Raw genomic sequence first — 230,686 nt, 5'->3', positions numbered from 1 at the left:
CTGATATTTGAAGGTCAAGACCTTGTTGCTGTCAATATCAACCTTCCCTTCCAGTTTGCCCACTTTGAGTTTATCGAGGAGCCAGCTGAGCAGGGAGACACCGGTCGTTGAGTCGAATGAAGCCGCTGTAGAACCGACAATGTCCCCGGTGATGGTATTGTGCAAGACAGAAGGTGGAGCCTTTTCATCCGACGTGAACAGCGTCGAAATGCTGCTGTCAAGAGAAATAACGCTCACCCCATCCTGGCAAAGCAGCGTGAGGGGCTTAATGTCTTCCTTGGGTAAGGCAACGATGTTGTACCCGTACTCTTCGAGGAAATTCTTTAATAGGTTGCTCATAAGTCAGCTTTTAAAAGGTTTGCATGATGTTGTATACATCGATGCCATTAATGGCGTCGAAGGGGGGCTTCCTGTTCTTTATCTCAACGACACCACTGCGGTGGCAGATATTCGGGCCGGTGTCTTCGTCGTTGAACAGGATGGTATAGAAGCCGCGCGCATAGGCAATGCCGGCCTGGTCGGGGAATACGGTCGTTGTACCGGCGGAAAAGTCGGTGTATGGTTTTGCCGCCCGGGCATGGCCCTCGGAATTGCAGGCGCTGAGGATGATAATGGAGGGACGGCGAATCGCTTGTTGCAATTCAATGATATCTTCCCACTCCTCCACGTCCATGGGTGCTGCATTTTGTTGGGCGTCCTGGAAATACAAGCCTTTTACGGGGGAGGCGTGCAGGACGATGTGGAGGATGTCGGGTTTGTTCTGTACCAGGAGCTCTTTTAGTTCTTCCTTTTCCACGCCCGTACGTACGGCGATCTGGAAGTAGGCCCGGTCGGTGCTGGATTGGTGGAGCTTTTGGATGATCTTTAGCTCTTCGCCGAAATCCAGGGTATTTTTATCGCTGGGGTTCGAGCAGAGGAAGAGCAGGAGTTTTTTATCCATGGGCTTTGACCGGTCGACAAAGTTCTGCGTGGTGATGACGGCAAACCGGTCGTTCAATTTTTGCACCAGGATGGCCAGGGTATCCCCAGGGAGGACTTCGGTCTCGCTGCGCAGGGCAAAATCAAGGATGCTTTCCTGCTCGATGCCGGATCGTTTTTTGCTGAAAAGCTTTTCGCCGGTGTCTTTCAGGTATTTCGCGAGCAGGGTCGTATTCACCTCCTTGCTGTCGAGGTCTATCCGCCGTTGCTGGACAGCGTTCAACAATCCCTTGATGGTCTCTTTTTCCGCGTGTACCCTCATGAGGTTGATGCGCAAATTGCGCAAGATGGCATTGGCCGGAGAGCCTTGATCGAAACCTCCGGTGGGTATCCGGATGATCCAGCATTTGATGTAATGGTCCTGGAGGTAGAGGATATAGCCGAAGAGCTCGATGGATGGAAAGGATTTGATCGCATGCGCTTCGGATGGTATGCTGTAGTTCTCGCCTTGTTCAACAATGGCCATCAGGCATATTTCACCTTCTTGCACGAGCCCCGGTTTGGGGGCGGTTTTGTGACGGGTGGTAGCTTGTTGGAAAAGGGTTGCCAGTTGCCGGCCGGCCTGAATGAGCGACACTTGCTGGCCGGAGACTTTTACCGGCAATTGCAGGATGTTTTTGAAGATGGTCTTCAGATCCACCGGCAGCTTGTCGTCCGCGTAGAGAAACGGAAATCGGTCCCTGAGACCCAGCTCGATCTTATTGACGAATTGACCATCGGAATAAAACCGTCTAAATATGCTTTTTAGCTGCTGACTATGCTTGTCATCCATTTTGAACCGCTGGTCCTGGAGGGCCACATACTGAAGGGCGTTCGTGGCGTCGCAGTAGAATTCTTCTCCTGCCCAGTCGTCTACGCCGCCCTGCAACCTTTGATAGACCTTCCCAAACCTGCGGATAAAGGGTCTTCTGTTGACCAGCGGCAAGGGCCAGGAGGGATTGGCCAGCTTGCTTTCTGCCGCACCGGAGGCCGACCTGAAATCAAAAATAGGTATTTGCAGTATGGCCAGCATAAAAAAGGAGAGCCAATCCCTAGACGACCAGCTCTCAGGATTTAATCCAACGACTAATCCTCGTTTTACGACCCGACAATAACCGGGTGTTTATCGTAAATTCTAACCCGCTCAGTCGAGCGGGCTGTATTACGTTCTAGAAAAATACTGCTTTTTTTTGCAAATCTGAAAACCGGGGGTAAAAAGGGTGTTTTAACGGTAGAGACTGCAACAGAAAGCAGATATATTAATGTGCCACCGCCTTTTGCCAATCTTAAAATTCATCCATGCCGCAAGCAGCAGTTCAATTAGAACCGAGACAGAATCGGAACAGGGTGTTAACATTAATGGCCACCTTGATCTCGGCGGTAATATTAGCGATTCTTTACTTACTTTTCCGCCAAACGCCTCCGCCCCCGCCTCCGCCACCACCACCATTTGGCGGCTATGTTCCTCTGAATGTTCCGAGTAACGATAGTGCCTGCATTGGAAAAATGTATGATCATGGCGACCTAAAAGGCGAAGGAACAACAAAATATAAAATTTACAGGAGCTTTGACAGCGTGCAACGATATGCTGGCATTGATGATTTTGGCAAATTAAAACTCGCGATCCTAAAGGAATTGAATGCTTCTGCCGAATTTCACAACAAGGATATAAACGCAACAGATGTAGACAGTCTAGTTCTTTTTCGTGCAGACGACTATTCTGCATTGCCATTGCCCAACGAAGGTTCTCTGGTTGTTTCAGCTGCAATAGCAGTGAAAAAAATCAAGATCTCGTCTGAAAAAGCATCTGGCGGAAGCCTGAAGATTGACTCGTTAAAGGCGTTCAAAGGCGCCACGGTCTCTTTCGATACAAAAGACAGCAGCATAAGCCTTGGAAGAGGACTTGTTAGTTATGTAAAGGTTATACAAGTAAAAAAGGTCGCTGCTTTATCGTACCCCGTTGCCTGGAACTCAGAAATCACTAAAATATATGACGGGCTCTTCAAAACCTCCGACTTCTTTTATATCTCTAGTGCGTCCCTCGACGAAGCTAAAGACTACCAAACTAACAACAACGTACCTTCGTCAATCCTCAAAATAACCTTCTCAACCCGAGCATTTGACAATAAGAGCAATTTTATCTTATATTCCCCGAGATCGGACCAAGTAAAGCTAAAACGAGACGGGCTCCAGATGAATCTCAACTCCATCTCAGATTATTATCAACAAATTGATCAATTAACGTGTGAAAGACCTAAATATATTTTGAATTACCTTACCGATAGCAACATTTATAAATACTCTGTGTTTATTGACAGCGCTTCGGTTCAGTTAAATGCCCAAGTCTACATGGCGGCTCCGAAAAGTGTCCAGAAATATTACCGGATCTTGAATTCGAACGGGGCACTCAGCCTTTTTCTTGATATCTGGACCTATCACAACTACAATCCACAGAACCCCAAATGATATTTTTGCCTAATTTCATGTAGCCGAAGGCCCTTTTGGTGTAGGCAGCCTCGATTTGCTTTCCAAGTAGTTCAAACTATATATAGACCTAGAAAAATGACGAAATCAGGCTGGATCTTTGAAGAAGACTTGTTGCCGTTTCTTATCATCCTTTCAGAGATAGCGACTTATGATCTACAGCCGTATGATTGGGATGCCATAAGTTTTGGTGTGATAGGGACATCCGATCAAGACGAAAAATGGTTTGCGTACGAATTTTATGGGGAAGTTACCGTCCCCTTTAAACTGGCCAGGAACACTGAGGACGCCTATATGATTTTTTATGTTATAATCATCCCGAATGAGCTTGAAAAAAGCGTCGATTTAATGATGCATGTATTGAGCGAGTTTAAATTAGAGCCTAAACATTTAAAATTTGGCAAAAACATATAAAGGCTACAGCCTCGTCATTGCGGGTGCGGTGGCCCTATTTTGGATATAGCTTGAATATGATTTTAAAAGATCGGATCAGATCGACAACCAGCGAAATTGTGAAGCCGCTAAAATGTCCTTATGTGAAATAGTGACAAACACAGCGGGTAGAAACCCTACCTTTATGATATTTGTAAACAATGTCAAAAATGCTGTGTATGTCAATGCAACAGCGAAATTCAATAGCAAAGGGTTTACAACCTATTGGATCGAAGTGGGCGATTCCGTAATGAAGCAAGCAGGATCAAAGGAAATTACCTTCCGGCGTGGAGATAGTTCAATAGCATTTGCTTTAGATTGTGACCAATAGTTCGGCAGATCAAAAATGCCTAAGATAGCTCTCGGGGTTATCCAAAAACCGCTTCGTCACGCGGTAATGATCGGTCTCGGTATACGCCACCTGCCGCATCTCCTCCTCCCGGATCTCATAAAGCCTTGCACCGGGTATGCCCATAAGGATAGGGGAGTGGGTGGCGATAATAAACTGGGTGTTGTTGTTTTTTAATACTTCAAGGATAAAAGCGATCAGCGCGAGTTGTTTGAGCGGCGACAACGCGGCCTCTGGTTCATCCAGCAGGTAGACCCCCTTGTCCTGGATACGGTTTTGCAAAATGGTCAGGTAGGCCTCTCCGTGAGAAAACGCCTGGAGATCCGCCCCATAAAGCCGACGGGTGTTATGAAGAGCGTAATTCATGCTGTCGCTCATTTGCCGGATGATGGCGTCGTCTACCTGGCCTTTCAGGTCGGCTAAATCCATTTCGATCTTCATCCTTCCTTTTTCCACGCCATCGATAAAATCGCTAAAATCCTCCGCCCGGAAAAAGAACCCCTTGCTGGTTTGCCGGGCCCATACGAGCTCCAGATAGGGCTTTAACAGCCGTGCCGCCTCAAAGCTCCCGGCGGCAGCACTCATCTGGCCGCCGATCAGGGGCAAGTGCACGGCAAAAGCAATGCTCTCCAGCAGAGTTGACTTACCGCTCCCGTTGTCACCGACGAAAATGGTGACCCTTTCGTCCAGTACAACCTCCCGCGCGAACTGGACGGCGGGGATATTGAACGGAAAGGGGGTCCGCTTATCGGCGTTGATCGAAAATGATTTTATGAAAGGCATCGCTTATAAATATACAGCAATGATTTGATTTCCAAATTCTTCAGACGTAATGCCTTGGGACGTTAGCAAAACGCCACCCGTTTGGTTGGCTCGGTTTTAAAAAGTAAATTTGTATACAAATCAGTGTTATGGCAAAAGCTTTGGATCAGGAGATGTACAGCTACTTTATCCAGCTCAATGAAGCTGAAAAAAAGTCTGTCATCCAAATGCTGAAAACCTTCTTGAAAGGCCGAAAAGACGACATCAAACCCCAAACCATCGAAGAGTACAACAGGGAGTTGGAGGAAGCTGACGCGGCAATTGATGCCGGGCACTTCATTACTCAGGAAGACCTGGAAAAGGAAATGAAGACATGGTAAAAGAACTTCGGAAGGTTGTTTGGAATGAGGATGTCCGTCAACAGCTAAAGGAAATCTACGAATATATCAAGGCCGGTTCTCCACGGAGTGCCAATAAAGTGAGGAACGATATAGTATCCCTTACCCGTAAACTCCCTTCCCAGCCGGAATCCCATCCTCCAGATAAATACAAGATAGACAATGACGGCACCTGGAGGGCTTTTGAAAAACACCATTATCGTATTGCTTACCGCATCAAAGAAAAGGAAATCCGAATCATCCGCATACGTCACACTAAGATGAACCCTTTACAATACTGATCCGGACGCAGAGACACGCTTTGAGAGAAAAAAGAAGATGACACTTCAGAACGCCATCACCCTTCTAGGCCCTCTTGACAACACCCGCCCCCAAAAATGGGCCGACCTCGGCTGCGGCACCGGTCTCTTTACCCGCGCCCTGGCAACCTTGCTTCACCCCGAAAGCACGATCTACGCGATAGACAAAACCCGCCAGGACCTGCCAAAGGGCATTCTTTTCCTACAAAAAAACTTCGAAAAGGACCCGCTAGGCCTGCCACCCCTGGACGGCATCCTGATGGCCAATTCCATGCACTACGTAAAGGACAAAGGGACGTTGATAAGAAGGCTGCAACCACCCAGATTCATCATCGTCGAATACGACACACAAAAGTCCAACCCCTGGGTCCCATATCCGATCGGCAAAGAACAACTGAAAGGTTTTTTCAAAGACATGGGTTACGACCAATTCAACCTCCTGGGCGACCGCCCCTCTGCCTTCGGGCGCGCCCGGATGTACGCGGCGACGGCATGGAAAACATGAGTTATTTTTCGTATATTGCCACTGCAAACCGCCCTCCATGCGTATCCTCCTTGCCTCTGCCGTCTTACTGTTGTTATCCTGCAACAAGAACAACAACCATCCGTCCTCCGACAAATACATCATCAGCTTTACGTTCACCGCTGCCGCCAATCAGGGGCTGACGAGGGACATAGGCAGCACCATCGGTGCGGACTCGGTACTGGTGGCGGTTCCCATGGGCACCAACCTGAACGGACTTGTTCCGACGATCACCTATAAGGGAGCGAAGATCACGCCTGCCAGTGGGCAATCAGAGAATTTTTCGGCGCCGGTGACCTATGTGGTGACGGCACAGGACGGCAGCACTCAGTCCTATGTGGTGACGGTGAGATTCCTGTCTAACGCCAAGGCGATCACTTCTTTTGCTTTCCGGCCGACGGAAAACCCGGGGCTGACCGCAACCATCCAGGGGATCATCAGCGGGGACACCATTGTCGTTCCGTTTAGCAGCGACCTGCCGCTTGATAATTTGACGCCGTACATCACGTATACCGGTGTCAGCATCTCCCCATCTTCGGGTACCAAAGCTGATTTTACATCGTCCCAGCGGTACCTCGTAACGGCGGAGGACGGCTCGATGGCGGCTTATACGGTGTTTGTCTCCACCAATCTAAGCGTGTTTGTGGGCTCCGACGACGGATACGTGTATGCCATCGATGCCGCTACGGGGCTTCAACGCTGGAAATTCGCTACGGGCGGAGCCATCGACCATGGCCCCACCGTGAGTAATGGGACGGTATTCGTGGGCAGTACCGACGGCTACCTCTATGCGATCAATGCGGCCAACGGATCATTGCTGTGGAAATACGATTTTTATGAACCCGTGTATTCCTATCCGACGGTGACCAACGGGGTGGTTTTCATGTACGGCAACGCGACCATGACGGCACTGGACGCGCAAACCGGCGCGGTTAAATGGCAATTCGTAACCCAAGACCTCAAGGCCGACGTTCTCGATGCCAACCCTACGGTAGCCAATGGGCTGGTGTACTTCTCCCTCTTTGAAGGGTATGCTTCTGTGGTCGCCTTAAATGTCGCCACGGGCAATCCGGTCTGGACCTATTATAATGGGAGTGGCTATTCAAATCCAGCGGCGGTGGGTGGTACGGTGTATGCGGCCGATCAGTTTTGCAAAATAGTGGCGATGGACGCCAACACCGGCGCGGTCAAATGGCGTTATTATGACGGTACATTTGGAAGCGGTACTTCTCCGACGGTGTCTGGAAGCAAAGTCTTCATCGCCGGCTACGACAATTACATGTATGCCTTCGACACGGCATCGGGTTCCGTGCTTTGGAAATCCGGACCTTACGGAGGAGGAACCAGTGGACAATTTTCCAGCCCTGTCACGTATAATGGCGCTGTTTACGCCGGCAATAATGACGGTGCTGTCTATGCATTCGATATGCAAACCGGCAACGTCCTATGGACGTCTACCAATCCCGTCGGAACGCTGCCATCCATTTCCGAGGTTACCATTGCGCACGGCATTTTGTATTATGGCACCAGCGACGGGTCGTTTGTTGCCGTAGACTTAGCGAGCCACGCCACAAAGTGGTCCTTCCATACCAATGGCATCATTTCCGACGGACCTTGCGTTATCGATGCCGGCGGCGCCACCTTTCACCCAGGCGTCTCAGGGGATCAGCAATAGAATCCGTAGTTTTACCCCCGGATGCCCAACCCCTACCTCTCCCTCCTGCGCACCGCCTGGACCTACGCCCGAAAGGAAAAAAAGCGCTTCGTCCTGGTATACGCGATGTTTGTCGTTGCGAATGCCATCATCGCCCTGAGCCCCCTGTTATTCGGCTGGTTCGTGGGCCGGTTGCAAAACGATAGCGCGCACGTATTCAAATACACGCTGATGTATGTCACGGCATACACGTCCCTGAAGTTTTTCCAGTGGTGTTTGCACGGCCCGGCGCGGGTAATGGAGCGAAGCCTGGCCTTCCGGTTGAGCCGGAACTTTCTACAGGAGCGCTACCACCAGGTGATGCACCTGCCGGCAAAGTGGCACCAGGACCATCATAGCGGGGCGACGATCAACCGGGTGCGAAAGGCGTACGAGGCGCTCAGGGAGTTTTATGACCGGGGGTTTATGTTTATCGATTCGATTTGCCGGTTTCTTTTTTCGGTGAGTGCCATCGTGATCTTTTCGCCGCTTTTTGGCTCGATCGCGGTGGGGTTGGGGGTACTCACGGTCGTGGCCATCATGCGTTTTGACAAGCCTTTTGTAAAGGCCCTGGACGAGGTGAACGAAAAGGAGCACGTGGTGAGCTCGACGCTTTTTGACAGCCTGTCGAACATCATGACGGTGATTACCCTGCGCCTGGAACAAAGCATGGAAAAAGGACTATTGGCCAAGGTGCGTCAGATCTTCCGGCCCTTCCGCCGGAGCGCGGTGATCAATGAATGGAAGTGGTTTGTCACGGATATGATGATCACCCTGATCTATTGCGTGGTGGGCGCGGGGTATGTATACCAGCATTGGGTGCCGGGTCAGGTATTCCTGATCGCGGGGCTGGTGACGTTGCTGGGGTATGTCAATACGTTTACGAGCGTTTTTCAAAACGTGGCCTGGTTGTATACGGACCTGGTGCAGTACCATACCAATGTGGAGAACGCGTCGATGATCCCGAAGGCTTATCAGGAAGCGCACAGGGCGGACGCGCCACAAAAATTGCCGGAACGCTGGCAAACCCTGGAACTACACGGATTGAATTTTGCACATAGCACGGCTCAAAGCCTCCGCGACCTGCACATCCGGATCAAACGGGGCGAAAAAATTGCCCTTATTGGGGAGAGCGGGAGTGGGAAAAGCACATTGCTCGCGTTGCTGAGGGGGCTATACCTCCCACAACACGGATATGTATTCACAGTGGACAACGCGTCGTATGACCTTGACTCGCTCAACGAATCGGTAACACTTTTCCCGCAGGAGCCGGAGATCTTCGAGAACACCATTGCGTACAACATTACGCTGGGGTTGCCGTTTTCGGAGGAGGACATTTTACACGTGTGCTCCGTTGCACACTTTGCGGAGGTCGTCCACCAGCTCCCCGGCGGCCTCCAGTCGGACATCCGCGAAAAGGGCGTCAACTTATCTGGTGGGCAAAAGCAACGCCTGGCCCTTGCGCGCGGCGTCCTGGCTGCCCGCGAAAGCGACGTAGTGCTGCTGGACGAACCGACCAGCAGCGTCGACCCGAAGACCGAGGCATTGATCTACGAGCGTCTTTTCGAGGCCTTTGCAGACAAAGCTATCGTGTCGTCCATGCACCGGCTGCACCTACTACATCGTTTCGACTACATCTACATCCTAAAAGCGGGCCGCGTGGCCGGGGAGGGGACGTTTACACAACTGCTGTCGCAAAGCGAGGCCTTTCAGGACTTGTGGGCGCACCAGAAAGTTGTATCTTAGGTTAACCGTATGCCTCGCCTTCTGACTGCCATCGCCCTTCTTTGTTGCGCTTCTTTTGCGCAGGGGCAATCTGTTTTTCATCGAACGATGGACACGTTTGACAGCCTCTTCAACGGCTTTTGGCCACGACTGCCGGATCGCTACATTTCCGTGTACATAGAACCTTTGGCCACCCTGGACCCTAACGGGGGCAGTCTCCGAGCAGGTGTCGAATGGGCATGGAACAGGCGCTGGTCCATTTATAGCGGCGGAGGGCTGTATTTTGACCAGGGTTATATGGCGAGGGTCGGGCTCAAACGGTCCTTTAGAGGCAACGGACCGGATCGTTACTCCATCGCACTTGACCTGATGCACAACTGGCATACGCGTACGGAGGAGGACTACTATCCCAAATATGATTCGTCCATCCATGACGAGACGGAGGACTACAGCCGCCCGGTGCATTACCCGGTAGAGAAGGATGTCAGTACGGTCAGCTTGTTGTTTTGCTGGGACAAAAGCTTTTGGCGGTATTTTACCCTTAGTCTCTATTCGGGTGTGGGTGTGAAATTCCGCAAGGCGGTCGTTGGCATCTCCCAGGACATCCAGGACTCGCTGTATCATTATACCTACGGTGGAGGGTATATCGTTCCGCTGGAAGACAGCAGGGGTAACGGGGTCATGCCGGAGCTCATGGCGGGATTCACCGTCGGCTGGCTGTTCGCCAAACGCGAGCGCGACTAGCTCTGGCATATTTTTGGGAGCACTTCCCGCATGCTAACCTTCCACCTTCCCGACCTGGTTTTCGACCTGCTCCTTTTTGCCGCGGCGATCGCGGCCGGTTTGCTGGTCAAATTCGTGCTGGCGCGCATCAGCCGGCGGTACAAAGAGCAACAGGCGGGTCAATTCAGTCTTTGGAGAAGCCTGCTTACGCGCCTGGGTGAACCGATCAACATTTTTATCCCGCTCCTTTTATTCAACCTCTTAGTCCCTTTCCTGCGCCTGGGCACCCCCTACAAGGACCCGATCGACAAAACGGTGGAGATTTGCTTCGACATCAGCGTGGCTTTTTTCCTCATCGCCATGGTCAAGGTGGGGGAGGACTATATGTACCACCGGTACGACATTTCCAAACCGATCAACCTGAAGGAGCGGAAGGTGCGCACGCAACTGCAATTTATCCGTAAGATCCTGGTGGTCCTGATCATCCTCGTCGCCGCCTGTGTCATCCTGTTGAGCTTCGACTCACTGCGCAAGATGGGCGCGAGCCTGCTCACGGGTGTCGGGGTGGGGGGGATCATCATCGGGTTTGCCGCCCAACGATCGCTGGGCGCGCTGCTGGCGGGTTTTCAAATTGCCTTTACACAACCGTTACGGATCGATGATGTCCTGGTCGTCGAGGGCGAATGGGGAAGGGTGGAGGAGATCACGCTGACGTATGTGGTGTTGAACATCTGGGACCAGCGGAGGCTCATCCTGCCCATCACTTATTTTGTGGAAAAACCATTTCAAAACTGGACCCGTACCACGGCCGATCTGTTGGCCTCGGTGATGTTTTACCTCGACTATAGGACACCGGTAGACGCGATCCGGCGGGAGGTGAACCAGATCCTGGAGAACGAGCCGCGCTGGGACAAACGCGTCAATGTCGTGCACGTGACCGATCTCCGCGAACGGGTCATGGAAGTGCGGGTGTTGCTCAGTGCGCGGAATTCGGGCGACGCCTTTGAGTTGCGGTGTAAAGTGAGGGAAAAAATCATTGCCTTTCTGCAGGAGTATCACCCGGAAAGCCTGCCGGTGGATCGTTTCAGCGTTCCACAAACGCTCTTTGATACGCCTGGGGCACCTGCCCGGTGATCCGTTTGAAGGCGGCATTAAAGGAGGTGAAATTATTAAACCCGCTGGCGTAGCACACCTGTTTGATGCTGTCTTTGCCTTCGATCAGGAGCTTGCAGGCGTGGCCGACGCGGATCTCGGTCACGAACTGGGAGTAGGTTTTCCCCGTTTTTGCTTTGAAATAGCGGCAAAAGGAATTCGGAACGAGCTGGGCCACGCGGCTGACGTCTTCGAGGTAAATATTGTCGGGGAAATGTTGGAGCGTAAAATCATAAATCGCGTTGATCCGCTCGCTTTCGCCTTCGGTGAAGACGGGTTGGAAGCCGATGGAGCTGAGGAGTTGCGGACGGGGGGCGGCGGCGAGCTCACCTAAGACCTTAAGGAGGCGCAACAGCCTGTCCAGGCCTTCGGCCGCGCGGACCTCGCCGATGAGGGCGCCCAGGCGTTGCTGCTCTCGCTTGCCTTGGATCAGGATACCGCGTCCGGCCGTGGTCAGGAGGGCTTTGACGGGCCGCAGCTCGGGCAGGTGCAGAAAGGGAACACCCCAGAGGTCATCGCGAAAGTGGATGACGGTTGAATAAGGTGCTTCGGCGTCGGTTTCGGGATGGTCGTACCGCCAGAAATGGGGCAGGTTGGAGCCCACCAGGACGATGTCCCCGGCGTCAAAGCGTTTGATGTTGTCCCCCACGAACTGGGTCCCGCTTCCCCGGTGGATGTGGATGAGCTCCAACTCGACATGATAGTGCCAGCGGTTGTTGACCTGGTTGGAAAAGTGTTGCCGGACGCTAAAGGAATCGTCCGGCCGCCGGGGCACCTTGAGGAGTTCTGCACGCATCTATTCACAAAAATCGGGATAAATCCGATAGTGATGTTAAAATTCTTTAAGCGTCGGATAATCTGGGGGGGCTGGCGCACGCATAAAAAGCATTTCTTTGGTGAAACGAAACACTTGCCATGTCCAAGCAGCCCATGATCCCTTCCGGCAATGTCCTTGCCTTTTCCCTCGTCACCATGCTCTTCCTGATCTGGGGCATCCCCAACAACCTGAACGATATCCTCATCAAACAGTTTATGAAGTCGTTCGAGCTCACGCGCTTTCAGGCGGTGCTCGTACAGTCGGCCTTTTATATGGGGTATTTCGTCCTGGCCGTGCCCGCCGGTCTGATCATGAAAAAATATTCCTACAAAGCGGGGCTGGTCATCGGGCTTTTCCTCTTTAGCATCGGCTGTTTCCTGTTCTGGCCGGCTGCCGTGGTGGGCAAATACGGGCTTTTCCTGGTGGCGCTTTTTGTGATCGCCTCCGGTCTGTCCTTTCTCGAAACGGGCGCCAACAGCTTTGTCGTCGAGCTGGGCCCTGAAGAAAGCGCCGAGCGCCGCATCAACCTCGCACAGGCGTTTAACCCGTTCGGGGCTATCCTGGGCGTCCTGATCGGCACAGTCTTTATCCTTTCCGGGATCGAAAACGACCCGGCCCACGTGGCGGCCCTAAAAGCAGCCGGTACCTATGACGCCTACCTGCACAAAGAAACGATGCGTGTGGTGACGCCTTACCTTGTCCTGGCGGCTTTCGGACTGGTGTGGGCTATCTGTATGATCGCCACCAAGTTCCCAAAAGTCAGGGATGAGCTCGTCACCGAGGCTGGCCCCAAAGGCAACTGGCGGGAGCTTGGTAAAAAGCCCCACTTCATCGGGGGCGTGCTCGCCCAATTCTTTTATGTGGGTGCCCAGGTCTGTACCTGGAGCTTTTTTATCCAATATGTACAAGACTATACCGGTGAACCGGAAAAAACCGCAGGGTATTTCCTCACCGGCACCCTGGTCGCCTTCCTGCTGGGCCGTTTTTCCGCCACCTGGTTTATGAGGTACCTCTCTCCCAACCGGTTGATGGGTCTATATGCGCTGATCAATGTAGGGTTGGTCGCCGTGGCGATTCTGCATCCCGGTCCGGTAGGCATGTGGGCGTTACTCCTGACCAGCTTCTTTATGTCCCTGATGTACCCCACCATCTTCGCTTTGGGCATCCGTGACCTCGGTCCCAACACCAAGGTCGCCGGGGGCATCCTCGTCATGGCCATCATCGGGGGCGCGGCCTTCCCGCCCCTCATGGGGTTAATTGCCGTGCATGCACACAGCATGGCACTCGCGGAGATCGTACCTTTAGTGGCGTACGTATTTATCGCGTGGTATGCCTACAAGGGGTCGGCCCTCAACGCAAAAAAACCTGTTTTTAATACGACACTCGCATGAAACGATACTGCCTCGCCGTCGACCTGAAAGACAATCCCGAGCTGATCCGGGAATACGAACACCTGCACGAGGAGGTTTGGCCGGAGATCCTGGAAAGCATCCGGTCGGCGGGCATCCTGGACATGCAGATCTACCGTACCGGCAACCGGCTTTTTATGATCATGGAAACCGCCGACAACTTTAGCATGGACGCCAAAGCCGCCGCGGACAAAAACAACCCCGCGGTGCAACACTGGGAGGACCTCATGTGGACGTTCCAGCAGCCGTTGCCCTGGGCCGCGCCCGGCGAAAAGTGGATCCTCATGGATAACATCTTTCAACTATAAAGGTTATGCTCCGCATCGACGCCCACCAGCACTTTTGGAAATACGATCCCGTCCGCGACAGTTGGATGATCGGGGACATCCGCCGGGATTTTTTCCCATCGGATCTGCAACCCCTCCTGGAGGCACAGGCCTTTGACGGTTGCGTGGCGGTGCAGGCGGATCAGTCGCCGGCGGAAACGGCCTTTCTCCTGGGCCTGGCGGCTGCAAGCCCTTTTATCAAGGGCGTAGTGGGCTGGGTCAACCTCCAGGCTTCGGATATAGAAGAACAACTCGCGCACTACCGGAGCTTCCCGCTCCTGAAAGGGTTCCGGCATATTCTCCAGGGGGAGGCCCAGCGGGATTTTATGCTCAGGCCGGACTTCCTACGCGGCGTCGGGTTGCTCAACCGTTATGGGTTTACTTATGACATCCTGATCTATGCGGATCAGATTGAATATGCCACCGAGTTTGCACGGCGGTTCCCGGACCAGCCGATGGTACTGGACCACATGGCAAAACCCGACATCAAGGGGTATGCGGCCCGAAGGGCGACGCGCCACGGCGCCGCCCGCGGGACCGGCGACCAGTCAGCCGCGGGCTCCCGCGAGCCGGCCATGGGTGGCCTCAGCGTCCCGCCGGGGGGCGGCCCCGGCGACCTGCCTATCTGGAAAAAAACGATCCGCTCCCTGGCGAGCTGCGAAAACGTCTGCTGCAAAGTATCCGGCCTGGTCACCGAAGCCGACTGGGCCCACTGGAAACCCGAGGATATCCATCCCTTCCTGGACGTGGTCGTCGAGGCCTTCGGCCCGCGGCGCCTGATGTTTGGAACCGACTGGCCCGTCTGCCTCCTGGCGGCTTCCTTCGAGGAAACCGTCCGCGTCATCCAGGACTACTTTGCCGCTTTTTCGCTGAGCGAAAAGGCCGCCCTGTTCGGGGGCACCGCTTCTGAATTTTATAAACTTACTTAATAGGATTGTTATGGATTTACAACTACAGGACAAGGTCATCATCGTTACAGGCGGGGCCAAAGGTATCGGGGAGGGGATCTCCAGGGTGTTGGCGGCGGAAGGCGCCCATCCCGTAATCATAGGTAGGAATGCCGCGGACAACGAAGCCACGGCAGCTTCGATCAAGGCCGCGGGTGGGCGGGTGACCGCCATCACCGCCGAGCTCAATGAACCCCTGGCGTGCGCCCGGGCGGTACAGGCGACCCTGGACGCCCATGGCCGGATCGACGGCGTCGTTAATAACGCCGGTCAAAACGATGGCGTTGGGCTGGAGAACGGGAACTACGAAGCGTTTATGGCTTCCCTCCACAAAAACCTCGTCCACTATTACCTTATCGTCCACCACGCCCTTCCGGCCCTGATCAAGTCCAAGGGGGCGGTTGTCAATATCACCTCCAAGACCGCGGAGACGGGGCAGGGTCATACCTCCGCTTACGCGGCGGCTAACGGCGGCCGGAACGCCCTTGTCCGTGAATGGGCCGTGGAACTCCTGAAATACGGCATCCGCGTCAACGGCATCGTCGTGGCCGAGTGCTGGACGCCCCTTTATGAAAAATGGGTCAGCTCCCTTCCGGATCCACAGGGCAAGCTGGAGGAGATCACCGCCAAAATCCCGCTGGGCAACCGGATGACAACCAAAGAAGAGATCGCCAACATGACGGCCTTTCTTTTGTCGGAACGCTCCAGCCATACGACCGGGCAACTCGTCCATGTGGATGGAGGATACGTTCACCTGGACAGGGCCCTGGCCAACGCTTAACCTGATTGTATGCGCGCCTGGTCTTGTACAACACCCGGATCTTTTTCTCTCCTGGATATACCTGCCCCCGAACCGCAGGACGGCCGGACGACCTTGCGCATCCGCCGCATCGGCGTGTGCGGGACCGACCTGCACGCGTTCCAGGGGACACAACCTTATTTCAGTTACCCGCGTATCCTGGGACACGAGCTGGCGGGGGACCCCGTCGACGGCCCCGAGCGCGGCGACGCCTGCACCCTCATCCCATATTACGCCTGCGGCCACTGCATCGCCTGCCGCCGGGGCCTCCCCAACTGCTGTACCTCGATCAAGGTCTGCGGCGTCCACATCGACGGCGGGATGGTAGAGTATCTTTCCGTTCCGAACGACGCCCTTGTCCCTGGCGAAGGCCTTTCCCACGACGCCCTGGCCCTGGTCGAACCCCTGGCCATCGGCGCCCATGGCGTCCGCCGCGCGGGCATCACCCCGGGGGAGTTCGTCCTGGTGATCGGCGCGGGCCCGATCGGTCTCGGCACGATGGCGTTTGCCCGCATTGCGGGCGCGCGCGTGATCGCGCTTGACGTCAACGAGGCGCGGTTGCGCTTTTGCCGCGAGCAACTGGGGGTGGAGCACACGGTGCTGGCAGGTGGCGCAGGGGCCACTGCCGCGGGCCCGACGCCAACCGCCTCCAGCGGCGCGACAGGGCCGGGCGGGGCGGCCCAAGACGGCTCCGCCGCGCCGACGGCCCTGGAGGCCGTCCGCGACATCACCAGCGGCGACATGGCCACCGTCGTGATCGACGCCACCGGCAACCTGAAGGCGATCAACGGCGGCCTGGACTACCTGGCCCACGGCGGCCGGTACGTGCTGATCGGTCTGCAAAAAGAGGCCTTTTGCTTCTCCCACCCGGAGTTTCACAAAAGGGAGAGCACGCTGATGAGCAGCCGTAACGCTACCCGGGAAGACTTCCGGCAGGTGATGCGGGCGCTGCGCAGCGGCGAGGTGGACCCCGTTACCTTTATCACCCACCGCGCGCCCTTTGACAAAGTGGGCGCCGAATTCCCCGGCTGGCTGGATCCGGCTTCGGGGGTTATCAAAGCAATGATTGAACTTTAATAGCACGACATGAAACTTTCTATCAACGAGCTAGCGCAGATACCGGACGAAGGCGTGGTCAAACCCAAAGCGGAAAACCTGTCCCTCCCGGAGACCGTCCTGCAATTCGGGACCGGCGTCCTGTTGAGGGGATTGCCGGACTACTTTATCGACAAAGCCAACCGGCAGGGGTTGTTCCACGGCCGCATCGTCGTCGTCAAGTCGACAAGCGGCGGGGACGCGGGGGCCTTTGACCGCCAGAACAGCCTGTATACGCTTTGCATCCGGGGAATCGAACACGGCCATAAGGTCTTCGAGAACCGGATCAGCTCGGCCATCAGCCGGGTCCTTTCGGCGGCGGACGCCTGGGACGATGTCCTGGAACTGGCCCGGAAAAACGGCATCCGCATCATCATATCGAACACCACGGAAGTCGGCATACAAGCGGTAGAAGAGGACATCCATGCGGAGCCGCCTGCTTCTTTTCCCGGAAAATTATTGGCCTTTCTGTATACGCGCTATGAATCCTGCAAAGGGAGCGCCGATGGAGGCCTGGTCATCATCCCGACCGAGCTCATCAGCGACAATGGCAAAAAACTGAAACGGATCGTCATCGACCTGGCGCGTTTCAATAAACTGCCGGAGGCTTTCCTGGAGTGGCTGGACAGGTACAACAGCTTTTGCAGTTCCCTGGTGGACCGGATCGTACCGGGGCGGCCGGACGCCATCATGCTCGACCAGATACAGAAATACCTGGGGTATGAGGACGACCTGCTCCTGGTCTGTGAGTCTTACCGGCTTTGGGCCATCGAGGGAGACGAAGACATCCTGGGACCGGTCCTTTCGTTTGCAAAGGCGGATCCGGGCGTGGTCATCGCCCCCAGCATAGAAGTTTTTAAAGAACTGAAACTCCGGCTGCTCAACGGTACCCATACGCTGAGCTGCGGCCTGGCCTTCCTGTCGGGTTTCGATACGGTGCGGGACACGATGGAAGACGAGGCTTTCGAGGAATTTATGGAAACCCTGGCGCTGGGCGAAATCGCCCATGCCATCCCCATCGCGCTGCCGGATGGCGCGGCCCACGACTTTGGCCAAAAGGTCCTGGACCGTTTCCGCAATCCTTACCTGGAGCACCGCTGGATCAACATCACCCTTCAGTACTCCTCGAAGATGAAGCTGCGCGTGATCCCCGTGCTCCGGCAGCATTATGTCAACAAAGGGAGCGTGCCGCCCGCCATGACCAAAGGTTTTGCGGCGCACATCCTGTTTATGCGCCCGGACAAGGTAGAGGGGGGTAAGTATTCCGGATCAAGCCGGGGCCTGCACTATCCGATCCAGGACGACAACGCCGCCGTCTATGCGGCGCACTGGCAAAGCGCCGACCCCGTCCGCAGTATCCTGGGCGACGTATCCCTCTGGGACACCGACCTGACGCAGCTCAACGGCTTTGCGGACGCCGTCGCCAAAGAATTGTTCATTCTCAAGGAAAAAGGAGGTTTATAATGCAACAACGTGTTTTAAAAGTACACCACGACGATAATGTGGGCGTCGCCCTGGCCAACCTGAGCGCCGGAGAAAATGTAGAACTCGACGGTCATACGTACCGCCTGCCTTCCGCCGTTCCAGCAAAGCATAAATTCGCGACGGTCGATCTGCAACCCGGCGACCCCATCTATATGTACGGCGTCCTTGTCGGCAAGGCGACCGAGCCCATCCCCAAAGGCGGCTGGATCAACACCAAAAACGTCCACCACGCGGCCGGTGACTTCCACGTGGGCACACGGCACACCGACTGGGTAAGACCGGACACCAAAAATTTTGCGGACCGGACCTTTAACGGGTACCATCGCGCCGACGGAAGCGTCGGGACTGCCAACTATTGGGTGGTCATCCCGATGGTTTTTTGCGAAAACCGCAACCTGCAAGTCCTCCAGCAGGCGCTGGTCGAGGACCTGGGCTACGGACGCAACCGTACCTACCAGGACCAGGCGCGTCAGCTCATCGAGCTGTACAAGGCCGGAAAGGCGGTCGAGGACATCCTCCAGGCCGACCTCCGCGCGGACTACGGCCAGGCCGGGCATGCCCACCGTCTTTTTCCCAACGTCGATGGCATCAAATTCCTTGTCCACGACGGCGGCTGCGGCGGCACCCGCGACGATGCCCGCGCCCTTTGCGGTCTGCTGGCCGGGTACATCACGCACCCCAACGTGGCAGGCGCCACGGTGCTTTCTTTAGGTTGCCAGAACGCCCAGGTCAGCATCCTGGAAGAGGAGATCGCCAGGCGTTCCCCCCACTTCAGCAAACCCCTCTACGTCCTCGAACAACAAAAGATAGGCAAAGAAAGCGCCCTCCTCAGCGAAGCCATCCGCCAGACGTTTGCCGGTCTCATGCTGGCCAATGCCAACCACCGCGCCCCCGCGGGGCTGGACAAGCTGTGTATCGGCCTGGAATGCGGCGGTTCCGATGGTTTTTCCGGCATTTCGGCCAACCCGGCGATCGGCTACACCTCCGACCTGTTGGTCTCCTTAGGCGGCTCCGTGATCCTCTCCGAATTCCCCGAACTCTGCGGCGTCGAGCAAAACCTCAGCGACCGTTGTGTCACCGAAGACCTCGCCACGCAATTCGGCAGCCTGATGCGCGCCTATAACGATCGCGCCAAGGCCGTTGGCTCCGGCTTCGACATGAACCCCTCGCCCGGCAACATCAAAGACGGACTCATCACCGACGCCATCAAAAGCGCCGGCGCGGCCAAAAAAGGCGGCACCTCCCCCGTGGCTGACGTCCTCGACTATCCCAACAAGGTGACCCGTCCCGGGCTCAACCTCCTGTGCACCCCCGGCAACGACGTCGAGTCCACCACCGCGGAAGTCGGCGCGGGCGCCAACATCGTCCTCTTTACGACAGGTCTCGGCACGCCCACCGGCAACCCCATCACCCCCGTCGTCAAGATTTCCAGCAACACCGCCCTTTTCGAACGCATGCGCGACATCATCGACATCGACACCGGCACCATCATCGAAGGCAAGGAGACCATCCGCCAGGCCGGCGAACGCATCCTCGACTACGTCATCAGCGTGGCCAGCGGGGAGACCACCGTGGCGGCGGTGCGTCATGGGCAGGATGATTTTATTCTTTGGAAAAGAGGGGTGTCGCTTTAAAATCGCTTATATGTCTAAAGTTTCCCGGCGCAAGGCGCTTCGATTGATCACCGCGCTGGTGGCGGCGCAACAACTGCGGCCGCTGGCGGCGCTGGCCGGCGACGCGCTCAACGGCAGCACAACGGGCCTCGGCGGCGCGATAGGCGGCCCCGGCCCCATCGCGCCCGGCCCCTTCCAGGGCACCCGCGCCTCGCTGCAAGCCTACACCCTCCCCGAATGGTTTGGCAACGCCAAATTCGGCATCTGGGCCCACTGGGGCCCGCAGTCGGCGATTGAAGCCGGGGACTGGTATGCACGGAATATGTACCGCCAGGGCAGCGACCAGTACAAGTACCACCTCGAACACTACGGTCACCCCTCCAAACCCGGTTCCGGATACAAGGACACCATCCCTAAATGGAAGGCGGAACGTTTCGACCCGGACTACCTCATGGGGTTGTATAAAAAAGCCGGCGCGCGCTACTTTATGAGCATGGGCGCGCACCACGACAACTTTGACCTTTGGGATTCTCCGTACAACCGGTGGAATTCGGTCAAGATGGGGCCGGGCAAAGACATCGTCGGGCTTTGGAGGGACGCGGCCCGCAAACATGGATTGCACTTCGGCATCAGCGACCACTTGTGGATCAGTCCAAAGTGGTTTTCGGTCAGCAAGGGCGCGGACAAGGACGGCCCCTTCGCAGGGAAACCTTATGACGGCGCGGATCCCGCGTTGGCCGACCTCTATGGGGACGACCCCACCATTTTCGCGGACGACCTTCCCTGGAATGAGGATACCATCTCCGAAGCCTGGAAACAACGCTGGTTTCAGCGCATCCAGGACCTGATCAACCGGTACGAACCGGACCTGTTGTATTGCGACGGGCCCATTCCCTTCGAAACGTATGGGCTGAATATCCTCGCCCACCTGTATAACAAAAGCGCGGCTAAAAACGGCGGCAAACCCCAAGCCGTTTATACCAGCAAACGCCAGGAAGATTCGGCAGTGGGTACCTGTGCCTTTGACGTGGAAAGAGGCGTAGTGCAATCCATCTGGCCACAACCCTGGCAAACCGACACTTGTATCGGCGACTGGCACTACAACCGCGCCACCGTGGGCCACTATAAAAGCCCCAAAACCGTTGTCGACCTGCTGGTGGACATCGTCAGCCGGAACGGGAACCTGATGCTCAATTTTCCGTTGCCCGCCAGCGGCATGTTGGATGACGACGAATTGAAAGTATTGGAAGGCATCACCGCCTGGATGGCCGTCAACAGCGAAGGGATCTACGGCACCCGCCCGTGGAAAGTCTACGGGGAAAGCCCGGCGGCTGCCACGACACAAGGCGGTGCCTCCTTTAATGAGGGCAAGCGCCAGGAACTGGGGGAACACGACATCCGGTTCACCACAAAAAAAGGGCACCTCTACGCCTTTTTCATGGGCTGGCCCGCGAACTGGGAAGTCACCCTCCACACCCTCGGCAGTGAAAATGTAGAACATGCGGAACTACTCGGGTACGGCAAGGTGCCGTTCACCCAAACCGGCGAAGGGTTGAAGGTCACGCTACCCGCGATGCCGCCTTGCAGCCTGGCCTACTGTCTGAAACTCCACGGCCGCGGCCTCGCCTAAGCATCCGCGCCCGGCGCAACAACACAAAAGGCCCCCCCTAGACAGAGGGCGCCTTTGCTTTGCATTTAACCAAAAACGACTGCTTATATAACGAAGGCTTACTGTTAGTTTTCGGTGATGTGGTAGAACGCACATACCGTGGCGTAGTCGAACGAATCCGGTACGTTTACACCACCCGGAATAATCACAAAACGGTATTGATTCAAGGTTCCGAGCGTGACGGAAGCCGAATTGTCGGTGGTGTAGCGCGTGATCAGGATCTGTCCTGCCTCGGGTATAAATGAAATGATGCTCGTCTTTCCTCCCGCGTCATTCATATAAGGCAATGGAAAGTCGCCATCACCAAAGGTGAAGTACACAAGGACCGTCGCGGTGTTGAGGTCGGCTGAAGTGAGGGAGGGGGCCAGCAGGGTCATGAGCACATAATTGGAGCCGTCAAAGTTGGTATCCCGGAGGTTGATGGCCGTATTCCAGTTGGAATAAATCACGTTGGCGGTACCCGTGGCACCTTGCGGGCCTTGTGGACCGGCAGCGCCGGTGGCACCTGTCGCACCGGCCGGGCCCGCAGGCCCGGTTTTGGAACACGACATATACAACGTCGCCATCAGCAGGAGGTAAGCAAAAAGCATTCGTTGTTTCATCATCTTTTTGCTGCAAACATATACCTGCATCGGCCAGGTGTCAATACCACAAAGCGGTATAACGATCATTTAGCGTATTAACTATCATCGGTCGCGCGTAGTTATACGCATCGGCGGAAGGCACAACTACGCGCGGCGGCGCCTGGCGGGCAGCCACGATTAGGGAGCAGCGGATTCCGGTGGGGAAAAATTACCGCGACGCGTTGATGGCGATGATCGAAAAGGGCTTAATCGACAGGGCCGCTCCCCTGGGGGGCAGAGGGGGTAACTGACGTATCCGCGACGGGCAGGGTGACGCTGGCGCCCCAGCCGGAGGCGCTTTTCGGTCCGTACAGGTTGGCGTGTACCATGTCGAGGTAAAAGTCGGGGATGTTCCCGACGGTGGGGCCGGGTGCGGCTCCACCGGTCCAGAGCCTGGGGCCGCCGGCAAAAACATTGACTTGCTCGGGGAGCGTATCGGGGTGGCCCCAGCCCAGGGTCGATTTTGGTCCATACAAAAGACTATCGGACACGTCCAGAAAGAAATCTCCCCGGACACCGGTCAGGGGCGGGGGGTGGCTGGGACCGCTGTAAAAAGTGGGGAGGCCGGGGGCGGGCGGCGTCGTGGGTAAGGGGTTGTTGTCGATAGGGCGCACGTCGTGCTTGGCGCAGCCAGCAAAGAGCATACACGCCACGGCTACCACTCCATACATTAGACGCCCCATATAAACTTGATTCTGTCCTAATATACGAAAAAACGCGGGCGGGGTTGGTCGATTCCCTTACTTTTATTCACCAACCAACGTACTTGCCATGCATCGTAGAACCTTTCTAAAAGACACCAGTCTCGCCGCTGCCGGCGTCACCATTCTGAATTTTCCCGTATTTGGTAAAAACGCCCCGTCGAATAAAGTCGTCGTGGGTGTCATGGGCGTCCACAGCCGGGGCGCTTACCTGGCGAAGTGTTTTTCGCAGCTTCCGAATGTGGAGGTGGGCTTTATCTGCGACGTGGAAGAGGGGGCGATCAAAAACGGCTTTGACGCGCTGAAGGACGCGGCGAGAAAACCAACCTTAATCAAAGACATACACGAGCTGGTGAAACGCCCGGACCTGGACGCGTTGATCATTGCTTCCCCGGATCACTGGCATGCCCCGGCGGCACTGTTGGGCGTGGCGGCGGGTAAACCCGTCTACGTAGAAAAGCCTTGTTGTCATACCCCGCACGAGGGTGAGCTGCTAGTGGCGGCGTATCAGAAGACGGGGCGGCCGGTCCAGATGGGCAGCCAGCGGCGTTCCATGCCGACCCTGATCCAGGGGGTACAGGAGGTGCGGGATGGCGCGATCGGGAATACCTATTTTGCAAAGGCGTGGTATACAAACAACCGGGCGTCGATCGGGGTCGGGAAACACATCCCGGTGCCGTCCACCCTGGACTTCGAACTTTGGCAGGGGCCGGCGCCGCGGAGACCCTTCCAGGACAATCTGGTCCACTACAACTGGCACTGGTTCTGGCACTGGGGGACGGGCGAGGCGTGTAACAACGGCACGCACGAGATCGACTGCTGCCGTTGGTTCTTAGGCGTCGACTACCCGACCAAGGTGACCTCGGGGGGCGGCCGCTACGCCTATAAGGACGACTGGCAGACACCGGATACACAGGTGGCGACCTTTGAGTTCGGTGACAATAAGGCGATCACCTGGGAGGGGAGGAGCTGTAACAATTACGGCGTCGAAGGGTCAAGCCGCGGTTTTATCATCTATGGCGACAAGGGCACCCTGGTCAACCTGGGCGGGGGCGATTATAAGATCTACGACACGAAGAACAAACTTGTCAAAGCGGTGACCCCGGATGAAAAGGCGGACCCCACCAATACGGTGAGCGCCACGGGCAACCTGGACTTCTATCATTTCCACAACTTTGTGGACACGATCCGGGGCGAGGCGAAGTTGACACAGCCGGTGGATTCTGGGTACAAAAGCGTATTGCTTTGCCAACTGGCCAACATCGCGCAAAGAACGTCAGGGGTGCTACACACCGATCCGTCGAACGGCCACATCTTACACGACGAGGCCGCAAACCGGCTTTGGGGGCGGGCGTACGAAAAAGGTTGGGAACCCATTGCCATATAAGGATTTATCCTTAACATTGTGGCAGTGTAATGCTTACCTCTGTGAAAGAAGTCCGGACGGGTGACCCCGTAAGAGACCCACGTGGGTGGATTGCACTATGTTTTTGTGCAGTCAAATCCAAACCCCGTGAAACGTCGACTAACCCTTTTTGCAATTCTCCCCTTTATTGCGCATGCCCAGAATCCAGGAGGCATTACCGGTAGCACGCTTTGGCTAAGAGCCGACTATAATTCCACGTCTTCCACCACGGATGGCAGTTCGATCTGGTTTTGGATCGATCAGTCTGCCACAGCCACTTTTGCCTGGCAGCCGTTTGGTACCCAACCGACCTACCAGGACGATGCCACCTACGACGTCAACTTCAACCCGGTGGTCTATTTCACCGGGGGTGCCAGCTTAGGTATGTTTAGCACCACCGGTTTGCCCAACGGCAAGAATGCCCGCACCATCATCGCGGTGGCCAGCCCGGCGACCGTCACCGGAAACCAATACGTGATGTCCTGGGGCAAAAACACCGGCACCAGCGGTTATTCGCTGGGCGCCACAGGCACTCAGGGCACATTGTCGTATTACAGTTCCAGCCTCAATACCGCGAACGGTTTCTGGCAAACCGGGCAACCCCAGATGCTGACCTCTACCTGGGCGGGGAACGGGGGCAATATGAACTTATACGGAGTGGGCAACCTGGTGACGGGTCCCACCGCCGAAAACTTCAACACCAACCTGGGGAGCGGCACGGTGGGCGCCTCGGCCTGGGGCACCAACAGTTGGAACGGGTCGATCGCCGAGGTCATCGTTTATCCCAGCGTCCTGAGCCCGGCGAACCTGGAACAGGTCGGCTCTTACCTGGCGCTGAAATACGGCTTTACGCTGGGCGGATCCGCGCCCCAGAATTACCTGTCCAGCACAGGTACCACGGTCTGGAACGCCGCGACCCTCGCCACCTGGTCCAACAACATCGCGGGGCTGGCCCTGGATAACAACAGCGGGCTCAATCAGCTTCAGTCGAGGAGCAGCAATACCGGTTTCCAAACTACGATCGCCCTGACAAACATCGCCGCGACCAATTCTGCGAACACCGGAACGATCAGCAACGACCGGAGCTTTATGATCTGGGGGGACGACGCCAAGGCCACATCCTATACCCGGACGATCATCTCGGGGGGCGTGACCTATTATGCGATGCCCCGCACCTGGACGATGCAAAAGACCAACTGGACGGACCAGAACATCGCGATCACCCAGGACAGCGGGAGCAAAAGCACGGTGCTGCTGGTGGCCACCGATGCGGCTTTCACCAACGTCACCCAGCACATCAGCCTGACGGGGGGCGCGACCACCCTTAGTTCGGCCAAGATCCCTTCGGGGTCGTTTTTTACTTTTGCGTCGATCATTCCGCTGCCGGTGGACCTGGTCTCGTTTACCGGAACCGCTACCAAAACGGGGAACGTGCTGAACTGGTCGACCACCTGGGAGACCAACAACGCCTATTTCGCCGTCGAACGCTCCACCGACGGGCGTGACTTCGGCGAGATCGGAGAGGTACAGGGCCACGGGACGACCTCACAATTGCAGGAATACGCGTTTACCGATCCGACGCCCGTACCTGCCACCACCAACTATTACCGGCTGCGACAGGTGGACAACAACGGCTGGACCACCTACTCTCCGGTCGTCAGCCTGCGATCGGATGGGGGCCCGTTGTCTTATAAAGTCTATCCCAACCCGGCGGTCAGTACCCTGCATGTTGCTTTGCCCACGCGCCTGGACAGGTTGGGGATTTTTATCTACAGTGTTGGGGGGAAACTGCTACAATCGAAAACGGTGGCCGGGCCCGGGGAGGGGGTAGACGTGGACGTTAGCCGGTTGCCGGCGGGCCTATACTACCTATCGCTTGATCCAGGGGGGACCTTGAGTTTCATCAAAGAGTAAAAAAGCCATATTTTTACGCGAATTACTTTTATGAGTCGTTGCGCCTATCGTTGCTTATGTGCCCTTATCCTGTTGTTGCCCTTTGCTATCCAAGTCCGGGCCCAATCCGATAACCTGACCCTTCACACGAAGGATTACACCCTTATGGACCGGCTGGACATCAAGCTCCGCAACGACAGTACCCTGGCTTTTTCCACGGTAAAACCGTTTAACCGGAAAACCTTTACCGAACGCATCGCGTACATCGACTCCCTGGACGCTGCGGGTCAGCTCCCCATCAAGTTGTCGGCGGTGGACCGTTATGACATCCGCTGTTTTCTCATGGAAAACAACGAATATGCCCCGGCCCGCTACCTGGACTCCTTCCGGCTGAAACACCCCATCCTCAAGACTTTTTACGAAACGCCTTCCCATTTATACGCGGTCGACACCAAGGATTTCACCATGCGGGTGGATCCGGTGTTGAACCTCCAGACCGGGCACGCCAACGACGGTACCGGGTCGACCTACCTAAACACCCGGGGGTTGTATGTCCGGGGGATGCTGGCCAAAAAAGTTGGTTTTTATACCTACATTTCCGACAACCAGGAAAGGGATCCGCTCTACGTCCGCCAGTGGGTCTCGGCCCACAACGCCGTGCCTGGGGTGGGCTTTTACAAACCCTACGGGACGAACGGGTATGACTATTTCGACTTCCGGGGGGGCGTGAGCTTTGACCTGATCAAAGTCATCCACGTACAGTATGCCTACGACAAACTCTTTATCGGGAACGGGTTCCGGAGCCTGGAGCTGAGCGACTTTGCGAACGACTACGTTTTCCTCCGGCTCAATACACGGATCTGGAAGATCGACTACGAAATGATCATCGCCCAGACGATGCAATCCGTACCCCAGGTGGGCCGGGACATGAAACCCAAAAACTACATGTCGATCCACCACCTCTCCGCCCAGCTGGCGAAGTGGCTGAACATCGGCTTGTACGAAAACATCATGGAAAGCGGGGCGTACGGTCTCCAACTGAGCTACCTGAACCCGGTCATCTTTTACCGGGCGACGGAGTCCAACCTGGGCACGTCGGGGAAAGCGAACATTGCCTTTGACGCCAAATCCAACATCGGCCATCACGTCCAGCTCTACGGCACCCTTCTCTTTGACGAATTCCAGATCCACGAGCTCTTGCACTACAGCGATGGGAGCTTTACCAACAAACAGGCGTTGCAAGGCGGGATCAAGTACATCGACGCCCTTGGCATCAAGAACCTGGACCTCCAGGGCGAGGTTAACCTGATCCGGCCGTTTACCTACATGAACTTCGACAGCACGACCAACTTTACCCACTACAACCAGCCCCTGGCGCACCCGAACGGCGCCAACATCCGGGAATTCGTGGCCCTGGCGCGGTACCAGCCGATCCCCCGGTTATACGTGTCCGGCAAGATCATCCAGTACCTTCAGGGGCTTGACTCCGCAGGATACAATATGGGCAACAACCTGTTCGACACCTACAATACCCGTCCGCGCGACTATGGCTGGCACATCGGAACCGGTATCCCGGTCCACAGCACGACCCTGGGGCTGAACATCTCCTGGGAGCTCTTCGACAACGCCTATATCGAGGTCGGCGGCACCCACCGGACCTACAACGTCCAGGGACAGCCGAATGCGGGGGTGACCTTCTATTCCGTAGGCTTCCGGATGAATATTGGGCGTAGGGAATTCGACTTTTAAGTCGCCTCGACAGCGGCACAGCCTTTGATGCGCTCATAGTTTATGAGCCTGACCAACGCACCCACCTACGTCGACCAACCCCAAGACCTGGACAAAGAACTCCTCCGCGTACTCCTGGAAGTCCGCAACGGCAACTTCCAGGCCCGTATGCCCATCGACGAGGTGGGTACCCGGGGCAAGATTTACGACGCGCTCAACGACATCATCGAGATGAACGAGCGGATGACCGAGGAGTTCATGAAAGCGAGCAATACCATCGGTAAGGAAGGGAAGCTCACCCACCGCATCGATGTCCCGTATTCCAAAGGTTCCTGGCGGCAGGGCGTGGACTCGCTTAATACGCTGATTTCGGACCTGGTCCATCCCACGATCGAAATTGCGGGCGTCATCAGCTCCGTGGCAAAAGGCGACCTTGGTCAGCAAATGCCCCTGGAAATCGGGGACCACGTCCTGCAAGGGGAGTTTTCCCGGATCGCCCGGGAGGTGAACGACATGGTGAAACAGCTCAACCTGTTTAGCCGGGAGGTGACGCGCGTGGCCAGGGAAGTGGGCTCGGAGGGCAAGCTCGGGGGCCAGGCGACGGTGGACGGCGTGGGCGGTGTTTGGAAGGACCTGACCGATTCCGTCAACCTGATGGCGGGGAACCTGACGGCCCAGGTGCGCAACATCGCCGAGGTCACGACCGCGGTCGCCAAAGGCGACCTTTCCAAAAAGATCACCGTGGACGTAAAGGGGGAAATCCTGGAGCTGAAAAACACCATCAACACGATGGTGGACCAGCTCAATTCCTTCTCCTCGGAAGTGACACGGGTGGCCCGCGAAGTAGGGTCGGAAGGACGGCTGGGCGGCCAGGCCAACGTACCCGGGGTGGGCGGGACCTGGAAGGACCTTACGGACTCCGTCAACATCATGGCGGGGAACCTGACGGCCCAGGTACGCAACATCGCCGAAGTCACCACCGCGGTGGCCCGGGGCGACCTTTCCCGCAAGATCACCGTGGACGTGAAGGGGGAAATTCTCGAACTCAAGGATACCATCAACACGATGGTGGATCAGCTCAATTCTTTTTCCTCGGAAGTCACCCGCGTGGCCACGGAAGTGGGCTCGGAAGGGAAACTGGGCGGACAGGCCAAGGTCACCGGCGTGGGCGGTGTATGGAAAGACCTGACCGAAAGCGTGAACCAGATGGCGTCCAACCTGACCGCCCAGGTACGCAACATCGCCGAAGTCACTACCGCCGTGGCCCGGGGCGACCTTTCCCGCAAGATCACGGTCAACGTGGAAGGCGAAATCCTGGAACTGAAAAATACCATCAATACCATGGTGGACCAGCTCAACTCCTTTGCCTCCGAGGTTACGCGCGTGGCCCTCGAAGTAGGGACGGACGGGAAGCTGGGCGGCCAGGCCAAGGTGCGTGGCGTGGGCGGGACCTGGAAGGACCTGACCGAAAGCGTGAACCAGATGGCGTCCAACCTGACAGCCCAGGTGCGCAACATCGCCGAAGTGACCACCGCCGTGGCAAAAGGAGACCTGTCGCGTAAGATCACCGTGGACGTCAAAGGGGAAATCCTGGAACTGAAGAATACCATCAATACGATGGTGGACCAGCTCAATTCCTTTGGCTCGGAAGTCACGCGCGTGGCGAGGGAAGTAGGGTCGGAAGGACGGCTGGGTGGCCAGGCCAACGTACCCGGCGTCGGCGGTACCTGGAAGGACCTCACCGACTCGGTCAACATCATGGCGGGGAACCTCACCGACCAGGTGCGCAACATCGCCGAAGTCACGACGGCGGTGGCCAATGGCGACCTTTCCCGTAAGATCGAGGTGGACGTCAAGGGGGAAATCCTGGAGCTGAAAAACACCATCAACACCATGGTGGAACAGCTCCGCGGGTTTGCCTCGGAAGTCACCCGTGTCGCCCGCGAAGTAGGGACCGAAGGAAAGCTCGGGGGCCAGGCGCACGTACCCGGGGTGGCCGGGACCTGGAAGGACCTCACCGACTCGGTCAACCAGATGGCGGGGAACCTGACCGACCAGGTGCGCAACATCGCCGATGTCGCCATCGCCGTGGCCAATGGGGATATGTCCCGGAAGATCACGGTGGACGTCCGCGGGGAAATCCTGCAGTTGAAAGAAACGCTCAATACGATGGTGGACCAGCTCAGGGCCTTTGCCTCCGAGGTGACCCGCGTCGCCCGCGAAGTGGGAACGGACGGGAAGCTGGGCGGACAGGCCTTTGTGCCGGGTGTCGCCGGTACCTGGAAGGACCTGACCGACTCGGTCAACCAGATGACGGGGAACCTGACCAGCCAGGTGCGCAACATCGCCGAAGTGACCAAGGCGGTGGCCTCGGGTGACCTTTCCAAAAAGGTCACCATCGACGTCAAGGGGGAAATCTTCGACCTGAAGAATACGATCAATACGATGGTGGACCAGCTCAACTCCTTTGCCTTCGAGGTCACGCGCGTAGCCCGTGAGGTGGGTACCGAGGGCAAGCTGGGCGGCCAGGCCGAGGTCAAGGGCGTGGCCGGTACCTGGAAAGACCTGACCGACTCGGTCAACATGATGGCCTCCAACCTCACCAGCCAGGTGCGCGGGATCGCCAAGGTCGTGACCTCCGTGGCCACGGGGAACCTGAAACAAAAGCTGTCCATCAGCTCCCGCGGAGAGGTGGCCCAGCTCACCGATACCATCAACGAGATGATCGACACCCTGGCGGTGTTTGCCGACCAGGTGACGACCGTGGCCCGGGAAGTAGGTGTGGACGGAAAACTCGGCGGCCAGGCCAACGTACCCGGGGCTTCCGGTATCTGGAAGAACCTCACGGAAAACGTCAACCAGCTCGCGGCCAACCTTACCACCCAGGTGCGTGCGATTTCGGAAGTGGCCTCCGCGGTGACCAAAGGGGACCTTACCCGCACGATCCGCGTGGCGGCCAAAGGGGAGGTGGAAGAACTCAAGGACACGATCAACCAGATGATCGCCAACCTGAAGGAAACCACCTTGCGGAACCAGGAGCAGGACTGGCTGAAGTCCAACCTGGCGAAGTTCACCCAGATGCTCCAGGGGCAGAAGGACCTCAACACCGTGACCCGGCGCATCCTGTCCGAACTGGCGCGCGTGGTCAACGCCCAGCGGGGCATGTTCTATATCCTCGAACAGGACGAGACCCCGCACCTGCGGCTGTTCGCAACGTATGCGCACCAGCAGGAGCTCAGCCTCGACCGGCAGTTTGGGTTGGGCGAAGGACTGGTCGGCCAGGTGGCCATGGAAAAACAACGCATCCTGCTGACCAACGTCCCCAAGGACTATATCCGCATCGGGTCCGGTCTGGGCGAATCCACCCCGATCAACCTGATCGTATTGCCCGTGCTCTTCGAAAAGGAAATCAAGGCGGTCATCGAGCTGGCCTCCTTCGAGCCGTTTAACGAAACCCACCTCGACTTCCTCGGACAACTGACGGAGTCCATCGGGATCGTGCTCAATACCATCGAGACCAACTCGCGGACGGAACACCTGCTGGAACAATCCACGTCGCTGGCCGACGAACTGAGACGCGCCAACGAAGAGCTCCAGGACAAGGCCCACCTCCTGGTCAAGCAAAAGGAGGAAGTAGAAAACAAAAACAAGGAAGTCGAAGAGGCCCGCCGCTCCCTCGAAGAAAAAGCGGAACAGCTGACCCTGACCTCCAAATACAAATCCGAGTTCCTGGCGAACATGTCCCACGAGCTGCGGACCCCGCTCAACTCCCTGCTCATCCTGGCCCAGCAGCTTTTTGAAAATGCGGACGGCAACCTGACCGAGAAACAGGTCCGGTACGCCAAGACCATCCATAGTTGCGGGGACGACCTGATCCAGCTCATCAACGACATCCTCGACCTTTCCAAGATCGAATCCGGGTATATCTCCGCCGACTTTAGCCCGGTGGCGCTTGGCGAGATCACATCCTTTGTCGAAACGACCTTCAAACACATATCGGAAAGCAAAAACCTCCGGTTTGTCATCGACATGGACCGGGAACTGCCGGGGAACATACGGACGGACATCCAGCGCCTCAACCAGATCCTCAAAAACCTGCTCTCCAACGCGTTTAAGTTTACGGAAAAGGGGGAAGTGCGCCTGCGCATCTTCGAGGCCCGGAAGGGGGACTGGAAGTCGAGCCTGCAAGCCCTCGACCTGGCGCCCCGGGTCGTCGGCTTTGAGATCCGGGACACGGGGATCGGCATCCAGAAGGAGAAACAAAACATCATCTTCGAAGCCTTCCAGCAGGCCGAAGGGTCCACCAGCCGCAAATACGGCGGGACCGGTCTGGGGCTGTCCATCAGCCGCGGCCTGGCCGACCTTTTAGGCGGTGTCATCGACCTGGACAGCGAGGTAGGGCGGGGGAGTACCTTTACCCTTTACCTGCCCGCCGACTACAATCCCGCCCTTTTCAAAAAGGAAAAACAAACCAGCCTGGTCATCAGCGAGTATGCCCTTGACCAGGATAAGGTGGTACAAACGGTCAAACTCCCCGAGCGGGACCTGGAAGCCGTCAGCGAAATCATCAACGATACGGGCGACGACCGCAACAGTATTTCTTTTGGGGAAAAAGTAGTGTTGATCGTCGAAGACGACCTCCGTTTTGCCCGCATCATGATGGACAAGGTGCACGAAAAAGACCTGAAGGGCGTCGTCGCGACGCATTACGGGGAGGTCTTCGACCTGGCCAACAAGTTTATGCCGGTGGCGGTCACCCTTGACGTCAAGCTGCCCGACGCCAGCGGCTGGCGCATCCTCGACCTGTTTAAAAACGACCTGAACTTCCGCCACATCCCCATCCACCTGATCAGCGGGGAAGAAAACCGGGCCCTGGCCATGAACCGGGGTGCGCGCAGCTTCCACCTCAAACCCCTGGACGCGGACGCCCTTGGCCAGTTGATGGACGACATTGCCGGTTTCGACCCCAACCGTACCAGGGAGCTGCTCATCATCGAGGACAACGAGCTGGATTCTTCCCAGATCGCCAAAATGCTCGACTTAGGCGACCAGGTGCACCTTACGCTGGCAGCCACCGGACAGGAGGCCCTGGAGCATATCCGGTTCCATCCTTACGACGGGATCAGCGTGGACTATGGTGTCCCCGACATGAACGGTCTCGACCTGGTCACGGAAATACACGCGCTCCGCGGGGCCAAGATCATGCCGCTGACGATCTATTCCGCCCGGGACTTTACCCCCCGGGAAAAAAGCCTTTTGAAAAAATACGCCAACAACGTCCTGCTCAAAAACGTCCAGTCCCTGGAGCTCCTCCTGGAGGAGGTCGTTACCCAGCTCCACATCAACCACAAGGGCCTCCCCCCTGAAAAGAAACGGATCATCGAGAACCTGCGGCTAAAGGAGGAAATCCTCTCGGGTAAAAAAGTGCTGGTCGTGGACGATGACGTCCGGAACCTGTTTGCCCTGACCACGGCCTTTGAAAAATACAACATCAACACAATCACCGCTGAAAGCGGCCAGGACGCCATCCAGATCCTGGAGGAAGAACCCGGCATCGACATGGTCCTGATGGACATTATGATGCCGGAAATGGATGGATACGAGACGACCCAGAAAATCCGCCGGGAGCACAAAAACGCCCACTTACCCATCATTGCCGTCACCGCCAAGGCCATGAAAGGGGACCGGGAAAAATGTTTGGAAGCCGGCGCCTCCGATTATATTACCAAGCCCGTAAAAATAGACCAACTGTTATCTTTGATGCGGATATGGCTGTACAAGTAAAACCCGACATCAAACTGCTCCTCGTTGACGACCGCGAAGACAATCTTTTTGCCATAGAGGCGATCCTCGAACCCGACGGATATAACCTCTATAAGGCCAGAAGCGGGCGGGCCGCCCTTCGTATCCTATTGAAAGAGGTGGACTTCACGTTGATCCTCATGGACGTGCAGATGCCCGAGCTGAACGGCTTCGAGACCGCTACCCTGATCTATCAAAGGGAAGTGCTCCGGCATATCCCTATCATCTTTATCACGGCCAACGACTACCCTGATGAGACCATGTTTACAGGGTACCGCATGGGGGGCGTCGACTATATCAAAAAACCCATCAACCCGGACCTGCTGCGCACCAAGGTCAGCGTTTTTGTGGACCTGTACCGGAAAAACCACCTGCTTCGTCAACAGGAGCAACACCTTATCCAGCTCAACCAGCAATTGACGGAGAACATCCACCAGCTCCGGGTGACCAACGAGGAATTGGAGCGCTTTGCGTACGCCGCCAGCCACGACCTCCAGGAACCCCTGCGGAAGATCATGCTCTTCAGCGAACGCCTGGTCTCCCGGACCCGGGAACTGGACACCGAAGGCAAGGGGTATATCGACAAGATTACCCGGGCCGCCTCCCGGATGCAGGTCCTGATCAAAAATATCCTGGAGTTTTCGCGCTCCGCGGCGGACTCCAACGTCTTTGAAGAGACCGACCTCACGAACCTGGTGGAGGGGCTCGTCAGCGACCTTGAGGTCTCGATCGAGCAAAAGAACGCCACCGTTACCGTGGCCCCCCTGCCCATCCTGAAAGTGATACCGACCCAGATCCGCCAGCTTTTTCAAAACCTGCTCATCAACGCCCTCAAGTTCAGCCGGGACGATCCGCCCCCTTTTATCCGGGTCTTTGCCCGCATAGACGGGGATGTCTGCGAGGTCTGTGTCCAGGACAATGGGATCGGTTTCGAGCAGAAATACGCCGACAAGATCTTTTCCCTGTTTAGCCGTCTCCACAGCTATGACCAGTTCGAGGGGACGGGGATCGGCCTGGCCATCTGCAAAAAGATCGCGGAAAAACACGGGGGACGCATCGACGCCTACAGCGAACCGGGCAAAGGCGCCACTTTTGTCGTAGGTTTACCCACCTTGCACCGGGAAATTCCGGTGGAAAGTGTATCTTAGTGAGCCAATATCCAGATGCTCATGAAAAAGCTGCTTACGCTCGCTGTCTGCGCCCTGCTTTTTGTTCGCACGATTGCTCAAAATCAAACTCCTGATGCTCAAGGTTTTGCACAAGCTGCAGCCTTGAAAAAGTTGAGCAAAAAAGCCAAATTCGGCGCCTCCCTCATCACCCAATCCATTACTTTTTCCACCGCCAAAGGCGTCCAGGGAACCCCTGTCGTGACCGCCCTGGAAAAGGGAGAAGTCGACCTGGCCTCGATCACCAACAAGGTGGACATGGGGCACCTCATCTACTACAACCAGTTCGTTAGGGTCAAGGACTACGACTTCCAGATCTGGTACGGGAACAACTTCCGCAACCAGCGCTACCAGCCGGTGAAGATGTCCCTCTCCGGTGACGACATCTACTTAGACGACAACTATGGCGAGTTTTACGGCTTCGAGGCGGACGGCTCCGGTCAGCGCTGCCGGTTTCACTATGCCCTTGAATACAGCGACGTCAAATACCTCACCCGCTTCTTTTTCCACTCCGGTTATCCCGTAAAGGAACACAGCATCAGCTTCACGGTACCTTCCTGGCTGAAACTGGACATCCAGGAAGAAAACTTCGCCGGGTATAAGATCAAAAAAGACGTACGCCGCGAAAAGGATCAAATTACCTATACCTACACGGCCACCGACCTCCCGGGGATCAAAGAAGAGCCGTCCAGCCTGGCGCGGCCTTATTTCCTCCCGCACCTGGTCGTTACCGCGCGGACCTATACCGTCAATCAGAAGACGTACAACGGGTTTAAGACGCTCGCCGATCTGTATGCGTGGGATGATTACCTGTATAAGAAGTGCGACAACAATACCTCCACGCTTACGCCCTTGGTGCACAAGCTGACGGCCGGCCTGACATCGGACCAGGACAAGGTCAAGGCCCTCTATTACTGGGTCCAGGACAACATCCGCTACGTCGCCTTTGAAGAAGGCTACGCCGGTTTTGTCCCCATGACCGCGCAGGATGTGTATAAGAACAAATACGGGGATTGCAAGGGCATGGCCAACCTGCTGACGCAAATGCTCAAGATCGCGGGATATGACGCCCATTTTGCCTGGATCGGTACCCGGGACATCCCCTACGATTTTGGGACCGTCCAGTCCCTTTGCGTGGCCAACCACGCGATATGCGTGTTGTATATGGGTGGTCAAACATACTTTCTCGACGGCACCCAGAAGTACGCACCCCTCGGCGTAAATGCCTATCGCATCCAGGGCAAGTCCGTCCTTGTCGAAAACGGGGACAACTTTAAACTGGACACCGTGCCCTCCGCCACCGCAGAGAGCAACATCGTCCTTACCAAGGCCGATCTTCACCTCGTGGGCGATTCCATCGTAGGCCACGTGACCATGACCTTTAACGGCGAGTCCAAAAACATTTTCCACAACATCTACCACGGCATCCCCTCAGACGAGAAACAGGATTTTGTCAAAAGTCTTGTCGAGCTCGGCGACCCCAACGCGGAAGCCACGGGGATCAAGACCTCCGATTTCCAGAACCGGGACATCCCCATCGTCATCCAGGGCGACGTTGTCCTGGCCAACCAGGTCACCAACGTAGACAAAACCTGTTATATGGGCATTGACTTTTTCCCCGGCTCCATCGCCCGGTTTATCCCCGGCGAAGAACGCCAGACGCCCATCGACATCGACGGGACGCTGCTGAGCAAGGACGAGATTTCGCTGGAGCTTCCCTCCGGCGCCAAACCCCGGTACCTTCCACCGGTCTTTACGGCGGCGTTCCAGGGGGATTCCATACACGCGGATTACCTCATGAAGGGACACACCGTTCTCCTGTCAAAACAGCTCCAGATCGCCTCTCCCGTCATCAACGTGTCCGACTTTACCGCCTGGAAACAGTTTTTGGATGACATACGGAAATTTGACAGGAATAATATATCCGTCAACCTCTAAATCGCCTTCGATGAAACGCTTTTTCGTCCTACTCTTTTTGCCTCTTTTTATCCACGTCCACGCCCAGGATCGTATCTCTCCCAAAGAACTGGAGCAGAACGAGCGCAACCTGAAAACCGCACCCTTGCTCGCCGACGACGCCGATTTTACCACCTCATTTGATTCCGCCCGCTGGTCCTCTTCCAGTGCCGTGCTGCTTTGCCAAAAGACGACGTTTGACTTCGACAAAAAGGGCGTCACCGTCGGCCAACGCATCGGGCGCAACCTCGTGGGGCTTTTGCTGGCCATTCCCACCGCCGGTACCTCCATCTTCTGGGAAAACATGCGCAACGAGGCCCACATCCTGGTCGAGGAAACCGAACGCCGGAAGATCCTGGTCAAAGACAAGGCCGCCCTGGAGAAATATTCCCTCCTGTATTTCCGCCAGACCACGGACCAGGACGCATTTGCCGCCCGGGTCATCAAAAAGGACGGCACCAAGCAGGACGTAGACCTGGAGGATGCCGTACGTATCGAAGACATCCACACCGTCCCCTCCGTTTTCAAAAGTTATACCGAACCCGCCCCCTCCTCCTTCTACCGTCCCAACTACTTCAAGATCGCCATCCCCGACCTCGAAGAAGGCGATGTCATCGAATACCAGTTCCGGCACTACAATTCGAAGGAATATTCCAGCAACCCCGAATACAAGGAATTCGACCCCGTCTTCTACCTCTGTAACCGCGACATGCCCGTTGCCCGGCAGATCATCGAGGTGGCCGCCGAAGACGATCACTATTTCGTGACCTACAAAAGCATGATGGGCGCGCCCCGCTTTATCGAGACCAATACCGGGGGCAAACGCGTCTACCGCTGGACCGACGACAACCGCGACAAACTCAAAGACACCCGTTACGTCAACGACTTCCGCGAGTTCCCCTCCATCAAGTTCCAGGTCGTCTACGCGCGCAGCCGTGCCCGCGACCTCGTCTGGTTCAAGTCCGCCGAGGACATGCAAAACGACATGCCCGTAAAAGACCTCGCCGAAAAAGCCAAGGCCTTTTGGTTCCAGACCGGCAGGATTTCCGCCGGGGGCGACCACACCAACCTCATCGACGAGATCTACAAAGGGCTAAAGAAAAAAGGCATCACCGACCAAAGCGACGACGAGTACGTCCGGAAGGCCTATTACACCATCCGTTCCTACACCTTGTATAATTCCTGGAACGACTATGCTTTTGCAAAGGTCTTTTCCGGTCTCCTGGCCAAGCGAAAACTCGACCACGACATCATCGTTACCTCCTACAACACCCTTTGCGACCTCGACAAGGTCGCCTTTACCCAGGAGCTCGACTGGATCGTGCGCTACAAAGGCAAATACTACGTCAACCCCGGCGAGCACGGCAACCCCGAAGACCTCAAGGAATACCTCATCGGCAATACCGCCGTCAGTTTTGACATCCGTTCCGTCAAGGAAGCGCCCAAGACCGAGCTTGTCCCCCTCACCGACACCGCCGACAACATGATCTATACCAAGGTCGGTGTTGGTTTCGACGGCGACGACCAAAGCCGCCTCGCCATCGACAAAACCGTCCAGGCCAAGGGCCTGTCCAAAGACGACATGGAAGGCGACGCCCTCGCCCTCACGCCCTTTATGGAAACCGACTTCCGCAACTACGATGGCTCCAGCATGTGGGAAGGGCTCAACCCCGTCCAGGCCGACAAAGCCATGACCGACTTCAGCCAGCAGAAAAAAGACTGGAAGGAAGACAAGCCAAAGCAGATGAAAGCCCAGGCCGAAAACGAATACAACGCGACCGTCGAAAAATACAACGACTTCAAAATACAGGAAGACGGCCGCAGCTTTAAAAAGCGCAACCTCCAATACGAGGAAACATTTGTCCTTGGCGGGCTCACCGCTACTGCGGGGGACGACATCCTGCTCGCGCTTCCGGCACTCATCGGGAGACAGCCGAAGCTTACCCGCGATGAACGGTTGCGCACGTTACCCGTCGACGTCAGTTATCCCCGGACGTTACTGTACAGCATTTCGTTCAAGGTGCCTGACGGATATACGGTCAAAGGGTTATCCGGCATTACGACGTCCGTCGACAACGAATGCGGCAGCTTTACCAGCACCGCCACCGTTACCGACGGCGTGCTCCGCATCGACGTCCGCAAACTCTACAAGGTGCGCAACCTCAGCGTGGCCCAATGGCCCGAGTTGTGCGCCATACAGGATGCGGGGTATGCGTTTTCGCAAAGGAAAATTGTGTTGCAGAAAAACTAAGCCATTGATGCGCCAGATTATAGCCATGGGGGGCGGCGGATTTTCCATGGAGCCCGGGAATCCTTTGCTCGATCAGTATGTGTTAAATGCTTCGGGCCGTTCGCGGCCATCGGTGTGCTTCCTGCCGCATGCCACGGATGATGCGTCCCGGTATGCGCTGAATTTCTACACTGCGTTTGCGCGGCTCGATGCCCGGCCTTTTCACTTGTCGCTTTTTACACCCCCCACGGCCGACCTGGAATCTTTTCTGCTAGGGATGGACGTCATTTATGTCGGTGGCGGCAACACCAAAAGCATGCTCGCCCTCTGGCGGGAATGGGGGCTTGATACGATCCTGCGCAAGGCGTATGATAAAGGCATAGTCCTGGCCGGTATCAGCGCCGGGGCCAACTGCTGGTTTCAGGAGTGCAGCACCGATTCCATACCGGGGCCGTATACCATGTTGCCATGCCTGGGTCTTGTGCCCGGGAGTTTTTGTCCGCATTATGATGGGGAGGTGGAGCGAAGGCCGTCGCTCCACCGTCTGCTGTCTTCCGGTTCTATATTGCCCGGGTATGCTGCTGATAATAGTGCGGCGGTGCATTTTGCGGATGACGCGGTTACCTGCGTGGCATCGGTGCCTTCGGCCCGGGTGTATCGCGTGGGGCTTGAGGGCCGGGTCGTCGTGGAGGAGGCTTTGCCAACGAGGTACCTCGGAGCCTAGCGCTGGGCGGCTTTTGCGGCGCGCTGCTGCGCCCTGGGGTTATGGCCCCGCCGAGCCTTGGCCCGCTCTACAACTTCACCATCGCCCAACTCCCCGAGCACACCTGCCCATTCCCCTCGTCAATCACCCACGTCCCCGTAAACGACACTTCGCGGGCGTCAAAAAAACCCGTATAGTGAATATCCTGGGTCGGCGACTCCGGGAATTTTTTGATAAAGCTAATCAGTTCGCGGTCCACAAAACCCCAGACACCCGCCTGGCCCGAGTGATCCTCGTCCACACACGTCCCCTCCAGTTGCCCCGCCTTGGAACGAAGCGTCAGCTGGAATTCCCGCCGGCTCCCCAGCAAGGGCGCCCGGAAACCCTGGCCGTACTCATAATACCCCTCCCAATATCCTTCCAGCAGGTTGTCCTTGAGGTCCGAGAAAAAAGCAGGATGCGCCAGCGGCGTCCGCAGGTACGCCAGCAGCCGGTTGGGGATAGAGTAAGTAAGGGTATGCCCCTCCATGATCTTCGGGAAACGTTCAAAGCGGTTATGGTGAAACCAATACAGTTCGTTGCTCAGGGGAGACGGTCCCTCCTGGAAATGACGATTGATCATTTCCGCCATTTTTGTAAAGGCCGCATTAAAGACATTCGGATCCGTCACCGGGTAGATAAACACATTCCCCTTGTTGGGCAGCCCCACCATGGCGCCCATTTTCCCCAACCACTCCGAACAATGGTTCCCAAAGTCCAGCGCAAAAGCCGCCGCGTAGTCTTTATGCAAAAGCGACGTCAGGACAAAACCATCCCCCTTTTCCTCCACCACCTCGATCTGTTCCCGCTTGTCCGACAGGTTCGCATACGCCGTCCACAACAACTCATCCTCGTCAATGCCCCAATGCGCCACCTCCGTCCGCTGGAGGATGTGAAACTGACCCGGCAACTCCAGCGCCACCGCTGCATACAGCTCCGGCAGCACCGGCTTTAGGATATACCCGTCTGTCGGAAACTGCACATAGGTTTCTTTGGTGTGCAACCGCACCGTCAGCCGCCCGCTCGCCTCCTCGAAGGAGGCCAGCAGCACTTCCAGCGCCTCCTGGTCCGCCCGGTGAAGGTCCACGTACCACCCGATCTTTTCCGACCACGTCCCGCGGTCTTCCCCCGCCAGCAGTTGCACCAGGTGAATCAGGTTCACCTGTCGCCAAGACGTCCCTTCCAAACCGGTGTAAAAAAGGTGCCCCCACTGCAGCCGGAAAAGGTGTTTTGTCTTCCCCAAACGACGGATGGTCTGGCCGACGACCCACGAGTACGCCTCACGCGTAATCAACGCGTCCAATTCATCCGGTAAACGGTCATCCAGGCCGTCCGGGCCCGTCTCAGGGTGAGGGGAGGAGTCATGTCGAGGCGCCCGGGCACGAAAAAGGGCGGTTAGTCGATTCAGGAGCTTCATTGGGGGTACAAATCGTACTTTCGAACAATGAAGCTAGCAATTATCGGTGACTTCCGGAAGGAAAATGCCACCCACGTGGCCACAAACTCCGCACTTCAACACTCCATCGATTTCCTAGGCGCTGACCTCGACTTTTCGTGGGTCCATACAACCACAATCCACCACGGATTCAACCCCGACGACTACCAGGGCTTCCTCATCGCCCCCGGCAGCCCCTACGCCTCCATGGAAAACGTCCTGGAGGTCATCCGTTTCGCCCGGCTTCACCTGGTGCCTACGCTCGGCACCTGCGGAGGGTTCCAGCACATGATCATCGAATACGCGCGGTCGGTGCTCAAGGTCGCTGACGCTACCCACGCGGAGACCGATCCGTATGCCTCGCGGCTCGTCATTACGCCTTTATCCTGCTCGCTGGTCGGACAGCGGTTAGACGTTTCCGTTCTTCCCGGTTCCCGCGCGTTTGCACTCGTCGGCGCGTCTTTTACCGCAAACTACTATTGCAACTTCGGGCTCAACCCCGAATACGCTGCCGCCCTCGATGCGTCCGGGTTTCGGATTACCGGCACCGATGCGGACGGCGAGGTGCGCATCCTGGAGCTGGATGGGCATCCGTTCTTTATGGGGACGTTGTTTGTGCCGCAGGCCAGTTCTACGAAGGAGCGGCCGCAGCCGCTGGTGACGGGGTTTTTGGAGGCGGTTGTCGTATATTCGAATCCATGAAATCAAACACCTTATTGCTCCTCCTTTGCACCATATTCCTGTGGACCCTTCACGCCAAAGCGCAGGAAAAGAGTAAACTCCTCAAATCCTGGATCTGCGTCTCTTCGATGTCCTTGCCAGACAGTATCGTTGGGAACAACAGCGCGTACATCCGGTATACGTTTGAACCGCGTACTTCCTACGTCAGCTTTGACCCCCGATGGAACGAACATTCCCAGGACTGGTCCCTGGAAGGGAACCAGCTAAAAATGGGATCCGTCACCTATACGGTAGAAGAACTCACGGATGCCGACCTGGTACTGGTTCAACCGGGTATCCAGGTGGTTACGTTCCGGGACGAACAATTATTCTGTCGCGATTCCACACATCTGATTCAGGACGGCATCTTTAAAAGCGAACCCGTTTTCACCGCCAACCGGTGGTTTGCGCCGCGGCTTAAGTCTGAAGATCTCCACCCGATCATTGGCGCAGCGCTAGGCAGCTCCGCCAGCTACCGGGGCAAGGTTTTCGCCGTTTCATTCGTAATTGGCACGGACGGCAGTGTAAACGACGTCCATGTCCTTCAGAGCGTCAAGGATAGCTATGATCAAAAGGTGTTGAAGCAATTAGATAAAACGTCCGGCCTTTGGACCCCACCGTTTTTTCATGGACACCCCATCCAAACACGGATGGTATTCAGGATGAATTACGCTGGCGCTACTATTGTCCCCTTTAATTAGGTCGCAAAACCTTACTTTCACACAGTGGAAATAAAAGATTTCAATTCTTTACAAACCTATTTCCGAAAAGAACGAATTTTCGATCAGTACGGGCTGGACCAAATCGGTGTGTTTGGGTCCCTTGCCCGTGGAGAACGGTTTCATGATATTGATCTGATGATCGATTCGCCGGTGTCCGTTGAAGTCCTGCTGCGCCTTCAACAAAAAATGGAAACCGACCTGCAAACACCGGTGGACATCATGCTCAAAGATCTGGCTGAGCCTATTATCCTTTTCAGGGCGATGAAAGACGTTAAGTATGCAACCAGGGATTAAGAATGATCTCACTTAGGGGCGATACTATCCCCCCCATATCCTCCTTCCCTAAAAACATCCCCGTCCCCACAACTCACACCTGCGGTTATGCGGAAAAAGGCAAAGTATATGGGATATTAGCCGCTTGATGGGACTTATTTTTTCTTTACTACCACTTCTTTTGTGGAATTGTCCGTAGTATTCGTCAAAGCTACTACCGCATCCTTGTCGAACATATATGAGAAGAATTGTTCCGCAAAACCTTCAGGATTAACTTCTTGAATGATCATTTCTTGAAACAACGTACCCGAAAGATTTTTGGCGAAAAGAGCTCTGGTATGAGATATTGAAAGGTCTACTATTCGGATAATGAGTTCCTTGGGGAAAAGGATCACCCCATCCTTGTTTCGAAAACTTGCTAACTGAGGTATTTCATAATAGTTCTCAACCTGTATATCTGCAAGTATTTGCTGGGGTTGGTCAAGGTAGTGAAAATATATCTTGATTTCAAGCTTAGTAATATTAGAGTCTATATTGAAACCTAGCTGATGACCAATCTCAATCGCAATAGACTTGCTTGCATCAGGGATAAACAAACTTTCGTTTACCTGAAAATAAGTATCTCTTACTCTTTTAATAGAAAATTGAACAGGATTTGAGGCGGCTTTATTCATTAAATCATTATTGGCTAAGATAAAGATTCTGTTTCCGTCAATGAAGCTCTATAACCAGGAGTCCTTTCCGCAACACGCTGCCAACTAATTTTGGGAGTTGAATTCTGGATTAAAGAAGGGTGGACATGAACATTGAAATATTGCACCGGCTTGTGATTCGAGTAATAAATATGCTCCCGATTTCGAGCATCGTCTTTTATATACTCCCCCAGATTCACAAAGTTTAGAATTGGTGCATTCCCAGTCGCAATGGCCAGGTCGACCAGCTTACTGAGTTTATGATCAAAATCCCCATTCAAGACCTGTGAAATATATCCCTTTGTTACGTTTAGCTCTTCTGCAAGCTGCGTTCGATTGATGCCCTTTTTTTTCATATATTCTTCGATCACACCATAAAGATTATTCTGGATTTGGACCAACCAGTAATCTTTGCTGTGTAACAGTTCACTTCTTTTCATGTTGCTTTAGAAATTTTGTCTTAACAGAACGAAACCTGGTAAAATCCGATTTTTGCTGATTCTTATATCCACCCAGCAATATCAATTTCCCATTGGGGATCTTTATCGCGTACACCCTAAGATCTTGGTATTTGAATTCGAACTCTTTCACCAGCTCGCCTTGCGGAGTAACATCTTTAAATTTGTCCGCGGGGACAGGTTGATTATTGGCCACCCGTTCCATTATGGTTAACAACCGTCGAAAGGGGCTGTCATACTTTTTCTCCAGGGACTCCCTATATGCGTCAAATATTCCGGGTATTTCGGCCTCGCCTCCATTTAGCTCCGTTTTATTGATTTCAGCCTGAATCTTTTCAATATCAGCACTTTCCTCAACGATCACTAGCTGCTTGGTTTGTTGAATCCCTTTTATGGTTCCAATATTTTTCAGTACAAATTTAGCCATAATCTGGTTTAGCTCCAACTAAACTTTTCAAAGTTAACAGATCTGATGGACTTAGCCTAGCTAAAACAAACGGCAGCTTATGTTTAACCAATAAATGGGTCAGCTTTTCAAAATCTCCAACAACATCCCCCCATCCGGCACACCATTCCCCGTACAAGCATCCCACCCCGGCCCCGCGGCGTACGTGGACCCGGAATCCACGGTATCATTATTCCCCTGGGTGATATCCCGGCAAACCGAAGGATTGGAATAGAGAATGGGATTGAGAAACCCGACGGGCTTTCCAAGCGCCTGGTTGAGCCGGGCGACGAGGCCTGCCATGAGGGGCGCCACGGCGGAGGTCCCGCCGATGGGTTCTCTCTGGCCGCCCAAAAGGATGTTGTAGCCGGTGGCGGGGTCTGCGTCGCCGGCCACGTCGGGTACGCCCCGGCCGGGGTTGCCGGTGTTGGGGGACACAGGGACCTTGGCGCCGCTTTGATAGGAGGGCAGGCTGAAGAGGTCGCTGACGCCGCCGCCGGTGGCGCCGCCGTTGCCGGGTTCGTTCCAGACGACTTCGCTGTTGATGGAGTCGGTTTGGACGTTGGCCTGGAGGGTGGTGCCGCCGCAGCCGAGGACGTAGGCGCTGCTGGCGGGGTAGTCGACGTGTACTTTTCCATCACTGACGCCGTCGCTGGAACCGGAATCGCCGGCGGCGACGCAAACGGTGATGCCCATCGTTGAGGCGGCCTGGAATTCCTCGTCGAAGGTGGTATAGTAGGAACCGTAGGAGGAGTCCTCTGGTCCGCCCCAGCTGATGGAGATGACGGAGGGCTTGTTGGTGGTGTCGTGGATGGCGGCGGAAACCGCGTCCTGAAAGGCTTTTGACGTATTCCCCGCAAAATATACGGCGATTGTAGCAGCGGGGGCAACGGTCCCGGCAACCTCTATATCGAGGGTGACTTCGCCGTCGGCATCGCTGACACCATTCCCGGGATTGTTAGAACCGCCGTCGACCGGGATGGCGACGAGGGTGGGGGCGGCGAGACCAAGGCTTTGGTAATACGTGTTGATGTCGCTGGTGTTGTACCCGCCGCCGAGCTCGATGATGGCGATGCATTGTCCCTGGCCGGTATATCCGTCGGGAAAATTATATAACCGGGCGATGTCGGTCGGGTTGTAGGAAGTGGTCGCCACCGCGGCGCGGAGGGGGGAGGCGGCCGGTAACCGTTTGATCTTGGGCGTGGCAATGGGGCGGGTGTCCAACCCAAAAACACCCCGGACGATTCCTTCCAGCTCTGAAGGGATGTACACATCTCCTGTGCGACCCCGGAAAATCTGGCCGGAAGTGTCCTTATAATGGGAAAGGCTGACCTGGAAGGTGTGTTCCATCTGGGCGATGGTTCCCCGGATCTCGACGGCCCTTTTCTGGGGCTCTATCCGGACGAGGCTAAACCCTTCGTGGCGGGCAAACGCCTCTACGGCGGCGATGTCTTCTTTGCTCGTCCCATATAATTCCCCAAAGGTTTCCCGGCTCAGGGGGGTAAACCCACGGCCATGGGGCATGTCCCGGAGGTCGGGCAGGGGCCGGCCTGGCCGGAGTTTGAGTGTCACATTGATGAGGTCGGTCTTTTGAAGACCCGTAGCGGGTTCACCGGGGGGAACGGACTTTTTGCTGCCCGGCAGGACAAGGCGCGTCGAATAGGGAGTGTTCATGGTTAAAAACGATTTGACCGAAAAGATAATACTTTATCCTTAGAAACCCCAACGATGCATGGTAGTCAGATCGTTACGTGCGTCATCGAGCGGATTTCGGCCCTGGTAGGATTCCTGTTCGATGGTCAGCTGCGTGGCGCCCTGCCGCACCGCGCGGGTAACCACCGACCGGGTATCAAGGATACCCTGGCCAAGAATCGTGCTTTCGTAAGCTCCGCCCATTTCACCCGTACCGTGTGCGGGGATCATGTCTTTGACGTGTAAGAGGGCAAACCGGCCGGGGTGAGCCTGCAACACGTCCATGGGTTTGGCCCCGCCCAACAGCAGGTTACCGATGTCCAGCTGTTGGGCGACCAGCGACGGGTCGGTTTCGGAAAGGATGATATCAAAAAGGAGTTTCCCGTTCAGGTGGTCTTTAAATTCGAAGTCGTGGTTGTGGTAGCCGAACTGCAGGCCCATGGTTTTACACAGCGCCCCGCACTTGTTGAACACGGCCATCCAGCGTTGCAGCCGGTCATAGTCCCCCCGGAGGGACTCGTCCAGCCAGGGGCAGACGACGTATTCCTGGCCCGCCGTTTTTGCATCTTCCAGGGTGTGTTTCCAGGCGTCGGTAAAGTCACTTCCGCTCCAGTGGACGCCCTCTTTTAATTCCGTGTGTCCACTGACCATCGCCAACCCCAGGTCGCTTAAGATCTTCCGGAAGGAAACGGCGTCAAAGCCATAAAACTTCCGGTCGATATAATTGGCGTGTTCCACGTTCCGGTAACCCATCGCCGCCAGTTGTTTTAACGTCCCCGTGGGGTCCGCCTTCATGGCGTCCCGGACGGAATACAGTTGGAGACAAACACGGGTGTGGGGCAACAAGGGCGCTACGGCGACCCCGGCCATGGCTAAGGTGCTATTTTTCAGGAATGTCCGGCGTGAGGAAGTCATATCCCACTAATCTAGTAAATTTTAATACATTTATAGTTATGGAGATCAAAGTCTATCCCTTTTACGCCCGGTTAAGCCTGAGCCTTGTCGCCATCTTCCTGATTTTCTTTTTCCTCAAATATGCAGAAAGCATCTTCATACCGATGTCTTTTGCGGGGTTGCTGGCCATTATGCTGATCGCGCCCTGTGACTTTTTGGAAAAAAAGGGCATCCCGCGGGGTATCGCCGCCATCGTGTCCCTGCTGCTGTCGGTTTTCCTGGTGGTCTTCGTCCTGTACTTTATTTCCTCGCAGATCATCAGTTTCCGGAACGACCTGCCGGCCCTGGTCACGCAGTTTGAATCCGTCCTGGACAGCATACAGGTGTGGATCAAACACCGCTTCCACATGACACACACCGGGATGCAACAGCTGATGAATTCCGCCAAGAGCCAGACCATTTCCAGCACGGGCTCCATCGTGGGCAGCACCGTTTCCTCGCTGTCGAATACGCTCCTGTACGCCGTCCTGATCCCCATCTATACGTTTCTGTTGCTGCTGTACCGGGGGCTTGTCGTCCGTTTCCTGATCCGCGCCTTCCAGGACCAGCACACGCCCAAGGTCTATGACATCCTGGGTAAAACCCGCCACGTCATCAAAAACTATATCGTAGGATTGATGATCGAAATGGCCATCGTCGCCTTTTTGAACTGCACATTGTTCTTTATCATCGGTGTAAAATACGCGCTCCTGCTGGGGGTCATTGGCGCCCTGCTGAACCTGATCCCCTATCTCGGAATCTTTACCGCGCTCATCCTAAGCTGTCTGATCACTTTTACGACCAATACACCCACGGTCGTCCTGGAGCTGGCGATTGCCATGGTGGGCGTGCATTTGGTGGATAGCAACATACTTTTGCCCAGGGTCGTCGGATCCAAGGTGCGGATCAACGCATTGGCCACCATCCTCGGGGTCGTCGTGGGGTCGATGTTGTGGGGCATCCCCGGTATGTTCCTTGCAGTCCCCATTGTGGCCATCCTCAAAGTCATCTTTGACGGGGTCGACAGCCTGAATGCCTGGGGGATCCTCTTAGGGGACGACCGGGACGAAGCTACGGTGCATCAAAAAAAGAAGCACGGGTTGCGGTGGCCGGTGCTCCGGAAGCGCAGGGTGCCCGCTGGCGAAGCGGAGGCTTAAAGGTTTTCGAGGAAAAAATGGAACGAATCGCCCCGTAAGCCGATCCGCATCGCCTCCAGGGCGATCACATCCTGTGTGGCAACATTCCCCAGGTTGGCGTTACACCCCAGCAAACCGAGGAAATACAACTGCTGATCCTTGAGCGGCGCTTCCCAGATGATCTTTTCCCCCGGAATACGCGTCAGGATTTCCTGTACGAGGCCTTCGCGGACCTCGCCCGAATCCCGGTACAAACCAACCGTGCCGGTTTCGCGGGCTTCCGCAATGACATAGCTGGCGCCGGCGTTTAGTTCCGCCTGCATCAGCTCGATCCACTTATAGGGAGGGGTAATGTGTTCGCGGTCCTTGTCCTTGGACCCCACTTCGCTCAACACCATGGCCTGTTTGGACAACTTCTCGATGTATCCGCACTTTTCGGTATGGGAGATATTGATCGACCCGTCGGACACTTCCACACAGGTGATGTCATAGTCCTTCAACAGCGCCAGGTAATCCGCAAACTGGTTCCGCACGATAAACGCTTCGAACAACAACCCCCCAAAATATACGGGAATGTTATGGGCGCGGTAGGCGTCGATCTTTTCCCTTAGGTGCGGCAGCACAAAAGACACGCCAAACGCGAGTTTGGCCAGGTCTACGTAGGGGTAGGCCACCGACAGGTAGTCCTTGGTGCTTTCGACGCTTAACCCCTTGTCCGTCACCATGGTTAGACCATTTGTACGGGGAGGCTGCGTGCGCTCGGGGATGTGCGTGAGGTAAAAGTTCGGTTGCATGGTGCAAAGATAATTGGCTTCATAATTGGTTTACTCAAAGGGAAACCCAAATTATAGTTAACCTATGGAATATAGACAATTGGGCCACACAGGCTTACAACTGAGCGTACTGGGCTATGGAAGCTGGATCACCTTCAAAGGCCAAGTCGACGACAAGGCCGCGGGCGACATGATGCAGATCGCCTACGATAATGGCGTTAATTTTTTTGACAATGCCGAGGTCTATGCGCGGGGCGAAAGCGAGCGGATTATGGGGCGGGTTCTCCGCTTGAAGGGTTGGGAGCGTTCCTCCTACGTATTGACCAGCAAGGCCTACTTTGGTTGGCACCACCCCAACTTGCCCACCCAGCACGGTCTGGCCCGCAAGCACCTCCGCGAGGCCTGCGACGAAGCTTTGGAACGTTTGCAGACCAGCTACCTGGACATTTTTTATTGCCATCGTCCCGACCCCACGGTACCCGTGGAGGAGATCGTGTGGACCATGCATCAACTTTTCCTTGCCGGAAAAATCCTCTACTGGGGCACCAGCGAATGGACTGCGTCCGGCATACAAGCAGCCATCACTGCCGCGGAGCGCTATCATCTCCTCCGTCCGGTGGTCGAGCAGCCCGAATACAACCTGTTCCGGCGTTTTAAGGTCGAAGAGGACTACGCCCTTTTGTACGACACCTACGGGTTGGGGCTCACCACCTGGAGCCCCTTGCACAGCGGCATGCTCACCGGCAAATACAACGACGGCATCCCCAAAGGCAGCCGGCTGGACCTGCCGGAGTTTAAAGGCATGATGGGCATGGCCTATTCGGAGGAAAAAGTCGGAAAAGCCCGGGCGTTCAAAGCCATCGCCGACCAGGCGGGTTATTCAATGACCGATCTGGCCCTGGCCTGGGTCATCCATAATCCCCATGTCACCTGCGCCATCCTCGGCGCCTCCAAACCCGAACAGCTCGAACAAAACCTCCGGGCGTTGACGATTGATTTAAGTCCTGACCTGGTAGAACAGATCGAGAAAGCAACACGCATTTCTGATGATAAATGAACCGTTATGGACCTGAAATTAAACGACAAAGTCGCCCTCATCACCGGTGGCGCCTCCGGTATCGGGCGGGCCGTCGTCAAAATGATGCTGGCGGAGGGCGCGCGCATCGTGATCGCCGACCTACACGATCCCCAGAATAGCGATGTACTTTTTATAAAAACGGATGTGTCTCACCGGGAGGAGGTGCATTCGCTCATACAAGCCGCTCTGGGGGCCTATGGACATCTGGATATCCTGTTTAATATCGCTGGTCCCGGCGCCGTGGGCAGCCAGCTCGACACCGACGATACCGAATTCCACCGGCAGATCAATGGTCACGTTCTGGGGACCTTTTTGTGTACCCAGGCCGTGCTGCCCCACATGATGGAACGCCGCTACGGCAAGATCATCAACATCGGTTCCTTTGCGGCGCACGGTGTCATGGATTCGATCCCCGCTTATTGCGCCGCCTTCGGCGCCGTGGACGCCTATACCAAAAACGTGGGGCGATGGGCGGCGCCCTATAATATCAATATCAACACGGTTTCGCCGGGCAATATTCTTACGCCAATGACGGTGCAATGGCTCAGCGAAGATAACCGTATGGAAACCTTATCTTCTGCTATCCCGATCCGACGGATCGGGTCGCCGGAGGACGTGGCCGCCGCCTGTGTGTTTCTCGCCTCCGACGTTGCGCGGCATATTGTTGCTGCGGATATAAACGTGAGCGGCGGGCAGCGCATATAGCGCGTCTTAGCCGCGGCGCGGCCGCCGCCCGCAATCGTTTGCGGACCTCCGGGGGACAGGTAAACGTGATAAACCTTATATTGCACCCATCGCATGAGAAAGTGTCTGCTGGTCATATTGATCTCGATGGGGCGTCTTGCGTCGTACGCGCAGCCTCAGTTGTACCCTTTTATACATATAGGTAGCGCCCAGGGGCTTTCCTATAACGAAATACACGCCATTTATAAAGATGACAAGGGGTTTATGTGGTTTGGCACCATGTCTGGGCTCAACCGCTACGACGGGCACGAGTTCCGCGTCTTCCGGCATGATCCGGCGGACCCCGGCTCCATCGGGGAAAACACCATCAAAGCCATCTTTGAAGGACCCGGCGAGCGGTTGTGGGTCCAGTTCAGCGACAATGTCCTCAACATCTATGATCCCCGGACCGAAACCTTCAACCGCGATGTCAACGCCGCGCTGAACGCACTCGCCATACCCGGGGGAAGCATTTCGAATATTGTAAAGGACCGGTCCGGCTGCTTTTGGTTTGTACAGCCCACCGTGGGTCTTTTTCGTTTCGATCCCCGCCGCCAGCTGACCACCCGCGTCCTTCTTGATCCCGAAGAGCCCACCGTCGCCGCCGACAACATCACCGACTTTACCACGGACAACCACGGTCACTTCTGGATCATCCGCAGGGATGGTCTCCTGGAATGCCTGGATACCGGTTCGCTCCGGATCAGCCGCGTGGACCGCACCATCACCAAAGCGTCTTCCGGTCAGGCCACCGATTACAATGTATACGCCGACAACCTGGGCGACCTCTGGATCTACAGCACCGGGGACGCCCGCGGCATCTGGTTTTACAAAACCACCGACCGTTCCTTTCTCCACCTCGACAAAAGCACCGCCACCTGTCCCCTCAACAACGACATCGTCCGGGATGTGGTCCAGGACGATGCGGGCCTGATCTGGATCGGCACCGACCACGGGGGCGTCAACCTGCTCAACAAAACCACCTTACAGATCCGCTACCTCGAACACAATGATTTTGACGACAACACCGTCAGCCAAAACGCCATCACCTGTTTGTTCAAAGACAACGCCGGCACCGTTTGGGTCGGCACCTATAAACAAGGGATCAATGTCTATCATCCCGGTGCGATCCGTTTTCCCCTGTACCGTCACCATCCCTTTGTCCCCGGCAGCCTTGGCTTTGACGATGTCAACCGTTTTGTGGAAGACCCCAGGGGCAACCTTTGGATCGGCACCAACGGCGGCGGCCTCATCTATTGGGACCGTACCACCGGAAAGTTTACCAGCTACGTACACAACCCGTCGAATCCCAACAGTCCTTCCAGCGATGTCATCATCAGCCTGTGCATCGACCACCGGGGGATGCTGTGGATCGGCAGCTATTTCGGGGGACTCGACCGTTTCGACGGCAGGACCTTTACCCACTACCGCCACCACCCCACGGACAGCACCTCTCTTGGCGATGACCGCGTGTGGGAGATCCTGGAAGACAAATGGGGGCAGCTCTGGGTGGGCACCCTCGCCGCCGGTCTCGACCTCATGGACCGCGACCACGGCCGCTTCCGCCACTTCCGCTTCGGAGACCAACCTAAAACCATACAGTCCAACTATATCTCCGAGCTCACGCAAGATACCGCCGGCAACCTGTGGATCGGCACCGGCACCGGCGTCGACGTCCTGGAACACAAAACGGGCCGTTTCCGCAACTACGACCTCGCCAACGGCATCAGCAGCCGCAACATCCTCGCGGTGATCGCCGACAGCCTCAACCGCGTGTGGATCGGCACCGCCGAAGGCCTCAACCTCTTCGACCCCGTCCTCGGAAAAACCCTCCACGTCTGGAACAAGGCCGACGGGCTCCCCGACAATTATATCCTCACCATTGCCGAGGACAACAACCACAACCTTTGGTTGGGGACGCCTTCGGGGCTTTGCAATGCGGTGTTGAAGTACCCCGGCGCGGATGCGCCGGGCAAAGGCGGTGCACTGCCGCCCGGTGTAGCCCCCCAACTCCAGGCCACCACCTACGACGAATCCAGCGGCCTCCAGTCGCGGCAGTTCAATGAGAACGCCGTGCTGCGCACCCGCGAAGGCGAGCTTGTTTTTGGCGGACCCAACGGGTTTAACGTTTTCAAGCCCGGGAACATCCATACGGATAAGGAAACGCCGGCCATTGTTTTTACTGACCTCCAGGTATTCAACAAAAGCATCGCCCCGGGGGACAAACTCCACGGGCGGACCATCCTACCCGCGGCGCTGCCGCAAACCCGCGAGGTCACGTTGCGGTATAACGAAAATGTATTTTCGGTGTCTTTTGCCGACCTCGATTATTCGGGCAACCAAAAGACCGCATATTCTTACCGGCTCGACGGGTTTAACCAGGACTGGCTGGCGCTGCCCGCCCGCCAATGGAGTGCCACGTATACAAACCTCGACCCGGGTACCTACACCTTCCGGGTCAGGGCGGTTCCCACACAGGGCGTCGGCCAGCCGCGGGAGGCGTCCCTGGTCATCCATGTCCTGCCGCCGTTTTGGAAAACGCCCCTGGCCTTTGTCCTTTACGTCCTTTTTATCATCGGTGTGCTGGCCCTCGCCCGAAACATCCTGATCGAACGGACGCGGATGAAGTTCCGCCTCGAACAGGAACGAAAGGAAGCGCAAAACATGCACGAACTGGACATGATGAAGATCCGGTTCTTTACCAATGTCAGCCACGAGTTCCGGACGCCCCTGAGCCTTATCCTGGCGCCCCTGGAAAAGCTGATCAAACAAGAGGGCACCGGGGCGGCACAGTTCCAACTGATGTACCGGAACGCGCGCCGCCTCCTCAACCTGGTCAACCAGCTCCTGGACTTCCGGCGTATGGAGGTCCAGGAATTTACCTTGCACCGCAGCAGCGGGGACGTCGTCCGGTACGTGCGGGAACTCACCCAATCTTTTTCCGACATATCCGAAAAACGGCACATCGCGCTCGACTTCCAAAGCGAGGTAGGGGAGTGCGTCACCGCCTTTGACCGGGACAAGCTCGAAAAAATCGTATTCAACCTCTTGTCCAACGCTTTCAAATTCACGCAGGAAGGCGGCCGGGTGGATGTCCGGGTACGGGTGGACGGCGACGCCGTGGAGATCCGGGTCGCCGACACGGGGATCGGCATCCCCGCCGACCAGCAGGACCGCATCTTCGAACGGTTTTTCCAGCACGACCTCCCGGGGAATATGATCAACCAGGGCAGCGGGATCGGGCTGGCCCTGACCAAGGAGTTCGTAAAGCTGCACCAGGGAACCATCACCGTGGAAAGCGAGCCGGATAAGGGGAGTTGTTTTATCGTGCGGTTGCCGATTGTGCAGTTGCCGCCGAAGGCAGTAGCCCGTGAGGACGGCGAGGCCGCAGGCACACCAGTTGGCGGAGACGCCGCGCACGCACCGGCCGGGGAAGCGCGATCCGGCGATGATGCGGCGGGCGCGCCCCCGCCGCGCACGCGCAAGCGCCCCACGCTCCTCCTGGTGGAAGACAACGAGGACTTCCGTTTCTACCTGAAGGATAACCTGCGCGCGTATTACGAAGTCGTGGAGGCGCCCAATGGGAAAGAAGGCTGGAAAAAAGTGCAGGCATCGCCCCCGGACCTGGTGGTGAGCGACATCATGATGCCGGAAATGGACGGGATCGCGCTGGCACGGCGGATCAAGCATGACCCGCGGACGGCGCACATACCGGTGATCCTGCTCACGGCGCGGGCGGACGAGGAGCAGCAGTTGGAGGGGTTTGGCACGGGGGCGAACGACTATATCACCAAGCCGTTCAATTTCGAGCTGCTGCTGGCGCGGATACGGAACCTGCTGGCGCAGAAACGGCACCAGCGGGCGGCCTCCAAAAATATGGAGGTCAACCCGAGCCCGGTGGAGGTGACGCCGCTGGACCAGCAGTTTCTCCGGCAGTCGGTGGAGGCGGTGGAAGCGCGGCTGTCGGACCCGGACTTTTCGGTGGAGGACCTGAGCCGGGCGCTTCATTGCAGCCGGGTGACCCTGTACAAGAAACTGTCTTCCCTGACGGGGAAGGCGCCTTTGGACTTTATCCGGCACATCCGGTTGAAACGGGCGGCGGACCTTTTGGCAAAAAGCCAGCTGACCGTGGCTGAAATCGCCTACGAGGTGGGGTTCAACAACCCGAAGTATTTTGCCAAGTTCTTTAAGCGGGAATTTGGGGTACAGCCTTCGGCCTATAAGCAGCTTAACAAACAGACCCCCTCTTGATAACATTTGAGACCGGCCCCTTAACATTTGATGCCCCATTTGAGAACAAAGAGGGCGTATAACTCATTGTAATTCAGAATAGATTTGAGGCAACTATTCTTGCCATGCGAATTGAGAGACTGCGCGCTGCCCTGGGTGGATTTCTGTTGATTTTTCCATTTGGATTAAAGGCTTCCGGACCTGCCGGCCGTTACGAAAAAACCGACAACGGGATTATTGTCCATATTGCACATCCCCGGCCTCATTACCCTCACCTTATATCTATACAAGCGGTCACGGACCAGATCATCCATGTCCAGGCCTTTCCAACGGATGCGGATAACCCTCCTGTAAGCCTGATGACGGTCAAGACCCCGGAAACAGCGGTCCGTTATGAGGTATTGGACAAAGACGGGTTTATCCGGCTGTCTACGGACTCCCTGCGGGTGCTGGTGGATAAAAACAGCGGCCGGGTCACGATCACGGACGTCCGTGGTCGGGTACTGTTGGGGGAAGCGGAACGCGACAGACCGGTTTTTTCGACCGATTCCAGCCTCAGCGTCACCTTTAAGTCGCCCAAAGATGAATCCCTGTACGGGCTGGGGCAGCAGCAAAACGGCTGGATCGACCTGAAGGGCAAGAGCCTGACGCTTCTGCAACAAAATTCCAACGTGGCGGTGCCTTTCCTTGTGTCCAGCCGGAACTACGGGCTGTTGTGGGACAATTATTCTATCACGCGCTTTGGGGATTTGCGGGCGTATGGGCCGTTGTCGGAGCTGACCCTGAAGGGGGAGAACGGCCAGCCGGGTGGGCTGACAGCCACTTACGCCAACGGCGACTCCATATTCACCAAGAGACAAGAACAAGTCATCGACTATAAATACCTGCCCGATCTGGGCAAGCTGCCAAAGGGATACACCCTCGCAAGAGGCCTGGTGCGTTGGAAAGGCAGCCTCACCGCAACCCAACCGGGGTTGCACCAGTTCATGCTCTATTTTGGGGGGTATGTCCGGGTATGGGTCAACGGGAAACTCCTTTTAGACCGTTGGCGTCAATGCTGGAACCCGGAAACAGCCCCCTTTTCTATCCCGCTCGGCGAAAAAGCAGTCCCCATCGACATCGAATGGAGACCGGACGGGACGGAATCATATATCTCCCTGACTTGTCTTCCGCCGGGGCCCGGTTTGTATAAAGACACGTATTCGTTTAGTTCGGAAGTCGGGGACGCCGTCAATTATTTTTTTATCAAAGGAAACAACCCGGACCAGGTCATCTCGGGCTACCGTTTGCTGACGGGTAAAGCGCCCATCATGCCGGTATGGGCGATGGGGCTTTGGCAAAGCCGGGAACGGTACAAAACCCAGGAGGAGCTCTTACATACGGTGCGCACCTTCCGCGCCCAGCACATCCCGCTGGACAACATCGTCCTGGACTGGCAGTATTGGCGGCCGGACCAGTGGGGGAGTCAGGAGTTTGACCCCAGCAGGTTCCCTGAACCGGACGAGATGTTGCGCACGCTTCATGATTCGCTCCATACGCACTTTATGATCTCCGTCTGGCCGAAGTTCTACACAGGCACCCAAAATTTCGACCTATTCCAAAGCAAGGGCTGGCTCTATACCCTGAGCGTCAACCGCGGCCAGAAGGACTGGCTGGGGTATGTATCGACCTTTTACGACGCCTTTAACCCGGACGCCCGGCGCCAGTTCTGGCAGCTCATGAACCAGCACCTTTTTACAAAAGGCGTGGACGGCTGGTGGATGGACGCGACCGAACCGGATATCATGAGCAACACCTCCATACAAGACCGCAAGGCGCTGATGGAACCCCATGCGCTGGGGACGGCGTCCAGGTATTTCAATGCTTTTCCTTTGGAAAATGCCCGCGCCGTATATGAAGGCCAGCGGGCGACGGACGATCAACGGGTCTTTATCCTGACGCGCTCGGCGTATGCGGGTCAGCAACGGTATTCGGCGGCGACCTGGAGCGGGGACATCGCGGCCCGCTGGCACGACATGCGCAACCAGATCACCGCGGGCCTGGGCTTTAGCCTCTCCGGGATTCCTTATTGGACGATGGACATCGGAGGTTTTGCGGTCGAAGGCCGGTATGAACACCCGAACCCCGCCGACCTGGAAGAATGGCGGGAACTCAACACCCGCTGGTTCCAGTTTGGTGCGTTTTGCCCCTTGCTCCGGGTGCACGGCCAGTACCCTTACCGGGAGGTTTTTCACCTGGCCCCCACGGACCATCCCGCCTTCCAAAGTATCCTGTATTACGACCGGCTGAGGTACCGGCTTCTTCCGTATATCTATTCCACCGCGGCCCGTACCTGGAGCGGGGACTATACCATCATGCGTGCCCTTGTCATGGACTTCGAACAGGACAGCGTCGCCCGCGGGGTCGCGGACGAGTACCTTTTTGGGCCTTCCCTTTTGGTCAACCCGGTCTGTCAATACAAGGCCCGGTCCCGGAGTGTGTACCTTCCCGCCGGTACGGACTGGTATGATGCGTATACGGGGAATGCCTTCCACGGGGGACAGCGCATCGACGCCCCGGCCCCGTACGAAAGGATGCCCCTGTTCGCACGCGCGGGATCGATCGTTCCCCTGGGCCCTGCGCTGGAATACACCGGCGAAAAACCGGCCGATACCATCACCCTTTGCGTCTACAGGGGGGCCGATGCAGCCTTTACGCTGTATGAAGACGAAGGAACCAATTATCACTACGAAAAAGGCGCTTATGCGGAGATCCCGCTACAATACAACGAACATACTGGAATCCTTACAATAGGCGAACGCAAGGGAGACTTCCCCGGCATGCTCCAACACCGCGTTTTCCGTGTCGTATGGATCGGGAAGGGGCACCCGGCTCCCCTGGAAGCACAACCGGGCACGGACATCCCTTATGACGGCCAACCACAACAAATAAAGGCACCCATCTAACATTGCAAATACCTTCATTATGAGAAAAAACAACGATTGTAGGGGTACCCGGCCGGGTATCCAGCTATGGAAAAGCCTCCCCGGGCGGCTGCTTTCCCTCGTCCTGCTGGCCTGCGTGCTGGCGGCGGGGCAGGTCTGGGGACAGAATGCATCGCCCAGGACCATCGAGGGCAGGGTCCTCTCCAAAAGCGGAGAACCTGTCGTCGGCGCCAACATCCAGGTAAGGGGCTCCAAGGTCGCTACGGCCACGGATGCGAACGGTAAATTCAATATTTATGCACGCATTGGAGATGTCCTGGACATCAGCGCCGTCGGTTACCGCACCCAAAGGGTGACGATCGGGGCCGAAGGCACGGTGCGGATCGCCATGGAAACAGACTTCGGTCATATGGACGACGTCGTCGTCGTGGGGTACGGCCAGATGAAACGGACGGACCTCAGCAGCGCTCAGACCACGGTCACCTCCAAGGACATCGGGGAAACGGTCAATACGACCCTGGACCAGGCGCTGCAGGGCCGCGCCGCCGGGGTGTACGTCAGCTCGCCCAGCGGTCAGCCGGGGGCGGGTGCGAACGTCGTCATCCGGGGGATTTCCTCCATCACCGCCGGTACGCAACCGCTGTATGTTATCGACGGGGTGCAGATCCGGCCGGGCGACTTCTCCGATGATCCCAACAGCCACCCGACCGGGTTTGCCAACGCGCTTTCCGGTATCAACCCGGATGACATCGAAAGCATGAACATCCTGGAAGGTCCTGCGGCTACCGCCATCTTCGGGGCGGCGGGCGCCAACGGGGTCATCATGATCACCACCAAACACGGCAAGGCCGGGGACACCAAGATCTCCGCCAGCACGACCTGGACGATACAGGACAAACCCAAGGAATTGCCGGTGATGAACCTCCAGCAATACGCCACCTTCCGCAACGACGCAGCCGCCGCCGGCGGAGCGCCCAGCGATCCCAGTTTCGCCAACCCCAGCGTCCTGGGCCCCGGTACGGATTGGCAGGCCGCCCTGTACCGCCGGACGCTGTTGCAAAAACATACGCTGTCCCTGAGCGGCGGGAACGACAAAACGACCTTTTACCTGTCCGGTGAATATTTCAGCCAGGAGGGTGTCGCACCCGGTTCGGGCTTCAACCGTGCCAGCACCCGGATCAACCTGGACAACAAGGTCCGCCCCTGGCTCAAGCTCGGGTTGAACCTGAATCCCAGCTATACCACGGAAAAAGTAAACACCACCAACGCGGGGATCGTACAGCTGGCCGTCTATCAAAACCCTTCCGTACCGGTCAAAAACCCGGACGGTACCTGGGCCGGCCCGGTCAGCACCCAATACCAATACACCAACCCGGTGGCCCTTTCTTACATCAACAACGACTATAACAAAGGGCTGGGTGTTATCGGCGGCGGCTACGTGGACCTGACCCCGATCAAGGGGCTCACGATCCATACCGAAGCCAATACCAACCTGAACTATACGAACAACTACCAATTCCATCCTTCTTACCAGTTCGGCGGCTACGTCAACGCGACGACCGTGGCTTATGTCAATACGTACAACAGCTGGTGGTGGAACTGGCACAGCCGCATACAATACGATACCAAGATCGGGTTGCACAGCATTTCCGTCATGGCGGGTCACGAAGCCCAGGCGTATGGCGGCGGGGCGCTCAACGGCCAGCGCCAGGACTATGTCACCAATTCGATCCAGGACCTTTCCGGGGGGGCGCAAGCCACGTCCATCGCCAACAGCACGCGGTATGACGGTGCCCAGGAAAGCTATTTCGGCCGGTTGAATTATGTGTACAACGACCGGTACATCCTCGGTGCGACGTTGCGCGCGGACGGCAGCTCCAACTTCGGACCCGACAACCGGTGGGGCTATTTCCCCTCGGTCTCCGTGGCCTGGCGGATTTCGCAGGAGAATTTCATGAAGAACATAAAGTCCGTCAACGACCTGAAACTGCGGTTCGAGGTCGGGACCAGCGGGAACTCGGCGCAAACCGGCGGTGGATACTATGCCGCCCTTCAGTCCGTACCCACGGCCTGGGGTACCGGCTTCCTGTCCTCCAACTTTAGCAACCTGAAGCTGAAATGGGAGAGCGACAAAACCTATAACGTCGGTGTCGACCTCCACATGTTTAACAACCGGATCGAGCTGATCGCGGACGCGTATAAAAAATACACCACCAACCTGCTGACCCAAAGCGTCTATCCCTTCTACGACGGGGGAGACATCGCCTACTCCGCCGGGTATATCCAGTGGCCGGAAGGCAACGTGGGGTCAATGTGGAACAAGGGGTTGACCGTGACACTCAATACCGTAAACTTCGCGACCAAGCAGTTTCAATGGAAGACCGGTTTCAACATCTCTTTTGACAAAAACCAGGTCACTTACCTGCCCACGCCCTACATCACCTCCTGGAATTCAACCCAGGCGCAGTTTCAAACGGTCGCAGGGCAGCCGCTGAGTATGATCACCGGGTACATTGCCCAAGGGCTGTTTAAGAACTACGCGGACATCACCAGCCACGCCGTACAAACGGCCAACGGGGTTATGACCGTCAGCCCCCAGGGTACCTGGGTAGGGGACATCAAGTTCAAGGACCTCAACAAGGACAACGTGATCAACGCCAGCGACCGGACGACCATCGGCAACCCCTGGCCAAAATATACCTTCGGCTTCAACAACGAATTCACCTACAAAGGATTCGACCTGAACGTCCTGGTGATCGGCAGCATAGGGAACGACATCCTCAACTACTTCAAGTATTACAATACGATCCCCCTGGACAACGGCGTCTATGGCAACTACCTCAAGGCAACGGCGGGTTATGCGCGGCCCAGCAGCTACAACATCGCAGACAGCTCGACGGTGACGCTCACCAACCCCGGTGGTACGGTTCCCCGGATCGCCCCCGGCGACCCCAACGGGAACAACCGCATGAGCAACCTTTGGGTGGAAAATGGTTCCTACGTCCGGGTAAAAAACGTGGCCCTGTCGTATGTCGTACCTACCCGGTACCTCGGTCACATGCCCATCCGCGGCTTGCGGGTCGGTGTCAACGTCCAGAACCTGTTCACCATCACGAAATACTCCGGCTACGATCCCGAAATCGGCATTGTTAAATACCAGGGCGTGAACATGGTCGGCATTGATACAGGCCGGTACCCGAACGTGCGCATGTATACCGGTTCCATGGTCCTTGACTTTTAAATTCATTCGTCATGAAAAAGATTCTTCCATATACCTTATTGCTGGCGGGGTTGAGCACCCTGGCCGGTTGCAGCAAAAATTTCCTGAACCGCCCGCCCATATCGAGCCTTACGTCCGGTAATTTCTACCAGACCGATGCAGAGGTCATGGCCGGCACGGCTCCCCTGTACAACATCACCTGGTTTGACTACAACGACAAGGCCTTCTTAGCCTTCGGTGTAGCCAGGGGGGGCAGTCTGAACTCCAACGACCGGACGCCCTATATCGAGTTCGATCCCTCGTCCACGGACCAGACGACCCTGTTGACCGGGTACAAAGCGTTCTATAAGATCGTCGCCCAGTCCAACCTGACGATGCAAAACATCGTCGATGCCAAGAACGCGACGGTGTCGGACTCGATCCGGAGCTACGGCCTGGCGGAATGCCATTTTATGCGGGGACTGGCCTATTATTACCTGGTCAGCAACTGGGGCGCCGTTCCCATCATCTATGACAACACAAACCAGCTCAGCGATTCCCTGTTGCGCAACACCATCGAAAGCGTCTGGCAGTTTATTCTCATGGACATGCGGTACGCGGTCAATCACCTGCCCACCGCTTCCTATCAACCGGGCAGGATCAACAAGTATTCCGCCGAAGGGATGCTGGCTAAATTTTACCTGATCCGTTCCGGTCTGGACAAAACCCTGGGGAACCGCACCCAAAGCGACCTCGACAGCGCCAAGTATTTTGCGTCCGACGTCATTTCCAACAGCGGTATGTCCCTACCCAGCGATTATTACAACGAGTTCGTGGGGGTCAACAACAACGCCGCCACCCTCGACCCCGAAAGCCTTTTCAGCCTGTTGTGGCAACCCGTCAACAGCCCCTGGGGTGTCAACAACTCCTTCCAGGCGTACATGGCCTTCGAACCCCAGATCACCCAAACCGGCGACGGCTGGGGCTCCGCCCAGGGTGGTTCGGCTGCGTTGATCAAATACTTCCTGGCCAACCCCAACGACTCCATCCGCCGCAAAGCCACCATCATGTTCCCCGGCGACTTCTATGCCGAGCTGGATAAAAAAGACAACGGCGTTACGGTCCCGAACACGACGAACTACGCGTACATCAAAAAATACGTCATCGGTTCGCCCGCGGACAACAACAACCTCGGCGCCTTTATGGCCGCGTATACGAACACGATCATCCTTCGTCTCGCAGAAGTCTACCTGATCTATGCCGAGGCCACCATGGGGAACAATACAAGTACGACCGATGCCACGGCGCTGGCCGCGTTCAACGCGGTACGGACAAGGGCCGGCATGCCCACCCTGACATCCATTGCATTCTCGGATATTTTCCAGGAAAAATGGATCGAAACAGCGATCGAAGGCAACGAGTGGTACGACATCCTGCGCTGGTACTATTTCGACCCTATCGACGCCGAGGCGTATGTCACCGCCCAGGACCGCGGGATCAGCTATACACTGACCTGGGTGCCGGGTAGCTTCTCCCCGCGCCGGTATACGTTCACGTCCAGCGGGGAGCACTTCTCCTTCAATGCCAACAACGTGTACCTGCCGTTCCCCGAACAGGAAATGGAACAGGCGCCCAGCCTGTCCAAGACCCCGGTACCGTTCAATTTCAGCGTATTGCCTAACTATTAAAAATGATCCCGATGACCAAACAAACCTTACGACTTTGTCTTGCCGGGGTCCTTTCCCTGGCCGGGCTCTCCGCCTGTCAGAAACAAAACACCGGTGGCCCCAAGATCACCGGTCTTCGCGCCAACCTGACCACGCCCGCCGACACGACCCTCAGTCTTGTCAACCCGGGTCAATACGTTATCCTGGATGGTAGCGGCTTGTTGTCCACCCGCCAGGTTCTTTTTGACGGCGTGGCGGCCAATCTGAACGTCGCGCTCAACGCCGCAGGACACGTGGTGGTCCAGGTGCCCAGCATCCCACCGAATGTCCTCAGCGGCACCATGGCCAATACCATCGAGGTCACCACGGCCAACGGGACCACGACCTATACCTTCCCGGTCGATCCCCCGGCGCCCATCGTCTCCTCTATATCCAATGAGTTTGCGCATCCCGGTGACGTGATTACGATCAGCGGCCAGTTCCTGTACCTGATCCAAAGCATCACCTTCCCAGGCGGCGTTGCCGCCACCACGTATACCAGCGCCTCCGACGGGTCCAGCGTAACCGTTACGGTGCCCGCGGGTGCGACAACGGGCGGAGGCATCCTCATCACCAGCAAAGGCGGAACAAGTTCTTCCGATCCCGCCGCGGGTTTCCGGGATACCCGGGGCATGCTTTGCGACTTCGATACCTATAACCAATATTCCTGGGGTGCAACGGGCGTCGTCGATTCCCCTTCGTTTACGGGGAACAACGGGTATTTCGCCCAGATGAGTTTCACCGGGGTCAATACCGGGGACGACCAATGGTGGAACGGGGGTCGCTCCGTCAACACCAATGCCGTCCAGTGTGTCGCTGCCGACAGTATGGGCAACCCGATTGCCGACTACGCCCTCAAGTTCGAGGTCTTTATCAAACAACCCTGGAATACAGGTATTATACAGGTTGTCTTCAACTACAGCTGGAACTTCACGGCCTCCTACGCGGGTTGGCAAAATTTCGCGGACAGCTCCATGGTCAGCACCACCCAATGGACCACCGTTGTGCTCCCCCTGGCCGGTTTCCAGAGCTCGTCGGGCGCAGCCCCCACCAGCCTGGCCGCCCTGTTGGGCAGCAGCGGGAATGCCAACCTGGACATCATGTTTGACAACACCGGCCCCAGGTCCGTCACGAAGTTTGACGCCGGTGTCGATAACATCCGCATCGTTAAGATCAAATAAATCGTCAAGACCAAGTAAGGATTCTCTGCAATATGGATGGAAGCCGTCCCCCTTGCATGGGGGGCGGCTTTTTAAAATCAGTTCATGCGTATTATTTTTTTGCTGGGGCTGGTCGCGCCTCTCGGCCTGTCGGCCCAAAACTTTTTCCTGAACGGCTGGCAGGCCAGATCCTGGACCGCGCCCACCTATGTACAGGCCACCAAGCCCACCGGGTCCGTGACAGCCACGGTCAGGATCGATCCCACTAAGGCGCTTGGACAGGTCTCCCCTTACCTTTTCGGAAACAATACCAACCCATACATCGGTCAAATGGTGACCGAGCCAACGCTGATCCAATACCTCACTGATCTGTCCCCCCACCTGATAAGGGCGCCGGGGGGCAGCATCAGCGATGTATACTTCTGGAACGCCACCACCGCCCCCGCAGACGCACCCGACTCCCTCTACAACACCAACGGGAACCCCATAGCGGCGGGGTACTGGTTTGGCAACAACACCGCCTCCTGGACGCTCTCCCTGGCCAACTATTACAAGATGTTGCAGATGACAGGGGCCAAAGGTATCATCACGGTAAACTATGCCTACGCGCGATACGGCACCGGCCCCAACCCCGTGGCAACCGCCGCCCACCTTGCGGCCGACTGGGTGAGGGCAGACAGCGGCCGGACCCAGTTCTGGGAAATCGGGAACGAAAGCGGGGGCCCGTGGGAAGCCAGCTATAAGATCAACACCGCCACCAACCAGGACGGCCAGCCCCAGATCATCAGCGGCGCCTTGTACGGCCAGCACGTCAAGGTCTTTGCAGACTCCATGCGAGCGGCCGCCTCGGAGATCGGGGCCACCATCTACATCGGCGCCCAGCTCTTAGGCACAGACGCCAGCAGCCACACCTGGAATCCCCCCGACATCACCTGGAACAGCGGCTACTTCTCGTCGGCAGGGGAAACCGCCGATTTTTACATCGTCCACGACTACTACGCCACCAGCGGGTCCGCCACCAACGTGGACAGCATTCTGAATATCGCCACCGGGGAAACCAACGCCGTGTCCTCCTACATGGCCGTCACGACCGCCCAGGGCGGCGTCACCGAAAAACCGGTCGCACTGACCGAGTGGAACATCTCCAACACCGGCAGCGACCAGGAAGTATCCTTTATCGCGGCTTTGCACGCCACCCTCGTCCTGGGAGAACTTACCCAACACCCGGTTTTTGGAGAGGCCTCCCGCTGGGACATCGCCAACGGCTGGAGCAATGGAGACGACCAGGGCATGTTTAACGCCGGGGACGAACCCGGCGGCGCCCCGAAATGGAACCCGCGTCCCGCCTTTTTCAATATGTACTATTTCCAGCGGTGTTTTGGGGACCGGGTGATCGGTGATACCGTCACCGGGAGTACCTCGGTCAAAGCCTACGCCTCCAGTTTCAGCTCCGGGGAAACCGGGGTGGTCCTTGTCAACAAAGGGGCTTCTTCTGAGCTGGTGCAGATCGAGGAAAACGGGGTAGGGGCCACCTATCACTGGTACACCCTGACCGGCGGTACCGACAACGGCAATTTTTCCCGCCAGGTTTTCGTCAACGGCAACGGCCCCACCGGCATTTCCGGCGGCCCCTTGAATTATGCCACGCTGTCGATGAACACCGACTCCGTGAGCGGCGGTGTACTACTCAGTCTTCCCCCGCTATCGGCTACTTTCGTGGTGATCGACAAAGGGTCCCTCGTCACTGCCGTCACCAATATCGATCCCACCGACAGGCTCATCAAACTTTTTCCCAATCCTGCCCCCCGCGGCCACTGCCACATCCGGGTTCAAGGCTTTACCGGTGCCGACCGGCTGACGCTTCACGCCATCGACCTTCGGGGGCGCGTGGTGTACACGCAGACGCTGAGTGGCCTGGCCGATCAAGACCTGTTTATTCCCGCGGCCGCCGGTGTATATAAGATCGAGATAACGACGCCATCCGGCGTTACGACCAAGACGTTATTAATTGATTAATGATGCGAATTATATTCTTCACCATAGCGCTCGCCCTGGGTTTGGGCGCGCGGGGCCAGCAGGGCCAGGGAGGGGCCACGGGCTTCCGGGCGGTGTCGCAAGGCTCCCGAGTGCTGTCGCAAAGCCCCCAAGTACTGCCGCAAGGCTTTTTCCTGGATGCCTTCCGCCCGAAAACGGCGCCGATGCCGGCGGTCTTCGCCTTCGATAGCCTGGCAGAACGTGAAAAAGCCCTCAGAGCTTCAGGCGCGCCGCCCCCTCAAGACGTCTTCGACTCCGCGCCACCGCCCCAGGTGGACATCGCGGTGTATCCCTCCGACACCATCGCCCGGGTCTCTCCCTGGCTCTTTGGCAACAACGCCAACCAATGGATGGGACCCATGGTCAACCAGCCCGTGTTGCTTGACCACATCCGAACCCTCCATCCAGGGATCATCCGGTATCCCGGGGGCAATGGAAGCAATACCTTTTTCTGGAACGCGACCCCGGGGCAACTGCCCGCGGACGTACCGGATACGCTCCTGTATGGTCTTGGCGTCCGGGCGCGGAAGGAACGCTATTTCCTGGGCCGCGCGCCCTGGGGCCTTTCCGTGGACAATTATTACAAGATGCTTACAGAGACGGATAGCAAGGGCATCATCTGTGTGAACATGGGGTATGCGCGATACGGAACCGGGCCGGACCCTGTGGCCACCGCGGCGCACCTGGCGGCCGACTGGGTACGTTATGATCATGGCCGGACGCGTTTCTGGGAGTTGGGGAACGAGGACAACGGCCGCTGGCAGGCGGGGTACCTCGTGGACAGCGCACACTTGCCTGGTTCCCGGCCCGCTGTCATCTCAGGTGACCTATACGGACGCCAGGCGCGTGTCTTTATCGACTCCATGCGCGCAGCAGCCCGCGAAACCGGCGCGGACATCAAAATCGGTGTGGTGCTGATCGAACTGCCCCCCGGGCCTTATACGTTTCCCGTGGACAAAGTCTGGAACGAAGGGGTGCTCCGCCAGGCCGGGAACGCCTGCGACTTCTTTATCGTCCACAGCTACTATACACCCTACTTTCAAAATTCGAAAGCCGCGGCCATCCTGGCCACCGGCCGGTCCGTCACCGACCAGATGGCAGACTATATGCTCCGGATGGGCAACAAGCCGGTCGCGCTGACGGAGTACAATATTTTTGCACAGGGGTCCCGCCAGCAAACCTCTTTTATTGCCGGTATGCACGCCGCCCTCGTGATCGGTGAACTGGCCACCCGCGGGTTTGGGGAGGCCACGCGTTGGGACCTGGCCAATGCCTATGATCATGGGAACGATCATGGGTTGTTTAATAAAGGGGACGAGCCCGGCGCGCCTCTGTGGAATCCACGGCCGGCTTATTACTACCTGTACTACTTCCAGAAATGTTTTGGGGACCATGTGGTGCGGAGCACTTCCAGTGACTCGGCGGTCGTGGTTTTCGCGTCGAGCTTTAGCGGCGGCGGCGCGGGGCGCGGATTGGGTCTCGTTCTCGTCAACACCTCCACGACACCGCGGCGCCTCACCATCCCGTATGGTCGCGGTTATGGCTATTACGGTTATTATTACTCCCTTACCGGCGGAGACGACAACGGCGAATTCTCGCCCCGCGTCTTTGTCAACGGACAGGGACCAGCCGGTGCGTCCGGGGGCCCCGCTGATATCACGCACGTTCCCGCCCGAAGGCTTAACTATTGGCCAAGCAGCAGGTTTGTGCTGGAGGCACCGCCGCGGTCGGTCCAATTTGTCGTATTGTACTGAAAAGTTATACTGAAAGCGCGGTATATTGCGCCCATGAACACCCGCTTGTTTCTCCTCGTGCCAACGTTGGCGTTGGCAGGCTTGTGTGCCAAAGCCCAAACCCCCGTTTACCAGGACCCGCACCAACCGGCGGATGCCAGGGCCGCCGATCTTATCCAACGGCTCAGCCTGAAAGAAAAGATCAGCCTGCTGGGGTTTGTCAGCCCGGGCGTTCCGCACCTCGGGATCCAGCGATACGTGTGGTGGAACGAGGGGCTGCACGGCGTGGCCAGGGCGGGGGAGGCCACGGTTTTCCCGCAGGCCATCGGCGTGGCGGCAACCTTTGACGACGCCTTGTTGCGCGTCGAGGGCGACGCCGTATCCACCGAGGCCAGGGCCAAATACAACATGAGCGTGGCCGAGGGCCGCCGCCAGCAATACCTGGGGCTGACCTTCTGGGCGCCCAACATCAATATTTTCCGTGATCCGCGTTGGGGCAGGGGACAGGAGACCTACGGAGAAGACCCTTATCTCACCGGGCGGATGGGCTCGGCCTATGTCCGGGGAATGCAAGGGAACGATCCCCTGCACCTGAAGACGGCAGCCTGCGCCAAACACTTTGCGGTCCACAGCGGACCCGAAGCCAGCCGTCACTCCATCAATGTCCGGGTAAACGAGGACGAACTCCGTGAAACCTATCTACCCGCCTTCCATACCCTCGTGGATAGCGGGGTGGAAGCCGTCATGTGCGCCTACAACCGCGTCAACGATCAGCCCTGCTGTACCGGCCGGACCCTCCTCAAAGACATCCTACGGGATGAATGGCATTTTAAAGGGCATGTCGTCAGCGACTGCGGCGCGCTGGATGATATATGGGAACGCCATAAAGCCCTGCCCGATGCGGCGACCGTCGCCGCCGAAGCCATCAAAACCGGTGTCAATGTGGACTGTTCGAACCTGCTGCAGGCCGACGCCGAGACAGCCGTCCAAAAGGGCCTGATCAACGAAGAAGACGTCAACAAGGACCTGGCGCCCAACCTCCGTACCGCGTTTCACCTCGGTCTTTATGACGATCCTTCGCTCAGTCCTTATAAGGATTACGGGGCCGACAGCGTTGCGAATGCCTACCACCAGCAGCTGGCGCTGCAAATGGCGGAAGAAAGCATGGTCCTGCTTCGCAACGACGGCGCGCTCCCGCTAAAGGCCGCGAACGTCAAGACCATGCTGATCGCGGGTAGCAACGCCACGTCCGCGGACGCCCTTTTAGGAAACTACCACGGGACCTCTTCCCACATGGTTACATTTGTGGAGGGGATTACGGCCATTGCCGGTCCCGCCACCGGCGTCGAATACGACCTGGGTTGCGATCCCAAAGACACCGTTCACTTCGGGGGGACTTGGGTAGCCTCCTTCAGCGACGTCGTCGTGGCCGTCATCGGTCTGACTCCGCAGGTCGAAGGGGAGGAAGGCGACGCTTTCCTATCCGATGCCGGGGGAGACAAAAAGACCCTGAGCCTTCCCGCGGGTCAGCTCGCCTATATCCGCGCCTTGCGCAAGGCCACGCATAAGCCCATCATCGCCGTCGTCACGGGCGGGAGTGCCATGGACGTTGACGCCCTGGCGCCTTTTGTCAACGCCATCATCGTCGCCTGGTATCCCGGCCAGGAAGGCGGCGCAGCCCTGGCCAATATCCTGTTTGGCCGGGTAGCGCCCTCCGGGCACCTGCCGGTTACGTTTTATAAATCCGTGGCCGACCTTCCTGCGTATGACGACTATCACGTGAAGGGGAGGACCTACCGGTATTATGAGGGGGAGGTGGAGTATCCGTTTGGGTTCGGGTTGAGCTACACAACCTTCTCTTATAGTTGGGCCGGCAAACCTCAAAAAATCGGCGACACGCTGCGTTTTGCGGTACAGGTCACCGCCAAAAGCGACTCCATTCCCGCCGTCGCCGTACCCCAGGTGTACATAGAATATCCAAGCGTACCCGGCAAGCTGATGCCGGTAAGGGAATTGAAGCAATTTGCCCGGGTGACGCCCGGCGCCATTCAACCGTTCGCCATCCCGCTATCCGCCCTGCGGAAATGGGACGCGGAACACCACGACTGGAAATTGTATCCAGGTACCTACCGGCTGGTCATAGGGGAAAATTCACGCGATGAACAATTGTCTTATAAATTCATAGTAAAATAATATAATGTAATAGAAGGGGGGCTCCTTACGTTCTTTGAACAGATTTGTCTATCTTTAGGGGGCATCGAAAGATCCGCCCTATCGAAATTCCAACGTGCATGTTTCCCCGTTTACTTTGTGGCATCAGCATCCTTTATGGGACACTTTGTGTGACCCCGCGGAGCTATGCACAGGTGCGGGTAGGGCTGGGGCCGGATACAGCGGACAAGCATGTCCAGATCCCGGACACCCATCTTTCGCTGATCCCGCCCACCGGTTTCGGACTCACCCATGCTTTTCCCGGTTTGCTAAAGACGGATGGTTCCGCCGTCATCCAGGTGTATGACCTCCCTGACGGGGATTTTTACACCGACGGCCAAAGCTTTACCGCCGCCAATTTCACGGCCAAGGGCGCCCGCGTCCTGGCGTTCAAAACGCTGACGGTCGCCGGTTTTCCCGCCAAGTATTGCTATATGAAGGGCGACTCCGCCAAACGCATCATGGCGCTGATCTTTGGGGACTCTACCTTTTCCACGACCCTGATCGGTCTGTACCCGGATACCGCCCTGTCCGTTGGTCAGGCCATCCGCGACGCCTACGCCACCATCACCTACCAGAAGGCCCAGGTGGTGGACCCGTTTTCAACAGCCCCCTTCAGCCTCGATACCACGGCCGCTTCATGGCATTTCGCGCTGTACAACAAACCCCTGTTTATCTATAGCCTGGACGGCAAACTGCCCGCCCAGGGTTCGCCCTTTGTCACCGTGACCCCCTATCCCCGGAAGAACGGCAGTTCCCTCCAGGACCTGTCGGAAAACCTCATCATCAAGGATATGCAAGCGGGTCTCGAAGAACCTATCCTGTCCAATATTTCGCTGGACTCTGTCAACGGCTATGAGGCGTACGAGGTCGAGATCCATTGCCGGCTCGGCGGGCAGGCCGGTTTGCTGTACCAGTTCCTGGCCGCCACTGCGGAACATACCATTGTGGTGGAGGGCGTGGCCAATGATGAGTTTGATAAGAATGTGCAGGCGTTTAGGGCGCTGGCGCATACGATACATATCAAATAACCGAGACCCATGAAAATAGTTTTCATTCTTCTCATTGCGGCAACCCTCGGAGCCGCGGCTCCGGGCGCAGGAGTGCGGAGCGCGGTGGTGCCCCCGGCTTCCGGCACGACCCTCCAATCCCCCGACGGCACCCAAATCTCCTGGGACGACCTCCTCCACCGCTACGCGGGCAAAGTCGTCTACCTGGACATCTGGGCCAGTTGGTGCGGCCCCTGCCGCCACGAGACCCCCTTTTACGAAGCCCTCCGGGCCAAGTTTGCCAAGGACCCTGTGGTCTTTCTCAGCATCAGCATCGACTCCGATCCGGAAGACTGGAAGGGCGCGCTGGGCGACGGCCAGCCAAATCCCGACAGCTTTTTGCTCCTGGACGGGCATCATTCTTCGCTCAACGCCGTTCTGCACATTAATGGGGTACCCCGCTACGCCCTGCTCGACCGCAGCGGGCGGTTTGTAGACAAGGATGCGCCGTTTCCATCCACCGACGAGATCGAGGGGCGGATCCGGAAATTGGTGGAACAATCCCATCCGTAAACGGTTCGTCGTACCTTTGCGGGGTGATGCACGACATTCAAACCCTCCCCGATATTCAACTGCTGGTCGACGCCTTTTACGGTAAGGTTCGCCGGCACCCGTTGATCGGGCCCGTTTTCGAGGCCGTGGTGCAAGACAACTGGCCGCACCACCTGGAAAAAATGTACCGTTTCTGGCAAACCGTCCTGCTCGAAGAGCATACGTATTTCGGCAGTCCTTTTCCACCCCACCTGAAGATGGGTCTGGAAAAGCCCCATTTTGACGCCTGGCTGGGTCTTTGGAAGGAGACCGTCGGGGAGCTGTATGAGGGGGAAAAAGCGGACGAGGCCCTTTGGCGGGCGGATAAGATGGCGGAAATGTTCCGTTCCAAGATCGATTTTTTCCGAAACAATACCGCGATATTATGATGAAATGGACGTCCGGCCTGTTCATGGCCGCGTTGCTCGCCACCTCCTGCCACCGCGGCGCGAAAGTCCCGGCCCCCTCCGCAGACAGTGCTTTTGCTTCCCTCTCCAGGGAGTTTATCAAAGGATACCTGGACTGGCGCCCCCAGGCCGGCGTTGCCCTGGGGTATCACCAGTACGACACGATGGTGCCGGACTTTGGTAACGGGCCGATGCTCAACGAAATCGTCCGGCTAAGGGTGTACGACAGCCTGTTGTCCGACATCGACACGGGCGCACTCAGCCCCCGGAATTACCGGGACTACCGCATCCTGCACCTCGGTATCCAACAGGAGCTGTTCAACATTGTGGATCTGAACGCCTATACCCGAAACCCGATCACCTACGCCCAGGCCGTGGACCTCAACACGTATGTCAAGCGGGATTTTGCCCCCCTGGAGTACCGGTTGGGTTGTATCATCAAGGTGGAGCGACAGCTCCCTTTTTTGTTCGAACAGGCTAAACGAAATCTGGAAGCTACACTACCCAAACCCCTCATCGACATGGCGATAGAGGTCGCAAAGGGATCCGAGGATTTTCTGAAACGCGACCTCCCTGTGGCCCTGAAAGACGTCAAAAGCGATGCCCTGATGCACGTCTTTGCGGAGTCCAATGCCGAGGCGATAAAGGCCATCGACGGCTATATCCAGTTCCTGGCAAAGCACCCCGCCGACGACCACTTCGCGCTGGGGGAAGAGAACTACCGGAAGATGTTGCACAATGTAGAACTGATCGACCTTTCCCCCGACAGTCTCCTGGCCATCGGGATGAGGGAGCTGAAAAGGGAGCAGGGCGTTTTCCAGCAGGCCGCCCACATCATCAACCCCAACAAGCCGGCGGTAGAGGTGTATAAGGATATGGAAAAAGAGCACCCCTCCGCGGACAGCCTTATCCCGGACACCCGGAAACACCTCGAAGGCATTCGCCAGTTTCTCATAGACCACAAGATCTGCAGCCTGCCCTCCGACGTCCGGATCCAGGTAAAAGAAACACCGCCCTACGCCCGCTCGACCTCCACCGCCTCCTGTGACGTCCCCGGCCCCTTCGAAACAAAGGCCACCGAAGCTTATTACTACGTCACCCCGGTGGACGCGCGCTGGACACCCCAGCAAAAGGAAGACTGGCTCGCGATGTTCAACTATTACACAACCGACGTCGTGACCATCCACGAAGCCTATCCCGGTCACTATGTCCAGTTCACCCACCTGAAGGCCTCCGACGGTTCCGACGTGGAAAAGATCTTTGCCAGCTATGCATACGTGGAAGGCTGGGCCCACTATACCGAACGGATGATGCTGGACGAAGGCTATGGCAACAACGGGGACCCCGTCACCGCCGCCAAATATCGCCTGGCGCAATCCGGCGACGCCCTGCTCCGGATCTGCCGTCTTTGCAACTCCATCATGCTCCACACCAAAGGAATCAGCGTGGACTCCGCCACCCACTTCTTTATGGCCAACTGGTACCAGGGGGAGAAACCCTCCAACCTCGAAGCCCTCCGGGGAACCTTTGACCCGGGGTATCTTTTTTACACCGTGGGCAAGCTGGAGATCCTGAAGCTCCGCGCCGACTACCAACAACAGGAGGGAGCAGGGTACAGCCTGAAAACCTTTAACGATGCCATGATGGACAATGGGCAGCCGCCCATCCGCCTGCTGCGGGAGGTTTTGCTCAAGGATAAAACGAAATGGGGGGAGGTACTCTAATGAGCTTCAGTGTTTTTGGCGCAACGCCTAAGGGCAGCCGTTTGGACAGGATGCGCCGCTCGCCGCGGTTTCGGGACGGCGTTTTTGACAACCCCGAACCCACCGATCTGCGCCTGCAGGACGGTTCGATGGCCAAAATCATGCGGGAGTACTTTTTCAACAAGCCAAAGGACACCGTGCCATCCGGGCCCCTGCCCGTGGTCAAAACCGACCTGACGACGCTGACCAACGACTCCGTGGTCTGGCTCGGTCATTCCTCTTACATCATCAAAACCCCGGGACTCACCCTGGCGGTAGACCCGGTGTTAAGCGCCCACGCCTCACCGGTCCCCTTTGTCGCCCGGGCCTTCCCGGGAACCGAAGTATACACCCCCGCGGATCTTCCCGAACTGGACGTCCTTGTCCTGACCCACGACCACTACGACCACCTGGACATGGAAACCGTCCGTTCGATAAAAGCGGGCACCATCGTCACCGCCCTCGGCGTGGGCGCCCACCTCGAATACTGGGGGATTCCAGCCGAAAAAATCGTAGAGCTGGACCTCGGGGAATCGTATTCGCCCCGCGAAGGCGTCCGTTTTACCGCCACCCCGGCCCGGCACTTTTCGGGCCGGCTTTTCAAACGCAATGGGACGCTTTGGATGTCGCTCGTCCTGTCGCTTGGCGACCGGCGTCTGTTCCTGGGCGGGGATTCCGGGTATGGCGCGCACTTCGCGCAGATCGGCGAGACCTACGGCCCCTTCGACCTGGCGTTCCTGGAGTGCGGGCAATACGGGGTGCACTGGCCCTTTATCCACATGTTTCCCGAGCAAACCTGGCAGGCGGCGAAAGAGCTTCGCGCACGGGCGCTGATGCCGGTGCATTGGGGGAAGTTTAGCTTGAGTATGCATGCTTGGGATGAGCCGGTGCGGAGGCTGGTCGCAGCGGCCGGGAGCGCTGCTTTCCGCGGGAATGACGGAGTCGCCACCAGCGGCGAAGCCGCGAGCCATGACGGCGCCCCCACGCTGGTTCTCCCGCGGATCGGTCAACCGTTCCCGTTGGACGGCCCGTACCCGGCGGACCATTGGTGGGAAACCCGTTAAACATCGTCACGGGCCGGGAGGCCTTTTTCATCGGTACTTCCACTTTCCACTCCGAATATACACAAATGCCAGTACCCCCAATATCAGCCAGTAGAGGTACTCCGACCCCCAGGCCCAGACGAGCCCGAGGTTAAAGCGTTCGAGCACGAGATAGACGTAGACCAGGTAGGCCACGATCGCGACGATCTCGATGGCGAGGTTGATCCGCGTCTTGCCCGTACCGGTCACGGCGTTGAGCCAGACGTTGGCCACGGCCATGAGGCAAAGGCTGCCGGTGACCATCCGGAGCAGGGGGATGGCCACGTGGACGAAGGCGGCGTCCTGTCCATAAATACTTAAGAATGCCCGGGGGAAAAGGTTCAGGATCAGGGCGATGCATATACAGAAGCCTAGGCTTAGCCACATGATCCGGCGGATGAGGGGCTGGACCTTGGGGAGCAGCCCTTGACCGATGACGTTGCTGACCATCGTATTGGTGGTCGAGGCGAAGGCCCAGGAAAATACCCCGAAAAGACCGATGATGTTGCGCAGGGTGTTGGACACGGCGAGCCCGAGCGTGCCGTGGTGTTCGATGAGGGTATAGAAATACAGCCAGGACAACAGGCTCATGGAGTATTGGAGGACGAGGGGCATGGACTGACGGGCGATGACCTTGATCAGGGGGAGGTCGAGCCGAAGTTGGCGGAGGAGGTAAAACCGCCGGTGCAGCCCTTTGAACGCGATACAGCCGAGCATCACGCACATCCCGGTACATTCGGCCGCAATAGAGGCGTAGGCGGCGCCGTTAAAACCGAGGGCGGGGAGCCCGAAGTGGCCGTTGATCAGGCTGTAGTCTAAGAAGACATTGACAGTGGTTTCGCAAAGCGTGCCGATGACAAGGAAGCGGCTATGGTTGGTTCCCACCATGAAGGCGTTGCTCATCTGGTAGCAAAACAGGAAGGGCAGTCCCCAGACACGGATGAGCAGGAACGAGACGGCTTCGGACGCCACGTCGGGGGAGTGGAGAAAAAAGTGCATCAGGTGGGGCGTGACGAGGTACGTCAGGACGATCCCGCCGAGCGCGAATACCAGCGCCAGCCGCAAACCCTGCGTATAGGTGCGGCCGATGGCGGCGATGTTGTTTTCGCCGGCGCGTCTCGAAATGATGGATTGGAGCCCGTTGTTGAGCCCGTTCCCGATGACCGCCACGACCAGGTAATAGACCCCGGTGATGCCAGCGGTGCCGAGTTCGCGTTCGCCGAGCATCCCCAAAAAGATATTGTTGGTGATGAAATTGATTTGTGGAATGATCATTGCCATGCTGATGGGCAAGGCGATGGAAAGGATCTGGCGGTTGGAGATATTGAGGCGTAGGTCCATTTGGTCGCGAAATTATCGTTATTATTGCGGTCTTGGAACCGATCATCGTCATATTGCCCCCTTTGGTGGAGTCCCTGCCTCCCGGTGAGCACCAGCTCATGTTACAAATAGGCGAACAGGAACTCTACATCAGCCTCCTGCACAAAAAGGAGCAGCTCGTGGTGGGCCACCTTGCGGTCCATCATTACGGCGATTGGCAGGAAACCAGTTGGACGAACGCCTGGAAGATGTTGGAAGAGAAATACCCCTGGCTCATGAAGACCTGGAACAAAGTGTTTATCTTCTATCAGCACGGCGACGCGACGCTGATCCCCGCGACCTGGTTCCAAACGTGGTACAAGGAAAAAATCATGGAAACCCTTTTCGGGCTTCAGCATGAAGCGCTGGTGTTCAGCGACCTGATCCCCGAGGCTTCTATTTATAATCTATACCAGATCCCGCGCTGGCTGCACGGCCGCGTCCTGCGTCACTTCAAGACGGGGGAATGCTGGCACCAGCGGACCCCGGAGCTCCGGGAGCTTTTCCAGCGGAAGGTGGAGGAGTGTATCCGGGTCGTCTTTTATCCCAACCGTTTTGTCATCACCGTCTTCCAGGGCGGTGAACTAAAGCTGGGGCAGACCTACAGCTATACCTCCCCGGAGGACGTCACGTATCAGTTGCTGCAACTGGTCCGGACCTTTGACATGGATACACAGGCCATCCCCGTCCAACTCCAGGGCATGATCGATAAAAGCTCGGGGGTATACAGGGAGGTGGAAAAGTATTTCCTGGAGGTATCCTGCGACGCCGGCGCAGCCGACTGGCACCTGTCACCCTATTTCAAGGAGTATCCATCGCACTATTTTACTTCCGTCTTAACCGCGGCCGCATGCGTATAATCAGCGGAGACTTCGGAGGCAGAAAGATAGAACCACCCGGGCACATGCCCCACACCCGGCCCACGACCGACATCGCCAAAAGCGGGCTGTTTAACATCCTCCAGCACAACGTCGAGCTTTCCGGAGCGGTTACCCTTGACCTTTTCGGGGGGACGGGGGCGATCAGCTATGAGCTGGCGTCGCGCGGGGCGGCTTCGCTCACGGTTGTAGAGAAGGACCCGACGATGGCGGATTTTATCCGCTCGACGGCGGAAGCCCTGGGAATTTCAGGGTTGACGGTGTTGCGGGTGGATGTGTTTCAGTTTCTCGCAGGTGCGCGCAACGGCGCCTTGGGCGCGGCCTCCGGCGACGCGGCGGCGCGCGGCGGAGCCGCAGACGTCGCGACTGGCGGCGGGGGCTACGACTTTATTTTTGCCGGGCCTCCCTACGCGCTCGGTAACATTGATGACCTCCCGGGGCTGGTGACGCCGCTGCTCAAGCCCGAGGGCATGTTCGTCCTCGAACATACGCCCCGAAACAGCTACAAAAACGAACCCCTGTTCCGCCAGGAGCGCTCCTACGGGACGACGGTGTTTTCTTTTTTCATCAACCGCACATAACATGGCCGTTATTTTCGTGACAGGGATCGGGACCGGGGTAGGCAAGACCCTGGCCGCCGCCGTGGTCGCCGAGGCGTTGGGCGCCGGATACTGGAAGCCGGTACAGACCGGGGACGAGTCGGACGCGGCGTATGTGGGCGCGCGGTTGACGCATCCGCGGATACACCCGGAAGTCTACCGGCTGGCCTTGCCGGCCTCGCCGCATATCGCGGCACGGAACGAGGGCGTGTCCATCGACCTGGAGCGCATCGCGGCGGCACTTCCCCCGGGGGATGTCGTGGTGGAAGGCGCAGGGGGGCTGATGGTGCCGCTCAACGGGAACGACTTTATGGGCGACCTGGCGATGCGGCTGGGCGCCAAGGTGGTGCTGGTCAGCCGGAACTACCTGGGGAGCATCAATCACTCCCTGTTGACGGCGCGGGTAGCACGGACGGCGGGGCTGGATGTCGCGGGGTGGATCTTTAACGACCGCTTTGGGGATTACGAAGAGGATATCGCACGGTGGAGCGGGTATTCGATCCTGGGGCGCATGCCGTTTACGGCGAATCCGGACGCGGCGTTTGTGCGGCGCCTCGCGGACGAAGTCCGGCCGGGGCTGCTGGGGGCGCTGGGGCGGTGAAGCGCGCGGCGCCTGACAAAAATTTGAAGAGATGACCAAACAGGAAGCCCGGACATATTACCTGCAGGAGCGGGTTCGCCTGACGGCGGCCGAGCGTGAAACGATGTCGGCCGGGCTGTTGTCACAGTTTGAACGCATCACTTTTCCTCCCTTAAAAGTCGTCCATGTATATCGACCGCTGCTGGCGAAGGGGGAGATCGATACCCAGCCTTTTGTGCGGCACCTGGAGGCGCTGTTTCCGGGGCTGACGCTGGTGGTTCCGAGGGTGAGCGGCTCCTCGGACCTGGAACACCTGGTGTGGGATACCGGCACCTTTTTTGCTCCCGGCGCGTATGGTATCCCGGAGCCCGTGGAGGGGATCCGGGTGATTCCGGGGGCGGTCGACCTGGTGATCGTACCTTTGCTGATCTTCGACAGGGACGGGTTTCGCGTCGGGTATGGACGCGGAATGTATGACCGGTTCCTGGCGCAGTGCCGGCCGGACGTCCTGAAGGTGGGGCTGAGCCTTTTTGAACCAATGCCCCGGCTGGAGGACCGCGGGGAATTTGACGTACCTTTGTCCATTGGTGTTACCCCGACGCAGTTGTATGAATTTGTATAATCTAACCTTCCAATCGATCCGCTTTATCCTGCTGCCGGTGGCCTGTATATATGGAGCGGTAGTCTGGGTACGCAACAAGCTTTTCGACCGGAATATCCTAAAAGGGGCTTCGTTTAACCTGCCGCTGATCTGCGTGGGGAACCTGTCGGTGGGCGGGACGGGTAAATCACCCATGACGGAATACCTGCTTCGTCTGCTCCAGGACCGCTACCAGGTGGCGACCCTGTCGAGGGGGTACAAGCGGAAAACCCGGGGGTATATCCTGGCGGGGGACGGGACGACGGCGCTGGATATTGGGGACGAGCCGATGCTTTTCCATCTGAAATTCCCAAAGGTGGCGGTGGCCGTGGGGGAGGAGCGGCTGGTCGCCATTCCGCAACTGCTGCAGGACCGGCCGGGGACACAGGTGGTGATCCTGGATGATGCTTACCAGCACCGGGCGATTCAACCTGGGTTCAATATTCTCCTGACGGACTATAATAACCTGTATACCCGGGACTTTTATTTGCCGACGGGGGATCTGAGGGACCATAAATGCGCGGCACGCAGGGCCCAGGTGATCGTGGTGACCAAGTGCCCCCCGGGGCTTAGCGAGGAGGAAAGGGCGGCGGTGACCCAGGAGCTGCATCCGCGCGAGGGGCAGCGCGTATTTTTTGCGACGCTGGAATACGGGCAGCCGTACCACATCATCGACAACCATCCTTGTCCGCTGGAGAAGGATATGGAGGTCCTGCTGGTCTGCGGAATCGCCAACCCGAAACCCCTGAAGGCTTACCTGGAGGCGGAAACGGCTTCCTTCGAGGTGCAGGCCTATAATGATCATCATATTTTTACCATAGATGACCTGAGGGCGATGCGTCGCCGTTTCGAGCAAATGTCTTCAGGGAAAAAGATTTTACTGACCACCGAAAAGGACGGCGTCCGGCTTTTGAAATTTCAACAGGAGCTGGAGAACCTGCCGCTTTTCGTGCTCCCCGTCCGGCACCGGATCCTTTTTGGGGAGCGGGATGCCTTTCACGCATCCATTCTTACATTTATTGACAATTTTCACGTATGAACAAAAAGAAGAAAAACACCACCAACACGTATAAAGGAACCCTCGATATAGCCCGCTCGGGCATCGGTTATGTGATCGTGGAGGGCCTGGAACGGGACATTCTCGTGCGGCCCACTGAATTCAACACCGCCTTTCACGGGGATACCGTCCGGGTGGAAGTGACTTCCGCCAAGGCCGGGGGACGCACCGAAGGCCGGATCGCGGAAGTCCTGGAAAGAAAACAAACCGAATTTATCGGCCGGCTCGACATTCGCCAGCAGGCGTTTTTTGTGCCGGACGGACAGAAACCGATACCCGACTTTTTTATCCCGTCCGAGCACCTGGGCGGCGCTTCCAACGGCGATCGCGTCGTCGTCCGGATGACCTCCTGGAATAAAGGCGAACGTAAACCCGTGGGCGAGGTCATCGCCATCCTGAACCCCGAGGACGCCAACGACATGGCGATGAAGGAGCTGTTGCTTGAAAAAGGGTTTCCCCTGGAATTTGGAGACGAGGTGCTGGAGCAGGCGCTCCGGCTGCCCGATACCATCAGCGCAGAGGAGGTCAAGCGGCGGCGCGATTTCCGTCCGGTCCTCACGTTCACGATCGATCCTGTCGACGCCAAGGATTTCGATGACGCGCTTTCTTTCCGGCGCGTCAAAAAAGACTTATACGAGATCGGCGTCCATATCGCGGACGTCAGCCACTTTGTCGAGCCGGATACCGACCTGGACAAGTCGGCTTACCAGCGCGCCACCTCGGTGTACTTACCCGATCGCGTCCTTCCGATGTTGCCGGAACGGATCTCCAACGAGCTTTGTTCGCTGAGGCCGCATGAGGATAAATATACTTTTGCGGCGGTTTTTCAGATCAATGCCAAAGGAGAAATCAAAGACACCTGGCTGGGGAAGACCCTGATCCATTCGGATCACCGGTTTACCTACGAGGAGGTCCAGGAGGTCATTGAGACGAAGGACGGTCCTCATGCCGAAGAAGTGTTGCTGTTGAATAAACTCGCCCAGCAGTTCCGGAAGAAACGCCTCGAACACGGCGCGATCAACTTTTCCAGCGTAGAGGTCCGGTTTATCCTCGATGAGCGCGGCAAGCCCACGGGGATCGTCATTAAAGAAAGCAAGGAGGCGCACCAGTTGATCGAGGAGTTTATGCTCTTAGCCAACAAGGCGGTCGCCGAGGCAGTTGCCAAATACAAAATCGACGGTGAGCCCGTGCCCTTCCCGTACCGGGTTCACGACACACCGGACGAGGAGAAGCTAAAACCCTTTGCGGCCTTCGCCGCGAAATACGGCCACAAGTTCGATGTGTCCAGCCCGGACGCTATCGCTTCGTCCTTTAATTCGATGCTCCGCGACGTCCAGGGACGGCCCGAGCAACACGTCCTGGAACAACTGGGGATCCGCACCATGGCCAAGGCCATCTACGCCACCGAGGACATCGGTCACTATGGCCTGGGCTTTGACCATTATTGCCACTTTACCTCGCCCATCCGCCGGTACCCGGACGTCATGGTCCACCGCATCCTGGAACGCTGTCTTCAGGGACACCCGCCCCTGGACAAAAAGATGGACCAGAAGTGCCGCCACACCAGCGAGCGCGAACGCGCGGCCATGGAAACCGAAAGGGCCGCCAACAAATACAAACAGGTCGAGTATATGCGCCAGTTCCTCGGCGATACCTTCGAGGGCGTGATCAGCGGCGTGGCCAGCTTTGGCTTTTGGGTGGAGCTGGTGGCGACGAAGTGCGAGGGGCTGGTGAGCCTGAACAGTCTGCTGGACTTTGACGAGTTTTTGCATATCGAAGAGGACTATTGTCTGACCGGGCGGCGCAGCGGGCGGACATTCCGAATGGGCGATAAGGTCCACGTCCGCGTCGTGGCCGCCAACCTCGACAAGCGTCAGCTGGATTATGAGTGGGCGCCTTCGGAGGCGGAGGCGGCGGAGGGCGTGGGGGCGCCCGCAGGGGCGCGTCGCCTGTCGGCGGGGCACGCTGGGGGCGCACGTGGGGGCGCGAGCCGCTTTGGCGGGGCGCGCGGCGGCGGCAAGCCGCGACATGATGGCGGCGGCGGGCGCCCCGGCGGTGGGCGTGACAAATCCGCGAAGCCCGCGCGCGACGGTGCGAAGCGTTCCGGCACGGGAGGCGACAAGGCCGCCAAACCCGCGCGCGACAGTGGCAAAAAGGGGAAAACCCACTATCCTGACGGCCCCACGGGCCCCGGCGGCATCACGGGCTCGAAAAAAAGTAAGAAAGGCAAGAAAAAAGGAAAGTAGCGCTACATTTGCGGCACATGACTAGCTTTGAAGACCTATTACACCAGTTCGAAACGCGTTTTTCCCGCCGCCACTTCCCGGTAACACCCGCCACCCTTTATGATCCGGCTGAGTACATCCTGGGCATCGGGGGCAAGCGTATCCGGCCGGTCCTTTGCCTGATGGGGAACGAGCTCTTCGACGACATCCGCCCGGACGCCTTCGAGGTAGCCACGGCCCTGGAGCTTTTCCACAATTTCACGCTGATCCACGACGACATCATGGACAAGGCCCCGCTCAGGCGCGGCCAGGCCACGGTGCACGCCAAATACGGCGAGAACAGCGCCCTCCTGGCCGGGGACGTGATGCTGACAATGGCGTACGAATACCTGAACAAGATCGACGTTTCGTATCTGCGCAGGATCGTCTCGCTGTTTAACCGTACCGTGTTCGAAGTCTCCGAGGGGCAACAGCTCGATATGGACTATGAACAACGGACAGACGTGACCCTGGACGAATACCTCCACATGATCACGCTCAAAACCTCGGTCCTGCTCGCCTGTGCCCTTCAGACCGGTGCCCTCTTAGGGGGCGCCAGCCAGGGAAACGCCGACCTGTTGTACCAGTTCGGCAAACACGTGGGGATCGCCTTCCAGGTCCAGGACGATTACCTGGACGCCTTTGGTGATCCGGCCAAGTTTGGCAAACAGGTGGGTGGGGACATCATAGCAAACAAAAAGACTTTTCTTTTATTACATACGCAACAAACCGCGTCTGCCGCACAGACCGTCGAGCTCGCCCATTGGATGGCTTATCCTGAGCCGGCGGCGAAGGTAGCGGGGGTGCTGGGGGTGATGCGGGCCTGCGGGGCGGACGCCTGGGCGGCGGAGCTGAAGGCCCGCCACACGGACCTCGCGATGCAGTATTTGGAGGACGTTGCGGTCCTCAGCAATCGGAAGGAACCCCTTCGGGCGGTGGCAGCGGAGTTGCTGCAGCGGCAGCGGTAGGCGCGGGGCGTCGGCGGCGGGTCGCTTTCGGTGTGCGGCGGATTTTTGCGCGCGGCGTCGGTTTTTTACATATTTTGACGCCTTAATAATCAAACAGAGAGACATGCCTTCACTGCTGCGCCGCAAATCCCTTGACAAGATTATACAGGAACACCAGGCCGGCCTCGGCGATCATACCGAATCACTGCGGCGGGTGCTGGGGGTCAAAGACCTGACCCTTCTCGGGGTGGCGGCGGTCATCGGCGCGGGTATCTTTTCGACGATCGGCAAAGCCGCCTTTGACGGGGGGCCCGGGGTCATCTTCCTTTTTATCATCACGGCGGTGACCTGCGGGTTCACCGCTCTTTGTTATGCGGAATTTGCCAGCCGGGTGCCGGTGGCGGGTAGTGCCTATACCTATTCATACGTGACGTTCGGGGAACTCGTGGCCTGGATCATAGGCTGGGCGCTGATCCTGGAGTATTCCATCGGGAACGTGGTGGTGGCGATCTCGTGGAGCGCGTATTTCAACAACATCCTCCACGCCTTTCATATAGACCTCCCCGATTACCTGACGATCGGTTACAACACCGCGAAAATGTCGTTTGACGAGGCGGCGAAAAACCACCTGGCGCCAACGGGCGCCGGGCTGATCTATACCCACGCGCCCCGCATCGCAGGCTGGCCTTTTATCATCAACCTCCCGGCCTTTATCGTGATTTGCCTGATCACGGCCCTTGCCTATATCGGGATCAAGGAGAGTAAAAAGAGCGCCAACTTCATGGTGACGCTGAAGCTCGTCATCCTCGCGGTGATCGCGGTGGTGGGCGTGTACGTCATCTTCTCCAACAACAGCTTTTCCAACTGGTCTCCTTTTCTGCCGAACGGCATGACGGGTGTGCTCAAGGGCGTGTCGGCGGTGTTTTATGCGTACATCGGCTTCGACGCCATCTCCACCACGGCCGAAGAATGCGGCAACCCACAGCGCGACCTGCCCCGGGGGATGATCTACTCCCTGGTGATATGTACCGCGATCTATATCATCATCACGCTCGTGATCACCGGCATGGTCCACTACTCGGAATTCCAGGGGAAGACCGACCCGCTGGCCTTCGTCTTCGACAAGATCAACATGCACAAGCTCGGGTTCGTGATCTCCATCGGTGCGGTCATCGCGGCCACCAGCGTTCTGATCGTCTACCAGATCGGCCAGCCCCGCATCTGGATGAGCATGAGCCGGGACGGCCTGCTCCCGAAGCCTTTCGGGCGGGTCCACCCGCGTTTCCAGACGCCTTCTTTTTCCACCATCATTACGGGGTTGCTGGTGGCCATCCCCGTGTTGGTTGTGGACGACGGCCTGATGACGGACCTTACGAGCATCGGGACGTTGTTTGCGTTCGTGCTCGTGTGCGGGGGCGTACTGGCGCTGCCCATGGTCGCCAAACAACCGGGCCGGTTCAGCCTCCCGTACATCAACGGCCAGTGGATCATCCCGGTGTTGTTTGTCCTTTTTGCGGTTCTTTTCCGCGAGCGCATCACCGATGACGTGACCCACCTCGGCACCGAGGGTCATGAGGAGATCCTTTTCCTCGTTTTCATCCTCATCTCCGCTATCATCGCCGTGCAGTCCTTTGTCAAACGCTACTCACTGATCCCCGTGCTCGGTATGTTGTGCTGTATGTACCTCATGATCGAGATTCCCGTCAAGAGCTGGATGGTGTTTTTTGGGTGGATGGCCGTGGGGCTGGTGGTGTATTTCCTGTATGGGTTTAGGAATAGCAAACTAAACCTGTAGGCTATGGTGTGGGCGGGAAAAAGTATTTACCTTGACGCGCTTGTTAACACCATAAACTATGCGCTATCTTACCTCACTCTTCATTCTAACACTGTTTTTTCAACAGGTTTTTGCATCCGATAAGGTCACGGTGACGACTACGCCACAGACGGCCCGCATTTATGTCGACGGCGTCCAGATGGGTACCGGCAAGGTCGTCGTAAAAATTTCCAAAGGGGCCTGTGTCACCGTCGAAGTAAAAATGGAAGGCTTCATCGCGGAAACAAGAACGTACTGTGATCGAAAGGGTGTCACGGAGCCGCCTTCGTCAGACTACATCCAATTGCAGGAGGACGAGTCTTATACCTCCACCATCGAGTCCGACGTAGCCAATACCGACGTGCAACTCAACGTCAATCCGTCGAAATCCAAAGAGGAAGCCTGGAAAGAGATCGTGGGCGTCGTGCTGGAAAAATTTGATGACCTGGAAAACAGCGACGAAAAATCCGGCTATCTGCGGACCTCCTGGGTCGGCATGTCTTTTAAATCGAATACGGTTCGGATCAGGCTGATCATCAAACAATCTTCAGACTCCCCCCTGGTCTACCGGGTGAAATTCGTGTCGGAAGCCTCCGGAAAAACAGGCACGGCCTACAATGCAGATGAGCAATTCCGGCCATTTAACCGTATTCTGAAGAAATACGACGGCTTTCTCGATGAATTGACCACGAAACTGAAGAACTGACGGGTTCCGGTACGGCGCTTGTATTTGTCCTGGTAAATGAGTACCTTATCAGGACACCCTAAAATTTTGCCGTATGAACCTCATTCAACGAATGGAACACTGGGGCGATACCCATCACCCGAAGTGGCTCGATGTGCTTAGGATGATCCTGGGTATACTGCTCTTTATGAAGGCCGTGGAATTCATGAACAACATGGACGTCCTCTCCTCCCTGATTGGTAAAAGTGCATTTCTGAGCTCCATCTCCATTGGGGTGATGGCGCACTACGTGATCATGACACAACTCATCGGGGGGTTCATGGTGGCCTTCGGCCTGCTCACCCGGGTCGCCTGCCTGATCCAGATCCCCAACCTGCTGGGGGCTCTTATATTTGTCAATGCGCCGTCCAGCTTGATGTCACCTTCGGGGAGCTGGTGGCTGTCGCTGCTGATCCTGCTGATGCTCGTTTTCTTCCTGGTGGAAGGGGGTGGCCCCTGGTCGGCGGACAGGCTTTTGGAACATCACCCGATGAAGAGTAAATAGCGGCTTCGTATCTTTGCGGAATTATGAAGTTTCAAGTGGGCGACAAAGTCGTCGTCCGTCATTCCAACGAAGAAGGTGAAGTGATCGACATCATCAATGACAAAATGGTGATGGTCGAGGTAAAAGGCGTGCGTTTTCCCGCCTATTCAGACCAGATCGAGTTTCCCTATTTCAAGCGGTTTATGGAGCAGAAAAAAGCCGCTCCTGCACCCAAAAAGACCATCGAGCAGCTGCGACCCGAGCCCGCCAAGGGCCCGCAGCCCAAATTCAACCTCCAGCCCGGGGTATGGCTGACGTTTTTCCCCGTTTTTGACAAGGACGTGTTTGACGACGACGTAGTGGACTATTTTAAGGTCTACCTCGTCAACCAGACCGCCCTGGAGCTGAATTTTCAGTACACCCTTCGGCTGAACGGTGAAGCGGAAATGGAATTGAATTCTAACATACAGGCATTCACCGACTTCTATCTCCAGAATGTGCCCATGGAGAATGTCAATGACAGCCCAAAGTTCGACTTCGATTTTTCGCTTGTGAAACCTTTACAGGGCAAAGCCGAATACTTCGAGGCTTCTCACAAGTTGAAACCCAAGCAGTTGTTTCAGAAAGTAGAGACGCTTCGGCAAAACCAGGAGGCTTCCTTCTCTTATCTCTTGTTTGACAAATATCCGGATGCCGCTTTCCGTGAGTCCCCGAGTCACCAGGGTGGTCTGGACCTTTCCGGCCTGAGCAAGGCCGGGTTTAAGATCTATGACGCCGGAAAAGCCCGCCAACACCTCGAACCCGCCCGGAGTGTTGTGGACCTGCATGCCGACAAGCTGACCCATCCCGGCGAAAAGCTCAGCCCCGAGGAAATACTACACCTACAGATCGGCACTTTTGAAAAATACTACGAACTGGCCGTCCTGCACCACCTCCCGGTTTTTACGGTCATCCACGGGGTGGGGACGGGGCGTCTCCGGGACGAGATCCACGAAATCCTGAACACCAAACGGGAAGTAAAAAGCTTTGTAAATCAATATCTTAACAATTACGGTTATGGGGCAACCGAAATCTTCTTCAAATAGTGCTAACAACCCATTAACGAAGTAGTTGATAATTTACAAATAATCGCTATAACTTTGTAGGAGAATTATCGCTTATCCTATACCCAAATTGAAAGCATCATGCGATATGTATTTCTACTGCTTATCCTCTGTCTCACTTTCTTTGGACTGAATTACGTCTCCCAGTACAGGACACCTTTTTCTTTTCTTTCCGGCAGCCAAAAGGCTTCCGCTTCCCGCAACGGCGCGCCTCATTTTCAGTGGACGACTGCGGCCATGATGCCTCAAAAGGGTGGGCCTTCCAGTGGGACGGGTCTGCATGGGTCGCTTGTTGCTTCACCGGCCAGCGAAAGCGCAGCTTCCACCTCTGCTGGAGAACAGGCGGCGGCCCTGGCGGCGGTTGGGACTGCGGAAGTAGCTGATGCTGAACCTTTTGCCCACAGGGCTTCTTCATTTGTTGCGCATGTTGGAACGGTTGCCCCGGCTGACGCCGTTTCGGCGATTGATGCGCCGGCCGGCGACCAGGTTGCTTCCAGCGACGTTCAAATCATGGACTTGTCCTCCGAAGACGCCCAAACTTCCGACTACATCGACTTTTCCGCCGTCCCCGATGCTTCCGAAGTCGGACCCGCCGCGGAGCCTTTTGCCCTATCCGCTGAAGCCAATGCCTTTGCCCTGCATATCGCCGACTCCATCCGAAACTCCCTGATGGATCCCCACGGCATCCAGTTCGGGGGTATCGCCGGTCTCAACTGGTCCGGCGCCTCGGCCAACACGACCACTAACGGCAAGGTATCCGGCTCCCCCCTGACCGGGTTCAACCTCGGCTTTTTTGCCGACATCCCCCTGCAAAAGTCGCTGTCCTTCCGCCCCGCGCTCATCTACTCCTACGAAGGGTATCAGCCCAACGTCAACGGCGACAAGATCAACATCCACGCCGCCTTCCTGACCGCGCCCCTCGACCTCGTCTACCACACCAACTTTCTCAGCCGGCGGTTGTACATTGGCGCCGGTCCCTACGCCGCTTACGCTATGAACGGGACCTACACCCTCAAGGGTATCAACACAGACATGCAATTTGGAAATAACTACGCCGCCGGGGATAACCTCCGCCGGATGGATTTTGGCGCCAACTTTATGGCAGGAATCCTGATGGACCGGAACTTTATCTTAGGCGCTTCGTTCAACCTTGGGCTTAACAACATGGCACCGAGCGGTTCCGCAGCCTCCGTTCATACCCGGAGCTTTGGCTTATCGATTGGCTATGTGTTCCGCAACAGGCGGAATATGCCCCTCTCGACGTCAGCCTATTAAGAACATGGTTTACCAATTTTACTGATCACACGCACTAGTAGAACTCCTCCGGGGCCTCCAGTTTGGGGGCCCTTTTGCGTTGCGGCGGCGCCGTTTTAGCTTAGGATCAACTCCATAAACACGAGGTCCAGCCACCGCTCGAACTTGAACCCCACCTCGCGGAACCGCGCCACCTCCTCGAATCCAAAGGCTTTGTGCAGCCTCAGGCTCGCATCATTGGTCGAATCGATCCCAGCAATGAGGGCGTGCATCCCCTTTTTGCGCGCCGCGTCAATCAGGGGCGCCAGCAAGGCCCTTCCAAGCCCCTTGCCGCGCTGATCCGCGGCCACGTAGATCGAATTCTCCACGGTGAACTGATAGGCCGGCCAGGCCCGGAAGGGGCCGAAGGTGCTAAAGCCGACAGGGCGGCCGTTGTCCTCGGCCACGAAGACGGGGTAATGCTGATCGACCTTATCCTTGTACCACGCCTTGCGCATCTCCAGGGTGTGCGGCTCGTAGGAGTAGACGGCGGTGGTGTGGAGGATGATGTCGTTGTAGATCTCCAGGAGGGTGGGGAGGTCGGTTTCGGTGGCGGGGCGAATAATCATCCCACAAAACTAAGGATTTAGGGCTTTTTTAGGGCCTTGGGGCCATCACATTAAACATCCAACGGACGCCAAAGCGATCCTTGCATGTCCCCCAATAGCCCCAGAACTCATCGTGCGGCGCGACGGCATCCGTGCCACCCGCGGACAGTTCTTTATACAACCTGTCGGCTTCTTCTTTGGTGTCGGGATTCAGGCTGATGGTAAAATTGTTTCCTTCCACGAGTTTTTGGCCCATGCTTTCCAGCATATCCGTGGCCATGATCATCGTGCCGCCAAGGATCGGCAAGGCTACGTGCATCACTTTCTTTTTGTCCGCATCCGATAGAGCGGGTGCGCCATTCTGGGGTGGCATGTCGCCCATCCGCATGATGGGCATGGGGAATTCCGTTCCGAAAACCTTTTTGTAGTGGGTGAAGGCTTCTTCGGCGTTGCCGGCGAAGTTTAGGTAGATGGAGACGTTTGCCATGGTTAACTTTTATTGGTGATGCGGCAAGATACAAACTTAATTTGAAGCGTTATATGGGCATTATGTAAAACACTGTATCTATGAAAAACAAAAACCCTTGCCTGGCTATAACATTTTCATCGTGCATATCTTCCAAAACCAATCCGAACTCTTTGTTATAGTAGTCTTGTCGCTTGGCATTTTCGAAGTGCAAAATGCCGTTTTCTTCCGTAAACCCCAAAAGTGAATAAATCGTGCCGGGAAATAGCAAATTATGAAGTACTACTCACTTCCATGTGGCAGGGACGTTAACCAAAGACCCGAATCTTGGGCATACCCTTTTAGGAATTCGCCCTGCTTTTCTTTGATGATTGCCCTACTTTCGAATTCTCCCTTAACAGTCGAATTTGCTCCAAAGCTTTCGATAAGGATATTTCTGATCGTTGCGCAACGATCTGTTGGCTCCTCCTGGCGTGCTCCTCTAACGATATCTTGAAGCTCTGAACGGGTTTCATCTGAAATCATTTATGCGAAATTAGTTATTTATTGGCAATAATTCAACGCGCTGACAATCTGATACTTATGCCGAAAAATCACTATAGCAAATCAATGGCTTGGTTACGCCGCCAGGAAAATGGTCTATTTTGACCGGATCATCAGGTACATGGTGATCGCCCCCCTATAGTCCAGGCTATCCGGCGCCTGTAGCTTGTCCAGGTCGCCCATGATGTCCAGGCTGGTGGAGACAATGCCCTTGTCTTTTAGCACGCCCTCTGCCCTGGAGGTGTAGTCGGCGATGGTGTCCTGCGGTTCGTGGAACTTGGCGGACAGGCTTTGTAAAAGCGCATCCATGGTTTTTACTTTGGCGTCGCTGGTGTCGATGTTGTCGAGGATGGCCAGTTTCTGGGCTGGGGTAAGGGACTTGACAGCAGACTCGCTGTCGCAGGCAAAAAGAAGCAGGCAAAGGGACGCCGCAAGGATTGATTTTTTCATCTGGCAATATACCCAAAGCCAAAGGCGAATAAAAAGGTGTTTTCACGGTTTTGTATTATTTTGGTTAAATGAACCCTAAACCCTTTTTTTTCCTCCCTATATTCTTCTTCCTGGCTACCTGTTGCCGCGCCAATGACGGCGCTTTCCGAGCCAACGGCAACCACCTGATCCCGATGTATGAAACCGACATCAGCGTGCAAAAGGAGATACTGACCATCCGGCGGATCAATCCGAAACAGGCGCAGATAACGGTGTATTACGAGTTCTTTAATCCGAAACAGGAAAAGGAATTGGAGGTGGGCTTTGAAGCTTTTTCACCCTCGGGGGATGCGGACCATTCGCCCTCTGCAAGCGGGCAACGGTATATATCCCATTTTACGGTCAATCTTAATGGGGCAATGGTGCCCTGGCATGTCGCCATTGTAAACGATACGAGCTATTACCGGGCGGGCAGGTACAAGACCATTACGCTTGCCCAGGCCGAGAAGGAAGGAGACGAGGAGGAAGCTGATTTTTTTTATGTATATCACTTTCGGGCGACCTTTCACAAGGGCGTGAACATCCTTCAACATACCTATACAGTCGATTTTTCCAGTTCGGTGGTGGAGACGTACAGCCTTCAATATGTGCTCACGGCGGCAAAACGCTGGGCCAACCATCAAATCGATGATTTCACGTTGCAACTGGACATGGGCGATTACCAGGATTTGTCTATCTCTCAGACTTTTTTTCAGCATTCTTCGGAATGGACGATGACCGGACCCGGAAACCAGATCGAGCGAAAGGAGCAGTATGGGGATGAGAAGACGCCCAAGGTTTCGCAATTTTTTATGCGCAAGGGGATTCTTGTTTTCAAAAAAATGAACTTTCGGCCTGCGGGGGAACTTTATCTCACCGCGGTGAATTCCTATTTTTACTACACTTCATCACTTGAAAAGCATACCGGAAATGGGCCATTCAATTTCGATTACCGCCTGGACGACCTGCCGTTTTCGGTCGATGCGGGCTGGCCTGGTGACGCCGCGGATGCATTGTCAAAAAAGATCCTGCATAATCTGCCGTTTGCGCGGAGGGGATATATCTTCAAAACGCCGGAAATTCAAGCATACTATGCGCGCCAGCCCTGGTATATTCCGGATTCCTCCTATAGGCCTGTCATAAGCGAACTGACGCGCAATGAGCAGGTGTTGCTGAGCAAGGAGTGAGGGGTGGCTTGGGATGTCATTCCGGCGGCTCCGGCGGCACGCTCATAGGCTGATACGTTACGATCGAAGTTCCCCGCACAATCCCAAGGTTGTACGCCGACAGGAGCTTTGGCGCCAGATCGTCCGGGGGTAATTCCTCACCGCTAAGGTAAGCCCTGAAGAGCTCCCCGGGAATCCCGAGCTTCTCCGCCAATTCGTCCTCAGTTACGGCGCTGTCTTTCTCCCGGACATACCTCATGGCATCCGGCAATGGGATATGATTGACCGGGGAAATAAAAGTTTCGCTTTTGATAGGTTTTCTTACCATCCTGATTAAAATACAAAAAGGAATCCTTTTTAAAAAGCGTAGTTATACCCTTGATAAACCTGAGCGCGCCGGCTAATTTTGTCCCACTCATTGTTCAACCTAAAAATACCTCACATGCAACCTATTGCGCTATTTCTAATGCTTATCTCCTTTTTTGCTCCGGCAAAACCTGCAACGATCTATGTCTACGGCGACCTCAATCTCGACAAGATCGAAAATACGGCACCCGGCACCAAATATGTGGTCACGGGCAACATCACCATCAGGGAAAAGATCGATAATCATGCCTCCGTCTTGCTGCAGGCAGGGGGTGAGATCCACATCGGTCAGAAGATCGATCAACATTGCAGTGTTACCCTGAGGGCCGGCACGCTTATTTCGATCGGCGAGAAAATAGACCAGCACTGCCAGGTAGAGATGTTCCTAGCGTCTGGCGGCCGGGTTTATATCGGCCAGAAGGTCGATCAGCACTCCAGGGTCTGGATGACCGTTCCTGGCGGATCCATCCAAATCGTCCAGGGCACCGACCAGGATTCTCATGTTCATTTCTTTTGCCCGAGCTTCAGATCCGCGGGACCCAATGGGGGCAGCACGGAAGACTCCTCTCCCCGTCCATTTCCTGAAATGAATTTTTGGAGGCAGGCGGGGCCGGAAAATTAACATTGGATGTACTTACCTTTTTTTTGGGATCCATTAATCGAAATAGGTGAACCGCTCCAAGCTATTTAGTCTGCAGGCAGATATACCGGGCGATCTTTTTACCATTCTTCAATATATTCAGGTAAAGACTTGAAGGATATTCATCCACATCGTCACTGACTGCAGTATACTCAAACGAGTAGGTCCAAGGGCCGTTCAAAAAAGTGATCGTGTAGCTTCCCATCGTTCCGTTCATCTCTTGCACCCCCTTGAATAGCACCAGATCCGGTTTCTCCGAAATAGTTTTGCCCTCACCCCAGGCAATATATCGCAGGTCATCACCAACCTCGTCGATCCTAATAAGGCGCTTACTCACCTTACAAACGAGCAGATTCCTTTTCCAATGGGCAATCCCGGGGTACAGCAAACGGTAGGTCTCTTCCGTAAGAGAATCTTTTTGTTGTTGTTCGGAAGGTGAAGAATAATTAATAGCAATGATCTTTCCTTCCGGATCGAACCAGACATCTCCCTGCCCATAGGACCAATTCCCTTCATGTTCAAATAGGTCCGAAGGCTTCAGACCAACTAAAACCCGTTTTAAAGTGGAGTCGAATAGCCTATTATATACCTGTCCAAATTCTTTCCGGGTAGTAACATCGGGCAGGGGGTTTTCTCTAATAAGGGGATAAACGACCCGCCCTGCTAAAGCAGCAACCCGATCTTGTTGAATTAATTGTATGGTAGCCGTGATACATTTCCAGGCCTGAGCATCCGCATCGACGTGAAGATTATCGTCCTGGGCCCGCCCTATTAGAGATGAGAGCACCGGAAGCAATATAAGCAGGCGATAACGAGACATATACCGCTAACTTACAAAAAACAGCTGAAAATCAGCGACTTGAAGAGTAGCATAGCTGAGGGGCGTCAAAAGCAGAAATATTCACTTTCAATCTAACTGATTATAAGGCTGTTAAGTTAAAATTCGTATTTTTGGGAATTAGATTCCCAAAAATACATGATTTCAAGAACCGCCGAAATAGTTTTGACAAAGCTGGCTACCCAGTTTAAAGCTGTCGCGCTCACCGGTCCAAGGCAAAGTGGCAAGTCTACGCTTGCCCGTACAGCCTTTCCGGAAAAGAAATATATATCGCTGGAAAACCCGGATATAAGAGAAGCAGCCCTTACCGATACCAGGGGATTTCTAAATAATCTACCGGATGGAGCAATCTTAGATGAGGCCCAGCGGGTTCCTGAACTATTCAGCTACCTCCAAGAGGTATTGGATGAAAGCAATGAAAAAGGCCGATTCATTTTAACGGGATCCAACAATTTCCTGATGTTGGAAAATATCACCCAAAGCCTGGCAGGTCGCATCGGTTATCTGGAACTTCTTCCTTTTGGTTATGACGAAATAGAAAAAATCGAAAGCTATGACCTTGCATTGAATAACATGATATTTTCCGGAGGTTATCCTGCCGTCACCTATGATAGGGTCGATGCTGCGTTTTGGTTTCCTTCCTATGTAAGAACCTATATCGAAAGGGATGTCCGTCAAATAAAAAATATCACCAACCTCAATCTCTTTCAGAAACTATTATATCTCTGTGCAGGTCGTGTTGGACAGGAATTGAACTTAAACAATCTTGCTATCGAATGCGGAGTTGACCACAAAACCATTGGTTCTTGGATTGGAATCTTGCAGGCCAGCTACATCATACACCTGCTTCCGCCTTTTTATAATAATTTTTCAAAGCGTATCACTAAATCCCCTAAGTTGTATTTCTACGATACGGGGCTTGCCTGCGCCCTACTAAGTATATCTTCTCCGTCTCAGTTGAGCCTGCATGCAAGCCGTGGGCCCTTATTCGAAAACTATATTATTAATGAACTAATTAAGGTCAGATTCAACAAAGGGTTGAGAAGTAACCTCTTTCATTGGCGGGACGTAAGCGGCCACGAAGTCGACATTGTGGCTGACCATGGCTCTTATGCCGTGGGGATGGAACTCAAAGCCGGTATGACAGTCATTCCCGAATTTTTCAAGGGGCTGACCTTCTGGCAAAAACTTACAAATTTTGAAAAAAGCTATCTCATCTACGGCGGTGACGAAACGCAAAAAAGAAGTAACGGCGTGGAAGTTATTCCATGGAATAAACTTCAAGATATTCAGTAGATGAATACTATCCTCCTAGTTTGTATAGGCGAAATACAGCTTCCAGCCCGCGCCTGTCTTCTTGAAACAAAAATCCCCAACCCTCGCCTGCTGGTCATTATAAGTGTCCTTTTTATTTGGATAAAACGTTTTATTGATGCCGTCTACTTCAGTGGCCCCACTCGTGTCAATCCCGCCCGATTGATCTAAAAGTGAATAAAAAACGGGAATAAAATTTTCTTTATCATACGATGTGTCGGGATCATCATCCAAAGGGCCCCTGGTTTGAAACGGAAATTCCGTCATTCCGATAATTTTAGCCGTGTCTGAGTCGAGGACGGCCGTCCTGAATCTATGCCAAAAGCTAAAGAAGTTTTCATTGGCGAAAGTCGTGTCAATAGGGGTACTTGCAAGAACTTTTGGGGGCGCTTCAAGGGTATCTCTTTTTTCGTTTTGAGGTGCGTTCACCGTTTGTGGATTTTTACACGAAGCGGTCAGTATCATCAGGAAAAAGAGGGGTTGGAGGGTTGCTGCTTTCATGCACTGAATGTAATCAAAATTACTCACTGCACCCACACCTCATCACAGCAAATCATCGCCTTCTTCGTCGCGCTGGGCCGCCACTCCGGCAGCGCCGCAGGCACGACTGCGGTGACGCGGATAAAACGCGCGGAGACGCCCCCCGTGAAGGCACAGTCCACAATGGACAAGGTATAATCCTCATCCGGCGCGGGGTAGGGGTGAACACCAAGCGATGTAAAATGTGTCCCATCGACAGACGTCTCTACCCGCACCTCGCGCGGTAAAAAGATCCAGTGCCGTGGGTCATATAGGAAGTGCATGTGCACATGGCTGAACGGCTGAACTGTCCCAAGGTCGATGGTCGCGCCCATATCGACCCCATAAAAACAAAGCCAGTTGTAGCTGAAATCGTTAAACCCGGGCATCCCGTCGGTAAGGGTGCGCTCACCCTTGGCGGGATAGTCTTCGACGTAGGGGTGGGCTAGCGTTACGGCGGTGTGGAGCGCTTTGGTGGGCTCCCAGCCATGGGCGAAGATGGTCTTCCATTCGGCGGCGTAGGCGGCGGGGGAAAGGCCGCCTTCTGAGAGTTCCTTTACGCCAGCTTTTAAACAGGCCGCTACGAAGCGGTCCACGCGGGCGGACCAGTTGGGGCGGACGGTGTAGCCACCTTGGCCGTCGGGCTGTAGATAGCCGTGGGGCTCGATGCCGTAAAAGCGGGACTGCTGGAGAACCGTGTATTCGAGAGGGAGACGGGTGGCGGCGACGCGGGCGGCGTAGGGGACGTTTGCGGGCGGTGCAGCCGCGGCGGCAAGCGGCGGGCCCTGGGCGGCCCTGGGCGGCGCCGGCGATGCCCCCGCGGCGGCTTCCGCCTTATCCAGCAAGGTCGACAACGCATCGATCGCTTCTGGTGTCAAAAAACTGTTGTATTCATTGACAGGATTCCCATAAATATCAAGCAGCATCCCTGAGCGGGCAAGCCCCGCGGAAAGCGCTTCGAGGTATTGGGCGATATAGGAGCCGGCGGCCGGCCCGTAGTAGCCGTTGCAAAAGTCGGTCGTCAACCGGTGGACGTCGGCGGACGGATTCCACAGCAGTGCCGCCTGCACATACGAGTTATACACCCCCATGTCGCCATAGGTTTCGCCGGAACCTTGTTCAAAGACACCGCGCACACCGTGCTGCAGCGCATATTGAAGGTTGGGTTGCAACACCGCATAATCGGGGAAGGGCGCAGCATAGTTGGTAAACTGGGTGGTGTAGTCCCAAAGCATAAGCCGCGGCGTCAGGCGGGCCCAGGCATCGAGGTTTGCCAACGTAAACGGCCGCTGCCGGGGCGCATCGATGCTGCTGAGCATGACGTATACGTTGGAGGCGGGGGCGGTGTGGAGGGGAGCTTTGCTGGTATAGCCGTACGCGAGGGTAGTGAAGACTTTATCGGGAAACTGCTCGGCCACGCGGTTGACAAAACGGATGAGGGAGCCCGAAGGGCTGCCTTCTTCGGTGTCGGCGCGGCGGCAGCGGTCGCAGGTGCAATACCCGTTGTCATCGTTGGCGGCGATGGACCAGTAGAGCGCGTCTGGGTTGCGGGCCATCCGCTCCTTCAAAAAGGCGACGGTGAGCTGGAAAACGGTGTCATTGCTGAGGCAAAGCTGGGTGGGCCTGCGACGGCCATCGACCAGTGCGTAATATTCCGGATGGGCCGCCCAATAGGTGGACGGCGGTACGAATTTGAAATACGAATGTCCCCACACACCCCAAAGGTCCTCGAATTGGTGGAGGTGGTGCCATTCCAGGTACTCGGGGTCCGAAGAAGGGGGGTAGTAGGTTTGACGGTAGGAAAAAGAGGGGTTTTGCAGGTCGTACACCCCGCCGTCTACCGTGACCGTGCGGGCGGCCGGTACCACGGCGGGACCGGCGTCGTATTTTTTGCAGCCGAGGTAGCGGTCGAGAAATTCGTAGACACCGTAGACGGTGCTGCGGCCGTGGGCACCGGCGATAAAGAGGGCGTCGTCGCGGGTGGCGATGAAGAAGCCGTCGTCGTGGATTTTGGAGAAGTCGAAGGCGCCGCGGGCGGCGGCGGTTTTGCCGAGGAAGATGGCGCCGCGCGCGGCGGAGACGGCACCCGGAGCAGAGGGGCCAGCCGCAGCGGGGCCGGCGGCCACCGCGCCTTTGGGCAGGTCGCTCTCGGATACGATCGGCAGCGTCGCCCCGCTCACAAGCGCGAGATACCGCTGCAACACGCTGGCCGCATCACGCTCCGCCTTGCTGGCCTCCGCCGGAATCACGATCGTATACGTACTGACGCCGTCACGCACGAGCGTAACGGGCCCGGCATTGCAGGCGGTCATAGACAGAAGCCATAGGAGCGTATTTCCGAGGACGCGGCGCATGTTAGAATTTTCTTAGGTAGCTCAACATGAGGTCATACTGATTCCGGTAACGCCCGGGAGCCAGGCGCTGGCTGTACCAGGTCCCCGAGAGGTTGACGACATTCCGGTAGGCAAAGGTCTTTTGGTAACCGGCGCCGATGCTATAGGTCTGGCTGCCGAGGTTTTGGCCAAGTTGGTAGTTGCGGCTGAATTCGTCGGGGGAATTGCCGATCCCGAGGGCACCGTATAAAAAGTCGGTTTTGTTGTTTAGGTATTGGCGGGCAGTGAGTACACCTGCTTCGTACATTTTGCCGGGGGCGAAAATGAGGTACCCGCGGGCATTAATATAGAAGTCTCCAAAATATTTGGTGACGGAGGCGACGCCGGAATAGACGGAAATGGAGTCGAGGTTGAGGTAGCGTCCACCGAGCTCACCGGCCCAGCCGCCTTTGAAGTTGTAGGTAATGGAGTAGGCGAGACGGATACGGGGGAAAACGTTGTCGTTGGCAAGGGCGGCGTCTATATACGAGTCCCAGCGGTCGTTGTGGGTATAGTATATTTCCTCTTCAAGCTGAAGACCGGTGCCGATGGCGCGGCCGGCAAAGTTGAGCTTGGTGTCGAAGCTGGAACCGTTTTTACTATAGCGCACATAGTGTAGGGTGGCGATGTTGGCGGCTTCGAGGGAGTCGAAGTGGGAGCTGAGGTAGGAGAGACCCAGCGCGTTGCGGAAGGTCTTGCTCCGGAGGTAGTCGGCATAGTCGCGGTGGGCGTCGGTGGGGTCGATCTTCGCCACCGAATCGGCGGGGGCTACGGCGTCGGCGTAGCGGTGGAGGTTTTCGAGAATGACGGCGCGCTTCAGCGTGAAGTATTCGTTGCCGGGATAAAACCGCAGACCCTGCGCCGTGAGGGCAAGGGCACTGTCCAAGGAAGCCGTGTCGGCGGGCGCGGAGGCCGCAGCCGTGCCGCGGTCATTCAGGATGTTGATCGCATACATAAGCGCCGCCGAATCCCGCGGCCGGACAGCCAGCACACGACGGTATTCGCCGAGCGCCAGCTCAGGCTGCCCCTGGCTGCTGTAGGCACGCCCGGAAGAAAGAAGCTCATCTATGTATTGATCGCGGATCTTCGCGTTGTATGGATAGCGATCGCGGAGGGCGTCGGTGATCGCATACGCTTCGGGATAGCGGTGGAGGGCTTCCAGTACGGACGCTTTTTTAAGCAGGAAGTCCCTGGAGTCTGGATAACGCGAAAGCGCAAGGTCGGCGACAATCAGCGCGGAATCGAGGGGGCCGGGGTCGACAACGCCGCGGGCGAGTTCTATGTTGATGAGCGTACCCAACGCCTCGGTATTACCGGGGTCCAACGCAAGCACACGGGTGAACGCGCCGTCGGCCGCATCATAGTCCTCCACCTGCATCATCTGACGCCCCTGCACGAGAATGAGGTCGACGAGGGAGGAGCGGTAACGCGTGTTTTCGGGGTGGGCTTGCACCAGGGTGTCAAGAACAAGGGCAGCGTCCCCGTAACGGGTATCATCCTGGAGTATTCCCGCCTTTTTGAGCAGCAGCGCCTCGTCGCCCGGGTAAAGACGCAAGGTTTTGTCCAGCAGGGCGATGGCGGCGCCATAATTCTTTTGCGCGCTGAGGATATTGATGGAATAGTTGAGGGCGGCGGGTTCGGCGGGGCTGATCTCAAGGACGTCGTGGAAGGTGGCCAGGGCGCTGTCGTAGGCGAGGTCGCTCATATAGGCGCGGCCACTGGCTTCGAGCAGGGTAATGTATTGGTCGCGATACAAAGAGCCACCGGGGCCAAGAAAGAGTTGGCGCGTGATGTCTGCGGCCTGGGTGTATTTCTGGAGGCTTTCGAGGATACTGACCTTTTTGGCAAGGAGGGCCCGGTCGCCGGGATAGTAGTGCAGCGCGCGGTTGACAAAGGCCAGCGCGTCGGCATTGAGGCCGCGGGCGGACGCGAGGTTGATCACGTAGTCGAGGGCTTCCCGGTTGGAAGGGGATTTGTCGAGCACGGCCTGGAACTGGAGGTAGGGGTCCTCGCTCATGAAATAGCGGCCGGCCTCCATACGGAGGTCGACGTCGAGCTGGCGGGCCTTGGCGTCAGCGGGATAGACTTTTAAAATATGTTGCAGCACTTCGATGGCCTCGGGATACCGCTTGAGTTCCTGGAGCAGGGACATCTTCCGCATCAGAAGGCTATAGTCATCGGGGTGTTCCACCAGCGCGCTGTTGACGCTGGAAAGGGCGTCTTCGTAGCTGCCGGTACGGACCTGGAGGCCGTAGATGCCCTGGAGGGCTTCTGCGTTCACAGGGTCTACCTCCAGCACCTTCCGGTATTCATAGGCGGCGCGGGTAAAGTCTTTGAGCTTTGTATAGCGCTGGGCGGACTCGATCTTATAGGCGATGTACGTCCGGAGGACGCCGGTGTCCTGGTTGTAACGGTCGAGGAGGGCTTGTCCCTGTTCGTCGGCCAGCGCGGGGTTGCGCATGGTCTGGAGGATGGAAAACTTCTTCAGGGCGAATTCCTTGTCATCGGGATAGTTGTAGAGACCGTCGTCGATATAGCAAAGGGCCTCGCCGGGGTTGTGCCGTTCGAGTTCGATGTTGGCCAGCAGGAGGTAGGCATCCCTATATTTCGGATCCTTGTCGACAATGGCCTTGAGCACCTGCCAGGCGCTGTCGGGGTAGTGGTTCAGGAGGTAGGCCCGGCCAAGCACGAATTGAACATCCAGGTCACCGAGACTTTTAAGTGTCGCCCGATGCGCCAGGTCCAACGCCTCCGGGTATTTTCCTTGGGCCATGGCATCCCTGGCGGCTTGGGCCAGCTCGGAGGAGCTCCGGTGCGTTTGGGCCAGGGCGCCAGTTGCACAACAAAGAAAAAATACGACGTGGACGATCCGCATAGGCAATTGTTTATCCCGCCTGGGGTTTGGCTCTCTGCCCAAAACCCTGGCGCTGCATGTTCCCCCAGACGTGTTTGCGCCCGGTGATGAAATAAAAGTATCCCCTTATGGCAAAGAAAACGATGAGCGGATGGTAGATGATCGGCTCCAGGAAAGCCATGCTGGCCAAACCGACCACCTCGTGCCAGGTCTTGTAATAGCGGTAGGTGATCTGGTCCCAGAGGATGGCAAAGGTGGTGATCATCACGGAATAGAGGTAGACGAAAAGGAGCAGGATCAGGGCAAAGTGCCAGTTGATCTGGCCCGTGGCGATGATGTAGATATAATACAGGATGCCGGTGATTTCAATGATGGGGGCCAGGAACTCAAAAAAAAGGTTGTAGGGAAAGACCACCAGGCCCAGGGTGCCGTAGCGGGGGTTGAAGATGATCTTTTTGTGGAGGGTCATGATCTGGATGAGCCCGCGTCCCCAGCGGGTCCGCTGGCGGCTTAGGATTTTCAGGTTGGGAGGGCCCTCGGTCCAGCACTGGGTGGAGGGGATATACCGGATGGCGTACTTCTGTTTGTTATCCTTCATATAGGCGCACATCCGGGTTATAAGGTCCATGTCTTCCCCAAAGCTGCGGGGGTCGTATCCACCCGCCTTGATGGCGACCTCCTTGTCAAACAAGCCAAGACCACCGGAAACGTTGGGTACGGCGTTGATCATGCTCCAGCCCATCTTCCCGAGGACATAAGACCGGATGTATTCCATTTCCTGGAAACGAGGGATGATCGCCTTGGGGGGACGCATCCGGACCAACACGCCTTCTTCCACCTCGCAACTGTTGGCGATCCGCAGGGTGGCGCCCGTGGCGATGACCCGGCGGCTTTCTTCCTTGATGTGGATGTACCCGCATTCGGGGCAGGGTTCACCCACCTCGGTGATCCTCGTGCCCTCCTCGTTCATGAAGGGCTGTATCATCTTCAGGAGGGTGTCCTTTTCGATGATACAATCCACGTCCGTGCAAAGGAAATAATTGAACGAAGACGCATTGATGCCCGCGTTGGACGCGTCCGCCTTACTTTTCCCATTGACCTTGTCCACCACCACGAGTTTTTCGTATGCCCTGTTGGTGGACTTGAAAATGCGGCGAACCGGCTGGGAACGGATCTTTTCGTTGTAGGCAAAGTCCACCTGGACCATCTCGAACTCCGTCATCAGCTTTTGCAGCGTGTCGTCGGTGCTCCCGTCGTTGACGATGATCACCTCGAAACGGGGATAGTTGAGCGTCAGCAGGGAACGGACGTTCTGGATGATGGTGACGCCCTCGTTAAAGGCGGGGGCGATGACCGAGATGCCGGGTGCAAGGGGCGACCCCAGGATCTTTTTATAGTCGGAATAACTGTTTTGTTTTTGGAAGCGCTGGATCGATATAAAAGAAAGGATGGCCAGGAGGGCATACATGAGGAGCATGGTCATCCCGTAGACAAAGACCGAACTCTCGTAAATGTGCCGGACATAATCCCATATATTCATCGGTTCCACCATAGTCTATACAGCCACTTTTTGTTGGACCGTCGTATTCCCAAAACCCTGGCGCTGCATATTCCCCCAGCTGTGCTTTTTCCCCGTGAGGAAATAGTAGTAGCCGCGTATCGAAAAAAGGACGATCATCGGGTGGTACAAAAGAAATTCCATGAAGGGGGTAGTGCACAGCAAAAGCACTTCCTTCATCGTCTTGTAGTGCCGGAATGCCAGCTGGTCCCAAAGGATGGCGATGGTCGTGATCATGACCGAATACAGGTACACAAAGACCAGGAGCAGGATGGCGTATTCCGCGTTGATGGCGCCCCGGACAATCTGCACGATATAATAAATGATCCCCGTGAGTTCGATGACAGGCGCAATAAGCTCAAAAAAGAAGTTATACGGCATCAGGATCCAGCCTACTTTCCCATACCGGGGGTTGAACACCATACCCTTGTGCGCGTACATCAACTGGGCCAGGCCCCGCGCCCAGCGGGTACGCTGGCGCATAAAGATTTTCACCGTATTGGGCGCTTCGGTCCAGCAAAGGGTTTCGGGGATATACCGGATGGCGTAGTCGATCTTGTTCTCGTAGGCGTACCGCGACATGCGCACCATCAACTCCATGTCTTCTCCAAACGATTGTGCATCATACCCGCCAGCTTTAATGGCCACCTCCTTGTCAAAAAGACCAAGCCCCCCGGACACGTTGGGCACCAGGTTGATCAGGTTCCACCCCATTTTCCCCAGGACAAAAGCCCGGACGTATTCCGCTTCCTGGAAGCGGGGCAGAAGCCTCCGGGGTGGCCGCATCCGCACGATCACCCCCTGCTCGATCTCGCAGGAATTGGCGATCCTCAGCGTTGCCCCGGTGGCGATGACCCGCTTTTTCGGTTCTTCGATGACGGGTTTGACCAGTTTCAGCAGCGTATTTTTATCCAGGATACAGTCCACGTCCGTGCACACGAAATAATCATAGTTCGCCACGTTGATGCCCGCATTGGACGCGTCGGCCTTACTTTTCCCATTCACCTTGTCGATGACCAGGAGACGCGAGTACGCCGGGTTGGTCGATTTGTAGATCCCCCGGATCCGCTGACAGCGGATCTTGATCGTATAAGCATAGTCTACCTTCACCATGTCAAAGGCCTCGATGAGCTGGATCAGGGAGTTGTCCGTGCTCCCGTCGTTGACCAGGACGATCTCGAAACGCGGATAGTTCAGGGTCAGCAGGGAACGGACGTTTTGGATGATGGACAACCCTTCGTTATATGCGGGCGCGATGACGGAAATACCAGGGGTGAGCGGGGAGCCGAGCATATTTTCAAAGCTGGCCAGCTTGGCGCGCCGCCGGTAGAGGCGTATGGCGATAAAGGACATGACGGCTAAGAGCGCATAGATCACCAGCAGGATGGTTCCATACGCGAACACCACCCCTTGGTACACATTCCCTATGACATCCCATATATTCGTCGTACTGTCCATCAGAACTTGATTAAGGGGTTCATGCAATGTTTCAGGATCAGTATGTTTTCCGCCGTGCCCGTTTCGATCAGCTCGTCGATCAGGCTTTGGGGCGTGGCCCGGGTCTTGACCAGGGATTTGGCTGCGTTCTTCCGGATGTCGAAGTCAGAGGAATGCAGGAATTCCTGTCTCAGGAACTGGATCTGGTTCCCCGTTTCTATACGACCGAGGGCCTTGAGGATTTCAATCTGGCAGTTCAGCGGCTGGTTGCTGTAGATCGCGACCAGTTTATCCTCCGCCTCTTCATACCGCAGCTTCCCCAGGCAATTGATCGCATCCGCCCGGAGGGAATGGTCCTTGTTGTCCAGGAGCTTGAGGACGGCAGGGGCCGCATCCTGCTGATTGTAATGAACGATGAGTTTGAGGCAAAAGGAAACGATGCTTTTGTTGGGAGAATAAGTGACCCAGCGGGCAAACTTGGGGATGGAAATATCTTCGGTGGTGGTGATGGTTTTGAACAATTCGATCTGGTCCCACATCAACAGGGGCTCGGTGACCACGTCGAAAAACTTGAAGGGTTCGTTTTTACTTAATTTAATATAGGCGTTGCGCGCTTCGGCCCGCAGCTCCCGGTTTTTTGAATTCGTGAGCGGAAGGATATTGACATCCGAAATGGACATATCCATGTCCGTTAGCTCGATCATCCCCTGGACCTTCCGGTTCCAATGGGCCGACTTCATTTTTTTAAAGGACACTTTTTCCAGCTCCAGGTCCAGGTAAAGCTGCCGCAAAAGGTCTGCGATAGCCCCGGAAAAGCTCTTCTTATAATTAATAATACGCTCGATGAGGAGCTGGCGGTTTGCTTTGTTGTGGAAAAGGGGGATCCTGAACTCGTCCAGGGGGATGTCGATATCGGTGATGGGTTTGTTTTCCGACAGCCCCTCGTTGAGCACCACGTGCTCGGTCAGCAGACGGTCGATGATGGGCAGGATGGTGGCTTCCTTTCTGTCGTCCCGGTAACCCCTGTAGCGGCGGATGAGAATGCTGAGATAAGCGAGGAGGGTGGCGGAAAGCGCGACGAAGATAAAGACGACAGCGACCTGTATGACCAGGGGAAGGTCAAGGAAATAGTAGAATACGGCGGTGGGGACACTGCTGTCCTGTAAGTACGAAGTGAAGTTCTTGAACATATCTCAGTTAGCACTCTTTCTCGACTCAATAAGCCTTTTAACCCTCAGTATCAACTCCTTCCCGGTGATCGGCTTTTTCAGGTAGTCGTCCGCCCCCAGTTTGAAGCCCTCCGAGACGGAGTCTTCCTGCGTGACGGAAGAAATGATGATCACGGGCGCATGACGCCCCTTCGGGTGCTGGCGGATCTTGCTGATGATCTCGAAGCCGTTGGCGTACGGCATCATCAAATCCGTAATGATAAGGTCATATTCTTCCTGGTCGATAAAAGTAAGGCCCTCTTTTCCGTTGACGGCCACATCCACGGAATAGCCCTCCTTTACCAGGATCTTTTGCAATACCATCTGAACGATGTCGTTGTCATCGATGATAAGGATCTTCTCCATAATAGTCATTTAGTGAATGTACTACTACCGGACGCGCTCAGAGGTAAGAAATGGAGGGCTATAATTGCAGGTCAAGCAAATATAGCCCTTTTGAGTAAAAAAAGGATAACAGAGATAAGCAAAACTATAAACTAAGCAAAGCTTCCCAATAACTTGCGGATTCGTATGTGCAATTCGTGCGGCATGACTGGTTTCCTTATAAAGTCGTTGGCCCCGATCTGGTAGCACTGGGTGATCGCCGCCTCGCTCGACATAGAGGTGATCACGATCACGGGAACCCCCTTGTAACTTTCCTTTGCCCGGATCCGGCTCATCACCTCGAAGCCATTCGCATAAGGCATATTGATGTCCGTGATCACAAGGTCGTAGGTGTGCAGTTCGATTTGTTGCAACCCCTCCCTACCATGCGCGCAAGCCTTCACCGTAAATCCTTCCTTTTGCAGGAAGCGGGTTAATGCTTTTAGTAGTATCTCATCATCCTCTATCAACAAAATTTCCGACATCGTATTCTGGACTTTTGGTAAGCGTTTTTGTTTCTTTCTGGATGTAAAGCTACGCGTTGTTTTCAATGAATTTGTTATCCGTATCTTAACGGAAGGCCGTATAACATGCGCTTAACGAGGCTACTATGCGTTATCTTTGGCACATGAAGTTTCGTTCAGAACTAGACGTAAAGCCGCTGTCAGCGCCGATTCGATACCCCCAATCCATCCTTCTGGCGGGGTCATGTTTTACCGAACATATAGGAGAGAGACTTAATACATATCGTTTACCAGTCCTCCAAAACCCGCACGGGATCATGTTTAACCCCATCAGCCTTTGTGATATGCTCCTGGCGTGCGTGGAAGAGCGGCGGTATACGGCCTCCGACTTGTTTTCCTATGGCGGGCTTTGGAGTAGTTGGGCGTTTCATGGGCGGTTTTCGTCTCCCGATCCCTTGCTTGCTCTTCAGGCGATGAACGAGGCGCAGCGTGAGGCATCGGCGTTCCTTCGGCGAGCAGATTGGCTGGTGTTGACGCTGGGCAGCGCCTGGGTCTATGAACTGCGCGGCGGCGTGGCTGCCGCGGGGCCGCAGGGCTCGTCCGCGCGCGGCGGCGCGGTTACAGGTGCCCCGGCCCTCGGCGGTTTCGCCCCCGGCCAGGCCGTCGCCAACTGTCACAAGGCCCCTGCGGACTGGTTTATACACCGTTTGTTGTCCGTGGAAGAGGTGCTTTCCGCCCTGGACCAGATCCTGCACCGTCTTTTCCTGGTCCGTCCGGGGCTGCGCGTGCTTTTTACCATCAGCCCGGTCCGTCACCTGCGCGAGGGCATGGTCGAAAACAACCGGTCCAAGGCCGTCCTCATACAGGCGGTCCACCACCTCGTCGGTAAGTTCGACCGGCTGGACTATTTCCCCGCCTACGAGCTCGTCATCGATGACCTCAGAGACTACCGTTTTTACGCGGAAGACCTCGTCCACCCGAACTACCAGGCCACCCAATATGTCTGGGAAAAGTTTGCGGCCTCCTGTATGGACGCGGACGCCAGGGCCCTCATGCAGGCCCTCGATCCTCTCCTCGCCGCCCGCCGCCATAAACCCTTTAACCCGACCGGGGAAGAACACCGGCGCTTCCTGGCGCGCATGGGCGCGGAGGCTGCCGCCCTCCAGGCGAAGTACCCCTTTCTCGACCTTTCTGCGGATATAGCCTATTTTACGGCCTGATATGCACACACTTTGGCTCGCCAGCTGGTACCCGAACCGGACGGACCCCTTTAACGGAGACTTCGTCCAGCGGCATGCCCTTGCCCTGGCGGGGAGGGCGCCCGTGACCGTGATACACGTGGCGAAGGAGGAGGCGCCCGCCGGGCGGGGCGGCGCCGCCGGGGCGCCCGCTGGGCGGGGTGGCGCAGCCGGGGCCGCCGCGCCGCGCGAAACGCTCACCCATCGGGGCCGCCTCACGGAGCGCATCTCCTATTTCCACGCCCCCGCGACCCGCTGGCCGCTGTGGAACAAGCTCGTCTCCCAGACCCGGGCCTTTCGCGCCTACCGGCGGGCTTTCCGCGCGCACGTCCGCGAGAACGGCCGGCCTGACCTTATCCACGTTCATGTTTGCATGAATGCGGGGCTCTACGCCCTTTACCTGCGGTGGACCCGGGGCATCCCCTTCGTGGTGACCGAGCACTTCACCGCCTACATACGGGGAAACCCCGAAGACTTTTTCTCGCGACCCTGGCCATACCGGTTTTTCAACCGGCTGATCCTGGAGCAGGCGGAGGCGGTGCACTCGGTGTCCCGGTTTTTGCTGGGCGAAATGGGAAAGATCGCCCGGCTGAAGCGAACGGCGGTGATCCCCAATGCGGTGGACACGGCGTTGTTCCGGGCGGAGCCAACGGCGGCCGGGGCGCCCGGTGACCCGCCGCAGGCGGCCGGCCCCTTCCGTTTCATCCACGTCTCTAATTTCAAGCCCCAGAAAAACGTTCCCGGTATGCTGGAGGCCTTTGCCCTTTTGTTGGAGCGGCGCCGGGATTGGGAGCTCCTCCTGATCGGACCGGCGGACGACGCCATCCGGGCCTATGGCGCGTCGAAGGGGATCGAAGCGCATCTTCGATGGGTGGGAGAGGTCCCTTATGCAACCGTGGCAGCGGAACTGCGTGCTTCGGGAGCCCTGGTGCAGTTTAGCCGGTGGGAAAATCAGCCCTGCGTCATTTCGGAGGCGTTTTGCTGCGGGGTACCCGTGGTCTCGTCGGCGGTCGGGGGGATCCCGGAGGTGCTGGGCGCGGGAGTCGATGGAGCGACCGCGGCGGCTGATGGCGCGACCGCGGCGTCGCCGGCAGGGCCCGCCGCGGCGGCAGGAAGCGGCCTCCTCGTCCCGCCGCAGGACGTCGCCGCCCTGGCGGACGCCCTTCACGCCATCATGGAGAAACCCGGAAAACGGGCGCAGTTGGCGGCAGCTGCAGCTGCGGTTTATGGCTACGACGCCGTCGGCGCCGCGCTGGAAGCCTTTTCAAACGCCACGAAAACAACCCATTCGAAGGCCAGGTAGGTGAGGTAGGAGACGCTGCTCACCATGGCGGCGGCCATGATGTGGTAGCGGGGGATAAAGATCATGTCTCCGAAAAACATCACGACCACCGCCACCAGTCCGCCATAGAGGTTGACCGTGACGCGGTTACGGCCGGCGAAATAGGCGGCCAGGAGGGCCAGGGGGCCCAACGCATAAACACCGGGGATCAGCCGCAGAAAGGCGGGATATACCTGGTCAAAAGTAGGGCCCAACAGCCAGACAAGCCCGCGGGAGCCGGCCACCAGCAGCAGACCGATTCCGGCCGTGTAGATCAGGAGGGTATACCCAACCAGTTTCCGGACGGTATCCCTGTCGGCCATTCCCTGGACAACGTCGGGGAAAATGATCAGCGCGATCAGTTGGGGGAGATACAGGAAAAGCTGGATCAGCTTGGAGGCTTGTATATAGTTACCCAGTTCCCCGGGTTTGCAGTAGGCGGCCACCCACCAATAGTCCATGCGATAGACCCCGAAAAAGACGAGGTTGGAGAGGAATGCAAGACCGGAATACCGTAAAAGGGAAGGAAAATGGATCTTTTTATCGTCCTTGGGCGCAAAAAGGGGTGCGCGCCGCTTGCGGATAATGCCAAAGAGGAAAAGACTGCAACACAGGGGCATGGCGTAGTAGGAAAAGAAAAATACGGGGAATGCGTGAAGACCCAGCAGGCCGAGCAGGAGGGCATTTCCGCCGGCCTCGATCGCGGCCGGGGCGGTGAATATGCGGACACCGTAGCCCAGCACGGAAAAAAACCGGAATAGGAGCGACCCCGCGATAAAGCCGGCGCCGTACAGGACGAACTGGAGGCGATCCATGCGGGGGTTTACGATGTGAAGGGTCACCAGGGCGGCCAGTATCCCCAGGAGCGCTACAAAAGCGACGCCGGCATACCGGAAACTGAACAAACTGAACTTGCCTAAGAGGCTGTTATCGGCCGCTCCGTAGTATTGAAGCCCCGATTCGATGCTCAGACCGGCCACGGCGACGGCGAGCTGGAGGTTAGCGATCAGGAACAGAAAATCACCGGAGCCTCCGGCCTTAAATGCCCGTGCAATAGCGATGTTGAGCAAAAACGTGGATCCCAGTTGCAAGCCTTTCCAGAACACGTTGGCCGTTATGGTTCGCCATAATTGCTTCGTCATCCGGGGAAAGGTAAGGGAATTCTTGTTACTTTTGCAGCCTCATGAAGCACATCCGGAATTTTTGTATCATAGCGCACATCGACCACGGCAAAAGTACTCTGGCAGACCGTTTGCTCGAAGTGACCCGTACCATTGGAGAAAGGGATATGATGAACCAGGTCCTGGACGATATGGACCTGGAACGGGAAAAGGGGATCACCATCAAGAGCCACGCCATCCAAATCAACTATATCCAGGACGGACAGGAGTACGTCCTGAACCTTATCGATACCCCGGGGCACGTGGATTTCTCGTACGAGGTCTCCAGGGCCCTGGCGGCCTGTGAGGGCGCCTTGCTCCTGGTGGACGCCTCCCAGGGGATACAAGCCCAAACCATTTCCAACCTTTACCTGGCCATCGACAACGACCTGGAAATCATCCCGGTCATCAACAAGATCGATATGGAAGGGGCGATGATCCCGGAAACCAAGGACCAGATCATCGAGCTCATCGGCTGTAAGGAAGAGGACATCCTGCTGGCCAGCGGGAAAAGCGGGATTGGCATCGAAGACATCCTCCGGGCAATCGTGGCCCGTATCCCCGCCCCTAAGGGCGACCCGGCTGCGCCGCTCCAGGCGCTGATCTTCGACAGCGTTTTCAACTCTTTCCGCGGCATCATCGTCTACTACCGCATCATGAACGGCGTCCTGCGCAAAGGGGATACGATCCGTTTTATCAACAGCGGAACCGTCTACGGGGCCGACGAGGTCGGTATCCTCAAGTTGGGGCTGGCCCCAAAGAATGAGGTCGGTTGCGGAGATGTCGGCTACATCATTACCGGTATCAAAAACGCCAAGGAAGTCAAGGTAGGGGATACCCTAACCCTGGCATCGGCCCAAAATGTCGAAGCCATCCAGGGCTTCGAAGAGGTCAAACCGATGGTCTTTGCGGGCATTTTCCCCGTCAATACCGACGAGTTCGAAGAACTGAGGGATTGCATGGACAAACTCCAGCTCAACGATGCCTCGCTCACCTACGAACTGGAGACCTCCCAGGCCCTTGGTTTTGGGTTCCGTTGCGGCTTCCTCGGTATGCTCCACATGGAGATCATCCAGGAACGGCTGGAGCGGGAATTCAATCAAACCGTCATCACGACGGTACCCAACGTGAGCTTTATCGCGCACACGACCCGGGGCGAGACCGTAACGGTGAACAACCCCACCGAAATGCCCGATCCCACGTACCTGGACACGATTGAAGAGCCCTATATCAAAGCCCAGATCATCACCAAGCCTGAATACATCGGGAATATCATGACGCTTTGCCTGGGCAAACGCGGCATCCTGCTCAACCAAAGTTACCTGACCCAGACCCGGGTGGAGCTTATGTTTGAGATGCCCCTGACCGAAATCGTCTTCGACTTCTACGATAAACTCAAGTCCACCACCCGCGGATACGCCTCCTTCGATTATTCCCCCATCGACCGTCGCGAAAGCGACATCTGCAAGATGGACATCCTCCTCAACGGGGACAAAGTGGACGCCCTGAGCGCGCTGATCCACCGGAGCCGCGCCCAGGACTTTGGCCGCAAGCTTTGCGAAAAGCTAAAAGAACTTTTGCCGCGCCAGCAGTTCCAGATCGCCATCCAGGCCGCCATCGGCGCCAAGATCATCGCCCGTGAGAACATCTCCGCCATACGCAAGGACGTCACCGCCAAGTGCTATGGAGGGGACATCTCCCGCAAACGCAAACTCCTGGAGAAACAAAAGGAAGGGAAGAAGCGCATGCGCCAGATCGGGAACGTGGAGGTGCCTCAGGAGGCCTTCCTGGCGGTGCTTAAGCTGGATGAATAGCGAGGGATACATACTGGAACGATTGCGGGACGGTGACGAAGGGGCGTTTACGGCGCTCATGGAACGTTACTACGATACCCTTTACCGTTATGGCCATCACTTCACAAAAGACGACGACCTGCTCACGGATTGTATCCAGGATGTATTTGTCACCCTCTGGCAAAACCGGCACAAGCTGGAGGCCATTAATTATCCCCGCCAGTACCTGCTGACTGCCCTGAAAAGAAGGATCATCCGCCTCAGCGACCGGGAGCGTAAAATGGCCGGCACCCCCGCCGATGACTACGCGTTCTCCCTGGAATTCTCGGTGGAAGACCTGATCGTCGAAAAACAGCTCGCGGAGGAAAAAGCGTCCAAGCTAAGGCAGATCCTGGACCAGCTTCCCGCCCGGCAAAAGGAGGTGATTTACCTCGTGTACTATCAAAAGCTCGATCCCGCGCAGGTCGCCGAGCTCATGCGCATCCACCGTCAGTCGGTCTACAACCTCCTCTCCGAAAGCCTCCGGAAGATTAAGGAGTTTTGGCTGGAATCCTCTCTGGGACTGACTTTTAGCGCATTGCTCTAGCGCAACCGATTGCGCATTATTTGGCAAAAAGCCGTTTCCCGCCAGTAGTTTTACCGGTCAGTCCGTTCTATAACAGTATGCATGTAGAAGATCTGATCATCCATCCCCGGTTTATCCGCTGGGTCCTGGAGGAACGGGAAGAAGACCGCGTCTTCTGGGAGGACTGGCAGCGCCTGCATCCCGGGCACGAAGGCACCCTCGAAGAGGCGCGGACGCTGTTGCGGTCGCTGTCGGTACGGGAGGCCAACCTAAGCCCCGCGGAGGTGCGGGTGCGCATCGACGCCATACTGAAAAGGGTGAGGCACGTCTCACCCTGGCGTCCGATACTCCGTTGGACCGCAGCCGCCGCGCTGGTCGGCATCGTCGCGCTGGGTGTGTACCTTTCGTATACCGTCAAGCCACCGGGAGAGCGTCAGGCGATGGCTCCGGACAGCCTCACGACGATCACCAATACCGGCACGGCCATGAAACGGGTGAGCCTGTCAGACGGTAGTACTGCCTTACTTTTCCTCAAATCTTCGATACGCTACACAAGCCAACCGGGCGCCTCCATGGACGTCTACCTCACAGGCGAAGCGGAGTTCTCGGTGGCCCCGCATCCAAACCGCCCGTTCCGGGTGTATGCGCAAGACCTGGTGACGTGCGTGCTGGGCACGCGTTTCCGCATTGATGCCTGGCGCAAAAAGGACGTGCGCGTGACGGTGCTCTCGGGCAAAGTATCGGTGCGCCGCGCAGACGACCGGGATTCGGCCCGGACGCTGACGGGCGTGATCCTTACGCCGAACCAGGAGTTACACTATGGGGAGGAACAGTTCCGGAAGGTGCTGGTGGATACACCCGTGGCGGTGCAGCCGCTGCGGCCCGGCTTCCGGTATGACAACGTCCCCGTGACGGACGTGTTGGAAGACTTGCGTGCCACGTTTGGCCTGGACATCGAATACGACAAGGAGATTTTGAAAAACTGCCGCATCAGCGCGGACCTGAGCGACGAATCGATTTACCGGAAACTGGACCTGATCTGCCAGGCGCTGGACGCGCACTACGAGGTGATCGACGGTGTGGTGACGATCCAGGCCCGGCCGTGTCAATAACCACCAAAACCAACGATATGAACCCACCGCTTAATAAAGGGGGGCCCTGAGGCCCCCTGGAAACCCCAGCGCCATTCCACTGTGATGGGGTCGTTTTGATCATCCTTTTACGTCAAACCAAAACTTGTTCAAGTTATGAAAAAATGCCCATGCATTCACGGGTCAATGCTTCATTTTATGAGAATCGGATTGCTTTCCATCGCCTTGACACTAACCGCCGCGGGAGCCGTTTATGCACGGCCGGCCGCCGGTCAGGAGGTGCTCAAAAAGAAAGTATCCCTGGTCGCGGACCAGGAAGAATTGAAAACGGTTTTTCACCGGCTATCCAAGGAGGCGGGTGTAAAATTCATCTATATCTCCCCGGGCGTACCCGACCAGCAACGGGTGACCTGCCTGGCGGTTCATGAGGACCTGGACGTGGTCCTGGGCCGGCTCCTGGGGCCGCTTCACCTCCGGATGGAGGTGGTGGGCAACCAGGTGATCCTGAAACCGGAAGTACCCGCGACCGTTGTGGTGACGGCCCGTCCCGTCCATGGACGAGTCGCCGATGGCGCCGGTGTTCCGCTGGAAGGCGTATCGGTGACCGTCAAAGGGTCCAATACGGGCACGATGACCGATGCCAAAGGGGCATTTACGCTGGACGCAACGGAGGGCACCGAGCTGGTGATTTCGTATGTGGGCTATGCTTCCCAGACCGTGAAAGTGACCGGTGGTGAGGTATCGGTTGTGTTGACCAAACAACAAAACAGCCTGAACGAAGTCGTGGTCGTAGGTTACGGCACGCAACGCAAGGTCGACCTGACGGGCTCCGTATCCACGGTCAGCGCCGCCCAGCTTGAAGACCGGCCGGTCACCAGCCTTGGCAACGCACTCCAGGGCACCATGCCCGGCGTGACGGTGATCCAGAACAACGGGCAACCCGGCAGGGACGCTGGCTCGATCAATATCGACGGGATCGGCACGCTCAACAGCACCGCCCCCCTGGTCGTCGTCGACGGGATCATTTCTTCCATGAACGAGGTCAATCCCAACGACGTGGAAAGCATCTCGGTGCTCAAAGACGCCGCCAGCGCCGCCATCTACGGTTCCAGGGCGGCCAACGGCGTGATCCTGATCACTACCAAAAAGGGTAGGAAAGGGGCCTCGCAGATCGAATATGATGTGTACGTCGGCAAACAAACACCGACGCGTCTCCCAGACTATCTCCCTTCCTGGCAGGCCGCGACGATGTACAACCAGGCGCTGGCCAACGTCGGCTCGGCGCCCGTGTATTCGGCGACGGACATCCAGCAGTACAAGGACGGCTCCGACCCGGTTGGTCACCCGAACACCGACTGGCTGAACCTTTTCTACAACAAAAAAGGGCTCCAGCAAAACCACTACCTCGGGATCAGCGGCGGATCGGAAAAGACGCAGTATCTTTTCTCCCTGGGTTATTTCGACCAGGAAGGGAATGTGGCCAAAACCCAGGCCCAGCGCTTTACCACGCGGTTGAACCTGACCACCCAGGCAACCCGCAACCTGAAGGCGATCGCCAACATTTCCTATACCTTCAATCCGTTTCAGGAGCCGCTGAGTTCGTATCCCGGCGTCAGTGCTTTCTCCCAGATGATCCGTCAGGTCAACCGTATTTCGCCGATGGTGCCGCTGAAATGGGCCAACGGGGACTATGCATATATCGGGGACGGGAATCCCATCGCATGGCTGAATTCCCCCAGCCTGGGCACGTATAACAAATACCTGCTCACGGGTTCCGCCGGTCTTGACTGGGAACCCGTCAAGGACCTGCACGTAAAACCCTTTGTAGGGTATACGCTGACCCAGGACCAGAACAAGTCTTATGTCGCCGACATCCAGTTCTACACCGCCACGGGTTCCGCCGGTTTGTACCAGGGTCCGAATAACGTCACCGACAAATACGACAATACGACGTATGTAACGCTCCAGGCCACCATCGACTATATGAAACACCTGGGTAACCATACGTTAAAAATCCTTGGGGGCTATTCCCAGGAATACACGAAATATTATGAGCTGGACGGCTACCGCCAGAGCTTTTTGAACAACCAGCTATCTGACCTGAACGCCGCGTCCACCACGGGACAGACGTCGAACGGTTATTCGAACGAGCTCGCGCTCCAGTCCTTTTTCGGCCGCTTTAACTACGACTATGACGGGAAGTACCTTTTCGAAGCCAACCTCCGGTATGACGGTTCTTCGCGCTTCGATACCGCCAACCGGTTTGGTACTTTTCCTTCCCTGTCGGCAGGGTGGCGGATTTCCCAGGAGAACTTCTTTAAACCGCTTCGTCCCATTTTCTCCGAGCTAAAGCTCCGGGGCAGCTGGGGTAAGCTCGGGAACCAGAACATCACGGGCTCCAACAGCGACAATACCTACTATCCCTATATCACCACGGTCAGCGCCGGTCAGAACTATGTATTCGGGGGTGCCAACCCTGCCTTTGCCGCGGGGGTAGCGCCCATCAACGGGGCCAACACCGCCCTGAAGTGGGAAACCACCACCGAGACGGACCTTGGTCTGGACGCGGCTTTCCTCCAGGAAGCCCTGACGTTTTCTGCGGAATATTTTGTCAAAAATACCAGCAACATCCTCCTCAACATCCCGGTGTCCGCCCCTTACGGGTTGAATACGCCCTATCAAAATGCAGGCGCCGTCCAGAACAAGGGTTGGGAGTTTAACGCGAACTATCGCGGACGGCAAGGTGCTTTTACCTACAACATCGGCGCCAACGCAGCCTTTATACAAAACAAGGTCACCAGCCTGGCCGGCACGGGTCCCAACATCAGCGGCATAACGATCCAGAAGGTCGGTCTTCCCATCAACTCGTTCTGGGGGTATGAAGCCGAGGGCCTCTTCCAGAACGCTACGGAGGTCGCCAAACACGCCACACAGTCCCCCAATACGGGTCCCGGCGACATCATCTACAAAGACCTGAACGGGGACGGCAAGATCGACCAGACCAACGACCGGACCTACCTGGGCACGTATTTCCCGAAGGTCACATACGGCTTTAACGTAGGTGCCGGCTGGAAAGGGATCGACCTGACTGCCTTCTTCCAGGGCGCCGCCGGTGTAAAAGGGTACGCACAGGGCATCGCCATCGGGCAGGTAGGCACCACCGTGGGCAAACCCACCAGCGCCATGCTCAATGCATGGACGCCCTCCAATCCCGGCGCCTCCATGCCCCGCCTGCTCACCACCTCATACCTGCAGAACGACCCGGGCACGAACCCCTCTTCTTTCTGGGTCCGCAACGCCAGCTACCTGCGGCTGAAGAACCTTCAACTCGGGTATACGTTCCCGCAAGGCATCGCCCGCCGGATCGGTGCCCAACGGATCCGCCTTTACTATAGCGCACAGAATATCCTGACGATCACGTCTTTCTACAAATGGATCGATCCCGAAGCGCCCGCGGGCACTGCCGGTTACGACTACCCTCAAATCAAGACCTCGACGTTCGGGTTAAATGTGACATTCTAAAAACCTTTTGTAATGAAGAAGCTTCTATATATCCCTATCTTACTGCTGGCGTTGAGTGCCTGTAAAAAGAATTTCCTTGACCGGCAGCCCACCGACAGCCTGAGCAACTCCAGTCTTTTCAGCGATTCCAGCGACGTCATCGCCGCCCTCAACGGCTGCTATTCCGGCTGGTCCAACCCCGTCTCCGGTCTCCAGGGCTGGGCCGACGGGTACAACGTAATCTACATGGACGCCTGTTCCGACAACGTGTACAGCCAATATCCATGGGAAGGCTTCCAGGCCTACGGGAACGGTTCCGCCACCCCCGGGGGTGTCGTCCCCAACGGGAATTCGGACAACCTGTACAACTATGTCACGATCCAGAAGTGCAACTGGTTCCTGTCCAACGTGACCCGCGCACCGATCAGCACCGGCTTGCTTGCCCGCACCCAAAGCGAGGCCCGGTTTATCCGCGCGTACCAGTACTTTATGATGTCCCAGTTGTACGGTGGTGTGCCCCTGGTTACGTCGTCCCTGACCCCTGCCCAGGCCGATGCCGTACAGCGGACCACCAAGGATTCCGTCACCCAATTTGTGTTGAGCGAGCTGGCCGCCATCGCGCCCAACCTTCCGGTGGCCTATTCCGGCGGCGCGGGCTCCGAAATCGGGCGCATTACCCGTGGAGCAGCGGTCGCTTTGAAAGCCCGGATTGAGCTTTACACCGGCGATTATGCCGACTGTATCACCGATTGTCAGCAGGTCATGCAATTGGGTTACGCCCTGTATCCCAGCTACACCGATTTGTTCCGGGAAAAGTTTGCGGAGAACAGCGAGGTCATCCTCGACGTGAAATACATCGGCAATACCAGCACATCCAACACCAACTGGGTGGTTGGCGTCATGCCCAGCTTTACCTACGGCGGCTGGTCTTCCCTTGACCCGCTCCAATCCCTGGTCGATGCGTATGAAATGACCAACGGGAAAACCATCGACGACCCTACCTCCGGGTACGATGCGTCCAATCCCTTTGCGAACCGCGATCCCCGCCTGGCCGCTTCGGTGGTGTATCCCGGAGAGCAATATCCCTACGCCGACGGAAGTTCTAACTATTACGACCCGCTCGATGCCTCGTCTTCCGACTTTTACCAGTCCGGGAACAACACCTCGGTGACCGGGTACCTGGAAAAGAAGTTCACCGCTGTTTTATCGGACTATAACGGGGACAACGGTATCTTCAATACCGGGCTCAGCATGATCCTCATCCGCTACGCAGAAATCCTGCTCATGGACGCCGAGGCCAAGATCGAGTCCGGAAAGATCGACGCCACCGTCTACAACGACCTCAACCAGGTCCGCGCCCGCGCAGGGATGCCCGCCGTCGACCAAAGCGTCTACAACAGCCAGGCCACCTTGCGCACCCTTGTCCGCCGCGAACGCCGTGTCGAGCTTGCCCTCGAAGGCCTTCGCTGGTTTGACATCCAGCGGTGGCAGATCGGGGCCCAGGTCATGGCGGGGCCCGTTACCGGGGCGCGTCTCGGCACGGTCAATGCCACCACCGGTGTCGTGACGTATACCGGGGGAAACATACCGGTGGAGACGCGGTTGTTTGATCCGAGCAAGAATTATTTGTGGCCGATACCGCAGTCAGAGATTGATATCAATAAGCAGTTAAAACAAAATCCGGGGTACTAATGCAGGGGTTTCGGTTTTTTCTTCCCGGGGCCAGCCTTGTGCTGGCCCTTGGGGTTTTGGCGGCGGCCGCGCAACGGGCGGCGGGGCAACCGGCGGCACCTTCCGGCGGCGCTTCGCGGGCGGCCCTATCCGGCAGCGCCCCTTCCGGCGGCGCACCGCGGGTGGCCCCTTTCGGCGGCGTCCCGCGCCTCGAAGTTTCCTTCGACCGCGGGTGGGAGCGGTACGCCATCGACTCGCCCAATGCGCCCGCTGGCGCGGGGCGGGTGCGTCAGGGGACTGCGTTTACCGGGCAATTTACGGACGAGCATGTTGCGGCGGCGGGATCCGACGAAATCTCGTCGGCGACGCGCGGGTTCAACCGTGAATATCCCTTGATCCGGGGCGCTTATTGGACGCGCGTCACACTCCCCGCATCTGCCAGGGACGAGTCGGAGCTGAACCCCGGCCCGCGGCAATTCGTGGGCATCTGCTATTACCGGAAACGCTTTCGCGTGCCCACCGACGGACGGGAATACAGCCTGCGGTTTGACGCCGCCATGCAGGTCGCCTCGGTCTGGGTCAACGGACGGTTCGTGCTCCAGCACCAGGGTGGGTACCTGCCGTTTACGGTGCCTGTTTTTCGCGGGGACAGCGTCATCGTCGTCCGGGTCGACAACCGGAACAACAACCAGACGCCGCCCGGCAAGTCCCTGGAGCGGTTGGGGTTCCTGTATTGGAGTGGGATTTATCGGAATGTGTGGCTGGTGGGGCTGCCGCCGCGGCATATCGATGTATTTGCGCGGTACGAGGAGGTGTCTGACTCGTCCGCGACCGTTGTCGTGCGGACCACCGCGACGGACGACGTGCAAATCTTAGCGATGCGTGCCTGGGCACGCCATAAGGCGGACGCGCGGGTCCGCCTTATGGCGGGTACCCGCATACGCCAGATGTTGGACGGTCAGATCATGGCCGAGGGTGACGCGACGGACTCGCTGGTACAGCGGTTTACCGTGGTACACCCACACCTATGGTCACCCGAAGACCCACATTTGTACACGCTGCGCACGCAACTGCTCTCCGGCGGGCGCGTCATCGACGAAGAGGTCCACCGCATCGGCATCCGGTCGTTGGCGTTTTCCCGGGCTCACGGTTTCGTCCTCAACGGCCGCCCCTATCGGATTGTAGGCACCAACCGGCACCAGGATCATCCCTATATCGGGAACGCCCTGTCTGCCGCGGCCAACTACCGTGACCTCAAACGCATCAAGGACGCCGGGATGAATTTCGTGCGGCTCGCGCACTACCCGCAAGACCCGTCCGTATACGAGGTCTGTGACTCCATCGGCCTGATGGTCGCCGATCCCATTCCCGGCTGGCAGTTCTTCAACAACAGTGAGCGCTTCCGTTCCCGCGTCTTCCGCGACATACGCGAAACCGTACGCCGGGACCGCAACCATCCCTGCGTCATTATGTGGGAAATGAGCCTCAACGAAAGCTACCCACCGGATTCGTTTCGCATCGCCTCGGCGCGCGTGGCCCACGAGGAGTACCCCGGGGACCAATTCTTTACGTCCGGAGATACGTATGGCGCGCAACATACTGCCTGGGATGTACCCTACAACAGTTGGGAAGACCCGTTTGGCCGGCCGCAGGACGTACAGCCTTTGCAGCCCGGTTTTGTCCGCGAATACGGCCATTATGAATTCGGGGGAGCGGAATCCACGACCAATGCCAACGCTTCTACCGGCGAGGCATCGTTGCTACACAACGCCTGGAACGTCCAGTGGGAGCACAACCTGTTGCGAGGGCCGTCTTATTACCCCTGGACCGTGGGCGACGCCAACTGGGCGTTTTATGATGGGTTTGAGGCGCCGACCAAAGGGACGACGGACTGGGGCGTGATGGACGTCTTCCGCCTGCCCAAGTTCAGCTACTACTTCTTTCAAAGCCAGGCCGCCCGGCCAATGGTCTATATCGCCAACTGGTGGACGCCCTTCGATACATCCGGGAAAGTGGTGATCTATTCCAATGCAGACTCGGTGGCGCTGTATCGTGACGGGACACTGCTCGCGGTGCGAAGTCCCGACGATGGACCGGATTCGGGGTATGGCGACTGGGACCACGGGGGGAATCCCTTTGACGGAGGGAATGCGCGGCATCTGGCGCATCCGCCGTTTACCTTCACCGGCATACGATTTACGCCCGGGGCGTTAAAGGCCGTGGGGTACCGTCATGGCGTGCCGGTGGCATTCGACGTGCGGCGCACGCCGGGAGTGCCCGCGCGGTTGACACTCGACGCCGACCTCCAGGGGATGCCGCTGCAGGCGAACGGAGTGGATGTAGTGTTTGTCCACGCGTCCTTGGTGGATTCCGCGGGTGCGGTCGAGGTGTTGGACAATGCGACTGAAGTCGCCTTCTCGGTGAGCGGGGAAGGGGTTGCCGCCGGGCCGTCAACCGCACCCTTGCGGGGAGGCGTAGCCACCATCCTTGTACGAAGCACCGGCCGTGTGGGAACCATCCGGATAAACGCCGTTTGTAAGGGCATCCATAAAAGCCTTATTTTACAAACGCAATGAAGACCGTCAAGGAACTCCTCAACATCAAACCGGCCCCGACCCCGCTCCAGAGGGTCCCTGGCGTTAACAAGACCGGCAGGATCGGGGCCGCGATCGTTGTCAGTTTCATTATCATCATCCTGTTCAGCTATTCGATTTACGCAGACTACAAGGTATATACCGAGGGAACGGTGGTAACGGCCACCATTATATCCAATCCAGGTGGACGCTCGTCTATTGTATTTAGTGTCGACGGGCAGCGGTATTCCGCCAAAAGTCACCTGGCCGGCCACCGGTTGAACAAAGGAGATACCATTCCCCTGAAGTTTAACGCCGGATACCCGGAACACGCCATGATGCCCGGTTACAACCCTATCCCTGAGGATCTCCTCATCATGGGGGTGTTCATTGTGTTATTTGGGACATGCTTTTTAATGGGTTTTGGAGAAAGATAACCCTATCTATCGCCGCTCGCCCGGCACCACCGCCACCGTCTGCAATTGCCCGTCCCGGAAAACCGTTAACTCCTGCCGCACTCCCACCGTCTCAAACGTCAAATACCGATGCAGGTCATCCGTTGACCCCACCGGCAACCCATTAAAAGCCACGAGGATGTCCCCGACCCGGAGGGCATCGTTGCGCACCCCCGCGTCGGCGATCTTTTCGCTGACGTAGACCCCGGTGTGACGTGACAGCTTGCCCACCGCGACCATTCTTTCTGTCAGGTTGACCAGTTGGCCGGCGATGCCGAGCTGGGCACGGCGGACCCGGCCCTCGATGATGAGTTTGCCCGCGATATAGGAGGAGAGGTTGGAGGACACCGCAAAACAAAGACCCTGGGCGGACGGGATCGTGGCGGTATTGACGCCGATGACGTGCCCGTGGGTATCCAACAAAGGCCCGCCGGAGTTGCCCGGGTTGAGGGCGGCGTCGGTTTGGAGGACATCGTCGATCAGACGGCCGTTTTTGGCGCGGAGCGTGCGGCCCAGGGCGCTGACGATGCCGGAGGTGACGGTGTATTGCAACCCCAGAGGATTTCCCACAGCGATGGCGATTTGTCCCACCTGGAGACGATCGGAGTCGGCAAAAGCAAGGGTGCCCAGGCCTTCCCCGTATACCTTGATGACGGCAATGTCGGTGGAGGGATCGGATCCCTTAAGGTCGGCCTGGAGTACCTGGCCGCCGGCTAAGGTCGCCTGTATTTTTTCCGCGCCTTCGATCACGTGGTGGTTGGTTACGATAAAACCGTCGGAGGAGATGATAAAACCCGAACCGGCGCCGCGTGCGGTCCTGGGGGCCTTGGTGCGGGGGTCCGTTTCTGTTTTTTCCACTTGTATATGTACGACCGCGGCGCCCGCACCGGCTACGACGCCGGTGATGGTCCTGGAGTAGCTGTCCAGCAGTTCCCTGTCGCGCTCCAGGTCATTGTTCACCCACTGTATCATTGGTTCCATAAATGCCTTTTCAGGGAAGAGCCACCAGAATGATACCAGCGGGAAAATCCTGTCAGAATGGCGGCGCCGGCTTGAGCCGTTTGTCCAGCCAGTCGCCCATGGTCTTCAGCACCTCGGGGGAAAACGTCTCCTCCAGCTTCCCGTATTCTTCCACGGTACAGGTATGGCAGTGCTGGAAAAGGTGGTTCAACCCGGGGAGGAGCTCCTCCGTCAGCTTTGGTTTTTCCGCAGGATTTACATAGTTCAGGATGAGCCGGAGGTCGATCGAATTGTCTACCTGTATGTCTTTGTCGCCCCCCAGGGCCAGGACGTAACACTGCAACCTCCGGTAGTCCGGCGCCGGATCATAGGACAGGAAGAACTTCCACCAGGGGGATATCAGGGACGGTGCCTGGCGGACCAGGGCTTCCCGGAGCTGGTCCGGGGGGACAATGTAGTCGGGAAGGTGATGGGTGGAGTCCAAACAGGTTTCCGTATACGCCCGGTACTGGGCATCTACGCCCTGTATGAACGCCGTGACGGTGGTATCCCTGAGCATGTGCGACAACAGGATTTTTTCCCTCATCATACTCGCCTTCATCACGTTCGCGGGTGCCTTTGCATATTCCAACGGTCTCAGGGTCTGGAAACCCATCGTCGCATAACCGCCCTCGGCGGGCGCCGCCAGTAAGATGATAAAATCGATAGACTTGTCCCGGGCCGCGATCATCGGGGCGATCATCGCGCCCTCGCTGTGCCCGATCAACCCCATGCGCGTGGTATCGATGTTTTTCCTTGTCTTTAGCCAGGCGAGGCTGGTCTCCACATCCTTTGCAAAGTCGGCGCTGGTGGCGCCGGCAACGTCGCCCCTGGATAAACCCGCGGTCCGGTCGTCCACGCGCAGCACGGCATACCCCCTCCGGGTCAGGTAGTCGGCGATCACGGCAAAAGGACGGTGGCCAAAAATCGTCTCGTCCCGGTCCTGGATACCGCTGCCCGTGATCAGGACCGCCACGGGAAAGGGGCCGCCGGTGGACGGATAGGTCAGCGTCCCCGCCAGGTGTACGGTCCTGTCTGTGTTATCGTATTCAACGCTGTCGCTGCGGTAAGGCCAAGGCCTTACCGGCGTCTGTGGCCGGGCCGGGGGCGCAAAAGCCGCCGCCTCGGCGCCGGTAAGGTGACGGATGTACAGCGGTACGTGTCCTTTGCCTTGCGTCCAGACGCCGTCAAACGTCGAATCGCTGGTCCTGACCGCCGCAAAGGTCGCCAGGGGCGCATTTAGCTGGCAAACAAGGCTGTCCCCGTTCAACACCACTTGCCGGATCGGGAGACCGATGGCGCCCTGCTGTGGAACGTCAAGGGTGCCTTCTGTCGCGTCTCCAGCGGGCGTAAAATGAAAAACCACCGTGATACTACCGGCAAGCTTGCCGCTCCAGGTACCGTTCAACTGCGCATCGGCGGCGCGTGCGCATAAGCATAGCGCCATCAGGAAAAAACGTTTCATACTGTTTTTTGTATTTGCCTGTAACACACATAGGAGTAAATGATGGGCGCGAGGGCAAGGATAGCCGTCCCCGTCAGGAACACCGCGACCTTCGGCCAAAAGAAGGTCGTCACCGCCAGGGTAAGCCCCCCGATGACCCAAAGACGCCCACCCCAATGATGGGTCTTTCTCCATACGCTTTCGTTCTCCAGCGTCCAGGGCGTCCGGATCCCGACAAAATAATTGGGCTTTATATTATTGAAAAGGTTTCCTAAATAGACATAAAACAGGCCCATCACCGGGAAAAATCCGCGCCCCAGGGCGAAATGCCCCGTCTGGCTGGCGTGTACGATCATAAAGTTGAGAACGGTGAGGAACAAAACAAGGCCATAACTGAGCTTTATCAGTGTGCCTTCCGAGTACTGTACTTTCTTTTTGGGGTCGATCAGCGGCAGGAAACGCACCAGCAAACCCACGCCCAAAGCCACAACGGACAACATCAGAATGGGGAGCCAGGTCTCGCTTTTGTTACCCCAGCGATCCGGCTCGCCTTTTACATTGAAGTGTAGTGCGACGGTCTGCGGCAAACCGGGGTATAGATAGATGAAATAAGCCAGGGGCAAGAACAAGACAACCAGCGCCACCCCGTCCGTCCAGGAGATTTTTGTACGCATATCACGGCTGTTTTTTATGGGTGAGTTGAAGAATCCATTGCAGCATTTCGTCCATGACCGTCGTATTGATCGAGTAATAGACAAACTGGCCCTCCTTCTGGGCCGTCACCAACCCCGTCCGTTTGAGCAGGTCCAGGTGATGCGAAATACTTGGCCAGCTGATGTCAAACTGTTCCGCGATCTGCCCGGCCGTCAGGTCCTTGTCCTTGAGCAAGTCAAGGATGGCCCGGCGGGTGGGGTCGTTGAGGGCTTTGAAGAGCTGGTTCAAGGGAGCATTTAGATAATTAGACAAATATCTAAATAAGATTTGACTTCGCCAAATGGCCATTTGGGGGACCCGCTGGCTTGGTTCGCCGGGGTGGTACGAGCCGGACCCGGCGGCTCCGGGTCGCGAAGCCGCCGGCGCCTTAGTGTGCCTTGGTGATCCGTGCTGCGAAGCCCCCGCCCGGTGCGAGGTGAACGTGCAGCGTGCCGGGCACAGACTGGCCCGTTATGCGCTTAAAGTCTTCCGCGTTGCGGTCCGCATTGATCCCATCCTGCCAGCTGTCCATGGTCCAGGCGCCGCCGCCCAAAAACGAAAGGTCCAGGTCGAGGTCCCGGGGCGTCCAGTCGGTCATGGCGCCGATGTACCAGTCTCCGTTGGTGGCCCGGCGGGCCAGGGCAACGACATGGCTGACGCTTGCCTGCAGGACCACGGTCGTATCCCAGGTCGCGGGAACCGTGCTCAGGAAGTCCATGCATTCGGGTTCCTTATAGTAGTGCGTAGGATTGTCGCAAAGCATCTGGAGCGGGCTCTCGTACACGACATACATCGCCAGTTGCTGGCAGCGCGTGCCCTTGCTCATCGGGTTGCTGAAGATGGCTGCCCATGCGTGCTGCGTGGCATTCTGCATGGCGCCCGGTGTGTAGTCCATTGGGCCCGCCACCATCCGCGTAAACGCAAGGGTGACGTTGTGCCGCGGATCCAGGACGCGGGGATCGCGGACGTCGGCCCACTTGCTGTTTTCGTTCCCGAAAACGCCTTCCCGGGTCAGGGCATTGGGGTACTGGCGGTCCAGCCCCGTCGGTTTATACGCCCCGTGAAAGTCCACCAGCATGTGCCGCGCCGCCGTTGCTTTGGCCACCTTCTCGTAGTAGTTCACCATGAGCTGGTCGTCCCTCTGCATAAAGTCGACCTTAATCCCCTTGACACCCCAGCGGGCATACAGGTCCAGGGCCTGGTCCAGTTGTTTGTCCAGGGAAAGCCAGGACACCCACAGGATGACACCGACGTTCTTCGACTTCGCATAGTCCATGAGCGCCTGCATATCCAGGTCCGGCACCACTTTCAGGATGTCGTTGACCGGGCTCCAGCCCTCATCAAGGATGATATAGGACAACCCGTACCGGGCCGCGAAGTCGATATAATATTTGTAGGTTGCGGTGTTGATCCCCGCCCTGAAGTCCACGTCATAGACGTTGTTGTCGTTCCACCAATCCCAGGAGACTTTGCCCGGTTGCACCCAGCTAAAGTCCTCCTTCGTGCCACGGGACAGCTGATACACCAGCGTGTTGGTCAACAACCCGCCGTCCTTGTCCTCGATCGCCAGGAGCCGCCAGGGGAGTAGTTTGTCGCCTTCCCCTTCCGCGATATAGTCTTCGCGTTCCAGGACTTTTCTATCCCGGTCGCTTGTTTCTTTTAAGGTTTTTGGATAGGAAGGCCAAGTGGCGTCTAATCCGCCTTGCCCGTCTCCTCTTACCCAGAGACCCGCATAGTCGTAGAGGTCGGCTTCCGAGAAAAAGAGCTTCGTCCCGTTGTCGCTGAGCGTCACCGGCAGGCTCGCGAGCTTGTTTTGTTTGATGCTGTCAAGGGTGAGCGGTACAAAATTGCGTTCGTTGTGCGAGTAAAAACCGTCCTCCAGCGGATACCAGGCCGTATCGGTGGGTTGGAACTGAAGGTGCAGGGTTTCTTTCCAAATTTTATACGCGCCCTTGCGGTGAATGACCCAGCGGTAGGCGACGCCGTTATCATAAGCCCTTAGGATGAGGCTTATGCCGTTCTTGAAGGGGAATACGCCTTCGTTATAATGATCCCGGATGGAGGCGAACTTGACGGGGACCTGGGGGTGGATCCAGGTGTCGGTCGTGCTGCGGGTCGCTTTTAAGGGCTTCCAGTTGTTTGTCCCCGCAGAGTCTATGGACAAGCCTATCAGGCTTTTGGCGTTCACCAGGGTTCGCTGGTCGTGGGTGACCTGGAGGTTCAGGTTCGGCGTTACGCTCATCGTCGTCCGCCCGTCGGGGGACGTTACGCTAAAGGTTTGTGCATGGATATTTGCACTGATCAGCAATAAAGCGCCAACAATTCTTGACTTCATATAGTTTTATTCAATCGTGTACCAGCTAAAACCATCGGGGGGCAACACCACGCGGAGGTGCAGGTTCCCGTCCCGTCCGGGTGCGTATGTTTTCGCCACGCCCTCTTGTTCGCGCACCCTTACGACACCCGATAGCCCCGTATAATACAGGGGCACCGTGATGGTCCTCGTCAAAGATACAGGCAGCGGGTTATACAACATCAAAAACCCTTTGATCGCGCCCTTCGGGTCGACGTGCAGGATTCCATCCCAGTCCCTTCCGTCGGGCCTCCTCAGGTGGATGATATCCGCGTTCAGGATCGTCCGGTACTTTTTGTACCAAAGGATCGTTCTTTTTACAAGCGCCTCCGTATTATCGGTGTCGTATAAACGAGGTCCCCGGTAACAGGCCTGGACACCTGCTCCATAGTACTGGACCATCAGTTGCCGATAGTCCTTCAGGTGGTCCTTCAGCGGTTCCAGCACCGCCTCCGGTCCACCCTCATGGTAGGCTGTCAGGGGCACGAAACCCCAACCCATCGACGGTGTTTTTTCCCAAGTACCATCATAGATATTCTGACGGTTCAGGATGACCTGCTGGTCCCTGGGCAAGGTAAAGTTCATTTCCCGGTACCCCAATGCGATCTTGTTGGTCCCGTCCAGGAAATACCAGTCCGGTGCGTTGACATACACCCCGTGCGCGCAACACCAATGATAAAGGCTTTTTTGTAGCAGCACTTGCTGCCATTGGCTGTCCTCCAGGCCCCGGTGGCCGGGGTGGGTGGTGGACGCGCAAACGTCCCCCGGGTAAGGACCGTCGTTTTCGAAAATATCAAAACCCGTAGCGGCCAGAAAGTACTCGATCTTGCGCAGGTAGGCCAGCCCCCAGGCGCTCCCATAACAGGGCGCAAAGCCAAAAACCGCGCCCCCCGGTTTTCCCGTTTTAGGGTCGATCACGTCGTCACTGTCGCTGATGTGCCGGCTGGAAAAAAGCGAATAGCCGCCGATAAGGATGTGTTTGCCATGGGCGTATGCCGCCAGTTTTTTCCAGCGCGCGATGTTCTCTGCCGACGTGTCTTCCATATTGCAATGGCTGCCAAAGCTAAGGATCACTGCCTCGTACCCCGTGGCCACACACTGGTCGACGGCAGTGGTGACGTCCTCATCCTTCCTGGAGATCAGGTGCAAAAAGATCGGATTCTGCGTTGTCCAGGGCGCTATCGTGCGATACATCCTCCGGATCGCCAACCCCCTTCTTTCCCGGTCATCGCTATCCATCAATAGCTCCCAGGTGCGAACGGATTCGAGGGTATCGTTCGTCCGGAGGATCACCCCCGGGCCTTTGTCCGGGTAGACTTCCGCCAGACAAGGGTTCTGGCCGCCGCAATTCACCTGGGACGTATAGCCGGAATCCGCCATCCAATGCGCCGTCTGGTCCGACAGCTCGTACCGCATCGAGCCGTTAAAAGCATAGTTGGATTCCAGATAAATACCATGGGGTTTTGCCGTGCTACTCCCGTCTGGCGTCGCCAGGATCTCATTCACGACGCGGTCGACCTTGACCGGTGCGCCTTCGTTGCGGAGGATGAGCCATTTGCAGAACAGGGGGAGGTTGTCGTAGAGGACGTAATGTACCTCCACTGTAAGGGCAGGCACTGCCTTCGGCGACGGGTCTTGCATCGCGGCGGAGGCCGCGGGTCCGGCCTGCGCCGCCGCGCTTGCGGGCTGCCCGCCAGGCGCGCGAAACTCTAGCACAAGCTCGATACCCGTGGCCTGTTGCGGGTTCCCCGTCCAAGTGCGAGACACCCATTGGATCGGCGGCGTCAGCATTTGTACGTGCCAACCGGTGCACTTAAAGTCCTCCGGGTGCGCCCGTAGCCCATTGATCTCCGACGCGCGCAAATATGCTTTTTCACGTTGCCCGTACAAACCTCCGACCTCGTAGGTCTTGCCATCCAGCACCAGCCTTGCCTCCGGCGTGACCGCCCGTAGGAGCTGTTCCCCGTTGACCAAGTCGACAAAGTCGACACAGGCCGCATTTGGCATTACCAGGAAACGGCGCCTGGCGAGGCCGTTGTCCAGGATCACTTCGCGCCGGTCAAAATCCGACTGGACGGTCGCTTTGTAAGTACCGCCCAGGAGCCAGTCGCCGACCGGCTGGGGCGGCTGTGGCGTCTGAGCCGTCGCGCTCAGGCACCAAAAAATCGCGAGTCCAGCGAGCCCTCTCATTGCAGCGTCGTTACCCCGCTCACCGGCGCAGGCTCGGTTTGCAGTTGATCAAAGATGATCACCTCGTTATCCCCCTTCTTTAGCCAGGGCGCGGGGCAATAAAGGTGCTGCTGGGGGCCGATGTTCCAGAAGCGGCCCAGGTTGTGGCCGTTGACCCAGACCACGCCCTTTTGATAATGGGAGAGGTCCAGGTAGGTGTCGGCTACGCTGTCGAGGTGGACACTCCCTTTAAAAAACATCCCCGGTCTTGGCGTCTTCGGAGGCGTCGCTTTGGTACGCAGCGTGCGCATGTACGTGTCGTTCAGGGGGAGCGGGTATACTTTCCAGTTCATGAGCGTCATTCCGTCCAGGGTGACGCGCTCGGTAATCCCTTTGGGATCGATCATTTCCTGGGCAAAATTTATGTGCCCCATGCCCTCCACCAGGACCTCCAGGAGGGGGTTGGGCGACTCTGGTTTGGGTAGCTCGATGCTTTTTTTGCCTTCCCTCCGGTCGAGGTAGCCGATGTACTTGCCGTCGACGAATACGGTGGCATAGTCGTGCAGGTCCGTCAACGTCAGCCGCCCGCTTTTGTGGCCGATGAGGCGCGTGGTGTAGAGCATCAACCCCTGGTTTTGGCCCAGGGCCTCGAAGGGCTCGGGCTGGACCTCGACAACAGGCTGGGGGAGCGTATTCCAAACAGAAGTCCAGACCGCCGGGGTGAATGCCGGTATGCTCATGACGGGAACAGGCGCCGGGATGTCCGGCAGGCTGCCCGTATAGCTCCCGATCAACCGGCGGAGCGCCATGTATTTGGGTGTTGCTTGTCCTTGTTCATTCACCGGCGCGTCGTAGTCATAGCTGGTGACGTCCGGTTCGAAGCCTTTGCCGCCGCTGTTGGCACCCGCCGTAAAACCAAAATTGGTGCCGCCATGGATCACGTACAGGTTGAAGGAGCGCTTGGTATCCAGCAGGAATTTGACTTCTTTGCAGATCCCGTCTGTATCCGTCGTGGCCCACTTTTCCCCCCAGTGCGTCAGCCAGCCGGGATACGTCTCGCTGCTAAAGGAGGGCACATCCGGGTTTCTTTTGGCCGCCTGGGCGAAGTCGTCTTCACTCACCCCGGGGTCCAACCCGATCGCCGCTCCATTCACGTTCCCCGCTTCGAGCATGGACGGGGCTGCCCCATCCGCCGTATAAAAGGGAACGTCGATCCCCGACGCCACCCACCATTTCCGGAGGGTCTCCAGGTAGTTCTTGTCGTTCCCGTAACTGCCGTATTCATTTTCCAACTGGACCATCAGGATCGGTCCGCCATGGGTCACCAGCAACGGATCAACTTGAGCCGTCAGGGCTTTGACATACCGCTTGACCGCGTCCATATAGCGCGGATCGGCGCAACGCACCTTGATCCCCGGAATCGACAGAAGGTAGTCCGGAAGTCCTCCGAAGTCCCATTCGGCGCACACATAAGGGCCGGGTCTCAGGAGCACCCACATTTTCTCTTCTTGCGCGATGCGGATAAACGCCGCGATGTCCCGGTTTTCCGAACGAAAATCGAACCGTCCCTTCGACGTCTCCAGGTAATTCCAAAAGACGTAGGCCGCAATGGTGTTGCACCCCATGGCCTTCGCCATACGGATGCGCTGCCGCCAATACGCGCGTGGGATGCGCGCGGGGTGCATTTCGCCGGAGATGATCTGGAAGGGCTTGCCGTCCAGCAGGAAGTCGTGTGGGCCGAGGTGAAAGGTGTGGGGCGCTGGCCGAGGCGCGGGCTTCTGCGCCGCGGCGGCGGCGCGCGGTGCGCCGGGCGTCTGCGGCGCCGCAGCGGCGGCCGGCGACGCAAGGACGGCGCCTACGGCGGCGCCCAACGATAAGGCTGTGCTAAGTAAAATCGTCTTCATTATCGAGCTTCGCTATTGTACAAGTCGTCGAGCAGGGTGCGCATCTGACGGACCTCCTCTGAGTGTACGGCCACCAGCGTCAGCTGTTCCTGCATCTGCGGGTTGACGTACTGCATGAGGGAGGGCATCGGTACCCTTGCGGATGTATGGAATTCCCGGGCGCCCGTGGTGGCCTGCAGGGCCACGAGGTTTTCCGCCCGGACCCCGGATCCCGGCATGATCTTAATGCGGTCTCCTGCCTTGGTCACGAGCGTGTGGATCAGCGCCGCGCCCTCGGGGGCGGTGGGCCGGAGACCACTCGTCAGGATGCGCTCGCAGCCGATGGCGATGATGTCTTCCAACGCGTCCAGCGGATCGGCGACCCGGTCGAAGGCCCGGTGAAACGTCACGCCCATGGGGCCGGCGGCCTCTACCAGGCGTGCGCATTGTTCTTTGTCCACGCGTCCGTCCTGGGTCAGCCCGCCGATGACCACGCCGTCGCACCCCAGTTCCCGGCAAATGCCGATGTCGAGGAGCATCTGGGCGTAGTCGTTCTTATCATAAAAGAAGTCGCCGCCGCGCGGGCGGATGATGGGGTAGAGGCGCACGGGGGCGGGCGCCGGGCCCGTGCCGGGGGCGGGCGCCGCCGAAGGGCGCTGCCCCGGCGCGGCGCGGCCCGCGTTGCGCGTCACCTCCGGCGCGGTGCGGTGCGCGTTGCGCGTTACTTCCCTCGCCGTGTGGATCAACCCGTATGAGGGTGTCGTGCCGCCATCCCCGGGGTCCATGCAAAGCTCTATCCGGTCCGCGCCGGCGCCGGTGGCGACGATGACGGAGGAGAGGTTGAAACAGCAGATTTCGAGGATAAAGGGACGCATGGGTTATCGAAAATAATAAGGGGCGGGGTACACCTGGTCGATGGAACCGGTGCGCACCGAGTAGGTGAATCCTTTTTGAAGGGCATAAGCACCGATCTCTCCCTGGCGGTTGATGGCCAGGTAGCCGACCTGGAGGGTCTTTGCTCTTTCGGGGCCTTTTTTGACGATGCGTTTGACGGCTTCTTCGCAGGCTTCCTGGGGAGAACGGCCCTGGCGCATCAGCTCTACCACGAGGTGTGAGCCCACGGTACGCATCACTTCTTCTCCTACACCGGTGGAGGTGGCGGCGCCAACTTCTTCGTCGACAAACAAACCCGCACCGATGATGGGGGAGTCGCCCACGCGACCATGCAGCTTGAAGGCCATGCCGCTCGTCGTACATGCACCGCTGACCCGGCCCTGGGTGTCGATGGCCACCATGCCGATGGTGTCGTGGTTGCCGGGGCCGCCGGGCATGGGCGGTTGGTTATGGCTGAATTTGTTTTCGATATTCATCACGGGCTGGTAGTTCGAGGTCTTGAGCCATTGCTTCCAGGCCTTTTCGCTGGCGGGCGTGAGGAGGTTCATTTTTTGGAAGCCTTGCTCCAGGGCAAATTGGGTTGCGCCCTCACCTACCAGCATGACATGCGGTGTTTTTTCCATCACCTTACGCGCCACCGAAATCGCGTGCATGATGTGTTCCATACCGGCCACCGATCCGCAATTGCCGTTTCCTTCCATGATGCACGCGTCGAGGGTCACGTGACCGTCGCGGTCGGGCAGGCCGCCGTAACCGACCGTGTTGATATTGGGGTCGGCCTCGGGGATTTTGACACCTGCCTCGACGGCGTCGAGTGACCAGCCGCCGGCGCCTAGTACTTTCCAGGCTTCGGCGTTGGCGGCCTGGCCGAAGTCCCAGGTGGATACGACGATGGGGACGGTCGCCACGGTGGGGCGATTTTCCGATGCCATGGCGGGGCCCGCAATGGGGTGCGGAGCCAACGGCGGGTGCGCGTTTTTGTCAGCGGACGTTCCCGCAAAGGCGGATGCGGCTTCCGCCAGGAGGCTTTTGCCGGAGAGCGCCAGCGGCGCCGTGAGTGTTGATAACGTCAGAAATTTTCGGCGATTGAGCATACTTCATGTCTTTTCGTGGCCACGAATATAGGGACTAATATCCACCCTGGCCCTTGTAAAGCCGGACGGGGCCGTCGAGCCGGAGCGCCAGCACAGTCATGTATTCATCCAGCACCGTGGCCGGTACGTCAATGTACACCAGACCGGGCACCGCACTCCAGGAGATCTTCCCCACGATCTTGTGGGTGAGGTGTTGTCCTGTACCAACAACGCGTATATCCTGTATATTGTTGGACAAACCTTTTACAAGGACCTGGCCGTAAGTTTTTGACGGAAGAAACAGATACAATGTCGCCGAGTCCTTTGACAAGGTGGACGGTCCGAAAAAGTGCCCCTGCGGGATGCCGGGCAGCGTCCCGAAGATCGCCTCCTGGTGTGCGTTCGTCCATCTACCCAGCTCTTTCAACAGGTGCGTTTCTTCATCGGGGATGGTGCCGTCCGCACGGGGGCCGATATCCAGCAACAGGTTGCCCCCATTGTAAATAACGTCTGCAAAAACAGAAATGACCTCCGCGGGTGTTTTGAAATTCGTATCGTCGGGATGGTAGCCCCAGTTGTTGTTGCTGGTGTAACACAGCTCCCACCAGGGATACGCCGGGCGTGAGACGGGTATGTTCTGTTCGGGGGTGGCATAGTCGCCATATCCCTGGAGCCGTCCGTTGATCACGGTTTGCGGGTTGCGGGACAGGATGAGGTGGCGGATGTGCTCTGCTTCCCATTCTTCCGGGCTGTGCTCCCAGTCGCCGTCAAACCAGACCAGGTCGGGGTGAAACCGGTCCATCAGCTCGACGATCTGTCCCTGGCAAAAACGCCGGTAGCGGTCCCAGCGCGGATAATCGTCCTCTATGCGGTAGCGGCTGCTGTCTTTCCGGAAACCCGGATAGTCGGGTTGCGACCAGTCCAGGAGCGAGAAGTAGGCCCCGCAACGGATCCCATCGGCGCGAAGGGCTTTGAAAAAAGGCCCCACGACGTCCCTTCCCGCGGGGGTACGTTTCGCCACGTTGAGGTCGCTGAGTTTCGTGTCCCAAAGCGCCACGCCGTCATGGTGTTTGGTCGTCAACACCGCATACCGGGCGCCCGATGCCTTAATCAGGTCCGCCCATGCCTGCGGATCATAGTGCGCAGCCGTAAAACCCTTGAGTTGCTGCATGTATATGGGGTAGGGGATCTTGTTGTTGTAAAAACTCCAACTCTCATCGACGCCGTTTACCGAATACACACCCCAATGGATGAAGATGCCCAGCTTTGCATCCTGGTACCATTGCATTTTGTCCTTGATCGTTTCGGGATCGATGTGTTGCGCAAGCCCTCCAAGCGGTAGTAAATAAGCCAGATACAGCAAGCATTTTCGAAGCATCCGGCAAAGTAGGGAAAAAAATAAGCATCCCGCGTGGGGAAACGATTGCGCAAAATTGCGGGGGCCGCGGCGCAGCCCGCGAGAGGGGCGCTGTCGCGCAAACACTAATCGTGCTGTAGAATGGCAATGCCCAACGTACGATTGCCCGCCACGCCTGTCGCGCCCTTGGCAAAAATCGTGTAGGCCTTTCCATCCTCGAAGGTGACGGCGGCAAGGCTGGCAACGGTCACAAACGTCCCGGGCGCGCGGAGCTCCAGCTCGTAGGTGCCGGACGGGTAGGGGACGAAAGTGGTAGAAAACGCGTCGTTTTCCTCGAAATACCGGTCCGTAAAAAGATCCTGTGAGAGGGTTGTCGAATACAGATCGAGGTTGGAAACGGAGGGGGTGAAGTTCAGAAAACGGAGGAAAGCATAACCGGGTCTCGTGGCAGGAAAACTATCGGGGACCGCGGTTACCTGCACGCCGGTATTCACACCCGTGTCCGCGACAAAAATACTGTATTCCCGGCCGGTGGTAAAGTTCGCCGGCTGGCTGAATACCGTATCACCGGCCGACAGGATGGACAAGGCGCGGACGGGTTCCCGGGTACTCAGATACCCCGTACTGTCCGGAAAATTGAGGTTTGAAACGAATAGCGTCCCATCGGTATAAATATTTATACTGGACTCGTGCACGGAGGCGTTGACAAATAAAAGAGAAGAAGACGGGGTGGGGTAGCCGCCCTTATGACAGCCGGCAATGACCAGGCAGACGGCAATGACAAGCAGGCTATGGCGTGGATAGCGCATGGGGTACGGGCTAAGGGCTAAAAAAAAAGCCATCGGTTGAACGATGGCCTTTCTGTATAGCAAGGTTCGGATTAAATTCTGATTCTACCAAATATTTTTCCTCAAAATAAGTCAAGTTGCCTCGAAACCCGCGCCGGCCGGGCTTCAGTCGCCCCTGCGGGGGGCTTGGCAGGGCCCATGACCGTCATGCCTCCGTACTGATAGGAGGTGGCGCGCTCGTGTTCGATCCACTCCTGGACGCGGTCCGCTTCGACCCAGCCCTTTTCCAGGGTCGCGGAAATCGTAGAAAGGGCTTTGATGGCCCGGGCGCTGTCCTCGCGTCCGAGCTTAGCCCGGGTGACAGCCCCTTCGAGCTGCCGGAGGGTTTCGTCATAGACGTTGAGGGGTACGGGGAACGGATGCCCGTCTTTCCCACCATGGGCAAAAGAAAAACGCGCGGGATCGCTGAAGCGGGAAGGCGTGCCGTGGATGACCTCACTGACCAGGGTCAGGGCCTGGAGGGTCCGCGGACCGACGCCTTCCATCAACAACAGCGACTCGAAATCCATAGGTTGTCTTTCATGGGCCAGGGCCAGGATTGCACCCAGCCGTTTTATGTTTATATCAGCAGAACGAACGTCGTGGTGGGCGGGCATGATGAGGTGGGGCGCGGCCGCCACCGCGAGGGCTTCCCCGGCGCGGGCTACTGACAGTACCCCTTCACGGGTGGGGCCCGCGGCCCCATGGGTAAGGTTCAGGATGTCCCCCCTATTGGGCCCGTAAATCGCCGTATGCGGCTCCTCCACAAAAGAGCGGAGCGAAGCCGAATGCCAGTGGTACCGCCGGGCGGTGCGGACCGCTGTGTTCATCCCCTGCTGGACCACGACCCACTCGCCCTCGCGGGAAACGATGAAGTTGTGGAGGTAGAGGTTGAAGCCATCCTGGACGGCGGTGTTGTCGACCTTGGCGGCGAGGCGGCTGCTGCGGATGAGGGTGTCGCCGTCGAGACCGGTCGCGTCGCTAAGGGCGCGGAGTTCGGCGGGGGTCTGGAGGGAGAATTTTCCACGCCCCCCGCACACGTGAAGCCCAAGTTCCCCGGATAGTGGATTGATGGCCCGTTTGAGGGCGCCGAGGACGGAGGTGGTGATCCCGGAGGAATGCCAGTCCATGCCCATGACGCATCCCAGGGATTGGAACCAAAAGGGGTCGCTGAGCCGCCGGAGAAAACCGGAGGTCCCATAGTCCATGACCACGGTTTCCGCTACAGCCCGCCCCAGACGCGCCATGCGCTGGGCCAGCCAGGTGGGAACGCGGCCGTAGTGGAGGGGCAGATCGGCGGAACCGGCTTTTGTCATAGTGCTAACAAAAATAGTATTTTTTCCTAAAATAATTAGTATTTTGTTTTTGGCCCCTCCTTTGGACGTAACTGCCTGGAACCAAATCAAAACACCATGAAAAAGAATTTTTCAGGGGTGGCCTTGCTGCTCATGGCGCTCGTGGCCTGTCACGGTTCTTCGGGGAGCGGCGACGCTGCGGCGGAGGCGCCTGCCAAACAGGATTCGAGTAATATTACCGGACCAGTCTCTGCGTCCAGGGGCGACCAGGATTTCATGAGCGCGGTGGCGGAAGCGGGGATGACGGAGATCCAGGCTTCCCGGACGGCAGAACAAATGGCTTCCCATCCAAGGGTCAAGGATTTTGCAACGATGATGGTCCAGGACCATGGGCATTGGGGGGACGAACTGAAGGCGCTGGCCCAGGCGCGGAACGTGTCGCTGCCGGCTGCGATCAGCAGCAGCCACCAGGCGGCGGTGAACGCGTTGCAGAAGCTCCACGAGGGGGCTTTTGACAGGCACTATATGGCCATGATGGTCCATGACCACGAAGGAGCGGTAAAAGATTTCGAAACGGCGGAGAAGACGGTCAGGGATACAGCGTTACTGCGTTTCCTAAAAGAAAAGCTTCCGATGATCAAAATGCACCTGGATTCGGCAATGGCCATCGGCAAAGCGTTATAGGGGCGGCTTCGCCGCCACAGTTCACAGAATTGTCATAATTCTCTGGCCCGCTGAGACAAGAGCGCTGAAAAAAGAGACAAAAAGGTCGACGGTTTCCTACGGGTTACCGGGCGACCTTTTTTTGTCTATCTTTACTTAGTAGGTCACGCGGTCCTTATAGGTTAATTCTATGTAAGTTACCTTTTGGGCCTCGACCCGGATGGGAGCGAGATGGTTGTATTGGTCGGTGAGGCTGGCATAGTAAAGACCCCCGATCCTGATGAAAAGGGAATAGTTCCCCGTATCCAATGAAGCTTCGAAAAAGCCCGTGCTGTCGGCCTGTACGGTTTTTATGACCCGGGCATGTACCGTCTTATAAAAAGAAGCCTTTTGGTCCGGTTCGACCTGGCTCAAATTCACTATCGGATAGATATACACCAGGGCGGGTATGCCCTTGCCTTTGTGCCTTGGCATGCCGGGGGCTGGCATTTGGTTACCTTTTAGTACACGGACATAGCCGCGTACCCCTTGTTTTACGTATGTATGTCCGAGGGGGAGCGGGTGGGTCAAAACGGCCGTTCCGAGGAAAAAGCCAATGAAAAATAGAATCCGACGTTTCATTGGATTGAGGGAGTTTACGTTAAATTTACTATAAATCCGAACAAGCTATCTTCACTGTATGAGGAGTACATTTACCCCGAGCGTAGCCACGATTTGCGGTATAGCCGCCTGTCTTACTTTTTCTTCCCTGAAAGCACAAGTGATGACCAACAAGACGGCCTTGAACCGGGCGTCTACCCTGGCCAGGCAGGAGGAGGATCGCTCCTACAACCTGGCCATCCGGCTGGCGGCCCAAAAGCGCTGGCCGCTGATCATCCACGGCCGCCAGGGGAAGTATGCGGTTCTTTCGGGTGTGGACGAAGCGGGCGGACCGATCTATAAGGTGGTCGACAACCTCTCCAGCGCACAAACCGTCAGCACCACGGCGCTTTGGCCGGGAGGGAGCACAGGGCTTTCCCTGAGCGGGAATGCCACCAACCTGAAGGGAAGGCTGGCCATCTGGGACGGGGGTGCCGTCAGGGGTACGCACGTGGAGCTGGCCGGCAGGGTCATCCAAAAGGACGGCGCGACGACCCTGGACGACCATGCCACGCATACGTCGGGCACGATGATTGCCACCGGGGTAAATCCGCAGGCAAAAGGCATGTCTTTCCAGGCGCCGGAACTGGACGCCTACGACTTTAACAACGACGTATCCGAAATGGCTACCGCGGCACCCAACCTGTACCTGTCGAACCACTCGTACGGGACGATTGCGGGCTGGTACCTGAACACGGACAACAACCACTGGGAGTGGTACGGCAATTCCGGGGATACAGTCGACTATAAATTCGGCTATTACGATTTTTATACGATGATGCGCGACTCGATCGCGTATAATGCGCCGGACTACCTGATGGTCCAGGCGGCGAGCAACAACCGGGGAGAAACCGGTCCCGCGGTGGACTCAAACTATTACCCTGTAAATTCGAACGGGGTGGAAGAGTCGCCGGTTGCCCGCCCGGCCAACCTGAGCAGCAATGCCTATTTCCATACCATTCCCACCTACGGGAATGCCAAGGACGTATTGACGGTGGGCGCGGTTGAGCCGATCCCCGGCGGGTATAACTCCGCCTCGGACGTGGTGATGACCTACTTCAGCAGTTGGGGGCCGACCACCGACGGCCGGATCAAACCGGACATCGTAGCGGACGGAGATGGCGTTTTGTCGTCGATATCGACCTCGGACTATGCGTATGATACGTACGCGGGCACGTCGATGGCTACGCCGAATGTCACGGGGTCGTTGCTGCTGTTGCAACAGTATTATACCCAGAATCACCACGATACCGCGATGCGGTCGGCCACGCTCAAGGCGCTGGCCATCCATACCGCGGACCAGGCGGGTACGAGCCCGGGCCCCAACTACATCTACGGCTGGGGGTTGCTGGATACGAAAACCGCGGTGGGCGTGATCAAGTCTTCCCTGACCGACGGCAGCCAGCAGATCCTGGAAAGCAGCCTGGTCAACGGGACCACCGATACGCTCCGCATACCGGTAGTGGCGTCGGGCAAGGGCACGCTCAAGGCGACGATCGTCTGGACGGATCCTCCCGGCACGGTCAATTCCACGAACCTTTTCAGCACCACCCCGATCCTCGTCAACGACCTGGACCTCCGGATCATCAAGGGGTCTACGACATACCTGCCCTGGGTGCTGACGCCTTCGTCTCCCGCCACCGCGGCGACCAAAGGGGACAACAAGCTTGATAACGTAGAAAAAGTAGAGCTTGACTCGGTCGTACCGGGCGCCACCTACACCATCCAGGTGACGCACAAGGGCACGCTGGCCCGCGGGCAGCAGGCCTTTAGCCTCGTCTACAGCGGAGTGGGCGGCTCAGCGTATTGCACCTCGGCGCCCACCAGCAGCACGGGGACCCGGATCGACAGCGTATCCCTGGGCGGCGTGCACAACAAGAATGCCGCCGGTTGTACAACCTATAGCGACTTTACCAGCCTTCAGGCCAATGTGTCGGGTGCGCAAACGGTGCCATTCTACGTCGGGTTGTCGTCCTGCGACGCGTCGGCAAACAGCCGTGTGGTCAAGATCTACATCGACTATAACAACGACAATACCTTTACGGATGGGGGCGACCTTGTGGCGACCAGCCCCGTCCTGGCGGGTGGAACGACGTCCTGGACCGGTTCGTTTACGACCCCTGCAACCCTGACCGCCGGGGGGACGACGCGGATGCGCATCGTGACCGAAGAGGTCACCGATACCTCCCTGGTCAAGCCCTGCGGTTCGTACAGCAACGGGGAAACCCAGGACTACAGCGTTCTTTTTGTAAAACCCGCCAAGGACCTGTCGATCTACAACATGGTGGATCCCCTGAACCCGGCCTGTGCCGATTCGACCCAGATCGTCACCCTGACGATCCATAACAATGGGACGGCCACGCAGGCCGGCTTCCCCGTGACGGCGACGGTCATGAACGGCAACACGGTGGTCGCGACCCTGACGGGGACTTACCCGGATACCATCGGCGCGGGCGCCAACATCGCCTATGCCCTCCCGGGGAACTTCAACTCGATCCCCGGCACGACCTATTCGATTAAGGCGTCCGTCAACCTGACCGGGGACCAGAATACAGCCAACGACACGGCCACCTTTAGCTTTACGGTATCCCCCGCGGCGACCAACCCGTCCACCGGCACCGCCACCATCTGCGGCACCGGCGCTTCCACGGCCAACCTAAAGGTCAACGGGGCCGATTCATCGAACAGCTATTTCTGGTATACCACGGCCACGGGCGGTTCGCCTATTGCGTCGGGGTATAATACCACGACCACGACCATCCCGTCCAACAATACCTTCTATTTCTCATCCGGTGGCAGCGGCTCCTTTGGTCCGGCCACCAAAACGACCCTGGATACGGCCGGAGGGTATAATGCTTTCTACGGGAACTGGGTCAGCTATCACGCCGCGGTCCCCGTTACCCTGGAATCCGCGCGCTTCTATACGAAGTACCATGGGACCATCGCCTTTGTGGTGGCGGACGTCGACCAGTCCACGATCACGTCGTCGGGTGCTTTTTCCTACCTCCCGTACACCACGACCACGGTCCATGTGTACGCCACGGCGCCCCATACCGAGAAACCCCATTCCGACGGTTCCACCCAGACGGACGACCCGTCCGATACCGGGGCCGTCTTTTACCTGAATATCCCGCTCCCGGCCGGGGACCACGACATCATCATCGAAAGCCTGGATTCGGCAACGATCTTCCGGAATACCGGCGTGCCGTCCACCAACACCTATCCCTTCGGGTCCACCAATCTTTTTGCGTGGACCGGGAACAGCGCAGGGGTAACCGCGGGCAGCCTGGGGACCTTGTATAAGTCTTATTTCTATTTCTTCTATGACGCCAAGATCAAGACGACGGATTGTTCCGCCACGGGTGCGCGGACGCAGGTGACCGCGGTCACGGCGCCCAACCCGGTGATCACCGAGAACGGCGATTCCCTGATCAGCAGCGCGGCCAGCGGTAACCAATGGTTCCTCGGCGGGGTGATCCTTTCGGGGGCCACCAATCCCATCTATATAGCCTCGAAGTCCGGCGTATACGATGACGAAGTGACCGACTCCGCCACGGGTTGTGTCCTGACCTCGAACAGCATCAACTACGTGCTAACGGCCGTGGATACCGTCTCGGCGCCCCAGGGTTTGAAGATTTACCCGGACCCGACGCCGACAGGGCTGGTCAACGTGACCTTTACCGTCACGAACTCGGCGGACCTGACCTTCGAGGTCTACAATGTCCTGGGTGAGCTGGTGTCCAAACAGGTCTACCCGTCCTATATCGGCGCTTATTCCGGCCAGATCAACCTGAAGGGCTATGCGGACGGGGTGTATATTTTGAAGATAACGCACGGGGATAACGTCACGATAAGAAAGATACTTCTGCAACAACAATAGTAGTCGACTTTTGTAAGTGGACATATTTTGCGGCGGTGGGCTATGTGGTCAATTTAGCCCACCGCCGCAAAATGTCTAATGATCTTGGGGGCGCCTGTGGCGCCCTTTTTATTTTTAAGGCAATATGTAGTAAATATTGGCGTTATAATTGCTTATATTGCATGACAAATTTATACCCTGTGCGATACATTCTACTCGTTTTAGCCATTATCCTATTGTATGCTCCTCTGCGAGCGCAGAATTTCTTTCTGAACATCGACGCCGGCGCCGCCAACTACGACGGCGAATTACAGCAACACCGGTACACCTTTCAAGAGGCCCATCCGGGTGGTGGCCTTGGCCTGGGGTATGAGTTCAGTCCCCATTTCACTCTGAGCACGGGGTTTTTGCTCACCGAGATTTCCGGGGCGGACAAGTACAGCTCCAACCCCGGAGCGGTAGCGCGTAACCTGAGTTTCTACAGCAATATCTTCGAATGGAACGTGCGGGCCGAATACCAGTTGTTCGACCTGTCGGACCGGTCTATTTCGCCTTATGGCTTCGTGGGCCTGGCCGTGTTTCATTTCAACCCTTATGCATATGATCCCACCGGGCAAAAGGTGTTCCTGCAACCCCTGAGCACCGAGGGAGAAGGCCTCGCAGGCGGTCCTCCGAAGTATTCCCTGACCCAGTTTGCCATTCCATTTGGGGCAGGCCTCCGCCTGGCCCTTTCGGACAATGTCCGGGTCGGTTTGGAGGTGGGTGTCCGCAAGACCTTTACGGGTTACCTGGATGACGTCCACGGCGCCTATTACGACGAATTCTCCCTTTTAAACGCGAAGGGCGCGGAAGCCGTGGAAATGGCCTTCCGGGGGAATCAGCTTCCCGGTCACACGGGAGCCACCTATCCGGCAGCAGGCAACGCACGTGGTGCCGGGGGAGATGACTGGTACTATTTCACGGGGCTGAGGATCAGCTTCCGGCTGAGCGGTGCGGAATACACACACAACCATATGGGGTGCCCGACGAGGATCCTGTAAATTGTGCCTAAATAGTTAGAAAATATAGGCCCCCGGTGACCCCGGGGGCTCTCTTTTTGCATTCATTTCGATACCTTTGCACACTTTCAATTCAGACTATGGATCAAGTGGATCAAACTTTGGACGGCTCCCAGGAGCAGGGGGGTAGGATCATTCAGGTTAATATCGAGGAACAGATGAAGACGGCCTACATCGACTATTCGATGTCGGTCATCGTGAGCCGCGCGCTTCCGGACGTACGGGACGGCTTCAAGCCGGTACACCGCCGCATCCTCTTTGCCATGAATGAGCTGGGGATGACCTATAACAAGCCCTACAAGAAAAGCGCCCGCGTCGTCGGGGAAGTATTGGGTAAATACCACCCGCACGGGGACTCTTCCGTGTATGACGCGATGGTCCGCATGGCCCAGGAATGGAGCATGCGGTATATGCTGGTCGAAGGCCAGGGGAACATGGGGAACCAGGACGGGGACGGTCCGGCCGCCATGCGGTATACCGAAGTCCGTCTCCAGCGACTGACCGAATACGTCCTCCAGGATATCGAAAAGGATACCGTGGACTTCCAGCTGAACTTCGACGACTCCCTGGAAGAACCGACCGTAATGCCTACCCGTATCCCCCAGCTCCTCGTCAACGGGTCGAGCGGGATCGCCGTGGGTATGGCGACCAATATGCTTCCCCACAACCTGGGCGAGGTCATCGACGGTTGTATCGCCTATATCGAAGACCGCGAGATCACGGTGGAGGACCTTATCAAATACGTCAAGGCGCCGGATTTCCCCACGGGCGGGATCATCTTTGGCGTCGAAGGCGTCAAACAAGGCTTCCGCACGGGCCGCGGCCGCGTCGTCGTCCGGGGGAAGCTCCACGTGGACACCAAACCCAGCGGGCGGGAACAGATCATCATTACCGAGGTGCCTTACCAGGTGAGCCGGGATACCCTGACCGACCGGATCGGCCAGTTGGTCAACGACCGGACGATCGAAGGCATCGCCCACGTCAACAACGAATCCAACCAGAAAGAAGGTACGCGTATCGTCCTGGACCTCAAAAGGGACGGCGTTGCCAACGTAATCATCAACCAGTTATATAAGCATACCGAGCTCCAGACCAGCTACGGGATCAACAACGTGGCCCTGTCGAAGGGTCGCCCCCGTATCCTGAACCTGAGGGACCTGATCTCCGAATTCGTCGAGTTCCGGCATGAGGTCGTGGTCCGCAGAACCAAGTTCGAGCTCCGGGAAGCGGAAAAACGCGCCCATATCCTGGAAGGATACCTGATCGCCCTGGACCACCTGGACGAGGTGATCCAACTGATCCGGAACTCATCCACCCCCGAGAACGCCAAGGAAGGTCTCATGACCCAGTTCGGCATGTCCGAGATCCAGGCCAAGGCCGTACTCGAACTCCGTCTGCAACGCCTGACGGGTATGGAAAGGGATAAGATCCGCGAGGAACACGGCGAACTCATGAAACTCATCGCGCATCTCAAGGAAATCCTCGGAGACGAGGGCATGCGTTTCCAGATCATCAAGGACGAATTGCTCGACGTGAAGACCCGCTTTGCCGACGAGCGCAAAAGCGAGATCCAGTACCTGGCCAACGAAATGCGCATCGAAGACCTGATCGAGTTGGAAGACGTGGTCATCACCATTTCCCACCTGGGTTATATCAAACGCACGCCTGCCGACGAATACCGCCAGCAAAAACGCGGCGGAAGGGGCGTCATCGGTGGCAAGACCCGCGAGGAAGACTGGATCGAACACCTCTTTGTCGCCTCTTCCCACCATACCCTGATGTTCTTTACGGAAAAGGGCCGTTGCTACTGGCTGAAGGTCTATGAAATCCCCGAGGGGGACAAACAAAGCAAGGGCCGCGCCATCCAAAACCTCATCCAGATCCCGCCGGACGACAACATCCGCGCGATCATCGACGTCAAGAACTTCGACGATGTAGATAACCAGTATATCCTGCTGTGTACCAAAAAAGGCATCATCAAACGGACCGAGCTTAAGGAATTCTCCCGCCCGCGTCAAAGCGGTGTCAACGCCATCACCGTGGTGGAAGGGGACCAACTGTTGGAAGCCCGTTTGACGAACGGACAGACCCAGGTCATCATGGGCGTGCGCAGCGGCCGGGCCATCCGTTTCCCCGAAGACAAGGTCCGGGCCACCGGCCGGGGCGCTATCGGCGTCACGGGTATCGAGGTGGACGAGGCCGGGGACGAAGTCGTTGGCATGATTTGTGTCGATGGTACCGATACCACAAGGAATGTCTTGGTCGTCTCCCAAAAAGGCTTTGGCAAACGAACGCCTGTAGACGAATACCGGATCACCAACCGGGGTGGGAAAGGGGTGAAAACCATCAATGTCACCGACAAAACCGGTTCCCTCATAGGCATTTTGGACGTCGTCGAGAACCAGGACCTGATGATCACCTGCCGGTCCGGGATCACGATTCGTATGTCCGTGGCGGACATTCGCGAGGCGGGGAGGAATACCCAGGGGGTGAAGCTGATTAGGTTGGAGGAGAGTGATGAGATTGCGGCGATTACGACGCTGGATGAAATGGAGGAAGAGACGCCTTCGGAGGGCGCCTCTGAAGCGCCGGACGCGCCGGCAGAGGGCGCCGAACCAGCCGCCGACGCCGCCGCAGGGGAAAATCCGGAGAATGAATAGAGGTTGCCGCTGCAACACAATAATTTAGGTATATTTAAGGCGAAAAATCAAATAACGCAACATGACAAAATTTTTCCTAGCCGGTCTTTCTGCGCTGACGCTGCTGGGCGCTTCCGCCCAGGACCTCAAGCAGGCCAAAAAGCAGATCGACAAGAAAGACTGGGCAAGTGCAAGAACGACGATTGACCAGGTGGTGACCAACGATAAATGGTCCAAGGACCAGGATGCGTGGTATACCAAAGGAAAGGTGTACAGCCAGTTCGCCACCGACAGCGCCCTGAAAGGACAGGTGCCCGGCGCGAACATGATCGCCCTGGATGCCTTCAGAAAGGCTTATGACATCGACAGCACCAAGACCTCTATCGAGGCCGTCCTGGACAATAAATACGCTTACATCGCCAACCTGTACAACACCTCTTTCAACGAGGCCTACAGGATCTTCCAGAAGAACGACTTTGCCGGCTCGCTGCCCGGTTTTGACAACACCAACCAGATCGGCCGCTTTATCTACGACAAGCACATCGGTCTGACCGGTCTTGACACGGTCGTCACCTACTACCTCGGCTTCGACTATATGAAGCTCGAAAAGAACGACAGCGCCACCTACTATTTCAAATTGCTGGCGGACGCCAAAGTATCCGGCCAGGGCTTTGACCTGCCCTACCGCTGGCTGGTGTATGTCTATTCCGACAAAAAGGATTGGGACAACGCCCAGAAATACGCCGCCGCCGGTAAAACCCTTTATCCCAAGGACACCTACTTCGACGACGTCGCCCTGCAGATGCTGAAAGAGCAAGGCAAAACCGACGAGCTCATCAAGAAATACGAAGAGGTCATCGCCAACGATCCGAACAGCTACGAGCACCAGTATAACTATGGCAACACGCTCTTCGGTCTCGTGTATGGCGTCGATAAAAAGCCCGCCGGCTATACCGAGCTGATCCAAAAGCTGGAAGGCGCCTTTACCAAGTGTACCGAGATCGACCCCAACCGCCCCGAAGCCTTCCTGGCGCTGGGTAAATCCCACTTCAACCAGGCCGTGTCCATCAACGACAGCCTGAAGACCATCAAAGGAAAGACGCCCGCCGACGACGCCAACAAAAAGGCGCTCCAGGGCCAGGCCGAAGAGCAAATCAAGGCAGCCATCACGCCCCTGGAGAAAGTTTTCAGCTTCTATGACACCCAGTCTACGCTCAAGGTAGCCGAAAAGTCGAACTATAAATCGTCCATCAGCCTTCTCGGGGATTGCTACCGCTACCTCGAAAACAAGGACAAGGCCAAGTTCTACGACGACAAGTATACCGCAGCAGACAGCAAATAGACTATGAGACCCTGGATATTCCTGGTCTTATTCTTCTGGGGGGATGTTTCCGCGCAACGCGCAGGAGACATCCCCTCCGATTTTAAGGCCGCCTGGATCGGTTGCCCGGGAGTGCCCGCCAAGGCCTACGGGGTGTATCACTTCCGAAAGACCTTTACGCTTTCGGCCGCGCCTGGCCGTTTTCTCATCCACGTCTCGGCGGATAACCGTTACCGTTTGTGGGTCAACGGTCACTTCGTTTGCGCCGGGCCCGCAAGGAGCGACCTGGCGCATTGGTATTTCGAAACGGTGGACATAGGGCCTTTGCTGCAACCCGGGGACAACGTTATCGCAGCCCTGGTCTGGAACATGGGGGAATATGCGCCGGTGGCCCAGGTCAGCAACCAGACGGGTTTTTTGTTGCAGGGAGCGTTAGTGAATACCAACAGTTCCTGGCGCGTTTTTCATGATACGGCGTATGCGCCGTTGCCTGTCGATTTGCACTCCTATTACGTGGTGGGGCCCGGGGATCACGTTCGCGGCGACGCCTATCCGTGGGGGTGGGAGCAGCCGGGGTTTTCTGACTCCGGGTGGTCTCACGCTTCGTATGTCGATCACGCCTTTCTTTTTGGCAGCGGTACCGACAACCGGTGGACGCTGGAGCCACGCAATATCCCGCTGTTTCCGGAGACGCTCCAGCGGATACCGTCAGTGCGGCGGGGTGGCCTCTCGGGATTTTTGCAAGGCACTCCTACGACCATTCCTCCGTCGAGCCACGTCAGTCTCCTCCTCGATCAGACTTATAACACCGTTGCCTATCCTTCGCTTTTGGTCAGCGGTGGCCGGGGCGCGACCATCCGGATGAGCTATGCCGAAGCGCTTTTTGACTCGGCCGGCCGTAAAGGCAACCGAAATGACATCGAAGGAAAAAAGCTTACCGGCAACGCCGACCTCTTCGAACCCGACGGCGGCCCGCATCGTTTGTTCCGCCCCCTTTGGTTCCGGACCTACCGGTATGTACAGCTCGACATTACCACGGGCGCCGACTCGCTGGTGATCGACGACCTGTACGGTATGCGCACCGGGTATCCATTTGAGGCTAAGGCGTCCTTTTCCTGCAACGACAGTTCCCTAAGCGACATCTGGAGGGTAGGGTGGCGTACCGCCCTGATGTGTGCCGGGGAGAACTATTTCGATTGCCCCTATTACGAACAGCTCCAATACGAAGGCGACACCCGTATCCAGTCGCTCATCTCGCTCTACGTTACCGGGGACGACCGCCTGATGCGCAAAGCCATCCTCGACTTCTACCACTCCCGGATCCCCGAGGGGCTGACACAGGGACGGTACCCCAGCAACCGGCTCCAGGTGATTCCGCCCTTTTCGTTGTACTGGGTATCCATGGTGTACGACTACTGGATGCACCGGGGCGATTCCGCTTTTATCGAGCCGCTCCTGCTACCCATACAGGAGGTGTTGCACTGGTACGCCGGTCATGTCGATTCGCTCGACATGCTCGGGCCCATGAACTGGTGGAGTTTTGTCGACTGGGACGATCAATTTCCCGGAGGGGTACCCGATGGGGCTACCAACGGGCATTCTTCCGTGGTGACGTTGCAGTATGCGTATACCCTGAATCAAGCGGCGGCATTGTTCGCGGATTTTGGCATGCCTGCGCTTGCTTCTCAATATCGCTCGTTGGCGCACCGCTTGTGTGCGGGAACGTACCGGTCTTGTTTCGACGCCTCCCGCGGGTTGATGGCGAATACGCCTTCGCGGACGACGTTTAGCCAGCATGCCTCCATTATGGGGGTACTCAGCGGGGCGTTACCTGGTTCCGTCATGCGCCGTGTGCTCTCCGACACCGGCATCAGCCAGACCACCTTCTATTACCGCTTTTACCTCACCCGTGCACTGAAAGTCGCCGGGCTGGGGGATCTGTACTACAGCCAGCTCGGGCCCTGGAGGGATATGCTGGCCCGCGGGCTCACGACATTTGCCGAGAAGCCAGATCCCACCCGTTCTGATTGCCATGCCTGGAGCGCCAGCCCCAACTACGACTTTCTCGCGACGATCTGCGGGATCGTGCCGGCGGCGCCGGGGTTTTCGCAGGTGCTGATACAGCCTTGTATGGGGCCTTTGACGGAGGTACGCGGGAGTATGCCTGTACCGGCGGGGATGGTGAGCGTGCATTTGCTCCGCCATGGGGAGCACGTGACCGGAAACGTGGAATTGCCTTCTGGGGTGAAGGGGCGGTTTGTATGGAAAGGGCGTGTCGTTTCCCTGCAAGGGGGAAGACAAGAAATTTCCTTATAAAACTTTGATTTTTGCTCAGCTCATCAAGCCGATCAGAAAGAGGGAAGCCATGCAAGCGATTCCCCAAAGAGCCCGGTATTTCATCGAATTGGATTTTAAAGTACACACGAATATACATTTTTTTTTGTATACTAGTAGTACTTCCCAAAAATGATGGATAGCCGCACCTATATCGCGCGTTCGGGCCCCAGCCGGGCAATCGCGTCCCGCCCGGCCAGCCACACCGGTGCCGGACCGCGGGGCAAAAGCATGCCCGCGGCACCGCCGGTCCAGCGGGAAGGGGACTGGATCACCGCCCTGGTGGAGCTGGCCAAGGCAAACCCTATAGGGACTGCGTTGACCATAGTGGGAGGCGCCGCAACGATTTTGGCGTACTACTATTGGCAAAAGCATCCCCCACCGAAGAAGCAAGTGCCACAGCAGCTCCTGGAACCCCCGGATTGGACGACCCTGGAGGGGGTGGCCAAACAAGTGAAGGTAGCTCCGGAGGTCCTGAGGGCCGGGTTGGAAGAAGGAAAAGGGATGAAGGGCATTACGATCAATGACATTTATAAAAAGGGTTTTGATCCTAGCAGTGAATCGCTCACGGGGGTGGTTCCGCCTTCTCTCCTGGTGAACCTGCCCCAGCAGCCGGCGGATAAGGTGGAAACGCTTTTCCAACGCCTTAACCAGTTCCCCTTTAAATATACAGGCATTTTGGAATCGGGGGGAAGCAGCTTTTTGAGCGGAAACGGGGACTGCATGTCGCTGGCGCAACGCTTCCTGCTGGCAACAAAGGCGGCCGGGGTGGAGGGCGTGGTGATTCAATCCGACCCGACCGCCATGGTGGTTGCGTCCCACGCCATCCACGGGAGGGAGACCGTAGCCAACGTGGACGGGACGCCGCTTTGGTTTTTCCATGATCACCATTGGGGCGTCTTCCAGGGAACCAAATACGACCTGTTGTTTATGGACCACCAGTCCCCGCAAACGGGCCACCGAACGGCGCAGGACGTGGTGTATAATGGCGTGAACTATGATACCTTCGAAGGGGATATTGCGGTGATCCACGCGAATCAGTTTGGCAAGCTGACGGTTGCTTTGACCGAAGGCCGGGTGGGCCGGGCGATGCCTGTTTCGGAGGTGAAGACCTTTATCGATACCCACAAAAAGGTCTAGTCTTTCAGCATCCCCTGCCCTTTGACGAGCCACGACAGCCCAAAGGCCCACAGGGCCAGTGCTTCCAGGAACAAGATGGGATGATAGGCCGCAAGGGGCACCCCGATGGATGCCACCGTCGCATCCAGCAGGATTCCAACCAATGCCACCAGCATGACGACGCCGCAAATCCGGTAAACCAGGTTCCGCTGGCGTTTCCGTCGGCCCGGTTCCGGCGCGTCCGTTTTTGTAAAAAGGAAAATGGAGATGTAGGCAAAAACAAGGAACATGAGCGAGGCCGACACGAAGTGCACGACGTGCACCCAGTAGGCGCAGGAAAAGCTCATCACACTATACAAAGGCGCGGGGTCCGCGGGGAAAAACGCAACGACCAGCGCAAAGATCGCCGCCAGCCGGGACGTCACGCGATCGGCCATGTCGTACCCCCTGTAACAGTACAGGAAAAACGCCACTATGCAAAGCGTGCCCACGAAGGCGGCACCCATGCGGGTGTAGTAATAGTGGCTGAGGCTGGGCTCCAGGTCCTGCTGATCAAAAATAAAAGCAAGCCCTGCCACCAGCAGGAAGGGGAGTAGGATGCCTAATATGCCGACGCCCTTCCGGATCGTCATAAACGAGATGATGATCGGCTCATCGCTGGGTTTCTGGGTAGCCATGCCGCCGAAGATAGGATTCCGCCCCGAAATGGCCAAAGACCGGCTCCGTCGGAAGGCAACGACGTCAGCCCACTGGCGGCAATGCTTCCAACTCCGCCTCCGTAAACACCCGCGACCGGATCAAAAACCGAACCCCCAGCGGGATCTCCAGGGAGAAGCTGCTGCCCCGCCCGGGCGTCACGTCCAGGATAAGTTGGGTATGCTTCCAATAGTCGAACTGGTCGGCGCTCATAAAAAAGGGGCAGCCGTCCACCTCCCCAAGGCGGACGTCGCTGCCCCCCGTTTTAAATTCTCCTTGCATAAAACACATGGGTTGCGACCCGTCGCAACAGCCACCGCTTTGATGGAACATGAGGGGGCCATGCTCCTTGCGCAAAACCTCGATCAGGTCTAGGGCCGCCGGTGTAGCCAGGACCCTCTGGTTATCTGGAAAGGCTAGCATACTAGAAAAAGCCCAGCTTGGTCTTACTGTACGATATAAGCATGTTCTTTGTCTGGCGGTAGTGATTGAGCATCATCTTGTGGGTTTCCCGGCCAAAGCCCGACTTTTTGTACCCGCCAAAGGGTGCGTGGGCGGGATAGGCGTGATAGCAGTTGACCCATACGCGCCCGGCTTGTATGGCCCGGGGCACCTGATAGAGCTCGTGTGCGTCACGGGTCCATACACCGGCGCCCAAACCATAGAGGGTGTCGTTGGCGATCGCGATGGCTTCCTCCGGGGTCTTGAACGTGGTCACCGAGGTGACGGGTCCGAAGATTTCCTCCTGGAAGATGCGCATCTTGTTGTTCCCCCTGAAGATGGTCGGTTCGATATAATAGCCGTGCTCCAAACCGCTGTTGATATGGAAGGGGCCGCCCCCGCACAACACCTGGGCCCCTTCCTGCTTGCCTATATCCATATAGCTGAGGATCTTGTTGTATTGGTCTTCCGAGGCCTGGGCGCCCATCATCGTATCGTCGGCCAGCGGGTTCCCTACCTTGATCGCCCGGGTCCGGCGCACCACGCGCTCCATAAACCGGTCGTATACGCGCTCGTGGACCAGGATGCGGCTCGGACAGGTACACACCTCGCCCTGGTTGAGGGCAAACATGACCGCGCCTTCTATCGCTTTGTCCAGGAACTCATCGTCTTCGTCCATAACGGAGGGAAAAAATATATTCGGGCTCTTACCCCCCAATTCCATCGTAACCGGGATGAGGTTCTCGGAAGCATATTGCATGATCAGCCGGCCCGTTGTCGTTTCACCCGTAAAGGCCACCTTGGCCACCCGGCTAGAGCTGGCCAGGGGTTTCCCGGCCTCCGGTCCGAAACCCGTAACGACATTGACCACACCCGGCGGGATCAGGTCCCCGATCAATTCCATCAGGCACATGATGCTCGTAGGGGTCTGCTCGGCCGGTTTGATGACGACGCAACAACCCGCCGCCAGGGCCGGCGCCAATTTCCACGTGGCCATCAGCAAGGGAAAGTTCCACGGGATGATCTGGCCGACCACGCCGATGGGTTCATGGATATTGATGCTCACCGTTGTCTCGTCCAGTTCGCTGATCGAACCTTCCTCGCTACGGATGACACCCCCGAAATACCGGAAGTGGTCGACGGTGAGCGGCAGGTCCGCGGCCCGGGTTTCCCGGATGGCCTTGCCGTTGTCGATGGTCTCTACCGTGGCGAGGTATTCCAGGTTGTCCTCGATGCGCTGGGCAATCTTGAGCAACATGTTGCTACGCTGCGCGGCGCTGGTTTTGCTCCAGGAAGGGAAAGCCTTGTGGGCCGCGTCCAGGGCCTTGTCAATGTCCTGGGCATCGCCCCTGGCGGCCTGGGTAAATACCCGCCCGTCCATGGGGGAAATATTGTCAAAATAGGCGCCTTTCGCGGGCGCCACCCATTCTCCACCGATATAGTGTTCGTACCGTTCCTTGAAACGGGGACGGTTCGCTACGTTGGAGGCGGGGGCGGCCATCGTTGTCGTACTCATAATGCAAGCAATTTTTATCGTTATAGGATGGGCGAATTTCAAAAAGGGTTTTCTCCGGCCGCTGCTCTTTCGTATCTTTTTTTAGCACAATCGTACCTCCTCATTGTGCCCCCCCGGAAATCGCCGTAATTTGATTATCGATGCCTGCCCCCCGTCTTATTCCCCTGACAGAGCCCCGCCGGTTGCAAACGTTGGTGGAGAACCGCCGTGTGTTCAACCTGGAGCACTGCGAACTCAACATCTACGAATCATACGAGGAGGCCTACCGTGTTCCCCTTACTTTCCCCGACTTCGTCGTCACGAGTATGATCCGTGGTAAGAAGGTCATGCACATCTTCGGCGATCCCGCCTTTGACTACCTCCCGGGCGAAAGCGTCATCGCCCCCGCCGGCGAGACCATGGTCATCGACTTCCCGGAGGCGCGGGAACAAAGCCCCACCCAGTGTATCGCGCTAACGGTCGACGCCGGCTATGTCCGCGACACCGTCCATTTCTTAGACGATGTTTACCAGGGAGAGGGCGCCCACTGGACCCTCCGGTTCAACCGCTACCACTTCGACAACGAGGCCGAGATCACGTCGCTGATCAACAAATTGATCCGCGTCTGCAGCAGCGGCGACAAGGCCAAAAACATCTACGCCGACCTCAACCTCAAAGAACTCCTCATCCGGCTCCTCCAAAGCCAGCACCTCTTCCAGATCCAAAGCGAGGCCGGCCAACAGGAAAACCACAGCCGTCTCCACTATGTCCTTCACTATATCCACGAGCACCTCACCGAGCGCATCCCCGTGGACACCCTCAGCCGTAAGGCCTATCTCAGCCGCAACATGTTCTTCAAATGGTTTAAGGAACAGTTCGGCCTCACCCCCCTCGAATACGTCAACCGCGAGCGCATCCGGCTGGCCAAACAGCTCCTCGCGGAAACCCACGGCAGCATTTCCGATGTGAGTTTCCGGTGCGGGTTTTCCGATGTCAACTACTTTGTACGGATGTTCAGGAAGATGGAGGGGGTCACGCCCGGGGCCTATCGGCGGCGTTAATGAACCGATTTCGGCATCTTCGGGCAGTCCAGCTTGTTATGCCCGAACCGGTAGCTGATTCCGATCATAAACCCGTAGTAGTAATCATTTTTGCCAGGATCGGCGGCGTACTTGAAGCCGTCCAGGTAGTCCGTAAAATCCACGCGGTAGGTCCACTCCGCGGTGATACCGAGGTTATCGGTGATCCGGTAACGGACGCCAACGCCCACAGGAATGACCGGGATCGCTTTAGGCATCGCCGTTGTGGTGTCCCGCGCCAGACCATGAAGGAAGGAGGAGTCTGACTGAAAATAGGCGACGTTCAGATGGGACCAGTTTCTATTGACATTCAAGCCGCTAACGCCTAAGCCAGCAAATAGATATGGGGAAAAACGGGCGTCGTTTCCCGACAGGATGTTGCCCAGCGGATGCCAGACCATCATGGCCGACAACTCCGCAACGGACGTATTAAAGGAAAAGGCGCGTTCTTTCCGATAGGCCGGGCTGGAATAGCTGGCGTCATTCCCCGTCAGCGTCCCAAAATCCAGGTTGAGCCGGACGGAAAAATGTTCGTCAAGCGCCCGCGCTACATACAGACCCAGGGCGGGTTTTAGCGTCCGGGTGTACCCCAGCGCCCCTTCGGAGAGGTCGCCCTGGTAGATCAGGGCGCCCAGGCTACCGCCGATTTCATAGCGGGAGGTGATAAATTGCGCATTCACCCGTTGAAACGCGCACGCGATCAACAGGGTACAAAGGAAACCCTTGCCATAAGAAGTCATGAGCCTTGATTTTACGACCAGAAAAAAAAGGGTAGCGCTCTATTCGAAGGGCAAATGGTTTAGCTGATTAACGTATCAGGTCCTGTGCCTAGTATGCGCGTAGAGCAAAGGGGGATGTCATGCGACGAATGAATATATTTGGTATATGATCCGTTCGCAATATTAGAGTATTAGCCCCCAAACCCAATCAGTATTTTTGAAAACTGCTGTTTCAGCATGGGCAGAGCTAAGCGGTGGCTACATAGATCAGAATCTTATCTTTTTCAATGTATGGAAGAACATATTTGGAAATTCCATCACTTGTGACAACGTCTACCTTATTATGCAAAAGATCTTCAAGTTCACGTTGGAAACTAAAAAATCTCATGCCGATAGGTTTGGAATAGTCAAGTTCCAGTAGAATATCAATATCACTGGTTCCCTTTACAGCAGTGTTTCGCGCGTAGGATCCGAATAAATAGGCCCTTTTTACCGGTTTGCCGGCAAAGTATTTCCGAAGAAGGTGGGTATCATGTGCGGAAAGGGCCATGTTACAAATATATGGCTTTTACGGCACCGGTGTCAACTGAACCGATCGTAGATTCACCGGCTCCCACCCCGTCTCCCGCGGACTAATCCGCAACACATAAGTCCCCGCCTGCGCGACATTCAATTGCCCCATCGCCTGGTTTTGATAAGTGCCATAACTGCCAGTCCCACTGACCACCGTGTCTATCTTTAAAGCGATGGGACCCGATAGGGTAATGGTCCAGGCCGGGGACGACGCCGGTGTCGCCACGTCAACGGCCACCGCATACCGGCCGGGCTTTTTAACGGAGACCGTCCAACTGGCCCAGGCCTTTGTATCTGTCCAGTACCCAATATTTTGACGCCCGGGTTCACCCTCCAACTGCGGCGGTTGCCCCGTAGAACCCAGGCGGGCCTGAGCGGCGGATAGCGTAAAGGACCCATCCGCAGCCGAAAGCAGGGGCTTGGGCGGGGTATGGACGACGACCATCTTGCCCCCCTTCACCACGATCACGGAAGCGATGCTGTCGGGGGGTGCTGTGGGCAGGTGGATGATCAGCCCTTCGGCGGTATGCTCGAAACGCAGGGGCTTGTGCCCGTCGAGCAGATATGCAGAACCGGGGACGGATCGAAGCCCGGGCACCAGTAACCGCCCATCCGCAGGCCAATTAAACACATGCAGGTAAAGCACCCCCGGCTTCTGCGTACACCGCCCCCAATCAAGATGCTCAAAAGGACTCGCAGTCGTCCCGTAAATGGCCTCGCCGTTGACCTTCATCCACCGCCCGATCGACTGCAAGCGCTCCACGATGGGCCCGGGAAAATCGCCGAGGGAAGTGGGCCCGACGTTGAGCAAATAGTTCCCGCCCTTCGACGCGATGTCGACGAGGTTGCGGATAAGCGTCGAAGCGCTTTTCCAGTGGTTATCGTCCACCTTGTACCCCCAGGTATCGTTCATGGTCATACAGGTTTCCCAATCGCGGCCGGGGATCCCGGTGGCGGGGATGTATTGTTCGGGGGTTTCGATGTCGCCCTTGACGTCGCCGCCGAGGCGGTTGTTGACGATGATCCCGGGTTGGAGAGCGAGCAGGGGGAGGAACTGGGCGGCGCGCGCGGGGGTCATCCCGGTGGGAACGTCCCACCAGAGCTCTGCGACCTTGCCGTAGTGGGTGAGGATTTCCTTGACCTGGGGGACGGCGACGTTCCGGATATAGTCGTCCATGCTGCCGTTTTGGGTGGAGTCCCAGTGGCCGCCGGCAGCGGCGCCGCCGGGGTTGTTCCAGTCGTTGGCCTGGGAGTAGTAGAAGCCGAGGCGGATGCCGTATTTGCGGCAGGCGGCGGCAAGAGGGGCGAGGAGGTCTTTGCCGTAGGGTGTGGCCTGGACGACGTTCCAGGGACTGGCCTTTGTATCGAACAGCGCAAAGCCGTCGTGGTGTTTGGAGGTGATGACGATATACTTTACACCGGCCTCTTTGGCGAGACGGACCCAGGCATCGGGGTCATAGTGGATAGGATCGAATGAGCGCGCGTATTGTTGATAGGTGGCGCGGGGGATGCGGGCGTCGTGCATGATCCATTCGCCGAGGCCGGGGACTTCCTTGCCGTCATAGCGGCCGGCGGGGACGGAGTAGACGCCCCAGTGGATGAACATCCCAAAACGCGCCTCCCGCCACCACGACATACGGGCGTCGCGGTCGGCGGGCGTCTCCTGGGGAACGAAGGGCGTCTCCGAAGCGGAGGCGGGAGCGGCGGGCGCGGTAGCGGCCGTCACCGGGGCCTCAGGTGTAGTGTTCTGAGCCCCGGCTCTAGCCGCGTGGAGGGCCAGGCATATCGCCAAAGCCGCATGGATTAAACGATTTTGCATAGGCCGAAAGGTAAAAAAAATCCCCGGCGAAGTGCGCTATCGTTGTTTGATGAATACTTTTAGCGCAACCGGTTGCGCACGGTCTCCGCGAAAAGTGATGAAATACAGTCCTTGAGAAAGGCCGGCCGGCAGATCGATAGAGATAAGGCCACCCTGTGCGGGGATGGTGATCTGCCGGACAAGCCTTCCTGTATTGTCGGTAAGGGTTGCCGTCGTGAATGCCTTGTCCTGGGGGATGCGCAGGTACAACACGGTGGAAGCCGGGTTGGGGTATACGCGCAGCCCGCTTGCCCCCGTGAGCAGGGGGGGCAGAACCCAGGACTGGATGCTGTCCCCCGCTGTCCACGCCTTCCATTGGAAATACTGGTCAGCTTGTTTGAAGGGTAAAGAGTACGTAAAGTGCACCAAACCGGCGGAGACGCTTTCCACGGCGGCGTATGCTGTTTTTGCAAAACTCCGTCCATCGGGGGACGCCATCAGGGCTGTGGCGGTCCATCGACTCCCCGTGGCCACATCGGTAGTGATCAGGAGGGTGTCGCCTTGCATGCTTTCATAAAAATTGATGACCTGCAGGGGGAGGATGATGTTGGCGTAGGTGGCGGCGGCGTCCCCGCAGTTGTTGTCGGCGCCGGGGGGCGCAAGGGTGAGGTTCCCGCAGCCGTTGCACGTCCGCGCGGCGGGGTGTGTGGCGAAGGCGGAAGGAGCGACGGACGTCCAGTCTATGTTGCTGGCGTTTTGGGCGGTGGATATCCACCCGTTATAGGTGCCCCCGGTATGTTGGAAAAGGTAGGAAGTACCGGTCCCCGTTTCTGTCAGGAAACCGTTTTTGCTGACGGTCACGACGCCGCAGATTTCGATGAGGGCGGAGGGACCGATGTCGATCGTGACGTCGGAGGCATTGGTCGACCAGGAACCCTGGACGAGGAGCACGCCACCGGAGGCGATGGCCATATTGATCTCTTGTTGCTGAAAGGCGCCGGTAATGTTCAGAACGCCCTCGTTACAGACATTGACATTGGTGATGGCGGGCGCGGGGGTGGTGGGGTCCCCTGTAAAGGTGCCGCTGACGACCAAATGGCCGCCCGTTTGCACATCAATGACTCCGGTCCGGCTGAGGGTGACCGACCCGATGGTGTCCGGTCCGCCCTGCACAATGAGGGTGCCGTTGATCACATAGCTGGTGGTCTTGTTCACGACTGAACCCGAGACACAGTAAGTGGTCCCTGCCGGAATGGTCACCGAAGTACCGGAGGGAAGGGTGGTAAGGGCACCCGATGGACAAGTGCCCGTGCATTGAGCCGTAAGGGCAATAGGGAGAACGACTCCGGCTATGGACAGGTTGGCTAGGCATAATCGTTTCATTAGGATAACGGATGATTGACCCGGTAAAAGTAGTCAATCAAATATAACTAAACCACCATTTATTATGTACGCGCTTGTAGCGATCGTACCACTTACTAGGAAAATATAGCACAAAGACTACAAAAAGCCAGACGAGGTACACTCCGCCGAGGCCAAAACCCAGATCGCTTCGGCGGAAAAGGAAGGGGCCGGGGGAGTGGGGATCGAATGCATCCTTAAAACCATACCCGGAGACAAAGAAAAGCACCGCACAACAAAAATGGATCAGGTAGAGGTGGATCACATAATAGAAAAAGGGAACCCTGCCGTATACCTGGATCACGGAAACAAAAGCGCCCTTGGCCTTTTCCGTCAGGGCCAGCAGGATCAGCACAGGCCCAAGGGTCATACAAAGGTAGAGTAGGGAAGGGGGGTACTTGGTCGTGTTCACGAAGGACAAAACCGTGTACAGGGGGGAAGATTGTACCGACCAGGGACTGCGGTCCCCATACCCGTTGATAAACCTCAGGAGGATGAACAGCGCGGTGACCGCAAAACCCGCGCGTAACAACAGCTTGCGCCGTTGCTCCGCAGGATAATCCGGGGTAAACCACCGCCCGATCGAATAACCCATCAGCATCACCCCCGTCCAGGGCAGGATGGCATACAGGTCAAAAAAGCCCCTGTGGGGTGCGTAGCCGATAAAGGTGGGCGGTGACGTGAGCAGGATATCCCAGGCGGGGCCGTTATGGGGAAAATAGTCGGTCGCGTTATGACCCGCTACCAGAAGCACGCCCACAAAAGGAATAAGGGCCGGGGACAGCCGTGCGAGCAGCCCAAGGATGATCATACTCCAACCGATAGCCCAGATCACCTGGAAAATAATGACATGATAAGCGGGGTCGAAGGTCCAGCCAAGGGTCACCAGGCTGACTTCTATGAGCACCAACCATGCACCGCGTGTCATCAGGAACGAACCCAACTCCGGCCGGGTCCTGCGCCGGCCCGCGATATAGGCCGATACGCCCGACAGGAACACAAAGGTGGGCGCGCAAAAGTGCGTGATCCAGCGCGTAAAGAACAACAGGGGCGTCGTGCTGTGGAGGTCCGTGGGGTCTCCGGTGGCGGTGCTGAAATAGTCCCGGACGTGGTCCAGCGCCATAATGATCATGACGGCGCCGCGAAGGATGTCGATGGACACGATCCGCGTCTTGGCGACGGGGGGCGCGGCTGCGGTCAGGGGTGAAGCCATGGTTGTGTTCATACCGATAAGATAGCAATTTTCACCTATCAACAGCGCATAAATCCCTACAATCTTTTTTATAACCACAACTGGTCTTTTTTCGTCTATAAATAGGTGATGTAATTCCATTTTAACGAATTGCCCTCACTGGATCCCAATAGTTTGGCATCCATATCAAATCTAGCATAGTCATGAAAGTACAAACCTTGTTGCTTTTGAGTTCGTTTGGCTTCTTTTCTTGTAGTCGTTCCAGCAATAACAATAACGGGGACTGGCTCAGGCGGTCGGATTTTAATGGAAACAGCCGGATCGGCGCGGTAGCGTTTACGCTGAACAACCTGGGTTACGTGGCCACCGGGTTCGACGGATCCAACTACCTCAATGACGTGTGGTATTATGATCCGAATCTCGATTACTGGACGAGTGTAGATACATTGCCAAGCATCGGAAGGGCGTTGGGGGTTGCCTTTGCCACTTCAAAATTCGGATACGTCGGCTTAGGCTTCAATGGAACCGACAACGGAACCGGAACTTACTTTCCAACCGATTTTTTCAAATTCGATCCCAGCAGTAATAACTGGACCCCAATACCCAGCCCGAAGTTAACCAATAATGGGGGCGTAAAGACGGCGGTGGCCTTTGGTATCGGGGCACCTTACAACATCGGGGGGGTGCTGGGGGGCATCGACGGCAACGACAATTACCACAAGGAATTCTATGTGTGGAAAGAAGACTCGGGCGGTTGGGTCACCGAACCCTTTCCAGGGCCCAAATGGGCAGGGGCGGCTTCCTGGGTATATCAAAACAAAGGCTATGTCGTTACAGGCACCGGCGACAACCAACTTAATGTAAGCGACTTCTGGTTTTACGACCCAAGCAGACCTCTTGGGCACCGGTGGAGCGATAGCCTAAGGAGGATATTCGGCATAACGGACCAGAGCTATGACGCCGGGTACCGCGTCCAGCGCACCAATGCGGTAGCCTTTACCGGGGTAAGCAATGGGATACCCAAAGCCTACGTAACCCTGGGCTCCAACGGACCCAGCCAGACGGATTGTTGGGAATATGATTTTGCCACGGACCAATGGTCGGTAAAAAGCAGTTTTCCCGGTGCCGGACGTGTAGGCGCGATCGCCATGACATTGAACATCAAAGATCCCACGACCAATACCCTGGTGCCCCATGGCTATATCGGACTCGGCGGTCAAAGCCTGCAAAATAACGGGGCGGGGACTGGAGTCTTCTATTCCGACATCACGGAATTTCTCCCCGATCTCCCCTTTAATCCGGATGACTATAATAACCAGTAAAAAACCCGGTCTCCCCCTTTAACCTTTCCACCACGGTATAAATAATCGGGCAAACGCCATAGTACATGATCGTCGAAAAAAGCCGGTCTGTAAAATGGTCCTTGTGCAGATGCGGAAACTCCCGGCAGTCGCTAAACCGGTCTTCGTATACGCTGCACCGTGTGCCCGTCAGAAAGGGGCAGGGGATTTGGTTTAGGACGGTTTTGCCTCCAAGGGACCTTTCCAGGTAGCGCCCTTCCCAGGTCTCCCGGGGTAGACCCATGCGCGCCGCCACGCGTTCATTTTCTTCCGGTTCGGTATGGATGATCAGCGATTTGCAGCAGTTGCCGCAGGCCGTGCAATCGACGCGGGGCGTCACCTCCGCGTCCAGGCGATGCACCCGGCGGTCGATCTCGTCTCCGTCCTGGCGGCGCAGAAAATCGCGGAAAGCATGGTTCTCTTCCTCCCTGGCGACGGCTTCGCGGCGGATATGGTCAAGATCGATGGGGATCTCACTCATCTTTGGCCCCCTTTTCCCCCACGAACCAGTGTTCCTTGTTCCGGAAAAGGACGTTAAAGGTCGTGAGCGACCCGTAAATGCGGGTAATGTATTGCTGGAGGTTGACCTTGTCCTCGTCGGTCAGCACCTTGTGGCTGTTGATCTGTTGTTCCAGCACCCTTAGCCGGTCCCGGGTCATGACGATTTTATGGAAAAAAACATCGATGGGCACCTCCTTTGGTTTCTGGCTCCCATCCTTGGGTTGCAGGACCAGCGTGCCCCCGGCCCAACGTTCGCCTAAAGGAACCAGCTCTTCGGGGCTGCTCCATTGGCGGAGGATCTTTAGCAGGGACTTTTCCACGTCCGAATGCGTTTCGATTTCTTCGGTCACGTTTTCGGGAAGGATCTCTTCGAGTTTGTCGTCCCCTTTGTCGATTTCCTTGATGCCATGGTTGATAAAAGAGATCAGGTAGGTCGCGTAGCGGACGCCCACGATCACCCCCGGCCCATAGTGGGTATGTTGTAGCCGGGTGCCAATCCCCAGGTGCAGTTGGTCGATGGATTCCATAAATGGCGTAAATATAGGATATTAGCCCCTCAAATGAGAACCACCATCCTTTTCCTGTTGTGGGCGGTGCCCGCACTTGGTGACCTTCACCGGCCGCCAGTGGCGGCCGACACGGTCGCGCCCGGCGTATCGCTCCGCCTCGCGCAGGAGCGCGCCCATCGTCTGAAAGATATCCGCTATACGCTGGCGTTTCATATCCCCGAGGAGCAGGCCGGCCCGGCCCCAGGCAACGAAGACCTCTCCAGCCCCGTCACCGGCGAGGAGGACCTCGACTTCGTCTGCCTGGACACGCGGCGGCCGCTGCAGCTGGATTTTAAAGCGGCGCGGGACCAGGTCGGCGCGATGACTGTCAATGGCCATCGGGTCACGCCTGACCTGCGGATGGAACACCTTGTTATTGCTGCCCGCGACCTTATTAAAGGCCACAACCACCTCCACCTGACCTTTACCGCGGGCAACCGGCCCCTGAATCGCAACCGCGAGTTCCTATATACGTTGCTTGTGCCGGACCGGGCCCGTGAATTGTTCCCGTGTTTCGATCAGCCCGACCTCAAGGCGGTGTTTAAGCTCAGGCTGACGCTGCCCGAGGGGTGGCGGGCGATTGCCAACGGGCGCGCGGCCGCGGCGGGCAGAGCGGCCGCGGGCGGCAGAGCAGCGGTGGACGGCAACGCGCCCGAAAAAGCCGGAGCTGCCGCGGCGATGGCCTTCGCGCCCTCCGACAAGCTCCCCACCTACCTCTTCTCCTTCGCCGCCGGCCGCTTCAAAGACTCCGTCAGAACCTCAAGCCACGGCCCGGTTGAAGCCCTCTACCGGGAAACGGATACGGCAAAGGTCCGGTTAAGCCTGGATACGCTTTTCCGGCAACAGGAAGACGCGTTAAAATACCTTGAAACCTACACAGGCCTCCCATATCCTTTCCAAAAATTCGGCTTTGTCGCCATCCCCGATTTCCAGTTCGGCGGGATGGAACACCCGGGGGCGATCCAGTACAAGGCGTCGGCGCTTTTCCTCGATGACGCGGCGACCCTGGACCAGCGCAATGCGCGGGCCAATGTACTGTCACACGAGACGGCGCATATATGGTTTGGCGACCTGGTTACGATGCGCTGGTTTAATGACGTCTGGATGAAGGAGGTATTTGCCAACTTCATGGCGGACAAGATCACCCGGACGGACGACTATGACCTGCGGTTCCTGACGGAACATCTCCCGGCGGCGTACGCGGTGGACCGGACGGAAGGCACCAACCCGATCCGCCAGCCCCTGGACAACCTCCAGGACGCGGGCTCGCTGTATGGCAACATCATCTATCATAAGGCGCCGGTCATGATGCGGCAGCTGGAATTGCAGATGGGAGAAGAACCTTTCCGGGACGGCGTGAGAGACTACCTGAAAACATTCGCTTACGGGAACGCGACCTGGCCGGACCTGCTGCGGTGTCTGCAGCGCTATACGACGATGGACCTGACGGCGTGGAACCAGGTTTGGGTCAACGAGACCGGGCGGCCGGTCTTCTCCTGTACGTATGATACGTCCGGGGACGTCATCAAAAAGCTGACCTTGTCTCAAAAAGGGGAGGACGGGAGTAGCCGCGTATGGCCGCAGGTAATTGATGTCGCCCTGGGGTACAATGACCATATCGACACGCTGAGGTTTACCATGAAAACCGCCCACACCGAGCTATCCTGGAAGGATGGGCTTCCTAAACCCCGATATATCCTGTTTAATACCTTGGGGCTTGGGTATGGGGTTTTTCCGATGTACGGAAATACCATTCCGTTCGTGGCCGGCGCCCAGAACAGGGTCATACGGGCCTCCACCTATATCAACGCGTACGAGAATATGCTGGATGGGCAAGGCCTGACGCCGTTCCGGTTCGTCAGCGCAGCGTTGACCAACCTTCTGCTGGAACATGAGGAGCTCAACATGGGGCTGCTGCTGGGCCAAATCAGTTCTTGCTACTGGCACTTTTTGTCTCCCTTAGCGCAAAGGGCAACGGGGAAAGTCCTGGAGATAGCGCTTTGGCAAGCGATCAATGGACCGTTTACGCCCGCGGAACGAAAGCTCCTGTTCCTCAACTATGCCGGGATCGCCCGGAGCAAGGCGGCCGAAGATTCGGTCTTCAAGGTGTGGAACACCCAGCATCCGCCCCAGGACATCAAACTCTCCGAAGACGACTATACCAACCTGGCCGCGGGCCTGGCGCTGCGCGGCTACCCGGGCAGCGACACCATCCTCGCGGCCCAGGGGCGGCGGATCAAAAGCCCGGACCGGCAGGCGCGTTGGGCGTACCTGCAACCGGCGCTGTCACCGGACCAGGCTGTCCGCGACAAGTATTTCTATGCGTTGAAGGACGCCCAAAACCGGACAAAGGAGGCGTGGGTGCTTTCGGCCCTGGGTTACCTGTTTCACCCGCTCCGGGCGGACCAGGACGAGAAGTACCTGGCCAGCGCCCTGGACTGGATGGAGGATATCCAGCGTACGGGGGATGTGTTCTTCCCCCAAAGCTGGGCCGCAGCGGTGCTGAGCAACTATTCAAGCAAGAGCGCGGCAAAACTGGTGCGGGATTTTCTGAAGGAGCACCCGGATTATAATCCGCGGTTGAAGGGAAAGATCCTGCAGGCGGCAGACAACCTGTTCAGGGCGCAGCGGCTCGAAAGCGCGCCGAAGCTCGAAAAGTTGGGCGCGGTGCCGTGGCACTAAACCGCGGCCTCTGCCTCCTCCACAATCATCGGCATCGGCAACGTCACATAAAACGTCGTCCCCTGCCCGGGTTCGCTGTCGAACCAGATGCTGCCGCCGTGGGCTTCGACGATCTGGCGGCAGATGGAGAGTCCCAGGCCAAAGGATTGCTCGCCCTGGGTGCCGGAGCGGCGCGCCCCGCCAAAGGCGTCGAAAATTTTTTCGCGCATGTCTTCGGGGATGCCGATGCCTTGGTCGGTCACGGTGATGAGGAGGTTGTGTTCCTGGCGAAGCGCGGATACGCGTATGACGGATTTTTCCGGGCTGAATTTGATGGCGTTGGTAAGGAGGTTGTTGAGGACGCGCCACATCTTGTTGCGGTCGGCGAGGAGTGTGGCGGAGGATAAACCGGAGAGTTTGATCTGCTGGCGTTTTTCCTCGGCCTTGACCTGGAGGAGGGCGACGCATTCTTCGAGGAGCGCGCTCATGTCGCACCAGCTCATGCTCATCCGGCGGGTCTCGGGGTTGGACTTGCTTTCCAGGAGCTCATGGATCAGCCGCAAAAGCTGGCTGCAACTGTGCTGGATGAGGGCGAGCATCTGCCGGTCTTCCTCGTTGATGCGTTCGCTTTCCCCGAGCAGGTTGGTGATGCCGCTGATGCCCGCGATGGGGTTGCGCAGGTCGTGGGCCACCATCTTGAACAGGTGGTCGTAGTCGCGGTTGCGCTGCTCCAGGCTTTCCAGCGTAAGCTCCAGGTGTTTGTTGTGGAGACCGATAATGCGGAGGTTCCGGCCGGACCGTCTCCAGTTCCACCAGATCAATAACAGGATGACCACGGACAGCGTGGCAAAACCGATGGCGATAAGCAGGTAATCGCGCTGGAGTACGTTTTTGTCCTGAAGCTGTTCCAACTGGTGCTGACGTTCCAGTTTGTCAAATTCATGTTTGACGTCCCTCTGGCTGAGGTCCTGGCGGGCCTTAACCAGGGAATCGCGAAGATGGACATAGCTTTGGTAAGCGGGATAGGCCAGTGAAAGGTTGTGCGTCGTGTCGTAGTATTGCCAGGTGAGGCGTCTCCACATCAGCTCGTCTTCGACTTCGTGGTGCATGGTGTCCAGTTGTTGCCTGGCCAGCGCCAATTGCTGCCGGGCCGTGTCGAGGCGGCCCAGGTGGCGCAGGTTCAGCTCCGCAAGGGACAGGATGCCGTTGTCAAAATGGTTGCCGGCGGGGAGAATGGACGCTCTTATAGCCGTTCCCTCCCGGACGTAGTCCCCCATCTTGTCATAGATTTCGCTCCTGTTCCCGTTGACCAGGGCTTTGGCTTCGGCGATAAAAGCCAACTGGCCCGGTTCCCTGTATTGGGCTTCCCCACGGCCGAGGTAATCCAGTGTCCGCTGGAAGTAGTACAAGGCGCTGTCGTATTTGCCCAACTCCCCGTAACAAAGACCGATATTGTCCAGTTGCCCCTGTTGTTTCTGAAAACTCGAATAGGGGTCATGGGAACGGCAGTCCGATAATTTGTCAAGCGACGCCAGGAAATACACGATGGCGTCCGCGAACTTATGCTGCGTGTAGGCAATCAAGCCTAACTGCTCGTTAAACTGGCTGGAAAAGTAACAGGAATCGGGAAATTGATCCGACAGGGCTTTGCCCTTGAGAAAATAAGCAAAGGCCTCGTCGTTTTGCCCCAGGGAGATCAGGACGTTTCCTTTTTCCAACAATGCCTGGCCGTAGCGGTCCATATAGTGCGGATCCTGCGCAAACGGCTTGGACACCAGGAGCATGCTGTCTATAAACCGGTTGCTGGCGGCGTAATCGTGCCGGCCGTAACCCTCGTGCGAAGCCAGGAAGTCATACCGGCGGAATTGGTCGAGCGGCCCCGGCGTACCCGCGAATACAGAGAACATGGAATCCACGTACGCAACACTCCACTGGTCGCCCCGGTATTCAAGACTGTCGGCGTGCCTGAACACCGGATCGAAAAAAGCGGGGTGCTCGGGGGTGTTGCGTTCACAGGCAACACCAAGACTGAGGGCCAGGATATACCATCCTATATATTTTCCTAATGTCCTGCTCATAAGGGGCGGATAAGCCCCCGGAAAAGTAGGTCAAAAATGGCGAATGCGCAATTATGAATAAAATGAACGGCGCCTTATGGTTTGATGATCAAGGCCGACGGGATCGAGGATAACCACACGCTCCGCGTGGACAACGCCTTTTTCCAGCTGTCCATGCTGATCACCATCAGGTTTTGCTGTTCCAGGAATTCCCGGTCGATGGTTCGTTCGTGGTACAACGCAATGTGCTGGGGTGCCACGAGCTCTATGGAACGGATGGCTTCTTTCATCTCGGGATTTTGCCGGATGACACCCGATGCGTCCAATATGACCACGCGGCTGCCATTATTGTGGATGAGCTTTTGGGCATAGATCAGCAAAAAGCTGTCGCTGATGGAAAAGACCGGGATAAATACGTCGCGGGGTTCCCCGCTGTCCTTGTCGACATATACCCCCAATGGGATGTCCGCAGACCGGATGATGTTCATCGCGCGTTCGTCAAAAAAGGACTGTTCAAAAAGCCGTTCCCGTCCCGTCAGCGTGCCGTATAAACGCTCGGGGTTGATGATCTTGGTGGTAAAGCCCAGGATCTTTCCGAGCAACGTTCCGTCAAAAACCGAACGCCCGAGACCGACCAGGAGCAGGTCGAAGTGACCGGTGTTCGCGGTCTCCGCGATTTCCTCCTCGATGTTGGCCGATGGCTTGAAAAGGCTGATCACGGGGAGGCTCAGACGCTGGGATTCTTTTTCCACCGGTTCAAAGCTATCCCGCTCGTATTCTTCCAGGTTATACTGATTCAGGTCGTTGGACGGAGACAAGTGGAGCATCGTAATGGTGGCGTTGTCCATGGAACGCCGGACCAGGCTGCCCGCCAGGCGCAACAACGCGATGCCTTTGTCGGGGGTACTGAAGGAAACCAGGATGTTGTATTTCACCGCCTGGCCCATGAAAAGACGCTCCGCCTTCTCCGGGAACCATCGCTGGATCAGCGTCAGGGCGGGTCCGGTCATAAAGGTGGTGGCGAGGGCCATGATCACCAGCATGGTAAAAACCTGTGGCGTGAGGACCCCCAGGTCATACCCGATGTTGAGGACGATGAGCTCCATCAGCCCCCGGGTATTCATCAGCGCGCCCACCGAAAGGCTGTCGCGCCAGGACTGCCCCACCACGCGGGCGGCCAGCGCGCTCCCCAGGAACTTGCCGCCCACGGCCACCGCCAGGATGAGGCCGCAGGTTCTCCAGGCATACGCGTCGTTGAGCAACCCCACCTGTGTCCGGAGCCCTGTAAAAACGAAAAACAGCGGAAGCAGCAACACGAGGGCGACGTCCTCTATTTTTTCTATAAAAATATTCCTGAACCGCATGTTCTCCGGCATGATCACCCCCGCCATAAAGGCTCCGAAAAGGGCGTGGATGCCGATCATTTCGGTGACGCAGGAAGACAGCAAAAGGGTGATAAAAAAGATGGCCACCACCGGGCGCGACAGCGATTCCTTGTTCGAATACTTGTCCCCCAGCTTCCGCAAAAAAGGCCGGACCACGGTCAGCATCAGCCAGACATAGGTAACGGCAAGGCCCAGGGTCACCAGCGCGCTCATCGCCGAACCCGCCTTCACCACCGCGATGACCGCGGCCAAAAGACACCAGGCCGTGATGTCATCCGCGGCCGCGCAGGTGATCGCGATCGCGCCCAACCGCGTCTTGGACAGTCCCCGCTCCTGCACAATCCGCGCCAGGACGGGAAAAGCCGTGACGCTCATCGAGATCCCGATAAACAAGGCGAAAGAAAGAAAACCCACCGAGGCCGGTGCAAAGTGCTGGTATATGATATAGGCCAGGCCCATCCCCATCGTAAATGGAAAAAGGATGCTGGCATGGGAAATCACAACCGCGTCCGTCGCCTTGTTCTTCAGGACCTTTACGTCCAGCTCCATCCCCACAATAAACATAAAAAGGATCAGCCCCACCTGGCTCAGAAACTGCAAGTGTCCCAGGGAAGGCAGGGGAAAAAGAAAATCCGACACCCCCTTGACATAGGTTCCCAGGAACGAAGGTCCGAGTACGACCCCCGCCACGATTTCCCCGATGACCGTGGGCTGTTTGATCTTTTGACAGATCCAGCCAAAAAAACGGGCCACGACGATGATCGTAATGATTTGCAGCAACAGGATGGCCATAGCCCCCGCCGCCGTATGCGTAAAGGCGTCCCTGATCTGGGTCCAGACCGACACCGGTTTGGGCAGGGTCACCTGCACCGGTTCGAGCAGCGTCCCTTGTTTGATGACCAGGTAGATCAGGAAGGAAAAGACAGCGACGACCGAGAGGTAAAACGCGAGGTTTTTATATCGTTTAACCATGGGTTAGCATTTGGGGTAAAAATAAAGATGGCTTTTTGCCTGCCCGCTTCTCTTGTGATAACCCGGTTATTTCTTGTAATAAAATTCCTGGCGGTACGTCTCGCTCAGCGGAAAGCGCTGAGCACCCCCGGGGAGGTCGATCGTCACTTCGCCCGCCGTATAGTGCGTGATCGCCTTGATGCGGACAACGGTCTTTTTGTTGATGCGCGCAAATTGGTCGGGGGGTAGATGAAGTTGGGAAAAAGAAACGTTCTTGAGTAGGAGCGCGCGACCGTTCTCCAGGACCACGTTTTTGTCTCTCGCGTCGCCGTCAGCAGTCGTCACCAGGAGCACCTGCTCGTAGTGGAGCAATACCTTGCCCTGGCTGGAGTTGAAGCGGGCGAAGCCCGCTGCCGCGCCAGACGCGGCGGCGAGCGCTGCGCCATGCGCGGGCGTGGCGGGCCCCGGCGAGGTGGGCGCGTGCGCCGCGGCGAGCCGCGCTTCGACCTTGCGGATGGCCTGTTCGAAGCGCTCCCTGTCGATGGGCTTGCGCACATAGTCCACCGCGTCCAGGTCAAACGCCTCGGCCGCGTATTCCTTATACCCCGTGGTAAAGATGACGGGTTTGCCTCTGATGGCTTCCGCCACGGCCAGCCCGCTCACCCCCGGCATCTGGATGTCAAGGATGCAAAAGTCAAAGGTGAGGCGCCCGTATTCATCCAGGAACCGCTTCGGGTCGTTGTAGGCCCGTACGATCTCCAGACCGGGGATCTGCTGACAAAGGAGTGTCAAGTATTGTAAACCCGGTAGTTCGTCGTCCAGGATAACACAGGTCATCATAGTTGTAGGTCCAGTTTGGCCGTATAGACCTCCTCCTGCATAAATTGTTCCAGATGATGACGGCCGGGGTAGAGCGCAGCCAAACGGGTCTGGAGGGTGGCCCGGCCGACGCCGCTCTTTTCTTTTTTCAGGGGCTCTCCCGCGCTGACCTTGTTGGAGACGGTGAGGGTGAAACGGTCCCCTTTGAGCTCGAAGAGGATGGCGATAAAGGCGCCTTCGCGTTGGAGGTCGGCGTGTTTGAAGGCGTTTTCGATAAGGTCGATGCTGATCAGGGGGGCGATCCATTCCCGGGTGTACAGCGGCGACGCCGTATCGATCCGGTTTTTCACCTGGAGGTCGAACAGGGGGCTGACTTTTAGCCGGTTGATTTCGATCAGGCTCAGCGCGAATTCCACCTCTTCCTTCAACGTCACAAATGGTCTTTCGCTTTCGTAAAGGATAAAGTCCAGGACGTTGGAGAGCTTGTCCAGCGCGTAATACGTTTGGTAGGCGTGAGACTGGATGGCATTCAGCGCATTTTTGAACAGGTGGGGGTTGAGCCTGGCCTTCATGGTCTCCAGTTCGAGGGAGCGCACCTTGTCGACCAGGTCCTGTTTGCCGCTGTGATGGTCCATCAGCGCCTGTTTCATCCGCTGGTGCTGGATCATGATAATCACGAACTGCAAAGCGATGACAAGACCGAGTATCAGCAACAAACCGTGGTAAAGGATCATACTGACCCGGAAGATAATAAATTACTCGGTTCTCAGGCTGCGCACGGGGTTGGCCAGCGCGGCCCTGACCGCTTGTACGCTGACCGTGGCGAGGGTGAGCGCCAGGGCGCAGACCGCTGCCCCCGCAAAAATCCACCAGGGCAGATCCGACCTGTAGGAATAATGTTGCAACCACCGGCGGGTCAGGTAAAAGGCCACGGGCAGGGCGATCCCAAGCGAAAGCCCCACCAGGACAACGAACTCGCGGGACAACATTTCCCAAAGCTGCACGACGGAAGCGCCCAGCACCTTCCGGATGCCGATCTCTTTGACACGCTGTTCCGCGGTAAATGAGGCCAGGGCAAAAAGACCCAGACAGCTGATAAAGACGGCCAGGGCGGTGAAAAAGCCCGCCAGCCGCCCGATGCGTTCCTCGTCCCCGAACTTCAACGCGAAATCCGTGTCCGCGAATTGAACGTCAAACGGCTGGCTTGGCGCAAAGCGTTTGAAGATCGCTTCCGTCTTGGCGAGGGCGTCGTGGGGGCCTGCTCCGGGGGCGATCCGGACCATCACTTTTGCATAGTCGTCTTTGGGCAGCAGGTGATAAAAAGTGGGGCGCACGGCCGCATAAGGCGACTCCATCAACATGTCCTTGATGACACCGACGAGTTTGAACGGATGCCCGTCCCAACGGATGATCTGGCCCACCGGGTGTTGGAGCCCCATAAAATGTACCACCGTTTCGTTGGCGACAAAGGCGGCAGTGTCCCCGGGTTCGGCCCTGGAAAAGTCGCGCCCGTCGAGAAACTGCCAGCCCACCGTTTTACCATATTCGGGCGATACTTCGATGTTGGGAAAATCAAGGGAGAGACCCGGTGTTTTCCCCACCCATTCAAAATCGCTGTTCGTGGACCAAACCCCGGTCGTAGGGCTGCTCGACTCCGCGGCCTCCGCGATCAGCCCCGTCTTCAGGAGCTCGTCCCGGACCACCGGGAAATGCTGGTGGATGTCCGGGGTAAACATGGACACCATGAACAGACCCTGTCGGTCATACCCGACCGGCCGGTCCTTTGAAAAGTCAATCTGCCGGAACACCACCACGGTCCCCACGATCAGGATGACCGAGATCGTAAACTGGAGAACGACCAGGGCGCGACGAGGCAAGGCGGCCCAACGGCCTGCCTTGAATGTTCCTTTGAGCACCTTTACGGGCCGGAAGGAAGAAAGATACAACGCGGGATAGCTTCCCGCGATAAGACCGGTGACGCCGCAGAAAAGCGCCACCGCCCCCCAGAACGCACCACTGCCCCAGGGTATATGAAGCATTTTGTTGGCCACGCCGTTAAAAAAGGGGAGGGCGGCCTGCGCCAGCCCCAGCGCCACCACGAACGCCATGACCACTACGAGGATGGATTCACCCATAAACTGCCCGATCAATTGTCCCCTCAGGGAGCCGATCGCCTTGCGAACCCCCACTTCTTTGGCCCTGCGTTCGGAGCGTGCCGTACTCAGGTTCATAAAGTTGATACAGGCCAGCAACAGCACGCCAAAACCAATCAGGCCAAACATCCAGACGTATTCGATAAAACCGCCCGCATACTTCCCCTCCCGGAAATCCGAGTGCAGCCGCCAGCGCGGCATGGCGTGGACAAAGATCAACCCGTGGTGAAGTACCTCATCCTGCCGGACCCTCTTCAACTTGGCATACTCGATGTCCTGGCTCGCCTGGGCCGGGCTAACCCCCGGCCGGAGCTCCACATACGTGGAAAAGGAATTGGACCGCCACGGATTATCCTGCGTGGCAAAATGCTGACGGCGCGTCAACTGGTCCCAGTTGGCCATAAAACGCATCCCGGAAAAGGAACAATTGTCCGGCAGGTCCCGGTAAACACCTTCTACCTTGAGGTCGGCCTGGTTGTCGATCCGCAACACCTTGCCCAAGGCCTGTTCGTCGCCAAAAATTTCCCGCGCGAGCGATGCCGATAGCAAAACCCCGTCCGGATCACCCTCCAGCCCTTTGCGGGAACCGCTGACCATATCGAGACTGAGCATCTCTGCCATCGGCGCTTCTGCATAGGCCCCGTTGGCGGCCATCGTTTTATCCCCCTTACCTAAGAGGAAGCCATACGGCCCGGCCATCATCGCCACCCGGCTAAAGTCCTTCGCGTAATTCGCGCGCAACTCACCCCCCATGGGCCAGGGTGTATCGTCCCACGTCTCCACGTGACCGTTGGCGATCGTATTTTGCCAGATCACACCCAACTGGTCGTAATGCTCAAAGTTTTTATCATAGGTGAGCTCGTCCTTTATCCAAAGACCGATGAGCAGGGCGACGGCCATGCCCACGGCCAGGCCCAGGACATTGATGGCGGAATGGACACGGTGCTTGACCAGGTTGCGGTAGGCGGCGATGAGGTAGTTCTTTAGCATAACCTTTTGTCCGCAAAGGCGGAGCCAAAGACGTATGCCTTTGGTGGTCAGCCTGTTGGCGCGATAGCTCCGGGACGGGGCGTCCGGTTTCGATACGGTGAGTGTCCGGGGCACGCGGCCGGCGGCCGCGGCGGGGCGGCGGGCGGCTGCGGCGGGCCCGCGGTGGACAGCGGGTCTGCGATGGGCGTCCTTTCTGCGCGGTAATTCGTACTTTTAGGTATGACGTTTTCGCAAAAAAACAAGTGCCGCCGCATCATCCACTTGTCCGCCCTGGCGGGCGCCTTTGTGGGGGCGGGCCTTGCGCAGATCCCGGAGAGCGACAACCTCATTCTTGTGCCCATCGAAATCATCATGGTCATCAGCCTGGGAAGCGCCTTCGGTCTGCGGTTGCGGCACAGCTACCGCACCGCGCTGATCGTAGGCACTGCCGCCACAATGATCGGGCGGGGAATCTCGGACTTCCTGGTGGGGTGGATACCCGTGCTGGGAAACCTCTTCGACGCCTTCACGGCAGTCCTCGTCATCGAGGTCCTGGGCTGGATCGTCGCCCGGGAGTTCGAAAGACAGGCCCGGGACCTGCTGGCTTCCAATAAGTCTGCCGGCCTACCGGCTTCCCGGTAGACACAAATACCGGGAACACGGTATTGTATAAGCGCTAGCCGCGGATGTACTTTTAAGGCAATTGCCTTTGTACCATGAAATCGACGTTCCTCCGGCTGCTCATCGCGCTGTTACCCTTGTGGGCACAAGCCCAGCATACCTATTCCACGGAAATGCATCCCAAGACCTGGCGGTTTAACTCCGGTTTTGATGTTGGCGCCTGGTGGGGCGGGACAGGGGTGGCTCCCCTTGACCCAAAGACCAATACCCTGGTCCAATCCCACCTGATGCACCAGACTGCGTATTCAGGAGACATCTACCTTGAATGGCTGCATAAGAAAAACAAACCCGGACGCATCGGTCCCGACATCGGGATTAAAACCAAACTGGTGTGGGACTATTTCACCGCCAATAACGGCGGGGATGGGAACGGGCAGGAGTCCCTGACCCTGAATTATATCAACGTGCCGGTGTTGTTCGAGTATTGTATCTCGTTTAAAAACAAGGTAACCTCACCCAGTTATACGGCCGGTTCGAGCAACTCCTATACCTACGTATACGATCATGGGTATTACTACCATGTCATCACCACCACCACGACCACGCCGGGGCACTACAATCCCGGGGGGATCCCTTATACCAACGCGATTTTTGTGTATGCCGGTCCGCAAATCTGCTACCTGGCCAAGGGTTTCCACAGCCTCAACGGGACAGAGGCCGTGGACACCGATCCAGCGCTGACAAAGTCCTACGCGGGGTTCATCGGGGGCTTTTGTTTTTATCTCGCCAACCTCAACATCGATATTTCTTACCAGCGGGGGCTGACCAGCATCTGTACGGGGAAGAATGTGTATGTGAGCGGGTGCCTGTTTCGCGTGGGGTTTAACCTGACGCGGAGGAAGTTTTAGGCGGCGGCCGGCGCCGCCGGCCATGGCGTGCGGCGCCAGCCGCGGCGGCGCAAAAAAAAGGCCGGGTCGCCCCAGCCCTTTTGCGGTGACACCTCTTACCGTCGTTTTAAGGTGTTTTATTATGCTCTCTTAGCGGGGAAACGGACACTTGTGCTGGATGCTCAGCAGAACCGTCGTCGTGGGTTCCACTTGCGAAGCCGCAGCGGTAGCATTGTTGAGCTGGGCGATCTTTTCCCTTTTCAATTGGAGTTTCGGTTGGCTCAATTCGATCTTTTTCATAAAAATTTTTGGTTAGTGATAAAATGGATTCCGCCTAAGATAAGAAAGTTATCCTTACGATTTTTCATGACAAGTTCATAAACGACCACAATCAGGTAGAAAGACGGGGGGGAGCGGCTTCTATTTTTGTCTATATTGCCGGCTTTAGCCGGTATGAAAACGAACTATTTCCAACAAGAAAACAGACGCGAGGCCGCAGCAAATGCTGTTACCCAAAAGCAAGGCGGTATAAAATCTGCCGTTCGCCCCATGAAACCGGTGGTTCAGAGGACGATAACGATAGGTACCGTTTCAAAAGAACATAATGATGCTGCGCTGATCAATGCGCAGTATGCGGAAGTCAAACCCTACATCGCGCAATGGGCCCAAATGGATACGATTTTTGCTGGAGGCACAAAAGGCAAAACAACAAGGGCTAAAAACACTTATTTGAATAATAAGCTGAAAACCGACATAGGAGCAATGTTAGTGAAATATAATAACACTAAGACCTTCGCCGGCGACAAAGACCTTACCCGTCAACTGGTACAGGATATTAAGCTGAGGCTGCTGGGAGTGGAGGACCTGGTAGGAACGGACCAAACGGATGGACAATTCTGGGAAAAGGCAGACGAGGCGCCCCAGGCACGTACCGGGAAAAACAAAACCCTGCGCATTTATCGTACCATGAAGAAAGCAGATTGGGCTACCTATGAGGCGAGTCATAACGTTAAAGATATACTCAAGGGACATGGGGGGTCTTTGGGTCAAGCCTTGCATTACTTTTTGAAATCCAAAGACAGCAATTCAGACGACGTTTTAGTTGAATTTGCGTTCTCGGCAGCGGCCCAAAGCCTTGTAGACTACACAAAAATCAGTTCCGGAGGGGAAGGAGACGGACCTCAGGGAGGGAAATTGACCGGGAAAAAAGAAGACAATGACGTTCTGAAAATATGGGATGAGAAAATATTCAGTATTAATCTGGGCAAAAGCAAGGATCGCATAGCTGAATTAAATCCTACAGTAACACTTAAAGATAAAGTACGGTCCTAAAAAACGAAAAAAGTTATGAATTCGGGAAAAATCATTTAAGGCAACGTAGGATTTCTAACTTTTATTCACTTTTAATTTAGATTCGATTGTTTGGAAAACTAAATATAATATATACTTTAGGTGCACCAAACCCAAGGTCATGCCATCGAAAAACACCTTTGCGCAACGGTGCATTGTTTCCCTGGAAAAAGAAATAAGGGATACCATATCTTTGAATGCCTCCTCCTGTATTGAGTATCCATATATTAAGAAAAGCTTTGCCTCCAATTCACACGAGCTTACCGTAGAAGGAAGTGTTAGAAACAGGTATTTTCCCATCCCTGGCGCCTTGGATGACCTGGAAGAATATGCCCAAAAGTTGTATGGCGAACTATTTGGTCTTCCATTTGTCGATGTTCGGCCGTTAACAGCCACCCATGCAAATATTTCCGTTTTTTTAGGGCTCCTCGCTACGGGAGATAAAGTTGTATCCCTGGGGTTGAGTCAGGGCGGGCACCTTAGCCATGGCCATCCAAAATCATTTTTGGGCAGATTTTTTGAAGTAACACATTATGGAACAGAGGATGATGGCACGGTTGACCTGGCAGCGCTCGAAGAAATGATTGGCCGGGTTAAGCCCAAATTGGTTATATCGGGCGGGTCCTCTTGTCCAAGAACTGTCGAACATTCAGCAATTGCCAGGATCGCACACGCTTATGGCGCATATCACATGGCAGACATATCCCATACGGCGGGACTTATTGCCGGCGGAGCCATGACCAATAACCTGGGGGCATCCGATATTGTCACTTTTGGAACACAAAAGACATTTTTAGGGCCCAGGGGAGGCGTCTTAATGGCAAAAGAACACTTGAGTAAGAAATTGTTGTCCTCTGTTTTTCCCGGTGTTGAGGGCGCCATGCAATTGCCACAACTTATGGCGAAGGCGTTGGCCGCGGAATTCGCTCAAACCGATGACTTTAAAAAGATAGCCCGGCAAATCGTTTTTTTGGCAAAACGATTTGCCGGCAAGTTGCAGCAGAAAGGAATAAAAGTCGTAACAAATGGCACAGACTCCCATATTGTCTTAATCGATATTCCAAATTCGAAACAGCTAGTTGCCGATTTTTATAATATGGGTATTCGAATAAATGCCAATCCAATCCCCAATACGGATAGATGGGGAATCAGGTTTGGTACCATTTCATTGGCCCAATCCACGATGAGCAATGAGAAAATAGACTATCTCCTGGATAATATAGCGGATTTCCTGGTTGATCAAAGTCCATCAAACCTGGAGTTGTTAAAACAAACAGCGCAGGATATTATCAAAAAACGGGAGCACGACCTCCCCAATGTAGAAGCCGGCCAGTGGAGTGACGAGTTGTCTGACGAATACAGAACAGATTCGACGTCAAAATCCTTAATAAAAAGAAGAATTGATACGGAGGGCAAAGACGTTTTCCTTTATATAAAACCGCCCGCATTCCAATCGTCTCTGCTAAAAACATCGGGTATCGGCGTCATTATACCCACTGTGGGGGTTGAAAAAGAAACATTGTGGAAAGTAGCCAAATACGCCCAGAAAGCATGCCCGAACGGCCACATATTGATCGTTAATAAAACTTTAGACAGCGACATGATTGCCAAAGACGGCAATATTTCCCATGCCTCTTTATCCTTTCTAAGCAACAGTCTTTTAAATTTTGATAAATTTCGAACCAGTCACCCTATTACGGCGTATAATTATGGTAAAGGTTGGTCCATGTTAATGGGTTCTCTGGCTTTGTATGACGAATGTGACCACTTGTTCTTTTTAGATTCCGATCTGGAAGAAATTGATGAATATGACCCGCTGAATAAACTGGCTTATGGCATAGAAAATGGCGACGGCATAAAGCATGCGTTAATCGCCACGCCAAGAAGAAGAAACGAGGTTATTCATGGGGTACTAAATGCACTGGAGGGTTCAGTAAATGTAAAGGAGGCATTACACAGGTTAAAATTGATTATTCATCCGCTTGCAGGGGAAAGATACATGAATAAAGAGACGCTGATGGCCATTCCCTGGGCGACCAACTATGGTGTTGAAACGCTTTGGAATGTCTATACTTCTTTCAAAGGGGTTAAGACCTGCCAGGTATCCAATGACGACAGGCAGGATGGGATTAATTCGTATGTAAAGAATGAGGTAATGCTAATGTACTGTTCCCGATTGCTTTCCTTGATTCTTCACGGGTGCAACGCCGATAGCGGCTTTTTCGAAAACATAGATCTTTTCAACAAAGAAATAGCAAAACATGACAAGGTAACCATCCTGCCCAATAAATCAGAACAGGAAGTACAGACTTTCCAGTTAAACATGGATTACTTTATACCCTCCATTAAGGACTTGTCGAATCAAGGAATGCTTCAAACCAAATTTGCGCTACAAGATTGAGCCGGTATATTTATTTGCATTTAATAATAATAATGTGGGGTTTTACCGCAATTCTAGCTAAATCAATATCGATTCATAGCGAAGAAATTGTTTTCTACCGGTCCCTACTGGCATCATGTAGCATTGGCCTTTGGCTGATATACAAAAAGAAAAACGTCAGGCTGGATAAAAAAATCGTCACAAAGGCCTTGCTAAACGGCGCCCTTATTTGCTTACATTGGCTTTTCTTTTTTTTGGCGGGGCGTTTATCGACCTTATCCATTTCGCTTATTGGCGTTGCCACGACGTCATTTTGGGTTAGCCTTATTGAACCCATCATTGCCAAAAGGAAAATAAGAACTTATGAAATTGTATTGGGGCTTATGGTCGTACTCGGGATTTATGTCATTTTTCACTCCGAGTCACTATATTGGGGAGGATTATTGAGCGCATTGTTGTCCGCTATTTTTGCAGCTGTATTTACCGTCATCAACGGGACCACCCTTTCAAAATATGATGGATCTGTGGTCACTTTTTTTGAAATGACAGGAGCCTGCCTGACCAGTATGGTCATTTTCCCGTTGTACATCAGGTTTTTTGCCCATAGAGCCATCGACCTTGCTTTGGTCACGTTTTCTGATGTCTTTTATCTACTGATGATGTCCCTGCTGTGTACTTCGGTTGCCTACATTGTTTTGTTGGACATCATGAAAAAGATTACCCCATTCACAGTAACCCTTAACAGCAACCTGGAGCCAATATATGGAATGACCTTTGCCATTCTGATTTTTGGAAATAAGGAAGTACTAAACCTGAACTTTTATATTGGTTCCGCATTGGTGCTTATTCCTGTTTTTTTGCACTCCTATTTTTCTATTACAACCTCCAGATCCATATCTAATCGTCCAACGCCTCCTCCAACTGCCGGACCAGCACGTTCCTATCCATAGGGTAGCCAGCCTTGGACAAGGCAAAGGTGCCGTCCTTTTTGATGATGACATACGTGGGAAAGCCGGTGCCCTTTACTTTGTTCATGATGTCCTTGCTTAGGTCCCGGCCCGCCAGGACATGGGTACCCTCCAGGTCGAAATACGCAATGAGCTTTACCCATTGTTCCTTGTGTGCTTCGTCATAGTTGGCGACGTATACAAAGTCAAGGCCCTTGCCCTTGAAGTGGTCGTGAAGCGCCTGGGTATTCTGCTCCAATTGTTCCCGGCAGGGGTTGCACCAGGTACCCCACATATCCAACAAAACGGTCTTGCCCTTGACCAGCGCCAAAAGGTCTTCCCACGTATGCAGGTGGGCCCCGCTATCGGGGGCAAAGACCATTTGGGGGGTCAGTTCCCGGCGTTGCCGTTCCATCACAGCCTGTATCGGTTGTTCGAACCAGGGCAGGTAGGTGCTGTGGGGGAAACGTTCCTTGAACCGTTGCCAGATGGAAATCAGGTTGTTCGGATTGCTTTCCGCCAAGGCCTCCTCCATCAGGAGGGCGTATGCATATTCCACGACCCCCGGGTCTTTAAAATAACGAAGGATGATCTTTTCCTTGAGGCGGTTTTGAAGGTCCGACTGGTACATTTTTGCACCCGCTTCCTCGGTGGTGTCGTACCATTCCCGGTAAAATGAAACGGGGTGATTGCGGGCTTCCTCCCAAAGACGTTCCTTGGTGCGCAACAGGAAATTTTCCACGAGCGCCTGGTAACTGGGCGCGACAAGCGCTTCGCCATTGTCGAGGGGATGCCCGGCAAAAATGCTGTCCTGGACCCGTTGCCATTCGGCCTTGTTCCGTTCGTACGCAGCCCCTATGCCGTATTTGTTATTTTCCTTATAAAAAAAATATCCCCAGGGCGCCATGTACGCCGTATATTCCGCCCACGCTTTTATGAAAGCGGCGCTCGGATGGTATTGCAACACATAAGCCTTCAGGGTGCTGTCGCCTGTATGCACCTGCCGGCCGGTCACCTCGACGGCCTCTCCGGGCAGCGTGTCCGTTTGCAAACCAAAGGTTGCGGGATAGGCATACAAGGTGCCTGCCATCGGTTGATTGTCTTCCGCGCCCCTGCCGGAGACCTGGATGTTTACCGGCCACTGGCTCTGGTCTGCTTTAAAAAGAAGGCTATCGCCGGGTGAGAGAAAAAATGTATAGACATGGATTTGATTCGAATCCGAATCGCCATAGGTTAACCGGACAAAGCGGGGCTTATCGAGTTGGAACGACAGCGAACCAGATCCATGGGCGTCCAGCGGGATCGTCTTATGCCCTTCTTTTGAATAGTCAGACTGTATCGTCCAACCCGTCATCGAGAGGTCACAAGAGGTAGCGGTGGTAGGGGTCAGTGACACGCGGATCGTAACGGGGCGTGGCATTTCCTGCGCGCGCAGGAGAGAGAACATCAGCAGGCAGGAAAGCAGCGAGGTGATACGTAGCATACCTAAATATAATGTAACTTCAGACCTATGCCTATACGCACCCTAATTTTAACAACCCTTATCGTTTTGTCCGCCGGACAAACCTATCTACAAGCACAAACCCGCGACATCTGGCTTTGCCCACAAGCATCCATTCCCCCTTCGCCCCTGAACCGTGCGGTTGATTTTATGCAGCTATTCACCCCGGACGCAACCTGGAAAAAGGCAGCGGAGCATACCCGCGTGTTCAAGCTCTACGGGAGCTTTGTCAACCCGGCGCGCCAGGGCCAGATCGATACCATCGTTGCCGATCTGAAACGCAGGGGGATCGCCATCGGGTTGGAGACCGGCACGATCGATGTGAACTTTAAAAACCCGGTGCCGCCCTGCGGTGGGTTGGGTCTGGTGGAAGGATATGGAACACCGGCACAAGCCGCGAATATTTGCGCCAAGATCAAAAAGGCCGGTGGCAGGATCGACTTTTTGTGTATGGACGAGCCGTTGTATTATGGCCATTATTTCACCAAAAGGGCAGGCAAGTCACAACCGGGTTGTCAAAGCCCGGTGGATACCATCCTTCGCTTAATGATCCCCACGCTAAACGTATACCGGCAGGCTTTCCCGGACATCGTCGTCGGCGAGGTAGAGCCCACGGAAATCGCGGCGTTTCCGGGCTGGCAGCAGGTGCTGAGCGACTGGACCGCCGGTTTCCGGGCGCTCAACGGGCGGCCGCTGGCGTTTATGCAACTGGATATTCCCTGGGCCAATCGGGCGCCCAGTGTCGAGCCGGCGGATGCGGTGGCGTATTTTCATTTTTGCGAGACGCTTCGGGAGCGGCATTTGCTGGACAAGATCGGGATCATCTATGACGGCACACCCCTGGACACTACCGATGCGGCCTGGATGCAGGATGCCCGGAACCACCTGGTGGAATTGAGCGATCGGTATCAACTGCATCCGGATATGGCCATCTTCCAGTCATGGATGCCGCATCCGACGCATGCGATGCCGGATAGCGATCCTAACACGCTGAGCAGCATCGTCGAATTTTATGTTCAACGCGCCAACCGGCGCTAACGTTGGGGCATGCGTATATGTACGCATTCGGTGTAGACCCGTTGCATATAACGGGAAAAGTCTCTAGCTTGGGTGGGTCACCTTTTGTTCACCTATACTTGCCCCGGCTATGGCTAACCTCGATCCCTCCTTGGCGCTCCTGCTCATGGAAAAAGAGCGTTTTGAAAAAAATCCTTCCCTGGGCACCCACCCGGTGCCGGACAACCAGGAAATATCGATCGGCATCGCCTTTACGGGAGATTACGCCAACATTGCGGCGTTGGGTTTCCGGGGCAGGCCGACGCCCAGCCACACGGCCTTCGGCGACGCGGACGTGCCGACGCTAAGGGCCCTGGCGGCGCATCCACAAGTCCTCAGCATCGACCGGCATTTGCCCGGGCACATTGTCCTGGACAAGAGTGTACCGGATATAGAGGCCAACCAGGTCTGGTCCCGAAGTGGCAATACCTTTAGCGGTACGACAGGGAAGGGGGTGGTTGTCGGCATCATCGATACCGGGATCGACTTCACGCACCCCGTGTTCCGGGACCCGGTGAACCCTCAAAAAACCCGCATCAAATATATCTGGGACCAGACGATGATCCCAGGACTCAAGGCCCCGCTACCGACGGAGCAAGCACCCGACCCCATCAGTTGGCCCCCACTGGGCAGCGCCTATACAATAAACTATGGGGTGGAATACAACGACGAGGATATAGAAGCGACACTTGCCAATCCGGACAGCAACCCACCGACCTGCCGGCACACGGACGACGACGGACATGGCACCCATGTGGCGGGTATCGCTGCGGGCAACGGGGCCCCGCCGGGGGCCTGCTCGGACGCCTTCAAATATATCGGGGTCGCACCCGAAGCGACCTTTGTCATCGTACGAAAGTGGGGGTTGACAAAGGGGGACACCGCTGTGGCCAATCCTGCGGGGACCGACGGGAATGAGCTGCTCGATGCCATCGCCTACGTTCTTGACAGGGCAAAGACCGGCTTCACCAATCCGATGCCGGTCGCCGTCAATCTCAGCCTGGGCCGTATGAACTCCTCGCTGATGCACAGCTACAACCCCACCATCCAAACGATCGAAGACATCCTCAATCTACCCGCAGCCACGGGGATAGGCGTCTCTTTTGCAGCGGGTAACTGGGGGGACAAGGACATGCATGCACAGGACAGCATACCCGCCGGCGGGACCCTCGATATTCCCTGGAACATACCTGCTTCGGACAAGCGCGAACGTGATTTTACCCTTTGGTATGCGGCCGGCAGCCAAATACAAATATCCATCACCTCGCCCGCACCCACATCGGAAACGGTAACGGAGGCCAACTCCAGCTCAACGGCCAATGGGCCGGGAAGCGCCGTGTCCGTCGCCAGCTCGCCCGCAGACGGCATCTCCAACGGCTCCATAAAACCGGGGACGAGCGGCATGAGCCTATCCGGAACCTGGGTCATCCATGTGACAAACAGCGGTGGGGCGGCGGTTACCGTGGATGGTTATTGTGAAGACGGCACCGGCAAGGATGGGTTTTGCTTTCATGACAACAGACCAGCCCAACCCGGGCCACCCGTCCTTCCGTTACCGGTCAAAACCACGTCCTTGTCGACGATGTCCATGTTTGCTTGCGGGAAACTGAGCATCAGTACGGGCGCATACGGCATCACCGACCCGGCAAACAGAACGCTGACTGCTTTTTCAAGCCGGGGGCCTACCCGGGACCGGCCGGCAACGGCACAAAAGCCGGACCTCTGTGCACCGGGAGAAAACATCCATTCCGCGGGTCATGACAAAGAGCATTGCTCTTGCTGCTGCGCCTGCTGCCAGGACTGGTATGTCGCCCACAATGGGACCAGCCAGGCATCTCCCCATGTAGCAGGCACCATGGCGCTGATGCTCCAGGTAAAACCGCAATATACCCAGGCCCAACTGAGAACCGCCCTGTTGGACCCCGCCAGTGTCAACGCGCCACCCGGTGGCTTGACGCCCGAGGATGTCCAGGGCTGGGGGGTGGGCGCCGTGGACGCCAAAAAAGCGGTACAGAAGGTGTCGCTTTTCAGCGCCCTGGTGGTGGAACCTGCCACGGTCCAGGCGCCGGAAACGGAGCCCTCCCTGCAGGAAGAGCTGCTACGGACTCCAAACGGTAAAAGCCTGGCCGGGCTTTTCCAGCGGTATTTCCCGGAAGTCATGAACCTGATCAACCATAACCGGAGGGTGGCCACGATATGGCACCGCGTCAAGGGGCCGGTCTGGACAAGACTGGCGATGCAGGCTTACTACAATCCAGCCCTCCGGTTGAGACCGGAGATAGACGGGTTGTCGCTGACCGACGCGGCCACGAAGTTCCTGGACATCCTCAGGCAATATGCCTCGTCCGCCCTCCTGGGGGACATTGCGCCTCTCGAACCGCTGCTGGCCGGATTTTCCCACGACATGACCCTCCGGGAAATGATCGACATGGTTGGACACTATAAACAAGAACCCGCTGTATGGCCAACACAACCGGTACACTAGAAAGTGTCGTACTGGAGCTGGGGAAGCTCCTGACCCCACTCGAACAACTCCTGGGGCCCGGGATGTTCGGGCTGTTGGGCGTGCAGTTGCCGGCGGCGTTATCGTCCGACACTGCCATCCTCACGAAGCTGTCGGACGCAGGCACCAAGGCGGGCGCGCTGGCCGCGGACATCACGACCCTGGAAAATGCCATCAGCGGGGGGGACGCATCGACCATCATCGCGGACGCGCTGCCCCTGATCGCCCATATCGGCGAACTGGTCGCGGCGCTGGCGGCGGTGGGCAACGAAATCCAAACGGCCGCCTCGGGGCTCAGCGCGGCGGACCAGCAGGTGGTGGCGGACCTGGCGGCGAATATGGCGGTGCGGACGCTGGAATACATGATCGTGGGTTTCCTGAACGATACCTTCCCGGTCCTGACCAACGTTTTTTCCGTGATAGGCGTGATCGACATGGAATCCTCGCCCGATCAGGCCATGGACAGCCCCGTGACGGGTGGTATCATAGTACCGCGGCGGTTTTACCTCGACCGGATACCGACGTTGTTCAGTCATCCTGACCAGTTCCTGCAACAGGTCTTTCAATGGGGCACGCCATCGTTCGACGGCCTGGCCATCTACAAGCGGTTGCAAATGTTGCTGGAGGACATCGCCATACCGGCGGCAATTTACCAGCCCACCGGACAACCGGCTTCCCTGGAAGCATACCTGTTCAGCCTGCAAACCGATACCACACAGCATCCGCCGGGATTGACGGCCTCCATCACCCTTCCGGGCCAAACCACCTTCGACAAAGCCTTCCCCTTATCGGCCCTTTGGCAGGCCACCACGCACGTGGCCGCCACGTATGACGCCGGCCTTTCGGTGGGCCTGACCCCACCGTTCAACCTGACCTTTCACCCCCCCACGGGCAACGTCAGCCTGACAACGACCCTGGGGATACAGGCGCAGAAAAGCGACGGCACCAACGTCATGATCCTGGGCGAGACCGGCGGTTCCGGGCTGCAGGCGAAAAGCATCAGCCTGTCGGCGGGGGTGACCGCCAACCTCGGCACGTCGGGCGGGTCCGTCACACCGACGGTGCAATTCAGCGTGGACGGGGGACTGCTGCACATCGACTTTTCCCAGGGCGACGGGTTCATTCAGAAATTATTATCGGGTGTCAAGCTCGATTCGGACTTTAGCATACAGGCGACCTGGGATCCTACGAACGGCCTGAAGTTTACGGGGCAAGCCGGGGTAGAGGTTTTGATCCCGTTGCACATCGACCTGTCGGTGATCGTGATCAACGGGCTGTATGTGTCCCTGGGTTTTACCAATACCACGCCTTTGCAGATCGGGCTGGCGGCGGAGTTTACCGCCAATCTGGGGCCGTTGGTGGCGACCGTGGATCAGATGGGAGTGAACATCGGCATCACTTTCCCTCCGAACGGGCAGGGGAGGTTGGGTATGGCGGACATCGATTTTTCTTTTTTACCGCCCAAGGGCGTCGGTCTGGAAGTCAATACCGGGATCATCGTCGGGGGCGGCTACCTGTACCTTAACCCGGACCAGGGCGAGTATTACGGGGCATTGGAGCTGGAGTTCCAGGATTTGTTTAGCCTCAAGGCGGTGGGCATCATCAATACCAAGATGCCGGATGGGTCCAACGGGTTTTCACTGTTGATCATCATCACGGCGGACTTTACGCCGATCCAACTGGGCTTTGGATTTACGCTGAACGGGGTAGGAGGGTTGCTGGGATTGAACCGGACCATGAACGTAGACGTGCTGAGACAAGGCATCAAGACCAATGCCATTAAGAGCGTACTTTTTCCTGACAATGTTATCGCCAATATCGATAAGATCATCAGCGACCTTAAACAGATCTTCCCGGTTTTTGAAGGGCATTTTATCGTGGGGCCCATGGCGGAACTGGGCTGGGCGGACATCATCACCCTGGAGATCGGCATCCTCATCGAGATACCCGATCCAAAGATCGCCATCCTGGGTGTGGTCAAGGCGCTCCTGCCGACGCAGGATGCGCCGCTGTTGCGCATACAGGTCAATTTCCTGGGGGTGATCGACTTTGACAACAAGTATATCTCCTTTGACGCCAGCCTGTATGACTCGAACCTGCTGGTGTTTACGCTGACGGGTGATTTTGCGTTCCGCCTGAGTTGGGGGGACAATCCCTATTTCCTCCTAAGCGTGGGTGGGTTTAACCCGGCCTTTAAGGATGCGCCCCCCGACCTGCAGCACATGACGCGGTTGGGGATCAGCCTGCTGAACAACAGCGTCGTCCAGTTGTCGGTGACTTGTTATTTCGCGGTTACTTCGAACACGGTCCAGTTTGGCGCCAAGGCGACCTTGTATGCCGGTTGCGACGCTTTCAACATATACGGATACCTGGGGTTCGATTGCCTGTTCCAGTTCGATCCTTTCTATTTCGAGGTCGACATCTATGCGGGTCTGGCATTGAGGATGGGGACGTCGACCATCATGGGGATCACGGTATCCGGGCAGTTGTCGGGGCCGACGCCCTGGGACATCCAGGGGGACGCCAGTTTTACGATCCTGTTTTTCACCATTTCGGTCGGGTTCCACGAAACCTGGGGGCAAAGCAACCAGGCCGGCTCGAAACAGAAGATCGATATCCTCGGCCTGCTCAACCAGGCGATCGCGGACAACAGCAACTGGAAGGCGATTTTGCCCAGCAACAATTCGCAACACGTCAGCCTTAAGACCATCGCGCCGGGGGGTCAGGAGATGGTGGTTCACCCGTTCGGTTCCCTTACGTTCAGCCAGCGGATCGTACCCCTGGACGTGGACATCGTCAAATTCGGGAACAATATCCCGCAGGATGCGAACCATTTTACCATTACAGACCAGAACCCGGCAGACCAGACGGTGGTTGCCCAAGAGGAATTTGCGCCCGCCAATTTCTTCAATTTCACAGACGATCAAAAACTGTCACAGCCTTCGTTCCAAAACATGGACAGCGGGTTTACGGTCACCGGGACGACCGGCCTGTTATCCGCCGACGTGATCACCGAGGAAGTGGATTACAAGCTGACTTATCTGCATAAGCAGACGAATACCCTGGTGAGCGCCGGTATCTACATACCCTCCGCCAGTTGGTTCCCGTCAAACGTCAAGGCCTCCGCGGTCTCCCGGTCTTCGTTGTCTTATGCCAACAACCGGGTGTCCGTGAACGCACCCGACCCGGTCGCCGTCAACAATACCCAGTATGCCATCGCGGGGACGGCCGATCTGAAACAAGTGGCCGGCACCAACTTAACCGGGTCTTATGCCGAGGCCATGGGTATGGTGAGCAACCTGCTGGTGACGCAACCTTCGCTGACGGGACAGATACAGATCGTACAAGATTATGAACTCAACCCGAATTAAGGATCCATGAGTATCGATATCGCCAACTACCAATTCCACTCCTGGTCCCGGAAGGGGATCTCCAGCCGGATCGCGGAGACGGACGACCTGGGTACGGGTACGGCCACCCAGATCGAACGGGCCCAGGTACCCGTGGGCATTGTGCTCAACGGTGCGGCCCAATCGAAGAACTTTTTGTTGATCGGGCCGGGGGACATCCTGGGGGTGAACAGTAATATGATCGTCCGGACGGATCCGCTGAACAACATCACGAACTATGAACCCAACTACCTTGCCTTTATAGAATTCTATGACGAGGACTTTGCCTGGAGGTACACCCCGGCGGCCCCTAACGGTTCCAAGTTACGGCCCTGGCTGTTCCTACTGGTCCTCAAGAATGGGGAGTATAAGGTGGAGAAAAACCAGGTGCCTTTGCCTGCCATCACCGTTACGTCGCAAACGGTCTTTCCACCCGCCGATGAGTCCTGGCTCTGGGCACACATGCACAGCAACGCCAACATCCCGCAAGCCGACCTGACGGACTATGAGAAATGGCTGTTGTCCCTGAACCAGGCGCTGACGGCAGATCCCGACCAGGTCTATTGCCGGTTGATGTCGCCCCGCAAACTGGAAGCCAATACGGCGTATACCGCGTTCCTGGTCCCGGCCTTCGAAACGGGACGGTTGGCAGGGCTGTTACAGGATACCTCCACCACGCCCGCCCAAAAGCCGTCCTGGAGCAACAATGGAGCCAACGGCGTCCTGCCCGTGTATTACCAGTGGCAGTTTACCACGGGTCAGGACGAAGACTTCGAATCCCTGGTCAACCTGCTCCAGCCGAAGCCCATGGACCCCAGCGTGGGAATAAGGGATATGGACTGTTCCCAACCCGGTTTTGTAACAGCAGATCCACCCCACAACGGTTTGCCGGGGACCCAGCCCCCGATCCTGGGGTTGGAAGGCGCCCTCAAATCCCCCACGGCGGTGTCCACGGTCTTTCCGAATCCGCCTGCCTCCAATGACTTCCAGGTGCAGTTGCAAAAGATCGCCAACCTGCCCGTCACCATCATAGGGACGACGACCTCGGGGGACCCGGTGATCTCGGTACCCATCTATGGCAGCAACCACGCCATGCAAAGCGCGACCGACGTGGTGACGCTCGACATCACCCAAAGCAACTGGGTGAACGACCTCAACCGCGACCCACGCACCCGGGTACCGGCGGGGTTTGGCACTACTATCGTACAAAATAACCAGGCTTACTTTATGAAGAAGGCCTGGCAGCAGGTGGCGAACATCGTCAAGGCCAACAAGCTGATCAACGCCACGGTCTTTATGATGCAGGTCGCCGTACAGTTTACGGTACAGACCCTGCAGAAGCTGCCCCAGCAAACCCTGCTGGGCATCGCCTCTCCTGTCTTATCCCGCGTGCTCGGCAGCCCGGCTACGATCCTGCAACTGATTCGCGGAAGCAGCACCCCGGTCCCGGTATTTTCGGGAGCTTTCCGGCGCCTGGTCCGGCCCCGGGGAAGGTTTGTGCGAAAACTCACGACGGGGGCTGGGTTGAACTATGCCGGGTTGGTGAATGGATTGAACGCAGGTACACTCCGGCCGGGCGCCGTATCCGTGTTGCCCACCGGGCTGCCCAATACCCAGACCATCGCCGGTCAGCTAGGGGGGCCGCCTGAACCGGCATGGTTGCAATGGCTGACTGCTCACCGGCTCATCTGGCTAATTGTGCTGCTCGTTTTATGCCTGATCCTGGCGCTGTTGACCGGTCTTTGGTGGCTTTTCGGTTTGATCGCCCTGGCAGGTATCGCCTTGTATATCTATCTCGGACAACGGCAGTCCGCCATAACGGCGGCCACCAACCTGGATAATCCGCAGGCGGAACTCAACAGCCTCCCGTCCATTCCACCACAACCCAACTTCACCTTAAAACTGAGTAACGAGACGGCGCCGCCGCCACCTACGCTCACCACCCCCACGACGGACAGCGTGGAAGCCGCCAACTTCCGGACCGCACTAACAGACGTGGACACACGGATGGCTATTGCCGTACCGGTGTTGTCCACGGTCCCGGTGGACTTCGCCGGTGCCTATACCAAGGTCACCACCGCGATCAACCCTTTTACCGCTTACCCCTTACGGCTGATCGGGCTGATCAAATTCCCGGGGTATATCTCACTGCTGGAACCCTATAAGATTTTCCCGGCCATGGCGTACCCGGACTTCGAGGACCCGATGTACAAATACCTCAACGCGATCTCGCAGGAACTGTTGTTACCCAACATCAAGCTCGTTCCTCCCAACACGATCTCGCTGCTGCAGACGAATCCGAAGTTTATCGAATCCTATATGGTGGGGCTCAACCATGAGATGGGCCGGACCTTGCTGTGGAACGAGTATCCCACGGACGAGCGGGGCAGCTACTTCCGGCAGTTCTGGGACGTAAAGGGCCTGGTCGAGCCATCGACGACGCAGACCGAGGCGCAACTGACGGAGGCGTATAAGGACATTACCCCCATCGATACCTGGAACATCGCTTCTTTATTGGGTACCCACAACAACCGGAATCCAGGTAGCAATTCTCCGCTGGCCGTGTTGTTGATCCGGGGAGAATTGTTAAAACGCTACCCCAACACGATCATCTTTGCACAGAAAGCCATTGCCGGGCCCAAGGGGCAACCCCCGGTCATCAACCTCAGCCTGAGCGACGCCGATTTTGCCAAACAGGTCAAGTTCCCTCAATACAAAGCGGATTGCAGCCCGGACATCAAGTTCTTTGGCTTCGACCTGACCATCGACCAGGCAAGGGGTACGGCCCCCAGTCCCGACTTCCCCGGCGATACCCTGGGCTGGTTCTTTGTGATCCAGGAAGTCCCGGGCGAGCCTCGTTTCGGTATGGACGTGACACACGTGACGGACTCCGCGGGCTTAAGCTGGGCCGACCTGTCCTGGGAAGACTTCGCCAGCCCTGACGCGATGACGTTTATCACCGCGGGCGTAAAACCCATTTTGAACTATCCCAACGCCAACTATTGGGGTGCCGATTCCGCGGACATGGCCTTTATCCTTTTCCGAAAACCGAGCATGGTGGCGGTCCACGCCACCGAAATGCTCCAAAGCCTTCCCTCCATTTAAACACCTTTTATGGCCACCGGCATACCACAGATCAACAACCTGCGTAACCAACGGGACACGGCGGACACCCAGGTGTACCAGAACAACCTCCAGTTGCAGCAGGTACAGGCGCAACTGCAGAAGGCGATACAACAGCAGGCACCCAATGTGCCCCAATTGCAAGCGCAGTTGGCGGTGCTGCAGGCGAGCCAGGTGACGGCGAAGCAGAACCTGGCCGGTGCGCTCGGGGCCCTGAACCAGGCCATCGTTGGGCTTTATGCGGCGGAGGGGCCGCAACAACTGATAGGGTCGTGGTCGGATCAGGTGCCGATTGCCTTGTTGCCGGTGCGCGTGGAGACGCGCTTTGGGGCGGGGAATCCGTCCGTGGTGCCCCCGGTTGGGACGGTGCCCCCGGTAACGACAGCGCCTGTTCGCGCCAACGCCGTCGTCAACCCCGCGGTCCCCGAACTCTGGGTCCGCGTCTACCCCGACGACGTCGCCGTCATCACCGATGAAAAGACGCTGACTGCCGGAGAAGTCACCGCCGGGGAAACCTACTGGCAAGCCTTGTACACAGCGATCACGACGGGGGCGGGGGACGACCCCAAAAAGGCCGCCTGGAGTACCCTGGTCACGTCGTTTGGTTCCGGTCGCGCCGCCTGGGTCGCGCTCCAGACCCAACCCACGAACTGGAGCAGTGACCTCACGGGCATCAGCCAACTCATTTTTCCCACCTTTAATCTGACCAAGACCCAGGCCTGGAGCAGGGCCCCGAGGACAAAAGTGATGCCCGACAAATTCGTCCTGATGCTTTACAACGGGAACACGGTGGTCGCCGAGCAGACGGGCAACGTGATCCCGGACGACCTGATCGTGGGACCCGATCCCGCGGACCAGGGCAGCTTTGTGACCAGCGGCAACCAGCTCAACTTCGGACCCGATTTCGACTGGTCTTCCGATTTCGACAAGGCCGTCTCCCTGGGGATGGGCTTCCGGGTCCCCATCACTACGATACAAGCCCAGGAAGGTTTTGATAAATTGCTGGTGCTCGGTCTCTACCTGTCCAACGACGCCCCGGGGACCCAACAGGTGGTGGAAGACCTGATCGACAGCCATCACTACTCGTCCCAGGGATTCAGCCTCGTTCCCCAAGGGATGTCCACCAGCAATACGGCAAACGCGAGCTCCGGTTTTACAAAAACCGATCCTTTCGACAACCTCAGCTACCTCGTGGAAGCAGGGGCGCCCTTATTCACCGCCGGAGACGACTGCGACGGCAAGAATATGGCAGACGCCCTCGGCCTCGACTACAGCGTTCTTCAGCACGTGGCATACAGCGACGGCACGGACAACCGGGACGCGGTCCTGATGAACACCTGTCTGTACCCGGGGACGCTGGGGTACTATGTGGATTCGTTGCTCAACCCCGTCCTGAACCTGACTGCCCAGGCCAGCCTCCAGGATTTTTTCACCCGGTTCGTGACCGGCCGCGGGCCTTTGCCGGCGTTCCGGGTGGGGAATCAACCATACGGACTCCTGCTGACCAGCGATTTTTCCGCGTGGCAGGCGGACAAAACGCCGTTTCAAACGACCTTGTACAAGGTGCTCTCCGACTACCAGGCCATCTGGAACAGCCTGCTGGGCCAGTTGATGTACGCGGGCAAACCGGGGACCGATCCCACGGCCGTGCTGACCAATGTCCTGGGCCTCCAGCCGGCGTCGGCTACCTTTTTCCAACGAAATGCATACAGCTCGGACAACCTGTGGAACCTGGACGACTTCGAATACGGGGGTAAGTACTTCTCGGAAGCGCAAAAGAATTTTATCAGCAAGGAAGACGGGATGTTCTGGCTGCAATCCTTTGGTTATACAGGAGGCGCCATCCCCCAGATCCTCCGCCTGATTTACCAGCACTATACGACGACGCTTGACCCGGCCAACCTCGTGGACAAGGTGCCCATAACCGAGACGAATCCGCTAAGCCTGAACTACCTGACCTGGCTGGCGGGGGTGACCGGCATCGACCAACTCAATCAACAAAACTTCGGCACGGGGGTCACGCCGCCCAATACCTTGTTGTACCTGATGTTGCGCAAAGCACTGCTACAGGCTTTACACACGGCCTCGGTCAACTGGTTCCTGGGGAACGGGGCCGACTTTAGCGCCACGCTCGGGGCGATCAACTTTCACAACATCCGGCCGGGGGGAACCCTGACCAAATGGGAGGTCATGAAGGCGCCGTTGTCCACGGTGGCCCCTGCCAATCCCCTGGCAAAACTCGCCGTGGCCGACTATTTGCTGGGCCCCGGCAAAACCGAGGTCGCCGCCCAGGTCCCCCAAGCCATCGTGTCGGCGCTAACCGAATTGTCTACACGGAGCACCGCCAGCCTCGAACGGACTTTTATCGAGCACATCGATGCCCTTACCTATCGCCTGGATGCCTGGCAAACCGGGATGTTCGACGTCCGGTTGCGCAACATGCGGCAATCGGCGAATTCGGATCGCGGCCGCGCGCAAGGCATCTACTTAGGGGCCTACGGCTGGCTGGAGAACATCCGTCCTTCCGGGATACAAAAGGTCCCCGCGGCTTCCCTGCCGCCCCAGCTCCAACCCGCGGACAACAGCCCTGTCTACCAATATGCCGGAAATGGAGGGCTGGTGCACGCGCCCTCCATCAACCACGCCTCGACCGCCGCGGTCCTCCGCAGCGGGTACCTGACCCATGCCGACGCGGGTGCTCCCGGTACGCTCTCAGTGAACCTTTCTTCCGAGCGGGTCCGCCGGGGCCTTACGGTGATGGAAGGTATCCGGAACGGCCAAACGCTGAATGCCCTGCTGGGCTACCAGTTCGAACGGGGGCTGCACGACCGGGCTTCCGCTGATATTTCTTTGCTGTTGCTCAACGACTATATCTACGACTTCCGCGCGGCTTTTCCCCTCCAGCAAACCATCGTTCAGCAACAGGGTGGGGGCGCCCAGGAAACCCTACCGGCCACCGACGTGGTGGACGGCCTGGCCCTGGCCGGAGTCACCGCGGCTTTTCCCTACGGCGCCACCGGGGATGTCACCACCGCGACACCCGCCCAGATCGCCGCCATCCAGGCGGAGAAAGACAACTTAGCCGATACGCTTGACGCCGTCAAAGACATGCTCACCGTAGAAAGCGTGTACCAGCTTGTACAAGGGAACTACGATCGGGCTTCCGCTACGCTTGGCGCGCTCCAGAACAGCGACCTTCCCCCGGTACTGGACAGCATCGACACGCCCCGGGGCAACCAGTTCAGTTTTACCAACCGGGTGACGGTCCAGTTTGCCAACGCAGCCACTGCCAATCCATGGCCCTCCATTCCGCTGACGGCGCGCGCCACCACCGAAACCGGCATCAATCTTTGGCTGGGTTCCCTGCTGGGTGCACCCACCGGCATCGCTGTACAGGTCGCCCAGCTCGATACGGGGGGCAACCCGGTATCCCCCCAAAACATCGGGCTGGACCAGTTAGGTATCCAACCCATCGACCTGGTGTATCTCATCGAAGCCAACCCAAGTACAGGAGCGCCCCGGCCGGGCCAGGAAGCGCGGACGGGGGCGTCGGAGCTGGAAAGAAGGTTCGCTTATGCCTACCGGAAAGCCAATAACTTAGCCGACAGCGTAGCGGTGAACATTTCCTTTCTACAGCCCCAACCCGGGAAAAAGGCGCTGGGCCAGTTGTTGCCGTTGCTGCGCAGCCTCCGGACCCTGATCACCGGCTCGCGTTACCTCAACGCCCAGGACTTCGACCCACCCGCCCAAACAGGTTTGGCGGACCCGAACAACCCGTCCGGTTATGATGCGACGGAACTGCTCACCAGGATACAGGCTGCAAAAACGGCCTACGAACAACAACTGCAAAACCTAAAAGCCATCCCCATCCAGGCGGGCGCCTACAATAACCTGGGGGCTGTCTTTACCGCGCTCGACAACGCGCAGCAAACCTTTGCCGACATCACCTTTACCTTACAGAACGCGGACGCCCTTACGCTTAGGGACCAAATGATCGCGCTGGCGAACTTAGGCTACGGGGAGGCCTTTCCGACAGTTACGGCCCCCTCGACCGCTTTGCTGCAAACGACTTTGTTGGAACAAGCGAGAAGCGTATCCGGACAAATGACCGCCGCCGACCAAAGTGCCGCCACCCAGCTGACACAGGCGCAAGCCCTCACCGACATCTCCGCGCAGACGGCGGCGTTGATCGACGCGGCCAAGACCCTGCTGGGCTCAGACTTCAATATGCTCCCCCTTTTCCGTTACAACAACGAGAGCGATATCTTGAAGTCTGATGCCGACCGCGCGCAGCTCCTAAGCTATGCCGCTGGTGATTTCCCCGCGGACGAATGGATGCAAAGCGCGGCCATGGCGCGGCCCGCCCTGGCCAGTTGGGATATGATCCGGTTGCTTTGTGAAACCGGCGGCACCCCGCTTCCCCTCAAACCCGTCCAGGTGCCCTACGTGGCCCAGGACAACTGGCTGGCGGTCGAATTCCCGGCCGGTTTTACGATCACCCAGGACACGCTGTCCATCGTCATCCACGGCGACCAGGCCTTTACCCCCGGGGCGCCCCATTGTGGCCTGATGATCGATGCCTGGACGGAGTCCATCCCCAGCGCCGACCAGGTCACCGGGATCACGTTCAACTATAACCAGCCCAATGCCTTTCCACCGCAGGCAGTGTTGCTGGCCGTCCCACCCGTCCTGAAGGGGGCGTGGGACTGGAACGAACTGGTCGGCATCCTGAACGATACCTTGCTCCGCGCCAAGCTGCGTGCTGTGGAACCCCAGTTGCTGGCCACCACGGACAAGATCGAAACCAGTGTTTTGCTCCCGGCCGTTTTATCCAACTTTACCCAATACGACCTTGATATTTCCCTGGACTACAGGCTCAACCTGGCCTCTGTTTTTGCAGACTATCCTGTAAAAGCCATACTAAACAACTAAGATTATGCTCGCTGACATCATGCTGCCCCCCTTCCGGATCCCCTCCATCACCGGCTATAACCGGCTGGAGGCGGCCCCGCGTACCCAGGACCTCAACCAGAGCTTGTCAGCCCAGGTCAGGGACCCGTTGTGGATGCTGACCCGGCAATGGCAGTTCGGGGAATTCCAAGCCGAGGACGCCGGCAGTCCCATCCAGGCCACCATCCTGGGGGAACATACGCCTGTGGACAGGGTCAGTCTCGGGGGCGGCGGCGCCCAGGCGTATGACCCCAATATTCCCCTGGAAAACCTGGTGACGCGAGAGACTATTCAGGCCAGTTTGTTTATGGCGGTCCAAATCGCCCGGTATTATGTAAAGTTGATGACGTCTAAAAGCCTTACCGCTTATCTCACCAACCTGCAATCAGGCTACCCCTTAAAATATACGATCGACCCCAACGACCAGGACGGCCTGCAATTGAACGCCTCCGTGTCGGCCACGCTTTTCGACGGTTGGGCCATGCTCCAGGCGGCGCAAACGACCCAGTTCAGCACCTGGCTTCAAACACAGACGACCATAACGGCCGCGGACCAGGCCACCCTGGTCACGCTGGCAGGATCGTTGATCGCCTGGTTCAACCGGACGTTCTCCCTGCCCGCCACCGGGAGCGGCAGCCCGGCCTGGCAACCCTCCCAACTCGAATACCAATTTGAAGTAGCCTCTCCCGCCGGCGCCAACCAAAGGGTGCTTTCCGCCAGCCAGTATGACGGCGGACCGCTCGACTGGTATTCCTTTGACCTGGCCGTAGGGGAGACCTTGCCCCTGAAGCCCGAACCCGCCAACCCACCGCCGGTCGTAGAGAACGTCGTCTCCTTTATCCCCTCCCCGGTATCCTTTAAGGGGATGCCCCTTCCCCGCTACTGGATGATGGAAGACAGCCAGATTGATTTTGGAAAGATCGATACCAGCCCCACGGGGCTGCTCAGCCTGCTGGTGGCCGAATTCGGCCTGGTCTATGGAAACGACTGGTTCATGTTGCCCTACCCGTTGTCCGTGAATACCCTTTGCGAGATCAAGGGGATCGTCGTCAAAGACGTATTCGGGGAATACGTCCTGGTCAAACCCGTCGGCCTCGGGACCGACGACAACTGGCAACAATGGGCGCTTTTCCATCAAAGCGACGTCAACCAGACGGGACCCGTCAATTACCTGTTTTACCTGGCGCCCGCCGCCCAGGGCACCATCGAAAGCAACCCGCTCGAACAGGTCAACTTCCTTCGCGACGAGGCCGCCGAAATGGTGTGGGCGGTGGAGGACACCGTGCCTTCCCAGGCCGGCATGGGTGTCAGCGGAAACCTCATCGCCCTCAACGACCAGCCGCCGCCCGTCTTTGTCCCCGCCGGCGACGCCGCCATCCAGTATGTCCTGGGCACCACCGTCCCCGACAACTGGATCCCCTTTATCCCCGTCCATATCCAGGGCAGCAACAGCCAGATCCGCTTCCAACGCGCCGCCATGCCCGGCGCCAAGGGCGCCCTTGGAAGGGTCCTCACGGAGGTTCCCGCGCCCTACTACATTGACCAGGAACAGATCCCGCGTGACGGCGTCATCGTCCAGCGTGCCTTTCACCGGACGCGCTGGTTGAACGGGAAAACCTTTCTCTGGATGAGCCGGTTTAAGGAAACCGGGACGGGTGAGGGGTGGAGCAATTTGAAGTTTGATCAGATTGTGGGGATACCGGGGCAATAAAAAATTCTTTTCCTTCTACTAAGGGTAAATCCCCGTTTTTTTGTCCTATTATCATAGGCCGCGACTGCTTGTATATGAAAGGACCGAAAAAACGCTCCGGAAACAATCCTTTACGGATCGCCCAGGACAACGAGGCGGGGGAGGAGGCATTCCTTACAGACAACGAGGCGCTGATCCGGCTGATGCTGAAGGAAGACCCGGAAAAGGGCTTTTCCGTCCTTTTCAAGCGGTATTATGGAACCCTTTGCAGCCATGTTACCCGGTTTGTGTATTCAAAGGAAGTTGCAGAAGACATTGTGAGCGAGGTATTTTTTCATTTTTGGAAAAACCGGCTATACGCGACCGTCACCACCAGTTTCCGCGCCTATCTGTACACCGCCGCCAGGAACAGGGCGTTTAACTACCTGAAACAGGAGTTTGGCGAAAAACTGTCCGCGGACGCGGACTGGCCCGTGGACAACAATCCGCAAACGATTTTGTTGTTCAACGAGCTGATGACAAAGATCGAGCGGACCATCGGTTCTTTCCCGCCCCAATGCCAGAAGGTATTTCTGCTGAGCCGGTTCGAAGGCCGGAAAAACCGGGAAATCGCGGATGAACTGAATATCCGGATGAAGACGGTGGAGGCACACATCATGAAGGCTTTGGGCATTTTACGAAAAACACTATCCGACTACCTGAAACAATGACCATGGAGCTCGATAAGCATATATTGTGGGAGCACTTCGCGGGGAGATCGACGCCGCTCGGCAAACAACAAATCGAAGAGTGGCTTCGCGTACCCGGGAATATCGAACGGTATTACGAATGGCTGGACGAATGGGAAAGGAGAAACCCCCAGTTTGTGCCGGATACGGGCGCTGCCCTGGACAGGGTTCTGCAAGAGCCTGGCGGACAACGGGTGACCAGAAAGGTCCGGGGCATGTCGCGTGTATTCCGCTTCCGGCTGCTGGCCGCCTCGGTGGCTGCCTTGGTGCTGGTGACGGCTGCTTATCTTTTGAGGGATCGATCCATGTCCACGGCCTATGGAGAAACGCGTTCGGTGATTCTCCCGGATGGCAGCCTGGTATCGATGAATGCCAACTCGACGATCCGGTACAGCCGGTTTGGCTTTGGACAACGCGGCAGGGAAGTGTTTCTCTCCGGTGAGGCGGACTTTACGGTGACCCGCGATGGCAATCAGCCCTTCGAGGTCACGACAGGAAAAGACCTGCACGTCGTCGTGTTGGGCACGCGGTTCACGGTGTATGCCCGGGCAGGCCAGGAAAGGGTCGTCCTCCGCCAGGGGAAGGTCCGGCTGGACTACCGGGACGAACAAAAGATCCTGCAACCGGGCGATCTTTTTACCGCGGATGCTGACGGACGCTTCAGACTGGAACATATTTCCGCCCCTGAAAACCTATCGGCCTGGAAAGACCATGAGTTTCTTTTTGACGGGACCTCCATGTCCGAGGTCGCCGGGATGATCCGGGACAACTTCGGACTCACCGTACGCTTCGACCCAACGGCCCTGGCCAGCCGCCGGATCACGGGGTCCTTCCATGCGGATACGGTGACCGAACTGTTGGACGTTATGGCCCAATTGCTCAACATCCACTATACCATACGGGAAGACACCATTTACTTCTCCGAATAGATTTTAAACGCTGCTATATGAAACGATTTCATCATTTACTGCTGAAAGGGTTACTGCTTTTGCTCCTCCTTCCGTTTATCCTGCAAAAAAGCCTTGGCGCTGCGGACAACGATTCGACCATTCCGCTGTCGGCCGCGCTTAAAATGGTCAGGGATCATTACAAGGTGGATATACTTTTTGAGGACAAAACCGTGGACGGGCTTTCGGTTCCGTCCGGCACGGTCAATTTTGAACGGTCAGCGGAAGAAAATTTAGGTGCACTGCTCCGTCCCTTTGCCCTACATTATAAAAAGGTCAAGGCAAGGTCTTACCTGATCGTCTCCGCCACAGTCCCTGCCGCTGCCCCGGCCCCGGTGGTACAGACAGGCGTTGTGGCGCTCCCGGGCCGGTGGATCACCGGCACCGTGACCTCGACGGATGGACAGGCGCTTCATGGCGCCAGCGTAAGGGTAAAAGGCAGCGGCAAGGGGACGTACACGGACGCAGACGGGAAGTTCCGGTTGGAGGTGGGTCCGGAGGATAAGGTGTTGCTGATTTCTTTTACGGGCTATGCGGCTGCTGAGATACCCATCGATAACGACATGGCCGTCCGGCTGACCGCCGTGGCGAGCCGGTTGAACGACGTCGTTGTCATCGGGTACGGCACCGCCAGCAGAAAGAACCTCATCTCCTCTGTGTCCACCGTCAAGGGGAGCGAAGTATCCAACGTGCCTGTGACGAGCATAGATGCTGCCCTGCAAGGAAAAGCCGCCGGCGTACAAGTGGTCGAGAACTCCGGTGCCCCCGGGGACGAGACCTATATCCGCATCCGGGGGAACGGATCATTGTTCGGCGAAAACCGGCCGTTGTATGTGATCGACGGGGTGCCCATGAATAACCTGCCGGCGGCGCAGTATGGCATATCGGGCGACGGCCAGCGGATCGCGGCCACCAACGACATCAACCCCAACGACATCGCTTCCATCGAAGTCCTAAAGGATGCCGAGGCCTCCGCCATCTACGGGTCGAGGGGCGCCAACGGGGTCATCCTGATCACGACCAAAAGGGGCGTGGCGGGAAAATCTAAATTTACGGTCAGTGCGTATACCGGTCTGGCCAGCGTGACCAAGCGCTTGAACCTGCTGAACAACACCCAGTATGTCGACCTGATCAAGGAGGAAAGGGCCAACGCGGGGCTGCCTGCCGATCCCACCATCGCCTATACCGACACGAACACCAACTGGCAAAACGCCATTTTCCGGCAGGCGCCGATCACCGACGCCAACCTGTCCATATCGGGAGGAACGGGTAAAACCTCCCATTATATCTCGTTGGGCTACTTCGACCAGACCGGGACCATCGTCGGCCTTCAGCGCTACAAGCGATGGAACGGACGGGTGAACTTCGACTTCATGGCGACCGACGACCTCAAGATCGGGATCAACCTTGCCGGCACCCATTCGATCAACCACCGGATGGACAACAGCTTTTCCGGCCAGTCCGTCCTGGCGGCGGCGCTCATCGAAAACCCCAATTATCCCATCTACAACCGGAACGGCACCTACTTCAGCGACCCCAACCGCCGGGTCACGAACCCGGTCATGCTGGCCAACTCGTTGCGGTTCGTCTCCGACGTCGACAGCTATGACGGGAACATCTTTGGCGAATACAACATCCTGAAGGGGTTAAAGTTCAAGACCAGCTTAGGTTTTGACGACCAGGAAGTGACCGACGACCGGTACCAGTCCGTGGCCGTCAACAACGGGTCTCCGGCCAGCGGTTTTGTGTCTGTTTTCACCCAGTTTCTCTGGCTCAATGAAAATACGTTATCCTATACGCTTCCGCTAAAAGGACGGCACAACTTTTCCGCCCTGATCGGGCAAAGTACACAGGAAGCAGCCGTCCGGCGGATCGGCGTATCGGGCTCGCAAAGCTCGACCGACATCATCCAGTCGGTCTCCGGTTTCACCTCCCTGTATTCGCCCACCGACTACCGCTCCGAGTGGGGGCTGGTGTCCTATTTTGGCCGTCTGAATTATAGCTATAACGACCGTTACCTGGTGGAAGGCGTGGCGCGTACGGATGGTTCGTCCCGGTTTGGTGCCAACAAGCGGTATGGTTTTTTCCCCTCGATCGCCGCCGGGTGGCGCATCAGCAACGAAGCGTTTATGCGGGACGTCAAATTCGTCAACGACCTAAAGCTCCGGGGCAGCATCGGGGTCACCGGGAACAACGAAGGGCTGGGGTCGGACTTTCCTTCCCTGGCGACCTACAGTACCGGCTACAACTATGGAGCGGAGGCCGGGATTGCCGGGACCTCCCTCTCCAACAACGACCTGAGCTGGGAGTCCACCGTGTCCAGCGACCTTGGCCTGGACATGACCTTTTTGGACAACCGCATCAGCGTCACGGTGGATGCCTACGACAAGGTCACCAACCGGTTGATTTTTAAACTCAACCTACCTTATACCTCGGGCTATTCCCGGACCAACGGGGCCAATATCGGGCAGATGACCAACAAGGGGCTGGAGTTCCTGGTCAACACCGACAACATCCGCGGCGCCTTTACCTGGAACACGGGCACCAGCTTGTCCATTAACCGCAACAAGATCACCTACCTTCCGGAAACCGTCGCCGGCGATCCGAGCAGTTCCGACTTTACGGAAAGCCTGCCGGGCTCTTTCTATACGAGCCTGCCGACCAGCATCTATAGGGTAGGGGCGGCCGTCGGTTCGTTTTTTGGGTACCGGTCCTTAGGCGTCAATCCATCCACCGGCAATATGATCTACGACGACGTAAACCATGACGGCAAGATCAACGCGAACGACCGCGTGATCATTGGCAATGCCTTGCCAAAGTTTACGGGGAGCATGACCAATACCTTTGGTTATAAGGGTTTCGACTTCAACTTTTTCTTTTACTGGTCCTACGGCAACAAGGTCTACAACCAGACACGCGTGATGCTGGAAAGGATGAACGCATATAACAACGGGGATACGAGGACGTTGAACCGGTGGTCGTCGGCGCATACCGTTACGGATGTGCCCAAGGCGATGTTCAATGACCCCGTTCAGGTCAACAGCGTTACCAACGGGGAAATGTCGTCACGATTTGTGGAGGATGGGTCGTATATCCGGTTGAAGAATGTGACGCTGGGGTATTCCATACCCATGTCCCGTCTCCGTCGTTTTAAAGTTTCCAGCTTCCGGGTATACATCAGCGGGCAAAACCTGCTCATGATCACCAGCTATTCCGGATTCGATCCGGAATCACAAAATCAATCTGTCAAAAACTCTCAGCTGGGCATCGACTGGGCCGTCCAGCCGCAACCCCGCACCCTTCTTGCCGGTCTTTCGGTTAATTTTTAAACGCTTGCTATATGTATCGCTTATACTGTCTTTTTTGTTTGGCGACCCTTGCCTCTTGCAGCAAAGTCCTGGACCAGACGCCCGAATATACCATTGCCCAAAATAACTTCTGGCAAACGTCCAACGACGCGGAAAGCGCCGCCACGGGCATCTATCCCGCCGTCCAGTCCCTGGCCCAGCAATTCCCGCTGGCCTTTGACGCCTGTTCGGATGCGACGACGGGTTTGCTGGCGAACTACAGCCCCTTCAGCCAGCACGCCATACCCGTCGACAACGCGGTGGTGGCGGCCTACTGGGATAACAACTATACCGGCATCGGCCGGGCCAACGACCTGCTGAAACACGTCCCCGCCATCAGCGACAGCCTTTTTACGCCCGGGGAGAAAGCACGGATCCTCGGTGAGGCGTATTTTCTCCGGGCCTACTTCTATTATGGCCTTGTCCAGGCGTTTGGTGCCGTGCCCATCGTCACCACGCCCTATACGTCGTTCAATGCGGACTTTACCATCGGTCGATCGTCGGTGGACAGCGTATATCTGTTGATCCTTTCTGATTTACACGCCGCGGAATCCGGCCTGACCCAGACCTGGGCCGCCCAGGTGGATACCCGGGGCAGGGCGACGTTGGGCGGCGCACAGGCGCTGCTGGCCAAAGTGTTTCTCAGCCTGAAGAACTACGATTCCGCCGCGGCCAACGCCCTGGCGGTGATGAACAACCCGACCTACAGCCTGGTTCTGGGCAGCGCCGCGTACAGCAATATGTTCTCTACCAGCGGCAAGAACGGGGCGGAGTCCATCTTCGAGATCCAGTTTGTCAGCGCCACCAACCAAAGCAACGGTTTATTCAGCTTTTATATGCCCACCACCGGTTTGCCGTCGGGGATCCAGCCGGGGCAGTATCAGATTGCGCCTACGGCCAAGATCATGTCGGCTTATGCCCCGGGGGATATACGGGCTGCTGCCGCACTGGGTACGTCCAGTGCGGCCGTACCTTATGTCAACAAATATGACCGCCTCATCAACGGGACGGAGCCCGACATCATCGCCCTTCGCCTGGCCGACATCATCCTCGTCCGGGCGGAGGCGTTGAACGACCTTGGGCAGACGGCCGCTGCGACCAGCCTGCTCGATACGATCCGCCGTCGCGCGTTTGCTTTGCCGCTTTCGTCGGCATCCGTCTATGACTATCCCGATGCCGACGACCAGGCGAACGGGTATACCCTGGCGCTGGCCATCGAAAACGAACGGTACAAGGAGCTGGCGTTTGAAGGGTACCGGTTCTTTGACCTGGTCCGGACCGGGCGCGCGGCGGCGGTTCTTGGCATTACGGCGAACCAAAGTTTATGGCCCATTCCGCTGTATGAAATTGGAGTGAATCCACGCTTATTACAAAATCCTGGTTACTGATATGAAAACACTCATCGTTCTTGCACTATTGCTGCCCGCAACTGCCGGTCTTGCACAGCAGTATACCACCTCCTGGATCGGCAACACCTACGGCGACAACGCCCACCACGTCGGCAACTGCGCCCGCGCCATGTGGGTATCTCCGGGCGGTATCATCTACACGTCTTCCAACTGGGACGAAAACGGCCGCAACATCGGTATCTATCAAAACGGCGTAACCTTAGGTTCCATGGGCGGCACCAGCCAGTCCCAGGGCAGCGCCATCAGCGGCGACACTACCTGGATATTCGCCGCCCAGGAAAAACCCAACAACGGGAAAATCGGCCGGTATAACCGGGCTACGTTGACGCGCGATTTGCTGTTCCAGGCCAGCTCGGGCACGATCGATTGCATACGGGGCATCGCGGTGCTCGGTGGGTCGGTCTATGTCAGCGACTCTTCCGGGAACCGGGTTGCCGTCTTTACGGAAGGCGGTGTACTCTTGCGTTCCTGGAGTGTTCATCTTCCAGGCCCCATCACCGTCGATAGCCAGGGGCACGTATGGGTCACCAGTGACAGCTTGGGGAAGATCCTCCAGTTCGATTCGACGGGGGTACCACGCGATTCTATTGTAATGGATAGCGCTTCCCGGCCTGTTTCGCTGTTTGTGGACAATGCCCACGGACAGCTGTGGGTCGGGGACAAGGGGCCGGATATGAATATCAAAATCTATGGGTTGTCAACCGGCACCCTGGCGGGCACTTTTGGTGTCACCGGCGGTTATCTGAATGAGTCCACCGGTATCCGGGGGCAAACCGGGGACAAGCGTTTTACGCGCGTCGTCGGTATCGGCCGCGACGCTACGGGCCATATCTACGTCCTGAACAATCCCTGGGGCGGCACCTGGGACCTCGGCCGGAACGGCGCCACGGACATCCATTGCTACGACAGCGCCGGTTGCCTGCAATGGACCCTCCAGGCACTGAACTTTGAAGGCAACGCGGCGGCGGATACCACCGCCGACTTGTACAGTGGAAACATCATCTATCATTTTACGGGGACCGGTGGCGCGTGCTATAAAGCAAACACGGTCGATCCTTACCGTTATCCTCATGACGCACGCATCCAGTGGAACGACCACAGCCGGGGCGAGCATTTCGGGCACCTGGCGACGGTCGGCGGCCACCGGATACTGTTTGCCAACAACCAGAACGCGGACATTTTCTATACCTATTATTTCAATCCGGCCACCGACGGCTATATTGCCATACCCTACGACACCATCTCGCATATACGGAACGGTTTTGACGTGGATTCGGTGGGCGATCTCTGGTTGGGTATCGACAAAACCAACGCCATTACACACTATCCGTTGACGGGTTTCGCGTCCAATGGTCAACCCTTATGGGGCGCCGCCGTCACCACGCCGACCCCTTCTTCCATCGCGCCGTTGAACCGTCTCGGCTACCTGCCCGCCAGTGATAAAATGGTACTGGACGGCGGCAGCACGGACTGGACCCTTCTCGGCAACAGAATCGAAGTGTACAACGGCTGGCTGGCCGGCAACCGGACCCCTAATACGGTCATTACCCTCAGCCGCGGGCAAGGCAAGTCAATGGCGGTAGCCGGTAACTATGTGTTCATCGGGTATTACGCCGTCCCCGACATCGACGTCTTCGACCTGGACAGCGGTCACCTGGTGCTGACGCTGGTGAGCAACGACAGCACCATCTATATAGGGAATGACGTGGATTCGGAGTACGGGGTGCAGGCGTATCATAAAGCCGATGGTACTTACGTGATCACGAAAGACGACTATAACGGGACAAAGATTGTAGTATACACATGGGCGCCTTTTACACCGGTGGCGGCGGTTCGGGCGCGTCCGGCAACGGTCTATCCCAACCCGGTACGCAGTACGTTGAATGTGCCGCTGGGGGAGCACACCTCCGGCAATTTTTGTGTACGTATCGTCGATCTTTCCGGAAAAGTGCTTCGCACCACACGTGTTTCCGCAGCGGGGTCGCTTGCGGTGGGGGTAGCCGATCTGCGTCCCGGGCTTTATATTTTGACAGTCGCCGACCTGTCCACGCACAAGATGATTTCGGAAAGTAAATTCATAAAGGAATAATGAGGCGGCTTGGCCTTTGTTTGCTGGTATTTTTTCGTGTTGCCTGTTTTGCACAGATGGTTCCACCGGAGAAGTGGGTGAACTATGAAACGGTTTTTGGGGTGTCGGTTGGTTGGAGACACTATGACTATGACGCCTTCATGGTGCGATCGTCGGTTCCGGCGGGGGTGTTGTGGCCGGGAGAGCAACCCAGGGTTACTATACGGGTCGTCAATCATACAGGCGGACGTCTTCAGCGGGTTGGGCGGTTGTCGGTCATTCGATACGGCACCCGGGGTCGCTTGAACGACATCTGGCGCCCCTCTGTAGTGGGGTTGGATTCTTCCATTGCCACCGTGTCTGTCGATGTGCCCGCGGGCGGTTATGTGGATGTCGGTGTTTGTCCTTTCATCCCTGCTTTGTTCGGCGGCTACGCCTTGGTGATGGACCTTGGACCTTATGGACGGCGGCTGGTGACGAGCCTGGTGCGGACGTTCCGGGCTGACGCCCGGCGTCTGCAATTTCCGAAGCAGTCTTTGGATGATATGGGGGCGGGATTCCTCCACCGTGTGGGGGTGCAGGCCATCCGTATGAGCGTCGATTATACGCCGACAACGGCGCCTTCATACGATTCTTTGATGAAGGCGCTCGGCCGGAGGCTGGCGGAATACCGGTCGAAAAACATCACCGTTTTGCTGATGTTTGGTGCAGGTACGGCCCCCATGCCGCTCGGGATTTCCCGGCCGTTCCTGGACAGCAACGGCGCATTGCTCAAGACCAAACAGGACTTCGCCTGGCTGCCTTCCGCCGATCATGATTTCCGGGAATTTGTCCGGCGGCTTTGTATACAATGGGGCTGGCCCGCGGGGCCCGTCACGGCCGTCTCGCTTTGGAACGAACCCTGGGAAGGGATGTCGATCTCCGGCTGGCAGGCGGACATACCGCGCTACCGGGAAATATACCGCGCCATGGCCGATGCCGTGCTTTTGGCCCGCAGGGAGGGCGCCCGGGTGTTGATCGGTGGGGGCGATTCCAACTCCAATGCCTGGGACAAATTGTTCGCCGATGGAAAAATGACTTTCCTGCCGGTTTTCGACTTTTGCTCGATCCACTACCAGGGTATAGAGTCACCGGCCCTTTACCCGGAATGGGTCCACCGGCGTTCCCCCAACGGGAGGGTAAAGATCTGGGATACCGAGAGCTGGGTGGGGAATACCGATGACCGGATCGGGCTGGTCGTGGCGACAGACCGGTCGGCGGGGTATGACCGGTCGATGGGGATTTATGCGGGGTATATGCGTACCGGCGGCCCTTCTGATAGCGCCGCGTGTACATGGTCCCCCGCGGCGGCGGTGGGCGCTGTGCAGCATTTCATAGGGGAGCGGGATTTTAAGGAATTGCTGTTCAAGGGCGGCCTGCCTTGGGTCATGTTGTTTGACGGGTATCGTCACGACCCCGACGACGGGACGGCTGTCGTCTGCGGGGACATCGGGCAGCTCTTTGGACGGGATCATGTATTGTACAGGGGCGTACAGCTCGCGCACGGGACAATGACCATTCCCGCTTTGCCTTCCTTCCGGTTGTACGACTTCTATGGGAATATTATTCCCCCTTTGCACGGCAAGCTCATGATACCGCTGAACAGCCAGGGTTATTACCTGAGGGGTGCGCATGACCGGCTGATCGCGGCGTTGCGGAATGCCCGCATCGAGGGCTATTCACCGGTGGAGATCGTCGCGCGGGATATGACGGCGCGGCCGCCATCCGTTTTGTCTTTACAGTTGCGGAATGTCCTCAACCGGCCGGTACAAGGGCGGTTATCGGTGGAGTTACAAGGGCTGGCCATTCATTCATGGATACGGCTCCGGCCTCACGAAGCACGGATAATCCCGGTGCACGTCCCCGGCAGTTCACCCGATAACCGCTATCATCTTTCCGTCCGGTTTGACGGCGGTGTGGATGGTGTCGCCAGCCACGAGGAGGATATGCACGTCAACCTGATTACCCGTCGCCATATTACTGTAGACGGACGGCTGGACGACTGGGAGGGGGTGTTGCCCCAACAAGTCAGAAGCAGCGATTCGGGGGGGATTAGCCTTACCGAAACGGCCTGGTACCCCTTCAAAAATTTCGATACACGCTCAGGGGGTTTTGCCACCGGGTATTTCGCTTATGATGACCGTTATTTTTACTTTGCCGCCAAGGTAGCGGACAGTACGCCGCATCCGGGGACGTATCGCTTTGCGAACAGACCCGATTCCACGTTCTTTTATCCCGATACGGCTTATGATATGCAAGGGTCGTTGGAGACCAAGGAAGGCAATGGATATTGGGAAAACGGAGAGCATAGCAATTCCTTTGGGGTTGACCTGGTGCTGCCCCGGCCGATGCAGGTGGCGTTCTATCTGCCCAATATCAAGGTGTATGGGGTTGCTATGGAATGTTTTGATTCGACGGGACGCTTGTTGTTCGATCGTCGTATCGATAAATTGTGGAATGGGGTGTACGAGGTATGCAACCTTTCCGGTCGTGTGCGGGTGGTCTTCCATAGTTTCGGGTGGTGGTATACCGCAAAGCTGGGCGGGGTCTTTTTCGATACGGCGTCCGGCCGCGAGGGATTTGTAAAAGAAGACTTCGATACGGCGCGCGTGTATGGCAGTTTGCGCCTCCCTCCGGGCGTGACCCTCCGGCCGATCCAACAGAACCGCTTGACGCCTTTGGTCTGGCCCGCCGGTGTCCGGCATTTTACCTACCGGAAAAACCCGGTAACACCCGATAACTCCGGGCTCGGGTATATGTTCGATAATGTCCTGCTGGCGTTCAACGCGCTGCCTATAGGACAGGACGGGATGCTGGCAAATCCGCCGGGGACCATGCCTCGCTATACGGGTTATAAGTGCACCGACTATGAATACGCGCTCAACCCTGTGGCTCCGCAATACGGTGGCGGAACGGAGATCTGGCGGTTACTGAAACCGGGGTTGAACCGAAAGCATTTTTTTCCCCGCCAACCAAAGTCTCCCGGGGAAGGACCGGTCGGCGACGGAAAGCTCGTCATCCGCAGGGAAGGCAACACCCTCATCACCGAATGTGCCCTGCCCTGGTCCGAGATCCCGGACGTCCACAAGGCGATGGTGGAAGGACGCACGGTCAAGCTTTCCTTCCGGGTCAACGACAACGGCGCACCGGGTGCCTGTATGGAGCTGGCGAAGGACCGCAGCGTCTCCAAGGTCAATGCGCGGGCGTTTCACCCGGATTGGAAGACGCACTGGGCGAATGAGGTGGCGTTTGGGTTTGAGAAGCCGGCAGCAGCCGGCGCCACTGCCGCGATCCAGCGGTGGATCGACAATTGTGCCCTGCGGGGCGGCGGGGTCGTCCGGGTCACGCCCGGTAAGTATATCATTGGTACGCTTTTCTTAAAAGACAACGTCGAACTTCACCTCGACTCCGGCGCCGTATTGCTTGGCAGCACCCACCTTGAAGACTACACCCAGCCCGCTTTGATCTATGCCGAAAACGCTACGGGCGTTGCGATCACCGGCAAAGGCGCCATCGACGGGCGGGGTGGGGACCCGGTCTTTCAAAAAGGCGACAACGGACCGGGGAGGCCCCGGCTGATCTACTTCGTGCGCTGTAGGGACGTGCGCATAAAAGACGTGACCTTGCGGAATTCCCCCTTTTGGGTACAGTATTACAGCGGCTGCGACAGTGTAGCGATCCAGGGCATCAAGGTGTACAGCCACTGTAACTGGAACAATGACGGTCTGGACATCGACAGCCGGCACGTGACGGTATCCGATTGCACCATCGACAGCGACGACGACGCGCTTTGTCTGAAGAGCGAGAGGCCGGATACGGCCTGCGCGTATGTCCGTGTCAGCCATTGCCGGTTGGCCAGCAACTGCAACGCGATCAAGCTGGGGACCGCGTCCCGCGGCGGGTTTCAGCATATATTCATCAGCGATTGCACGGTGCGGGCGGCTTCTTCGGATCCCATCCGGCATTGGAAACGGCGCTTCTATGGCATCTCCGCCGAAAGAACCGTGTTGGCGGGCATCGCCATAGAAACAGTGGACGGTGGCGCCACGGAGGACGTGAATGTCTCCAACATCCGCATGGACGACGTGCAGACACCGATCTTTATCCGGTTGGGTCACCGCAGCGGGGAAGGTACCTTACAGGATGTGACGATCAGCCATGTCGTGGCAACGGCACGCAGTCTCATGACCTCCTCCATCACCGGTCTGCCCGGCGCACCCGTGGACATCGTCCGGCTAAACGATATTACGATCAACGGCCCGGGCGGAGGCACGGACAGTCAGGCGCACGCCCCGGTGCCCGAAAGAGGAGACGGCTATCCGGAAAACAGGATTTTCGGATACACCTTACCGGCGTCCGGTCTTTACGTACGACACGTGAGGGGTCTTAGCATCAGCGGGTTGACTTTGGCCACGGCGCTGCCGGACCGGCGGCCACCGGTGGTTCTTACCGATGTGGATACCGTCACCACCCTGGTTCCGGTCGTACAGAGCAGGGACGCCTCCTATAATTGGCAGTCCAGGCACGAGGCGGTTTTGGCACTGAATAAAACATCGCCGCCTGTCGATGTGATCCTGGGCAATTCCATCGTCCATTATTGGGGAGGCATGCCTGCCGGACCGGTCAGCAGGGGCAGCGACTCCTGGCCGCAGGACGCACGGAACCTGGGGTTTGGATGGGACAGGATCGAGAACGTGCTCTGGCGGGTACTCCATGGGGAGCTGGACGGCTATTCTGCCAAAAACGTCCTGATCATGATCGGGACCAACAACCTGGCCGTCAATACCGACGACGAGATCGTCGCAGGGCTGACCCACCTGGTGCGTGTGGTCCGGGAGCGTCAGCCACGGGCGGCGATTTTACTCGCGGGCATTTTGCCGAGGAGAGGTATGGAAGCCCGGATCGCACGCCTGAATCAACAGATCTCGCGCATACCCGGTGTCACCTATATCGATCCGGGCAGGCACTTGCTCTCCGCGGACGGCAAGATAGAGGAGGCTTTGTTTGTGGATGGGTTACATCCTAATGCGGAGGGGTATAGGAAATTGGGGGTTATACTTCCTTTGCCGAAATTATTGTAAATTAATTTTCAAAAATATACACATGAAAAACGAAACCAAATTCGGCAAAGTCCTTACAAAAAACGAAATGAAAAAGGTGCAGGGCGGTATTGGCGGCGGTGAGTCCTGCGGCACCGAAACGTGCGGCAAATACCAGGCCTGTTGCAGCCGGGATGGCGCGAACGGGCAAACCGTATACTATTGCACAACGACGGCCTGCCTGTAAGTTTTTTGAAGCCTCCCTCCCGGAAGGGCATCGGGAGGCTTCCTATATTTTAGCCAGGTCCGCATCCAGCGTAGGATTGGCAACACCTGTGACGGTCTCATTCCATGAATACTGCCAGAGGGTCCAATCACTCCAGCCCTTTGGCAACCTCGGAACGGCAACATTGACATGGGCAACCCAGAGTTTGTATTGCTCACCTAAGGTATGCGTCGCCGGCAAATTCCTATCCAAAAAGTCCGGTGCCCCATAAATGATGATCTCAGGAACAGGCGCTTTGCCAAAATGGCCTAAAAAGACGGTCATGAATTGCTCCACCCAGGCGAGGTAGTTGGCTGGGCTTAGGCTCGCCTTTGTATTGGGATTGGAATTGGTTTCGAGGTCCAGTGCAAACGGATAGGTGAAGGTGGGCGTCGTAAGACCGGTAACGCGCCGGTAAAAGTGGCTTGCTTCATCCGAGGCCGAATAGGTGGCCGGATGGGCAAAATGATAATAGCCAAAAGAGACACCGGCAGCCTTGGCTTCCTGGGCATTGCTGGCGGTGGCGGGATCATCAAAGGCGACCCCTTCCGTGGCTTTGATAAAAGCGAACTTTACAGACCCATGGGGCGTCGTCGCTTTGGCCACCTGCTGCCAGTCGATGGGGTGGTGGCCGGGTTGGCCGTTGAGATGGGAGACATCGATGCCTTTTGTCATAAAAATTGACTTTGGTGGGGGGATAAAATAAGCGAAGAGGCATCAATATGCAACCGTAGATATACGCAAAGCAAGGGGGTTAGTAGCAAATCACGGTCTGCAGGTCCATATCCACGTAATAATGCCAGCCGTGGCGGTCGGAGTTGGCGCTGTAACGTGCCAGGAGACCTGCCTGCGTTGCCTTGCTCTCCATGGTTTCCCTGCCAACCTGGCCAAGCAAAGCACCGGAAAAGCCGCTTCCCACCGGAGTAGAGGGATAATAAACATCGTAGGACGTATCAGATCCCAAGACCAATCCCGACTGAAAAACCAATACGGTCCGTAAATACGCCCAAATGAGGCTCGGAGAGGGGTTTGCCACAAAAGTACTTCCCTCTTTGGTCAGTTTCAGGAAAGCCCCTTTCTTGAAGCGAAGGTACAGCGCCCCGTTCTGGCTCGCAATGGCCAAAGGTTGACGTTGCCACCGGCGCAGCCACCGGTGTTTTTTCAGGGACTCCCTGGGAAAGGTAATGGTATAGATCGTATCACCTTGGGGTATCCGGCTCATGGACACTTTGGGTACGCGGGGTCTCCAGGAATAGTCCCGCCCTGTAATGGTGTCGACTTTGCCGGATACGGCCTGTGGTTTTGCCATCAAAAAGTCGTGTATGGAGGGATAGACTCCATTGATTGCAGCATCGGCATGCAGATTCCAATCCAGTCCATCCCGGCGTTGCTCGATTTCATTCAGGGATACTTCATGGCCTGACTGCCCTCCCATCGCACGTACCCTTTCCATGAGAACGTCGAGGGCGCCACCGCTTATATAATACTTCCAATCCCGCCTGAATGTTGTGTCTTCCCTAAGGATCTGGTAGTAGCGCCCGTTTTTCTCCAGATACACATCCGCCCCCAGGGCCACTTTACCGTCGAAAAGCACGTATTTTCTCAGGTAGACACACAAGGCCTGGTCTCCGGTTCCCGAGACATACCACCGGTTCAAATACCGCTCCATTGCTGCGACCGGCGTCGTATCCATGCGCAATGGGATCGTATATCTGAAGTCCGTTTTTTTGCGCGTCTCATAGGTTCCAACCTCATCGGTCTGGTACAGCCTTCCGTCCAGAACCGAGATGGTGCCGAAGGGGAGTCTCTGAAGGCGCACGGTATCCTTAGGATGCAGCAGGTGTACCTGGTTGTAATTGACTGGGTTTACCTGGCAAAAAATAATTGCCGGGTACAGAAAAATTATGAATAATACAAACCGCATAGTATGCTATCTATGGTAATGCGTTCATGAAGGACAACAGCACCGAGGTTGAATACATTGGATAATATTCCTGATCAATCATCGCATCCGTCAGGGCAAGCCCTCCCTGTTTAGCCGCCAAGTCCAAAAGGCCTCCTAAATCGTGGCCAAAAATATTCCCTCCGCTCAAATTCCAACTCCGAAGCCAACCATCGAGGTTGTCAAGTATTCCGGAATTACCGTTAACGGAGGGGGATGCAAAATTCAGGGTATTCGTCAGCCCTATATTGGAAAAATCACCTGGCGCCGTGACTGCGTTTAAAAACATTCCGGCCGATAACAAATTATATTCATTCAGTTCAAGACAGGGCCTCCCTCCACTGAAATTAACCTCCACGGGTCCTAGGGGCACCGGCAAATTATAGAACATATTTTGATTTTTCTCCACATTGGAAACGACCGCTCCCCCTGTCTCCTTAATTACACTATATAAAATATTCTGCCATTGCTCCCCGCCATCGAGGAGGCCGTACCCACCTGACTTAGTGATTGACCCCTCCAAAGCGCCCAGTCCAATGGCCTCGAAGTAATTGGAGAGCCCATAACTCTGACCGCTAAATAACTGGTTCTTAATATCCAACGCTCCCGCCTTGGCCGCACCTAACAATCCACCGTATATAGCGGTTGCCGCGACGCTGTTGGAGGCGATGCCCACGTCGCCTAAAATTTGACCCGATGTTCCAAAGATGTCCAAACCAAAATAAGCTAAAGCCGCCGTCACGACAACCTCTAAAGCAATATTAAGGAACGAGCTTCCCCTCCCTGTTGGATCGATGTTCTGTGGCCAGTTGTTGGCCATGGCCAGGTAAGGGCTGGAGAACTGCTGATCGGGGTCCTGATTGTGCCAGACACCCAGTTGGTGGTCGTAAAACCGGGCATTGAAGTCATGGGCTTTCAAGCCGCTGCCGTCACTAAATTCTCCGTCCTGCAACTCTTTGCCCTGGTACTTGAGGTAGTTCGGCACGCCCCCGAAATTCAGGGCCCTGGAGCTGATCCCCGCCATCATCAGGCCGGCTGGATAGTATTGATTCTCCTCGACCAGGGGGCCGTGGTTGGCCACTACCTGCAGGTTGTCAAAATACACGGGCACCTGCGATTCATTGCTACAATAGACGTAAATATAGCCGCTGAATTTTATCGGGATATTCTGCAAAACGGCGTCCGAAGAATAGTCTTTCACCACGCCTTCCGACCCTACGGGATCGGTTCCGTAGCCTTTGACGTTGAAATTATTATCGAATAAAATATAATTGATGTAGGCGCGGGGCGGCGCGAAGGTGGAGGTAGTGCTGTTGGAAGTGGCCGTCGCCTGTGCGGCCTGGAGCAAGGCGATGGGACCCGTGGCCTCGCTGTTGGCGTTGATCATGGTGCTGGTAATGCCATCCCCGGCGGTGATCGAAGCGCCCTGGGGCGTTCCCAGCATGGAGGCGATAATGGTGGCTACTGGCAGGGGATTATAGGGCTGGGACAGGGCATTCAGGTTGTAATAGCTTTTGCCGAATACGCTGACCTGGTCACCCGCCATGACCCGAAGGGTGATGCCCAACCCGGTTTGCGTGGTGCTGCCCGCCGCGCCGCTCAGTTCGTATACGTACTGGCTGGTGGCCGTCACGTTGGAGTTGGGGTTCGGGTTGACCGGTGGATCTGCCGCGGCATCTCCCCCGTTCTTATTCCAGTAGCTGGTGATCCCGGTGACTTCATTGGAAGGGAAGATATCGCCCCCGTTGATGGTATAGTAGCTGTTTTCCACGTACACCGCAGAGCTGCTGCTGGTCAGTCCGGTGGCTCCCCCCTCCAGGGTTGCCGCGGGATAGATGTCCTGCTGCTGCTGGTCCGTAACGATGGAGCGGATATTGCCCAGGTGGTCTTTCAGGAAGTAATCATAATCATACCCCAGCAGGTTCCCGTATGGGTCCCTTTGGGGGCGGATCTGTCCCAGCTCCTGGGATAAAAACTGCAGTACGTTGTTTTTGTATTGAAAGCCGCTCACGTAAGAGACCGTCGTCAGGATCGTTGCGTTGTTGTTGGTAGAAGAGGGAAGCTCGTTGACCCTCGTTTCCAACTTATTGCCCACCGCATCGTAGATATAGGTCAGGGTACCTTTGGCGGAGCCGTTAGCGTTGGTGAAAGCGATCTGGTAGGGCTGGTTGAGGAAATTGTAGGTGAGGGTGATGCGCTTGTTCAGATCCTGGGTGAGGTTGCCGTTGCCGTCGTACAAATAGTCGTTGTTGCCGGAATTGTTGTCGATAAAGTTCCCCAGGTTGTATTGGAGGGTATTGGTGGAGTTCGCGTCGGTTGCGGACAGGAGTACGTTTGTGCTGTTCGTTTGGGTATATTGGTATGTGATCTGGTCGATGCTGTTGCTGACAAAGGCGGTCCCGTTGTTGTACATCCCATTTTGTTGCAGGTAGCCGATATTGCCATTCGCGTCGTAGGCGGGGATGCTGCTGCTGCCGACGGCCACACTATAATCGATTTGGAACTTGCTGTTGTTGGGGTCGGTGTTCAGCCAGTTCTCCGTGGTCCCGGACCCGAAATTTTGTGCAAAGTCCGCATTCAACAACCGGTTCGAAGGGTCATAGGCATAGGCGTAGACGCGCTCACTCAGGTCCCCGCCGCTCATCCATTTCATCCCCGAGAGGTCGCCGTTGAATTGGTTGGCGGCGGTACTTCCATTGGCGTATCCATAGTCATAGCCCAGGTCTTCGCCTACCCACTGGTAATTTGCCGTATTCTGAGTATTCACCTGGGAGGTGGTAGGGCCGCTGGAAGGATAGTTCCAATTGATCCCCTTTAACCACCCCCGGATATTATAGGCATAGTTCTCGTTTTCCAGAAAAGTTCCGGGCGTAGGGGAGGGGAAGGCACCTGCCGTCGTCGGAAGGCTGGTCTGCTCGCCGATCTCGCGGTTTTGCAATCTGCCCAGCGCGTCGTACTTGTTGGTTAAAATGGTCCTTAATGTGGCGGTGTTCCCATTCAGCATCTTGGTGACGGAGGTCAGCCTTCCCCCGGCATCATAGTTGTTAGAGGTGAGTTCCCCGAAGTTGCTGATGTTTCCCAGGGGATTATTGTGGTTCAGGTAGGTATAAACGACATCCCCACTGAAATTATAGCCGGCAAGATAGGTATCGATCCCTCCTTTGTAGTTTTCAGAAACGGACTCGATCGTCCTTCCTTTGCTGTCATAGTATTTTGCCGTTTCCATCCAGTTGCCCGTACTCAGACCGGCAAAGGTGGCCGGATTCTCCAGGGCAATCACCTTTCCACCGGTTACCATGCCTTGGATCTGGGGACTGTAGGCACCGGGCTGCGCCACCAGGGTGGCGGCGGGGTTACTTCCTCCCGTCAGGTTACTGTTGTATGCCGCCGTGAAGCCGACGGCCGATGACGACTGATTGTAGTTGTCATAGTAGGACATCGTCAGCGGTGTATAACTGGCGCCCGATATGGAAAGGGGGCTGTAGTTGATCGTCTGGGTCGATGTGCTGGTCGTGATCGTGGGGTCCGCCGTAATCTGGATGTTTACTGCCGTACCGTTCGCCGGCGCAGTGATCGAAAACCCTGGTTCACAGACGACCGAACCGGTAGCCGTATATACGGACCTGGTGGGGTCCGGCTGGCTGACGACAAGGGTGGGCGGGACCTGTGCCGTCGTATTCACGGTATTGATGACCGTGGTTAAACTGCTGGTGAGGTTGTTCACCAGTCCTTGCAAGGTCGCCGGTGTCGCGGCATATTGCATCATCCCGGTTTCCGCCGGACGATCCTGGTTATCGTACAAGGTAAAACGCCATTCATTCAGGTTGCCCTGGTTGGGGTCCTGGGTGAATACCGGCCGGTCCCGGGTATCGTAAATGATGTAGGACCACCCGGCACCGGGTGCTTTTTCGGCGATAGTCCTGCCCCTTACATCATAGACATACCAGAAGCAAAGGTCGCTGATCATGACGGACGTCAGGCTCCAGGAAGAGCCCGCCACCATTTGCGCAACGGCCTTGGGCGTAATGGTACAATAGAGGTTCCCGATGTCGTCGTACACATAGTAGGTGCAAGACCAATTCTGATACGGGGCGCTGGAGCTGACGGCCCCGGTTTGCTGCTTCTGGAGAACCAGCTTCTGGTTGGTGTCGTAGAATTGAACGACCTGGTTGCCGTTTTCATCGGTAGTGATGGTCTTCGTCAGGGTCCCTTGCGCATACGTGGTGCTGGCTTGCGGTGTAAAGGCGCCCACATCGCTAAAGGAATAGGCGAGGGTGTAGGCAGGGGCGATGTTCCATACGTATACCTGATCCGCGGTGGTGTTCACCGAATATTGAATCAGTTTGCCCGCCGGCGTGGTCCCGCCCTCACTTCCCGCCCAGCTGTTGCCCGGGGCGTAGTCCGCCGTTACCCTTTTCAGGGGCGATTTTTCATAGTCGAGGTGCTCATAATAATATTTTTCCCCCTGCATCGCCGGCTCGCTCGCCGGATAGGTGCTGTTGTAAAAGTTCTGCTGGTCCGCAAAGGCCGTGTACTGGAACTGACCGGTCCCTGTGTTATCCGCATAGGGGAGATATTTGTATTCATCGGTGCCGGTGGAAGTGTAATAAATGGGCAGTACAATATCATTGCCGGTCGGGGAAGCCTGCCAGCTCACCACCTGCACAGGGCGGCCCAGCCCATCGGTAAACCGGATCACTTTTTGGACCTGGAGGACCGTGTTGGAGGACGCGCTGACGCTGGATTCCGTGGAAAACGGTTGTTTGGGTTGCCATGTTGTCGTCTGGGTGAGCAATTCCGTGCCGGGGTAAGGGTTGACGATACTCTGCACCGTATTGACACCCACGGTGCCGGTCGCGGCGGGCACCTGGCCGGCCGCCGTGGGCCTGTTGGGGGTCCGCTGCGCAGAGAGCGGGCCCCATACGACGATGCCCAGAACCAGGAGGAAGATGGAGTGTTTCATAAAATCAGGCATGGCTTTTTAATGGGCAATGATGTTGATGTCTCCGTTCACCGTAAATGCCGTCTGGGAAGTCGTACAGGGGACGGCGGTCCCGTTCATCGTATACTGGATGGATGACGGGTTGTCGTTGTTGGCACTGGTGCAGGAAAAGGTGAACAGGTGCGTACCATAAGGAATATACCCTTCCACCACCGACCCAAGGCTGTTGCTGGCCGGGAAGGAGTAGGTATTGTTGTCTATCGTCAGGTTGATGATGTCGGGGGTCGTCGTATAGCTCGTGTTGTTGGTCAATATGATCCGGGCAAGCTGGGATTGGGAGCCATAGCTGTACGCATAGTCTTTGAGGATATTATGGTCCTGGTCCATCACCAGCTGTGGCCTTCCAAAGGCATCGTACGTATAGTTGACGGAATGTCCGGCGGGATCCGTCTCGGAGGTTTTGCCCACCATCGGCGTGTAGGTATAGGTGGTCATCTGGGCGTCGGAGGGGAAAATGCGGATGTCATCCACCGGGCCGGTCAACACTTTATTGGGTGTATAGTTGGTTTGGTTGAAGTTCCAGGTGCCGCCGGAAAGGTTCCACCATTGAATAAGGTAGGTTCTGCTGTCCGGCGGTTGCCAGGTAACCGTATCATTGCCGTTATAATAAGCATTACCGGTATGGGCGCTCCCCAGGGTGGCGGCGTGGTTTTGCTCGAATCCCTCAAAGAAGAACCCGGTCGTAAGGGTGTTCGTAACCGGCCCCGGATAGGTGGCTTGTATGAAAGGATTGGTCGTCCCCGTTGCCGTATTGGTATAGGAGGTGACGGATATTTGATAGGTGCCTTTGAGCAGGCTCAGCGTAAGCGAGCTTCCGCCGCAGCTCCCGCAGGAACTGTTCGAGGAGGTACACAGGCAACCGCTGCCCGAGGTTGGCCCGGTATAGGAAAAATTGACCGTTGTATTGTAAGTCCCGGAGCCCGGAAGGTTGGTGTACACCAGGGCGAGTGTCACCGTTCCCGCGTAGCCCATCGTGATCGACAGGGGGGTGGTGGACGAACAATACAGGTCGGAGGTCAGCGTATGGGTCGACTGCGCGGTAGTGGAGGTGCCGTTGTTGACCTTCGCCACAACAAAAGATCCATTGTACCCATAAGAGGAGGATACCGGCATGCCGTTGGTCATATAGGAAGAAAGCAGATCCGACGCCGATTGATCAAAGAAGTAGTTCTTTTGTCTCCCGGCGGCCTTGTTCACATATTGCGTCGAGGTTCCCAGGTAAATATTCTGATTCAGCGCGGAGATATAGGTATTATGGACATCTGTAACTACGGTATTCGTCGAATCGGTTTGATGTATGACAGCCGCCAGATTGTTCACCGCCGGGGTTGCCATCGCGGTGATGGTGTTGCTCTCCGCCTGGTTGGCTACCATCGGTATTGCTGCGTCACCCGGGTGGTAGATCGTCCGGGTAAAAGTATTGCCCTTGGAATTCGTAGTGGTGATCTGGTGCACCAGGCTCAGGTCATTGGGGCTATACGTATACGAGGTGGTCGTTACCAGGGTGTTGCCCGAATTGACCATGTCATATTTCGTCGCTACGGTGGTGGTCAGGGCAAAATTATCCACATTGGTGTGGTAGGCGCCCGATAAAGGATTGTCATAATTGACATAGCCCGTCGAACCTAAGAGATAATACCAATAGTTGACCTGGTGCCAACCCCAGGCCGCCTGTCCGACCTGCGAAAGTTGGGAAGCATAGGTATTTTGCACCGATTCCAACAGTGTACCGGCAGCGTTATAGATGTACTGGGACAACAGCAAACCCCGTTTGTACGCATTGCTGGTCATCGGGTCGAGCTCATACAAGGTGCCTAAGCCCTGGGCATCCGACTGATCCGGGTAATTGGTAAAATTGGTGACGGTAGATCCCCCGTCCTGATCCGTGACCTTTACGGTGGAATACGTCACGAAATTTCCATAAGGGTCGTATAGTATATAGGGCGTTTCCGAGAAGGTATAAAAAGCGTTACTCGACCCACCCGTTGTTTGGGAAACATAGGTGACATTGTAGGGAGTTACCCTCAACTGTCCCGAAGAAAAGTTACCGGAGGTGAGGTAGCTGTAGCTTTTGGTAAGGCTCTCCCCGGTAGCCAGGTTGTGGGACAATTGGTTTACCCTGATGCCATCCACCGATACCGCCGTACCCAGGTTGTTGGCCATGTTGGATTCGTATGTAAAATGCCAGTTCCCGCCAAAAACGTCATTGACATCCGTCAGGATGTCCGCTTCGGTGTAGGGCATATTGGGCGCTTTTCCGGAGGAAGGGTAGGTCATCGTGGACGCCACCGTCCCGTTGTTGTAGAACCCAAAATAGTCCGCAGCATAGTACGCCGTCCGGGAAGGAAGGTTATAGGTGGTATAATAACCAAACGTCGCCAGGGGGATCGGCGGGTCCTGCGGGTTGTTGTCCTCCAAAAGGACATTTTCCAGTTGGAGCCTCATTTGATTGGGATCTCCCGAAGCCTGGTTGAAGTATGTATAATTCAAGGCATACGTCCGCAGCGTATTGTCATACGCGCCGCTTAGCGGGTCATAGCCTGTCAACACAACACTGGACAACCTGGCCGCGTTGGCGTCGTCCTTTCGGTCCCATGCATAATTAAAGGTCACTTGTCCCTGGGAAGATGTAATGGTGCTCACGTACACAGGCGGGATGAGGGTGGTCACCTGGGGCGTGGCATCGCCCTGGATGAGCCCGGTCACCAGGGGAGGATTGTCCGTGGTGTTACAATAATAAGAGTTCCCTGCCATATAGTGGTTCTGGGCATCGTTGGCGGACCCGTGGAGGTAGGTCAGGGTAATGGTTTCCTTGGAATTAAAGGTCACTATTTTATCCAGGTACCAGGTCGTTGGAAAAGTATAGACGGTCGGGGAAAACAAAGTGGTTTGCACGTTCTGGACGTCGTTCTGGTTGGCCCCGAAATAATATTGGTTTCCCCTGTCGTCGATGACCTCGAAAGAGGTTGTGCCATAGTTATTCGGAGTAAGGTAAAAGTTGTTGGCTATGACCTTGAATCCATAGTTATTGGAGAAGACAGGATTCCCATTTTGGTCGAAGACAAACTGAAAGGAAAAGTACGGGGTGGATACGTAAAAAAGATCCGGCTCGCAATCTTCCGTGGCTTCGCTCCCTGGTGCACCGGAACCTCCAATCGCTCGTTGTTCGTCCGTGGTGAGCGCCTGGTTGCTTCCCAACCAACTGTTGATCACCTGGCCCATCGGAGGTTGGTTCACCGTATTGTTGGGCACGATGCCGATATATCCGTAATCCTGTTCGTCGGGAAGTCCCCGGACCGTGCGGGTGATACTGCCGCCAGCGTTGAGCTGCCAGCCCAGACCGACGTCCGACGCAAAGTCCTGAACCCGCACCCCGTTCCCGCTGGTATAGGCCAAACCGACAGGGACAGAAAGGTCGATCCCGCTCAGGGTGCAAAGGGGAATGAGCGCCGTTGCCATCCCTGTAAACTGATCGACCGACACGCTGTCCCTGGACACGCCCATGGACATCAGGCTGTTGGAGGCCGACAGGTTGGCCGACCATTCTATTTGCGAATTGCTGGTTTCGACTTGGGCGGATGCAAGGGAAAAACAAAATATTCCCGAAAAAAGCCCTAGCGCTCTGAAAGCCGAGTTGCGGAACATAGCAGGATACATTATGTGCATTAGAAGGTATAGCCAATACGGAAAACAATGGACTGCCCCTTGGGTACCTGGCTGGCCGCCAGAAAGTCGTAGAGCAGGGAAAGGGAATTCTGGGTTTTGCCGATCTTGATCTTTTTGGTCAACCCGAGCAAGGCGCTCTTTTGCCAAAGATTGATATCGTAGAGGGTATGCAGGCTGGAGAACTGCTGCATATAATTGTATTCGAAACCACCCGTCACCCAGATGCTCCCTTTAGCCTTGATGTCCACAAAGCTCCGGAGCCCGGCCCCCTGATTGCTCAGTTGCAGATCGGTGAGCCCGTTGCCCAATCCCAACTGGTATACCACGCCCAGACCGGCCGTCACCCGGTCGCTGAACTTATACCCCGCCGTAAGGCCGAAAATGGTCATTTGGGGCAAAAGGGTGGTCCCGGGATTGTTCTGGAACGTCAATCCAATCTCGATACGCTTGAAAAAGGTCTTCCCATGCTGGGTGTTGGGCGTGTACGCGGGCATGATCATACTGTTACTGCCCCCCGTATTGATCCCCAGGCCGCTCAGCTTGTCCTTCAGCGCGCCCAACTGCGACTGGGCCTGTTGTAACTGGCCCTGCAGGAATTGGGAAGGATCACCCCCTTCCGTCTGGGCCGGGATCTTTGCCCGCACAGCCGTCAGCACCTGGGCCCTGCTTTGCAGCCCGGCCAAAGCCACCGGTGTGCCCGCCCCTTGCGGAGTGGGGTAGAGCATCGCCAGGTAACTGTTTTGTTGCATATAATGTTGGAAGACGGGCAGCCGGCTTACCGTCGACAAAAGCGCTTCTTCCATTTTCTTGGGATCGTTCAGGGCAGCCTTGTACTGTCCGATCTGCTGCTGGTAATAATAGGCTTGCTGGGTCATGCCCGACACATTGACTGTGGGCAACGCACTCGTCAATTGCTGTTCCCGCTGCTGGACGAAATTCTGTATTTGACCGGCCATCTGCAGCTTGGCCTCCAACAACTGTACGGACCCGCTGAGCTGCTGGAGCTGTTGGAGCTTTCCGGCCGGGATATTCGCTCCCTTTTGGGAAAGGAACGCCAGGGTGGTCTGCAGGCTGTCCAGGCGGGGGATATATTGCTTCAGGGGGAACTTCTCCGTCACCGAACTGGCCGATAAGCTTTGCATTTTGCTCTGCAACTGCTGGTATTGCTGCTGAACGCCGGTGAAGACCTGCTTCGCTTTGTTGGTGTCGGTCTGGGAAACCTTTTTTTCCAGGCTTTGTTCTTTTTGCAGGCAGGCCGACAAAAGCTTACCGGACTGGCGGCTGACCTGATTGCCCATGGCCGCGTATTGGGTATTGAGCTTTTGTAAGGTATGCCCGCTGACCTGGCTTAGATCGACGTTTTTCAGGGTGGAGGTATCCTGGGCGAAAGCACGGCAGGAAAGGAGCAAAGTGTATAACACAAGCAATTTGGTGCGGCGTCTCATGGTTTCAGGAATAGTCTGGCTTATTGTATGAAGATATATAATATTTTTATAAGAAAGGAAGAAATCCTGACAGGGCTAGCTCCGGGGAAAACGGGTGTTTTCACGGTTGCGTGGAATAGTGTAATTTGCGCCCATGCAAAAATGGGCCCTCACGTTATTTTTCATCGGGACATATACTTTTCTGCTGGGGCAAACCCCTGAGCAACTCATCCTTTTCGGCCGCGGCACCTACCCCGGTGACGACTCCACGGTTACCCTGATCCGGAACTCCGGGTTTACCACGTTGATGCTGTCCAGTTTCTATATCCACGCCAATGGCGACGTCTTTTCGGGGGATGACGGCCAGCATCCGATCATCCATAACGGACAGTATACCGGTAGTAAGGAATGGTTGGATCGCATCGCCGCGGTGAAAAAGGGCGGCTCCATCAAACGGGTCGAAATCCTGTTGGAAGGAAGGTGGTTCAACCAGGCGCCCAACACGTACGACTTTATCAAGGACTGGATCGACAGCGGCAAGACCGGTACCCTTTACGCGATTGCCCGCATCATGAAAAAAACCATCGGCGCCGACGCCCTTTGTATCGACGACGAATCGGTCTATGACAGTCATTCGATCATCCGGTTTGGGGAGATCCTCCATGGTCTTGGTTTGCACATGACTCTTTGTCCTTATACCAGGATCCCTTTTTGGAAGACGATCCTTGACAGCAGCCGCAAGGGTCTTGTCGATGCCGTCTACCTGCAATGTTATGACGGAGGCGGCGACAATACCCTTGGCCCGTGGGTGCGCGGCATGGGCGGGCAGGTACCGGTATACCCGGTATTCCTGTGCCGCGGGAGCTTTGGTACCTGCAGTGTCACGCACAACAGCAAGTCACCGGAAGAGATCCGGACCAGCATGCAGGAATTTGCCAGGGAATGTCCGGGGTTGCATGGCGCAGGCATTTGGCAACTGGCGGATATTAAAGACTATATCCGGATGAATTGCGCGGTCAAGGAGCCGGCTTCGGGTAGCGCGACCAGCGTGTCCCAGTACCTGGAGCAGCTCAGAGCGAGCTTGCAGCCTTGATATATACAAAAAAACACTCTATGTTGCCCAATTGTTTATATGCTCCGGGAATGATAACGATTTCTTATTTTTACTTCATTCCGTTTTGGGCAACAATGATGTATATGACGAACAGGCTCTGCTGGACCGCCTACGCCAGGGGGACATGGATGCTTTTGACGTCATCTACCGGCGCTATGTACGCGAGCTCTACCTGGCGGCTTATAAGCGATTGGACAACAAGGAGCTGGTGGAAGACCTGGTGCAAGATGTTTTTTTCCGTTTGTGGAACCGCCGGGACCAACTGCACATCGATAACCTGGGCGCCTATTTGCATACCGCCGTCCGGTACGAGATCCTGAACCATATTACCCGGCACAAGGCTCCCGCCGCTTTCTACGCCCCCTTCGAAGCCATCCTGGCGGACGCGGATACACCCGAGAACCGGCTGATCGCCAAAGAGCTCCTGGAGCTGGTCTACAAATATGCGGAGACACTCCCCGAAAAAAGAAAGCAGGTTTTTCTACTCCATATAAAGGACAAGCTGTCGGTGAATGAAATAGCCGAAGAGTTGAATATTACCACAAAGACGGTGCATAACCACCTGGGGACGGCCATCAACGGGCTACGTACCCATCTCGCCCCCGCGATCCTGCTGCTGCTGACGACGCACCGGTAACCCGCCCTTAAAGATTTTTTAAAGATTTCTTCATTTCGCTTGGGAATTTTTCTCCTTTCTGTGGCATGATAGTATGCGCGCAAAAGAGGAGAAAAAACGGCTCGACCGGATGATCCGGAAATACCTGGACGGGACGGCGTCTACCAGTGAGAAAGCCTTTGTGGAAGCCTACTACGGGTATTTCGAAGGGAAACCCGCGGAAGCCTTGCTCTCCACCGGGGAGGAAGACCGTCTGCTCGAAAAACTGAAAAATCGCATAGCCGGGTCGACCGCCCCTATATATCATCTCCCGTTCTATCGCCGGCCCCTCCCGCGTATTGCTGCAGCGGCCGCGGTGCTTTTGCTGGCCGCCGGCGCGTACTGGCTTTTCAGGGGAACCAACGGCCATACCGTGCAGACACCCACCGCAAAGGTGGACGTTCTTCCCGGCGGAAACCATGCCACGCTTACGCTTGCCGGCGGCCGGACGATCGTCCTGGATAGCGCCGCCAATGGCAACCTGACCGCCCAGGGACAGTCGACGATTGTCAAAGTCGCGAATGGTCAACTGGCTTATGTGCGCGGAACAAATCCCGACGCCGGTGAACCGCTGTACAACACGCTTGCCACGCCGATCGGCGGTCAATATAAAATTACGCTCCCGGACGGTACCCTCGTGTGGCTGAACTCGGCCTCCTCCATCCGCTACCCGACGGCTTTTTCGGGGCGGGAAAGAAGGGTGGAGATCACCGGGGAGGCTTATTTCGAAGTAAAAGAAAACACCAGGATGCCCTTTACCGTGGACGTCCGCGGAACGTCGATACAGGTCTTGGGCACACACTTTAACGTGATGGCTTATGCGGATGAGGCGTCCATCAATACCACCCTGGTGGAAGGAAAAGTAAGGGTTTTGTCGGGTAAGGAGAGCGTAATCCTCCGACCCGGGGAGCAGGCGAGGACTGAAGGGCGGATAACGGTAGGGACTGTGGATACCGACCGTGAAACCGCCTGGACTACCGGCTTCTTTGAATTCGATCAAACCGACCTGCCCACCCTTATGCGACAATTAAGACGCTGGTACGGCGTAGAACCTATCTATCAAAGCAACGGCAACGGGAGGCTTTTTGACGGGCGGATCAACCGGAACCTCACCCTATCGGAAGTGCTGCATCTATTGGAGGGCAATGGTATACACTTTAGCATAGAAGGGCGAAAACTGATCGTTTTACCATAAAGGCACTTCGGTAAAAAAATATACATCCATCCTGTAAGGAAGGCAGGACTTCTTATCACCAAAACATGAGCAAAACTATGCAATTGATTGCTTTTGGCAAGAGCCAATGTATGCTTGCGCTTTTCCTGGCTGTTTTTTTGGGCGCAAGAGCCCAGACAGGCATCACCCTACAGGAAAAGAATGCATCTCTCAAAAAGGTCTTTAACGATATTTCCCGCAAGACCGGGCTTTCATTCATGTATGACGACGCACTTATCCGGGATATGGGAACTGTGAGCATCGACGTCCGGAACGCCAGCCTGGAAGAGGTAATGAGACGGGCCCTGGAAGGGAAGGGATTGCAATACAGCGTGCAGGGAAATTCGGTGGTAATCAACCGGGAGGTGCGGTTGCCCTATGAAGGCACCGGGCATATTGACATCCGGGGAAAGGTCGCCGATGAAAACGGTGTCCCGCTTGCAGGCGCCACCATCTCCATTCCGGGCACGGATTTTACCCTGGCTACGCTTTCCGGGGGTGATTTCAGCATGGGCGGGGTTCCCGACAAAGGAGTCATCGTCTTTAGCTGTGTCGGTTACCAAACCCAGGTCATCAAATACGATAACCGGACCGTGTTCAATATCACCATGAGAAAACACGTCGCTGAGCTCGCCGGGGTATCGGTAGAAGTCGATAACGGGTATCAAATGATCCCCCTGGAGCGGACGACGGGTTCGTTCGACATCATCGACAACAAACTCTTTAACCGCAGCGTGTCGCCCAATCTCCTGGATCACATCAGCGACATAGCCAGCGGGGTTCTCTTCGACAACCGTACGTCGGGATCCATTCTTACGTATGCCTATGGTCCCGGACTGAGCCAGAATTTCACGATCCGGGGGATCAGCACCCTCAACGCGATTACCAACCCGTTGGTCGTCGTAGACGGATTCCCCTATAACTCCAGCCTTCCCTACAGCCAGGACATCAACAACCTCAACCCGAACGACATCGAATCCATCACGGTGTTAAAAGACGCGGCCGCGGCCAGCATCTGGGGCGCCAGGGCGGGCAACGGCGTCGTAATCATTACGACCAAGAACGGGAAGTACAACCAGAAGCCGGAGATCAGCTTTAATACATCCGTCACGTTCACCGGCAAGCCGCGGTTATTCACCCAGCGGCTGATATCGAGCCCGGACTATATCACTGTGGAGGATAGCCTTTTCCAACAGGGCAATTATACGAATTTTCTAAACCCCGCCACGGCCAATGGGCGTCCGGTTACCGGAGTTGTTCAACTCCTGGGCGAAGCCGCCGCCGGTACGATCAGCCAGGCGGACGCCGATGCGCAGATCGCCGCCCTGTCCCATGAAGATATCCGCAATGATGCCCTCAAATATTTCTACCACACCGGTACCCAGCAACAGTATAACCTTTCGGTTCGCGGCGGATCGTCCTTTGACAAATATTATATAGCGGCGGGCTACGACAACGTCAACGCGGTGGATTTCAGCTTCCTCAAACGCTTTACCCTCACGGCGACCAATACCTTCAAACCCTGGCAGAACCTGGAAGTCGCTTTGCCGGTTACCTTCTCCGACGACCAGGCGGGGTCCAACGTGGGGTCGTTCAGCGAGGGCAACTACGCGCCTTATACCCGTCTCGTCGATGCCCAGGGTCAGCCCCAAAATGTGACCTGGAGCGGGGGATACAATCAGGCCTTTATACAAACCGCGCTCTCGGACGGGTTGTACGACATGAATTACAACCCCATTCAACAGTTCCACGCCTCCCAGTACAATCATACCAACACCACCCTGATCCGGGTTTCGCCCAGCCTCAAATACAGTTTTTTGAACGGTTTTAGCCTGGAGGCCCGGTACCAGTATAGCCGCACGGTCACCAACAATACGGTCTACCAGAGCGATTCGGTCTTTTCGGTCAAAGACATGATCAACAACTACACCCAGATCAGCCCCACCGGCCAGCTGACCTATCCCATCAACCAGGGGGGGATCCTAAACTACAACGACCAGAACCAGGAAGACAACAACATGCGGTTCTCTCTCAGCTACAACCACACCCTGGGAAAAGACCACCGCCTGGACGCGATAGGGGGCTATGAGCGCAACGAGACGCGGATAACGGGGAACCAATACGGCTATTATGGGTACAACCCCAATACGGGCACAGCGCAGAATGTGGTGGACTACGTGACCTATTTCCCGCTGACCAACTATAAAATCGAGGGTCTTCCGTATAACATCACCAGCACGATTTATCCCCTTCAGACGTCCCTGACCCAGGAGTTCATAGCCTTTATATCGGGCTTTGCCAATGCGTCCTATACCTACAAGGGTCGCTATGTCCTTACCGGGAGCGCCCGCATGGACCAGGCCAACCTCTTTGGGGTCACGGCCAACGATAAGCGGAAATTGCTTTGGAGCGGCGGTGTCGCCTGGAAGATGGACAGGGAGTCCTTTTACAAAATACGCTGGATGCCCCACCTGACATTGCGGGCGACCTATGGATACCAGGGCAACATATACCTGGGGAGCGCGGTAAATAATACCAGCGCCTCCACGCTGACCACGATTTCCTACTATCCGGGCACCACCAATTCTTCGGGGCTTCCCTACGCCGTGTTGAACAATATCGCCAACCCCGACCTGACCTGGGAAAGGGTGGGCCAGGCAAACGTGGCGGTGGATTTCGGGATCAGGAAGGAACTCCTTACCGGCACGCTTGAATTCTACAAAAAGAACGCCACCGGTCTCGTGGCCAATTATAGTGTGGATCCGACCGTCGGCGTGACCCAAAGAACGGGTAACGTGGGCAATATGACGGGGCGTGGGATGGATCTTACCCTTACAAGCAAGAACATCAATACCCGGGTCTTCAGGTGGACGACCCGTCTGCTGGTCAGTCTTGACAAGGACAAACTGACCAAATACAACCAGAACACACCCGCCATCCAGGTGTTGGAGGAGCAATCGAGCAGCGCTCCTCCGTCTTCTCCGACCCCCATTACCGGCAATGCGGTGTATGGGATATACAGCCTTCGCTGGGCCGGTCTGGATGCCGGTGGCAACCCCCAGGGGTATGACAGCACCGGCAAGGTGAGCGAGGACTATAACCAGATGACCAACTACGCCCGAACGAAGGACTTGGTGTACGCGGGGTCCGCCATTCCCACGAGTTACGGCTCCTTTATGAACGACTTTACCTGGAAGGGCTTCACCCTGTCGGTCAACATTTCTTACAAGATGGGTTATTACTTCCACGCCCAGTCGATCAATTATGGGCAACTTTTCGGGTACAATATGGTGGGCGTGTATGACGGCTCTTCCGACTTTGCCAAACGCTGGCAACACCCGGGGGATGAAAAAAAGACAAATGTCCCGTCCATGCCCACCCTGGCGAATTCCAGTTACCTCCGGGATATATTCTATGAGTACTCTTCCACGCTGGTGCAAAAAGGGGACAATATCCGCTTGAAAGACGTCTCGCTGAGTTATGACTTCAGTGACTGGGCCCGCAAGCATACCCCTCTCAGCCACCTGGAGCTGTATGGTTACTACCTGGGCAATACCCTCCTGTGGAAGGCCAATAAGATGGGTATAGACCCCGATTATACCACGATGCGTCCGGCCAAAAACTACACCCTGGGGGCGAGGGTATCCTTTAAATAATAAACGACTCAATGATGCGGAAAAATATCTTCATATTATGGGCACTGGCCATCGTCTCGCAGACGTCCTGCACCAAAAATGCCCTCGACCAGAAACCCAACGCCACCCTTGCGGTGCCCTCGACCATCAGCGACTACCAGGCACTATTGGACGGAATAGAGGGCGGCGCCATCAACAACGCGCCGGGGTTATATTCCTACCGTTCGCTGGGAGACTACCTGGCGGACGAAGTGACGGTGTCCGACAATAACTATACAACCTTTTTCGCGGGAAGCCCCTTTATCACGGGGGTCCTGGAATGGAATCAGCATATGTTCAGCAGCCTCACCCAATTGTTGGAATGGGACAAACAATACCAGGTTGTCCTGAACGCCAATATCGCCATCGAGGGGGTGAACGCGATTGCGCGAACGTCTTCCAACCAGGTTGCCTGGAACAACGTCATGGGGATGGGGCTTTTTTTGCGGGGGCAGATGTTTTATAACCTCGCGCAGTTTTGGGCCAGGCCCTACAACGCCGCTACCGCGAGCTCGGACGTCGGGATCGTGTTACGCCTGTCCTCCGATCCGAACCCTGCTTCTGTCCGTTCCAACGTCCAGCAGACTTATACCCAGATCCTGAGCGACCTCAAGGCCGCGGTACCGCTGCTGCCCAACACCTCTGCACAGAACACCCAGGTCAGCAAAGTACGGCCTTCAAAAGCGGCGGCCTATGCTATGCTGGCCCGTGTTTACCTGGCCATGGGAGACTCCATTCATGTGGGGCTCTACGCCGATTCCGCCCTCCAATTGTATTCCACCCTCATGGACTATAATAATGTACCCTATTTCAGCAATTTCAACGCCGAAACGATCTATACAAGCATGGACCAGAGCGGGACCATCGGCAACACGTATGGTCCGTGGGCCGTGGACTCCACTCTCGTCAATCTGTACGACAACAACGACCTGCGCAAGACCCTGTTTTTTACCAACAACGCCTACGTGGGCGGATACGCGTTCATCGGGGATTACTCCGGATACTATTCCTTTACGGGTATCGCTGTCGACGAACTTTACCTGCTCCGGGCCGAATCCTACGCCCGGCAGGGAAACGTCAACGCCGCCATGGCCGATCTCAACACGCTCCTGCTC

At 56.7% G+C, this 230,686-nt stretch carries 165 protein-coding genes (2 of these 165 running past the window's edge); 101 read left to right on the top strand and 64 right to left on the bottom strand.

The window, feature by feature from the left end:
- Together EDB95_RS27100 and EDB95_RS27095 are read right to left on the bottom strand one after the other, a co-directional pair.
- Positions 1-339, bottom strand: the 5' end (the start) of a protein-coding gene (locus tag EDB95_RS27100; protein ID WP_134000206.1) for a gasdermin. It extends 474 nt beyond the left edge of the window; only the first 339 of its 813 coding nucleotides appear in the window; it begins with the start codon at positions 337-339; its stop codon lies off the left edge, out of view.
- Between the two features lie 10 nt (positions 340-349).
- On the bottom strand, positions 350-1,990 hold the full coding sequence (locus EDB95_RS27095; RefSeq protein ID WP_134000203.1) for a CHAT domain-containing protein: 1,641 nt from the start codon (positions 1,988-1,990) through the stop codon (positions 350-352).
- 266 nt (positions 1,991-2,256) lie between these two features.
- On the opposite strand from EDB95_RS27095, the gene EDB95_RS27090 reads away from it, so the two are divergent.
- Positions 2,257-3,423: a hypothetical protein gene (locus EDB95_RS27090; protein ID WP_134000200.1), complete on the top strand. Its 1,167-nt coding sequence runs from the start codon at positions 2,257-2,259 to the stop codon at positions 3,421-3,423.
- Between the two features lie 96 nt (positions 3,424-3,519).
- Positions 3,520-3,855: a hypothetical protein gene (locus EDB95_RS27085; RefSeq protein WP_134000197.1), complete on the top strand. Its 336-nt coding sequence runs from the start codon at positions 3,520-3,522 to the stop codon at positions 3,853-3,855.
- 358 nt (positions 3,856-4,213) lie between these two features.
- Here the strand turns inward: EDB95_RS27085 and EDB95_RS27080 are convergent, their stop codons facing one another.
- Entirely contained in the window at positions 4,214-5,005 is a 792-nt protein-coding gene (locus EDB95_RS27080) for an AAA family ATPase (protein ID WP_134000194.1), read from the bottom strand.
- A 128-nt stretch (positions 5,006-5,133) separates the two neighbouring features.
- On the opposite strand from EDB95_RS27080, the gene EDB95_RS27075 reads away from it, so the two are divergent.
- The 7 genes from EDB95_RS27075 to EDB95_RS27045 are packed head-to-tail and all read left to right on the top strand — an operon-like array spanning position 5,134 to position 11,479.
- Positions 5,134-5,364, top strand: a complete 231-nt coding sequence (locus EDB95_RS27075) for a hypothetical protein (RefSeq protein ID WP_134000192.1) — start codon at positions 5,134-5,136, stop codon at positions 5,362-5,364.
- Entirely contained in the window at positions 5,358-5,663 is a 306-nt protein-coding gene (locus EDB95_RS27070; protein ID WP_134000189.1) for a type II toxin-antitoxin system RelE/ParE family toxin, read from the top strand. Before EDB95_RS27075 ends, EDB95_RS27070 begins: the two co-directional genes overlap by 7 nt.
- A gap of 37 nt (positions 5,664-5,700) precedes the next feature.
- Positions 5,701-6,186 carry a class I SAM-dependent methyltransferase gene (locus tag EDB95_RS27065; protein ID WP_134000186.1) on the top strand — a complete coding sequence of 162 codons (486 nt, stop codon included), beginning with the start codon at positions 5,701-5,703 and terminating at the stop codon, positions 6,184-6,186.
- A 37-nt stretch (positions 6,187-6,223) separates the two neighbouring features.
- The gene (locus EDB95_RS27060) at positions 6,224-7,879 is read left to right on the top strand and encodes an outer membrane protein assembly factor BamB family protein (protein WP_134000183.1); all 1,656 of its coding nucleotides are present in this window, start codon (positions 6,224-6,226) and stop codon (positions 7,877-7,879) included.
- Positions 7,880-7,900: 21 nt separating this feature from the next.
- Entirely contained in the window at positions 7,901-9,643 is a 1,743-nt protein-coding gene (locus EDB95_RS27055) for an ABC transporter ATP-binding protein (RefSeq protein WP_134000179.1), read from the top strand.
- A gap of 9 nt (positions 9,644-9,652) precedes the next feature.
- Complete coding sequence (locus tag EDB95_RS27050) at positions 9,653-10,366, top strand: hypothetical protein (protein ID WP_134000177.1); 714 nt, start codon at positions 9,653-9,655, stop codon at positions 10,364-10,366.
- Positions 10,367-10,396: 30 nt separating this feature from the next.
- Entirely contained in the window at positions 10,397-11,479 is a 1,083-nt protein-coding gene (locus EDB95_RS27045) for a mechanosensitive ion channel family protein (RefSeq protein ID WP_134000174.1), read from the top strand.
- On the opposite strand, the gene EDB95_RS27040 is transcribed toward EDB95_RS27045, so the two are convergent.
- Positions 11,430-12,293, bottom strand: coding sequence for an AraC family transcriptional regulator (locus EDB95_RS27040; RefSeq protein WP_134000171.1), 864 nt, complete (start codon positions 12,291-12,293; stop codon positions 11,430-11,432). The two genes, EDB95_RS27045 and EDB95_RS27040, sit on opposite strands and share 50 nt — an antisense overlap.
- 119 nt (positions 12,294-12,412) lie before the next feature.
- On the opposite strand from EDB95_RS27040, the gene fucP reads away from it, so the two are divergent.
- From fucP to EDB95_RS27000, 8 genes are read left to right on the top strand one after another with little or no spacing between them, the layout of a single operon-like run.
- Positions 12,413-13,705: an L-fucose:H+ symporter permease gene (gene fucP / locus EDB95_RS27035; RefSeq protein ID WP_134000168.1), complete on the top strand. Its 1,293-nt coding sequence runs from the start codon at positions 12,413-12,415 to the stop codon at positions 13,703-13,705.
- Entirely contained in the window at positions 13,702-14,031 is a 330-nt protein-coding gene (locus EDB95_RS27030; protein WP_134000165.1) for an L-rhamnose mutarotase, read from the top strand. The genes fucP and EDB95_RS27030 overlap by 4 nt, the downstream gene beginning before the upstream one ends.
- A gap of 5 nt (positions 14,032-14,036) precedes the next feature.
- A complete protein-coding gene (locus EDB95_RS27025; protein ID WP_134000162.1) occupies positions 14,037-14,978 on the top strand; it encodes an amidohydrolase family protein in 942 nt (313 codons plus the stop codon).
- Between the two features lie 10 nt (positions 14,979-14,988).
- Positions 14,989-15,777, top strand: a complete 789-nt coding sequence (locus EDB95_RS27020; RefSeq protein ID WP_134000159.1) for an L-fucose dehydrogenase — start codon at positions 14,989-14,991, stop codon at positions 15,775-15,777.
- A gap of 9 nt (positions 15,778-15,786) precedes the next feature.
- Positions 15,787-16,872: a zinc-binding alcohol dehydrogenase family protein gene (locus tag EDB95_RS27015; RefSeq protein ID WP_134000156.1), complete on the top strand. Its 1,086-nt coding sequence runs from the start codon at positions 15,787-15,789 to the stop codon at positions 16,870-16,872.
- 9 nt (positions 16,873-16,881) lie between these two features.
- Positions 16,882-18,354: a tagaturonate reductase gene (locus tag EDB95_RS27010; RefSeq protein ID WP_134000153.1), complete on the top strand. Its 1,473-nt coding sequence runs from the start codon at positions 16,882-16,884 to the stop codon at positions 18,352-18,354.
- Complete coding sequence (locus EDB95_RS27005; protein WP_134000151.1) at positions 18,354-20,009, top strand: UxaA family hydrolase; 1,656 nt, start codon at positions 18,354-18,356, stop codon at positions 20,007-20,009. Before EDB95_RS27010 ends, EDB95_RS27005 begins: the two co-directional genes overlap by 1 nt.
- 10 nt (positions 20,010-20,019) lie before the next feature.
- Positions 20,020-21,618, top strand: coding sequence for an alpha-L-fucosidase (locus tag EDB95_RS27000; protein WP_134000149.1), 1,599 nt, complete (start codon positions 20,020-20,022; stop codon positions 21,616-21,618).
- 104 nt (positions 21,619-21,722) lie between these two features.
- Here EDB95_RS27000 and EDB95_RS27610 read toward each other — a convergent pair whose 3' ends face one another.
- The gene (locus EDB95_RS27610) at positions 21,723-22,262 is read right to left on the bottom strand and encodes a hypothetical protein (protein ID WP_211352234.1); all 540 of its coding nucleotides are present in this window, start codon (positions 22,260-22,262) and stop codon (positions 21,723-21,725) included.
- Between the two features lie 224 nt (positions 22,263-22,486).
- Positions 22,487-22,963 (bottom strand): hypothetical protein, encoded by a 477-nt coding sequence (locus EDB95_RS26990; protein ID WP_134000146.1) that lies wholly within the window; start codon positions 22,961-22,963, stop codon positions 22,487-22,489.
- Positions 22,964-23,051: 88 nt separating this feature from the next.
- Between EDB95_RS26990 and EDB95_RS26985 the strand changes: the two genes are divergently transcribed.
- The 8 genes from EDB95_RS26985 to EDB95_RS26950 all read left to right on the top strand — a co-directional run bounded on the left by EDB95_RS26985 (position 23,052) and on the right by EDB95_RS26950 (position 39,885).
- Positions 23,052-24,368, top strand: a complete 1,317-nt coding sequence (locus EDB95_RS26985) for a Gfo/Idh/MocA family protein (RefSeq protein WP_134000144.1) — start codon at positions 23,052-23,054, stop codon at positions 24,366-24,368.
- A gap of 126 nt (positions 24,369-24,494) precedes the next feature.
- The gene (locus EDB95_RS26980) at positions 24,495-26,300 is read left to right on the top strand and encodes a T9SS type A sorting domain-containing protein (protein WP_134000141.1); all 1,806 of its coding nucleotides are present in this window, start codon (positions 24,495-24,497) and stop codon (positions 26,298-26,300) included.
- Between the two features lie 30 nt (positions 26,301-26,330).
- Entirely contained in the window at positions 26,331-28,028 is a 1,698-nt protein-coding gene (locus tag EDB95_RS26975) for a hypothetical protein (RefSeq protein WP_134000138.1), read from the top strand.
- Between the two features lie 42 nt (positions 28,029-28,070).
- Entirely contained in the window at positions 28,071-33,791 is a 5,721-nt protein-coding gene (locus tag EDB95_RS26970) for a HAMP domain-containing protein (protein WP_134000135.1), read from the top strand.
- On the top strand, positions 33,776-34,957 hold the full coding sequence (locus EDB95_RS26965) for a sensor histidine kinase (protein WP_134000133.1): 1,182 nt from the start codon (positions 33,776-33,778) through the stop codon (positions 34,955-34,957). Before EDB95_RS26970 ends, EDB95_RS26965 begins: the two co-directional genes overlap by 16 nt.
- Before the next feature lie 21 nt (positions 34,958-34,978).
- Positions 34,979-36,913, top strand: a complete 1,935-nt coding sequence (locus EDB95_RS26960; RefSeq protein ID WP_162852815.1) for a transglutaminase-like domain-containing protein — start codon at positions 34,979-34,981, stop codon at positions 36,911-36,913.
- Positions 36,914-36,923: 10 nt separating this feature from the next.
- The gene (locus EDB95_RS26955) at positions 36,924-39,182 is read left to right on the top strand and encodes a hypothetical protein (RefSeq protein ID WP_162852814.1); all 2,259 of its coding nucleotides are present in this window, start codon (positions 36,924-36,926) and stop codon (positions 39,180-39,182) included.
- 7 nt (positions 39,183-39,189) lie between these two features.
- Positions 39,190-39,885: a Type 1 glutamine amidotransferase-like domain-containing protein gene (locus EDB95_RS26950; RefSeq protein ID WP_134000124.1), complete on the top strand. Its 696-nt coding sequence runs from the start codon at positions 39,190-39,192 to the stop codon at positions 39,883-39,885.
- Between the two features lie 67 nt (positions 39,886-39,952).
- Here EDB95_RS26950 and EDB95_RS26945 read toward each other — a convergent pair whose 3' ends face one another.
- Entirely contained in the window at positions 39,953-41,320 is a 1,368-nt protein-coding gene (locus EDB95_RS26945; RefSeq protein ID WP_134000122.1) for a hypothetical protein, read from the bottom strand.
- A gap of 27 nt (positions 41,321-41,347) precedes the next feature.
- Here EDB95_RS26945 and EDB95_RS26940 point away from each other — a divergent pair, with 27 nt between their 5' ends.
- Genes EDB95_RS26940 through EDB95_RS26930 form a run of 3 tightly spaced genes read left to right on the top strand, consistent with a single transcriptional unit; the run spans position 41,348 to position 43,074 of the window.
- Positions 41,348-42,040 carry a CTP synthase C-terminal region-related (seleno)protein gene (locus EDB95_RS26940; RefSeq protein ID WP_134000120.1) on the top strand — a complete coding sequence of 231 codons (693 nt, stop codon included), beginning with the start codon at positions 41,348-41,350 and terminating at the stop codon, positions 42,038-42,040.
- On the top strand, positions 42,037-42,759 hold the full coding sequence (locus tag EDB95_RS26935; RefSeq protein ID WP_134000117.1) for an energy transducer TonB: 723 nt from the start codon (positions 42,037-42,039) through the stop codon (positions 42,757-42,759). Before EDB95_RS26940 ends, EDB95_RS26935 begins: the two co-directional genes overlap by 4 nt.
- Positions 42,760-42,783: 24 nt before the next feature.
- A complete protein-coding gene (locus EDB95_RS26930; protein WP_211352233.1) occupies positions 42,784-43,074 on the top strand; it encodes a nucleotidyltransferase family protein in 291 nt (96 codons plus the stop codon).
- Positions 43,075-43,208: 134 nt separating this feature from the next.
- Here the strand turns inward: EDB95_RS26930 and EDB95_RS26925 are convergent, their stop codons facing one another.
- The 5 genes from EDB95_RS26925 to EDB95_RS26905 form a co-directional block, all read right to left on the bottom strand.
- The gene (locus EDB95_RS26925) at positions 43,209-43,727 is read right to left on the bottom strand and encodes a hypothetical protein (protein WP_134000114.1); all 519 of its coding nucleotides are present in this window, start codon (positions 43,725-43,727) and stop codon (positions 43,209-43,211) included.
- Between the two features lie 14 nt (positions 43,728-43,741).
- A complete protein-coding gene (locus EDB95_RS26920) occupies positions 43,742-44,185 on the bottom strand; it encodes a helix-turn-helix domain-containing protein (RefSeq protein ID WP_134000111.1) in 444 nt (147 codons plus the stop codon).
- Positions 44,172-44,630, bottom strand: a complete 459-nt coding sequence (locus EDB95_RS26915; RefSeq protein ID WP_134000108.1) for a hypothetical protein — start codon at positions 44,628-44,630, stop codon at positions 44,172-44,174. The genes EDB95_RS26920 and EDB95_RS26915 overlap by 14 nt, the downstream gene beginning before the upstream one ends.
- A 99-nt stretch (positions 44,631-44,729) precedes the next feature.
- Positions 44,730-46,322 (bottom strand): S53 family peptidase, encoded by a 1,593-nt coding sequence (locus EDB95_RS26910; RefSeq protein WP_134000105.1) that lies wholly within the window; start codon positions 46,320-46,322, stop codon positions 44,730-44,732.
- A 39-nt stretch (positions 46,323-46,361) separates the two neighbouring features.
- The gene (locus EDB95_RS26905; RefSeq protein WP_134000102.1) at positions 46,362-47,255 is read right to left on the bottom strand and encodes a sugar phosphate isomerase/epimerase family protein; all 894 of its coding nucleotides are present in this window, start codon (positions 47,253-47,255) and stop codon (positions 46,362-46,364) included.
- A 38-nt stretch (positions 47,256-47,293) separates the two neighbouring features.
- Here EDB95_RS26905 and EDB95_RS26900 point away from each other — a divergent pair, with 38 nt between their 5' ends.
- Positions 47,294-48,430 (top strand): AI-2E family transporter, encoded by a 1,137-nt coding sequence (locus EDB95_RS26900; protein WP_162852813.1) that lies wholly within the window; start codon positions 47,294-47,296, stop codon positions 48,428-48,430.
- Here the strand turns inward: EDB95_RS26900 and EDB95_RS26895 are convergent.
- Positions 48,427-49,203, bottom strand: a complete 777-nt coding sequence (locus EDB95_RS26895) for a phosphosulfolactate synthase (RefSeq protein WP_134000096.1) — start codon at positions 49,201-49,203, stop codon at positions 48,427-48,429. The genes EDB95_RS26900 and EDB95_RS26895 overlap by 4 nt on opposite strands.
- 64 nt (positions 49,204-49,267) lie before the next feature.
- Between EDB95_RS26895 and EDB95_RS26890 the strand changes: the two genes are divergently transcribed.
- From EDB95_RS26890 to EDB95_RS26820, 15 genes are all read left to right on the top strand, one after another.
- Complete coding sequence (locus EDB95_RS26890; protein ID WP_134000093.1) at positions 49,268-50,239, top strand: aldo/keto reductase; 972 nt, start codon at positions 49,268-49,270, stop codon at positions 50,237-50,239.
- A 6-nt stretch (positions 50,240-50,245) separates the two neighbouring features.
- Positions 50,246-50,965 carry an SDR family NAD(P)-dependent oxidoreductase gene (locus EDB95_RS26885; protein WP_134000090.1) on the top strand — a complete coding sequence of 240 codons (720 nt, stop codon included), beginning with the start codon at positions 50,246-50,248 and terminating at the stop codon, positions 50,963-50,965.
- A 93-nt stretch (positions 50,966-51,058) separates the two neighbouring features.
- The gene (locus EDB95_RS26880; RefSeq protein ID WP_134000086.1) at positions 51,059-55,234 is read left to right on the top strand and encodes a two-component regulator propeller domain-containing protein; all 4,176 of its coding nucleotides are present in this window, start codon (positions 51,059-51,061) and stop codon (positions 55,232-55,234) included.
- 104 nt (positions 55,235-55,338) lie between these two features.
- Positions 55,339-58,158, top strand: coding sequence for a TIM-barrel domain-containing protein (locus EDB95_RS26875; RefSeq protein ID WP_134000083.1), 2,820 nt, complete (start codon positions 55,339-55,341; stop codon positions 58,156-58,158).
- Between the two features lie 19 nt (positions 58,159-58,177).
- The gene (locus tag EDB95_RS26870; protein WP_134000080.1) at positions 58,178-61,378 is read left to right on the top strand and encodes a SusC/RagA family TonB-linked outer membrane protein; all 3,201 of its coding nucleotides are present in this window, start codon (positions 58,178-58,180) and stop codon (positions 61,376-61,378) included.
- An 11-nt stretch (positions 61,379-61,389) separates the two neighbouring features.
- On the top strand, positions 61,390-63,024 hold the full coding sequence (locus EDB95_RS26865) for a RagB/SusD family nutrient uptake outer membrane protein (protein ID WP_134000078.1): 1,635 nt from the start codon (positions 61,390-61,392) through the stop codon (positions 63,022-63,024).
- Positions 63,025-63,035: 11 nt separating this feature from the next.
- The gene (locus EDB95_RS26860) at positions 63,036-64,223 is read left to right on the top strand and encodes a glycan-binding surface protein (protein WP_134000075.1); all 1,188 of its coding nucleotides are present in this window, start codon (positions 63,036-63,038) and stop codon (positions 64,221-64,223) included.
- Between the two features lie 84 nt (positions 64,224-64,307).
- A complete protein-coding gene (locus EDB95_RS26855) occupies positions 64,308-66,218 on the top strand; it encodes a T9SS type A sorting domain-containing protein (RefSeq protein ID WP_134000072.1) in 1,911 nt (636 codons plus the stop codon).
- Positions 66,218-67,990: an alpha-L-arabinofuranosidase gene (locus EDB95_RS26850; RefSeq protein WP_134000069.1), complete on the top strand. Its 1,773-nt coding sequence runs from the start codon at positions 66,218-66,220 to the stop codon at positions 67,988-67,990. Before EDB95_RS26855 ends, EDB95_RS26850 begins: the two co-directional genes overlap by 1 nt.
- Positions 67,991-68,023: 33 nt before the next feature.
- Positions 68,024-70,162, top strand: coding sequence for a glycoside hydrolase family 3 protein (locus tag EDB95_RS26845; protein WP_134000067.1), 2,139 nt, complete (start codon positions 68,024-68,026; stop codon positions 70,160-70,162).
- Positions 70,163-70,260: 98 nt separating this feature from the next.
- Complete coding sequence (locus EDB95_RS26840; protein WP_134000064.1) at positions 70,261-71,211, top strand: hypothetical protein; 951 nt, start codon at positions 70,261-70,263, stop codon at positions 71,209-71,211.
- Between the two features lie 9 nt (positions 71,212-71,220).
- Entirely contained in the window at positions 71,221-71,742 is a 522-nt protein-coding gene (locus tag EDB95_RS26835) for a TlpA family protein disulfide reductase (RefSeq protein ID WP_134000061.1), read from the top strand.
- Between the two features lie 26 nt (positions 71,743-71,768).
- Positions 71,769-72,149, top strand: a complete 381-nt coding sequence (locus EDB95_RS26830) for a group III truncated hemoglobin (protein WP_134000058.1) — start codon at positions 71,769-71,771, stop codon at positions 72,147-72,149.
- Positions 72,146-73,891 carry a DUF885 domain-containing protein gene (locus EDB95_RS26825; protein ID WP_134000056.1) on the top strand — a complete coding sequence of 582 codons (1,746 nt, stop codon included), beginning with the start codon at positions 72,146-72,148 and terminating at the stop codon, positions 73,889-73,891. The genes EDB95_RS26830 and EDB95_RS26825 overlap by 4 nt, the downstream gene beginning before the upstream one ends.
- Positions 73,891-74,973, top strand: coding sequence for an MBL fold metallo-hydrolase (locus EDB95_RS26820; RefSeq protein WP_162852812.1), 1,083 nt, complete (start codon positions 73,891-73,893; stop codon positions 74,971-74,973). Before EDB95_RS26825 ends, EDB95_RS26820 begins: the two co-directional genes overlap by 1 nt.
- A 27-nt stretch (positions 74,974-75,000) precedes the next feature.
- Here EDB95_RS26820 and EDB95_RS26815 read toward each other — a convergent pair whose 3' ends face one another.
- Positions 75,001-76,332 carry an MATE family efflux transporter gene (locus tag EDB95_RS26815; RefSeq protein WP_134000050.1) on the bottom strand — a complete coding sequence of 444 codons (1,332 nt, stop codon included), beginning with the start codon at positions 76,330-76,332 and terminating at the stop codon, positions 75,001-75,003.
- A gap of 32 nt (positions 76,333-76,364) precedes the next feature.
- Between EDB95_RS26815 and EDB95_RS26810 the strand changes: the two genes are divergently transcribed.
- The 12 genes from EDB95_RS26810 to EDB95_RS26755 all read left to right on the top strand — a co-directional run bounded on the left by EDB95_RS26810 (position 76,365) and on the right by EDB95_RS26755 (position 88,714).
- Positions 76,365-77,210, top strand: coding sequence for a DUF3822 family protein (locus EDB95_RS26810; RefSeq protein ID WP_134000047.1), 846 nt, complete (start codon positions 76,365-76,367; stop codon positions 77,208-77,210).
- Positions 77,201-77,809, top strand: a complete 609-nt coding sequence (locus EDB95_RS26805) for an RsmD family RNA methyltransferase (protein WP_134000044.1) — start codon at positions 77,201-77,203, stop codon at positions 77,807-77,809. The genes EDB95_RS26810 and EDB95_RS26805 overlap by 10 nt, the downstream gene beginning before the upstream one ends.
- Before the next feature lies 1 nt (position 77,810).
- Positions 77,811-78,428 carry a dethiobiotin synthase gene (bioD, locus tag EDB95_RS26800; protein WP_134000041.1) on the top strand — a complete coding sequence of 206 codons (618 nt, stop codon included), beginning with the start codon at positions 77,811-77,813 and terminating at the stop codon, positions 78,426-78,428.
- Positions 78,429-78,459: 31 nt separating this feature from the next.
- The gene (locus EDB95_RS26795; protein WP_134000038.1) at positions 78,460-79,029 is read left to right on the top strand and encodes a 5-formyltetrahydrofolate cyclo-ligase; all 570 of its coding nucleotides are present in this window, start codon (positions 78,460-78,462) and stop codon (positions 79,027-79,029) included.
- Positions 79,016-80,086 carry a tetraacyldisaccharide 4'-kinase gene (gene lpxK, locus EDB95_RS26790; protein ID WP_134000035.1) on the top strand — a complete coding sequence of 357 codons (1,071 nt, stop codon included), beginning with the start codon at positions 79,016-79,018 and terminating at the stop codon, positions 80,084-80,086. The genes EDB95_RS26795 and lpxK overlap by 14 nt, the downstream gene beginning before the upstream one ends.
- Positions 80,083-82,350: a ribonuclease R gene (gene rnr, locus EDB95_RS26785; RefSeq protein ID WP_134000032.1), complete on the top strand. Its 2,268-nt coding sequence runs from the start codon at positions 80,083-80,085 to the stop codon at positions 82,348-82,350. Before lpxK ends, rnr begins: the two co-directional genes overlap by 4 nt.
- A gap of 17 nt (positions 82,351-82,367) precedes the next feature.
- The gene (locus tag EDB95_RS26780) at positions 82,368-83,336 is read left to right on the top strand and encodes a polyprenyl synthetase family protein (protein WP_134000029.1); all 969 of its coding nucleotides are present in this window, start codon (positions 82,368-82,370) and stop codon (positions 83,334-83,336) included.
- A 103-nt stretch (positions 83,337-83,439) separates the two neighbouring features.
- Positions 83,440-85,110, top strand: a complete 1,671-nt coding sequence (locus EDB95_RS26775; RefSeq protein ID WP_134000027.1) for an amino acid permease — start codon at positions 83,440-83,442, stop codon at positions 85,108-85,110.
- Between the two features lie 58 nt (positions 85,111-85,168).
- On the top strand, positions 85,169-85,834 hold the full coding sequence (locus tag EDB95_RS26770) for a hypothetical protein (RefSeq protein WP_134000023.1): 666 nt from the start codon (positions 85,169-85,171) through the stop codon (positions 85,832-85,834).
- 73 nt (positions 85,835-85,907) lie between these two features.
- A complete protein-coding gene (locus EDB95_RS26765; RefSeq protein ID WP_134000020.1) occupies positions 85,908-86,357 on the top strand; it encodes a DoxX family protein in 450 nt (149 codons plus the stop codon).
- A gap of 23 nt (positions 86,358-86,380) precedes the next feature.
- Complete coding sequence (locus EDB95_RS26760; protein WP_134000017.1) at positions 86,381-87,421, top strand: Smr/MutS family protein; 1,041 nt, start codon at positions 86,381-86,383, stop codon at positions 87,419-87,421.
- Positions 87,422-87,520: 99 nt separating this feature from the next.
- A complete protein-coding gene (locus EDB95_RS26755) occupies positions 87,521-88,714 on the top strand; it encodes a porin family protein (RefSeq protein WP_134000014.1) in 1,194 nt (397 codons plus the stop codon).
- Between the two features lie 95 nt (positions 88,715-88,809).
- On the opposite strand, the gene EDB95_RS26750 is transcribed toward EDB95_RS26755, so the two are convergent.
- The 4 genes from EDB95_RS26750 to EDB95_RS26740 form a co-directional block, all read right to left on the bottom strand.
- Positions 88,810-89,301 carry a GNAT family N-acetyltransferase gene (locus EDB95_RS26750; RefSeq protein WP_211352231.1) on the bottom strand — a complete coding sequence of 164 codons (492 nt, stop codon included), beginning with the start codon at positions 89,299-89,301 and terminating at the stop codon, positions 88,810-88,812.
- Positions 89,302-89,329: 28 nt separating this feature from the next.
- A complete protein-coding gene (locus tag EDB95_RS26745) occupies positions 89,330-89,767 on the bottom strand; it encodes a VOC family protein (protein ID WP_134000011.1) in 438 nt (145 codons plus the stop codon).
- A gap of 49 nt (positions 89,768-89,816) precedes the next feature.
- Positions 89,817-89,960: a putative polyvalent protein kinase domain-containing protein gene (locus tag EDB95_RS28065; protein ID WP_394346399.1), complete on the bottom strand. Its 144-nt coding sequence runs from the start codon at positions 89,958-89,960 to the stop codon at positions 89,817-89,819.
- Between the two features lie 425 nt (positions 89,961-90,385).
- Entirely contained in the window at positions 90,386-90,739 is a 354-nt protein-coding gene (locus tag EDB95_RS26740; RefSeq protein ID WP_134000008.1) for a hypothetical protein, read from the bottom strand.
- 68 nt (positions 90,740-90,807) lie between these two features.
- On the opposite strand from EDB95_RS26740, the gene EDB95_RS26735 reads away from it, so the two are divergent.
- The gene (locus EDB95_RS26735; protein ID WP_134000005.1) at positions 90,808-91,944 is read left to right on the top strand and encodes a YARHG domain-containing protein; all 1,137 of its coding nucleotides are present in this window, start codon (positions 90,808-90,810) and stop codon (positions 91,942-91,944) included.
- A 16-nt stretch (positions 91,945-91,960) separates the two neighbouring features.
- On the opposite strand, the gene EDB95_RS26730 is transcribed toward EDB95_RS26735, so the two are convergent.
- A complete protein-coding gene (locus EDB95_RS26730) occupies positions 91,961-92,251 on the bottom strand; it encodes a helix-turn-helix domain-containing protein (protein WP_134000003.1) in 291 nt (96 codons plus the stop codon).
- Between the two features lie 114 nt (positions 92,252-92,365).
- Here EDB95_RS26730 and EDB95_RS26725 point away from each other — a divergent pair, with 114 nt between their 5' ends.
- Entirely contained in the window at positions 92,366-92,911 is a 546-nt protein-coding gene (locus tag EDB95_RS26725; RefSeq protein WP_162852810.1) for a DUF342 domain-containing protein, read from the top strand.
- A 61-nt stretch (positions 92,912-92,972) separates the two neighbouring features.
- On the opposite strand, the gene EDB95_RS26720 is transcribed toward EDB95_RS26725, so the two are convergent.
- Positions 92,973-93,749 (bottom strand): hypothetical protein, encoded by a 777-nt coding sequence (locus EDB95_RS26720; RefSeq protein WP_133999997.1) that lies wholly within the window; start codon positions 93,747-93,749, stop codon positions 92,973-92,975.
- Between the two features lie 156 nt (positions 93,750-93,905).
- Between EDB95_RS26720 and EDB95_RS26715 the strand changes: the two genes are divergently transcribed.
- Entirely contained in the window at positions 93,906-95,063 is a 1,158-nt protein-coding gene (locus tag EDB95_RS26715) for an ATP-binding protein (RefSeq protein ID WP_133999994.1), read from the top strand.
- 15 nt (positions 95,064-95,078) lie between these two features.
- Here the strand turns inward: EDB95_RS26715 and EDB95_RS26710 are convergent, their stop codons facing one another.
- The 8 genes from EDB95_RS26710 to EDB95_RS26675 all read right to left on the bottom strand — a co-directional run bounded on the left by EDB95_RS26710 (position 95,079) and on the right by EDB95_RS26675 (position 105,898).
- Positions 95,079-95,582 carry a hypothetical protein gene (locus tag EDB95_RS26710; protein ID WP_133999991.1) on the bottom strand — a complete coding sequence of 168 codons (504 nt, stop codon included), beginning with the start codon at positions 95,580-95,582 and terminating at the stop codon, positions 95,079-95,081.
- A gap of 23 nt (positions 95,583-95,605) precedes the next feature.
- Positions 95,606-97,954: a DUF4838 domain-containing protein gene (locus tag EDB95_RS26705; RefSeq protein WP_133999988.1), complete on the bottom strand. Its 2,349-nt coding sequence runs from the start codon at positions 97,952-97,954 to the stop codon at positions 95,606-95,608.
- Position 97,955: 1 nt separating this feature from the next.
- Complete coding sequence (locus EDB95_RS26700) at positions 97,956-100,847, bottom strand: tetratricopeptide repeat protein (protein WP_133999985.1); 2,892 nt, start codon at positions 100,845-100,847, stop codon at positions 97,956-97,958.
- A 10-nt stretch (positions 100,848-100,857) separates the two neighbouring features.
- The gene (locus EDB95_RS26695) at positions 100,858-102,378 is read right to left on the bottom strand and encodes a glycosyltransferase family 2 protein (RefSeq protein ID WP_246073793.1); all 1,521 of its coding nucleotides are present in this window, start codon (positions 102,376-102,378) and stop codon (positions 100,858-100,860) included.
- 3 nt (positions 102,379-102,381) lie between these two features.
- Positions 102,382-103,842 carry a glycosyltransferase family 2 protein gene (locus EDB95_RS26690; protein WP_133999982.1) on the bottom strand — a complete coding sequence of 487 codons (1,461 nt, stop codon included), beginning with the start codon at positions 103,840-103,842 and terminating at the stop codon, positions 102,382-102,384.
- Complete coding sequence (locus EDB95_RS26685) at positions 103,842-105,011, bottom strand: HEAT repeat domain-containing protein (RefSeq protein ID WP_133999979.1); 1,170 nt, start codon at positions 105,009-105,011, stop codon at positions 103,842-103,844. Before EDB95_RS26685 ends, EDB95_RS26690 begins: the two co-directional genes overlap by 1 nt.
- Before the next feature lie 3 nt (positions 105,012-105,014).
- Positions 105,015-105,395, bottom strand: coding sequence for a response regulator (locus EDB95_RS26680; protein WP_162852809.1), 381 nt, complete (start codon positions 105,393-105,395; stop codon positions 105,015-105,017).
- 131 nt (positions 105,396-105,526) lie between these two features.
- A complete protein-coding gene (locus EDB95_RS26675) occupies positions 105,527-105,898 on the bottom strand; it encodes a response regulator (protein ID WP_133999973.1) in 372 nt (123 codons plus the stop codon).
- Between the two features lie 125 nt (positions 105,899-106,023).
- Here EDB95_RS26675 and EDB95_RS26670 point away from each other — a divergent pair, with 125 nt between their 5' ends.
- Both EDB95_RS26670 and EDB95_RS26665 read left to right on the top strand, forming a co-directional pair.
- Positions 106,024-107,097 carry a GSCFA domain-containing protein gene (locus EDB95_RS26670; RefSeq protein WP_317129044.1) on the top strand — a complete coding sequence of 358 codons (1,074 nt, stop codon included), beginning with the start codon at positions 106,024-106,026 and terminating at the stop codon, positions 107,095-107,097.
- Position 107,098: 1 nt separating this feature from the next.
- A complete protein-coding gene (locus tag EDB95_RS26665) occupies positions 107,099-108,418 on the top strand; it encodes a glycosyltransferase (RefSeq protein WP_133999966.1) in 1,320 nt (439 codons plus the stop codon).
- On the opposite strand, the gene EDB95_RS26660 is transcribed toward EDB95_RS26665, so the two are convergent.
- Positions 108,346-109,578 carry a lipopolysaccharide biosynthesis protein gene (locus tag EDB95_RS26660; RefSeq protein WP_133999963.1) on the bottom strand — a complete coding sequence of 411 codons (1,233 nt, stop codon included), beginning with the start codon at positions 109,576-109,578 and terminating at the stop codon, positions 108,346-108,348. The two genes, EDB95_RS26665 and EDB95_RS26660, sit on opposite strands and share 73 nt — an antisense overlap.
- Positions 109,579-109,619: 41 nt before the next feature.
- Here EDB95_RS26660 and lepA point away from each other — a divergent pair, with 41 nt between their 5' ends.
- From lepA to EDB95_RS26625, 7 genes are all read left to right on the top strand, one after another.
- Positions 109,620-111,410 (top strand): translation elongation factor 4, encoded by a 1,791-nt coding sequence (lepA, locus tag EDB95_RS26655; RefSeq protein ID WP_133999960.1) that lies wholly within the window; start codon positions 109,620-109,622, stop codon positions 111,408-111,410.
- Complete coding sequence (locus EDB95_RS26650; protein WP_133999957.1) at positions 111,403-111,975, top strand: RNA polymerase sigma factor; 573 nt, start codon at positions 111,403-111,405, stop codon at positions 111,973-111,975. The genes lepA and EDB95_RS26650 overlap by 8 nt, the downstream gene beginning before the upstream one ends.
- A 77-nt stretch (positions 111,976-112,052) precedes the next feature.
- On the top strand, positions 112,053-113,066 hold the full coding sequence (locus tag EDB95_RS26645; protein ID WP_133999954.1) for a FecR family protein: 1,014 nt from the start codon (positions 112,053-112,055) through the stop codon (positions 113,064-113,066).
- Positions 113,067-113,243: 177 nt separating this feature from the next.
- Positions 113,244-116,567, top strand: coding sequence for a SusC/RagA family TonB-linked outer membrane protein (locus EDB95_RS26640; protein WP_133999950.1), 3,324 nt, complete (start codon positions 113,244-113,246; stop codon positions 116,565-116,567).
- Between the two features lie 12 nt (positions 116,568-116,579).
- Complete coding sequence (locus EDB95_RS26635) at positions 116,580-118,238, top strand: RagB/SusD family nutrient uptake outer membrane protein (protein ID WP_133999947.1); 1,659 nt, start codon at positions 116,580-116,582, stop codon at positions 118,236-118,238.
- Positions 118,238-120,793: a glycoside hydrolase family 2 protein gene (locus EDB95_RS26630; RefSeq protein ID WP_133999944.1), complete on the top strand. Its 2,556-nt coding sequence runs from the start codon at positions 118,238-118,240 to the stop codon at positions 120,791-120,793. The genes EDB95_RS26635 and EDB95_RS26630 overlap by 1 nt, the downstream gene beginning before the upstream one ends.
- Positions 120,790-121,227, top strand: coding sequence for a hypothetical protein (locus tag EDB95_RS26625; RefSeq protein WP_133999941.1), 438 nt, complete (start codon positions 120,790-120,792; stop codon positions 121,225-121,227). The genes EDB95_RS26630 and EDB95_RS26625 overlap by 4 nt, the downstream gene beginning before the upstream one ends.
- A 6-nt stretch (positions 121,228-121,233) precedes the next feature.
- Here the strand turns inward: EDB95_RS26625 and EDB95_RS26620 are convergent, their stop codons facing one another.
- The 12 genes from EDB95_RS26620 to EDB95_RS26565 form a co-directional block, all read right to left on the bottom strand.
- Entirely contained in the window at positions 121,234-122,226 is a 993-nt protein-coding gene (locus EDB95_RS26620) for a S1C family serine protease (protein ID WP_133999938.1), read from the bottom strand.
- Between the two features lie 52 nt (positions 122,227-122,278).
- Positions 122,279-123,709, bottom strand: coding sequence for an alpha/beta hydrolase family protein (locus EDB95_RS26615; protein ID WP_133999935.1), 1,431 nt, complete (start codon positions 123,707-123,709; stop codon positions 122,279-122,281).
- On the bottom strand, positions 123,706-124,362 hold the full coding sequence (locus tag EDB95_RS26610; RefSeq protein WP_133999932.1) for an SdpI family protein: 657 nt from the start codon (positions 124,360-124,362) through the stop codon (positions 123,706-123,708). The genes EDB95_RS26615 and EDB95_RS26610 overlap by 4 nt, the downstream gene beginning before the upstream one ends.
- A 1-nt stretch (position 124,363) precedes the next feature.
- The gene (locus EDB95_RS26605) at positions 124,364-124,630 is read right to left on the bottom strand and encodes an autorepressor SdpR family transcription factor (protein WP_133999929.1); all 267 of its coding nucleotides are present in this window, start codon (positions 124,628-124,630) and stop codon (positions 124,364-124,366) included.
- Positions 124,631-124,769: 139 nt separating this feature from the next.
- Positions 124,770-126,716, bottom strand: a complete 1,947-nt coding sequence (locus EDB95_RS26600; RefSeq protein WP_133999926.1) for a glycoside hydrolase family 97 protein — start codon at positions 126,714-126,716, stop codon at positions 124,770-124,772.
- A 6-nt stretch (positions 126,717-126,722) separates the two neighbouring features.
- Positions 126,723-128,924 carry an alpha-galactosidase gene (locus EDB95_RS26595; RefSeq protein WP_133999923.1) on the bottom strand — a complete coding sequence of 734 codons (2,202 nt, stop codon included), beginning with the start codon at positions 128,922-128,924 and terminating at the stop codon, positions 126,723-126,725.
- On the bottom strand, positions 128,921-130,807 hold the full coding sequence (locus EDB95_RS26590; protein WP_133999920.1) for a glycoside hydrolase family 35 protein: 1,887 nt from the start codon (positions 130,805-130,807) through the stop codon (positions 128,921-128,923). Before EDB95_RS26590 ends, EDB95_RS26595 begins: the two co-directional genes overlap by 4 nt.
- The gene (locus EDB95_RS26585; protein WP_246073792.1) at positions 130,807-131,661 is read right to left on the bottom strand and encodes a copper homeostasis protein CutC; all 855 of its coding nucleotides are present in this window, start codon (positions 131,659-131,661) and stop codon (positions 130,807-130,809) included. The genes EDB95_RS26590 and EDB95_RS26585 overlap by 1 nt, the downstream gene beginning before the upstream one ends.
- A gap of 3 nt (positions 131,662-131,664) precedes the next feature.
- A complete protein-coding gene (locus tag EDB95_RS26580) occupies positions 131,665-132,774 on the bottom strand; it encodes a N(4)-(beta-N-acetylglucosaminyl)-L-asparaginase (RefSeq protein ID WP_133999917.1) in 1,110 nt (369 codons plus the stop codon).
- A gap of 34 nt (positions 132,775-132,808) precedes the next feature.
- Positions 132,809-134,131 carry an alpha-L-fucosidase gene (locus EDB95_RS26575; RefSeq protein WP_133999915.1) on the bottom strand — a complete coding sequence of 441 codons (1,323 nt, stop codon included), beginning with the start codon at positions 134,129-134,131 and terminating at the stop codon, positions 132,809-132,811.
- A 104-nt stretch (positions 134,132-134,235) separates the two neighbouring features.
- Positions 134,236-134,919 carry a DUF4397 domain-containing protein gene (locus EDB95_RS26570; protein ID WP_162852808.1) on the bottom strand — a complete coding sequence of 228 codons (684 nt, stop codon included), beginning with the start codon at positions 134,917-134,919 and terminating at the stop codon, positions 134,236-134,238.
- Positions 134,920-135,020: 101 nt separating this feature from the next.
- Positions 135,021-136,253, bottom strand: a complete 1,233-nt coding sequence (locus EDB95_RS26565) for a DUF763 domain-containing protein (protein WP_133999909.1) — start codon at positions 136,251-136,253, stop codon at positions 135,021-135,023.
- Between the two features lie 96 nt (positions 136,254-136,349).
- Between EDB95_RS26565 and EDB95_RS26560 the strand changes: the two genes are divergently transcribed.
- Positions 136,350-136,916 carry a DUF4142 domain-containing protein gene (locus EDB95_RS26560; protein WP_133999906.1) on the top strand — a complete coding sequence of 189 codons (567 nt, stop codon included), beginning with the start codon at positions 136,350-136,352 and terminating at the stop codon, positions 136,914-136,916.
- Positions 136,917-137,051: 135 nt separating this feature from the next.
- Here the strand turns inward: EDB95_RS26560 and EDB95_RS26555 are convergent, their stop codons facing one another.
- A complete protein-coding gene (locus EDB95_RS26555) occupies positions 137,052-137,369 on the bottom strand; it encodes a hypothetical protein (RefSeq protein WP_133999903.1) in 318 nt (105 codons plus the stop codon).
- 205 nt (positions 137,370-137,574) lie between these two features.
- Between EDB95_RS26555 and EDB95_RS26550 the strand changes: the two genes are divergently transcribed.
- The 6 genes from EDB95_RS26550 to EDB95_RS26525 all read left to right on the top strand — a co-directional run bounded on the left by EDB95_RS26550 (position 137,575) and on the right by EDB95_RS26525 (position 149,885).
- Positions 137,575-141,414 (top strand): S8 family serine peptidase, encoded by a 3,840-nt coding sequence (locus EDB95_RS26550; RefSeq protein WP_133999900.1) that lies wholly within the window; start codon positions 137,575-137,577, stop codon positions 141,412-141,414.
- Positions 141,415-141,593: 179 nt separating this feature from the next.
- Positions 141,594-142,433 carry a DUF6089 family protein gene (locus EDB95_RS26545; protein ID WP_162852807.1) on the top strand — a complete coding sequence of 280 codons (840 nt, stop codon included), beginning with the start codon at positions 141,594-141,596 and terminating at the stop codon, positions 142,431-142,433.
- Positions 142,434-142,531: 98 nt separating this feature from the next.
- Positions 142,532-145,111, top strand: a complete 2,580-nt coding sequence (gene gyrA / locus EDB95_RS26540) for a DNA gyrase subunit A (protein WP_133999894.1) — start codon at positions 142,532-142,534, stop codon at positions 145,109-145,111.
- A gap of 61 nt (positions 145,112-145,172) precedes the next feature.
- Positions 145,173-146,432, top strand: a complete 1,260-nt coding sequence (locus EDB95_RS26535) for a tetratricopeptide repeat protein (protein WP_133999891.1) — start codon at positions 145,173-145,175, stop codon at positions 146,430-146,432.
- Positions 146,433-146,435: 3 nt separating this feature from the next.
- Positions 146,436-148,727, top strand: a complete 2,292-nt coding sequence (locus EDB95_RS26530; protein ID WP_133999888.1) for an alpha-L-rhamnosidase-related protein — start codon at positions 146,436-146,438, stop codon at positions 148,725-148,727.
- 150 nt (positions 148,728-148,877) lie between these two features.
- Positions 148,878-149,885: a hypothetical protein gene (locus tag EDB95_RS26525; protein ID WP_133999886.1), complete on the top strand. Its 1,008-nt coding sequence runs from the start codon at positions 148,878-148,880 to the stop codon at positions 149,883-149,885.
- Here EDB95_RS26525 and EDB95_RS26520 read toward each other — a convergent pair.
- The 3 genes from EDB95_RS26520 to EDB95_RS26510 all read right to left on the bottom strand — a co-directional run bounded on the left by EDB95_RS26520 (position 149,882) and on the right by EDB95_RS26510 (position 152,517).
- On the bottom strand, positions 149,882-150,541 hold the full coding sequence (locus tag EDB95_RS26520) for a DUF998 domain-containing protein (RefSeq protein ID WP_133999883.1): 660 nt from the start codon (positions 150,539-150,541) through the stop codon (positions 149,882-149,884). The genes EDB95_RS26525 and EDB95_RS26520 overlap by 4 nt on opposite strands.
- Before the next feature lie 64 nt (positions 150,542-150,605).
- Positions 150,606-150,983 (bottom strand): DUF779 domain-containing protein, encoded by a 378-nt coding sequence (locus EDB95_RS26515; RefSeq protein WP_133999880.1) that lies wholly within the window; start codon positions 150,981-150,983, stop codon positions 150,606-150,608.
- Position 150,984: 1 nt separating this feature from the next.
- Positions 150,985-152,517: an aldehyde dehydrogenase family protein gene (locus EDB95_RS26510; protein WP_211352229.1), complete on the bottom strand. Its 1,533-nt coding sequence runs from the start codon at positions 152,515-152,517 to the stop codon at positions 150,985-150,987.
- 140 nt (positions 152,518-152,657) lie between these two features.
- Here EDB95_RS26510 and EDB95_RS26505 point away from each other — a divergent pair, with 140 nt between their 5' ends.
- Positions 152,658-153,557, top strand: coding sequence for an AraC family transcriptional regulator (locus EDB95_RS26505; protein ID WP_133999877.1), 900 nt, complete (start codon positions 152,658-152,660; stop codon positions 153,555-153,557).
- Here the strand turns inward: EDB95_RS26505 and EDB95_RS26500 are convergent.
- The 5 genes from EDB95_RS26500 to EDB95_RS26480 form a co-directional block, all read right to left on the bottom strand.
- Positions 153,554-154,315 carry a DUF6089 family protein gene (locus EDB95_RS26500; RefSeq protein WP_133999874.1) on the bottom strand — a complete coding sequence of 254 codons (762 nt, stop codon included), beginning with the start codon at positions 154,313-154,315 and terminating at the stop codon, positions 153,554-153,556. The two genes, EDB95_RS26505 and EDB95_RS26500, sit on opposite strands and share 4 nt — an antisense overlap.
- Before the next feature lie 226 nt (positions 154,316-154,541).
- Positions 154,542-154,844, bottom strand: a complete 303-nt coding sequence (locus EDB95_RS26495; RefSeq protein ID WP_133999871.1) for a nucleotidyltransferase family protein — start codon at positions 154,842-154,844, stop codon at positions 154,542-154,544.
- A gap of 18 nt (positions 154,845-154,862) precedes the next feature.
- Positions 154,863-156,686, bottom strand: a complete 1,824-nt coding sequence (locus tag EDB95_RS26490) for an alpha-L-fucosidase (RefSeq protein ID WP_133999869.1) — start codon at positions 156,684-156,686, stop codon at positions 154,863-154,865.
- Between the two features lie 36 nt (positions 156,687-156,722).
- The gene (locus EDB95_RS26485) at positions 156,723-158,048 is read right to left on the bottom strand and encodes a T9SS type A sorting domain-containing protein (protein ID WP_133999866.1); all 1,326 of its coding nucleotides are present in this window, start codon (positions 158,046-158,048) and stop codon (positions 156,723-156,725) included.
- A 37-nt stretch (positions 158,049-158,085) separates the two neighbouring features.
- A complete protein-coding gene (locus EDB95_RS26480) occupies positions 158,086-159,291 on the bottom strand; it encodes a DUF1624 domain-containing protein (protein ID WP_246073791.1) in 1,206 nt (401 codons plus the stop codon).
- A 170-nt stretch (positions 159,292-159,461) separates the two neighbouring features.
- Between EDB95_RS26480 and EDB95_RS26475 the strand changes: the two genes are divergently transcribed.
- Positions 159,462-160,580: a Kelch repeat-containing protein gene (locus EDB95_RS26475; RefSeq protein WP_133999863.1), complete on the top strand. Its 1,119-nt coding sequence runs from the start codon at positions 159,462-159,464 to the stop codon at positions 160,578-160,580.
- Here the strand turns inward: EDB95_RS26475 and EDB95_RS26470 are convergent.
- Entirely contained in the window at positions 160,552-161,079 is a 528-nt protein-coding gene (locus tag EDB95_RS26470) for a YkgJ family cysteine cluster protein (protein WP_133999860.1), read from the bottom strand. The two genes, EDB95_RS26475 and EDB95_RS26470, sit on opposite strands and share 29 nt — an antisense overlap.
- On the bottom strand, positions 161,072-161,626 hold the full coding sequence (locus EDB95_RS26465) for a hypothetical protein (RefSeq protein WP_162852806.1): 555 nt from the start codon (positions 161,624-161,626) through the stop codon (positions 161,072-161,074). The genes EDB95_RS26470 and EDB95_RS26465 overlap by 8 nt, the downstream gene beginning before the upstream one ends.
- A gap of 33 nt (positions 161,627-161,659) precedes the next feature.
- On the opposite strand from EDB95_RS26465, the gene EDB95_RS26460 reads away from it, so the two are divergent.
- Positions 161,660-164,329 carry a M1 family metallopeptidase gene (locus EDB95_RS26460; RefSeq protein WP_133999857.1) on the top strand — a complete coding sequence of 890 codons (2,670 nt, stop codon included), beginning with the start codon at positions 161,660-161,662 and terminating at the stop codon, positions 164,327-164,329.
- On the opposite strand, the gene EDB95_RS26455 is transcribed toward EDB95_RS26460, so the two are convergent.
- From EDB95_RS26455 to EDB95_RS26435, 5 genes are all read right to left on the bottom strand, one after another.
- Positions 164,326-166,386 (bottom strand): tetratricopeptide repeat-containing sensor histidine kinase, encoded by a 2,061-nt coding sequence (locus EDB95_RS26455; RefSeq protein ID WP_133999854.1) that lies wholly within the window; start codon positions 166,384-166,386, stop codon positions 164,326-164,328. The two genes, EDB95_RS26460 and EDB95_RS26455, sit on opposite strands and share 4 nt — an antisense overlap.
- Before the next feature lie 74 nt (positions 166,387-166,460).
- Positions 166,461-168,722, bottom strand: coding sequence for a cation:proton antiporter domain-containing protein (locus EDB95_RS26450; RefSeq protein WP_133999850.1), 2,262 nt, complete (start codon positions 168,720-168,722; stop codon positions 166,461-166,463).
- Positions 168,723-168,788: 66 nt separating this feature from the next.
- The gene (locus EDB95_RS26445; RefSeq protein WP_133999845.1) at positions 168,789-169,541 is read right to left on the bottom strand and encodes a LytR/AlgR family response regulator transcription factor; all 753 of its coding nucleotides are present in this window, start codon (positions 169,539-169,541) and stop codon (positions 168,789-168,791) included.
- Positions 169,538-170,254 (bottom strand): sensor histidine kinase, encoded by a 717-nt coding sequence (locus EDB95_RS26440; RefSeq protein ID WP_211352227.1) that lies wholly within the window; start codon positions 170,252-170,254, stop codon positions 169,538-169,540. The genes EDB95_RS26445 and EDB95_RS26440 overlap by 4 nt, the downstream gene beginning before the upstream one ends.
- Before the next feature lie 21 nt (positions 170,255-170,275).
- Positions 170,276-172,663, bottom strand: a complete 2,388-nt coding sequence (locus EDB95_RS26435; protein WP_133999842.1) for an ABC transporter permease — start codon at positions 172,661-172,663, stop codon at positions 170,276-170,278.
- Positions 172,664-172,882: 219 nt separating this feature from the next.
- On the opposite strand from EDB95_RS26435, the gene EDB95_RS26430 reads away from it, so the two are divergent.
- The gene (locus tag EDB95_RS26430) at positions 172,883-173,284 is read left to right on the top strand and encodes a hypothetical protein (protein ID WP_133999840.1); all 402 of its coding nucleotides are present in this window, start codon (positions 172,883-172,885) and stop codon (positions 173,282-173,284) included.
- Between the two features lie 74 nt (positions 173,285-173,358).
- Positions 173,359-174,171, top strand: a complete 813-nt coding sequence (locus EDB95_RS26425; RefSeq protein WP_133999837.1) for a hypothetical protein — start codon at positions 173,359-173,361, stop codon at positions 174,169-174,171.
- 129 nt (positions 174,172-174,300) lie between these two features.
- Here the strand turns inward: EDB95_RS26425 and EDB95_RS27430 are convergent, their stop codons facing one another.
- Positions 174,301-174,450 (bottom strand): class I lanthipeptide, encoded by a 150-nt coding sequence (locus EDB95_RS27430; RefSeq protein WP_162852805.1) that lies wholly within the window; start codon positions 174,448-174,450, stop codon positions 174,301-174,303.
- A 153-nt stretch (positions 174,451-174,603) separates the two neighbouring features.
- On the opposite strand from EDB95_RS27430, the gene EDB95_RS26420 reads away from it, so the two are divergent.
- From EDB95_RS26420 to EDB95_RS26410, 3 genes are all read left to right on the top strand, one after another.
- Positions 174,604-175,482, top strand: coding sequence for a hypothetical protein (locus tag EDB95_RS26420; RefSeq protein WP_133999835.1), 879 nt, complete (start codon positions 174,604-174,606; stop codon positions 175,480-175,482).
- A gap of 139 nt (positions 175,483-175,621) precedes the next feature.
- Complete coding sequence (locus EDB95_RS26415; protein ID WP_133999832.1) at positions 175,622-177,901, top strand: aminotransferase class I/II-fold pyridoxal phosphate-dependent enzyme; 2,280 nt, start codon at positions 175,622-175,624, stop codon at positions 177,899-177,901.
- Positions 177,898-178,830: a DMT family transporter gene (locus tag EDB95_RS26410; protein WP_317129043.1), complete on the top strand. Its 933-nt coding sequence runs from the start codon at positions 177,898-177,900 to the stop codon at positions 178,828-178,830. The genes EDB95_RS26415 and EDB95_RS26410 overlap by 4 nt, the downstream gene beginning before the upstream one ends.
- Here the strand turns inward: EDB95_RS26410 and EDB95_RS26405 are convergent.
- A complete protein-coding gene (locus EDB95_RS26405) occupies positions 178,778-180,310 on the bottom strand; it encodes a TlpA family protein disulfide reductase (RefSeq protein WP_133999825.1) in 1,533 nt (510 codons plus the stop codon). The two genes, EDB95_RS26410 and EDB95_RS26405, sit on opposite strands and share 53 nt — an antisense overlap.
- A 168-nt stretch (positions 180,311-180,478) precedes the next feature.
- Between EDB95_RS26405 and EDB95_RS26400 the strand changes: the two genes are divergently transcribed.
- From EDB95_RS26400 to EDB95_RS26340, 13 genes are all read left to right on the top strand, one after another.
- Entirely contained in the window at positions 180,479-181,366 is an 888-nt protein-coding gene (locus EDB95_RS26400; RefSeq protein WP_133999823.1) for a hypothetical protein, read from the top strand.
- Positions 181,367-181,475: 109 nt separating this feature from the next.
- On the top strand, positions 181,476-183,869 hold the full coding sequence (locus tag EDB95_RS26395; protein ID WP_133999820.1) for a S8 family serine peptidase: 2,394 nt from the start codon (positions 181,476-181,478) through the stop codon (positions 183,867-183,869).
- Complete coding sequence (locus tag EDB95_RS26390; protein ID WP_133999817.1) at positions 183,845-187,258, top strand: DUF6603 domain-containing protein; 3,414 nt, start codon at positions 183,845-183,847, stop codon at positions 187,256-187,258. The genes EDB95_RS26395 and EDB95_RS26390 overlap by 25 nt, the downstream gene beginning before the upstream one ends.
- Positions 187,259-187,264: 6 nt before the next feature.
- Positions 187,265-190,381, top strand: a complete 3,117-nt coding sequence (locus EDB95_RS26385) for a hypothetical protein (protein ID WP_133999814.1) — start codon at positions 187,265-187,267, stop codon at positions 190,379-190,381.
- A gap of 9 nt (positions 190,382-190,390) precedes the next feature.
- On the top strand, positions 190,391-195,331 hold the full coding sequence (locus tag EDB95_RS26380) for a hypothetical protein (protein WP_133999812.1): 4,941 nt from the start codon (positions 190,391-190,393) through the stop codon (positions 195,329-195,331).
- A gap of 4 nt (positions 195,332-195,335) precedes the next feature.
- Complete coding sequence (locus tag EDB95_RS26375; RefSeq protein ID WP_133999809.1) at positions 195,336-197,060, top strand: hypothetical protein; 1,725 nt, start codon at positions 195,336-195,338, stop codon at positions 197,058-197,060.
- Positions 197,061-197,134: 74 nt separating this feature from the next.
- Positions 197,135-197,749 (top strand): RNA polymerase sigma-70 factor, encoded by a 615-nt coding sequence (locus tag EDB95_RS26370; protein ID WP_133999806.1) that lies wholly within the window; start codon positions 197,135-197,137, stop codon positions 197,747-197,749.
- A 2-nt stretch (positions 197,750-197,751) separates the two neighbouring features.
- The gene (locus EDB95_RS26365) at positions 197,752-198,696 is read left to right on the top strand and encodes a FecR family protein (RefSeq protein WP_162852804.1); all 945 of its coding nucleotides are present in this window, start codon (positions 197,752-197,754) and stop codon (positions 198,694-198,696) included.
- A gap of 17 nt (positions 198,697-198,713) precedes the next feature.
- Positions 198,714-202,043, top strand: coding sequence for a SusC/RagA family TonB-linked outer membrane protein (locus EDB95_RS26360; RefSeq protein WP_133999797.1), 3,330 nt, complete (start codon positions 198,714-198,716; stop codon positions 202,041-202,043).
- 11 nt (positions 202,044-202,054) lie between these two features.
- Positions 202,055-203,449, top strand: a complete 1,395-nt coding sequence (locus EDB95_RS26355; protein WP_133999794.1) for a RagB/SusD family nutrient uptake outer membrane protein — start codon at positions 202,055-202,057, stop codon at positions 203,447-203,449.
- A gap of 1 nt (position 203,450) precedes the next feature.
- Positions 203,451-205,559: a T9SS type A sorting domain-containing protein gene (locus tag EDB95_RS26350; protein ID WP_133999791.1), complete on the top strand. Its 2,109-nt coding sequence runs from the start codon at positions 203,451-203,453 to the stop codon at positions 205,557-205,559.
- Positions 205,559-210,658, top strand: a complete 5,100-nt coding sequence (locus tag EDB95_RS26345) for a GDSL-type esterase/lipase family protein (RefSeq protein ID WP_133999789.1) — start codon at positions 205,559-205,561, stop codon at positions 210,656-210,658. The genes EDB95_RS26350 and EDB95_RS26345 overlap by 1 nt, the downstream gene beginning before the upstream one ends.
- 22 nt (positions 210,659-210,680) lie before the next feature.
- Positions 210,681-210,863, top strand: coding sequence for a bacteriocin (locus tag EDB95_RS26340; protein WP_133999786.1), 183 nt, complete (start codon positions 210,681-210,683; stop codon positions 210,861-210,863).
- 42 nt (positions 210,864-210,905) lie between these two features.
- Here EDB95_RS26340 and EDB95_RS26335 read toward each other — a convergent pair whose 3' ends face one another.
- The 5 genes from EDB95_RS26335 to EDB95_RS26315 all read right to left on the bottom strand — a co-directional run bounded on the left by EDB95_RS26335 (position 210,906) and on the right by EDB95_RS26315 (position 222,936).
- The gene (locus EDB95_RS26335; protein WP_133999784.1) at positions 210,906-211,556 is read right to left on the bottom strand and encodes a glycoside hydrolase family 25 protein; all 651 of its coding nucleotides are present in this window, start codon (positions 211,554-211,556) and stop codon (positions 210,906-210,908) included.
- A 79-nt stretch (positions 211,557-211,635) separates the two neighbouring features.
- Complete coding sequence (locus EDB95_RS26330) at positions 211,636-212,700, bottom strand: hypothetical protein (protein WP_133999781.1); 1,065 nt, start codon at positions 212,698-212,700, stop codon at positions 211,636-211,638.
- Positions 212,701-212,815: 115 nt separating this feature from the next.
- Positions 212,816-217,786 carry a DUF6443 domain-containing protein gene (locus tag EDB95_RS26325; RefSeq protein ID WP_133999778.1) on the bottom strand — a complete coding sequence of 1,657 codons (4,971 nt, stop codon included), beginning with the start codon at positions 217,784-217,786 and terminating at the stop codon, positions 212,816-212,818.
- Between the two features lie 18 nt (positions 217,787-217,804).
- Complete coding sequence (locus tag EDB95_RS26320) at positions 217,805-221,470, bottom strand: RHS repeat domain-containing protein (RefSeq protein WP_133999775.1); 3,666 nt, start codon at positions 221,468-221,470, stop codon at positions 217,805-217,807.
- Between the two features lie 20 nt (positions 221,471-221,490).
- Positions 221,491-222,936 (bottom strand): hypothetical protein, encoded by a 1,446-nt coding sequence (locus EDB95_RS26315; protein WP_133999772.1) that lies wholly within the window; start codon positions 222,934-222,936, stop codon positions 221,491-221,493.
- Between the two features lie 133 nt (positions 222,937-223,069).
- Here EDB95_RS26315 and EDB95_RS26310 point away from each other — a divergent pair, with 133 nt between their 5' ends.
- The 5 genes from EDB95_RS26310 to EDB95_RS26290 form a co-directional block, all read left to right on the top strand.
- A complete protein-coding gene (locus tag EDB95_RS26310; RefSeq protein ID WP_133999769.1) occupies positions 223,070-224,008 on the top strand; it encodes a hypothetical protein in 939 nt (312 codons plus the stop codon).
- 85 nt (positions 224,009-224,093) lie between these two features.
- Positions 224,094-224,666, top strand: coding sequence for an RNA polymerase sigma factor (locus tag EDB95_RS26305; protein WP_133999766.1), 573 nt, complete (start codon positions 224,094-224,096; stop codon positions 224,664-224,666).
- A 73-nt stretch (positions 224,667-224,739) separates the two neighbouring features.
- Entirely contained in the window at positions 224,740-225,879 is a 1,140-nt protein-coding gene (locus tag EDB95_RS26300) for a FecR family protein (RefSeq protein WP_133999763.1), read from the top strand.
- A gap of 65 nt (positions 225,880-225,944) precedes the next feature.
- Entirely contained in the window at positions 225,945-229,553 is a 3,609-nt protein-coding gene (locus EDB95_RS26295) for a SusC/RagA family TonB-linked outer membrane protein (RefSeq protein ID WP_133999760.1), read from the top strand.
- An 11-nt stretch (positions 229,554-229,564) separates the two neighbouring features.
- Positions 229,565-230,686, top strand: partial view of a RagB/SusD family nutrient uptake outer membrane protein gene (locus tag EDB95_RS26290; protein WP_133999757.1) — the 5' portion only. Its footprint extends 273 nt past the window's final position; only the first 1,122 of its 1,395 coding nucleotides appear in the window; the start codon lies at positions 229,565-229,567; the stop codon falls past the right edge of the window.

The sequence above is a fragment of the Dinghuibacter silviterrae genome, assembly GCF_004366355.1.
In the GTDB taxonomy this organism is placed as follows: domain Bacteria; phylum Bacteroidota; class Bacteroidia; order Chitinophagales; family Chitinophagaceae; genus Dinghuibacter; species Dinghuibacter silviterrae.
The sequence above is the reverse complement of the archived record's forward strand: the minus strand, read 5'-3'. Positions and strand labels throughout refer to the sequence as shown.

What these genes read in the sequence shown, in the direction of transcription:
- EDB95_RS26635 (WP_133999947.1), top strand. Translation starts at nt 116,580, where the DNA reads ATGAAGAAGCTTCTATATATCCCTATCTTACTGCTGGCGTTGAGTGCC.
- EDB95_RS27075 (WP_134000192.1), top strand. Translation starts at nt 5,134, where the DNA reads ATGGCAAAAGCTTTGGATCAGGAGATGTACAGCTACTTTATCCAGCTC.
- EDB95_RS26695 (WP_246073793.1), bottom strand. Translation starts at nt 102,378, where the DNA reads ATGGTGGAACCGATGAATATATGGGATTATGTCCGGCACATTTACGAG.
- EDB95_RS26420 (WP_133999835.1), top strand. Translation starts at nt 174,604, where the DNA reads ATGAAAACGAACTATTTCCAACAAGAAAACAGACGCGAGGCCGCAGCA.
- EDB95_RS26910 (WP_134000105.1), bottom strand. Translation starts at nt 46,322, where the DNA reads ATGAACACTCCCTATTCGACGCGCCTTGTCCTGCCGGGCAGCAAAAAG.
- EDB95_RS26870 (WP_134000080.1), top strand. Translation starts at nt 58,178, where the DNA reads ATGAGAAAAAACAACGATTGTAGGGGTACCCGGCCGGGTATCCAGCTA.
- rnr (WP_134000032.1), top strand. Translation starts at nt 80,083, where the DNA reads ATGAACAAAAAGAAGAAAAACACCACCAACACGTATAAAGGAACCCTC.
- EDB95_RS26745 (WP_134000011.1), bottom strand. Translation starts at nt 89,767, where the DNA reads ATGGCAAACGTCTCCATCTACCTAAACTTCGCCGGCAACGCCGAAGAA.
- EDB95_RS26465 (WP_162852806.1), bottom strand. Translation starts at nt 161,626, where the DNA reads ATGGAATCCATCGACCAACTGCACCTGGGGATTGGCACCCGGCTACAA.
- EDB95_RS26720 (WP_133999997.1), bottom strand. Translation starts at nt 93,749, where the DNA reads ATGTCTCGTTATCGCCTGCTTATATTGCTTCCGGTGCTCTCATCTCTA.
- EDB95_RS26730 (WP_134000003.1), bottom strand. Translation starts at nt 92,251, where the DNA reads ATGGTAAGAAAACCTATCAAAAGCGAAACTTTTATTTCCCCGGTCAAT.
- EDB95_RS26900 (WP_162852813.1), top strand. Translation starts at nt 47,294, where the DNA reads ATGGAGATCAAAGTCTATCCCTTTTACGCCCGGTTAAGCCTGAGCCTT.
- EDB95_RS26850 (WP_134000069.1), top strand. Translation starts at nt 66,218, where the DNA reads ATGATGCGAATTATATTCTTCACCATAGCGCTCGCCCTGGGTTTGGGC.
- EDB95_RS27025 (WP_134000162.1), top strand. Translation starts at nt 14,037, where the DNA reads ATGCTCCGCATCGACGCCCACCAGCACTTTTGGAAATACGATCCCGTC.
- EDB95_RS26885 (WP_134000090.1), top strand. Translation starts at nt 50,246, where the DNA reads ATGGACCTGAAATTAAACGACAAAGTCGCCCTCATCACCGGTGGCGCC.
- EDB95_RS26895 (WP_134000096.1), bottom strand. Translation starts at nt 49,203, where the DNA reads ATGCAACCGAACTTTTACCTCACGCACATCCCCGAGCGCACGCAGCCT.
- EDB95_RS27060 (WP_134000183.1), top strand. Translation starts at nt 6,224, where the DNA reads ATGCGTATCCTCCTTGCCTCTGCCGTCTTACTGTTGTTATCCTGCAAC.
- EDB95_RS26680 (WP_162852809.1), bottom strand. Translation starts at nt 105,395, where the DNA reads ATGGAGAAGATCCTTATCATCGATGACAACGACATCGTTCAGATGGTA.
- EDB95_RS26440 (WP_211352227.1), bottom strand. Translation starts at nt 170,254, where the DNA reads ATGATCCTTTACCACGGTTTGTTGCTGATACTCGGTCTTGTCATCGCT.
- EDB95_RS26915 (WP_134000108.1), bottom strand. Translation starts at nt 44,630, where the DNA reads ATGGCTAAATTTGTACTGAAAAATATTGGAACCATAAAAGGGATTCAA.
- EDB95_RS26470 (WP_133999860.1), bottom strand. Translation starts at nt 161,079, where the DNA reads ATGAGTGAGATCCCCATCGATCTTGACCATATCCGCCGCGAAGCCGTC.
- EDB95_RS26395 (WP_133999820.1), top strand. Translation starts at nt 181,476, where the DNA reads ATGGCTAACCTCGATCCCTCCTTGGCGCTCCTGCTCATGGAAAAAGAG.
- EDB95_RS26615 (WP_133999935.1), bottom strand. Translation starts at nt 123,709, where the DNA reads ATGAAACGTTTTTTCCTGATGGCGCTATGCTTATGCGCACGCGCCGCC.
- EDB95_RS26990 (WP_134000146.1), bottom strand. Translation starts at nt 22,963, where the DNA reads ATGGGGCGTCTAATGTATGGAGTGGTAGCCGTGGCGTGTATGCTCTTT.
- EDB95_RS26960 (WP_162852815.1), top strand. Translation starts at nt 34,979, where the DNA reads ATGAAAAAGCTGCTTACGCTCGCTGTCTGCGCCCTGCTTTTTGTTCGC.
- EDB95_RS26935 (WP_134000117.1), top strand. Translation starts at nt 42,037, where the DNA reads ATGAAATCAAACACCTTATTGCTCCTCCTTTGCACCATATTCCTGTGG.
- EDB95_RS27090 (WP_134000200.1), top strand. Translation starts at nt 2,257, where the DNA reads ATGCCGCAAGCAGCAGTTCAATTAGAACCGAGACAGAATCGGAACAGG.
- EDB95_RS26825 (WP_134000056.1), top strand. Translation starts at nt 72,146, where the DNA reads ATGATGAAATGGACGTCCGGCCTGTTCATGGCCGCGTTGCTCGCCACC.
- EDB95_RS26375 (WP_133999809.1), top strand. Translation starts at nt 195,336, where the DNA reads ATGCTCGCTGACATCATGCTGCCCCCCTTCCGGATCCCCTCCATCACC.
- EDB95_RS26965 (WP_134000133.1), top strand. Translation starts at nt 33,776, where the DNA reads ATGGCTGTACAAGTAAAACCCGACATCAAACTGCTCCTCGTTGACGAC.
- EDB95_RS26525 (WP_133999886.1), top strand. Translation starts at nt 148,878, where the DNA reads ATGATGGATAGCCGCACCTATATCGCGCGTTCGGGCCCCAGCCGGGCA.
- EDB95_RS26455 (WP_133999854.1), bottom strand. Translation starts at nt 166,386, where the DNA reads ATGAGCAGGACATTAGGAAAATATATAGGATGGTATATCCTGGCCCTC.
- EDB95_RS26755 (WP_134000014.1), top strand. Translation starts at nt 87,521, where the DNA reads ATGCGATATGTATTTCTACTGCTTATCCTCTGTCTCACTTTCTTTGGA.
- EDB95_RS26320 (WP_133999775.1), bottom strand. Translation starts at nt 221,470, where the DNA reads ATGTTCCGCAACTCGGCTTTCAGAGCGCTAGGGCTTTTTTCGGGAATA.
- EDB95_RS26820 (WP_162852812.1), top strand. Translation starts at nt 73,891, where the DNA reads ATGAGCTTCAGTGTTTTTGGCGCAACGCCTAAGGGCAGCCGTTTGGAC.
- EDB95_RS26725 (WP_162852810.1), top strand. Translation starts at nt 92,366, where the DNA reads ATGCAACCTATTGCGCTATTTCTAATGCTTATCTCCTTTTTTGCTCCG.
- EDB95_RS26630 (WP_133999944.1), top strand. Translation starts at nt 118,238, where the DNA reads ATGCAGGGGTTTCGGTTTTTTCTTCCCGGGGCCAGCCTTGTGCTGGCC.
- EDB95_RS26490 (WP_133999869.1), bottom strand. Translation starts at nt 156,686, where the DNA reads ATGCAAAATCGTTTAATCCATGCGGCTTTGGCGATATGCCTGGCCCTC.
- EDB95_RS26945 (WP_134000122.1), bottom strand. Translation starts at nt 41,320, where the DNA reads ATGAAGCTCCTGAATCGACTAACCGCCCTTTTTCGTGCCCGGGCGCCT.
- EDB95_RS26370 (WP_133999806.1), top strand. Translation starts at nt 197,135, where the DNA reads ATGAAAGGACCGAAAAAACGCTCCGGAAACAATCCTTTACGGATCGCC.
- EDB95_RS26610 (WP_133999932.1), bottom strand. Translation starts at nt 124,362, where the DNA reads ATGCGTACAAAAATCTCCTGGACGGACGGGGTGGCGCTGGTTGTCTTG.
- EDB95_RS27010 (WP_134000153.1), top strand. Translation starts at nt 16,882, where the DNA reads ATGAAACTTTCTATCAACGAGCTAGCGCAGATACCGGACGAAGGCGTG.
- EDB95_RS26765 (WP_134000020.1), top strand. Translation starts at nt 85,908, where the DNA reads ATGAACCTCATTCAACGAATGGAACACTGGGGCGATACCCATCACCCG.
- EDB95_RS26415 (WP_133999832.1), top strand. Translation starts at nt 175,622, where the DNA reads ATGCCATCGAAAAACACCTTTGCGCAACGGTGCATTGTTTCCCTGGAA.
- EDB95_RS26585 (WP_246073792.1), bottom strand. Translation starts at nt 131,661, where the DNA reads ATGCGTCCCTTTATCCTCGAAATCTGCTGTTTCAACCTCTCCTCCGTC.
- EDB95_RS26775 (WP_134000027.1), top strand. Translation starts at nt 83,440, where the DNA reads ATGCCTTCACTGCTGCGCCGCAAATCCCTTGACAAGATTATACAGGAA.
- EDB95_RS26445 (WP_133999845.1), bottom strand. Translation starts at nt 169,541, where the DNA reads ATGATGACCTGTGTTATCCTGGACGACGAACTACCGGGTTTACAATAC.
- EDB95_RS26735 (WP_134000005.1), top strand. Translation starts at nt 90,808, where the DNA reads ATGAACCCTAAACCCTTTTTTTTCCTCCCTATATTCTTCTTCCTGGCT.
- EDB95_RS26355 (WP_133999794.1), top strand. Translation starts at nt 202,055, where the DNA reads ATGTATCGCTTATACTGTCTTTTTTGTTTGGCGACCCTTGCCTCTTGC.
- EDB95_RS26560 (WP_133999906.1), top strand. Translation starts at nt 136,350, where the DNA reads ATGAAAAAGAATTTTTCAGGGGTGGCCTTGCTGCTCATGGCGCTCGTG.
- EDB95_RS26855 (WP_134000072.1), top strand. Translation starts at nt 64,308, where the DNA reads ATGCGTATTATTTTTTTGCTGGGGCTGGTCGCGCCTCTCGGCCTGTCG.
- EDB95_RS26840 (WP_134000064.1), top strand. Translation starts at nt 70,261, where the DNA reads ATGTTTCCCCGTTTACTTTGTGGCATCAGCATCCTTTATGGGACACTT.
- EDB95_RS26570 (WP_162852808.1), bottom strand. Translation starts at nt 134,919, where the DNA reads ATGCGCTATCCACGCCATAGCCTGCTTGTCATTGCCGTCTGCCTGGTC.
- EDB95_RS27430 (WP_162852805.1), bottom strand. Translation starts at nt 174,450, where the DNA reads ATGAAAAAGATCGAATTGAGCCAACCGAAACTCCAATTGAAAAGGGAA.
- EDB95_RS26295 (WP_133999760.1), top strand. Translation starts at nt 225,945, where the DNA reads ATGAGCAAAACTATGCAATTGATTGCTTTTGGCAAGAGCCAATGTATG.
- bioD (WP_134000041.1), top strand. Translation starts at nt 77,811, where the DNA reads ATGGCCGTTATTTTCGTGACAGGGATCGGGACCGGGGTAGGCAAGACC.
- EDB95_RS26920 (WP_134000111.1), bottom strand. Translation starts at nt 44,185, where the DNA reads ATGAAAAGAAGTGAACTGTTACACAGCAAAGATTACTGGTTGGTCCAA.
- lpxK (WP_134000035.1), top strand. Translation starts at nt 79,016, where the DNA reads ATGAATTTGTATAATCTAACCTTCCAATCGATCCGCTTTATCCTGCTG.
- EDB95_RS26580 (WP_133999917.1), bottom strand. Translation starts at nt 132,774, where the DNA reads ATGCTCAATCGCCGAAAATTTCTGACGTTATCAACACTCACGGCGCCG.
- EDB95_RS26480 (WP_246073791.1), bottom strand. Translation starts at nt 159,291, where the DNA reads ATGAACACAACCATGGCTTCACCCCTGACCGCAGCCGCGCCCCCCGTC.
- EDB95_RS26865 (WP_134000078.1), top strand. Translation starts at nt 61,390, where the DNA reads ATGAAAAAGATTCTTCCATATACCTTATTGCTGGCGGGGTTGAGCACC.
- EDB95_RS26750 (WP_211352231.1), bottom strand. Translation starts at nt 89,301, where the DNA reads ATGATTATTCGCCCCGCCACCGAAACCGACCTCCCCACCCTCCTGGAG.
- EDB95_RS26550 (WP_133999900.1), top strand. Translation starts at nt 137,575, where the DNA reads ATGAGGAGTACATTTACCCCGAGCGTAGCCACGATTTGCGGTATAGCC.
- EDB95_RS26340 (WP_133999786.1), top strand. Translation starts at nt 210,681, where the DNA reads ATGAAAAACGAAACCAAATTCGGCAAAGTCCTTACAAAAAACGAAATG.
- EDB95_RS27095 (WP_134000203.1), bottom strand. Translation starts at nt 1,990, where the DNA reads ATGCTGGCCATACTGCAAATACCTATTTTTGATTTCAGGTCGGCCTCC.
- EDB95_RS26975 (WP_134000138.1), top strand. Translation starts at nt 26,331, where the DNA reads ATGAGTCGTTGCGCCTATCGTTGCTTATGTGCCCTTATCCTGTTGTTG.
- EDB95_RS26805 (WP_134000044.1), top strand. Translation starts at nt 77,201, where the DNA reads ATGCGTATAATCAGCGGAGACTTCGGAGGCAGAAAGATAGAACCACCC.
- EDB95_RS26665 (WP_133999966.1), top strand. Translation starts at nt 107,099, where the DNA reads ATGCACACACTTTGGCTCGCCAGCTGGTACCCGAACCGGACGGACCCC.
- EDB95_RS26970 (WP_134000135.1), top strand. Translation starts at nt 28,071, where the DNA reads ATGAGCCTGACCAACGCACCCACCTACGTCGACCAACCCCAAGACCTG.
- EDB95_RS26515 (WP_133999880.1), bottom strand. Translation starts at nt 150,983, where the DNA reads ATGCTAGCCTTTCCAGATAACCAGAGGGTCCTGGCTACACCGGCGGCC.
- EDB95_RS27070 (WP_134000189.1), top strand. Translation starts at nt 5,358, where the DNA reads ATGGTAAAAGAACTTCGGAAGGTTGTTTGGAATGAGGATGTCCGTCAA.
- EDB95_RS26300 (WP_133999763.1), top strand. Translation starts at nt 224,740, where the DNA reads ATGCGCGCAAAAGAGGAGAAAAAACGGCTCGACCGGATGATCCGGAAA.
- EDB95_RS26485 (WP_133999866.1), bottom strand. Translation starts at nt 158,048, where the DNA reads ATGAAACGATTATGCCTAGCCAACCTGTCCATAGCCGGAGTCGTTCTC.
- EDB95_RS26575 (WP_133999915.1), bottom strand. Translation starts at nt 134,131, where the DNA reads ATGCTTCGAAAATGCTTGCTGTATCTGGCTTATTTACTACCGCTTGGA.
- EDB95_RS26950 (WP_134000124.1), top strand. Translation starts at nt 39,190, where the DNA reads ATGCGCCAGATTATAGCCATGGGGGGCGGCGGATTTTCCATGGAGCCC.
- EDB95_RS26955 (WP_162852814.1), top strand. Translation starts at nt 36,924, where the DNA reads ATGAAACGCTTTTTCGTCCTACTCTTTTTGCCTCTTTTTATCCACGTC.
- EDB95_RS26555 (WP_133999903.1), bottom strand. Translation starts at nt 137,369, where the DNA reads ATGCCAAGGCACAAAGGCAAGGGCATACCCGCCCTGGTGTATATCTAT.
- EDB95_RS26880 (WP_134000086.1), top strand. Translation starts at nt 51,059, where the DNA reads ATGAGAAAGTGTCTGCTGGTCATATTGATCTCGATGGGGCGTCTTGCG.
- EDB95_RS27085 (WP_134000197.1), top strand. Translation starts at nt 3,520, where the DNA reads ATGACGAAATCAGGCTGGATCTTTGAAGAAGACTTGTTGCCGTTTCTT.
- EDB95_RS26670 (WP_317129044.1), top strand. Translation starts at nt 106,024, where the DNA reads ATGCGTTATCTTTGGCACATGAAGTTTCGTTCAGAACTAGACGTAAAG.
- EDB95_RS26325 (WP_133999778.1), bottom strand. Translation starts at nt 217,786, where the DNA reads ATGAAACACTCCATCTTCCTCCTGGTTCTGGGCATCGTCGTATGGGGC.
- gyrA (WP_133999894.1), top strand. Translation starts at nt 142,532, where the DNA reads ATGGATCAAGTGGATCAAACTTTGGACGGCTCCCAGGAGCAGGGGGGT.
- EDB95_RS27055 (WP_134000179.1), top strand. Translation starts at nt 7,901, where the DNA reads ATGCCCAACCCCTACCTCTCCCTCCTGCGCACCGCCTGGACCTACGCC.
- EDB95_RS26780 (WP_134000029.1), top strand. Translation starts at nt 82,368, where the DNA reads ATGACTAGCTTTGAAGACCTATTACACCAGTTCGAAACGCGTTTTTCC.
- EDB95_RS26760 (WP_134000017.1), top strand. Translation starts at nt 86,381, where the DNA reads ATGAAGTTTCAAGTGGGCGACAAAGTCGTCGTCCGTCATTCCAACGAA.
- EDB95_RS27030 (WP_134000165.1), top strand. Translation starts at nt 13,702, where the DNA reads ATGAAACGATACTGCCTCGCCGTCGACCTGAAAGACAATCCCGAGCTG.
- EDB95_RS26715 (WP_133999994.1), top strand. Translation starts at nt 93,906, where the DNA reads ATGATTTCAAGAACCGCCGAAATAGTTTTGACAAAGCTGGCTACCCAG.
- EDB95_RS26510 (WP_211352229.1), bottom strand. Translation starts at nt 152,517, where the DNA reads ATGAGTACGACAACGATGGCCGCCCCCGCCTCCAACGTAGCGAACCGT.
- EDB95_RS27040 (WP_134000171.1), bottom strand. Translation starts at nt 12,293, where the DNA reads ATGCGTGCAGAACTCCTCAAGGTGCCCCGGCGGCCGGACGATTCCTTT.
- EDB95_RS27050 (WP_134000177.1), top strand. Translation starts at nt 9,653, where the DNA reads ATGCCTCGCCTTCTGACTGCCATCGCCCTTCTTTGTTGCGCTTCTTTT.
- EDB95_RS26495 (WP_133999871.1), bottom strand. Translation starts at nt 154,844, where the DNA reads ATGGCCCTTTCCGCACATGATACCCACCTTCTTCGGAAATACTTTGCC.
- EDB95_RS26390 (WP_133999817.1), top strand. Translation starts at nt 183,845, where the DNA reads ATGGCCAACACAACCGGTACACTAGAAAGTGTCGTACTGGAGCTGGGG.
- EDB95_RS26500 (WP_133999874.1), bottom strand. Translation starts at nt 154,315, where the DNA reads ATGACTTCTTATGGCAAGGGTTTCCTTTGTACCCTGTTGATCGCGTGC.
- lepA (WP_133999960.1), top strand. Translation starts at nt 109,620, where the DNA reads ATGAAGCACATCCGGAATTTTTGTATCATAGCGCACATCGACCACGGC.
- EDB95_RS26795 (WP_134000038.1), top strand. Translation starts at nt 78,460, where the DNA reads ATGACCAAACAGGAAGCCCGGACATATTACCTGCAGGAGCGGGTTCGC.
- EDB95_RS26590 (WP_133999920.1), bottom strand. Translation starts at nt 130,807, where the DNA reads ATGAAGACGATTTTACTTAGCACAGCCTTATCGTTGGGCGCCGCCGTA.
- EDB95_RS26685 (WP_133999979.1), bottom strand. Translation starts at nt 105,011, where the DNA reads ATGTTCAAGAACTTCACTTCGTACTTACAGGACAGCAGTGTCCCCACC.
- EDB95_RS26875 (WP_134000083.1), top strand. Translation starts at nt 55,339, where the DNA reads ATGCGAATTGAGAGACTGCGCGCTGCCCTGGGTGGATTTCTGTTGATT.
- EDB95_RS26830 (WP_134000058.1), top strand. Translation starts at nt 71,769, where the DNA reads ATGCACGACATTCAAACCCTCCCCGATATTCAACTGCTGGTCGACGCC.
- EDB95_RS26985 (WP_134000144.1), top strand. Translation starts at nt 23,052, where the DNA reads ATGCATCGTAGAACCTTTCTAAAAGACACCAGTCTCGCCGCTGCCGGC.
- EDB95_RS26905 (WP_134000102.1), bottom strand. Translation starts at nt 47,255, where the DNA reads ATGACTTCCTCACGCCGGACATTCCTGAAAAATAGCACCTTAGCCATG.
- EDB95_RS26710 (WP_133999991.1), bottom strand. Translation starts at nt 95,582, where the DNA reads ATGAAAGCAGCAACCCTCCAACCCCTCTTTTTCCTGATGATACTGACC.
- EDB95_RS27005 (WP_134000151.1), top strand. Translation starts at nt 18,354, where the DNA reads ATGCAACAACGTGTTTTAAAAGTACACCACGACGATAATGTGGGCGTC.
- EDB95_RS26640 (WP_133999950.1), top strand. Translation starts at nt 113,244, where the DNA reads ATGAGAATCGGATTGCTTTCCATCGCCTTGACACTAACCGCCGCGGGA.
- EDB95_RS26595 (WP_133999923.1), bottom strand. Translation starts at nt 128,924, where the DNA reads ATGAGAGGGCTCGCTGGACTCGCGATTTTTTGGTGCCTGAGCGCGACG.
- EDB95_RS26380 (WP_133999812.1), top strand. Translation starts at nt 190,391, where the DNA reads ATGGCCACCGGCATACCACAGATCAACAACCTGCGTAACCAACGGGAC.
- EDB95_RS26335 (WP_133999784.1), bottom strand. Translation starts at nt 211,556, where the DNA reads ATGACAAAAGGCATCGATGTCTCCCATCTCAACGGCCAACCCGGCCAC.
- EDB95_RS26925 (WP_134000114.1), bottom strand. Translation starts at nt 43,727, where the DNA reads ATGAATAAAGCCGCCTCAAATCCTGTTCAATTTTCTATTAAAAGAGTA.
- EDB95_RS26530 (WP_133999888.1), top strand. Translation starts at nt 146,436, where the DNA reads ATGAGACCCTGGATATTCCTGGTCTTATTCTTCTGGGGGGATGTTTCC.
- EDB95_RS26690 (WP_133999982.1), bottom strand. Translation starts at nt 103,842, where the DNA reads ATGGACAGTACGACGAATATATGGGATGTCATAGGGAATGTGTACCAA.
- EDB95_RS26660 (WP_133999963.1), bottom strand. Translation starts at nt 109,578, where the DNA reads ATGACGAAGCAATTATGGCGAACCATAACGGCCAACGTGTTCTGGAAA.
- EDB95_RS26345 (WP_133999789.1), top strand. Translation starts at nt 205,559, where the DNA reads ATGAGGCGGCTTGGCCTTTGTTTGCTGGTATTTTTTCGTGTTGCCTGT.
- EDB95_RS26835 (WP_134000061.1), top strand. Translation starts at nt 71,221, where the DNA reads ATGAAAATAGTTTTCATTCTTCTCATTGCGGCAACCCTCGGAGCCGCG.
- EDB95_RS26460 (WP_133999857.1), top strand. Translation starts at nt 161,660, where the DNA reads ATGAGAACCACCATCCTTTTCCTGTTGTGGGCGGTGCCCGCACTTGGT.
- EDB95_RS26535 (WP_133999891.1), top strand. Translation starts at nt 145,173, where the DNA reads ATGACAAAATTTTTCCTAGCCGGTCTTTCTGCGCTGACGCTGCTGGGC.
- EDB95_RS27020 (WP_134000159.1), top strand. Translation starts at nt 14,989, where the DNA reads ATGGATTTACAACTACAGGACAAGGTCATCATCGTTACAGGCGGGGCC.
- EDB95_RS26700 (WP_133999985.1), bottom strand. Translation starts at nt 100,847, where the DNA reads ATGCGGATCGTCCACGTCGTATTTTTTCTTTGTTGTGCAACTGGCGCC.
- EDB95_RS26705 (WP_133999988.1), bottom strand. Translation starts at nt 97,954, where the DNA reads ATGCGCCGCGTCCTCGGAAATACGCTCCTATGGCTTCTGTCTATGACC.
- EDB95_RS26405 (WP_133999825.1), bottom strand. Translation starts at nt 180,310, where the DNA reads ATGCTACGTATCACCTCGCTGCTTTCCTGCCTGCTGATGTTCTCTCTC.
- EDB95_RS27000 (WP_134000149.1), top strand. Translation starts at nt 20,020, where the DNA reads ATGTCTAAAGTTTCCCGGCGCAAGGCGCTTCGATTGATCACCGCGCTG.
- EDB95_RS27080 (WP_134000194.1), bottom strand. Translation starts at nt 5,005, where the DNA reads ATGCCTTTCATAAAATCATTTTCGATCAACGCCGATAAGCGGACCCCC.
- EDB95_RS26845 (WP_134000067.1), top strand. Translation starts at nt 68,024, where the DNA reads ATGAACACCCGCTTGTTTCTCCTCGTGCCAACGTTGGCGTTGGCAGGC.
- EDB95_RS27015 (WP_134000156.1), top strand. Translation starts at nt 15,787, where the DNA reads ATGCGCGCCTGGTCTTGTACAACACCCGGATCTTTTTCTCTCCTGGAT.
- EDB95_RS26620 (WP_133999938.1), bottom strand. Translation starts at nt 122,226, where the DNA reads ATGGAACCAATGATACAGTGGGTGAACAATGACCTGGAGCGCGACAGG.
- EDB95_RS26890 (WP_134000093.1), top strand. Translation starts at nt 49,268, where the DNA reads ATGGAATATAGACAATTGGGCCACACAGGCTTACAACTGAGCGTACTG.
- EDB95_RS26740 (WP_134000008.1), bottom strand. Translation starts at nt 90,739, where the DNA reads ATGAAAAAATCAATCCTTGCGGCGTCCCTTTGCCTGCTTCTTTTTGCC.
- EDB95_RS26385 (WP_133999814.1), top strand. Translation starts at nt 187,265, where the DNA reads ATGAGTATCGATATCGCCAACTACCAATTCCACTCCTGGTCCCGGAAG.
- EDB95_RS27610 (WP_211352234.1), bottom strand. Translation starts at nt 22,262, where the DNA reads ATGATGAAACAACGAATGCTTTTTGCTTACCTCCTGCTGATGGCGACG.
- EDB95_RS26310 (WP_133999769.1), top strand. Translation starts at nt 223,070, where the DNA reads ATGCAAAAATGGGCCCTCACGTTATTTTTCATCGGGACATATACTTTT.
- EDB95_RS26475 (WP_133999863.1), top strand. Translation starts at nt 159,462, where the DNA reads ATGAAAGTACAAACCTTGTTGCTTTTGAGTTCGTTTGGCTTCTTTTCT.
- EDB95_RS26360 (WP_133999797.1), top strand. Translation starts at nt 198,714, where the DNA reads ATGAAACGATTTCATCATTTACTGCTGAAAGGGTTACTGCTTTTGCTC.
- EDB95_RS26520 (WP_133999883.1), bottom strand. Translation starts at nt 150,541, where the DNA reads ATGGCTACCCAGAAACCCAGCGATGAGCCGATCATCATCTCGTTTATG.
- EDB95_RS26400 (WP_133999823.1), top strand. Translation starts at nt 180,479, where the DNA reads ATGCAGCTATTCACCCCGGACGCAACCTGGAAAAAGGCAGCGGAGCAT.
- EDB95_RS26350 (WP_133999791.1), top strand. Translation starts at nt 203,451, where the DNA reads ATGAAAACACTCATCGTTCTTGCACTATTGCTGCCCGCAACTGCCGGT.
- EDB95_RS26315 (WP_133999772.1), bottom strand. Translation starts at nt 222,936, where the DNA reads ATGAGACGCCGCACCAAATTGCTTGTGTTATACACTTTGCTCCTTTCC.
- EDB95_RS26450 (WP_133999850.1), bottom strand. Translation starts at nt 168,722, where the DNA reads ATGGTTAAACGATATAAAAACCTCGCGTTTTACCTCTCGGTCGTCGCT.
- EDB95_RS27065 (WP_134000186.1), top strand. Translation starts at nt 5,701, where the DNA reads ATGACACTTCAGAACGCCATCACCCTTCTAGGCCCTCTTGACAACACC.
- EDB95_RS26625 (WP_133999941.1), top strand. Translation starts at nt 120,790, where the DNA reads ATGAAGACCGTCAAGGAACTCCTCAACATCAAACCGGCCCCGACCCCG.
- EDB95_RS26565 (WP_133999909.1), bottom strand. Translation starts at nt 136,253, where the DNA reads ATGACAAAAGCCGGTTCCGCCGATCTGCCCCTCCACTACGGCCGCGTT.
- EDB95_RS26365 (WP_162852804.1), top strand. Translation starts at nt 197,752, where the DNA reads ATGGAGCTCGATAAGCATATATTGTGGGAGCACTTCGCGGGGAGATCG.
- EDB95_RS26860 (WP_134000075.1), top strand. Translation starts at nt 63,036, where the DNA reads ATGACCAAACAAACCTTACGACTTTGTCTTGCCGGGGTCCTTTCCCTG.
- EDB95_RS26645 (WP_133999954.1), top strand. Translation starts at nt 112,053, where the DNA reads ATGCATGTAGAAGATCTGATCATCCATCCCCGGTTTATCCGCTGGGTC.
- fucP (WP_134000168.1), top strand. Translation starts at nt 12,413, where the DNA reads ATGTCCAAGCAGCCCATGATCCCTTCCGGCAATGTCCTTGCCTTTTCC.
- EDB95_RS26505 (WP_133999877.1), top strand. Translation starts at nt 152,658, where the DNA reads ATGCCTGCCCCCCGTCTTATTCCCCTGACAGAGCCCCGCCGGTTGCAA.
- EDB95_RS26815 (WP_134000050.1), bottom strand. Translation starts at nt 76,332, where the DNA reads ATGGACCTACGCCTCAATATCTCCAACCGCCAGATCCTTTCCATCGCC.
- EDB95_RS26675 (WP_133999973.1), bottom strand. Translation starts at nt 105,898, where the DNA reads ATGTCGGAAATTTTGTTGATAGAGGATGATGAGATACTACTAAAAGCA.
- EDB95_RS26770 (WP_134000023.1), top strand. Translation starts at nt 85,169, where the DNA reads ATGCGCTATCTTACCTCACTCTTCATTCTAACACTGTTTTTTCAACAG.
- EDB95_RS26650 (WP_133999957.1), top strand. Translation starts at nt 111,403, where the DNA reads ATGAATAGCGAGGGATACATACTGGAACGATTGCGGGACGGTGACGAA.
- EDB95_RS26425 (WP_133999837.1), top strand. Translation starts at nt 173,359, where the DNA reads ATGAAATCGACGTTCCTCCGGCTGCTCATCGCGCTGTTACCCTTGTGG.
- EDB95_RS26430 (WP_133999840.1), top strand. Translation starts at nt 172,883, where the DNA reads ATGACGTTTTCGCAAAAAAACAAGTGCCGCCGCATCATCCACTTGTCC.
- EDB95_RS27045 (WP_134000174.1), top strand. Translation starts at nt 10,397, where the DNA reads ATGCTAACCTTCCACCTTCCCGACCTGGTTTTCGACCTGCTCCTTTTT.
- EDB95_RS26435 (WP_133999842.1), bottom strand. Translation starts at nt 172,663, where the DNA reads ATGCTAAAGAACTACCTCATCGCCGCCTACCGCAACCTGGTCAAGCAC.
- EDB95_RS26940 (WP_134000120.1), top strand. Translation starts at nt 41,348, where the DNA reads ATGAAGCTAGCAATTATCGGTGACTTCCGGAAGGAAAATGCCACCCAC.
- EDB95_RS26600 (WP_133999926.1), bottom strand. Translation starts at nt 126,716, where the DNA reads ATGAAGTCAAGAATTGTTGGCGCTTTATTGCTGATCAGTGCAAATATC.